This window comes from Brevundimonas sp., assembly GCF_047617075.1.
Classification (GTDB): domain Bacteria; phylum Pseudomonadota; class Alphaproteobacteria; order Caulobacterales; family Caulobacteraceae; genus Brevundimonas.
Genome location: NZ_JBLGCI010000003.1, coordinates 55,392 through 277,510, shown reverse-complemented (window position 1 = coordinate 277,510; position 222,119 = coordinate 55,392). Strand labels below are relative to the sequence as shown.

General features: G+C 68.3%; 219 protein-coding genes, 1 tRNA gene, 3 pseudogenes and 1 riboswitch (2 of these 224 cut by a window edge). Of the genes and pseudogenes, 106 read left to right on the top strand and 117 right to left on the bottom strand.

Annotated elements, in window-relative coordinates:
- On the bottom strand, positions 1-1,324 hold the 5' portion of the coding sequence (locus ACI8U3_RS04890) for a carboxylesterase/lipase family protein (RefSeq protein ID WP_415013744.1). 245 nt of this gene lie to the left of the window's left edge; the window shows 1,324 of its 1,569 coding nt (coding positions 1-1,324); its start codon is at positions 1,322-1,324; the stop codon falls past the left edge of the window.
- A 68-nt stretch (positions 1,325-1,392) separates the two neighbouring features.
- Between ACI8U3_RS04890 and ACI8U3_RS04885 the strand changes: the two genes are divergently transcribed.
- Both ACI8U3_RS04885 and ACI8U3_RS04880 read left to right on the top strand, forming a co-directional pair.
- Positions 1,393-2,472 (top strand): oxidoreductase, encoded by a 1,080-nt coding sequence (locus tag ACI8U3_RS04885; RefSeq protein WP_415013743.1) that lies wholly within the window; start codon positions 1,393-1,395, stop codon positions 2,470-2,472.
- 4 nt (positions 2,473-2,476) lie between these two features.
- A complete protein-coding gene (locus ACI8U3_RS04880) occupies positions 2,477-2,959 on the top strand; it encodes a GNAT family N-acetyltransferase (protein ID WP_415013742.1) in 483 nt (160 codons plus the stop codon).
- On the opposite strand, the gene ACI8U3_RS04875 is transcribed toward ACI8U3_RS04880, so the two are convergent.
- From ACI8U3_RS04875 to ACI8U3_RS04840, 8 genes are all read right to left on the bottom strand, one after another.
- A complete protein-coding gene (locus ACI8U3_RS04875) occupies positions 2,950-3,744 on the bottom strand; it encodes a TIGR00730 family Rossman fold protein (RefSeq protein ID WP_415013741.1) in 795 nt (264 codons plus the stop codon). The genes ACI8U3_RS04880 and ACI8U3_RS04875 overlap by 10 nt on opposite strands.
- Before the next feature lie 31 nt (positions 3,745-3,775).
- Positions 3,776-6,085: a caspase family protein gene (locus tag ACI8U3_RS04870; protein ID WP_415013740.1), complete on the bottom strand. Its 2,310-nt coding sequence runs from the start codon at positions 6,083-6,085 to the stop codon at positions 3,776-3,778.
- A gap of 5 nt (positions 6,086-6,090) precedes the next feature.
- Positions 6,091-7,830, bottom strand: a complete 1,740-nt coding sequence (locus ACI8U3_RS04865; protein ID WP_415013739.1) for a CHAT domain-containing protein — start codon at positions 7,828-7,830, stop codon at positions 6,091-6,093.
- A gap of 13 nt (positions 7,831-7,843) precedes the next feature.
- A complete protein-coding gene (locus ACI8U3_RS04860) occupies positions 7,844-8,599 on the bottom strand; it encodes a hypothetical protein (RefSeq protein ID WP_415013738.1) in 756 nt (251 codons plus the stop codon).
- Between the two features lie 130 nt (positions 8,600-8,729).
- Positions 8,730-9,479: a DUF1223 domain-containing protein gene (locus ACI8U3_RS04855; protein ID WP_415013737.1), complete on the bottom strand. Its 750-nt coding sequence runs from the start codon at positions 9,477-9,479 to the stop codon at positions 8,730-8,732.
- An 83-nt stretch (positions 9,480-9,562) separates the two neighbouring features.
- A complete protein-coding gene (locus tag ACI8U3_RS04850) occupies positions 9,563-11,725 on the bottom strand; it encodes a prolyl oligopeptidase family serine peptidase (RefSeq protein WP_415013736.1) in 2,163 nt (720 codons plus the stop codon).
- Between the two features lie 44 nt (positions 11,726-11,769).
- Positions 11,770-13,929 (bottom strand): prolyl oligopeptidase family serine peptidase, encoded by a 2,160-nt coding sequence (locus ACI8U3_RS04845; protein ID WP_415013735.1) that lies wholly within the window; start codon positions 13,927-13,929, stop codon positions 11,770-11,772.
- An 84-nt stretch (positions 13,930-14,013) separates the two neighbouring features.
- On the bottom strand, positions 14,014-14,817 hold the full coding sequence (locus ACI8U3_RS04840; RefSeq protein ID WP_415013734.1) for a potassium channel family protein: 804 nt from the start codon (positions 14,815-14,817) through the stop codon (positions 14,014-14,016).
- Positions 14,818-14,880: 63 nt separating this feature from the next.
- Between ACI8U3_RS04840 and dapF the strand changes: the two genes are divergently transcribed.
- Both dapF and ACI8U3_RS04830 read left to right on the top strand, forming a co-directional pair.
- The gene (dapF, locus tag ACI8U3_RS04835; protein ID WP_415013733.1) at positions 14,881-15,717 is read left to right on the top strand and encodes a diaminopimelate epimerase; all 837 of its coding nucleotides are present in this window, start codon (positions 14,881-14,883) and stop codon (positions 15,715-15,717) included.
- A gap of 117 nt (positions 15,718-15,834) precedes the next feature.
- On the top strand, positions 15,835-18,114 hold the full coding sequence (locus tag ACI8U3_RS04830) for an NADP-dependent malic enzyme (RefSeq protein WP_415013732.1): 2,280 nt from the start codon (positions 15,835-15,837) through the stop codon (positions 18,112-18,114).
- 3 nt (positions 18,115-18,117) lie between these two features.
- Here the strand turns inward: ACI8U3_RS04830 and ACI8U3_RS04825 are convergent, their stop codons facing one another.
- The 3 genes and pseudogenes from ACI8U3_RS04825 to ACI8U3_RS04815 all read right to left on the bottom strand — a co-directional run.
- Positions 18,118-19,830, bottom strand: a complete 1,713-nt coding sequence (locus tag ACI8U3_RS04825; RefSeq protein ID WP_415013731.1) for an AmpG family muropeptide MFS transporter — start codon at positions 19,828-19,830, stop codon at positions 18,118-18,120.
- A 40-nt stretch (positions 19,831-19,870) separates the two neighbouring features.
- Positions 19,871-21,436: a response regulator gene (locus ACI8U3_RS04820; RefSeq protein ID WP_415013730.1), complete on the bottom strand. Its 1,566-nt coding sequence runs from the start codon at positions 21,434-21,436 to the stop codon at positions 19,871-19,873.
- An 80-nt stretch (positions 21,437-21,516) separates the two neighbouring features.
- Positions 21,517-22,449 (bottom strand): annotated as a pseudogene (locus ACI8U3_RS04815) (ATP-binding protein); the annotation flags it as partial.
- Between the two features lie 46 nt (positions 22,450-22,495).
- On the opposite strand from ACI8U3_RS04815, the gene ACI8U3_RS04810 reads away from it, so the two are divergent.
- Positions 22,496-24,175 carry a recombinase family protein gene (locus ACI8U3_RS04810; protein WP_415013729.1) on the top strand — a complete coding sequence of 560 codons (1,680 nt, stop codon included), beginning with the start codon at positions 22,496-22,498 and terminating at the stop codon, positions 24,173-24,175.
- Positions 24,176-24,646: 471 nt separating this feature from the next.
- Here the strand turns inward: ACI8U3_RS04810 and ACI8U3_RS04805 are convergent, their stop codons facing one another.
- The gene (locus tag ACI8U3_RS04805) at positions 24,647-25,420 is read right to left on the bottom strand and encodes a 3'-5' exonuclease (protein WP_415013728.1); all 774 of its coding nucleotides are present in this window, start codon (positions 25,418-25,420) and stop codon (positions 24,647-24,649) included.
- Positions 25,421-25,481: 61 nt separating this feature from the next.
- A complete protein-coding gene (locus ACI8U3_RS04800) occupies positions 25,482-25,943 on the bottom strand; it encodes a hypothetical protein (protein WP_415013727.1) in 462 nt (153 codons plus the stop codon).
- Between the two features lie 1,601 nt (positions 25,944-27,544).
- On the opposite strand from ACI8U3_RS04800, the gene ACI8U3_RS04795 reads away from it, so the two are divergent.
- On the top strand, positions 27,545-28,639 hold the full coding sequence (locus ACI8U3_RS04795) for a DUF4268 domain-containing protein (protein ID WP_415013726.1): 1,095 nt from the start codon (positions 27,545-27,547) through the stop codon (positions 28,637-28,639).
- Between the two features lie 759 nt (positions 28,640-29,398).
- Positions 29,399-29,647: pseudogene (locus ACI8U3_RS04790) on the top strand (hypothetical protein); the annotation flags it as partial.
- 71 nt (positions 29,648-29,718) lie between these two features.
- Here the strand turns inward: ACI8U3_RS04790 and ACI8U3_RS04785 are convergent.
- Complete coding sequence (locus ACI8U3_RS04785) at positions 29,719-30,474, bottom strand: DUF3800 domain-containing protein (protein ID WP_415013725.1); 756 nt, start codon at positions 30,472-30,474, stop codon at positions 29,719-29,721.
- 322 nt (positions 30,475-30,796) lie between these two features.
- Here ACI8U3_RS04785 and ACI8U3_RS04780 point away from each other — a divergent pair, with 322 nt between their 5' ends.
- Complete coding sequence (locus ACI8U3_RS04780; protein ID WP_415013724.1) at positions 30,797-31,507, top strand: hypothetical protein; 711 nt, start codon at positions 30,797-30,799, stop codon at positions 31,505-31,507.
- Between the two features lie 1,154 nt (positions 31,508-32,661).
- On the opposite strand, the gene ACI8U3_RS04775 is transcribed toward ACI8U3_RS04780, so the two are convergent.
- The 15 genes and pseudogenes from ACI8U3_RS04775 to ACI8U3_RS04705 form a co-directional block, all read right to left on the bottom strand.
- A complete protein-coding gene (locus ACI8U3_RS04775) occupies positions 32,662-33,180 on the bottom strand; it encodes a hypothetical protein (protein ID WP_415013723.1) in 519 nt (172 codons plus the stop codon).
- Positions 33,181-33,209: 29 nt separating this feature from the next.
- Positions 33,210-34,055: a hypothetical protein gene (locus tag ACI8U3_RS04770; RefSeq protein WP_415013722.1), complete on the bottom strand. Its 846-nt coding sequence runs from the start codon at positions 34,053-34,055 to the stop codon at positions 33,210-33,212.
- 275 nt (positions 34,056-34,330) lie between these two features.
- Positions 34,331-34,927 (bottom strand): recombinase family protein, encoded by a 597-nt coding sequence (locus ACI8U3_RS04765; protein WP_415013721.1) that lies wholly within the window; start codon positions 34,925-34,927, stop codon positions 34,331-34,333.
- 132 nt (positions 34,928-35,059) lie between these two features.
- Entirely contained in the window at positions 35,060-36,307 is a 1,248-nt protein-coding gene (locus ACI8U3_RS04760; protein ID WP_415013720.1) for a hypothetical protein, read from the bottom strand.
- 4 nt (positions 36,308-36,311) lie between these two features.
- Entirely contained in the window at positions 36,312-38,036 is a 1,725-nt protein-coding gene (locus ACI8U3_RS04755) for an AAA family ATPase (RefSeq protein WP_415013719.1), read from the bottom strand.
- Between the two features lie 71 nt (positions 38,037-38,107).
- Positions 38,108-39,313, bottom strand: a complete 1,206-nt coding sequence (locus ACI8U3_RS04750; protein ID WP_415013718.1) for a DNA-methyltransferase — start codon at positions 39,311-39,313, stop codon at positions 38,108-38,110.
- Between the two features lie 115 nt (positions 39,314-39,428).
- A pseudogene (locus ACI8U3_RS04745) lies at positions 39,429-40,070 on the bottom strand (magnesium chelatase domain-containing protein); the annotation flags it as partial.
- Positions 40,071-40,141: 71 nt separating this feature from the next.
- A complete protein-coding gene (gene gshB / locus ACI8U3_RS04740; protein WP_415013717.1) occupies positions 40,142-41,083 on the bottom strand; it encodes a glutathione synthase in 942 nt (313 codons plus the stop codon).
- Positions 41,084-41,156: 73 nt separating this feature from the next.
- Positions 41,157-41,972: a SirB1 family protein gene (locus tag ACI8U3_RS04735; RefSeq protein WP_415013716.1), complete on the bottom strand. Its 816-nt coding sequence runs from the start codon at positions 41,970-41,972 to the stop codon at positions 41,157-41,159.
- Positions 41,973-41,979: 7 nt separating this feature from the next.
- Entirely contained in the window at positions 41,980-42,396 is a 417-nt protein-coding gene (locus ACI8U3_RS04730; RefSeq protein WP_415013715.1) for a YraN family protein, read from the bottom strand.
- Complete coding sequence (gene rsmI / locus ACI8U3_RS04725; protein WP_415013714.1) at positions 42,396-43,286, bottom strand: 16S rRNA (cytidine(1402)-2'-O)-methyltransferase; 891 nt, start codon at positions 43,284-43,286, stop codon at positions 42,396-42,398. The genes ACI8U3_RS04730 and rsmI overlap by 1 nt, the downstream gene beginning before the upstream one ends.
- A 66-nt stretch (positions 43,287-43,352) precedes the next feature.
- Positions 43,353-43,886 carry a GNAT family N-acetyltransferase gene (locus tag ACI8U3_RS04720; RefSeq protein WP_415013713.1) on the bottom strand — a complete coding sequence of 178 codons (534 nt, stop codon included), beginning with the start codon at positions 43,884-43,886 and terminating at the stop codon, positions 43,353-43,355.
- 171 nt (positions 43,887-44,057) lie between these two features.
- Positions 44,058-44,333: a 50S ribosomal protein L27 gene (gene rpmA / locus ACI8U3_RS04715; RefSeq protein WP_415013712.1), complete on the bottom strand. Its 276-nt coding sequence runs from the start codon at positions 44,331-44,333 to the stop codon at positions 44,058-44,060.
- Between the two features lie 110 nt (positions 44,334-44,443).
- The gene (gene rplU, locus ACI8U3_RS04710) at positions 44,444-45,034 is read right to left on the bottom strand and encodes a 50S ribosomal protein L21 (RefSeq protein ID WP_415013711.1); all 591 of its coding nucleotides are present in this window, start codon (positions 45,032-45,034) and stop codon (positions 44,444-44,446) included.
- 132 nt (positions 45,035-45,166) lie between these two features.
- Positions 45,167-46,018: an ion transporter gene (locus ACI8U3_RS04705; RefSeq protein WP_415013710.1), complete on the bottom strand. Its 852-nt coding sequence runs from the start codon at positions 46,016-46,018 to the stop codon at positions 45,167-45,169.
- Between the two features lie 146 nt (positions 46,019-46,164).
- On the opposite strand from ACI8U3_RS04705, the gene ACI8U3_RS04700 reads away from it, so the two are divergent.
- Genes ACI8U3_RS04700 through ACI8U3_RS04680 form a run of 5 tightly spaced genes read left to right on the top strand, consistent with a single transcriptional unit; the run spans position 46,165 to position 50,245 of the window.
- Positions 46,165-46,812 (top strand): hypothetical protein, encoded by a 648-nt coding sequence (locus tag ACI8U3_RS04700; protein WP_415013709.1) that lies wholly within the window; start codon positions 46,165-46,167, stop codon positions 46,810-46,812.
- 9 nt (positions 46,813-46,821) lie between these two features.
- Positions 46,822-47,745 (top strand): cation diffusion facilitator family transporter, encoded by a 924-nt coding sequence (locus ACI8U3_RS04695; protein WP_415013708.1) that lies wholly within the window; start codon positions 46,822-46,824, stop codon positions 47,743-47,745.
- Between the two features lie 42 nt (positions 47,746-47,787).
- Complete coding sequence (locus ACI8U3_RS04690) at positions 47,788-48,867, top strand: CobW family GTP-binding protein (protein WP_415013707.1); 1,080 nt, start codon at positions 47,788-47,790, stop codon at positions 48,865-48,867.
- Complete coding sequence (locus ACI8U3_RS04685; protein ID WP_415013706.1) at positions 48,855-49,283, top strand: DUF1330 domain-containing protein; 429 nt, start codon at positions 48,855-48,857, stop codon at positions 49,281-49,283. The genes ACI8U3_RS04690 and ACI8U3_RS04685 overlap by 13 nt, the downstream gene beginning before the upstream one ends.
- Positions 49,280-50,245, top strand: coding sequence for a WD40 repeat domain-containing protein (locus tag ACI8U3_RS04680; protein WP_415013705.1), 966 nt, complete (start codon positions 49,280-49,282; stop codon positions 50,243-50,245). Before ACI8U3_RS04685 ends, ACI8U3_RS04680 begins: the two co-directional genes overlap by 4 nt.
- A gap of 198 nt (positions 50,246-50,443) precedes the next feature.
- Here ACI8U3_RS04680 and metB read toward each other — a convergent pair whose 3' ends face one another.
- Both metB and metX read right to left on the bottom strand, forming a co-directional pair.
- On the bottom strand, positions 50,444-51,637 hold the full coding sequence (gene metB, locus ACI8U3_RS04675) for a cystathionine gamma-synthase (RefSeq protein ID WP_415013704.1): 1,194 nt from the start codon (positions 51,635-51,637) through the stop codon (positions 50,444-50,446).
- A 3-nt stretch (positions 51,638-51,640) separates the two neighbouring features.
- Positions 51,641-52,696 carry a homoserine O-succinyltransferase MetX gene (gene metX, locus ACI8U3_RS04670; protein WP_415013703.1) on the bottom strand — a complete coding sequence of 352 codons (1,056 nt, stop codon included), beginning with the start codon at positions 52,694-52,696 and terminating at the stop codon, positions 51,641-51,643.
- 78 nt (positions 52,697-52,774) lie between these two features.
- A riboswitch (SAM riboswitch) is annotated at positions 52,775-52,886 on the bottom strand.
- Positions 52,887-53,079: 193 nt separating this feature from the next.
- Between metX and ACI8U3_RS04665 the strand changes: the two genes are divergently transcribed.
- The 3 genes from ACI8U3_RS04665 to ACI8U3_RS04655 all read left to right on the top strand — a co-directional run bounded on the left by ACI8U3_RS04665 (position 53,080) and on the right by ACI8U3_RS04655 (position 55,991).
- The gene (locus ACI8U3_RS04665; protein ID WP_415013702.1) at positions 53,080-53,214 is read left to right on the top strand and encodes a hypothetical protein; all 135 of its coding nucleotides are present in this window, start codon (positions 53,080-53,082) and stop codon (positions 53,212-53,214) included.
- Between the two features lie 83 nt (positions 53,215-53,297).
- The gene (locus ACI8U3_RS04660; protein WP_415013701.1) at positions 53,298-55,025 is read left to right on the top strand and encodes a homoserine dehydrogenase; all 1,728 of its coding nucleotides are present in this window, start codon (positions 53,298-53,300) and stop codon (positions 55,023-55,025) included.
- On the top strand, positions 55,026-55,991 hold the full coding sequence (locus ACI8U3_RS04655) for a homoserine kinase (RefSeq protein ID WP_415013700.1): 966 nt from the start codon (positions 55,026-55,028) through the stop codon (positions 55,989-55,991).
- A 66-nt stretch (positions 55,992-56,057) separates the two neighbouring features.
- On the opposite strand, the gene ACI8U3_RS04650 is transcribed toward ACI8U3_RS04655, so the two are convergent.
- From ACI8U3_RS04650 to ACI8U3_RS04595, 12 genes are all read right to left on the bottom strand, one after another.
- Positions 56,058-56,498: a hypothetical protein gene (locus tag ACI8U3_RS04650; RefSeq protein ID WP_415013699.1), complete on the bottom strand. Its 441-nt coding sequence runs from the start codon at positions 56,496-56,498 to the stop codon at positions 56,058-56,060.
- A gap of 122 nt (positions 56,499-56,620) precedes the next feature.
- On the bottom strand, positions 56,621-58,015 hold the full coding sequence (thrC, locus tag ACI8U3_RS04645; protein WP_415013698.1) for a threonine synthase: 1,395 nt from the start codon (positions 58,013-58,015) through the stop codon (positions 56,621-56,623).
- A gap of 108 nt (positions 58,016-58,123) precedes the next feature.
- A complete protein-coding gene (gene hisIE, locus ACI8U3_RS04640; protein ID WP_415013782.1) occupies positions 58,124-58,726 on the bottom strand; it encodes a bifunctional phosphoribosyl-AMP cyclohydrolase/phosphoribosyl-ATP diphosphatase HisIE in 603 nt (200 codons plus the stop codon).
- A 148-nt stretch (positions 58,727-58,874) separates the two neighbouring features.
- Complete coding sequence (gene hisF, locus ACI8U3_RS04635; RefSeq protein WP_415013697.1) at positions 58,875-59,642, bottom strand: imidazole glycerol phosphate synthase subunit HisF; 768 nt, start codon at positions 59,640-59,642, stop codon at positions 58,875-58,877.
- On the bottom strand, positions 59,639-60,370 hold the full coding sequence (gene hisA / locus ACI8U3_RS04630) for a 1-(5-phosphoribosyl)-5-[(5-phosphoribosylamino)methylideneamino]imidazole-4-carboxamide isomerase (RefSeq protein ID WP_415013696.1): 732 nt from the start codon (positions 60,368-60,370) through the stop codon (positions 59,639-59,641). Before hisA ends, hisF begins: the two co-directional genes overlap by 4 nt.
- Entirely contained in the window at positions 60,367-60,966 is a 600-nt protein-coding gene (hisH, locus tag ACI8U3_RS04625) for an imidazole glycerol phosphate synthase subunit HisH (protein ID WP_415013695.1), read from the bottom strand. The genes hisA and hisH overlap by 4 nt, the downstream gene beginning before the upstream one ends.
- On the bottom strand, positions 60,963-62,387 hold the full coding sequence (gene hisB / locus ACI8U3_RS04620; RefSeq protein ID WP_415013694.1) for an imidazoleglycerol-phosphate dehydratase HisB: 1,425 nt from the start codon (positions 62,385-62,387) through the stop codon (positions 60,963-60,965). Before hisB ends, hisH begins: the two co-directional genes overlap by 4 nt.
- Positions 62,384-63,691 carry a histidinol dehydrogenase gene (hisD, locus tag ACI8U3_RS04615; RefSeq protein ID WP_415013693.1) on the bottom strand — a complete coding sequence of 436 codons (1,308 nt, stop codon included), beginning with the start codon at positions 63,689-63,691 and terminating at the stop codon, positions 62,384-62,386. The genes hisB and hisD overlap by 4 nt, the downstream gene beginning before the upstream one ends.
- Complete coding sequence (gene hisG, locus ACI8U3_RS04610) at positions 63,691-64,572, bottom strand: ATP phosphoribosyltransferase (protein WP_415013692.1); 882 nt, start codon at positions 64,570-64,572, stop codon at positions 63,691-63,693. Before hisG ends, hisD begins: the two co-directional genes overlap by 1 nt.
- An 11-nt stretch (positions 64,573-64,583) precedes the next feature.
- The gene (locus ACI8U3_RS04605; protein ID WP_415013691.1) at positions 64,584-64,895 is read right to left on the bottom strand and encodes a YerC/YecD family TrpR-related protein; all 312 of its coding nucleotides are present in this window, start codon (positions 64,893-64,895) and stop codon (positions 64,584-64,586) included.
- Positions 64,896-64,936: 41 nt separating this feature from the next.
- On the bottom strand, positions 64,937-65,953 hold the full coding sequence (locus ACI8U3_RS04600) for a glycerophosphodiester phosphodiesterase (RefSeq protein WP_415013690.1): 1,017 nt from the start codon (positions 65,951-65,953) through the stop codon (positions 64,937-64,939).
- 58 nt (positions 65,954-66,011) lie between these two features.
- Complete coding sequence (locus tag ACI8U3_RS04595) at positions 66,012-67,196, bottom strand: acyl-CoA dehydrogenase (protein WP_415013689.1); 1,185 nt, start codon at positions 67,194-67,196, stop codon at positions 66,012-66,014.
- A gap of 109 nt (positions 67,197-67,305) precedes the next feature.
- On the opposite strand from ACI8U3_RS04595, the gene ACI8U3_RS04590 reads away from it, so the two are divergent.
- On the top strand, positions 67,306-67,572 hold the full coding sequence (locus ACI8U3_RS04590; RefSeq protein WP_021697522.1) for a DUF6356 family protein: 267 nt from the start codon (positions 67,306-67,308) through the stop codon (positions 67,570-67,572).
- Positions 67,573-67,799: 227 nt separating this feature from the next.
- On the opposite strand, the gene lysA is transcribed toward ACI8U3_RS04590, so the two are convergent.
- From lysA to argH, 3 genes are read right to left on the bottom strand one after another with little or no spacing between them, the layout of a single operon-like run.
- Positions 67,800-69,071 carry a diaminopimelate decarboxylase gene (gene lysA, locus ACI8U3_RS04585; RefSeq protein WP_415013688.1) on the bottom strand — a complete coding sequence of 424 codons (1,272 nt, stop codon included), beginning with the start codon at positions 69,069-69,071 and terminating at the stop codon, positions 67,800-67,802.
- Positions 69,072-69,095: 24 nt separating this feature from the next.
- Entirely contained in the window at positions 69,096-69,323 is a 228-nt protein-coding gene (locus tag ACI8U3_RS04580) for a hypothetical protein (protein ID WP_415013687.1), read from the bottom strand.
- A complete protein-coding gene (gene argH / locus ACI8U3_RS04575) occupies positions 69,320-70,738 on the bottom strand; it encodes an argininosuccinate lyase (RefSeq protein WP_415013686.1) in 1,419 nt (472 codons plus the stop codon). Before argH ends, ACI8U3_RS04580 begins: the two co-directional genes overlap by 4 nt.
- Between argH and ACI8U3_RS04570 the strand changes: the two genes are divergently transcribed.
- Positions 70,737-71,366, top strand: a complete 630-nt coding sequence (locus tag ACI8U3_RS04570; RefSeq protein WP_415013685.1) for a TlpA family protein disulfide reductase — start codon at positions 70,737-70,739, stop codon at positions 71,364-71,366. The genes argH and ACI8U3_RS04570 overlap by 2 nt on opposite strands.
- Before the next feature lie 368 nt (positions 71,367-71,734).
- On the opposite strand, the gene ACI8U3_RS04565 is transcribed toward ACI8U3_RS04570, so the two are convergent.
- The 3 genes from ACI8U3_RS04565 to ACI8U3_RS04555 all read right to left on the bottom strand — a co-directional run bounded on the left by ACI8U3_RS04565 (position 71,735) and on the right by ACI8U3_RS04555 (position 73,234).
- Positions 71,735-72,490 carry a hypothetical protein gene (locus tag ACI8U3_RS04565; protein WP_415013684.1) on the bottom strand — a complete coding sequence of 252 codons (756 nt, stop codon included), beginning with the start codon at positions 72,488-72,490 and terminating at the stop codon, positions 71,735-71,737.
- Positions 72,491-72,576: 86 nt separating this feature from the next.
- On the bottom strand, positions 72,577-72,882 hold the full coding sequence (locus ACI8U3_RS04560; RefSeq protein WP_415013683.1) for a hypothetical protein: 306 nt from the start codon (positions 72,880-72,882) through the stop codon (positions 72,577-72,579).
- A 61-nt stretch (positions 72,883-72,943) separates the two neighbouring features.
- Positions 72,944-73,234, bottom strand: coding sequence for a hypothetical protein (locus ACI8U3_RS04555; RefSeq protein WP_415013682.1), 291 nt, complete (start codon positions 73,232-73,234; stop codon positions 72,944-72,946).
- Positions 73,235-73,312: 78 nt separating this feature from the next.
- On the opposite strand from ACI8U3_RS04555, the gene ACI8U3_RS04550 reads away from it, so the two are divergent.
- A complete protein-coding gene (locus tag ACI8U3_RS04550) occupies positions 73,313-73,975 on the top strand; it encodes a Fe2+-dependent dioxygenase (RefSeq protein WP_415013681.1) in 663 nt (220 codons plus the stop codon).
- Here the strand turns inward: ACI8U3_RS04550 and ACI8U3_RS04545 are convergent, their stop codons facing one another.
- The 3 genes from ACI8U3_RS04545 to ACI8U3_RS04535 form a co-directional block, all read right to left on the bottom strand.
- Positions 73,976-74,401 (bottom strand): hypothetical protein, encoded by a 426-nt coding sequence (locus ACI8U3_RS04545; protein WP_415013680.1) that lies wholly within the window; start codon positions 74,399-74,401, stop codon positions 73,976-73,978.
- Between the two features lie 68 nt (positions 74,402-74,469).
- Positions 74,470-74,546: transfer RNA gene (locus tag ACI8U3_RS04540), tRNA-Met, on the bottom strand.
- Between the two features lie 103 nt (positions 74,547-74,649).
- On the bottom strand, positions 74,650-74,901 hold the full coding sequence (locus ACI8U3_RS04535; RefSeq protein WP_415013679.1) for a hypothetical protein: 252 nt from the start codon (positions 74,899-74,901) through the stop codon (positions 74,650-74,652).
- Between the two features lie 86 nt (positions 74,902-74,987).
- Between ACI8U3_RS04535 and ACI8U3_RS04530 the strand changes: the two genes are divergently transcribed.
- The 9 genes from ACI8U3_RS04530 to mmcB all read left to right on the top strand — a co-directional run bounded on the left by ACI8U3_RS04530 (position 74,988) and on the right by mmcB (position 84,841).
- Positions 74,988-75,971 (top strand): helix-turn-helix transcriptional regulator, encoded by a 984-nt coding sequence (locus ACI8U3_RS04530; RefSeq protein ID WP_415013678.1) that lies wholly within the window; start codon positions 74,988-74,990, stop codon positions 75,969-75,971.
- Positions 75,972-76,125: 154 nt separating this feature from the next.
- Entirely contained in the window at positions 76,126-78,576 is a 2,451-nt protein-coding gene (locus ACI8U3_RS04525; RefSeq protein ID WP_415013677.1) for a ligase-associated DNA damage response DEXH box helicase, read from the top strand.
- Positions 78,573-79,280: a ligase-associated DNA damage response endonuclease PdeM gene (pdeM, locus tag ACI8U3_RS04520; protein ID WP_415013676.1), complete on the top strand. Its 708-nt coding sequence runs from the start codon at positions 78,573-78,575 to the stop codon at positions 79,278-79,280. The genes ACI8U3_RS04525 and pdeM overlap by 4 nt, the downstream gene beginning before the upstream one ends.
- Positions 79,281-79,379: 99 nt before the next feature.
- Entirely contained in the window at positions 79,380-79,946 is a 567-nt protein-coding gene (gene efp / locus ACI8U3_RS04515) for an elongation factor P (protein ID WP_415013675.1), read from the top strand.
- Positions 79,947-79,950: 4 nt separating this feature from the next.
- A complete protein-coding gene (locus ACI8U3_RS04510; RefSeq protein WP_415013674.1) occupies positions 79,951-80,757 on the top strand; it encodes an inositol monophosphatase family protein in 807 nt (268 codons plus the stop codon).
- A 132-nt stretch (positions 80,758-80,889) separates the two neighbouring features.
- Positions 80,890-81,837 carry a sulfate adenylyltransferase subunit CysD gene (gene cysD, locus ACI8U3_RS04505; RefSeq protein WP_415013673.1) on the top strand — a complete coding sequence of 316 codons (948 nt, stop codon included), beginning with the start codon at positions 80,890-80,892 and terminating at the stop codon, positions 81,835-81,837.
- Positions 81,837-83,771 (top strand): sulfate adenylyltransferase subunit CysN, encoded by a 1,935-nt coding sequence (cysN, locus tag ACI8U3_RS04500; protein WP_415013672.1) that lies wholly within the window; start codon positions 81,837-81,839, stop codon positions 83,769-83,771. Before cysD ends, cysN begins: the two co-directional genes overlap by 1 nt.
- A 59-nt stretch (positions 83,772-83,830) precedes the next feature.
- Positions 83,831-84,355 carry a lipocalin family protein gene (locus tag ACI8U3_RS04495; protein ID WP_415013671.1) on the top strand — a complete coding sequence of 175 codons (525 nt, stop codon included), beginning with the start codon at positions 83,831-83,833 and terminating at the stop codon, positions 84,353-84,355.
- 39 nt (positions 84,356-84,394) lie between these two features.
- The gene (mmcB, locus tag ACI8U3_RS04490; RefSeq protein ID WP_415013670.1) at positions 84,395-84,841 is read left to right on the top strand and encodes a DNA repair putative endonuclease MmcB; all 447 of its coding nucleotides are present in this window, start codon (positions 84,395-84,397) and stop codon (positions 84,839-84,841) included.
- Positions 84,842-84,843: 2 nt separating this feature from the next.
- Here the strand turns inward: mmcB and ACI8U3_RS04485 are convergent, their stop codons facing one another.
- Positions 84,844-85,647 (bottom strand): DUF3313 family protein, encoded by an 804-nt coding sequence (locus ACI8U3_RS04485; RefSeq protein ID WP_415013669.1) that lies wholly within the window; start codon positions 85,645-85,647, stop codon positions 84,844-84,846.
- 145 nt (positions 85,648-85,792) lie between these two features.
- On the opposite strand from ACI8U3_RS04485, the gene ACI8U3_RS04480 reads away from it, so the two are divergent.
- The 4 genes from ACI8U3_RS04480 (at position 85,793) to ACI8U3_RS04465 (ending at position 90,038) form a co-directional block, all read left to right on the top strand.
- Positions 85,793-86,605: a response regulator transcription factor gene (locus tag ACI8U3_RS04480; protein WP_415013668.1), complete on the top strand. Its 813-nt coding sequence runs from the start codon at positions 85,793-85,795 to the stop codon at positions 86,603-86,605.
- 7 nt (positions 86,606-86,612) lie between these two features.
- Positions 86,613-88,037, top strand: a complete 1,425-nt coding sequence (locus tag ACI8U3_RS04475; RefSeq protein ID WP_415013667.1) for a sensor histidine kinase — start codon at positions 86,613-86,615, stop codon at positions 88,035-88,037.
- A gap of 31 nt (positions 88,038-88,068) precedes the next feature.
- A complete protein-coding gene (locus ACI8U3_RS04470; RefSeq protein WP_415013666.1) occupies positions 88,069-89,397 on the top strand; it encodes a trypsin-like peptidase domain-containing protein in 1,329 nt (442 codons plus the stop codon).
- Positions 89,398-89,693: 296 nt separating this feature from the next.
- Positions 89,694-90,038 (top strand): DUF2794 domain-containing protein, encoded by a 345-nt coding sequence (locus ACI8U3_RS04465; protein ID WP_415013665.1) that lies wholly within the window; start codon positions 89,694-89,696, stop codon positions 90,036-90,038.
- Positions 90,039-90,170: 132 nt separating this feature from the next.
- Here ACI8U3_RS04465 and ACI8U3_RS04460 read toward each other — a convergent pair whose 3' ends face one another.
- On the bottom strand, positions 90,171-90,917 hold the full coding sequence (locus ACI8U3_RS04460; protein WP_415013664.1) for a Bax inhibitor-1/YccA family protein: 747 nt from the start codon (positions 90,915-90,917) through the stop codon (positions 90,171-90,173).
- A gap of 127 nt (positions 90,918-91,044) precedes the next feature.
- Between ACI8U3_RS04460 and thpR the strand changes: the two genes are divergently transcribed.
- Together thpR and ACI8U3_RS04450 are read left to right on the top strand one after the other, a co-directional pair.
- Positions 91,045-91,578 carry an RNA 2',3'-cyclic phosphodiesterase gene (gene thpR / locus ACI8U3_RS04455; protein ID WP_415013663.1) on the top strand — a complete coding sequence of 178 codons (534 nt, stop codon included), beginning with the start codon at positions 91,045-91,047 and terminating at the stop codon, positions 91,576-91,578.
- A complete protein-coding gene (locus ACI8U3_RS04450; RefSeq protein WP_415013662.1) occupies positions 91,575-92,111 on the top strand; it encodes a GNAT family N-acetyltransferase in 537 nt (178 codons plus the stop codon). Before thpR ends, ACI8U3_RS04450 begins: the two co-directional genes overlap by 4 nt.
- A 9-nt stretch (positions 92,112-92,120) precedes the next feature.
- On the opposite strand, the gene ACI8U3_RS04445 is transcribed toward ACI8U3_RS04450, so the two are convergent.
- From ACI8U3_RS04445 to ACI8U3_RS04430, 4 genes are all read right to left on the bottom strand, one after another.
- Positions 92,121-94,952, bottom strand: coding sequence for a tetratricopeptide repeat protein (locus ACI8U3_RS04445; RefSeq protein ID WP_415013661.1), 2,832 nt, complete (start codon positions 94,950-94,952; stop codon positions 92,121-92,123).
- A gap of 64 nt (positions 94,953-95,016) precedes the next feature.
- Entirely contained in the window at positions 95,017-95,229 is a 213-nt protein-coding gene (locus ACI8U3_RS04440) for a hypothetical protein (RefSeq protein ID WP_415013660.1), read from the bottom strand.
- A 27-nt stretch (positions 95,230-95,256) separates the two neighbouring features.
- Positions 95,257-95,694, bottom strand: coding sequence for an SRPBCC family protein (locus ACI8U3_RS04435; RefSeq protein WP_415013659.1), 438 nt, complete (start codon positions 95,692-95,694; stop codon positions 95,257-95,259).
- Between the two features lie 39 nt (positions 95,695-95,733).
- Positions 95,734-97,014, bottom strand: a complete 1,281-nt coding sequence (locus tag ACI8U3_RS04430; RefSeq protein WP_415013658.1) for an MFS transporter — start codon at positions 97,012-97,014, stop codon at positions 95,734-95,736.
- Positions 97,015-97,090: 76 nt separating this feature from the next.
- Between ACI8U3_RS04430 and ACI8U3_RS04425 the strand changes: the two genes are divergently transcribed.
- Complete coding sequence (locus tag ACI8U3_RS04425) at positions 97,091-98,425, top strand: amidohydrolase (RefSeq protein WP_415013657.1); 1,335 nt, start codon at positions 97,091-97,093, stop codon at positions 98,423-98,425.
- 62 nt (positions 98,426-98,487) lie between these two features.
- Positions 98,488-99,504: an ABC transporter substrate-binding protein gene (locus tag ACI8U3_RS04420; RefSeq protein WP_415013656.1), complete on the top strand. Its 1,017-nt coding sequence runs from the start codon at positions 98,488-98,490 to the stop codon at positions 99,502-99,504.
- Between the two features lie 7 nt (positions 99,505-99,511).
- Here the strand turns inward: ACI8U3_RS04420 and ACI8U3_RS04415 are convergent, their stop codons facing one another.
- A complete protein-coding gene (locus ACI8U3_RS04415) occupies positions 99,512-101,800 on the bottom strand; it encodes an ATP-binding protein (protein WP_415013655.1) in 2,289 nt (762 codons plus the stop codon).
- A 116-nt stretch (positions 101,801-101,916) separates the two neighbouring features.
- On the opposite strand from ACI8U3_RS04415, the gene ACI8U3_RS04410 reads away from it, so the two are divergent.
- The 7 genes from ACI8U3_RS04410 to ACI8U3_RS04380 all read left to right on the top strand — a co-directional run bounded on the left by ACI8U3_RS04410 (position 101,917) and on the right by ACI8U3_RS04380 (position 108,832).
- Positions 101,917-103,305 carry an ATP-binding protein gene (locus ACI8U3_RS04410; protein WP_415013654.1) on the top strand — a complete coding sequence of 463 codons (1,389 nt, stop codon included), beginning with the start codon at positions 101,917-101,919 and terminating at the stop codon, positions 103,303-103,305.
- 132 nt (positions 103,306-103,437) lie between these two features.
- The gene (pstC, locus tag ACI8U3_RS04405; RefSeq protein WP_415013653.1) at positions 103,438-104,868 is read left to right on the top strand and encodes a phosphate ABC transporter permease subunit PstC; all 1,431 of its coding nucleotides are present in this window, start codon (positions 103,438-103,440) and stop codon (positions 104,866-104,868) included.
- Positions 104,861-106,159 (top strand): phosphate ABC transporter permease PstA, encoded by a 1,299-nt coding sequence (pstA, locus tag ACI8U3_RS04400; RefSeq protein WP_415013652.1) that lies wholly within the window; start codon positions 104,861-104,863, stop codon positions 106,157-106,159. The genes pstC and pstA overlap by 8 nt, the downstream gene beginning before the upstream one ends.
- A gap of 5 nt (positions 106,160-106,164) precedes the next feature.
- Complete coding sequence (pstB, locus tag ACI8U3_RS04395; RefSeq protein WP_415013651.1) at positions 106,165-107,028, top strand: phosphate ABC transporter ATP-binding protein PstB; 864 nt, start codon at positions 106,165-106,167, stop codon at positions 107,026-107,028.
- 17 nt (positions 107,029-107,045) lie between these two features.
- On the top strand, positions 107,046-107,771 hold the full coding sequence (gene phoU, locus ACI8U3_RS04390) for a phosphate signaling complex protein PhoU (RefSeq protein ID WP_415013650.1): 726 nt from the start codon (positions 107,046-107,048) through the stop codon (positions 107,769-107,771).
- Entirely contained in the window at positions 107,768-108,460 is a 693-nt protein-coding gene (gene phoB, locus ACI8U3_RS04385) for a phosphate regulon transcriptional regulator PhoB (RefSeq protein ID WP_415013649.1), read from the top strand. Before phoU ends, phoB begins: the two co-directional genes overlap by 4 nt.
- A 3-nt stretch (positions 108,461-108,463) precedes the next feature.
- Positions 108,464-108,832, top strand: a complete 369-nt coding sequence (locus tag ACI8U3_RS04380) for a bleomycin resistance protein (RefSeq protein WP_415013648.1) — start codon at positions 108,464-108,466, stop codon at positions 108,830-108,832.
- Positions 108,833-108,908: 76 nt separating this feature from the next.
- On the opposite strand, the gene ACI8U3_RS04375 is transcribed toward ACI8U3_RS04380, so the two are convergent.
- The 5 genes from ACI8U3_RS04375 to thiE form a co-directional block, all read right to left on the bottom strand.
- Positions 108,909-109,781, bottom strand: coding sequence for a hypothetical protein (locus ACI8U3_RS04375; protein ID WP_415013647.1), 873 nt, complete (start codon positions 109,779-109,781; stop codon positions 108,909-108,911).
- 160 nt (positions 109,782-109,941) lie between these two features.
- Positions 109,942-110,976 (bottom strand): cytochrome d ubiquinol oxidase subunit II, encoded by a 1,035-nt coding sequence (cydB, locus tag ACI8U3_RS04370; RefSeq protein ID WP_415013646.1) that lies wholly within the window; start codon positions 110,974-110,976, stop codon positions 109,942-109,944.
- Entirely contained in the window at positions 110,973-112,406 is a 1,434-nt protein-coding gene (locus tag ACI8U3_RS04365) for a cytochrome ubiquinol oxidase subunit I (protein ID WP_415013645.1), read from the bottom strand. Before ACI8U3_RS04365 ends, cydB begins: the two co-directional genes overlap by 4 nt.
- Before the next feature lie 99 nt (positions 112,407-112,505).
- Positions 112,506-114,191, bottom strand: coding sequence for an MASE1 domain-containing protein (locus ACI8U3_RS04360; RefSeq protein WP_415013644.1), 1,686 nt, complete (start codon positions 114,189-114,191; stop codon positions 112,506-112,508).
- An 82-nt stretch (positions 114,192-114,273) separates the two neighbouring features.
- The gene (gene thiE / locus ACI8U3_RS04355) at positions 114,274-114,906 is read right to left on the bottom strand and encodes a thiamine phosphate synthase (RefSeq protein ID WP_415013643.1); all 633 of its coding nucleotides are present in this window, start codon (positions 114,904-114,906) and stop codon (positions 114,274-114,276) included.
- A gap of 124 nt (positions 114,907-115,030) precedes the next feature.
- On the opposite strand from thiE, the gene ACI8U3_RS04350 reads away from it, so the two are divergent.
- From ACI8U3_RS04350 to ACI8U3_RS04340, 3 genes are all read left to right on the top strand, one after another.
- The gene (locus ACI8U3_RS04350) at positions 115,031-115,216 is read left to right on the top strand and encodes a bacterioferritin-associated ferredoxin (RefSeq protein ID WP_415013642.1); all 186 of its coding nucleotides are present in this window, start codon (positions 115,031-115,033) and stop codon (positions 115,214-115,216) included.
- 142 nt (positions 115,217-115,358) lie between these two features.
- Positions 115,359-115,859 carry a bacterioferritin gene (gene bfr, locus ACI8U3_RS04345; protein WP_415013641.1) on the top strand — a complete coding sequence of 167 codons (501 nt, stop codon included), beginning with the start codon at positions 115,359-115,361 and terminating at the stop codon, positions 115,857-115,859.
- 79 nt (positions 115,860-115,938) lie between these two features.
- Entirely contained in the window at positions 115,939-116,475 is a 537-nt protein-coding gene (locus ACI8U3_RS04340; protein ID WP_415013640.1) for a tryptophan-rich sensory protein, read from the top strand.
- Here ACI8U3_RS04340 and ACI8U3_RS04335 read toward each other — a convergent pair whose 3' ends face one another.
- The 5 genes from ACI8U3_RS04335 to ACI8U3_RS04315 form a co-directional block, all read right to left on the bottom strand.
- Positions 116,476-116,931, bottom strand: a complete 456-nt coding sequence (locus tag ACI8U3_RS04335) for a YkgJ family cysteine cluster protein (protein ID WP_415013639.1) — start codon at positions 116,929-116,931, stop codon at positions 116,476-116,478.
- 219 nt (positions 116,932-117,150) lie between these two features.
- Positions 117,151-118,161, bottom strand: a complete 1,011-nt coding sequence (locus tag ACI8U3_RS04330) for an alpha/beta hydrolase (RefSeq protein WP_415013638.1) — start codon at positions 118,159-118,161, stop codon at positions 117,151-117,153.
- Entirely contained in the window at positions 118,158-118,601 is a 444-nt protein-coding gene (locus tag ACI8U3_RS04325) for a cupin domain-containing protein (RefSeq protein ID WP_415013637.1), read from the bottom strand. Before ACI8U3_RS04325 ends, ACI8U3_RS04330 begins: the two co-directional genes overlap by 4 nt.
- A 36-nt stretch (positions 118,602-118,637) precedes the next feature.
- Positions 118,638-119,363 (bottom strand): ABC transporter permease, encoded by a 726-nt coding sequence (locus tag ACI8U3_RS04320; protein ID WP_415013636.1) that lies wholly within the window; start codon positions 119,361-119,363, stop codon positions 118,638-118,640.
- Positions 119,364-120,305 carry an ABC transporter ATP-binding protein gene (locus ACI8U3_RS04315; protein WP_415013635.1) on the bottom strand — a complete coding sequence of 314 codons (942 nt, stop codon included), beginning with the start codon at positions 120,303-120,305 and terminating at the stop codon, positions 119,364-119,366.
- An 85-nt stretch (positions 120,306-120,390) separates the two neighbouring features.
- Between ACI8U3_RS04315 and ACI8U3_RS04310 the strand changes: the two genes are divergently transcribed.
- Complete coding sequence (locus ACI8U3_RS04310; RefSeq protein ID WP_415013634.1) at positions 120,391-120,888, top strand: DUF2975 domain-containing protein; 498 nt, start codon at positions 120,391-120,393, stop codon at positions 120,886-120,888.
- Complete coding sequence (locus ACI8U3_RS04305; protein WP_415013633.1) at positions 120,888-121,130, top strand: helix-turn-helix domain-containing protein; 243 nt, start codon at positions 120,888-120,890, stop codon at positions 121,128-121,130. Before ACI8U3_RS04310 ends, ACI8U3_RS04305 begins: the two co-directional genes overlap by 1 nt.
- 4 nt (positions 121,131-121,134) lie before the next feature.
- Here ACI8U3_RS04305 and ACI8U3_RS04300 read toward each other — a convergent pair whose 3' ends face one another.
- Together ACI8U3_RS04300 and ACI8U3_RS04295 are read right to left on the bottom strand one after the other, a co-directional pair.
- Positions 121,135-122,316 (bottom strand): acetyl-CoA C-acyltransferase, encoded by a 1,182-nt coding sequence (locus tag ACI8U3_RS04300; RefSeq protein WP_415013632.1) that lies wholly within the window; start codon positions 122,314-122,316, stop codon positions 121,135-121,137.
- Positions 122,317-122,528: 212 nt separating this feature from the next.
- Positions 122,529-123,368, bottom strand: coding sequence for an acyl-CoA thioesterase (locus ACI8U3_RS04295; protein WP_415013631.1), 840 nt, complete (start codon positions 123,366-123,368; stop codon positions 122,529-122,531).
- A 185-nt stretch (positions 123,369-123,553) separates the two neighbouring features.
- Between ACI8U3_RS04295 and ACI8U3_RS04290 the strand changes: the two genes are divergently transcribed.
- A complete protein-coding gene (locus tag ACI8U3_RS04290; protein ID WP_415013630.1) occupies positions 123,554-124,045 on the top strand; it encodes a winged helix-turn-helix transcriptional regulator in 492 nt (163 codons plus the stop codon).
- Positions 124,046-124,116: 71 nt separating this feature from the next.
- On the opposite strand, the gene ACI8U3_RS04285 is transcribed toward ACI8U3_RS04290, so the two are convergent.
- Together ACI8U3_RS04285 and ACI8U3_RS04280 are read right to left on the bottom strand one after the other, a co-directional pair.
- The gene (locus ACI8U3_RS04285; protein WP_415013629.1) at positions 124,117-125,415 is read right to left on the bottom strand and encodes an HlyD family type I secretion periplasmic adaptor subunit; all 1,299 of its coding nucleotides are present in this window, start codon (positions 125,413-125,415) and stop codon (positions 124,117-124,119) included.
- Between the two features lie 35 nt (positions 125,416-125,450).
- On the bottom strand, positions 125,451-127,190 hold the full coding sequence (locus tag ACI8U3_RS04280; protein ID WP_415013628.1) for a type I secretion system permease/ATPase: 1,740 nt from the start codon (positions 127,188-127,190) through the stop codon (positions 125,451-125,453).
- A 327-nt stretch (positions 127,191-127,517) separates the two neighbouring features.
- Here ACI8U3_RS04280 and ACI8U3_RS04275 point away from each other — a divergent pair, with 327 nt between their 5' ends.
- The 5 genes from ACI8U3_RS04275 (at position 127,518) to ACI8U3_RS04255 (ending at position 131,984) form a co-directional block, all read left to right on the top strand.
- Complete coding sequence (locus ACI8U3_RS04275; protein ID WP_415013627.1) at positions 127,518-128,573, top strand: sensor histidine kinase; 1,056 nt, start codon at positions 127,518-127,520, stop codon at positions 128,571-128,573.
- A 12-nt stretch (positions 128,574-128,585) separates the two neighbouring features.
- Positions 128,586-129,008, top strand: a complete 423-nt coding sequence (locus tag ACI8U3_RS04270) for a DUF1801 domain-containing protein (RefSeq protein WP_415013626.1) — start codon at positions 128,586-128,588, stop codon at positions 129,006-129,008.
- Between the two features lie 100 nt (positions 129,009-129,108).
- Entirely contained in the window at positions 129,109-130,344 is a 1,236-nt protein-coding gene (locus ACI8U3_RS04265; RefSeq protein ID WP_415013625.1) for a PQQ-dependent sugar dehydrogenase, read from the top strand.
- Between the two features lie 86 nt (positions 130,345-130,430).
- Positions 130,431-131,156 (top strand): acetoacetyl-CoA reductase, encoded by a 726-nt coding sequence (gene phbB / locus ACI8U3_RS04260; RefSeq protein WP_415013624.1) that lies wholly within the window; start codon positions 130,431-130,433, stop codon positions 131,154-131,156.
- Positions 131,157-131,204: 48 nt separating this feature from the next.
- Positions 131,205-131,984 (top strand): DUF4908 domain-containing protein, encoded by a 780-nt coding sequence (locus tag ACI8U3_RS04255; protein WP_415013623.1) that lies wholly within the window; start codon positions 131,205-131,207, stop codon positions 131,982-131,984.
- On the opposite strand, the gene gloB is transcribed toward ACI8U3_RS04255, so the two are convergent.
- Positions 131,985-132,728, bottom strand: coding sequence for a hydroxyacylglutathione hydrolase (gene gloB / locus ACI8U3_RS04250; RefSeq protein ID WP_415013622.1), 744 nt, complete (start codon positions 132,726-132,728; stop codon positions 131,985-131,987).
- 46 nt (positions 132,729-132,774) lie between these two features.
- Here gloB and ACI8U3_RS04245 point away from each other — a divergent pair, with 46 nt between their 5' ends.
- From ACI8U3_RS04245 to ACI8U3_RS04230, 4 genes are read left to right on the top strand one after another with little or no spacing between them, the layout of a single operon-like run.
- Positions 132,775-133,542, top strand: a complete 768-nt coding sequence (locus ACI8U3_RS04245; protein WP_415013621.1) for a class I SAM-dependent methyltransferase — start codon at positions 132,775-132,777, stop codon at positions 133,540-133,542.
- 9 nt (positions 133,543-133,551) lie between these two features.
- Positions 133,552-134,067, top strand: coding sequence for a SixA phosphatase family protein (locus tag ACI8U3_RS04240; protein ID WP_415013620.1), 516 nt, complete (start codon positions 133,552-133,554; stop codon positions 134,065-134,067).
- Complete coding sequence (locus ACI8U3_RS04235; protein ID WP_415013619.1) at positions 134,064-134,405, top strand: DUF952 domain-containing protein; 342 nt, start codon at positions 134,064-134,066, stop codon at positions 134,403-134,405. The genes ACI8U3_RS04240 and ACI8U3_RS04235 overlap by 4 nt, the downstream gene beginning before the upstream one ends.
- Positions 134,402-135,433: a quinone-dependent dihydroorotate dehydrogenase gene (locus ACI8U3_RS04230; protein WP_415013618.1), complete on the top strand. Its 1,032-nt coding sequence runs from the start codon at positions 134,402-134,404 to the stop codon at positions 135,431-135,433. The genes ACI8U3_RS04235 and ACI8U3_RS04230 overlap by 4 nt, the downstream gene beginning before the upstream one ends.
- Positions 135,434-135,437: 4 nt before the next feature.
- Here the strand turns inward: ACI8U3_RS04230 and ACI8U3_RS04225 are convergent, their stop codons facing one another.
- Both ACI8U3_RS04225 and ACI8U3_RS04220 read right to left on the bottom strand, forming a co-directional pair.
- On the bottom strand, positions 135,438-136,295 hold the full coding sequence (locus tag ACI8U3_RS04225) for a lipid A-modifier LpxR family protein (protein WP_415013617.1): 858 nt from the start codon (positions 136,293-136,295) through the stop codon (positions 135,438-135,440).
- Between the two features lie 176 nt (positions 136,296-136,471).
- Positions 136,472-138,373: a ribonucleoside-diphosphate reductase subunit alpha gene (locus tag ACI8U3_RS04220; protein ID WP_415013616.1), complete on the bottom strand. Its 1,902-nt coding sequence runs from the start codon at positions 138,371-138,373 to the stop codon at positions 136,472-136,474.
- 336 nt (positions 138,374-138,709) lie between these two features.
- On the opposite strand from ACI8U3_RS04220, the gene ACI8U3_RS04215 reads away from it, so the two are divergent.
- Together ACI8U3_RS04215 and ACI8U3_RS04210 are read left to right on the top strand one after the other, a co-directional pair.
- Positions 138,710-139,477: a phosphatase PAP2 family protein gene (locus ACI8U3_RS04215; RefSeq protein ID WP_415013615.1), complete on the top strand. Its 768-nt coding sequence runs from the start codon at positions 138,710-138,712 to the stop codon at positions 139,475-139,477.
- Between the two features lie 116 nt (positions 139,478-139,593).
- Positions 139,594-142,464: a M16 family metallopeptidase gene (locus ACI8U3_RS04210; protein ID WP_415013614.1), complete on the top strand. Its 2,871-nt coding sequence runs from the start codon at positions 139,594-139,596 to the stop codon at positions 142,462-142,464.
- Between the two features lie 138 nt (positions 142,465-142,602).
- On the opposite strand, the gene ACI8U3_RS04205 is transcribed toward ACI8U3_RS04210, so the two are convergent.
- Positions 142,603-145,158 carry a TonB-dependent receptor gene (locus tag ACI8U3_RS04205; protein WP_415013613.1) on the bottom strand — a complete coding sequence of 852 codons (2,556 nt, stop codon included), beginning with the start codon at positions 145,156-145,158 and terminating at the stop codon, positions 142,603-142,605.
- A gap of 197 nt (positions 145,159-145,355) precedes the next feature.
- Positions 145,356-146,609, bottom strand: coding sequence for a Na+/H+ antiporter NhaA (gene nhaA, locus ACI8U3_RS04200; RefSeq protein ID WP_415013612.1), 1,254 nt, complete (start codon positions 146,607-146,609; stop codon positions 145,356-145,358).
- A gap of 69 nt (positions 146,610-146,678) precedes the next feature.
- Between nhaA and ACI8U3_RS04195 the strand changes: the two genes are divergently transcribed.
- Complete coding sequence (locus ACI8U3_RS04195; protein ID WP_415013611.1) at positions 146,679-148,094, top strand: protein adenylyltransferase SelO family protein; 1,416 nt, start codon at positions 146,679-146,681, stop codon at positions 148,092-148,094.
- A 10-nt stretch (positions 148,095-148,104) separates the two neighbouring features.
- Here ACI8U3_RS04195 and ACI8U3_RS04190 read toward each other — a convergent pair whose 3' ends face one another.
- Positions 148,105-148,611: an FKBP-type peptidyl-prolyl cis-trans isomerase gene (locus ACI8U3_RS04190; protein WP_415013610.1), complete on the bottom strand. Its 507-nt coding sequence runs from the start codon at positions 148,609-148,611 to the stop codon at positions 148,105-148,107.
- A complete protein-coding gene (locus ACI8U3_RS04185) occupies positions 148,592-149,794 on the bottom strand; it encodes a threonine ammonia-lyase (RefSeq protein WP_415013609.1) in 1,203 nt (400 codons plus the stop codon). The genes ACI8U3_RS04190 and ACI8U3_RS04185 overlap by 20 nt, the downstream gene beginning before the upstream one ends.
- 174 nt (positions 149,795-149,968) lie before the next feature.
- Here ACI8U3_RS04185 and ACI8U3_RS04180 point away from each other — a divergent pair, with 174 nt between their 5' ends.
- The 4 genes from ACI8U3_RS04180 (at position 149,969) to ACI8U3_RS04165 (ending at position 151,849) form a co-directional block, all read left to right on the top strand.
- Complete coding sequence (locus tag ACI8U3_RS04180; protein ID WP_415013608.1) at positions 149,969-150,502, top strand: hypothetical protein; 534 nt, start codon at positions 149,969-149,971, stop codon at positions 150,500-150,502.
- 42 nt (positions 150,503-150,544) lie between these two features.
- Entirely contained in the window at positions 150,545-151,072 is a 528-nt protein-coding gene (locus ACI8U3_RS04175; RefSeq protein ID WP_415013607.1) for a BA14K family protein, read from the top strand.
- Between the two features lie 122 nt (positions 151,073-151,194).
- The gene (locus ACI8U3_RS04170) at positions 151,195-151,389 is read left to right on the top strand and encodes a hypothetical protein (protein ID WP_415013606.1); all 195 of its coding nucleotides are present in this window, start codon (positions 151,195-151,197) and stop codon (positions 151,387-151,389) included.
- 148 nt (positions 151,390-151,537) lie between these two features.
- Entirely contained in the window at positions 151,538-151,849 is a 312-nt protein-coding gene (locus ACI8U3_RS04165; protein ID WP_415013605.1) for a hypothetical protein, read from the top strand.
- A 75-nt stretch (positions 151,850-151,924) separates the two neighbouring features.
- Here the strand turns inward: ACI8U3_RS04165 and ACI8U3_RS04160 are convergent, their stop codons facing one another.
- Positions 151,925-152,353, bottom strand: a complete 429-nt coding sequence (locus ACI8U3_RS04160) for a biopolymer transporter ExbD (RefSeq protein WP_415013604.1) — start codon at positions 152,351-152,353, stop codon at positions 151,925-151,927.
- 233 nt (positions 152,354-152,586) lie between these two features.
- Here ACI8U3_RS04160 and ACI8U3_RS04155 point away from each other — a divergent pair, with 233 nt between their 5' ends.
- The 15 genes from ACI8U3_RS04155 (at position 152,587) to lpxK (ending at position 165,843) form a co-directional block, all read left to right on the top strand.
- The gene (locus ACI8U3_RS04155; protein ID WP_415013603.1) at positions 152,587-153,423 is read left to right on the top strand and encodes an aldo/keto reductase; all 837 of its coding nucleotides are present in this window, start codon (positions 152,587-152,589) and stop codon (positions 153,421-153,423) included.
- A 24-nt stretch (positions 153,424-153,447) separates the two neighbouring features.
- A complete protein-coding gene (locus ACI8U3_RS04150; protein WP_415013602.1) occupies positions 153,448-153,696 on the top strand; it encodes a helix-turn-helix domain-containing protein in 249 nt (82 codons plus the stop codon).
- 186 nt (positions 153,697-153,882) lie between these two features.
- Positions 153,883-155,412 carry a UbiD family decarboxylase gene (locus ACI8U3_RS04145; protein ID WP_415013601.1) on the top strand — a complete coding sequence of 510 codons (1,530 nt, stop codon included), beginning with the start codon at positions 153,883-153,885 and terminating at the stop codon, positions 155,410-155,412.
- Positions 155,403-155,690, top strand: a complete 288-nt coding sequence (locus tag ACI8U3_RS04140; protein ID WP_415013600.1) for a hypothetical protein — start codon at positions 155,403-155,405, stop codon at positions 155,688-155,690. The genes ACI8U3_RS04145 and ACI8U3_RS04140 overlap by 10 nt, the downstream gene beginning before the upstream one ends.
- A 58-nt stretch (positions 155,691-155,748) precedes the next feature.
- Positions 155,749-155,982 (top strand): hypothetical protein, encoded by a 234-nt coding sequence (locus tag ACI8U3_RS04135; protein WP_415013599.1) that lies wholly within the window; start codon positions 155,749-155,751, stop codon positions 155,980-155,982.
- 121 nt (positions 155,983-156,103) lie between these two features.
- Positions 156,104-157,882, top strand: coding sequence for a M14 family metallopeptidase (locus ACI8U3_RS04130; protein ID WP_415013598.1), 1,779 nt, complete (start codon positions 156,104-156,106; stop codon positions 157,880-157,882).
- Complete coding sequence (locus tag ACI8U3_RS04125; RefSeq protein WP_415013597.1) at positions 157,882-158,298, top strand: MAPEG family protein; 417 nt, start codon at positions 157,882-157,884, stop codon at positions 158,296-158,298. Before ACI8U3_RS04130 ends, ACI8U3_RS04125 begins: the two co-directional genes overlap by 1 nt.
- A gap of 105 nt (positions 158,299-158,403) precedes the next feature.
- Positions 158,404-159,756 (top strand): TldD/PmbA family protein, encoded by a 1,353-nt coding sequence (locus ACI8U3_RS04120; RefSeq protein WP_415013596.1) that lies wholly within the window; start codon positions 158,404-158,406, stop codon positions 159,754-159,756.
- Positions 159,753-160,568 carry a 3'(2'),5'-bisphosphate nucleotidase CysQ gene (locus tag ACI8U3_RS04115; protein ID WP_415013595.1) on the top strand — a complete coding sequence of 272 codons (816 nt, stop codon included), beginning with the start codon at positions 159,753-159,755 and terminating at the stop codon, positions 160,566-160,568. Before ACI8U3_RS04120 ends, ACI8U3_RS04115 begins: the two co-directional genes overlap by 4 nt.
- Positions 160,569-160,571: 3 nt before the next feature.
- On the top strand, positions 160,572-160,826 hold the full coding sequence (locus ACI8U3_RS04110) for a DUF4170 domain-containing protein (RefSeq protein WP_415013594.1): 255 nt from the start codon (positions 160,572-160,574) through the stop codon (positions 160,824-160,826).
- 9 nt (positions 160,827-160,835) lie between these two features.
- Positions 160,836-161,039, top strand: a complete 204-nt coding sequence (locus tag ACI8U3_RS04105) for a hypothetical protein (protein ID WP_415013593.1) — start codon at positions 160,836-160,838, stop codon at positions 161,037-161,039.
- Positions 161,040-161,085: 46 nt separating this feature from the next.
- On the top strand, positions 161,086-162,870 hold the full coding sequence (locus ACI8U3_RS04100; protein ID WP_415013592.1) for an ABC transporter ATP-binding protein: 1,785 nt from the start codon (positions 161,086-161,088) through the stop codon (positions 162,868-162,870).
- Positions 162,867-163,544 (top strand): lysophospholipid acyltransferase family protein, encoded by a 678-nt coding sequence (locus tag ACI8U3_RS04095; protein ID WP_415013591.1) that lies wholly within the window; start codon positions 162,867-162,869, stop codon positions 163,542-163,544. The genes ACI8U3_RS04100 and ACI8U3_RS04095 overlap by 4 nt, the downstream gene beginning before the upstream one ends.
- 2 nt (positions 163,545-163,546) lie before the next feature.
- On the top strand, positions 163,547-164,839 hold the full coding sequence (locus ACI8U3_RS04090; RefSeq protein ID WP_415013590.1) for a 3-deoxy-D-manno-octulosonic acid transferase: 1,293 nt from the start codon (positions 163,547-163,549) through the stop codon (positions 164,837-164,839).
- Positions 164,836-165,843, top strand: coding sequence for a tetraacyldisaccharide 4'-kinase (gene lpxK, locus ACI8U3_RS04085; RefSeq protein WP_415013589.1), 1,008 nt, complete (start codon positions 164,836-164,838; stop codon positions 165,841-165,843). The genes ACI8U3_RS04090 and lpxK overlap by 4 nt, the downstream gene beginning before the upstream one ends.
- On the opposite strand, the gene ACI8U3_RS04080 is transcribed toward lpxK, so the two are convergent.
- The 3 genes from ACI8U3_RS04080 to ACI8U3_RS04070 are packed head-to-tail and all read right to left on the bottom strand — an operon-like array spanning position 165,835 to position 168,153.
- Positions 165,835-166,767 (bottom strand): bifunctional riboflavin kinase/FAD synthetase, encoded by a 933-nt coding sequence (locus ACI8U3_RS04080; RefSeq protein WP_415013588.1) that lies wholly within the window; start codon positions 166,765-166,767, stop codon positions 165,835-165,837. The genes lpxK and ACI8U3_RS04080 overlap by 9 nt on opposite strands.
- 1 nt (position 166,768) lies before the next feature.
- A complete protein-coding gene (locus ACI8U3_RS04075) occupies positions 166,769-167,221 on the bottom strand; it encodes a MaoC family dehydratase (protein WP_415013781.1) in 453 nt (150 codons plus the stop codon).
- A gap of 53 nt (positions 167,222-167,274) precedes the next feature.
- Positions 167,275-168,153, bottom strand: coding sequence for a TIGR01459 family HAD-type hydrolase (locus ACI8U3_RS04070; RefSeq protein WP_415013587.1), 879 nt, complete (start codon positions 168,151-168,153; stop codon positions 167,275-167,277).
- Between the two features lie 105 nt (positions 168,154-168,258).
- Between ACI8U3_RS04070 and ACI8U3_RS04065 the strand changes: the two genes are divergently transcribed.
- Complete coding sequence (locus ACI8U3_RS04065; protein ID WP_415013586.1) at positions 168,259-170,088, top strand: SLC13 family permease; 1,830 nt, start codon at positions 168,259-168,261, stop codon at positions 170,086-170,088.
- A 9-nt stretch (positions 170,089-170,097) separates the two neighbouring features.
- Here the strand turns inward: ACI8U3_RS04065 and ACI8U3_RS04060 are convergent, their stop codons facing one another.
- On the bottom strand, positions 170,098-171,411 hold the full coding sequence (locus ACI8U3_RS04060; RefSeq protein ID WP_415013585.1) for an amidohydrolase family protein: 1,314 nt from the start codon (positions 171,409-171,411) through the stop codon (positions 170,098-170,100).
- A gap of 147 nt (positions 171,412-171,558) precedes the next feature.
- Between ACI8U3_RS04060 and ACI8U3_RS04055 the strand changes: the two genes are divergently transcribed.
- Complete coding sequence (locus ACI8U3_RS04055) at positions 171,559-172,248, top strand: murein L,D-transpeptidase catalytic domain-containing protein (RefSeq protein WP_415013584.1); 690 nt, start codon at positions 171,559-171,561, stop codon at positions 172,246-172,248.
- Positions 172,249-172,258: 10 nt separating this feature from the next.
- Here the strand turns inward: ACI8U3_RS04055 and ACI8U3_RS04050 are convergent, their stop codons facing one another.
- From ACI8U3_RS04050 to ACI8U3_RS04035, 4 genes are read right to left on the bottom strand one after another with little or no spacing between them, the layout of a single operon-like run.
- Complete coding sequence (locus tag ACI8U3_RS04050; RefSeq protein WP_415013583.1) at positions 172,259-172,534, bottom strand: type II toxin-antitoxin system RelE/ParE family toxin; 276 nt, start codon at positions 172,532-172,534, stop codon at positions 172,259-172,261.
- Complete coding sequence (locus ACI8U3_RS04045) at positions 172,522-172,722, bottom strand: CopG family transcriptional regulator (protein WP_415013582.1); 201 nt, start codon at positions 172,720-172,722, stop codon at positions 172,522-172,524. Before ACI8U3_RS04045 ends, ACI8U3_RS04050 begins: the two co-directional genes overlap by 13 nt.
- 31 nt (positions 172,723-172,753) lie before the next feature.
- Positions 172,754-174,034 carry a phosphoribosylamine--glycine ligase gene (gene purD, locus ACI8U3_RS04040; RefSeq protein WP_415013581.1) on the bottom strand — a complete coding sequence of 427 codons (1,281 nt, stop codon included), beginning with the start codon at positions 174,032-174,034 and terminating at the stop codon, positions 172,754-172,756.
- Positions 174,035-174,083: 49 nt separating this feature from the next.
- Positions 174,084-174,560 (bottom strand): PRC-barrel domain-containing protein, encoded by a 477-nt coding sequence (locus ACI8U3_RS04035; RefSeq protein ID WP_415013580.1) that lies wholly within the window; start codon positions 174,558-174,560, stop codon positions 174,084-174,086.
- 84 nt (positions 174,561-174,644) lie between these two features.
- Between ACI8U3_RS04035 and xseA the strand changes: the two genes are divergently transcribed.
- Complete coding sequence (gene xseA / locus ACI8U3_RS04030) at positions 174,645-176,072, top strand: exodeoxyribonuclease VII large subunit (protein WP_415013579.1); 1,428 nt, start codon at positions 174,645-174,647, stop codon at positions 176,070-176,072.
- 27 nt (positions 176,073-176,099) lie between these two features.
- Positions 176,100-176,459 carry a hypothetical protein gene (locus ACI8U3_RS04025; protein ID WP_415013578.1) on the top strand — a complete coding sequence of 120 codons (360 nt, stop codon included), beginning with the start codon at positions 176,100-176,102 and terminating at the stop codon, positions 176,457-176,459.
- Positions 176,460-176,464: 5 nt separating this feature from the next.
- On the opposite strand, the gene ACI8U3_RS04020 is transcribed toward ACI8U3_RS04025, so the two are convergent.
- Positions 176,465-177,739, bottom strand: coding sequence for an EAL domain-containing protein (locus tag ACI8U3_RS04020; protein WP_415013577.1), 1,275 nt, complete (start codon positions 177,737-177,739; stop codon positions 176,465-176,467).
- Positions 177,740-177,835: 96 nt separating this feature from the next.
- Here ACI8U3_RS04020 and ACI8U3_RS04015 point away from each other — a divergent pair, with 96 nt between their 5' ends.
- Positions 177,836-178,606 (top strand): SDR family NAD(P)-dependent oxidoreductase, encoded by a 771-nt coding sequence (locus ACI8U3_RS04015; RefSeq protein ID WP_415013576.1) that lies wholly within the window; start codon positions 177,836-177,838, stop codon positions 178,604-178,606.
- Complete coding sequence (locus ACI8U3_RS04010) at positions 178,596-179,579, top strand: lysophospholipid acyltransferase family protein (RefSeq protein WP_415013575.1); 984 nt, start codon at positions 178,596-178,598, stop codon at positions 179,577-179,579. The genes ACI8U3_RS04015 and ACI8U3_RS04010 overlap by 11 nt, the downstream gene beginning before the upstream one ends.
- On the opposite strand, the gene ACI8U3_RS04005 is transcribed toward ACI8U3_RS04010, so the two are convergent.
- From ACI8U3_RS04005 to ACI8U3_RS03990, 4 genes are all read right to left on the bottom strand, one after another.
- Positions 179,525-180,031: a response regulator gene (locus ACI8U3_RS04005; protein WP_415013574.1), complete on the bottom strand. Its 507-nt coding sequence runs from the start codon at positions 180,029-180,031 to the stop codon at positions 179,525-179,527. The two genes, ACI8U3_RS04010 and ACI8U3_RS04005, sit on opposite strands and share 55 nt — an antisense overlap.
- A gap of 126 nt (positions 180,032-180,157) precedes the next feature.
- Positions 180,158-181,000, bottom strand: coding sequence for a M23 family metallopeptidase (locus ACI8U3_RS04000; RefSeq protein WP_415013573.1), 843 nt, complete (start codon positions 180,998-181,000; stop codon positions 180,158-180,160).
- Complete coding sequence (locus tag ACI8U3_RS03995; protein ID WP_415013572.1) at positions 180,997-181,203, bottom strand: DUF2093 domain-containing protein; 207 nt, start codon at positions 181,201-181,203, stop codon at positions 180,997-180,999. Before ACI8U3_RS03995 ends, ACI8U3_RS04000 begins: the two co-directional genes overlap by 4 nt.
- 31 nt (positions 181,204-181,234) lie before the next feature.
- A complete protein-coding gene (locus ACI8U3_RS03990) occupies positions 181,235-182,212 on the bottom strand; it encodes an NAD-dependent epimerase/dehydratase family protein (RefSeq protein WP_415013571.1) in 978 nt (325 codons plus the stop codon).
- Positions 182,213-182,333: 121 nt separating this feature from the next.
- Here ACI8U3_RS03990 and ACI8U3_RS03985 point away from each other — a divergent pair, with 121 nt between their 5' ends.
- Both ACI8U3_RS03985 and ACI8U3_RS03980 read left to right on the top strand, forming a co-directional pair.
- Positions 182,334-183,563, top strand: a complete 1,230-nt coding sequence (locus ACI8U3_RS03985) for an NAD-dependent epimerase/dehydratase family protein (RefSeq protein WP_415013570.1) — start codon at positions 182,334-182,336, stop codon at positions 183,561-183,563.
- Between the two features lie 6 nt (positions 183,564-183,569).
- Positions 183,570-184,433 carry an NAD-dependent epimerase/dehydratase family protein gene (locus tag ACI8U3_RS03980; RefSeq protein ID WP_415013569.1) on the top strand — a complete coding sequence of 288 codons (864 nt, stop codon included), beginning with the start codon at positions 183,570-183,572 and terminating at the stop codon, positions 184,431-184,433.
- A gap of 181 nt (positions 184,434-184,614) precedes the next feature.
- Here ACI8U3_RS03980 and ACI8U3_RS03975 read toward each other — a convergent pair whose 3' ends face one another.
- Entirely contained in the window at positions 184,615-185,214 is a 600-nt protein-coding gene (locus ACI8U3_RS03975) for a DUF1134 domain-containing protein (protein WP_415013568.1), read from the bottom strand.
- Positions 185,215-185,329: 115 nt separating this feature from the next.
- Positions 185,330-185,998, bottom strand: coding sequence for a TetR/AcrR family transcriptional regulator (locus ACI8U3_RS03970; protein ID WP_415013567.1), 669 nt, complete (start codon positions 185,996-185,998; stop codon positions 185,330-185,332).
- A gap of 278 nt (positions 185,999-186,276) precedes the next feature.
- On the opposite strand from ACI8U3_RS03970, the gene ACI8U3_RS03965 reads away from it, so the two are divergent.
- Positions 186,277-186,810 (top strand): PH domain-containing protein, encoded by a 534-nt coding sequence (locus tag ACI8U3_RS03965; RefSeq protein ID WP_415013566.1) that lies wholly within the window; start codon positions 186,277-186,279, stop codon positions 186,808-186,810.
- Here ACI8U3_RS03965 and ACI8U3_RS03960 read toward each other — a convergent pair whose 3' ends face one another.
- Positions 186,811-188,628 carry a cation:proton antiporter gene (locus ACI8U3_RS03960; RefSeq protein ID WP_415013565.1) on the bottom strand — a complete coding sequence of 606 codons (1,818 nt, stop codon included), beginning with the start codon at positions 188,626-188,628 and terminating at the stop codon, positions 186,811-186,813.
- A 158-nt stretch (positions 188,629-188,786) separates the two neighbouring features.
- Between ACI8U3_RS03960 and ACI8U3_RS03955 the strand changes: the two genes are divergently transcribed.
- Complete coding sequence (locus ACI8U3_RS03955; RefSeq protein ID WP_415013564.1) at positions 188,787-190,907, top strand: M13 family metallopeptidase; 2,121 nt, start codon at positions 188,787-188,789, stop codon at positions 190,905-190,907.
- Between the two features lie 538 nt (positions 190,908-191,445).
- Here the strand turns inward: ACI8U3_RS03955 and hisS are convergent.
- From hisS to ACI8U3_RS03925, 6 genes are all read right to left on the bottom strand, one after another.
- Positions 191,446-192,936: a histidine--tRNA ligase gene (gene hisS, locus ACI8U3_RS03950; RefSeq protein WP_415013563.1), complete on the bottom strand. Its 1,491-nt coding sequence runs from the start codon at positions 192,934-192,936 to the stop codon at positions 191,446-191,448.
- An 84-nt stretch (positions 192,937-193,020) separates the two neighbouring features.
- Positions 193,021-194,271 carry a DUF418 domain-containing protein gene (locus tag ACI8U3_RS03945; protein ID WP_415013562.1) on the bottom strand — a complete coding sequence of 417 codons (1,251 nt, stop codon included), beginning with the start codon at positions 194,269-194,271 and terminating at the stop codon, positions 193,021-193,023.
- 98 nt (positions 194,272-194,369) lie between these two features.
- Entirely contained in the window at positions 194,370-194,951 is a 582-nt protein-coding gene (locus ACI8U3_RS03940) for a phthalate transporter (protein WP_415013561.1), read from the bottom strand.
- Entirely contained in the window at positions 194,948-195,826 is an 879-nt protein-coding gene (locus ACI8U3_RS03935) for a 3-hydroxybutyryl-CoA dehydrogenase (protein ID WP_415013560.1), read from the bottom strand. Before ACI8U3_RS03935 ends, ACI8U3_RS03940 begins: the two co-directional genes overlap by 4 nt.
- Before the next feature lie 281 nt (positions 195,827-196,107).
- Positions 196,108-197,040 carry an electron transfer flavoprotein subunit alpha/FixB family protein gene (locus ACI8U3_RS03930; protein ID WP_415013559.1) on the bottom strand — a complete coding sequence of 311 codons (933 nt, stop codon included), beginning with the start codon at positions 197,038-197,040 and terminating at the stop codon, positions 196,108-196,110.
- Positions 197,040-197,804: an electron transfer flavoprotein subunit beta/FixA family protein gene (locus ACI8U3_RS03925; RefSeq protein ID WP_415013558.1), complete on the bottom strand. Its 765-nt coding sequence runs from the start codon at positions 197,802-197,804 to the stop codon at positions 197,040-197,042. The genes ACI8U3_RS03930 and ACI8U3_RS03925 overlap by 1 nt, the downstream gene beginning before the upstream one ends.
- Before the next feature lie 132 nt (positions 197,805-197,936).
- Here ACI8U3_RS03925 and ACI8U3_RS03920 point away from each other — a divergent pair, with 132 nt between their 5' ends.
- From ACI8U3_RS03920 to ACI8U3_RS03900, 5 genes are all read left to right on the top strand, one after another.
- A complete protein-coding gene (locus ACI8U3_RS03920) occupies positions 197,937-198,275 on the top strand; it encodes a hypothetical protein (RefSeq protein ID WP_415013557.1) in 339 nt (112 codons plus the stop codon).
- A 101-nt stretch (positions 198,276-198,376) separates the two neighbouring features.
- Positions 198,377-199,135 (top strand): ABC transporter ATP-binding protein, encoded by a 759-nt coding sequence (locus tag ACI8U3_RS03915; RefSeq protein ID WP_415013556.1) that lies wholly within the window; start codon positions 198,377-198,379, stop codon positions 199,133-199,135.
- Positions 199,132-199,884, top strand: coding sequence for an ABC transporter permease (locus tag ACI8U3_RS03910; protein WP_415013555.1), 753 nt, complete (start codon positions 199,132-199,134; stop codon positions 199,882-199,884). Before ACI8U3_RS03915 ends, ACI8U3_RS03910 begins: the two co-directional genes overlap by 4 nt.
- Positions 199,885-200,051: 167 nt before the next feature.
- Entirely contained in the window at positions 200,052-200,771 is a 720-nt protein-coding gene (locus tag ACI8U3_RS03905) for a hypothetical protein (RefSeq protein WP_415013554.1), read from the top strand.
- 11 nt (positions 200,772-200,782) lie between these two features.
- The gene (locus tag ACI8U3_RS03900; RefSeq protein WP_415013553.1) at positions 200,783-201,862 is read left to right on the top strand and encodes a DUF2336 domain-containing protein; all 1,080 of its coding nucleotides are present in this window, start codon (positions 200,783-200,785) and stop codon (positions 201,860-201,862) included.
- 16 nt (positions 201,863-201,878) lie between these two features.
- Here the strand turns inward: ACI8U3_RS03900 and ACI8U3_RS03895 are convergent, their stop codons facing one another.
- A complete protein-coding gene (locus tag ACI8U3_RS03895) occupies positions 201,879-203,156 on the bottom strand; it encodes a hypothetical protein (protein ID WP_415013552.1) in 1,278 nt (425 codons plus the stop codon).
- Positions 203,157-203,261: 105 nt separating this feature from the next.
- Complete coding sequence (locus ACI8U3_RS03890; RefSeq protein ID WP_415013551.1) at positions 203,262-203,600, bottom strand: hypothetical protein; 339 nt, start codon at positions 203,598-203,600, stop codon at positions 203,262-203,264.
- Positions 203,601-203,787: 187 nt separating this feature from the next.
- Here ACI8U3_RS03890 and ACI8U3_RS03885 point away from each other — a divergent pair, with 187 nt between their 5' ends.
- Positions 203,788-204,534 (top strand): YdiY family protein, encoded by a 747-nt coding sequence (locus ACI8U3_RS03885; RefSeq protein WP_415013550.1) that lies wholly within the window; start codon positions 203,788-203,790, stop codon positions 204,532-204,534.
- A gap of 25 nt (positions 204,535-204,559) precedes the next feature.
- Here ACI8U3_RS03885 and ACI8U3_RS03880 read toward each other — a convergent pair whose 3' ends face one another.
- Both ACI8U3_RS03880 and ACI8U3_RS03875 read right to left on the bottom strand, forming a co-directional pair.
- On the bottom strand, positions 204,560-206,191 hold the full coding sequence (locus ACI8U3_RS03880) for a peptide chain release factor 3 (RefSeq protein WP_415013549.1): 1,632 nt from the start codon (positions 206,189-206,191) through the stop codon (positions 204,560-204,562).
- Positions 206,192-206,246: 55 nt separating this feature from the next.
- On the bottom strand, positions 206,247-207,791 hold the full coding sequence (locus tag ACI8U3_RS03875) for a tetratricopeptide repeat protein (RefSeq protein WP_415013548.1): 1,545 nt from the start codon (positions 207,789-207,791) through the stop codon (positions 206,247-206,249).
- A gap of 197 nt (positions 207,792-207,988) precedes the next feature.
- Between ACI8U3_RS03875 and ACI8U3_RS03870 the strand changes: the two genes are divergently transcribed.
- Entirely contained in the window at positions 207,989-208,138 is a 150-nt protein-coding gene (locus ACI8U3_RS03870) for a hypothetical protein (RefSeq protein ID WP_415013547.1), read from the top strand.
- Between the two features lies 1 nt (position 208,139).
- Here the strand turns inward: ACI8U3_RS03870 and ACI8U3_RS03865 are convergent, their stop codons facing one another.
- Both ACI8U3_RS03865 and ACI8U3_RS03860 read right to left on the bottom strand, forming a co-directional pair.
- Positions 208,140-208,520, bottom strand: a complete 381-nt coding sequence (locus ACI8U3_RS03865) for a hypothetical protein (RefSeq protein WP_415013546.1) — start codon at positions 208,518-208,520, stop codon at positions 208,140-208,142.
- Between the two features lie 97 nt (positions 208,521-208,617).
- Positions 208,618-208,956 carry a DUF1491 family protein gene (locus ACI8U3_RS03860; RefSeq protein ID WP_415013545.1) on the bottom strand — a complete coding sequence of 113 codons (339 nt, stop codon included), beginning with the start codon at positions 208,954-208,956 and terminating at the stop codon, positions 208,618-208,620.
- 55 nt (positions 208,957-209,011) lie between these two features.
- On the opposite strand from ACI8U3_RS03860, the gene ACI8U3_RS03855 reads away from it, so the two are divergent.
- Positions 209,012-209,875 (top strand): hypothetical protein, encoded by an 864-nt coding sequence (locus ACI8U3_RS03855; protein WP_415013544.1) that lies wholly within the window; start codon positions 209,012-209,014, stop codon positions 209,873-209,875.
- Here ACI8U3_RS03855 and arsC read toward each other — a convergent pair.
- Both arsC and ACI8U3_RS03845 read right to left on the bottom strand, forming a co-directional pair.
- Complete coding sequence (gene arsC, locus ACI8U3_RS03850) at positions 209,872-210,222, bottom strand: arsenate reductase (glutaredoxin) (RefSeq protein ID WP_415013543.1); 351 nt, start codon at positions 210,220-210,222, stop codon at positions 209,872-209,874. The genes ACI8U3_RS03855 and arsC overlap by 4 nt on opposite strands.
- Positions 210,219-212,102 (bottom strand): M20/M25/M40 family metallo-hydrolase, encoded by a 1,884-nt coding sequence (locus tag ACI8U3_RS03845; protein WP_415013542.1) that lies wholly within the window; start codon positions 212,100-212,102, stop codon positions 210,219-210,221. The genes arsC and ACI8U3_RS03845 overlap by 4 nt, the downstream gene beginning before the upstream one ends.
- 140 nt (positions 212,103-212,242) lie before the next feature.
- Here ACI8U3_RS03845 and ACI8U3_RS03840 point away from each other — a divergent pair, with 140 nt between their 5' ends.
- On the top strand, positions 212,243-212,584 hold the full coding sequence (locus tag ACI8U3_RS03840) for a type II toxin-antitoxin system RelE/ParE family toxin (RefSeq protein WP_415013541.1): 342 nt from the start codon (positions 212,243-212,245) through the stop codon (positions 212,582-212,584).
- Positions 212,585-212,611: 27 nt separating this feature from the next.
- Positions 212,612-212,908 carry a helix-turn-helix domain-containing protein gene (locus ACI8U3_RS03835; RefSeq protein WP_415013540.1) on the top strand — a complete coding sequence of 99 codons (297 nt, stop codon included), beginning with the start codon at positions 212,612-212,614 and terminating at the stop codon, positions 212,906-212,908.
- On the opposite strand, the gene ACI8U3_RS03830 is transcribed toward ACI8U3_RS03835, so the two are convergent.
- The 3 genes from ACI8U3_RS03830 to chpT all read right to left on the bottom strand — a co-directional run bounded on the left by ACI8U3_RS03830 (position 212,909) and on the right by chpT (position 214,875).
- Complete coding sequence (locus ACI8U3_RS03830; RefSeq protein ID WP_415013539.1) at positions 212,909-213,724, bottom strand: CheR family methyltransferase; 816 nt, start codon at positions 213,722-213,724, stop codon at positions 212,909-212,911.
- Positions 213,725-213,729: 5 nt separating this feature from the next.
- Positions 213,730-214,113, bottom strand: coding sequence for a response regulator (locus ACI8U3_RS03825; protein WP_415013538.1), 384 nt, complete (start codon positions 214,111-214,113; stop codon positions 213,730-213,732).
- Positions 214,114-214,224: 111 nt separating this feature from the next.
- Positions 214,225-214,875 carry a histidine phosphotransferase ChpT gene (gene chpT, locus ACI8U3_RS03820; RefSeq protein WP_415013537.1) on the bottom strand — a complete coding sequence of 217 codons (651 nt, stop codon included), beginning with the start codon at positions 214,873-214,875 and terminating at the stop codon, positions 214,225-214,227.
- Between the two features lie 94 nt (positions 214,876-214,969).
- On the opposite strand from chpT, the gene cysQ reads away from it, so the two are divergent.
- The gene (gene cysQ, locus ACI8U3_RS03815; protein WP_415013536.1) at positions 214,970-215,773 is read left to right on the top strand and encodes a 3'(2'),5'-bisphosphate nucleotidase CysQ; all 804 of its coding nucleotides are present in this window, start codon (positions 214,970-214,972) and stop codon (positions 215,771-215,773) included.
- A gap of 88 nt (positions 215,774-215,861) precedes the next feature.
- Here cysQ and ctrA read toward each other — a convergent pair whose 3' ends face one another.
- The gene (ctrA, locus tag ACI8U3_RS03810; RefSeq protein WP_415013535.1) at positions 215,862-216,563 is read right to left on the bottom strand and encodes a response regulator transcription factor CtrA; all 702 of its coding nucleotides are present in this window, start codon (positions 216,561-216,563) and stop codon (positions 215,862-215,864) included.
- A 372-nt stretch (positions 216,564-216,935) separates the two neighbouring features.
- On the opposite strand from ctrA, the gene ACI8U3_RS03805 reads away from it, so the two are divergent.
- The 4 genes from ACI8U3_RS03805 to ACI8U3_RS03790 all read left to right on the top strand — a co-directional run bounded on the left by ACI8U3_RS03805 (position 216,936) and on the right by ACI8U3_RS03790 (position 220,717).
- Entirely contained in the window at positions 216,936-217,298 is a 363-nt protein-coding gene (locus ACI8U3_RS03805; protein WP_415013534.1) for a helix-turn-helix domain-containing protein, read from the top strand.
- Positions 217,295-218,008 carry a DUF6456 domain-containing protein gene (locus ACI8U3_RS03800; RefSeq protein ID WP_415013533.1) on the top strand — a complete coding sequence of 238 codons (714 nt, stop codon included), beginning with the start codon at positions 217,295-217,297 and terminating at the stop codon, positions 218,006-218,008. Before ACI8U3_RS03805 ends, ACI8U3_RS03800 begins: the two co-directional genes overlap by 4 nt.
- A gap of 148 nt (positions 218,009-218,156) precedes the next feature.
- Entirely contained in the window at positions 218,157-219,419 is a 1,263-nt protein-coding gene (locus ACI8U3_RS03795; protein WP_415013532.1) for a hemolysin family protein, read from the top strand.
- Entirely contained in the window at positions 219,416-220,717 is a 1,302-nt protein-coding gene (locus ACI8U3_RS03790) for a hemolysin family protein (protein WP_415013531.1), read from the top strand. Before ACI8U3_RS03795 ends, ACI8U3_RS03790 begins: the two co-directional genes overlap by 4 nt.
- 59 nt (positions 220,718-220,776) lie before the next feature.
- Here the strand turns inward: ACI8U3_RS03790 and ACI8U3_RS03785 are convergent, their stop codons facing one another.
- Positions 220,777-221,220: a SufE family protein gene (locus tag ACI8U3_RS03785; protein ID WP_415013530.1), complete on the bottom strand. Its 444-nt coding sequence runs from the start codon at positions 221,218-221,220 to the stop codon at positions 220,777-220,779.
- Between the two features lie 181 nt (positions 221,221-221,401).
- Between ACI8U3_RS03785 and ACI8U3_RS03780 the strand changes: the two genes are divergently transcribed.
- Positions 221,402-222,119, top strand: partial view of a sensor histidine kinase gene (locus ACI8U3_RS03780; protein ID WP_415013529.1) — the 5' portion only. 923 nt of this gene lie beyond the right edge of the window; the window shows 718 of its 1,641 coding nt (coding positions 1-718); it begins with the start codon at positions 221,402-221,404; its stop codon lies off the right edge, out of view.

Here is a 222,119-nt window from a genome sequence, read left to right as displayed (position 1 = left end):
TGTCGAACGCCAAGGCGATGTCGGCGGTGTGGAAGGCGCCCGTTCGGCCGTTCGGCAGGGTCGCCGGATAGTCCAGTTGATAGACCCATGTCGGCGCGCCCTGCGCCGCCCTTAACTGCGCCTCGATCACCGCTCCGCGCCAGGAGCGGCCCGCCGTGGTGGCGCCGATCAGCACCTGGTCTGGGGTCCAGTCCGGCCTCATGCGGCGATAGCCCGCGATCACCATTTCCGGCGCGATGTCGATGCGCATGACGTCGGGAGTCAGCCGGGCGGGCAGGGTCTCCCACGTCAGGCCCGCATTGGCCGGGTCATTGCCCATGAAGGCCAGGGTCTCCTCGCGGGTATTGCCGATGATCATGGGGATGTGCGCCGACCGGGCCGGGGCGTCGGGATAGAACGGGTGGCGCGTCAGGCTGCGTCCATCCAGCAGCGGGGCGAAATTGATCCGGCCGTATCCCTGCACCGGGTCCGGCGCCGCAGACGCCGCCAGCAGGCGCTCCACCGGCAGGGTCTTGAGCTCTTGGGCGGCGCCGGGCGTCAGGCCAGCGGCCTCGATCATGGCCAGGCCCCGGACGGTTCCGTTCATGGGGCCGCAGGCGGTCACCTGCTGCCCGCTCATGGTCGCCGCCGCATGGAACAGGCCGTCGGCGGCGGGCATGGCCATCAGGGTCGCGATCTTGGCCCCGCCGCCCGACTGGCCGAACAGCATGACCCGGTCCGGATCGCCGCCGAAGGCCGCGATGTTGTCCCGCACCCAATGCAGCGCCAGCACCAAATCCAGCTGGCCCAGATTGCCGGAGTCCTCGAACCCCTCGCCCGCCACCCGGGCGAAGGCGCCGTAGCCGAAGATGTTCAGCCGGTGGTTGACCGTCACCACCACCACGTCGCCGCGCCGGGCCAGCCGCGTTCCATCGTACAGCGGGTCCGAGCCCGACCCGGTCGAATAGCCCCCGCCGTGGATATAGACCATCACCGGCCGTCGGGCGTTGTCCGTGCCCGGCGTCCAGACGTTCAGGAACAGGCAGTCCTCGGACTGGTTCGGCTCGTCGCCCCGCTGGGGACACGCCGCGCCGTAGTCGAACGCCTCCGCAGGGCGGGTCCAGGGGCGGGGCGGTTGCGGTGGTAGAAAACGGCGGTAACCGGTGTCATCGCCGTAACGCAAACCCTTGAACACCGAGACGTCGCTGTCCCTCCGGCCGATGACGGGACCGTGGGTGGTGCGCACGGCGGGCAGGGCGCCCTGGGCGTGGACGCCGGATGGGAAGGCCGCCATGGCGGCGGCGGCGACGCCCGCTCCGGTCAGGCCGCGTCGGGTCAGGGTCATGGGTTTCCTCCGGTCATGGTCACGCGCGGCTCTGGCGTCGGCCGCGTCTTGACGCCACTGTTCGCCCCATGACCGCATCCGTCAATGTCCGTCCGATCAATGTCGCCCTGGTGGGCTACGGCTATGCAGGCCGCGTTTTTCACGCGCCGCTGATCCGCGCCACGCCCGGCCTTAATCTGCACACCGTGGTTTCCAGTCGGCCCGAGGCCGTCCATGCCGACCTGCCGGACGTGCGCGTGGTCCCGGATGTGGAGGCGGTGATCGCGGACCGGTCGCTGGGCGTCATGGTCATCGCCACGCCCAACCATCTGCACGCCTCCCTGACCCGCCGCGCCATCGAGGCGGACATGGCGGTGGTGGTGGACAAGCCCTTCACCCTGACCTTCGACGAGGCGTGGGACCTTCAGGACCTGATCCGGGAGAGGGGCGGCTTCATCACCGTGTTTCACAATCGGGCCTGGGACGCGGACTATCTGACCATCCGGCAGTTGATCCGTGAGAAGCGTCTGGGCCGCATCACCCGCTTCGAGAGCCACTTCAGCCGGTTCCGGCCGCAGGTGCGGGACCGCTGGCGCGAACGGCCGGGGCCGGGGGCGGGAATCTGGTACGATCTGGGCCCCCATCTGGTGCAACAGGCCCTGAACTTCATGGGCCGGCCCATCGCCCTGACCGCCGACATCGCCACGGTGCGTCCCGGCGGCGGCGCCGACGACTGGTTTCATGTGGTCATGCGCTTCGAGGGCGAGAGGCGCGCCATCCTGCATGCCGACATGACCTCCACCAGCGACCTGCGCTTCGTGGTGGAGAGCGACACGGGGGGCTTCGTCAAACACGGTCTGGATCCGCAGGAGGACGCGCTGAAGGCCGGCGTCGTTCCCGGCTCGCCCGGCTGGGGCGTCGATCCACGTCCCGGCGTGCTGACCACCATCGACGAGCAGGGCCGCCGTGTTGAGGAGATTGTCCAGGGACCGCCCGGCGACTATCTGGCGCTGTATCGCGGCGTGCAGGAGACCTGGCTCGGCTATTGCGACTCCATCCCGGAATACATGCGGCCGGTGCCCCTCTATCAGGCCGTGGAGGTGATGGACGTGATCGAGACGGGGCTGATCAGCGCGCGCGAGCGCCGCGAAGTGGTTCTGGAGGATTGATCCCATGTCCGACGCCGTCGTCTCCGAAGTGGTCGTCGCGCCGTTCGAGCCGCGTCACGCCCCGGCCTGGACCGCCCTGAACGAGGCGTGGATCGCCCGGCTGTTCGTCATCGAGCCCAAGGACCGCCTCGTGCTGGACGATCCTGTCGGCCAGATTCTCGATCCGGGCGGCCACATCCTGATGGCCGAGATCGACGGGCGGCCGGTGGGCTGCTGCGCCCTGATCGCCATGGCCGACGGCGGCTATGAGCTGGCCAAGATGGCGGTGGACGAGACCGTGCGCGGGCGCGGCATCGGCAAGCGCCTGATGACCGCCGCCGTCGAACTGGCGCGCGATCTGAACGCGCCGCGCCTGTACATCGAGACCAACTCGTCCCTGAAAAACGCCATCGGTCTTTATGAGGCGCACGGCTTTCGCCACATGGCCGCCCAGCCCACCGCATACGCCCGCTGCGATGTGTGGATGGAGCTGACGCTTCAGGGCTGAGCGATGTCGTGGTGGGGGCGCACGCCGCCGTCCAGCAGCGCTGCCCAGACCGCCTCGGCGTCGTCCGCAAAGCGGAACAGCTCCAGATCCTTCGGCGAAATGGTGCCGTGCTCGACCAGGGTGTCGAAGCCGATCACCGCGCGCCAATAGGCCTCGTCGAACAGCACGATGGGGATGGGCGGCGCCTTGCCGGTCTGGCGCAGGGTCAGCAGCTCGAACATCTCGTCCAGGGTGCCGAACCCGCCGGGGAACACCACCAGCGCATTGGCCCGCATGGCCAGGTGCATCTTGCGCATGGCGAAATAGTGGAAGCGGAACGTCAGGTCCGGCGTGGTCCAGGGGTTCGGCTCCTGCTCATGGGGCAGGGTGATGTTGAAGCCGATGGAGAGCGCGCCCGCCTCGATGGCTCCGCGATTGGCCGCCTCCATGACGCCCGGGCCGCCGCCGGTGGCGATGACGTTGTCGCGCACGCCCCCCGCGTCGCACAGGGCGCCGCCGCGCTCCGACGCGATGCGCCCGAACAGCCGCGCCTGCTCGTACCAGTGGCCGTGGCGCCCATCGCCGTTCTCGCCGAAGCGGGCGCTGCCGAACACCACGATGGTGGAGCGCACGCCCCACGCCCGCAGATGCTCCTCGGCCTTGGCGTACTCCAGCTGGAACCGCACCCCGCGCATGGAATCGCCCAGCATGAAATCCTGATCCAGCGCCGCCAGGCGATAGGCGGGCGCGGCCATCTGCTCGGCGTTGGAGCGGCCGTGGGAAACAGGAGCGTCTTGATCGGTCATGGACGCAAACTAGCAGGCGGCGGGGGGCTTGCTAGTCCGATGCTTCCACCCGCCACGAGAAGCGGCTCACCGAAACGTTCCCGGGCGCGACCGGCACGGCGGCCGAACGGACCCTTCCTGAACCAGCCTCCTCGAGCAGCGCCAGCAGCGGCGACGTCGTTTCGTCCGAACGCGTCGGATCCGTCCGCCCGTCATCGCCAAGGCGGCCGACTCCCGGCTGGGCCAGGCGGGCGAAGCTGGCCGGGGCCCCGCCCTGACGGTCCGCCAGCACGGCGATCACGGCCATTTCCTCGCGTGGAATGCGAAGTTGGTCGGCGGCGTCCAGTTGCACGGCCGTCATGCGGGCGCGGCCCGGCTCGAAACGCACAGCGGGGCGCCCATCCATCCACGGCAGGGCCCAGATGGTCCCGTCCGGCGACAGGGACAGGGGCGTCACGTCAACGGTGGTCTGGCCGGTGTTGACGATGCGGGCGAAAATCACGTCGCAGGGCTGCAGCACCGGCGGCTGGGCTGCGTCCAGACCCAGGGCGGCGAAGGGCACGGCGTCGGCCGGCGGGGTGTCGGTCAGGCCCCGGTGGCCGGGATGATAGGGCGGGCAGCGTCCCCGGCCCACATGTTCCGGTCGCCAAAGGTAGAGTTCGGTGGTCAGCCCGGCGGTGTCCGCCTCTGCGCCTTGATCCAGCGTGGCCAGAAGAGTCCGCACCCGCCACGCCCTGGCCGCGCGCTGCACGGCCTCTGCGATCGCCTGACGGCGACGGGGACCACCCTGATCCAGACGCAGTCGGTAAAATGCCGTCATGTCGATTTCGCCCAACTGGGCTTCGGCGGCAAAGGGGTCCGGGCTTTCCGAGAGGATGATGACCCGGCTCTGGTCGTGCAGATAAAGATGGGCGTCGTCTTCCGGGCCGACCGCCTCCACGCCGATATCGTCGGCGATACTGGCCAGAATGCCGTCAACCGGATGACGGCGCGGGAACGAGGGGACCGCCGCCACGCGGAAGGTCAGCGGCGCGCCCCGCTCCACCACCCGCACGGTCCAAAGGCGTTCGTCGGTATAGGGGCGTCCTTCTGGGGTGCGCAGATCGGCCCAGTCGGCGATCGTCGCCTCCGGGCCGTTGGCGGGCGTGAGACGGGCCCGCGCCGGACCCGTGTCCGCCACCCGGCCGTACAGCACCACCCGTTCGCGGCCGTCACGGGTCTCCGACAGGGCCACCAGACTGTTGTCCGTCAAACCATGCAAGGCGCCGGCGTTGAGCATCAGCCCGTCCAGCGACGCCCGCCCGTCCCTGACGCGCAGGGCAGGCTTCAGCACGGTCCACAGCGGGGTCTCACCGGCGGCGCGCCCGAGAACCGGCTGATCCAGCTGGCCCTCGAACTGGGCCGGCGCATCCAGCCGCACGGCCCGGTCGCGCACATCGTGTTCGATCAGGCTGGCCTGCACCCGCGCGGCCACGTCGGCCCAGGTGGCGGCGGTCGGGTCGGACAGGGCCGCGGCCATGTAAACGCTGAGCAGGCCGTGGGGCGCCCGCGCCGACGGATCGGCCCAGATAGGCGCGAGGCCCTGCATGGCCCGGTCACCCGCCGGCGCCGCGAAAAAGGCGGCGTAGGACCCGATGCGGCGCTGGCCGACGGGGTCGGGTTCGCTCACATCCAGTCTCGGGGCCGGGCGCGCGCCGCTGAAGTCGGGCCGCCCCCGCGTGGCGTCCCCTGCGTGGCAGAAGTCGCCGATGAAAACCACATCCACGCCCAGGCCACGCAGCCGGTCGATGTAGCGACCGATCTCGTTGTCGGTCAGCACGCCGGCGAGGGGATCCAGCCGCACCCGGTCATAGGTCTCGCCGATGATGCCGTAGCCCTGCGGCAGAAAGACCTCGTCCAGACCGCTGAGCTCCGAGCCGCTGATGGCCTCCCGCTGGCGCCAGCCGTGACCGGCCAGATGGATCACCGCCTGATCGCCCGGTCGCGCCTCATCGATCATGGCGTCCAGTGCGACGCGGATGGCCGCCAGGTCCGGCGTCGCCGTGGGACTCAGCCCGTGGCGCGATGCATAGGCGGACGGCGCGGCGCTGGTCAGCAAGGCGATGTCGTGCGGCGCGGCGCCCCGGTCGATCAGCGCGTCGGCCATCAGCAGGGCGTCGTTGCGCGGCCCGGACAGGTCGCCCAGCCCCAGCGGATCATCGCCATAGTCGGACACCCCCACCAGCACCGCCAGGATGCGCGGCGGCGTCGGCTCGGGTGTGGCCGCCATGGCCGACAGTCCCTTCACCGCGCCCATGAAAAGCAGAATCACGACCAGCAACCGCGCGAACCGCCAGGACAGGATTCCGCTGCGTCCGCCCATGGCCGTCAGCCCGGCTCGCCCACGAGGGTGAACGGCGCCCAGTAGGCCGGATGGGCCCATCGGGGATTGTCACGCACGGCCCGCATGCCCTCCCGCAGCGCGCGGGCCCGCTCGCCGATATCGGCGTCGTCCAGCGCCGCGAAGGTGCGGGTCATCAGCTCGGTGGTGGCAGCGTCGGACACCTCCCAGTGGGACACCACCAGCGATCGCGCCCCCGCATAGAAGAAGGCTCGCGCCAGACCCGACAGGCCCTCACCGCCCGGCTGGCCGTCCGATGCGGCGGTGTTGCAGGCCGACAGCACCACGAAATCGGCCGTGAGGCGCAGCTCGGCGGCCTCGGAGGCGCTGAGATAACCGTCGTCCTCGGCCGTACCGACGGCGGGCGGGGTCAGAACCAGCCCCGGCTCGGCCTGATCCGACCCGGCCAGCAGGCCGTGGGTGGAAAAGACGACAAAGCGGGCGCGGGACAGGGCCTCACGGTCCGTCTGACGCACGGCGGTCTCGGTGGCGGCTTCGCCCATGCGCACCAGACTGCGGGGATAGCGGGACTGCAGCGCCTCCAGTTCTGCCTGCGAGCCGGGCAGGGCGGGCAGGGCGCGCAGGCGCTCCACGTCGGCCAGCGGACCGTCGCTCATCAGATCGCCGGCCGGGGGCGCCCCGCGGGCGGCGCCCACCGCGCCGCCCGACAGGATCGGCGCCCCGAAGGCGGCCAGCTCGATGCGTTCGCCCGTCTGCGCCTGAGGGCGCGCGGCGCCGGCCGGCAGCGGCGGACAGCCGGCGCTGCGCAGGGCCGGGTCGGACACCAGATGACAGCGCAGCGCCGTCAGGCTGGACACCGACGGCAGGGCCGCCAGGGCGTAGCGGTCGATCAGCCACGGCGTGGCGGCCAGGGCGGCGGCGGAATCGTCGGCTCCATCCGGCGCCTCTGTGGGCAGCAGCGCCAGCGGCAGGGCCGACAGGTCGCCCGAGGTCACGGTGATCAGCGTCGAGCGCCCCTCGAATACGGCCTCCACCGGCGCGATCAGTTTCTGGTAGAGGCGGTGCGCCTCGGCCCGGTCGAACGCCGTGTCGGTCTGGTCCTGCAACAGGGACGGATCGATATAGGGCTGGCCCCGCGCCGCGGTGGTGGTCAGCGACGCGCGCAGGCGCGCCACGGCGGCGGCCATCTCGTCCTGCCCCAGGCTTTCCGAGCGCGCCCATTCGACCCGGTCGCGGCTGAGGGCCCAGACATAGGCGGCCTCGGGGTTCACCAGCACCAGCAGCAGGCCCTCGTCCTCCCGCAGCAGACCTTGCGCTTCCGAGACGCTCAGCGCCTGCGGGCTGGTCAGGTCGGCGTAGGCGGGAAAGCGTTGCTCGATCTCCTCATCCACGGCGCGAAGCCGTTCCAGCACGGCGTCATATTCCGTCCGCGCGGTCTCGCGCCGGGCGCGTGATGACTCGTCATCCAGGGCGTAGAGCCGCTCGATTTCGTGCTCCAGCCGGTCGCGGCGGGTGATCAGGCCCTCCCGGTCCTCGGCCAGACGGCCGATGGCGTCGTCGCCCTGGGCGAAGCGGGCGGAAACCTTGGCCAGGGCGTCGGCGGCGTCCGAGGCGATGGCCCACTGGGCCGCCTCGAACGCTTCGGCGCGCAGGCTTTCATAGGTATCCTCGTCGGTGCGCGCCGAGCCGCCCGTGGCCACGCCCAGCATCAGCACAGCGCCCATCGCCGCCGCCCGCGCCCAGCCCCTTATGCCTTGTCCGGTCATTGCGACGCCCCCGTCAGTTGCTCAGGATGCGGACGCGGGTCCACACCGCGCCGCGATTGATGATCTCGACACGCAGCCGCTGGTCCTCGCCGGGCGTCAGGGTGCAGACCGGAAAGTGATCGTAGGCGCCGTCCTCGCACAGCACACGGCCATCGGCGCCGCGCACCACCATGTCGATGTCCGTATCGCCGTCGCCGATGGCTGCCACACGCAGGATTTCGCCGCCTTTGGCGTCAGCCTCGAACCAGTAGGTCTGGCGCGCCTGAACGTCCCTGCGGGCCAGAATCGGACCCTGTCCAAACGGGGAGTTGGCCACCCCTCGCGCCGCCGCCGCCCGAACGGCCTCGATCTCGGCCAGGGTCTGACCGTCGCCCCGCGCCAGAGTCTCGGCTTCGTCCAGCAGGCCGGCCACGGTGAAAGCAGGCGCGTCCGACGGGGTGCCCGGCGCCGCCGCGGCGCCGGGCTCAGCTGCGAAATCCGCGGACCGGAAGGGAATCTCGGCCAGCATGCGCGCGGCTAGGATCAGCGCCTGGGCGTCCGCCGCCTTGCGGCCCCAGGCGGCGAGCCGCGCGGCCGTCACGGCCTGATGGATGGCCGCCGCCTCGACACCCGGCGACGCCGCCTCCACCGCACGGGCCTGAGGGTTGTCGGCCCCGGCTGCTCCCGGCGACAGCACCGCGAGCGCGGTGACAATCGCCAGCAGCGGGCGCGTCGTCTGGCGTGATGGTCTCAGCTCTTCGAACACATGATCCCCCGACCGATGGCTCACTCGCCGAACCGGACTCGATCAGAAATTTGGCCGGGGGTCGAATCCGAAAAGCCCGACCGCCCACAAGCCATCATCCTTGGCGCGGGGGCTCCGGTGGGGCCACTGATCGAATATGACGGAGGCGGTCAGCCTATTGGGCCGCAGCAGCCAGGATGCGGCCGTCGTCTCGGGCCTGAACCAGCACGGCCATGCCCAGATCACCGACCGGCGCCTCGGGCAGGTCCAGCAGGATCGGCCGTCCCCGCCATTCGCCCAGATTGACGATCTCGCGCACAACATTGGCGTGGCGCACCTCAAGGCCCCGGTTCTCGCCTTCGCCCACCTCGACGATCAGGGGGCCATGCTGGTAGCGCACCAGCCAGACGTCCGCCCCGCCTTCGGGCGCACGACCGGACCCGACACCCACCCGGTCGCCGGTTTCGCGGAACTCCACCTCGGGCATCCAGATGCGGCGCTCGGCCTCTTCATCCACGGCCAACTGGATGTCCTGACTGCGGGCCCCGGGCATCTGGCGGGCGCCGTCGATGATGACCTGGGGCGTATAGACGTCGCGCAGCCTAAGCCGCTCCTGATAGGCGCGCTGACGCTCGGCGAAGGCCGGCCGGGCGAAGGTGTCGGGCCAACCCAGATAGTCCCAGTAATCCACCGCATAGGTCAGGGCGATCACGCCGGGCCGGTCCGCCAGCCCCTCCAGCAGCGCGTTGGCCTCCGGACAGCCGGAGCAGCCCTGGGCGGTGAAAAGCTCCACCACCACGGGCTCCACAGGCGTCCCGGCGCGCGACCCCGACCCGGCGGAGGCCGTTTGCGCGCCTGCGGACGCCGCGCCGATCAAGACGGCCGCAGCTGCGCCGCCCGATATCACATCCCGGATGCCCTTCATGGCGCGCACCCTAGTCCAGGCGTCCGGAAACGGGACTCAACTTGGCGTGAACCCGTTCCCGTGCGCGTGATCGGACGCAGCGGTCAGTCGTCCATCAGCTGCTGGGCGAAATAGACATAGTGCCGGGCCCAGCGCCGCGCGTTGGCGGCCGGGTCGGCGTCATAGCTGTGCCCGCCCGAGGTGTCCTCGAAATAGAGGTGGTCGTGGCCCTGGGCCTCCAGCCGCGCGGCGAATTTGCGCGCGTGGCCCGGGTGCACCCGGTCGTCCAGGGTGTTGGTGGTGATGTAGACCACCGGATAGTCCACCTCGGGACGCAGCTGCTGATAGGCCGAGTATTCCGCGATCCAGGCGGCTTCCTCCGGGATGCGGGGGTCGCCGTACTCGCCGATCCATGAGGCGCCGGCGGGCATCTCGTGATAGCGTAGCATGTCGATCAGGGGGCTTTCGATCACCGCCGCGTCGAACAGGTCCGGGTTCTGGGTCACGGCCACCGAGGTCAGCACCCCGCCGTTGGACCGGCCATAGATGCCCAGATGATCGGGCGAGGTGACGCCCCGGTCGATCAGGTCCCTGGCCACCGACGCGAAATCGTCGAAGGCGCGCTGGCGGTTCTCGTTCAGGGCCGCCTGGTGCCAGCCCGGGCCGAACTCGCCGCCGCCGCGGATGTTGGCCACCACATAGCTGCCGCCCTCCTCCAGCCACAGCTTGCCCAGCTGGCCCGCATAGCCGGGCAGCATGGGGATGTTGAAACCGCCGTAGCCGAACATGATGGTCGGGGCGGAGCCGTCATTGGCCTGATCGCGCGGGCGCACCAGGAAGTAGGGGATCTCGGTCCCGTCGGTGGAGGCGACCGAGTGCTGCTCCACCACATGGGTCGAGGCGTCGAAGCGGGCCGGGCTCTCGCGCAGGATTTCCGACCGCGCGCTCGCCACATCCGCTTGGGACAGGGTCGAGGGGGTCAGGAAACCCTGGACGTAATAGAACATGTCCTCATGGGCGCGGCTGGCGTCCACCAGGCTGACGGACACATTGTCGGGCGTGGGCAGGGCGGTCTGGGTCCACCCGCCGTCGCGCGGTGCGAAGCGGATCAGCCCGCCGGAGACGTTGTCCAGCACGCTGGCCACCACATGGCCGTTGGTGATGGCCACGCCGTTGACCGACTGGCGGTCGCTCGGCGCGAAGATCACCGGCGAGGCGGGCAGCGCCGGGGCTGCATCGGCGCGCAGGGCGGCCAGCGGAATGGCCGCCAGATCGCCGGTCTCGATATCATGGCCGCCGAAGGTCCAGTCTTCCTCGGCCGTCAGGATCAGCCGGTCGCCCATGGTCCCGTGAATGTCCACCTTGGACGGCAGGTTCAGGCGCACAGCCTGGCCGTTCACCACTTGCCAGCGCTCGGCGTTGAAGGTGTCCAGCGGGCGGGTGATGATCACCGCCTCAACCTGACCTTCGGGTCCGCGATAGACCGAGGGGCTGACGCCATAGCCGCCGTCACCCTGCTCGCCGCGATAGATCTCCGTCGCCTGATCCAGCGACTGGCCGCGCGACAAGGCGCGCACGATGTAGGGATAGCCGCTCTCGGTCAGGGTGCCGTCGCCGAAGTCGGTGGCCACCAGCAGGGTGTCGGCGTCCAGCCAGGTCACCCGGTGCTTGCCCTCGGGCAGGCGGAAGCCACCCTCCACGAACTGGCCGGTCTGCGTATCGAACTCACGGACCTCCACCGCGTCCTGACCGCCGTTGGACAGGTTCACCAGGCAATAGCGCTCGTCGGGCGCCAGGCATCCGGCGCCCTTCCAGACCCAGTCACGGCCCTCGGCCCGGGCCAGGGCGTCGATGTCCAGAATGGTCTCCCATTCGGTGTTGCCCGAGGCGTAGGATTCGCGCGTCGTGCGCCGCCAAATGCCCTTGGGATGCTGGTCGTCCTGCCAGAAATTGACCAGGCCGCCGCTCTGGAATTGCGGTGTGGGAATCCGGTCCTGGGCGGACAGGATGGCGTAGGCCTCGCGCCGGAAGGTCTCGTAGCGCGGGTCGCCCTCCAGCCGCGACAGGGCGCGGGTGTTGGACTGCTCCACGAACGCCAGCGCCCGCTCACCCTGAACCTCCTCCAGCCAAATGAACTCGTCGGCGGAGGCCACCGATTCCGGCGACAGGTCGGCGGGCAGGTGCGGCGGACGCTCCTGGGCGCCAGCTGTGGCGCAGGCGCCCAGCATCAGCGCCGAGGCGGCGGCGGACAGGATCAGTCGGTTCATGGACGTTACGCTCCGTATTATTCTGTTTTTGCCGAACAGCCGGGTCAGTCCATGAGCCGGCGGGTCAGATAGGTGTATTCCAGCGCCAGCCGGCGGGCCGTCTCGCGCAGGTTGGCGCCGGCCGCGTGGCCGCCGTCCGTGTTCTCGTAGAACAGCACCTCATGGCCCAGCGCATCAAGCTGCGCCGCAGCCTTGCGGGCGTGGCCGGGGTGGACGCGGTCGTCCTTGGTGGAGGTGTGGATGAACACCTCCGGATAGTCCGCCTCGGCCGACAGGGCCTGATAGGGCGAATAGGCGGCGATCCATTCCCGCTCTTCGGCGATGTCCGGGTTGCCGTACTCGCCCATCCACGACGCCCCGGCCAGCAGGGTGTGGAAGCGCAGCATGTCGAACAGGGGCACCTGGATGACCGCCGCATTGATCAGGTCGGGACGCTGGGTCAGCATCGCGCCCATGAACAGCCCGCCCTGGGAGCCGCCCATGACGCCGAGGCGGCGGGGGCTGGTGATGCCGCGCGCGATCAGGTCCTCGGCCACGGCCTGGAAGTCCTCGTGGGCGCGCTGGCGGTTCACGCCCTGGGCGGCCTGGTGCCAGCCCGGCCCGAACTCGCCGCCGCCCCGGGTGTTGGCCACCACATAGACGCCGCCGCGCTCCAGCCACAGCTTGCCCACCGTGGGCGAATAGCCGGGCAGCAGCGACACCTGGAATCCGCCGTAGCCGTACAGCAGGGTGGGATTGGAGCCGTCGGCGGCGACGCCGTCGCGGCTGACCACGAAATAGGGAACCATGGTCCCGTCGGCGGAGCGGGCCTGATGCTGCTCCACATGCATGCCCTCGGCGTCGAACTTGGCCGGCAGGCTCTTGACCGTTTCCAGTTCGCCCGAGGCGGCGTCAGCCAGCCACAGGGTGTCCGGGGTCAGATAGCCCTCGACGCTGACGAACAACTGGTCGTCCTCGCTGCTGGCCGAACCCAGACCCACCGAGGCGTTCTCCGGCAGGTTCAGGCGCTCACGGACCCAGCCGTCCCCGGCGCGGTGATAGGCGTAGGCCGCCCCGCGCACGTTCTCGAACAGGGCCACCACCAGCCGGTTGCGCGTCAGGGTCACGCCCTCCACCGCTTCCCGCTCGCCGGGCCGCAGGATCAGCTCGCCGACGGACGCGGCCGGATCGGCTTTCAGCGCCTCAAGATCGAAGGCGATCAGGTCGCCGGCCTCGAAGGCGGTCCCGGCGCCGTCGGTCCAGTCCTGGTCCGTGGTGACGATCAGCTGTCCGTCCAGCAGACCCTGCACCGAGCGGCGCGCGGGCAGGTTGATGCGAACAGGGCCCGTATCCGTCAGGAAATAGCTCTCGGTCTCGAAGAAGGTGACCGCCCGGTCCACCATCTCGGCCTGCACCACGCCGTCGGCGTCGCGCAGCGCATAACCGGCCACCAGCACGTCCTCGGGCTCGCCCCGGAACACCTCCGGCGCCTGGTCCATGGACTGGCCCCGCGTCAGACGGCGGACCGTCATGGCGTAGCCGGAATCCGTCAGGGTGCCGTCGCCGAAGTCGCGATAGACCAGCAGGGTGTTCTCATCCACCCAGTCGGCGCCGCCCTTGGACTCAGGCAGGCTGAACCCGTTCTCGATGAACTGGCCGGTCTCGCGATCAAACTCGCGCATGACCACGGCGTCCTTGCCGCCGTCGGACAGGTTGACCAGGCACAGGCGATCGTCGGGCGACAGGCACTGGGCGCCCTTGTAAACCCAGTTGGCGTCCTCGGCGGCCGCCAGGGCGTCCACGTCCAGGATCGTCTCCCACTCAGGCGCATCGGTGCGGTAGCTGTCCAGGGTCGTGCGGCGCCAGACGCCCCGCACATGGGTCGCGTCCTGCCAGAAATTGTCCACCGTGCGCTGACCGCCCGCCGAGTGGCGGAAGGCCGGGAAGGGAATGCGGTCCTGCGCCTCCACCAGCGCCAGGGCGGTGGAATACAGCTCGTCATAGCGCGGGTCGCCGGTCAGCACGCCCAGCGAATGCTCATTGCGCGCCTCGACCCATTCCATGGCCCGCTCGCCCTCGATGTCCTCCAGCCAGATCCACGGATCGGAAGCGGCGGCCTGTTCGGTCAGGGTCGGTTCGGAAGTCTGGGCCATGGGATGGGTCGCTGAAAGGCTGAGAACGAGCGCGGCGAGGGCGGGGCCCCCATAGGCCAGACGACGGAACATGCGGCGTTTTCCTCGGATGTGTCTGTTGGGCGCGCGACCCTATGGGCGGGCCGGGCGGTTGGAAAGTTACAGGCCTGTAATGAATCAGCGCCCGTCGTCGGGAATGCAGATGGTATTGCCGCAGGCCTTGCAGTGCACCGCGTCCGGATCATGCCGCTGCAGCCCGCAGGTGGGGCAGGGGTGAAACACCTTGTGCGTCACGTTCAGGGACTGGATCAGGCGGAAGAACAGGCCCACGCCGCCCAGCATCACCGCGATGGACAGCAGCCGCCCCCAGGTGCCCGGCAGGATGATGTCGCCGTATCCGGTGGTCGTCAGGCTGGTGATGGTGAAATAAAGCGCGTCCACATAGCCGGATATGCCCTCATAGCGACCCATGAAGCTGGTGTAGACGAAGCCGGCTACCACGAAGACGAAGGTGATCAGGGCCGCCAGCGCCTTGACGATGTCCTCCACCCGCGTGTCGTTGTAGCCGCGCCCCACAGTCTTCCAGAAGAAGTCGCTGTTGATCAGGGTCCACAGCCTCAGCACCCGCAGGAAGCCGAGGTTGTACAGCCACGCGGGAAACAGCAGTGTGGCCAGCACGAACAGGTCCACCCACACGATGGGCCGCTTCAGCCAGTCGCGCCAGTCCGTGTAGGCCGAGGCCCGCGCGATCAGGTCGAAGGCCAGGATCGCCGCGATCACATAGTCCAGCACATAGAAGACCAGGCCGCCTTCGTCCTTCAGCACCGGCGCGGCGATGAAAAAGGCGATGATGGCGAAGTCCACCACGATCACGGCCAGGCGGAATCGCACCGCCGCCCGGGACGAGCCGTGATACAGCGCCCTCAGGCGCGCCCGCAGTCGCAGGCCCGTATGGGTCTTTTCCTCGGCCTTGGCTTTCATGCAGAGCCTGTTCTTCGCCGGGCGCTCTGACGCCGGGCCGGATTCAGCTTATATGCGGAGACCATGACGCACCCCTTCGTCAAGATGAACGGCGCCGGAAACGACTTTATCGTCGTCAACGCGCTTGAACGGCCCTTCGCGCCGACGCCCGATCAGGCCCGCGCCCTGGCCGATCGGGAGACCGGCCCGGCGGGCGGCTGCGACCAATTGATCGTGATCGAGCCTTCGGAAACCGGCGACGCCCTGATGCGGGTGTGGAACGCCGACGGCGGGGTGGTGGAGACCTGCGGCAACGCCCTGCGCTGTGTCGGCTGGCTGCTGACCCTGGCGGGCGGGCGTGATCAGGTGGTGATCGACACGCTCGGCGGGCCGACCACAGCCGCGCGGGCCGGGGACCACCGCGTCACCGTGGACATGGGTCCGCCCCGACTGGCCTGGGACCAGATCCCCCTGGCCGAGGACATGGACACCCGGGGCATCGAACTTCAGGTGGGGCCGGTGGATGCGCCGCTGCTGCACACCCCTGGCGCAGTCAGCATGGGCAATCCCCATGTGGTGTTTTTCGTCGACCATGTCCCAGACGACGCCTTCGTTCGCGGGACCGGCTCGCTGATCGAGCATCATCCGCTGTTTCCCGAAGGCGTGAACGTGGGCTTCGCCCATGTGGAAGGGCGCGACCGTATCCGTCTGCGCGTATGGGAGCGGGGCGCCGGCCTGACGAAGGCCTGTGGCACGGGCGCCTGCGCCGCCCTTGTGGCCTGCGCTCGCCGGGGCCTGACGGACCGTGCCGCGACCGTCATCGTGGACGGCGGCGAGCTGTTCATCGATTGGCGCGAAGGCGACGATCACGTGCTGATGACCGGTCCGGTCGAGGTCGAGACCACCGGGATGCTGCCCTGATCCGCACGCCGCGGCGACGGCAGGGCGAAAGTCCAGCCTGTTCCGGTTGTGGGAAGCGCGACCGGGTTCTAGGGTCGCGCCTTCCTTCGCCGCCTCCGCGTGCCCTGTAGCGACCCCATGCCCGAAAACACCGAGAAACAGACCTTCACCGACCAGGAAGCCCTGGATTTCCACAGCGAGCCGACGCCGGGCAAGATCTCCATGGCGCCGACCAAGCCCATGGCGACCCAGCGCGACCTGTCGCTGGCCTATTCGCCGGGCGTCGCCGTGCCGGTGCGCGCCATCGCCGAGGACCCGGACAAGGCCTACGACTACACCGCCAAGGGCAATCTGGTGGCCGTCATCTCCAACGGCACCGCCATCCTGGGTCTGGGCGACCTGGGCCATCTGGCGTCCAAGCCGGTGATGGAAGGCAAGTCGGTGCTGTTCAAGCGCTTCGCCGACGTGGACTCCTTCGACGTGGAGGTGAAGACCACCGACCCGGACGAGTTCATCACCGTGGTCAAGAACATCGGCGACACCTGGGGCGGCATCAATCTGGAGGACATCAAGTCCCCCGAATGCTTCGAGATCGAGACCCAGCTTCAGGACCTGCTGGACATCCCGGTGTTCCACGACGACCAGCACGGCACGGCCATCATCTCCACCGCCGGCCTGATCAACGCCTGCCACGTGCAGGGCAAGAAGCTGGAAGACATCAAGGTGGTGCTGGCCGGCGCCGGCGCCGCCGGCCTGTCGTCCATCGCCCTGATGAAGGCCGCGGGCGTTCGCCACGAGAACACCGTCATCGTCGACCGCGACGGCGTGGTCTATCGCGGCCGCGACAATGTGGATCAGTGGAAGGCCGCCCACGCCACCGACACGCCTCTGCGCACCCTGGCCGAGGCCATGGTCGGCGCCGATGTGGTCATCGGTCTGGCGGCCAAGGGCGCCATCACCAAGGAAATGGTCGCCTCCATGGCGCCCAAACCCATCATCTTCGCCATGGCCAACCCGGACCCGGAGATCACGCCCGAGGACGTCAAGTCGGTGCGCGACGACGCCATCATCGCCACGGGGCGCTCGGACTACGTCAACCAGGTCAACAATGTGCTGGCCTTCCCCTATCTGTTCCGCGGCGCCCTGGACGTGCGCGCCCGTCAGGTGAACCACGAGATGAAGGTGGCCTGCGCCGAGGCCCTGGCCGCCCTGGCCCGAGAGGATGTGCCGGACGAGGTGGCCGTGGCCTATCGCGGTCGCAAGCTGAAGTTCGGCCCGGACTACATCATCCCCACGCCGTTCGACCCGCGGCTGATCTGGTACATCCCGCCGTTCGTGGCCAAGGCGGCCATGGACACCGGCGTGGCGCGCCAGCCCATCGAGGACATGGACGCCTATCGCGCCTCCCTGCGCCAGCGTCTGGATCCGTCAGCCGCCCTGATGCAGAAGATTTCCTCCGCCGTGCGCGGCGCCCCCAACAAGCGGGTGGTGTTCGCCGAGGGCGAGGAGACATCGGTCATCCGCGCCGCCTGGGCCTTCAAGCAGCAGGAGCTGGGCACGCCCATCCTGGTGGGCCGCGAGGAGCTGGTGCGCCAGAACGCCACCGAGGCGGGTCTGGTGTTCGAGGATCTGGGCATCGAGATCATCAACGCCCGCGTCTCGCCCAACAATGTGGCCTACACCGAGGCCCTGTATCAGCGGCTGTGGCGGCGGGGCTATCTGCGCCGCGACGTGCAGCGCATGATCAATCAGGACCGCAACTATTTCGGCGCGGCCATGCTGGCCCACGGCGACGCCGACGCCATGGTCACAGGCGTGACCCGCAATTTCAACATGGCGCTCAAGGAGGTCAGCCGCGTGCTCGATGTGAAGAGCACCCTGATCGGCCTGTCCATCGTCATGGCGCGCGGCCGCACCCTGTTCGTGGCCGACACCTCCATCCACGAGCTGCCCGACGCCGCCGAACTGGCCGAGATCGCCATCCAGGCCGCGTCGTCGGTCCGCAAGCTGGGCCGCACCCCGCGCGTGGCCTTCCTGTCCTATTCCAGCTTCGGCAATCCGCCGGGCGACCGGGGCGAGAAGGTGCGCGAGGCCATCCGCATTCTGGACCAGCGCGGCGTGGACTTCGAATACGAGGGCGAAATGCCGCCCGAACTGGCCCTGACGCCTGACGCCCGGGGCGCGCACCCCTTCATGCGCCTGTCTCGCGAGGCCAATGTGCTGGTCATGCCCGCGATCCATTCAGCGGTCATCTCGACCCAGCTGATCCAGGCCCTGGGCGGCGCCACCCTGATCGGGCCACTGCTGATCGGACTGGAGAAGTCGGTCCAGATCGTGCCGCTGGGCTCCTCCGTCAGCCAGATCCTCAACGCCGCCACCTTCGCCGCCTACGAGGAAGGCGTCGCCGAGGAGGGGTGAGGCCTAGGCCTCACCCTTGCCCCGGGCCTCGATCTCGGGCTGACGCTTGGCCACATAGAAGGCCAGGAAGATGGCGAAGACGCCGAGCAGCACCGAGTAGAGGAAGAAGGTCACATAGCCCGCCCCCAGTGACGGGGCGGACACCCCTGCGGTCGCCGCGCCCTCCGCCAGCGAGCCTTCGGGCAGGCGGCCGAACCATCCGCGTATGGCGCTGTTGAAGCCCCCGGCCTCGGCTGCGCGCGCCGTCTCCTCCACGATGCGGCCGGACTGCGAGGCGGTGATCTTGCCGAAGATCGCGTAGAGCGAGCTGAACAGGGCATACTGCGTCGCCGTGAAGCCCGCGCTGGTCAGGCTGGACATGTAGACGATCAGCGCGGTGCCCGCGACGCCGGTGGCGAAATTGTCGATGGTGATGGCGCCGTAGAGCACCGCCATGTTCGGGCCCGAAACCGCTAGCCAGACGAACACCAGATTCGACAGCGGGCTGGCGAACACGCCGATGACCATGCTCTTGATGATGCCGAACCGCGAGACCATCCAGGCGCCGAAGGTGATGCCCGCCAGGGACGCCACCACGCCGTAGACCTTCCGCACCTCGGCGATCTCGCTGAGGCTGAAACCCAGATCTATGTAGAACGGGTTCATCAGGTTCAGCACGAAGTCCGACAGGCGATAGAGACAGATCAGCGCCATGATCAGCACGCCGAACTTGACCCCGAACCTCTGGAAGAAGTCGCCCAGCGGCTGGCCGTAGGATCGACGGAGATAGGCGCCTGGCCGCGTCACGACCCCGGGGATGGGCACGCACGCCAGGGCGATCAGCGCCAGCCCGGCGACCACCCCCCCGAACTGGAGGAAGATGCCGTTCGGTCTCGCTTCCCACGCTGTCTTGAACGCCTCGGCCCCCGCGTCTGTGCCGCCCAGAAGATTGACCAGGCCGGCCAGCAGCGTGCCGTTGGCCGCGAGTCCAGATCCCGCGAACAAGGCCCCCAGCAGGATCAGCGTCAGGCGCGCCGCCCATTCCACAACCTCCGGTCCCGGACGCCGGGGCAGTCCGTGATCAACCAGCGCCACCCGCACCTCGCCGCCGCGCGGCGCCAGCAGCACCGCCGCGATGGCCACGAACATGATGCCCGCCATGACCGCATAGCTGAGGTTCCAGCTGAAGGCCTCTGCCAGAAACAGCGGCAGGGCTCCCGCCGTGATCATCGCGCCCCGATAGCCCCACTGATAGGCGGCGGCCATGACGCCGAACCGGGCCTTGTCCACCACCTCGATGCGCCAGGCGTCGATGGCGATGTCCTGGGTGGCTCCGGCGAAGCCCACCAGAACCGCCAGCAGCGCCACCCGCGTCAGGTTCATGGACGGGTCCGATCCGGCGATCAGCCACAGGCCGACGATGATGATGATCTGCATCAGCACCATCCATGACCGCCTCTGGCCGAGCAGGGGCTCAAGGACCGGAATCTTGACCCGATCCACCATCGGAGCCCACACGAACTTCAGCGAATAGGACAGGGTCGCCAGCGAGAAGGCGGTGATGGTCTGCAGCGACAGGCCTTCCTGCCGCAGCCACGCCGACAGGGTGTCGAAGATCAGGAAGAAGGGCAGGCCCGCCGCCATGCCCAGCAGCAGCATCACGAAGACGCGCCGCTCCTTGAGGGTCTTGACGAACTCCCAGGTGGTCAGGCGGCGTTCGGCGACGTCTTCGGCCATGTCAGCGTCCCTTTGCAGGGACGCCGTCAGGCGCCCCGATTCAGCAGGCGACCTTGGCGCGGACTTCGCCGCTCGTCCAGCGGGCAAGCGCCGACCTGAGCGCGTCGGTGTCGATGGGCTTGGTCAGGTGGTCGTTCATGCCGGCTTCCAGACACGCCTTGCGGTCCTCCACGAAGGCGTTGGCGGTCAAGGCCACGATGGGGGTGCGGTCGCCCTTGGCGCGGATGGCGCGGGCGGCGTCCAGGCCGTCCATGCCGGGCATGCGCATGTCCATCAGCACCAGATCATAGCGGGCGCGGGTCAGGGCCTGGACCGCCTCGTCGCCGGAGCCGGCCGTCTCCACCACGCAGCCCTCGCGGCGCAGCAGGGTCTTGGCCAGCAGCGCATTGACCGGATTGTCCTCGGCCAGCAGCACGCGCAGGCCGGCGAACCGCACCGGGGTGACCCGGTCGTCCTCGCGCTGGGGCGGGGGCGGGCCGCCGATGGGGGCGTCCGCCTTGCCCACCGCCGCCAGCACCCGCTCGGCCAGCGATGCGCGCCGCAGGGGCTTGATCAGATAGCCGTGGAAACCCTGTGAGCGGTAGCGCGCGATCAGCTCGCGCTCCTCGGCCTTGAGCAGCACGATGCACCGCCCGCCGACGGGGCAGGCGGCCACGGCGCCCGGCTCGGCCTCCGCGTGGTCCACCAGGGTGACGGTCGCGCCGGATTTCACCGTCCCGCCGCAGGCCTCCACCTGCTGCCGGGCGGCCTCGGCCACCAGCGGATCGGGGGATTTCACCGCCACGGCGACGCCCTTCAGCGGGGTGGCGCGGCCGGCGACGGCGCCGGGGGCGATGGGGAAGGCGGCTTCGAAACGGAAGCGCGCGCCGCCGCCGGGCCGGTCGGTGACGCAGACCTTGCCGTCCATGGCCTCGGCCAGCTTCCTGACCACCGCCAGACCCAGCCCCGCGCCGTCGAAGCGGGCGGCGTCGGACGCGTCCACATGGCCGAATTCCTCGAAGATGCGCTCGCGCGCCTCGGGCGGCACGCCGGGGCCGGTGTCGTCGATGATGAAGGCCAGCTTGGGCCGGCTGTCGCGCCCGCCCGCCCGCTCGATGGCGATGCGGACGCCGCCGGTCTCGGTGAACTTCACCGCATTGCCGGCCAGGTTGAACAGGATCTGGCGCAGGCGGCCCTCGTCGGCCAGCACGTCCGGCGCGTCGGGGGCCACGGTCCAGACCAGCGACAGGCCCTTGTCGTGGGCGCGCGGGCTGAGCAGCTCGGCCACGCCCTGGACCAGGCCTTCCAGATCGACCGGTTCGGACTCCAGCTCCAGATGGCCTGCGTCCACGCGGGCGTAATCCAGCAAGTCGTTGACCAGCCCCAGCAGATGCTCGGCGGAATCCCGCGCCGCGCTCACATAGGCGCGCTGGGCGCCGTCCATGCGGGTGCGGGCCAAGAGGCCCAGCATGCCGATGACCCCGTTCAAGGGCGTGCGCATCTCATGGCTCATCAGTCGCAGAAACCGCTCCGCCGCCTGGGCGTCGTGGGTCTCGGTCGCGGCCGGATTGGTCGCGGGCGCCTTTTGCACCCCTTCGGTCTTCACGGTCTTCCGCCGTACGCTCATCACTCACCCTCCACCGAAGGATCAGCATGCACGACAACGGTTAAGGGCCGCCGAATCACCCGGACGGCGTCAGGCGGTGCTCACCAGGCCGGCGTGCTCTCGGCCCCCACGGGCGCGGCGCCGACCTCCTGCGGACCCACAGTGGTCCGGCGATAAACGAGGGCCTCGGCGATGTGGCGGCGCAGGACCGGGGTGGAGCCCTCCAGATCGGCGATGGTGCGCGCCAGCCGCAGGGTGCGGGTCCAGCCCCGGGCGGTCAGGCCCCCCGCCTCCGCGGCCCGCATCAGCAGGGCGCGGCCCGACTCATCGGGCGCGCCGACCCGGTCCAGGGTGTCGCCGGACGCCCGGGCGTTGATCCCCTGATCCGGATCCAAGCCGTGTTCGCGGGCGCGATCAGCCTGGGCCTGCCGGGCGATGGCCACCCGCGCGGCCGCCTCGGCGGTGCCTTCGGCGGGCGGAGGCAAGGCCATGTCGGCGGCGGTGACCGGCGGAGTCTCCACCGTCAGGTCGATGCGGTCGAACAGGGGGCCGGAGATGCGGTTCTGGTAGTCCCGCTGACAGCGGGGGGCCTTGCCGCAGGCGCCCTTGCCCGGCCCGCCCACGCCGCAGCGGCACGGGTTCATGGCGGCGATCAGCTGGAACCGCGCCGGATAGCGCACATGGGCGTTGGCGCGCGCCACCACGATTTCCCCGGTCTCCAGCGGTTGACGCAGGGAATCCAGCGCCTGGGGAGAATATTCCGGCAGTTCGTCCAGAAACAGCACGCCATTGTGGGCCAGCGACGCCTCGCCCGGCTTGGCCCGGTGTCCCCCGCCGGTCAGGGCGGCCATGCTGGCGGAATGGTGCGGCGCGCGAAAGGGCCGGTCCCGGGTCAGGCCGCCCCGCTCGATCAGCCCGGCCACCGACCACACCATGGAGGTCTCCAGCAGTTCCTGCGGCGTCAGGGGCGGCAGCAGACCGGGCAGGCGCTGGGCCATCATGGACTTGCCCGATCCGGGCGGGCCCACGAACAACCGTTTATTGTTTTGACAACACCCATCGCGGGGCTACCGTTGTCCGATGAAGGCTGTGGGCTATTCGCGGTGGAGCTCTCTTGAGCAGGGGCGCGGTTCGACCCTTGCGAGGCAGCAGGGGCAAATCCGGTCGTTCTGCGACGCCAAGGGCTGGACCCTGATCGAGCAGATCACCGACGAGGGAACTAGCGCCTATACCGGGGCAAATATCCAGACCGGGAACCTCGCCGCGCTGCTAACGCGGATTGAGACTGGCGACCTGCCGAACGACGTGGTGATCGTTGTCGAGCAACTTGATCGGATAAGCCGACTGCCTCCTAGCCGCGTCGTGAACTGGATCAACAGGGTGGTCGCCACCGGGGCCAGTATCGCTACGGTGAACGATGGTCAGGTCATCGACCAGTACATGATCGATGCGAACCCTATGAACTTCATGTCTCTGGTGTTCAATTCGTTTCGGGCTTTTCAGGAGAGCAAGCACAAGTCCGAACGTCTTGCGGCAAGCTGGGCGATGAAGCGAAAGGCGTTGGAGGGTGGTGCCGGAAGACCGATCACCAGCGTCTGCCCGGCTTGGCTCAGGTTTGATGCAGGCGTCCAAAGATTTGTTGAGGTGCCCGAGCGCGCGGCTATCGTCCGGGAGATTTTCGACCGAACCATCGATGGGGAAGGCAAAGCGGCTATTGCAGCTTCCCTCAACGCTCGCGGAATAGCGGCGTGGGGTCGAGGAGCCAGCCAAGCGGATGGTTGGCATCCAAGCTATGTGCAGAAGATCCTCTCTAACCCGGCGGTGATCGGAGAATTCCAACCGCACATGAAGGCTAGGGGAGACCTTAAGCGAACTCCCATTGGAGAACCTGTCCGGGGCTATTATCCGGAGGTCATTTCCGCCGAACAGTGGGCACGTGTGAGGTCTAGCAAGCCGCTGAAGCGCGGAGGCGGTAATGGGTTCAAGGGTGAGATTCGGAACCTGTTCTCTGGTCTGTGTCGCTGTGCAATCTGCGGCGGCACGATGGCATACCAACTGAAGGGGCAGGAGGGCAGCCGACTACGGAGCGGACGGCCGGTGGCGCAGAAGAAGTCAAGCTACCTCTTCTGTTCACGTCGGGTACGGAAGTTGGCCTGCTCAAACGGCTTTTATTACCGCTATGAGCATCTGGAGGATGGCATCCTCGACGGCATCCTCAGCTTCGCTCTTAGCGACAGCTTCTTCTCGTCTGACCAGGCGATCAGCGAACTGTCCGCCGGATTCTACCAAGCCGCGCGGGAAGTAGAGGCGCAGCAGGCTCGGGTCGACCGTCTCATCGGCCTTTACGAGGAGACAGGTGACAGCGGGGTAAAGCAGCGTTGGCTTGACGCTCGGCAGAGGTTGGTCGCCTTGGTCAGTGCTGCAGATGCCGCCAAGGACGCTCTTGAACGGGCCCGGGGGAGCGCATCTCCACAGGAGCACGCAGAGCGAGTCGCCTCTGTCCGTAAATCCCTCGACAATCCAGACGCTGACGCGCGACGGACTGCCCGACAGAAAGTGATGCATAGTCTCCGAGAAGTGGTCGACTACATGACATTTGACGACGCCGGCCGGATCGGGATGGTCTTTCGCTCGGGCGCAATGGCCGTCCGCTTCAATCAATTCGGCGAAATTCTCGGAGACGTACAACGTTTCGAGGGACAGCCGACTACGCCCGAAACTCAGAGCGCGTTACTCGCTGCGTTGGACGACCATTGCTGAGCTGGAGAATTGTGGCAACCGGCACCGGGAAGGGTTGCAGCACCCTAACAGCCCTCAGAATGACCCTCGTCGATCGCGGGGACGTCTGTGCTGCCGGGACTGCCTCTTGGCCCTGCACGATGCCCGCAGAGGGCTTCAAGGTCGCGCCTGAGAAAACGGAGATAAGCATCCGCCAAGGCCTCCGGCCCTGTGAAACTCGATTGGGCCAAGTTTCTGAGCACCGGATACCGCCTCCACATCCGGTGACGATGATCGATCATGGAGACGAGGCATCGGGTCAGATCTTCCCGTGCCTGAGAAAGCGATATCACGTTCGAGACGTCAGGGATCGAGCGCGCGTCATCATCATCCCCGTCGTTCAGTAAGGCGTTCACCCAGATGTCGGCTCGGATAGTGCCATCGCGGCCGATCCGGATTTCCGCGCGCACCTGTTTGAAGGCCAAGTCCCACGCCGTGCTACTGAACCACGATCTAATTCGAGATGCTCCCAATACTGCCTTCCGACGACGACGGCTGTCTCGCGAACGGGGCGAGGTGGGGCCTCTCAACCGACCGGGCATCGATGAAATCCGCGAGGTCTCGCTCGCTCTGGTCATAGGCGCCGGGTGTCAGCGTCCCCCGCATGAGTTCGTAGCGGAGCCAAACTCGATACGTATTCACAACGTCGGTTTCGCAGTAGTCCGCGACTTCCTGAACGCGCCCAGTCGCGACGTACTCGGCCACCTTTGAGCCATCAACGCCGTCGGGCTTTCCGGGAAGCCCAAGGATGCGCGATAGTTCGTCCAGCTTGCATTTGCCCTGGCTGGTGAAACTGGCCAGCACGTCGCACAGATCCACCGCATCGTCAGAGTACCGCTTGAAATAGCCCCTTGCGTACAGACCCGGAGCCGACAGTTGATTGACCATGGCCCGGTAGCGCAGCACCGGCAGGTCAAAGCCGCTTCCGTTGAAGGATACGAGGCAGGGCCGCAGGTCGTTCAGGCGATCAGCGAAACTAGCGATGAGGTCGGCTTCACTACGGTCCCCGAGGTGCGGGGCGCCTAGCGAGCGCACGATCCACCCATTGTCGCTGCTCTCTGCGATGAGCGCCCCGATGCAGGCGATCCGGTGCAGGGGTAGCTTGCAGAACTTCTCCCCGACGATCCCCCGAGCCTGAGCGTCGTCGTGCGGCTCGACTCCGTGCATGCGCGAGACCGCTTCCAGATCGGGAATGGTCTCAAGATCGAAAACGACGACGTGGGCCATGATGTCTCCCTGCCGAGAAAGCGTGATGGGCGGCATCGCCGCCCATCTATTCTGGCACAGGTTAGCCCGCCTTCTTCGCCTTCGCCGCCTTCATCGTCGCGGCGCGCGCTTGAGCAGCGCTGGCCACAGCGGCATCAAACTCACCGGCGAGCACGGCCTGATCCAGCGTGTCGATGATGGGGCCGAGGCTCCCAATGCCCTCGGCTTCGACGGCGCTCATCCCCTTTGCCAGTTCTAGCGGCTTTCCGCCGTAGCGGAGCTGGAAATAGACCTTGCCGCCGTCGCCGCTGAACCAGCCCTTGCGGACGGCGCGCGGGACCTCGACGCGCGTCCGATTTCCGGCTTCGTCCGTCTTGGTGACGGTGCGGACGGCCGTGTGGGGCCTGCCTGCGATGGCAGCCTCGACCAGCGCTCGCTGTTCGGCGAGATAACCGCGCAGTTTTTCCCGGTTGCGCTCCTGCGGGCTGGCCGGCTGGGACTGCGGCTTCGCGGCAGACAGCTTCAGGGATTTCAGAAGAGACATGAACACCTCGCTCTGGGTTGTCGATGTCGCCGCTCTAATGCCGTCGTCCAGATATGCGACCAGAGACTGACCCGAAAATAATTCGAGCGTCACCACCATAGTTTTAGGGGATGAAAGTTGGTCTGCGACCGCAACAATTCACGTTAACGCGAGGGGAGCTACCGTAGCCCAGCGCCTGCCAGGCGGCCGACGACGTTTCGAATGCATTGGTTTATGGCCTGTTCGCTAACGTCTCCTCCATAGACCGCTGCGTCAGCCACAGCCGAATAGACGTCGCCAATTGCCTGCTGCGCAGCAACTTCGGAAGTCTGGCCGAATCGCACGAATTCCGCCCGGCACCTGCCCCCCGAATGTTGGTCTGCGGTCGCAAATGCCGTTCGCACGCGCTGACTGTATGAGGCGTTGGGCATCGAACCCAGGATTTGAGCGCTGCAGCTTAGTGCAGCCCGAGCTGCGACCACTGAGAGACAATCTGCGCTGTCGAGGTTGTCGGGACTCGTAATCCCTTGCGCTGTGAATAATACCTCCCGGGGCGTCGGGTCTGCAGGTGGGGCGGAGACTCGGGTGCCGCTTCCTCTTCCACAGCGGGGAACCGGCGGGGCGTTTGAGTTAGTGGGAACCGGTCTCCCCGCCGAAATAGTTTCGAGGCTGCGCATCCTTCCCGACCCAAAATCTCGAACGAAGTAAGTCTCATTCACGATCTGTATGTAGCGATCCCCTGATCGGTAAATCTTCCTATAGACATCGCTCTCTTCGATGTTTCCGGCCCACCAAACGTCCACTCGGTTGCCGCGAAACTCCGGTCCGCCAAGCCCGCAGCGCAGGCTGTATAGGCCCTCATGCTGCGGAGCGATCCCCGAAACTTCTGCCCAATGCGCACCCGGCGATCGATGACGTTCCATGAGTTGATGAAGGACCGGATCACTCGTCCGGGCGTCTAGTTCGTATGACGAGGCTTCAATTCCAAGGACCTCGTCGGGCCCCTCAGTAGCTAGGTTTCCAGCCCAGACGAACCGGCCACTGAGAGGCCCATCCACGACCTCGACCCATTCCGTTTCGCCGGTGGCGCGCACGCGTCCGACAATGACGTCTCCCTCGGCCAACCTGCCGACGACATCACTTCCTTCAGCGGTTGGGGCATCCCTCACGTTGGCCGGGCCAGTCGCAACGAATGAATAGGCGGGCTCACCATCGCGATAGAGCAGCCACATCGTAGCCCCCACGGTTGCCACGAGTATCGCACACAGCAGGGCGACAACCTGTGCCGTTCCCACAGAGCGCTTCTTGCGCGCCCAAACTGGCGTAGGGGCTCGCTGTCCATTCCCGCGGTCAGCTGACGAACCAGTCTCGAGAGGGTCGATGTCCGGCTCGGGCGGAGCCGTTGAGGCTGGCACCTGAAGCAGTTTCGCCTTCTCTGCCTGGAACTCGGCCTCAGACAGAGCGCCCGCGTCCCTAAGACGCATCAGTCGCTCCAGCGCCTCCAACTTGCCCGTATCCATCGTTCCCCCTCAACTGATAGGCGCATGGTAGCGCCTGCTGAATTTGGCGCTAGTAGAGGAACAACCACAAGGCGAGCGATCGAAGCCGGGGAGGGACGAGGATTGGCGCTGTTCAGAATTTCCGGGGAAAGCTTCGAACGGGTTGCGGAAACGACCTTTACGCGTGAGCGATTGCAGGAGCGTCAAGACCTCCAGCGCCTCTTGCGGGCAGACATTAGTGTCCTCGGAGACGACCTGATGGTCGTCACACAGGAATTCGGCGAGTGGGAAGACAGCAACCGACGCATCGACCTTCTGTGTCTCGATAGCCAAGCGCGGCTGGTCGTCGTTGAGCTAAAACGGACCGACGACGGCGGTCACATGGAGCTCCAAGCCATCCGTTACGCGGCGATGGTGTCGGGGATGACGTTCGATCAGCTTGCGTCGGCGCATTCGCGTTACACGGGTCTCGATCATCCCAGCGCCGAAGCGGCGCTCTTGTCCTTCCTGGGGTGGGAGAATGAGACCGATGGTGCCTTGAGCGACGAGGTGCGGATCATTCTCGTCTCCGGAAACTTCTCCCGAGAGATCACGACGGCAGTGCTCTGGCTGAACAAGCAGGGGCTTGACATAACCTGCTATCGAATGCGTCCGCATCGCGTCGGCGCTGAGCTTCTCGTCGATATCCAGCAGATTATCCCGCTCCCCGAAGCAGCGGACTACGAGACAAAGCTGAAAGCGCAGCGGCAGGAGGAAAAGCGCGTCCTGTCTGCTCGGCGTGAGATTTTCCATAGGTTCTGGACGCAGCTGATTGAGCGAAGTCGAGGCACCACCAGCGTCGTGGCCAACCGTAATCCCAGCAACGACCACTGGCTCACGGGTAGCATCGGCCGGAGCGGGTTCGCCATGAACTTCGTCCTGAATCAAAACGAGTCCTCGGTGGAGTGTTACATCTCCTTCGGCCGGGATCGAGCGGATCAAGCACTCGCGGCCTTCCGAGCGCTTGAGGGGCAGAAGGATCAGATCGAAACCGTCTTCGGCGGCAAGCTCATCTGGCAGGATCTGCCGGGCAAGCTGGGATGCAGGATTTCCAGTCGCATTGCCGGCGGCTGGCGCCTGCCTGAGGACGAATGGTCAGACCTGCAAGAGCGCCTTGTAGCAGAGATGGTTCGGCTTGAGCGTGCCCTGCGTCAGCCGGTGGCAAACCTCAGGGTTTGAGGGCCGCCGTTCCTCGTCGTCGTGCCGCAGGCCTCAAAATCACATCCACAGTAGCTCCGATGCCCTACACCGACCTAACTCTTCATGCGCTTGAGCGCTTGAGCCGCGGCCGCGAGGCGGTGCGTGACCTCGCGCCTGCCTTGTCGACGTTTCGAATCAGACCGGAGGATTGGGCATCTGAAGGTGCGGCGCAGCCGTTGCTCGCAGACGTCGGAAGATCCGCCGGGTCCGGACGCTCTCTCTACCTGCTGCAAGTCAGCGATGCTGACATACCAAGCACGAGCCTTTCCGAGCTCCGGGACTGCTTCTCGGAGGCTAAAAATCGCTGGGCCGGACTGTTGAAGTTTCCTCGCCTGAACAAGGTCGAGCCGTCGCGGGTGCTGTACGTGGGCAGTTCTTTGACGCTCCGATCGAGGATCAAGGAGCACTTAGGGTATGGTGCTGATCAAACCTTCGCCCTCAGACTCAATCGTTGGGCCCCGGCCTTTGAGCTCGATCTCTTGGTGGCGTCATACGACCCCTCCTCCCCAGACGAAGCGGTACTGTTCTTGGAGGATACGCTTTGGCGCCGCGTTACTCCGATGTTCGGTCGCCCTGGCTCAGCAAGGTAATCCGCGGGCTTCCTCGATGTGCTCTACGCGGATGAGGCGCCCGGTGGACCATGTAGTGAGGCTCATCGATCGGTTTGCGTGGCGGGTTGGACCACGCCCTATGATGAGGTGAAGCAGGTTCGCGGCACCGACAGCGCCGAGAACCAACACCATCCAAGGCTACTGGTCGCTCCTGAAGGGCTGCATCAACGGCACCTACATCAGCGTCAGCCAGAAGCACCTGCAGGCGTATTTCAACGAGTTTGAGTCCGCTCCAATCTGCGGACGCAGCCGCACATCATGTCGGATCTGCTGCTTCAGTCGTTCCCGCGCCGAGCATGACTCGCAGGCGCCTTTTGGTGGCGCTGTCAACGCGCCGCTTGACTTTCGCGGGCAATGGGTCAGGATTCCGATGTAGTCTGAAAGCAGGCACAACCTGCAAGTAGGACCGCACCGGGGAGGGGCCTCTTGGGCGCCTCCCCCTTTTATTTACAGCTGCACGATACCAAAGCCGTTGGCTCTGCTCGCCTGCGTGTTCAGGACGGGTAGAAGTCTGTTGAAATACTGCCGGGCACCCTGCTTTCGAACGTATGCGCAAGGGGCATATTTCTGGTGAAGCAGGTACGCAACCGTGTCGCAGGCCTGAATGAAATAGCTGTCCGCGGAGTTCTTGCCGTGCGGGTCCTCTATGACCCTTACCATTGGCATGTTGCGGGCGGGGAGGCCGCCCATGCCGGGTATGACGTTGTGGGTTCCCATGCGGCGAACAAGGCGAGTAAGCCGCCGCCCGTCCGTAGCGTCCGTGATCACCATGCCTTTGTCGGCTCGGTGAGCGCCCGGAAAGTGACCGGCCGCTATAGTGTTCTCAAACCGCTGGAATAGCGCCTGCCACGCATTTTCGAACACGTCGTAGTTCGGCGGCTTCCCCTGCTTATCTACGATAACGTTGGTGAACTTGACGTAGTTCACCTTGGCCATCTCGTCGGCGAATTGCCGAAGGATCGTAAGCCGGACGTGTTTAGCCATCCCCGCGATAGGTGCGCTGCGGACATATGCGGAGGCATGGATTTCAGTCCGGAGTGGCAGGCCGTGAACCGCCTTCAGCGTCCGCCGGAAGGCTACCAGGTGGTCTAGAAATTCCCGCCACCGGCTTTCGTGAACCGCCAGCCCGGACAGGGCAAAATAGCGGGTCGGGGAGTTTAGAAGCCCCGTGTCGCCGCTTTCGTCCACATACATCAAGTACATTGCGCCCTCCTGGACGGAGGAGAGCATGTCCACCCGGTTGGCGCTACTCCGCGTCCCCATCGCGCAGATCGCCGTCCTCCGGCTGAGGGCGCGGCTGCTGCTTCACCTTCGGATATGGTCAGGGTTTGGTGAGCAGGGCGTCTAGCAGCGCGTCGAAGCGTTGCATGTTCTCGCTATCACGCATTAGCTCGCCTCCATGGGGCGGACACCACTCTCGATATGTGCGGTTGTTGTAGCGGTCCTATGCGCTGGGCAAAGCCCAAGTGACGACCCGAGGCGCGCGGCCGGCACCCGCGAAAGCGACAGCGGCCGCGCTCAGAATGTGCAGATCGCGACTGACCTAGGCCGCCTGGCCAGCGCCCTTGAAGCCCAGAACACAGACGCTGATGCCGAGCGCGAACAACGCGATCTGGACGCCCAAGAGGACATGGCGATTTGGGCGCAAGCGATGTTCTGGACCGCGCTCGCTCAGGCCCTCCTGAGTGCGGCGGGCATCGTCCTCATCTACATCACTTTTCGCGAAACGCGCCGGGCCGCCAATAGCGCGGAGGAAATCGTAGATGTCACCCGCCGCTCGGCGGAAAGGCAGATGAGAGCCTACCTTTCGATTCGGCGAGTCCAGATTGAGGACTTCAAAGTTGGTGAATACCCGAAGGTGACAATTGATCTCCGGAACACCGGCCAGACCCCTGCCAAGCGAATCTCCGCGCGCATCGACATGCGGCGGTCTAACAAGTGGGAAGATGAACGCGCCTCTTTCCAGAACCCAGTTCACACCTCGCGGCTGGAGATTGGCGGACAATGCGATACCAGCCAAACTCTGGCGGCCGATCTGATCGCCCTCACCGACGATCAAGAGATCGGCTTCATGGCGGGCGAGTGGGGCTATGCGGTGTTCGGCCTCATCACGTATCGTGACGTGTTTGGCAAACTCCGCCGTCTAACGTTCCGCGGGCACGCCGACCACTGGGGCCTTAAGGAGCCGGAGAAGGTGCAGGTGTTCGTCTCCACGAAGGGTGTTCGCTCCACCTAGCGCCACGGCCCCCATGGTCACCCAGCCAATCATCACATGTCCTGACGGGAGGTCTCCTACCGTTGCTTTGCGCTCGTTCTGTTCATGGATAAGCCACTGCGAGCTTGGCGGGACCAGTTCGCAGCGGACTGTCTAGCGGCCATCCGGCAGCGTTAGCGTCGCAAAACGCAGCCTCATGGATTGGCCTATGGCGAGGGCTTCTACGAGAGGAGAAGCAGGTCGCTGGTCGAGGGTGTGATCGCTTTCGCTATGTATCGGCCCCACCCGGGTATGTCGAAAGCGTCCTTCACCAAAACCGAGCCGGTCGGAACCATCTCCCTCCAGATGTCCGCTAGGATCACTCTTGCCTGCTCAACAAATTGAGGGGCGCAGCTGAGGGCGAGGTGAATGTGAAGGTTGCTATCGACGTGCTCGATCACCGCGACATACGCGGTTCGGTCGACCGTCCGCTTCGCCCATCCCGGCCCGAGGATCTTTCGGTCAACACGCGCGTGTAGGTGCCTTAGGTCGCGGGCGGCACCGGCTGGCGTGGTATCCCGATTGAACGCTAGCGTGACCGCCAGCGCCGGATTTAGTTGTTCCACAAGGTGGGTGATCGATGCGCGGTAAGAAACCGTTTTGACGGCCGGGGGCAGCATTACGCACCGCCCTTCGACGTATTCTGCCACGCGGTGATTTCGGCCATGGTGTAAGTCCGCACCGGCTCCCGTTTGATGTGCGACCAACAACCTTTCTTCCTTAGAGGCGGAGTGACAGCGGGCTCTTGGTCCCGGCCCCGATGCCTATTTCGTCGCCAATCAATCTTCGCCATCTGCACCTCCGAGGGAAAGTGAATGGGCGAGCCGGGTGAAGCCCGCCCATTCGATTCTATTTATCCTCGGAGGAGCCGGAGCCCGTCAGGGCGCACGCCCAAGAGCATACTCAGGCCGTCGTAAGCTTGAACAGCGCTGCCTCCGAGCGATAGCGAAAGCGGACATAGAAATATCGGGAGTCATGCCACTCCTCGACGTCGATGGCGGGGCAAGTGCTTCGAAAAGTTGCGACGGCTTGGGAACATGCGGACACGCTGCCGGCGCCTCCGTACTCATGCCGAAGCCCCACGGTCCACCCGCGACGGAACGCAGCCGCTCCAGGGCGATATTCCGCCCACGGCATCACTCGGCCTCACTGAGAGCCAGTACCAGCCATTCTCGCGTGACGGAGCGAAGCTTCAGGTCAAAATCTTCTAGGCGATCTGCGTCAGTCATGATCCACATGATAGGCCCCATGTGCCCTAGCATCTTGGTCAGCTTTCGAGGAAACAACCGCCAGCGATAACAGCTTTTCAAATCTATGAACCAAGACTTTTCCACATCAGACATGATGTTAAAATCGCTGTAGTGGCGATATCCGTTTTGCACTTCGACTGCCAAGCGCTTGTCCGAATAGCCCTTTGCTGAAGCGGCGGCACATTCCTTTAGGAAGTGCTTGATGTTGCCGTAGTAGCGCTTCATCGCAGGCGTGGCGCACACGTCCCAGGCCAAGGGCATTACATCGCGCTCGTCGTAGTAGCCACGAAGAGCGTCTCGGCTCGCCTCCCAAGCTGTTCGGTAGGGTTCTGGCAGAAGGCTTGCTGCATAGGCCGTCGTGATAACGGACTGGGCGTCACCCAGTCCGTCCACGACCTCTGACATCACCATCGCCTCGACAGACGATCTCCCCGTCATTCGCCCACCTCGTCGGTAAGCGCGCCGGCTTCGCGAACGAAGGTTGGCTCTGTCGTACCCGCGAGTTCATCACCGAATACAAAGTCCCCAACCTTGCGATCGACAGCATCTTCGAGCTCCCGCCCAGACGGCTTGCTGTGGAGTAGCTTCCCGGTGGCGATCGCCGCCTTTTTCGCAAGCGCCTCACTTCCCTCTACCACCGCCATGGGCACCGCCCCGCCGTTCACGACCTGCGCCCAGATCATCACGAACTCAGCCTTGGGATCTGTAATTTTCAGATCCGCGATGTTCAGCGGCTCGGCTGCCCTTGCGGCAGACAGAAAATCCGCGTCAGTCGGTGCCTGCGGGTCACGATGTCTCAGCCGATCAACGAGCGCCAAGCCATCCAACCTGGCGGCCTGGCTATCGCCAATAGCATCTGCCAAGGCCGTATCGTCAGTCGCTTTCTTGACCGTCTGAATGGCGAACTTGTCGATGAACTCCGCTGCTTTGTCGGTGGCGTCTTTCGAGCAGTAGTGGTCGAGAGCGCGGAGGGCGCCGGCTCGGTTCTTCCACGTCTTGTCTCCGGGCAGAGCCAACTCGACGACGTATGCCCACTCGTTCGTACCCGCCCTCACCGTGACGGCGTTCCGCATGAGCAAGCTAGCGAACTCAGCCCTATTGTCGCCGAGCAGCAGGACGCGACCGAGGCGGAGCAGGTGCTGTGCCACCCGATAGGTCCGCTGGCGGCTGCTGTCGGCAAAACGGATTGCTTCGGTGCGCTGAGCGTCCAGAATTGTCTGGATTTCGACCTTGGCCGCCTCAAGGGTGGCGTCGAGAGCATGGGTGATTGCGGTAGTCATTCAATATGTCTCCTAGACAAGAGACACAGCGAGAGAGAGTAGGGGCATGGCTCAACGAACACAGCACCACTCTCCCATTGGCACTGTGCCAGTGGGTTCAAGTGATGCCGTTCGGAGCGGCGTGCTGAGATCCTTTTAGCCTCAGCGGATGGTCTACCTAAAGACCTACGAGTGCCCGGTTGCTTGGAATCAAGCGCGAGGGGGTGAAACCCACAGTCGGGACTCTACCGCCCGGCTGTTCCGATTTTTGAAAATTACCATGCCGTGGAGTTGTGTCAGCAACTTTTTGGAGGGCGGGTGCCGCTTTCGTCGCCCAGCCCAAGTTGGGATGCGGCCTTTAAGATCCGGTACACAGACATGCGACTGATCCCGAGTTCGTCGGCAATCTTCGTCGGGCCTACGCCCTGAGCCGCAAGTGCACGAATAGTATGACGATCGATCGTCTTCCGGCGCCCCTTGTAAACGCCTCGCTTCTTGGCGGCCGCTATCCCGGTCTTCTGGCGCTCACGAAGGAAAGATCGCTCCAGCTCGGCAACCATCCCCAAGGTGGTGATAACGATCCGGCCGAGATCCCCGCCCGTGCTGATCTCGGGTTCAAGGACGCGCAAACTAGCCCCCTTAGCCTCCAGTTCGGCGACGATGTTCAAGGTGTCCCGCGTGGATCGCGCGAGCCGGTCGAGGCGCACTACAACGAGTTCGTCCCCCTCACGCACGAACTCCATGATCGCCTGCAGTTCGTCCCGGCCCGACCGCGTCCCTCCGGTAATCTTCTCCGCCCGGATCGGCGCGCATCCGGCAGCGGCGAGCCGTTCGATCTGAGCACTGTAGTCCTGTCCCGCGCTGCTGACCCGCGCGTACCCGATCCTCGCCATCGTCCCCCGCGGTGTAACAATAGGGGGAACTCTAATGCCGTCCGTCACAACGGGCGACCTGGAAGGCTAATGTGACGCGCTGAAGCGTGGCGGTGTGTAACACCCGGCCGTCACGCATGGGTGTACTTCCAGTTACGCGGCGATCATCGCCTCCAGAAGATCAACGATCTGGGCTTGGCGGACCCCAGCCGCATCGACAATGGCGATCTGTTCCTTTCCTGTTCGGGCCCCGGTCAAGTTCACTCCGCCCCAGACGCAGAGCGCTGCCTTGGTTGGGCCTTCGGATTCGATCACATCTGCAAAATCGCCAAGGTAGCCGAACACCTTGTAGACGCTATCCAAAATGTATCCCGCGTTTTCGGTGAGCTTCGCTTCCACAAGCAGGTGTGAGCGACCGCTAGGCCATTCCACTGTCGCGATGATGTCCGGTCGTCTAATGGCGGCGTCCAAGCTGTAAAGGCTGAGGATGTCCTTGTAGCGGCTAGCTGACACGAAATCCGACGGAACGCCCTGGAACAGCAGGGATATTCTGGCCGCCCCCTTTTCGAATCGGAAGAGCGGTCGGGACCCGGATCGCGGTCCGGTGGCCAATAGCCGGAGTTCGGTTAGTGCCCAGCCCGCATCATCGAGTTGTTCCGCAATCGTGAATAGGAGCCACAGCTCAAACACCTTGTCGGGCTCTGCGGGGAGCCAACCTCGATCAGTTAGTTCCTGACGAAGATGCGCGATGTCACCCCTCAGGAGCCCCTCAACTGCCTTGACGGCCGAAGGCATCAGTTCCGTGATCTCGCGCACACGCGATGCGCGTAGCCGTTGCTGGTCGGTTCCGCTCAAGCTCGATTGCGACGAAATGCCTGACAATGTGGGGTGGGATCGGAGCCTACGAGCAGTACCGACGACGTCGGCCAACTCGGTGCTTAGCGCTAGCCCCGCCGCAGCCGTTTCGATCGCGTCTAGAACAAATGCTACCGCCCTAGCCTCTGGAACGTCGTAATGCCGAACCGATTGGTCCTGAGCCAATATGCGAGAAGCGCCGCCCTGGCCTAAGCGGGCCTTGAGAGTCGCCGGCCAGTTGATGCGGCCCCTGACTTCGTGGCCGTACACGGTTTTGGAGAAGGTCGCTTGCGGCAATCTGTCAATGAGACCTTGGCCCGCTCGAACGAAGTCCGCAATTTCCGAGGACGCAAGAAAGCGAAGCTGGCGTAGTCGCTGGAGGTCCTGTTCGCCCAAGTTCGACAAAAAGCGCAGGGCACCCCCGTGGTTTTTCCGAGTGAAGCGCTGCGCATAGAGCCACCCCAGTCGGGCAGCTTCGGCGGCCGCGAGCTCGGCATCTACCGACTTTTCCGTCCAGGCATTAGGCCATGAGCCTTCCTCGGTCACAGCATTATATCCGGAATGTCTCCGCGAAGTGCCGATGCAGTTCGGGGACAGATGACGGATGCACCAAGGGCTCGAAGTCGAGAAGAACGTCCTTCAAGTCTTGGATCCCGAGGCCATCAAGCTGCGGCACAACGTACGCCAATAGGCCCTCTAGGATCGGATCTTCCACGGGTCCGCTGTCATCTCCAGGGGCAAAGGCGGTGCCGATGTTTGGGATCGATGCCGCCCTGTGCTGAACGTAGGCGACGAGATCAATCACGATCGCTGGCCCCAACGGACGGCGAGCTCCCAACGCCCTCACGACCCCCTCGATTCGCAAGCGCAGCCATGCTTCTAAAGCTTGGGTGGAGAGCCAACCGCTCATTTCCTCTACGGTTGGCACCGGGACATGAACGACCGCAAACCGGCGCATGAGTGCAGATGAAAGTTGGAAAAGATGGGTGCGGTCAGACGAGTTTAGGGTGGCAATAATTCGCCAGTCTTTACCTATCCGATATTCTCCGCCCACGAGGCTGCTCGCGCGATCAGCTTGGTGGCGCTTAATCGAAATGGTCTGGCCATCACCATCCGAGAATGGCAAGTCCACACCATGTCCAGACAAGACTGTAAAAAGCTGCCCTAGAGCCTTGTCGGCATCGCAACGGTTGAACTCATCAATGACCAGCCAACGGTTGGACCGGATGGCCTTGAGGAACATACCTTCGCTAAACTCGAGCTGGCCGTCCGCAGACGGCATGTAACCGCCGATCGTGTCAAACGTGGTCCAGTCAGCCGTTGCTGTTGTCGGCAGATATCCTGACGATGTCGGCAGGTGAAAACGTTCGTCATTAAGAGCAGCAATGCGAGCCAAGCGCTCTGCCAATGTACTCTTTCCTGTTCCGGGCGGACCGGTGAGAATTACGTTTTGGCCTAAACGGATGAGGGCAACGAGCTGCCTGATAGTCACATCGGGTATGATCAGTTCTCGCCGCAATGCATCAAGAAGGTCGTCAGGCAACTCCTGGTCGGCTTCGGCTTCGGCATCCTCTGCTTGAGCCGGGTCAGCGGGCGGCTCAGCGGATTGTCCAGTAGGTGCCTCGGGCGGAAACGCGCTGAGAACCAGACCAGACAAGGCATCGAGGTCGGGCGGACCGTCCTCGAAGAGTTCGCCGTCTATTGAGGTTGTCTCCTCGAAGAACGACGACCGTTCTTGTTCTGTAATAGAATATTCGTCAAGGAATGCGTCAACCACGCTCGATATGTCGGCTTCTGTCGGAAATTCCTTGTGTCGCGCTGCCCAAACAGCCAGTGGCCTGAGTGGAACTCTGGGTGCGCTTTTCGACGTGACCCGAGTCAGCAGTCCGTTGGCCATAGCGGGTACGTAGCTAGAACTGAGGCTGACAAAATTGGTCGTGCCGGTGTCGTCAAGAACCACCACGTCACGAAACCGCGGACTAGTGGGTACGTTTGTTTGGGGCCCCGATCGAGGATAGCCCGCTATGCGCCAACCCTGATTGCGGTCGAACGGATTGAAATATGGCTTGTCTGGGACCGCCGGTGCCCCGTCAGCCCGATAGACTCCCATCAATGCGCGCAAGCTCTCAGCCGTTGATGTGCTGGTCAGGGGAACTGCACTGCCGATCCCGATCCCGTCGCGTTTGAGAGCGAGAAATTCTCCGAATAGAACGTTATTCGTTGTCCGCAGGCGTTGCGCCGCTTCCAGTACCGCCGAGGGTTTGACGTGCTTCACTCACCGACTCCGCCGTAGCTTGACCGCAAGCGTATCGCGGCGCGTGCTCAAGCGGAATGGGAGAAGTGTATCTACTCCGCAGCGACCTTGCTGCTGGCCGCAACGCTAAGCCGGCGTTCTGCTGTAGCGAGATATTCCGAGCTAACGTCGGAGCCAATGAAAGTTCGGCCTAACGCCAGAGCCGCTAAGCCGGTCGTTCCCGATCCCACGAATGGATCGAGGATGACGTCTCCTGGGCCCGTGGATAGTGCGATGCACCGTCCGGGTAATGATAGCGGAAACTGAGCGCCATGGCCTTCACCGCCGCTGGATGTCGGGAGAGTCCAAACGTCAGAAAGCTTATCCGTTTCCCATTCGGAGTTTCGTCCGCCCAAAGCGGGACTAAGTTCCCGATATGCGGATTTATCGAACTGCGGCGCGCGAACTTTGGTGAGATGCAGAACGTATTCTAGGTTGCGACTCACGCGACTGTCTTGCGGTTCCGGAAGGGTGCTCGTTTTGTCCCAAGTGATGACGCTTTTAACGTACAGCCCGATCCGACCGGCGCGTTCAGCAATTCGGCTCGGGATCAAACACTGCTCACCATCTTTGAGGTAGCTGTGGCCCGCGCTGTACCGTCTGCAGCCATGCTCCGCCCAGGTGCGCTTATCCTGACCTTGCATTGCGCGCAGGGCCTCAACCGCATTTCCCCGGATTTGGGTCCGGGTGTTGAACGTGTCCATTACGTTCCACCAGATGGATCCCGTAGGCGTAAGCACCCTGAGGAGTTCGTGCAGGACCTCCGTGGTGTGCCGCACGAAGGCTTCCGGAGTTTGTTCGTGACCGAAGACGGCGGAATCGCCATCTGCCCAAACCCGCTCTTTTGAGTCCTTGTAGACGCGTAAGCCCCAGTAGGGCGTCGACGTGACGACGCAGTTGACTGACTCTGATGGAAGCGACCGGATGAAATCCAGGGCATCCTGCAGCACCAACGCGTAGCCGTCTCTCAGTTCCGGCAGGGAGACCGAGCGGGTGCCGCCCTTCGCTGAAAGAAGCCAGTCAAGCACCTTGCTTCGAGGGACGAGTGTTTCAGAAAACGCGTCATCGTCCAGCAGCAAGAGCGCATCGTCGACCGAGTAAAAGGCCTTCCTTCCCAAGACGCGGGCGACATATACCGGGCTCATGCCGCAGGCCGCCGCAATGTCGCTTAGGCGAAACTGACCTTCAACGCCAATATACTTTTCCCTACTAAGTCTGGCGTGCTGCGTCTGGGGTTTAATGTCGGGAAGGTTCGTCACGCGTTGGCCCCAAATCAGTCGGCCGGATGGTAAAGCCTCCCTTCGCCTACGCAAGCCGTCTCCTGTAACCGAACCTATCTGCGCAACGGAATGTGGTATGTTAAACATATAAGCGGAGCAGATTGTGTCCCCCGGCCGCCGCCACCTCCAGTGCCCGCTTGGCGCTTTCCTGGCCCTTGACCTCGCGCAGATCCGGGCCGCCCGCCGCCGCCTTGACCGGCCCCGGCTCGGGCGCGCGCAGCACCTGCACACCCTTGAAATGGTTGATGACCCCGATCAGCGACCGGGGCGCCAGCACCGACACCTCGCCGGCCCACGCCGCCTCCGGGCCGTTGGCCTCCGGGCAGATCAGGCCCAGCCCCATGGCGGCGGCGGCCACGGCGGCGGGCAGGGTCCCGCCCACCGGGGCGATGCGCCCGTCCAGCCCCAGCTCCCCCAGCGCCGCCCAGTCTGACAACGCATCCGGCGCAATCACCCCCATGGACGCCAGAAGCGCCAGGGCGATGGGCAGGTCGAAATGGCTGCCTTCCTTGGGCAAGTCCGCAGGCGCCAGATTGGCGATCACCTTTTTCGATGGGAAGGCCAGGCCGATGCCCGCGAACGCCCCGCGCACCCGCTCCCGGCTCTCCGCCACCGCCTTGTCCGGCAGGCCCACGATATTGAAATGACCGTGGTCGCCGCTGAGCTGCTGGACCTGCACGTCCACGCGCCGGGCGTCCACCCCGTCAAACGCCACCGTCACCACGCTGGCCAGCATGACCGAGCCCTCCGTTCCCAAGTGAGAACGAAGCATGAACGATTCGTTATTGCAAGAGCGCCGTTCGGCGATCAGCCGACCTTGGCCTCGATCACGTCCCACATCAGGGCGGCGGCGTTGATGCCGGTGAACTCTTTCAGCTGCACCGCCCCGGTGGGTGAGGTGACGTTGATCTCGGTCAGATAGTCGCCGATCACGTCGATCCCCACGAAGATCAGCCCGCGCCGCTTGAGCTCCGGCGCCAGGGCGGCGCAGATTTCGCGGTCGCGGGCGGTCAGCTCCACCGCCTCGGCGCGGCCGCCGACGCGCAGGTTGGAGCGCACATGGCCCTTCAGCGGCACCCGGTTGATGGCGCCCACCGGCTCGCCGTCGATCAGGATGACGCGCTTGTCGCCGGCCTCCACGGCCGGCACGAATTTCTGGATCACCAGCTGGTCGCGGCTGATCCCGGCGTGGATCTCCACCAGCGCTTCCAGATTCGGATCATCCGCCTTCAGCCGCACCACGCCCGAGCCCGCCGCCCCGTGCAGGGGCTTGAGCACCACGTCCCCGTGCCGCTGGTGGAAATCGGCCAGGGCCACCGGGTCCGAGGAGATCAGGGTGGGCGGCTGCAGCCCGGCGAAGCGGGTGGCGAACAGCTTTTCCGGAGCGTTGCGGACCTCGGTGGGATCATTGACCACCAGGGTCCGGGGATGGATCGTCTCCAGCAGATAGGTGGCGGTCACATAGGCCATGTCGAAGGGCGGGTCCTGACGCATCAGGATCACGTCGACGTCCTCGGCCAGGTCCAGCTTCACCCACTCGCCGAAGGTCACATGGTCACCCACCGTCTGGCGCAGGGTCACCGGCCGCGCGCGGCAGAACAGCCGCCCGTCCTCCAGCGCCAGGGTGGCCACGTCATAGACCCACAGACGGTGCCCCCGCTCCTGCGCCGTGATGGCCTGAAGGAAGGTGGTGTCCGCCTCGATATTGACCGCCTCGATGGGGTCCATCTGGATGGCGACCTTGAGCATGGCGGTGTCCTTGAAGCGTGGCGTTGAGGGTTTGCAGATGGACGCCGCGCGCGCCGGGCGCAAGCCGCGAGGGTCAGTTCAGGCGCAAGCGGATACGGTCATGGGCGCTGCGGGCGTGCATCTCGCCGTGACCGTCCAGACCTCGCGCCCGGTCCAGCGCCTCCAGCGCCCCGGCCAGGGCGCCCTGTTTCTCGCGCGCTGTCGCCACGTCCAGCCAGGGGCGGTGATCCGCCGGGTCCAGCAGTACGCGGCGGACGGCGGAGCGCTCGGCGCCCTCGAAATCCTCCCGCCTGAGGGCGCGCACATACAGCATGTTCTGCAGCCGGATCAGCGCCTGACGGTCCGTCACCGGCGCCATGAGCAGATCCAGCCGATCCGCCACATGGGGCGTCAGCCCGGCCATCAGCGCCCGGCGGGTCAGCTCCGACGGCATGACGATGCGCCCCTGGCTGAACGGGTCCAGCGCCACCGCGCCGTCCGGCGTCTCCACCCGCAGCAGGAAGTGGCCCGGGAAATCCACGCCCCGGCAGATCAGACCCGCCTGCGCCGCCGCATGGATGTAGAACACCGCCAGGGTCGCCGACAGGCCGCGCCGCCGCTCGGCCACGTCGATGATGTCGGTGTTGGCCGGGTCGTCGTAGTGCAGCAGGTCGCCGTTCAGCCTCAGGTCAGAGGCCATGGTCTCCACCAGGGCGTCGTCGGGGGACTCCCGCGCCATACGTTCGGCCAGGCGCTCGGCGGCGTTGGCGGTCAGGGTGCGCACCGGCCCGGTCTCCCGGAACGGATAGTCATGGATGGCGCAGGCGATGGCCGCCTCCAGAAGCGGGAAGGCGTCGTCCTCGGCTGTTCCGGCCTCGGTCAGAACCTGTTCCGCATCCTCGCGCGTCACATGGACCTCATGATCGTCTCAGGGTGTCTTGCGACAGACCCCGAACATGACGGGGAAAGCGCCCGGGGGCCAGCGCCACCATGTCCAGCCGCAATGACAGATGCTTGAGCGAGGGCCGGTTTCGCGCCACCGCCCGGCCCGCCGCCATCAGGCGCGACTTCTGGGTTTCGCTCAGGCAGGTCAGGGCCTGCTCGATGGTGGCGCGCCGCTTGACCTCCACCACCGCCAGCACCTTCCCGCGCCGGGCCAGCAGGTCGATCTCGCCCGCCCGGCTTTTCAGGCGAAACCCCAGCACCTGATAGCCCTTGGCCATCAGCAGCGCCGCCGCCAGCCATTCGGCCGCGTGCCCCGCCTTGTGCGCCTTGGCGCCCAGCCCGACCCGCCACGGCGCCTTCGCGCGGGCTGGAGCGGGCGGCGGCCGCATCAGGCCGGATCCTTGCCCTGCAGCGCCAGGGCGCGCCGGTAGAGAATCTTTCTGGGAAGGTCCAAAGCCTTGGACACTTCCGAGGCCGCGTCGGCGGGCCCGGCCCGTTTCAGGGCGTCCACCAGCGCCGCGTCAGCGTCGGCCTCGCTGGCCTGTTCCATTTCGCCGGGGCCGATCACCACCACCAGTTCGCCGCGCGGGCCGTCCAGCTGCGGCTTGGCGGCCAGCTGGACCAGATCGCCGCGCACGCACTCCTCGTACAGCTTGGTCAGCTCCCGGGCCACGGCGGCGGGGCGGGGGCCCAACACGGCGGCCATGTCGGCCAGACTGCCCGCCAGACGCGGCCCGCTTTCGAAGAAGACCAGGGTGGCGCGGATGGGTTTCAGCGCCTCCAGCGCCGTGCGCCGCTGGCCGCTCTTGGCGGGCAGGAAGCCGGCGAACAGCACCCGGTCGGCGGGCAGGCCCGCCACCGCCAGCGCCGCCAGCAGGCTGGACGGGCCGGGCACCGGGTGCACCGGCAGGCCCGCCGCGATCATGGCCCGGGCCACCACGAAGCCGGGGTCCGAGACCATGGGCGTGCCGGCGTCCGACACCAGCGCCACCACCTGGCCCTCGCGCACCCGCTCCACCGCGCCCCCGGCGGCCCGTTCAGAGGCATGGTCGTCGCACCGCTCCAGCCGGGCCTTCAGGCCATAGGCGGACAGCAGCTTGCCTGTGACACGGGTGTCCTCGGCCAGAATCAGGTCGGCCGCCTTCAGCACATCCAGCGCCCGCAAGGTGATGTCGCGCAGGTTCCCGATGGGCGTCGAGACCAAGTACAGGCCCGGCTGCACCGGCCGGGGCGGCGGCGCCATGGGCGGAAAGGGGGAGGCCGTCGAGGGATCCGTCATCCCCCGACCGTGCCAGCGACCGCGATCCGGCTCAAGCGGAACAGCGCGGTCTCCGCCTGATCCGGTTCAGGCCAGCCAGAGCATCATGCGGGTGTCCACCTCGGCGTTGCGGGCGCGGCTGAACTGGCGGCGGGTCTCGCCGGTGTAGAGAAAGCCGGCCTTCTCCAGCACGCGGCCTGACGCCGGATTGTCGGCGAAGTGGCCCGCGACCACCGCCTTCTTGCTCCAGCGCCCCCTGGCCCAGGCGAGCGCGCCCTGGGCCGCCTCGGTGGCCAGGCCCCGGCCCCAGAAGGGCTTGCCGATCCAGTAGCCCATCTCGGGCGCACGGTCCTTGTCGTGGAACAAGCCCAGCACCCCGACGGGGCCGTGGTCCTCGTGCTCGATGACGAAGGTGTTGGCCCGGCGCGGGTCCTGCATGGCCACGTTCATGACGAAGGCCTCCGCGTCCTCGGTGCGGAACGGATTGGGCATGCGGCAGGTCATGCGGGCGATGTCGGGATCGCCGCCCAGCTGGGCGATGCGGGGGACGTCGTGGGCGCCGGGCGCGCGCAGGGCCAGTCGCCGCGTCTCGATGACGGGGGAGGTTTCTATGACGCACATGGGCGAAGCCTCAACTCACGCCGGTCTCCTTGGAGGGCTCGGACCGGTCTCTCGAGGCGGGGAAACGAAAAAGGGAGCCTGGTCGATCCAGACTCCCCGCGGAATATTTCCCTGGTCCGGATCGCTGCTGTTCTGGCCAGCGCGATCCGGGAGATTTCCTGGAATTCGCGCCTATTCGGCGGCCATGGCCTCACCGGCCGGAAGCACGGAGACGTAGCAACGCCCGCCACGCTTGGTGGTGAATTTCACGGCGCCCTGTACGAGGGCGAAAATGGTGTGGTCGCGGCCCAGGCCGACGTTGTCGCCGGGGTGCCACTTGGTGCCGCGCTGGCGGATGATGATGTTGCCGGCCAGCACGCGCTCGCCGCCGAACTTCTTCACGCCGAGGCGCTTGGACTCAGAGTCGCGACCGTTACGCGACGAACCGCCGGATTTCTTGTGAGCCATGGGTCTGCTCCGTCTTCCTTAGTGCGCTAACGCTCGGGACGCGGTCCCTCGCTGCTTGAGCGTGTGTCTCTATAATAGTGTCCAGGCGGCCTGCGGGCCACCCGAGCGGATTATTCCTTGTCGGCCTTGGGCGCGGCCTTCTTGGCGGGCGCCTTCTTGGCCGGGGCCTTGGCTTCAGCCTTGGGGGCGTCGGCCTTCTTGGCCGGAGCCTTTTGGGCCGGAGCCTTCTTGGCGGGCGCTTCGGCGGTTTCGGCCGGAGCGGCTTCAGCCTTGGCCTTGGGGGCCTTCTTCGGCTCGGCCTCGACGCGCGGGGCCAGGCCGCGGGCGCGGGCGTTCATTTCAGCCTTGGTCAGAACCTCGGCCTTGCCGTCCCACTTGGCCGACTGGCCGTCGCCTTCGATGCCGGTGATGCGCAGCACGCTTTCCATCTGGCGATGGCCGTTGGTGCGGCGATAGCCCTGACGGCGGATTTTCTTGAAGATCTTGATCTTCTCACCCTTGCGGGTCTCCACCAGCGTCGCCGCCACGGAGGCGCCCTTGATGAGCGGGGCGCCCAGGGTCACGCCCTTGTCGCCGCCCAGCATCATGACTTCGCCGAACTTGACGTCAGAGCCCGCGTCGCCGTCGAGCTTCTCGACCACGATCACGTCACCCGGTTGGACCCGGTATTGCTTGCCGCCGGTTTTGATCACCGCGTACATGTTAAGCCTCGGCTGGAACGCAAAAAGATGTGCGCCCGCGAGGTGACCCTGCGGGCGAAGAGCGGCGACATATACGGACAGGCCCGTTTGAGTCAACGCGAAACCGGGGCGAGGCGGGTGTTTTCCCGCGCCTCAGCCCGTCTTGCCCGCCAGAAGACGGCGCAGTTCGGCCATCTCGGCGCGCATGGCCTTGAGCTCCCGGGTCATGGCCTTCGCCTCGGTCGCCGCTTCGACGCGGGCTTGCTCGCGTTCGGCGGCGGCCTGACGCAGTTGCGCCTCCACTTCCTCGTGCTCGGCTTTCAGAAGCTCGTCGTGCTCTTCCTGCATGGCGTTCACCACTACCCCGATGAACAGGTTCAGCATGGTGAAGGCGGTGGCCAGGATGAACGGCACGAAGAAGGCCCAGGCCCAAGGGTAAACCTCCATCACCGGCCGTACGATGCCCATGGACCAGCTTTCCAGCGTCATGATCTGGAAAAGGGAATAGGCCGAGGCCCCCAGGCTTCCGAACCACTGGGGGAACTGTTCGCCGAACAGCATGGTGGCCATCACCGACGACACATAGAAGACCAGCCCCAGCAGCATGACGATGGCCCCCATGCCGGGCAGGGCCGAGATCAGGGCGGCCACGACCCGTTTCAGCGACGGCGCCACGGTGATCAGACGCAGCACCCTGAGCACGCGCAGGGCCCGCAGCACCGAGAAGGCGCCCGTGGCCGGCACAAGGGCGACGCCGACCACCACGAAATCGAACAGGCTCCACGGATCGCGGAAGAAGGCCAGCCGGTGCACGACCAGCCGCGCCGCGATCTCGACCACAAATACGCCGAGCAGGATGCGGTCGGCCCACAGCAGCCAGCCGCCGGCGGCCGCCATGACCGCATCGCTGGTTTCCAGCCCCAGGATGATTGCATTGAGCACGATCAGGGCCGTGATGACCTGTTCGGTGCGGCGGGAGGCGAGAAGGGCGCGCAAGGCTTGCAAGGGCGGCGTCCATGGCTTGGCGGTTGGCGTGACGCCTCATGTGGCCCGGCCTGCAAGGGAAATCCAGCCGTCCACGCGCCCTGCGGCGAGACGGCCCGTGGATCAGGGGTCGTGCGTTACAGAATAACGCGCTATGGGGCGCGGCGATGATCGTTCCCACCCCCGTCGACACCCTGCTGGAGCCCCTGATCTGGGGCGGGTTCGTGGCCGCCTTCCTGCACGCGGCCCTGCCGACCCACTGGCTGCCGTTCGTGCTGGTGGGGCGCGCACAGGAATGGCGCGGGCGCATGGTCCTGGGCGCCGCGGCCCTGGCGGGCGTGGTGCATGTGATCTCCACTGCGATCATCGGCGGCCTGATCGTCATGGCGGGGCTGGCGCTGGAGGAGCGGCTGGCCGGCGTGCTGCCGTGGCTGGCGGCGATCATGATGTTCGGGTTCGGGGCCTATTATCTGGTGCGGGCGTTTCGGGCGCGGAACACCGCAGCGCGCGCCGAGCCGGGGCGGGCGGTGTCGGACCGCGCAGCCTTTCTGGGCCTCATGGCCTTGCTGGCCCTGTCGCCGGGCGAGGTTCTGCTGCCGCTCTATCTGTCCGGCGCCCAGCACGGGCTGCACGGCCTGATCCTGCTGACCCTGGCCTTCGCCGTGGGGACCATTCTCGGCATGGTGATCCTGACCGGCGCCGCCTTCATGGGCGCGTCGCTGCTGCGACTGGAGCGGCTGGCGCGGTTTGAGGGCGCCATCCTGGGCGCGGCCATGATCATTCTGGGCCTTCTCGTGGCCTTCGGTCCGCTCTAGCGTCCACAGATGGCGCACGACCACCACCATCATCATGGGCATGGACACGGGTACGCCCACGGCCATGATCACGGCCCGGTGGATACCGGCGACTGGCGCTATCTGGTCGGGCTGACCCTGAACCTGGGTTTCGTGATGGCCGAGTTCGGCGCCGGGATCATCAGCGGCTCCACCGCCCTGATGGCTGACGCCGGGCACAATCTGTCGGACGTGCTGGGGCTGGCGCTGGCGGGCGGCGCCGCCTGGCTGGCGCGACGTGCGGCCAGCGGGCCGCGCACCTACGGTTACCGCAAGGGCACGGTGCTGGCGGCCCTTGGCAACGCCATCCTGCTGCTGGTGGCCTGCGCCTGGATCGGCTGGGAGGCGGTGGAGCGGCTGATCAATCCGCAGCCGGTGGCCTCGGGCTGGATTATCGCCGTGGCGGGCATCGGCTTTGTCATCAATCTGGCCACCGCCCTGCTGTTCCTGAAGGACCAGCACAAGGATCTGAACGTGCGCGGGGCCTATCTGCACATGATGGCCGACGCGGCGGTGTCGCTGGGGGTTGTGGCGGCGGGCGTCCTGATCCTGTTCACGGGCGTCGCCCTGATCGACCCGATCATCAGCCTGGTGATCGTGGTGGTGATCCTTTGGTCCACCTGGGGCCTGCTCAAGGACTCCCTCAATCTGGCGCTGGACGCGGCGCCCGCGGGCATCCAGGTGGAGGCGGTGCGCCGCGCGCTGCTGGACCTGCCCGGCGTGACGGCGGTGCATGATCTGCATGTCTGGGGCCTCAGCACCACCGACGCCGCCCTGACCGCCCATCTGGTGCGCAGCGACGACGCGCCCGGCGACCTGCTGACCCGCGCCCAGCGCCTGGCCCGCCAGATGGGCATCGGCCACACCACCTTCCAGATCGAGGATGCGGCCCAGGCCGACTGCCCCGACTGCTGATCCGCCCTTGGCAACGGGCCGTTCAGGCGCCATCTGGCGCCTATGACCGACAAGACACCCGTGACCGTGCTGACCGGATACCTCGGCGCCGGCAAGACCACCCTGCTCAACCGCATCCTGACCGAGGACCACGGCAAGCGTTACGCCGTGATCGTCAACGAGTTCGGCGAGATCGGCATCGACAACGATCTGGTGGTCGGCGCCGACGAGGACGTGTTCGAGATGAACAACGGCTGCGTCTGCTGCACTGTGCGCGGCGACCTGATCCGGGTGGTCTCGGGCCTGATGAAGCGGCAGCGGCCCGGAAAGCCCGCCTTCGACGCCATCATCGTCGAGACCACCGGCCTGGCTGATCCCGGCCCGGTGGCCCAGACCTTCTTCGTGGACGACGAGGTGCGCGAGAAGACCCGGCTGGACAGCGTCACGGCCCTGGCCGACGCCCTGCACATCATGGCGCGGCTGGACGACTCCCGCGAGGCGCGCGAGCAGATCGCCTTCGCCGACCGCATCATCCTGAACAAGACCGATCTGGTGGACGAGGCGCAGCTTGTGGCCATCGAGGCCCGTCTGCGCGCCCTGAACCCCATCGCCCCGGTGATGCGGGCCCAGCGCGCCGACGTGCCGCTGGACAAGGTGCTGGGGCTGGGCGGCTTCGATCTGGAGCGCATCACCGACATCCGCCCCGCCTTCGCCAACCCGGCCCACGGCGAGCCGGGCCATGTGCACGACGACCACTGCGGCCATGATCACGACCATGATCACAGCCACGAACACGACCACCATGATCATGACCACGGCCATGGCCCGCGCGGTCACGACCACGGCGACGACATCCGGGGGATCAGCCTGTCGCTGGACCGGCCCATCGACGGGGCGAAGTTCACCCGCTGGCTGGACGAGCTGCTGGCCACCAAGGGCCAGGACATCCTGCGCGCCAAGGGCATCATCGAGGTGGCAGGCGAAGACCGGCGGCTGGTGTTCCAGGCCGTCCACATGATCCTTGAGGGCGACCTGCAGAAGCCCTGGGGTGAAAAGGAGCGGCGCTGGAGCCGTGCGGTCTTCATCGGCCGCGATCTGGACGAGGCGGCGCTGAGGGCCGGGTTCGAGGGATGCGCCGCATGATGGCCGAGTTCGTGGACCCCGCCCGCGACGCCCTGGCCGCGTTTCGCGAGTTGCCCGACGATCGGCCGATCATGATGCTGAACCTGATCCGCTATCGCCCGCGCGCCGTCTATCCGGCGGCGCACCCGTTGATCGGCGAGGAGATCAGCGGCAAGGACGCCTATGGCCGGTACCGCCGCGAGGCGGCCGCCCCCTTCGAACGGGCCGGCGGCGAGCAGATCTGGGCCGGGGCGCCCGACCTGACCGTGATCGGTCCGCGCGACGAGAACTGGGATCTGGCCTTCATCGCCCGCTATCCCACCGGCGCCGCCTTCATCGCCATGCTGAAGGACCCCGACTATCAGGCCGCCGTGGTCCACCGTCAGGCGGGCGTGGCGGATTCGCGCCTGATCCGGTGCGGCGAGCCGGGCCGATGAGCCAGTTCTCCTTCGACGCCCAGCCCACCGCCGCCCTGTTCGACGGGCAAGGCGCCGTCTTCGCCCTCGGCGACGGGGCGGTGCGGTTCGACACCGGCGAGCGCATCGACGCTCACGACGGCCCGGTGCTGTCCGCCGCCATCCATCCTTCCGGCGAGGGCGTGGTCACCGGCGGCGACGACGGCCGTCTGGTGTGGAGCCGGCGCGAGGACGCGGGCGAACTGGCGGTGTCGAAAGGCGCCTGGATCGATGCGGTGGCGACGGCGCCCGCCTCGGGCCTGATCGCCTTTTCCGCCGGGCGCACGGTGACGGTTCTGGACGTGAAGGACCCGGCCTTCCGGCGCACCTTCGAGCATGAGCGCACCGTCTCGGGTCTGGCTTTCGATCCCAAGGGACGCCGGCTGGCCGCCTCCACCTACGGCGGCGTCGCCCTTTGGTTCGCGCGCATCGAAAAGCAGAAGCCCACCTTCATGAAATGGGCCGGGTCGCACACCGGCGTGACCTTTACGCCCGACGGTAATTTCGTCGTCTCCACCATGCAGGACGCCCAGCTGCACGGTTGGCGGCTGAAGGACTCCAAGGACATGCGCATGGGCGGTTACCCGTCCAAGGTGCGGGCCATGGCCTTCCTGTCCAAGGGGGCGCTGTTGGCCACATCGGGCGCGCAGGGAACCGTGCTCTGGCCGTTCGTCGGGTCGAACGGCCCCATGGGCAAGGAAGCCACCGAGATCGGCTATGACGCCGGGTCCCAGGTGGTTCTGGTCGCCGCCGCCCTGGATCACGCGAAGCTGGCCGCGGGCCTGTCCGACGGCCGGGTCTGGGTCGCCGAGCCCGCAGCCCAGGGCCTCAATTACATTCGCGCCGACCGCGGCGCCCCGATCGCCGCCCTGGCCATGAGCGCGGACGGAACCCGGGTGGCCTGGGCCGACGAGGACGGCGAGGCGGGGGTGGCTGGGATCTGATTTTCCCTCCCCCTTGTCATCCCGGACGCGCCGACAGGCGCGAGCCGGGACGGGACGGTCCCATTACGCCGCTCACCCCGGCGAAGGCCGGGATCCAGATCATATGGCTCCATAGCTGGACGTCCTGGCGCGCCTCGGCCCCAGACCACCGCGTCCGCCATCTGGATCCCGGCCTTCGCCGGGATGAGCGGATGTGGGTCACGCCGCCGCCCGCTCAGAGGTCGCCACCGTCACCGCCTCCAGCGCCCGCGACAGGTCGGCGATCAGGTCGTCCTGATGCTCCAGACCCACGGACAGCCGCAGCAGGCCCTCGGTGATGCCCGCGGTCCGGCGCGCTTCGGGGGTCATGGCGGCGTGGGTCATGGTGGCCGGGTGGGCGATCAGGCTTTCGACGCCGCCCAGGGACTCGGCCAGGGTGAAGATCTCCAGCCCCTCGACCAGGGCGCGGACGGCGTCCACGTCGCCGTTCAGCTCGAATGACAGCATGGCGCCGGGGCCGGTCTGCTGGCGCGCGGCCAGGGCGTGGCCGGGGTGGGATTTCAGGCCGGGCCAGTGCACGGCCTTGACCGCCGGGTGGGCGTCCAGGAAGTGGGCCACGGCGCCGGCGGTGGCCTGCTGCCGCTCGATGCGGGCGAACAGGGTGCGCACCCCGCGCAGGGTCAGATAGGCGTCGAACGGCGAGCCCGTCACCCCGGTGCAGTTGGCCCACCAGCACAGGGCCTCGTGGTCCGCCGGGTCGGCCGCGATCACGGCCCCGCCCACCACGTCGGAGTGGCCGTTGATATATTTGGTGGTCGAGTGGACCACGAAGTCCGCGCCCAGCTTGATGGGCTGTTGCAGGGCGGGGGACAGGAAGGTGTTGTCGGCCACCACCTTGGCCCCGGCGGCGTGGGCGCGGCGGCAGATGTCGGCCACGTCCACCACCCGCATCAGCGGGTTGGACGGCGTCTCCACAAACACCAGCTTGGGCTTCAGCGCCAGGGCGGCCTCCAGCGCCTCGGGGTCGCCCTGGTCGACGAAGGCCACCTCGAAATGGCCCTTGCGGGCGCGGGCGCACAGCAGCCGATGGGTGCCGCCGTAACAGTCGTGGGGCGCGATCAGCAGGTCGCCCGGCTCCAGCGAACAGAAGGCCAGATCCACCGCCGCCATGCCGGTGGAAACCACAACCGCGCCCGCGCCGCCTTCCAGCTCGGCGAGCGTCTCGGCCAGCACGTCGCGGGTCGGATTGCCCGAGCGGCTGTAGTCGTACTGCCGCTTCTGGTCGAACCCGGCGAACGAATAGTTGGACGACAGGTACAGCGGCGGCATGACCGAGCCGTGGGCCGAGTCCTGATCGACGCCGGTGCGCGCGGCGATGGTGCGGGGATCGGCGGGGCGGTGGGAAGCGGTCATGGGTCAGGACTCTTTGGGGTCGATGTCGTTCAGGGCGGTGGTCAGCACGTCGGCGACGAAGGCGTCTTCCTTGAGGAAGGCGTCGTGGCCGTAGAGGGAGGGCGCCTCAACGAGGCGGAACAGGTTGGGAAGGCGGGCAGCCAGCTCGCGCATGTCGTCGATGGGAACCAGCCGGTCGCTGGTGAAACCGATCAGGGTGGCGGGCGTCGTGATGGCCTCGGGCGTGATCGTGTGGCGGTCGATGGAGTCCGACAGGGTCAGCCAGCGCGAGGCGGTCATCACCGCCGGATAGGCCCGCCCCCGCGCGCCCAGATAGTCGCACACCGGATAGCGGCCGCCGGCGCGCTCCGGCGCCACGGTGTCGAAGCGGGCGTCCAGTTCCTCGGGCGTGCGGTAGGTGGTCATGGACAGCTCGCGGGCCAGCGCCACCCCATCCTCAGGCCGTCCGGCCTCCATCGCCAGCTGCAGGATGCGGCGCTGGACTCCGCGCCAGGCGGTGGCCAGGGGATGGGGGCGGTGGGCGGCGGAGATCACCACCAACTGGCCCAGCCGCTCGGGGAAGGCTTCGGCGAAGGCCAGACCCACCATGCCGCCGTAGGAGCAGCCCACGAAGGCGGCGGCGCGCGGCGCCTCCAGATGGTCCAGCAGCAGGGCCAGCAGACGGGCCTGATCGCCGGTGGTGACGGTCAGGGGCGTGGCGGGCGCGGTGGGACCGTCGGGGGCGAAGTCGAAGGCCAGAACCTGAAAGCGGTCCAGATCGATAGGGCCGCCGGCCGTCACGGCGCCGGACCACCAGCCCGAGCCGTTGGTCTCGGTGCGGTGCACGAACCGGCCGCTGGAGATGCCGCCGGCCACGATCACCAGCGGGGCGCCGGGGCGGCCCTGCAGCCGGGCGCGGATCACCGGATCGGCCAAGGCTTCCCCGGAGGCCAGTCGGAAATCGGCGGGAATGGACACGATGATGTCGCGCGCACGCTGCATCGGCGCAATGGATTTGCGCGCGGGCAGACACTGCGGTTCAGTGTCGAGGGTCGTCTTTTCGGCCAGGGCGGTTGTCATGGTCTCGGTCGTCTCGCATCGTCCCGCTCATCGAGACTGCTGCTGACAGACCGTGGAGCCCTTATGGAACGGGGCTTCCACTCATCTCTCGCGAACCCGAAGGCTCTCGCAGGAGTTGGCACCTTTCGGGCGGAAGCCCGAGGTTGCCCCGGCGTCAAAGGGCCTATCCCTCGACCGGTCTTGATGAGCCCGGAAATCCTGCGGAAAGCTCACGGCTTCGTCAAGCGAAATAATCATCCCCATTTCCAACGCATATCTGGATGTCATGGAACGTTCATTGCGCATAGCGGTGTTTCAGCACACTATTTCACCGATACGGGGTTGACGCCCGGCGGCTCATCGGTCAGGTTCGCCGCCAACCGAAGCTCGAAAGACCCGTTCTGGTGTCCCACGTCACGCCCCTGTTGATCGCCTCCATGACCGTCTCCGGACGTCAGGGCGGACCCGTGTCCGGCGGCTTCGGTACGACCATTATGGCCACCACCACCACCATGCCCACCCGGGCGGGGAACGGTTAGCGCGCAGCCAGGTCAGGTTCGCATCAACCCACCACCCGCCCCGGTCGCCCGAGGCGGGTTTTTGCATTTCCGAGGTCCACACCATGTCCGTCGCCGTCCTTCTCAAACCCGAAGACAAGCTCAAACCGGCGCCCCGCCCCGCCTTGGCAGGCGGCCGCGAGGTGGTGGTGCTGAAGTTCGGCAGCTCGGTGCTGCATGGACCGGAAGACACGCCGAACGCGGCGTCCGAGATCTACGGCCATGTGCGTCAGGGCCGCCGCGTGGTGGCGGTGGTCTCGGCCTTCGGTGGAGAGACGGACCGCCTGTTGGGTCATGCCCGCGAGCTGGGTCTGCCCCACGAGAACCTGCTGGCGCCCGCATATGTGGTGCAGGGCGAGGAGCAGGCGGCGGCCCTGACCGCCCTGGCCTGTGACCGGGTCGGTCTGGACGCCGTCTCCCTGACGGTGCGCGAGCTGGGCCTCGTGGCCGAGGGCGAGCCGGAGCACGCCCATCCGCGATCGCTGGACGACGCGCGGCTGCGCCAGGCGCTGGAGGACCATGAGGTGGTGGTGGTCCCCGGCTTCGGCGCGGTGACGGGCGAGGGGCGGGTGGTGCTGCTGGGACGGGGCGGCACGGACCTGACCGCCGCCTTCCTCGCCGCCGAGCTGGGGCTGAAGACGGTGCGGCTGGTCAAGGATGTGGACGGCCTCTACGACCGCGACCCCAACAACGCCGACGGCGCCCTGCGCTATGACCGGGCGAGCTGGGACACGGCGCGGCGTCTGGGCGGATCGCTGGTCCAGCGCGACGCCATCGACCTGGGCCAGGCCCGGGGGGTGGAGATCGAGGTGGCCGCCCTGGGCCGCGCCGCCGCCACGGTGGTGGGCGACGCCGAGGACGCGCCCCATCCGGCCAAACCCTATCAGCCCGTTCGCGTGGCCGTGGCCGGCGCCGGCGTGGTGGGCGGCGGCCTGCTCAAGCGGCTGCTGAACGACCCGCGCTTCGAGGTCGTCAGCGTGCTGGTGCGCGATCCGAAGAAGCCGCGCGACTTCGCCTGTCCGGCCGAGCTGTTCACCGCCGCGCAGGACGACCTTCTGGCCAGCAAGCCCCATGTGGTGCTGGAGGCCATGTCCGAGGGGCAGGCCGGGCACGACCTGATCCGCGCGGCCCTGGACAAGGGTCTGGACGTGGTCAGCGCCAACAAGCAGGCCATCAGCATCGACCCGGCCGGCCTCAATGATCTGGCCTGGGGCACGGGCGCGCGGCTGGCCTATTCGGCGGCGGTGGGCGGCGGCTCGCCCATGATCGAGACCCTGCGTCTGGCCCGCGCGGCCGGGCCTGTGGCCGGGTTCGAGGCGGTGCTGAACGGCACGGTCAACTTCATGCTGGAGCGGCTGGCCGAGGGCGACGCCTTCGACGACGCCCTGTCGGCGGCGCGCGCGGCGGGCTTTGCGGAAGAGGACCCGTCCGCCGATCTGGAAGGTCTGGATTCCGCCGCCAAGGTGCGGTTGCTGGCCTATGAGGCCTTCGGCGAGGCGCCCGATGATCTGCCGCTGGAAGCCCTCTCCCCCGACGCGCCGCTGGGCCGCCGGGGCGTGCGCCAGATCGGCGCCTGCCATGCGAAGGCAGGCAAGCTGGAGGCCCGGGTGGCGCTGGAGTCCGATCTGGACCCGGTGTTCCACGACCTGAAGGGCGAGCGTAACGCGCTCAAGGTCTATGGCCAGGACGGCCGCGTGTGGACCTGCAAGGGACGCGGCGCCGGACGTTGGGCCACGGCTGAAAGCGTGCTGGCGGACCTTTCCGACATCGTGCGAATTCGCCAGGGTCTCTGAATGGCCGTCTTCACCCCCGTCACGCCGGATCAGGCCCGCGCCTTCATCGCGGATTACGGGCTCGGCGCGCTGAGCGAGATCGCGCCCATCGCCGAGGGGGTGGAGAACACCAACTACCGCATCGAAACGGCGGGCGGGCGCCATGTGCTGACCCTGTTCGAGTGGCGCACCGACGAGGCGGGGCTGCCGTTCTGCCTGGGCCTGACCGACCATCTGGCGGACGCGGGTTTCGCGGCGCCGAGGCCGGTGCGCGGTGTTTCGGGCGACTGGATCGGGCGATTGAACGGACGCCCCGCGGCGGTGATCCAGTGGCTGCAGGGCGCCGGGCTGCACACGCCCACGGTCGTCCAGGCCACAGCAGGCGGGCGGCTGCTGGCGGACCTGCACCTGAAGGCGGCGGACTTCGCCGGGCGGCGGCCCAACCCCGTGGGCCCGGCCCAGTGGCGGCTGCTGGCGGAGAAATGCGATCACCGGGCCGCGGGCGACAGCCGGCGGATGCTGGAGGCGCTGGTGGCCGAACTGGACCGGCTGGAGCCGCTTCTGCCCGACGGGCTGCCGTCAGGCGCCATCCATGCCGACTATTTCCCCGACAACGTCCTGTACGAAGGCGACCGGCCCGGCGGCGTGATCGACTTCTATTTCGCCCATGTGGGCGCCTGGGTCTGGGACCTGGCCATCGCCCTGAACGCCTGGGGCTTTGACGCCGAAGGACGCCCGGACGAGGCGGTGCTGTCTGCGTTCCTGCGCGGCTATGAGCAGGGGCGGCGGCTGGAGCGGGCGGAGGTCGAAGCCCTGCCGGTGCTCGGCGCGGCCTCGGCGGTGCGCTTCACCCTGACGCGGCTGCACGACCAGCTGTTCCACGACCCCGACTGGCTGGTGACGCCCAAGGACCCGGCCCCGTTCTTCGCCCGCATCGCCTTCCACCGCGCGACGAGCCCGGCGGACTACGGGTTGGCGACGGTCTGACGCAGGACGCTTTGCCGGGCAGCAGACGCGCCGAAGGGCAGCAGCCAACGAGAAGGGAGACGTCGACTATTGCAGCGCCGCCCTGATTTCTGGGAGCCTGCTTTGCCAGTCGGTCAACGTGGATGACGACACATCGAGGTCATCGCAGGCAATGGCCTTCAATGCTGCAGCAGGTGGGTAGGTGGCGGGGACTTGCTCCCATCCCTCAGCTCCCTCTTCCGTCGACCTGACAGTGCCGTCTCGGGCTATTTGTCTTTCCCCCATGACGCGCCATTGGACCGTCGAGCAGTTGATCTCGACCGCTGTGTCCCGACGCACTTCCTCCCAATCCTCGCCTGTTTCGGGATAGATGCTGACTAGCGTGGCGAACGTCGCTTGACCCGTGCGGCGAAGGCTCGAGAGCGGCAACACAAAAGCAGTGTCATCGCTTATGGCGAGGATCACTCCATCATCCGACTGAAGCTGCCCGAGAAGGGCGAAAGCCAGCGCTATGGAGGCTATGCTCATCTAACTTGTCCACGCGGTGTTGATGCGACGATCACCTTAGCAGCCGTAAGCCGAACGTCAGCTATGAGTCGCGAGCCCACATGGACTGCCTGCCGATGAGCGGCCTCTTGGCCTCAGCGATTTTATGAGGACCTCCCCTGAAGGGCCTTCACCGCCCCCAGCGCCTGATCCAGATCGGCGTCGATGACGGTCAGGCGCTCCTTGCCGCCGGTGAGGGCGGCCAGGGCGGGCGGGACCGGGGGCTCGAAGCCCAGCACCGGCGCGACGCTCTCGGGGAATTTGGCCGGATGGGCCGTGGACAGGGCGACCACCGGCCCGCCCTCGCGCGCCATGTCCCGCGCGGCGGCCAGCGCCACGGCGGTGTGGGGGCAGATGACCCGGCCATACGCCTTCCACGCATGGGCGATCTCGGCGCGGGTGCGGTCCTCGTCGATGGACACGGCGGATGCATGGGCGCGCAGGGCGGCCAGCAAATCGGGCGCGATATCCACGGCGCCGTCGCGGGCGAAGGTCTCGAAGAACCCGCGCGTGGCGTCCGCATCGCGGCCCGTGGCCTCGAACAGCAGCCGCTCGAAATTGGAGGGCGCCTGCACGTCCATGCTGACGCTGGCGGTGGGGTTGGCGGCGGTGCGCTCATAGCGGCCGTGGTTGAGGGCGCGGGCCAGGGCGTCGTTGCGGTTGACCGCGGCGGTCAGGGTCAGGGGAACCCCCATGGCGCGCGCGACCCATCCGGCGAAGGCGTCGCCGAAATTGCCCGTGGGCACCACGAAGCGGGGCGTCACGTGCGGGGCGCCCAGCGCCGATGCGGCGGCGACGTAGTAGGGGACCTGACCCGCCAGCCGGCCCCAGTTGATGGAGTTGACCGAACTGACCCTGCGGCCCTCGCGCAGGGTCTCGTCGGCCAGGATGGCCTTCACCAGCCGCTGGCAGTCGTCGAAGTCGCCGCGCACCGCCAGATTCAGCACATTGGGCGCGTCCACCGTGGTCATCTGGCGACGCTGGACCGGCGAGACCCGGTCCAGCGGATGCAGCACGGCCAGATCCACGGACTTCGCCCCGGCGAAGGCGCGCACGGCGGCGGCGCCGGTGTCGCCGCTGGTGGCCGTCAGCAGCAGTAGTCTTTGGCCGGTGCCTTCCAGAGCGGCGTCGGTCAGGACCGCCATCATCTGCATGGCCAGATCCTTGAAGGCGGCGGTGGGGCCGTGGAACAGCTCCAGCACCCACAGGTTCGGCTCCAGCTGGACCAGCGGCGTGATGGCCGCGTGATGGAAGGTCCCGGTCAGCCGGTCAGCAGCGGCGCGCACGGCGGCGGGGGGCAGGGAGTCGCCCGCGAACACGCCCAGAATGTCGGCGGCCAGATCGGCGTAGGGACGGGCGGCGGCGGCGCGGATGTCGCCCGCGCTCAGGTTCGGCCAGCTTTCGGGCATGTAGAGCCCGCCGTCGGGCGCCATGCCCCGCAGCAGCGCGTCGCGGAAGGTGGTCGGAGCGGCCCCGCCCCGGGTGCTGACATAGTTCATGGCGATCCCCTGCCGCCGCTGCCGGAAGGCGACGACGACAGGGTAAAGCCTAGAAAATTCGTGCTGTTGTGGCCACCGCAAATGAGAGTTCGCGGCAGGAAATTGCCCTCAGGCGCGGCTCTCCAGCACATCCAGCACGTCCTGAAGCGACAGGCCGCGCGCCTTGAGCAGCACCAGCAGGTGATAGACCAGATCGGCCGCCTCGCTGGCCAGTTCGGCCTCGTCGCCGGCGGCGCCGGCCAGCGCGGTTTCGACGCCTTCCTCGCCCACCTTCTGGGCGATGCGCTTGGGGCCGGACGCCAGCAGTTTGGCGGTCCAGCTTTCGGACGGATCGGCGTCGGCGCGAGCGGCGATGGTTTGCTCAAGCCGGGCCAGACGGCCCAGACCCGGGGCGTCCTCGTCGCCGAAGCAGCTGACCCGGTTCAGGTGGCAGGCGTTCCCCACCGGCTCGACCCGCACCAGCACCGCGTCGCCGTCGCAGTCGGGGGTGACGGAGACGACTTTCAGCCGATCGCCGGAGGTCTCGCCCTTGCGCCAGCGCCCGCCGCGCGAGCGGGAGAAGAAGGTGGCCTCGCCGCTCGACAACGTCTCGTCCAGCGCCGCCCGGTCCATGAAGGCCAGCATCAGCACCTGCAGGGTCGCGGCGTCCTGCACCACCGCCGCGATCAGCCCGCCGCCTTTTTCGAAGTCGAGTTGCTTTGGGTCGAGCATCATAGTCTCCGCTCATCCCGGCGAAGGCCGGGATCCAGGTCGTAAGGCTGAATCTGGGTGAATTTGCACATACCAATCTCGATCGTGATCAAGCGATGTGATCTTGCATCTGGATCCCGGCCTTCGCCGGGATGATCGGAATAGAGAGTCACAACCGCACCTCTATGCCGTCGCTGTCCAGGGTCCGTTTCAGGTCGGGAATGCGGATGGCGCCGGAGTGGAAGACGCTGGCCGCAAGGGCGCCGGAGACGTCGGCCTCGGCGAACACCTGACGGAAATGGTCGGGCGACCCGGCCCCGCCCGACGCCACCAGCGGGATGGTCAGGCGCGCGCGCGCGGCCTTCAGCTGTTCCACGTCATAGCCGTTTCGCACCCCGTCCTGATCGATGCAGTTCAGCACGATCTCCCCGGCGCCCAGCGCCTGCGCCTCCATGATCCAGTCCAGGGTCAGGCGGTTCGCGCCGCGCCGGGCGTCCGGGTCGCCCGTATATTTGTGCACCCGCCAGTCGCCGTCCTGAAACTGGCTGTCCACCCCCACCACCACGCACTGTCCGCCCAGCCGCTCGGCCATCTCCGCGATCAACTCGGGGCGCTCAAGCGCGGGGGAGTTGATGGAAACCTTGTCCGCCCCGTTGTCCAGGCAGCGGGCCGCCTGATCCACCGAGCGGATGCCGCCGGCCACGCAGAACGGGATGTCCAGCAGCCGGGCGATGTCGCGCACCCAGCCGTAGTCCAGCGTGCGCCCCTGCGGCGAGGCGGTGATGTCGTAGAACACCAGCTCGTCGGCGCCCTCGTCGCGGTAGCGCGCGGCCAGTTCTGCGGCGTCGCCCATGTCGGTGTGGCCCACGAAACGCACGCCCTTGACCACCCGGCCGTCCTTCACGTCCAGACAGGGGATGATGCGCCGTGCGGTCATCGCACCGCCTCCAGCGCGTCGGACAGGGTGAAGCGGCCTTCGTACAGCGCCCGGCCGATGATGGCGCCGTCGCAGCCGATGGCCTTCAGCGCCGCCAGATCCTCCAGCGACGACACGCCTCCCGAGGCTTGCAACTGCAACTCCGGACGGCGTTGCTTGACCTCGGCCAGCAGTTCCAGATTGGGGCCGGTCAGGGCGCCGTCGCGGCCCACGTCGGTGACGAGGATGTGTTTCAGCGTGCCGGGCGCATAGGCTGACAGGGCGGCCCACAGATCTACGCCCGCACGCTGGGTCCAGCCCTTGAGGGCGGGGACGGGGACGCCGTCCTCCAGCTTCACGTCAAGCGCCAGGGTGATGCGCTCCGGCCCGAAATCGGCCAGCCAGCCGGCGACAGTCTCGGGTTTGGTGACGGCCAGGCTGCCGATCACAACCCGGGCGACCCCGGCCTCCAGCAGCAGGCGCGCGTCGTCGACGGACCGCACGCCGCCGCCGCTCTGGATATTCACTTGCACCGCGCCAGCCATTTCGCCGATCAGGGCGTGCTGCCGCGCGGCGCCCGCTTCGGCGCCGTCCAGATCGACCACGTGCACCCAGGCCGCGCCCTCGCTGACGAACGACACCAGCCGCGCGGCGGGCACGTCGTCATAGCGGGTGACCGCGTCGAAACGGCCGTGCATCAGCCGGACGCAGACGCCGTCCTTCAGGTCGATGGCGGGGTACAGGATCACGCGGGCAGCTCCAGGAAGTTCTTCAGAATGCGGGCGCCGGGGGCGGCGGAGCGTTCCGGGTGGAACTGGCAGCCCCAGCGATTGCCCGCCCGCACCACCGCCGGGACCGGCCCGCCGTAGTCGGCGCGGGCCAAGGTGGCTTCCCCGTCGGGACACAGGAACGAGTGGACGAAATAGGCGTGGTCGCCGGGCGCCACCCCTTCCAGCAGCGGGTCATCCCGGTCGATCGACAGGGCGCTCCAGCCCATGTGCGGCACGGGCAAGGACGGGCCGGGGTCGAGCCGGGTCACGACGCCCGGAATGAAGCCCAACAGGTCGGCCCCCGCGCCCTCGTCGCTGCGCTCGAACAGCAGCTGCTGGCCCAGACAAACACCCAGCAGGGGGCGCTCGAAGGCGCGGATCACCGGGGTCAGGCCCAGGGCGTCCAGCCGGTTCATGGCGTAGGCGGCGGCGCCCACGCCGGGCAGGATGACCCGCTCGGCACCGGCGATCTCGGCGGGGTCGGAGGTGACGCGCGCGTCGGCGCCCAGCCGCTCCAGCGCGAACTGCACCGAGGCCGTGTTGCCCGCGCCATAGGCGATGATGGCGACGGTCACAGCACCCCCTTGGTGGAGGGCACAGCATCGCCCTCCACGCGGATGGCCTGTCGGAGGGCGCGGCCGAGGGCCTTGAAACAGGCCTCGGTCATGTGGTGGTCGTCCTCGCCCGTCACCGAGACATGGATCGCCGCGCCCAGGTGCTCGGCCAGCGAGCGGAACACGTGCTCGGTCAGGTCGGTGCGGTACTCGCCGATGAATGGGGTGGTGAAGGCGCCTTCGAACACGCTGTAGGGACGGCCCGACAGGTCGATGGAGACCTTGGCCTCCGCCTCGTCCATGGGCAGCACAAAGCCGTAGCGGCCGATGCCGCGCCGCTCGCCCAGCGCCTGTTTCAGGGCCTGGCCCAGGGCGATGGCGGAGTCCTCGATGGTGTGGTGCGGGTCGATGTGCAGGTCGCCCGCGCACGATAGGCGAATGGAGAAGCCGCCGTGGGCCGCCACCTGCTCGATCATGTGGTCGAAGAAGCCGACGCCGGTCTCGATGGCCACCGGCGCGGCGGTGTCCAGATCGACGGCGCAGACGATGCGCGTTTCTTTCGTATCGCGCACGGCCTCGCCCCGTCGGGCCGGGCGGGCGCGCGGCGGGTTGAGGCCGAAGGCGGCCAGCAGGCGGTCGTTGACCTCCGGCTTGATGGAGACCGGCAGACGCAGGCGCTCCCCCGCCGGGGCCGAGGCGATGCCGTAGGCGTCCAGCGCGGCGCGAACGGCGGGGATGTTGTCGGGGCGCGCGATGATCACCGGCCCGAAGCCGGGCTCGACCACCGTGATCCGCTCCAGCTCGCGCACCATGCGGGCGCGTTCGGCCTTCACGGCGTCGATGCGCTGGGCGGTCTCGATCATGCGCGAGGGATCCAACGCCTGCATGGCCAGCCGGACCAGCGGCGCGGGCAGGGCGTAGGGCTCCAGCATTCCCGCCAGTCGGGCCAGGGTCTCCGGAGCCGCGACAGCCGCGCCCACGCGGGCGCCGGCCAGCCCATACGCCAGCGACAGGCTGCGCAGCACGACCAGATTGGGGTGCTCGGCGGTCAGGGCGGCGGCGGACTCGAAGGGCGCGAACTCGATCAGGCCCTCGTCGATCACCAGCAGAGCGGGCGCGGTGCGGGCGGCCATTTCAGCCACGGCCTCGGACGAACCGAGCGCGCGCACCACCATGGCGGCGGTGTCGCCGTCGCGGCCATAGATGGCGGCAAGCTGCGAGTAGGGCTCCGCATCCGGCGCCTGCACAGAGGCGCCGTCCCGGGCCGCGAGACGCCAGACCAGCTCCAGCCCGTGGGTCACGCCGCGCACCGGCAGGACGCGGTCGTTCGTGACGCCATAGATCTGGGCCAGCCGTGCGGCGAGCGCGTCCGTTTCCGCCGGATAGCGGTCAAGACCGTCGCCGCCGGCCACCAAAGGCGGGAAGGGGGCGGGCAGGCTCACAGGGCGCTCCTCAGATCGGCGGCGCGGGCGTGGGCCTCCAGACCCTCCAGCCGGGCCAGACGGGCGGCCACCGGGCCGAGCACGCGGGCGCCGTCCCGGCTGACCTGCTGCACCGACATGGCGGTCATGAAGGCGCCGGTAGAGACGCCCGAGAAGGCCCGCGCGGCGCCGTCGGTGGGCAGCACGTGGCTGGGCCCGGCGGCGTAGTCGCCCAAGGTTTCGGCTGCATAAGTTCCGACGAACACCGCCCCGGCGGCGGTGATGCGATCTGTCAGGGCTTCCGCGTCGGCGGTCTGGATCGACAGGTGCTCGGGACCGTAGAGGTTGGCGACTTCGGCGGCCTCGGCCGTGTCCTTCACGCGGATGACCCGACCCTCGTTCAGGGAGGCGCGGGCGATGGCGGCGCGGGGCAGGTCGGCCAGCTGCTTGTCGACTTCCTCAAGGATGTATTCGATGCGCTTGTCGTCGTCGCACACCAGAATGACCTGGGCGTCCGCGTCGTGCTCCGCCTGGCTGAGCAGGTCGGCGGCGGCGATGGTCGGGTTGGTCTGGCGGTCGGCGATGACCATCAGCTCCGACGGACCGGCGGGCATGTCCAGACCCGGGCCGCCGGGCAGGGCGGCGGCCTGCTTCTTGGCTTCGGCCACATAGGCGTTGCCGGGGCCGAACAGCTTGTCGGCTTTGGGCAGCCCCCAATCCCCTATAGTGACGCCGAAGGTCAGGGCGGCGATGGCCTGGGCCCCGCCCACGATCCACAAGGCGTCCAGCCCGGCCAGATCGGCGGCCAAGATCATCATGGGGTGCGGCTGCCCCGTCGGCCCCGGGGGCGTCACGGCGGCGCGCACCGGCACCCCGGCCACGGCGGCGGGAATGGCCAGCATCAGCAGGGTGGAGAACAGGGGCGCGGTGCCGGCGGGCACATACAGCCCCGCCGCCTCGATGGGCCGCCATACCCGGCGCGAGCGGACGCCCGGCGTGGTCTCGATCCAGTCGCTGTCCGCGGGCTTCGTCTCCTCATGGAAGCGGCGGACATTGTCGGCGGCGGTCTTCAGCGCGGCCTCGTCCTCGGGCGAAACGGCGGCGCGGGCCTCCGCGACCGCCTCGGGCGTGATGGCCAGGCGCCGGGGCGGGGCGCCGTCCAGCTTGACGCACCAGTCGTTCAGGGCCGCCTCGCCGCGAGCCTGCACATCCTCGAAGATGCGGCGCACGGCGTCGGTCACCGAGGCTTCGGTACGCCGCGCAGGTCGGGCCAGCGCATCGCGCCGCCCGGCTTCGTCAAGCGATGACCAGTCGAGGGTTCGCATCACATCATCTTCTCGATGGGCAGGACCAGAATGGCCGAGGCGCCGGCGGCCTTCAGTTTCTCCAGAGTCTCCCAGAACACCGACTCCTGACACACGGCGTGCACGGCCACCGCGTCGTCGCGGCCCGCCAGCGGGGTGACGGTGGGCGAGCCGGCGCCGGGCAGGATGGCGGTGATCTCGGCCAGGGCCGAGCGCGGCGCGTTCAGCATGACGTATTTGGCGCCCTGGGACGCCACCACGCCGGAGATTCGCTCCACGAGGCTTTCCAGCAGGCCCGCCAGCTCCGGCTCGGGCGCCTGTGGCGAGCGGATCAGCACCGCCTCGGACTTCAACACGCTCTCGCGGGCCAGCAGGCCGTTGGCCTCCAGCGTCGCGCCGGTGGACACCAGATCGCAGATGGCGTGGGCCAGCTTCAGACGCGGCGCCACCTCGACGGCCCCGCGCATGGTGATGATGTCGGCGGTGACGCCCTGCTCGGCCAGAAAGCGGCGCAGGATATTGGGATAGGAGGTGGCCACCCGCTTGCCCTGCAGCGAGGCGGGCCCGGCGTAGTCCAGCGTCGGCGGCACGGCCAGCTTCAGCTCGCAGCGGCCGAAGCCCAGCGGCATGACGATCTCTGCGTTCGGCCCACCGTTCTTCTGCTCCTCCAGTACGTTCAGGCCCACCACGCCCAGGTCGCAGACGCCGTCCGCCACGAAGGTGGGGATGTCGTCGTCACGCACGCGCAGCAGATCGATGGGGTGGTTCTCCACCCGGTAGAGCAGGTCGTTCGCGCCCTTCATGACGCGCAGACCCGCATCGCGGATCAGCTCGAGGGAACGGTCGGCCAGACGGCCGGATTTCTGGACCGCGATGCGCAGTCGTCCGGATGCAGTACTCATGTGACTTTACCTTAGTGTCGGGGGCGCTTGATGCGGTCCAGCACCAGCCGGTAGCCCTGATGGGGCATTTCCTTGAGGAAGCGGGCCACCCGCACCACGGTGGTGGGGCTGGCGTGGGCCTGCTCCGCGATCTCGCGATAGGACTTGCCGCCCGCGTCCAGCAGGCGGGCCACCTCCCACCGCTCGGCGAAGGCGCGGATTTCGGACGGCGTGCACAGGTCCGAGAGGAAGGCGTCCACCTCCTCGCGGGTGCGCAAGCTCAGGATCGCGTCGAAAAGCGCGGTCCGGGCGTCTTGGTCCGTGGGGATGTCCTGATAGGCCATGCGCGTTCCACTACGCTGTTACAGTGGTACGCGCAAGCGCCTTATTGTCGCGCCCGCACGGCGGTGGCGGGAAAGTCGCTGAACACGCCGTCCACGCCCGCTTCATAGAGCGCGCGAGCCCAGCCTTGCAGGTCGCCGTGGGCGGCCGGGGCGTCCCCACGCTGATACCTGGGCGGCAGGAAATGGTTCTCGGCGCGCAGGGTCCAGACGTGGACCTGCAGGCCCGCCGCATGGGCGTTGGCGACCACGCCGCTGGGGGCCCCGCAGTCGTGGGCGATGACCAGCCCGCTCTCCAGACCCAGGATGTGAGCGTAGGTCGCGATCTCGGCCAGGCCCTCGGGGCTGAGCATGGCGCCGGGCGTCAGGTCGGGGCGGTCCCATGGGCCTGAACCGGCGGCGATCAGCTGCACCAGCGGCGCGTCAATGCGGGCGCTCAGGCGGCGCAGGGGAGCCACCTCGAAACACTGGACCACCAGCGGGGCGTCCGGCCCGGCCCAGCCCTCGGCCTCCAGCACCGCGACGAAGGCGTCTTCCAGGGGCAGGCCGATGGCGGCGAAATACGCCGGATGCTTCAGCTCCGGCATCACCCCGATGGGGCGGCGAGTGCGCGTGGAGGCGTCCCGGGCGATGGCGAGCACCTCGGCGAAGGTCAGGATCGGCTCGGCGCCGTCGAAGGCGGTGTTGGCCGGGCGCAGCTCAGGCAACCGCTCGCGGGCGCGCAGGGTCTTCAGTTCGGCGAGGGTGAAGTCCTCGGTGAACCAGCCCGCCGCCTCGGCCCCGTCGATGGTCTTCGTGGTGCGGCGGTCGGCGAACTCGGCGCGACCGGCCACGTCGGTGGTCGCGCCGATCTCGTTCTCATGGCGAGCGACCAGATGGCCGTCGCGGGTCATGACCAGATCCGGTTCGATGACGTCCGCGCCCTGGTCTATGGCCAGCGCATAGGCCGCGCGGGTGTGCTCGGGCCGCTCGCCCGACGCGCCGCGATGGGCGATGACCAGCGGGTGAGGAAAGGCGGACAGCGACAGGGCGGCCTCCTGCAAACGACATGCGAGCAGCATGAAGCGGAATGCCGCCCCCGCTCAAGCAGCGAGGCCCCGCGGGCCGAGCGTTAGCGCCCTAAAAAGCCGCCTGACCGGTGATGGCGCGGCCCAGGATCAGGGCGTGGACGTCGTGGGCGCCTTCGTAGGTGTTGACGGTCTCCAGGTTCATGGCGTGGCGCATGACGTGCATCTCGCCGGTGATGCCGGCGCCGCCGTGCATGTCGCGGGCCTCGCGGGCGACGGCCAGGGCCTTGCCGCAGTTGTTGCGCTTCATCATGGAAATAGCCTCGGGGACCCACGCCCCCTGATCCAGCAGCCGGCCCAGCGCCAGGGCGCCTTCCAGCCCCAGGAAGATTTCGGTCTGCATGTCGGCCAGCTTCTTCTGCACCAGCTGGCGCGACGACAGCGGCCGTCCGAACAGCATGCGCTCGGCGGTGTAGTCCCGCGCGGCGTGGAAGCAGAACTCCGCCGCCCCCATGGCGCCCCACGCGATGCCGTAGCGCGCCTTGTTCAGACAGCTGAACGGTCCGCGCAGGCCCTTCACGCCCGGCAGAATGTTGGCCTCGGGCACGAACACGTCGTTCAGGCCGATATCGCCGGTGACCGAGGCGCGCAGGGACAGCTTGTCGCCGATCTTGTCGGTGGTGAAGCCGTCGAAGTCGCGCTCGACGATGAAGCCCCGGATCACGTCATCCAGCTTGGCCCAGACCACCGCCAGATCGCTGATGGGGCTGTTGGTGATCCAGTATTTGGCGCCGTTCAGGCGGTAGCCGCCGTCCACCGCCACGGCCTTGGTCTTCATGGACGCCGGGTCCGACCCGCCGTCCGCCTCGGTCAGGCCGAAGCAGCCGATCAGTTCGCCCGCCGCCATCTTGGGCAGGAACTTCGCCTTCTGCGCGTCCGAGCCGAACGCATAGATGGGGTACATGGCCAGCGAGCTCTGCACGCTCATGGCCGAGCGATAGCCCGAATCCACCGCCTCGATCTCGCGGGCGATCAGGCCATAGGCCACGTGGGAGGCTTCGGAGCCGCCGTACTGCTCGGGCAGCATGGCGCCCAGAAAGCCCATCTCGCCCATCTCGGTCATGATGGCCCGGTCGAAGGTCTCGTCGCGGAAAGCGGCGACCACACGGGGCAGCAGGGCCTCGCGCGCATAGGACCGCGCGGCGTCGCGGATCATCCGCTCGTCGTCGGTCAGACGGCCCTCCAGATCCAGCGGGTCTTCCCAGCGAAAGGTCTTGGCGAGCTTGGCGTCGGACATGGTCGTGGTCTTTTCTTCTGGGCCGATTACGCTTCGGCCTGTTTCCTGATTGTGTCGGCCGCTTTAGAATAGATCGGGTTCCACGGGTAGGGGTGAGGATCGCCACAGCATGACGACACCGTTCCATCGATTGTTCCTGAACCACCCGCGCGAGGTGGAGGAATCCTATCTGGAGCACCTGGGCGCGGCGTCGTCCTTCGGCTTCCGCCTGCTGGGCGCGGCGGGATTCGCCTTCCTCCACGCCCTCGTTCCGGGCGTCGCCAAGACCGCCGCCTCGGACCGAATCAAGGATATGGCCGACGAACTCACCGGCCGCGCCCGCATGGCCCGCGAGACCCGCATGCGCGAAGCTGGGGCGATCGATCCGGGGCTTTGAGAGAATGCGGAGGAACACGCTTCTCATCAGCCTGGCGGTTATGCTTTCTGGGCTTCTGGTCGCCGCAGGGACCGTCGCGTGGGTCAACCACCCGTCCTATGGGCTCAGCCTGATCAGCCCCGTTTCTCTGATCCTCAGCTACCTCGGATTCTATGGAGGCGGGCTGGCGGCGATCGTGGGCGCGGGGTTTGCCGGGCGGGAGCTCCTGCGCCGCTAGACCGTCCCCCTTACAGCCACCCCGCCACCGTTTCCCGCGCCCGCATCTCGTCATAGGTCGGGCGGGCCCGCACCACGGCCCAGCGGTCGCCGTCCACCAGAACCTCGGGGACCAGCGGGCGGCTGTTGTACTCATTGGCCATGGTCGCCCCATAGGCGCCGGCAGTCATGAAGGCGGCCAGGTCGCCGGCCTCCAGCGGCGGCAGGACCCGGTCCCGGGCGAAGGTGTCCCCCGTCTCGCACACCGGTCCCACCACGTCGTACGGACCAGCCGTCCCCTCACGCGGCCGCACCGGACGGATGTCATGGAAGGCGTCGTACAGGGCCGGGCGCATCAGGTCGTTCATGGCCGAGTCCAGCACCAGAAACCGCCTCCCGTCCGGCCGCTGGTTCACATGGATGACCCGGGTCAGCAGCACCCCGGCGTTGGCCGCGATCATGCGCCCCGGCTCGAAGGCCAGCTGCACATCCAGCCCGCGCACGGCCTCGGCCGCCACGGCGGCGTAGTCCACGGGGTCCGCCTCGCCCGGCCGGTCGAAATAGGGCACGCCCAGCCCGCCGCCGAAATCCAGCCGGTGCACCTCGAAGCCCTGGCCGCGCAGGTCTAGGGTCATCTGGCGCAGCACCGCGAACGCGGCCTTCAGCGGGCTCAGCTCGGTGATCTGGCTGCCGATGTGACAGGCCAGGCCCACGGGCCGCACATGATCCGAGGCGGCGGCGCGGGCGTACAGGGCCATGACCTCCTCAACCGGCGCGCCGAATTTGTCGCGGGCGCCGCCGGTGGTGATCTTGGCGTGGGCGCCCGATCCCACGCTGGGGTTCACGCGGAACACGATGTCCGGCCGCGCGCCCAGCCCGGCGGCCACGGCGATCAGCCGGTCCAGCTCGGCGGCGGACTCCACATTGATTTCCAGCACCCCGGCCTGAATGGCGAAGGCCAGCTCCGCGTCGGTCTTGCCCACGCCGGAGAACACGATCTTGTCCGGCGGGATCCCGGCCGCCAGCGCCCGGCGGATCTCGCCCTCGGACACCGTGTCGGCGCCCAGTCCTTCGCCCGCCAGCACCTTGAGCACCGACAGGTTGGAATTGGCTTTCACCGCAAAGGCGATCAGGGCGTCCTTCGTTTCCGCCTGACCGTCCAGCGCGCCGCGCAGCACGCGGGCGTGCCGCCGCAGGGTGGCGGCGGAATAGACATAGGCGGGCGTGACGACCTCGACCGCGATGGCCTCCAGCGACACGTCCTCGGCGTGCATCACGCCGTCCTTGAGTTCGAAATGGTTCACGGTCGGGGAGGACCCTTGGAAAGCTTACTGGGGCTCGCGCCCGGCCGCCGTGCCGCCGATGGGATTGCTGGGGCCGCCTTCGATGGCCTGCTGGCTGGACGGGCGGTTGATGGTGGCCGGCTCCGGCAGACCCGGCGCGCGGGCGGAGCGCGGCGCCCGCTCGGTCTCGCGATACGGCGATTCCAGTTCTCCCATGCGGCCACAGCCCGACAGGACCACGGCGGCTCCGGCGAGGATAAGGACGGTTCTCATGACAGGCGTTCCTTCCATTCGGCGATGCGCGCCCGGACCTGTTCCGGCGCCGTCCCCCCGAAGCTTTGACGACTGGCGCATGAAGCCTCAGGCGTCAGCACCTTGTAAACATCGGCGGTGATCCCCGCCTCCAGCTTTTGCAGCTCTTCCAGCGGCAAATCCGCCAGATCGACGCCCAGCGCCTCGGCCTGTTTCACGGCCGCACCGGTCACATGGTGGGCCCTGCGGAACGGCAGGTTCAGCTCGCGCACCAGCCAGTCGGCCAGGTCGGTGGCGGTGGAGAAGCCATATCCCGCCGCCTCGGCCATGCGGGCTGTGTCCGGCTTGAGCGCCGCGACCATGGCGGTCATGGCGCCGACCGCCAGATCCAGGGCGTCGAACGCCTCGAAAACCGGCGGCTTGTCCTCCTGCATGTCCTTTGAATAGGCCAGCGGCAGGCCCTTCATGACGGTGGACAGGGCGATGAAGGCGCCCATGACCCGCCCCGTCTTGGCCCGCACCAGCTCGGCCGCATCCGGGTTGCGCTTCTGCGGCATGATGGACGAGCCGGTGGTCAGGTCGTCGGGTAGCGTGACGAAGCCGAACTGCGGCGTCATCCACACCACGATCTCCTCGGCCAGGCGGGACAGGTGCCCGGCGCAGATGCTGGCCGCCGCGATGACCTCCAGAGCGAAGTCCCGCGCCGACACCGCGTCCAGCGAATTGCGCATGGGCCCGTCGAAGCCCAGCGCCTTCGCCGTCGCATGGCGATCAATCGGGAACGGCGATCCGGCCAGGGCCGCGGCGCCCAGCGGATTTTCGTTGAGGCGGGCGCGGGCGTCGGTGAACCGCCCCACATCCCGGCCGATCATCTCCACATAGGCCATCAGATGGTGGCCGAAGGTCACCGGCTGGGCGGGCTGCAAGTGCGTGAAGCCGGGCATCAGGTCGCCCGCATGGGCCTCCGCCCGGGCCAGCAGGGCGCGTTGCAGGCCCGTCAGCTGTTCGATGGTCCGGTCGCAGGCCGCGCGGGTCCACAGGCGGAAGTCGGTGGCCACCTGATCGTTGCGCGACCGGGCGGTGTGAAGGCGTCCGGACGGCTCGCCGATCAGCTCGGACAGGCGCGCCTCCACATTCATGTGGATGTCTTCATAGGCGTCGCGGAAGGGGAAGGTCCCGGCCTCGATCTCGGCCTGGATCGTGTCCAGTCCGCCCAGGATCGCCTCGGCGTCGGGCCCGGCGATGATCCCCCGGTCCGCCAGCATGCGACAATGGGCCCGCGAGCCCGTCAGGTCCTCGCGCCACAGGCGTTGGTCCACGCCGATGGAGACATTGATGGCCTGCATGATCTCGGCGGGCTTGGCGGAGAAGCGCCCGCCCCATAGACTTTGGCCCTTGGCCTCATCGTTGGGGGGCGTTTCGGGGCGATCGGTCATGGCGGAGAACTCGGGGAAGAAGCGTCTGGTCGTCGGGCTGGTCGCGGCGGCCGTGGTCGTGGCGGGCGTCGCAGGGGGTCTATACGCCATGCGAAGCGGCGCTTTCCAAGGGAATGAGGCCGCATCCGGCGAGAAAAGCGAGCTGGCCCGCTATGCGCGCGGGGGCCTGACCGCGCTGGAGACCCCCGCCGAGCTGGCCGTCGCCCCCGATCAGGTCTTTACCGACAGTGAGGGCGAGGAGGTCACCTTCGCCGACTTCCGGGGCCGTGTGGTGGTGGTGAACCTGTGGGCCATGTGGTGCGCGCCGTGCCGCACCGAGATGCCGACCCTGGCCGCGCTTCAGCAAGGCTACCCCGAAGACCAGATGCTGGTGCTGCCGGTCAATGTGGACACGGGCGAGGAGGCGGTAGCCGATGCGATCGGCTTCCTGGACGTGCACGAGCCGCTGCCCTTCTATTCGGACCGCAGTTTCCGCCTGCCCTTCGTTTTCCCCGGCGCCGGGAAGATGCCCCAGACCATCCTGCTGGACCGTCAGGGCCGGGTCCGCGCCTGGATGGCGGGCGAGGCCGACTGGAACAGCGCCGAGACGCGCGCCCTCGTGGACGCCCTGCTGGCCGAAGAGGCCTGATCGGCTTGATGCCAGACTCGGGGAACACAGCAGAGCCGACCAAGAAGAATTTCCTTGTCGTCTATGATTACGAGACGGGCGGAGTTTGGGGTCTCGTCTCGGCACGATCCAAACAGGAGATCCAGACTAGGTATGGAAACCTAGCCGTTGTGGAGGCGGTTCCTGCCTGGATTTCGGACGATCAGTATCGTCGAATCGTCAGCACCTCTTCTTGGGACATTGACGATCCCTCTCCACCTGACTGGGTAATCGTTCGTTCAGCGGACAACGAGCCGGACGCTGGCTAACACCGCGTACGGCGCCGTTGGCCAGCATCCAGATCACCGCTTTTCTGAGGGTGAGCCAAGCCGTGCACGGCTTCGCCGCCCTCAGAGTCCCGAAAGGCTCAGTTCGATGCGCGAGGCCTGGGCCTGCAGCTCGCCCGGCGCCGTGGCTTCGCCCGGGTCGGTCGGGGCGGTGACGCTGGGCCAGTTGGCCACGAACGCGTCGATGTCCTCGCGGGCCGGACGCAGGGCGCCGTCGCGGGCCGCCACCTGCTGGGCCGCCAGGGCCGCGCCGTAGGAGTGCTGCCACTCGATCGGATCCACCCCGTCGTCGGTCACCACCAGGGCGTAGAGTCCGGTGGAGACATTGAGCAGGCCTGTCACCACGTCGGCGGCGTTTCCGCCCGCCTGACGCGCGGCGCGGTCCAGTTCGGTGATGGCGGCGTTCAGGGCGCCGGCCGATCCGCTCTCGGCGGCGCGGCGAAGCACGTCTTCATCCACGCCCGCAGCGTCGTAATCGGCCTTGGCCGGATCATAGACTTCCAGCATGCCCTGACCGGCCAGGGCGGCGGCGGACGCCTCGCCCTCCACCGGGCTGGCGGCCTGGGCCACCAGGAAGAAGCCCTTCAGGTGTTGCAGGCGCAGGGCCAGCAGGCTTTCGGCCGGGACGGCGCCGTAAGCGCTCGCGGCGCCCGCTTCGCCGCCTTCACCCTCGCCTTCACCGGCCGCGCTGGCGGGCGGAGCGGCAGGCTGGGCCGGCGCCTCTGCGCCCTGATCCGAACAGGCGGCGACGCCCGCGAGCAGCAGGGCGGAACCGGCGGCGGTCCACATACGAGGGCGGAAAAGACGGGTGTCGGACATGAAAAGGCGCTCCGGTCTGTAAAGGTCGCGGGACCATAGACCGGAGCGCCAGAGATGCAAATGGTTCGCAGATGCGAAGCCGAAGTTTACTCGACCCGCTCGCCCGTTTCCGGGTTCACAGCGCCGTCGCGGCCTTCGGCGGCGGCTTCGCGCTGGTTCTCCTCCAGCTCCTCGGCGGCGTCGCCCGCAAGGTTCTCGACCCCGCGCGCCGCTTCCATGGCGCCCGATTCAATGCGCTCGCCCAATTCGGCGGCGCCTTCCTCGATTTGCTGGCCCGCTTCGGCGGCGTCCTGCTCAGCTTGCGCCTGCTCGGCGTCCGTACACGCGACGGCCCCCAGCGACAGGGCGGCGACGGCGGCCATGGCCAACCAGGGTTTGTTGCGAACGATCATGGGCGTGCCCTCCTCGAATAAATCCAGTCGAAGGAACGCCCAAGCTGGGCCGGGGTTGCGATCAGCCCCTGCCGCCACGCTCGCCGCGTTCCCCACGCTCGCCTCTTTCGCCCCGCTCGCCGCGCTCGCCCCGTTCCCCGCGTTCGCCTCTTTCCCCGCGCTCGCCCCGGTCTCCGTGTTCGCCCCGCCCCCGTTCGCCGCGCTCTCCGCGCTCCCCATGGTAGCCGCCGCCGTAATAGCCGCCCGGATAGGGATTGCCGTAATAGCCGTCGGTGGCGCAGGCGCTCAGTCCGGCGCCGGCCACGACGGCGACGCCCAGGGTCTTCCATGTCTTTGGACGGAAGGTGCTCATGATTGTTCCTTTCCAGTTCCCCTGTCGAAGCGGTAACGAGACTGAACGCGCATCGGCTGCAAGGAAAGGCGCCTGAACATGATCGTGTTGTCCGACGTCCTCTCCCCTGATGATCTGGAGCGTGTGCGCACCGGCCTGGACAAGGCCCCGTTCCGCGACGGCAAGGCCACGGCGGGCTCTGCGGCGCGCAAGGTCAAGGACAACCTGCAGGCGCGGGGCGATGATGCGACGGTTCAGGCCCTGGCCCGCTTTGTCCGCGATGCGCTGGAGCGGCACCCGGTGTTCCACCCGCTGGTGCGTCCGGCCCGGTGGTCGAACCTGATTTTTTCCCGCTATTCCGGCGGCCAGCAGTACGGCCTGCATACCGACGACGCGGCCATGCGCGGCGAGGACGGCGAGCGGATGCGCACGGACCTCAGCTTCACCCTGTTCCTGTCCGATCCCGAAACCTACGAGGGCGGCGCCCTGTTGCTGGACGATCTGGACGGGGAGCGCGAGTTCCGACTCGCCGCCGGGTCGGCGGTGATCTATCAGACCGGCCGCCTGCACCGCGTGACGCCTGTCACATCCGGCGAACGCACCGCCGCCGTGGGCTGGATCCAGTCGCTGGTCCGCCGTCAGGATCAGCGGGAGATTCTGTTCGATCTGGAGCGTGTTCGCTGGTCCACGCCCGAGGGCGAGGCCCGCCTGCTGGCCGACAAGACCATCGGCAACCTGCTGCGGATGTGGGCGGAAACCTGACTAGGGCCGGGTGAACCCTGGCGGCGTGCCTGTTTCCACGTGCCGCGGATGGTACATGTCCATGATCAGGGTCGCCGGCTCTGCGCCTGCACAGCGGACCTCGTATCCATCGATGATCGAACCGTAGATGCCCGGCCCGAAACTGCCCGTCCGTCGGTAGGCCGGCGCCGTTCCGTCGGCGCAGCGCAGGCTGTCCAGATAGGCGCGCTGACCCTCAGGCATGTTCACCCGGATCGGGTTCTCCAGACTTCCCAGAGGATGCCGCGACGCTTCAAGAGCCCGCTCTTCGAGCGCTGCTCCAGAGACTTGCCCACCCCCGATCAGCGCGGCGAACGACTCGGCCATCTGCTGATCGGTTGCGGAGGGCGAGGCGGCGCAGCCCGCCGCAGTAAACGCCAGAGCCGCCGCCAGAATCCATGATCGCATGTGATGGTCCCCCTTGATCCCCAGATGACCGGGGCCGCGAAAGAAAGGCAAGGGGGAACACTCTGGAGTGGTGGCTGGGGGCGGGATCGAACCGCCGACCTATGGGTTATGAATCCATCGCTCTAACCACCTGAGCTACCCAGCCGCCGGAGACGCCCGGAGCCGGGCGCGTGGTCAAGAGAGACGCGCCTATATAGGGCCTGTCATTCCTGTTCAAGACCGCCCGCACGATCCGTGCGCCGACCGGTTCAGGCGGCTGCGCGCCACTGGCGCGAGGGCTGGGCCGGACGGAAGGTTTCGGCCTTGAATTCGTCCCACAGGGCGTCCTCGTCCGTATAGCGTCCGGCGGCGGCGTCGATCACGTCCACCACCTGTTCTTCCAGCCGGTCCCAGATCACCGCCAGGTCGCCGCAGCCCTCGGCCTCGCAGGGCACGATCAGGTAGCGGGCGTCGTTGACGGCGCGGGCGGGAGCGTAGCGGGCGGCGATGTGGCTGGCCATGACGATGGTCCTTCGGAAATCTCTGCGGCGTCTTGCCGATGAGAGCACCCTATGACAGTGTTGCGTCAAAATCGGACGTAGATGAAATGCGACACGACAAGGCCGCCGTGGTCATCGAACTGGCCCGCCGCATGGCCGGCAGCGCCGAGGGCCTGACCCTGGACGACATGGCCCGCGATCTGGACGTGGGCCGCCGCACCGCCGAGCGCCTGCGCGATGCGGTGCTGATGCTGTTCCCCGGCGCCGAGGAGGTGTCGGACCCGCCCACCAAGCGCTGGCGCATTCGCGGCGGGCTGTCGGCATTCGAACAGGCGCCCACCACCACCGAGCTGGTGGAGCTGAACCGCGCCGCCCTGGCTCTGCGCCGGGCCGACGAGCCCGCGCGGGCCGCCGCCCTCGAAAGCCTTGAGCGCAAGATCAAGTCGGCGGTGCGCTCCACCACCCTGAACCGGCTGGCGCCCGATCTGGAGGCGCTGGTGCGGGCCGAGACCATCGCGGTGCAGGCCGGGCCGCGCCCCACGGCGGACGAGGCCATGCTGGCGGCCATCCGGGGCGCGGTGCTGGCGGAGCGGGCGCTGGGCTTCATCTACAGCCGGCCCGGCGCCGAGGCCCGCCGCCGCACCGTGGCGCCCTGCGGCCTGATGTTCGGCCGCGCCAACTATCTTGTGGCCGCCGACCTGACGACGCAGAAGATCCAGACCTTTCGCCTGGACCGCATGAGCGCGGTGGAGGCGCTGGAGCAGACCGCCCGTCCGCCCGAGGGCTTCGACCTGGCCGCCTTCGCCAACCGCTCGTTCGGCATCTATCAGGACGATGTGGAGGACGTGGCCCTGCACGTGACCGCCGAGGGCGCGGGGGAGGCGCGGGCTTGGCGCTGGCATCCGACCCAGACGCTTGAGGATCAGCCCGACGGCTCGGTCATCGTGCGCTTCACCGCCAGCGGCATGCGCGAACTGGCCTGGCACCTGTTCACCTGGGGCGAGCGGGTCCGCATCCTCGCGCCCGACCGGCTGAAGGCCGTGATGGCCGACGAGTTGGCTGCGGCGATGCGCGCGCATGGAACGCCTTGAGATCGCCCTCATGACGGGGTGAAACGGAACGGGAACGGATGTAAGAGACTCCGTCATCCTCGGGCTTGTCCCGAGGACCCACTCATCCGTCGCTCGCTGGTGGAAGGACCGCCCCATACCGCCCCGCGCCGCAATTTCCGCGAAAGCCGCCGCCATGGGTCTTCGGGACACGCCCGAGGATGACGGACAGGGTTTGCCGCCCCGTTTCGCCGACTGGTTCGCCGGGCGGGGCTGGAGCGTGCGCGATCACCAGCTGGCCATGGTGGCCAAGGGGCGTGAGGACGCCGACGTGCTGCTGGTTGCGCCCACCGGCGGCGGCAAGACCCTGGCCGGGTTCCTGCCCAGCCTGATCGACCTGACCGAGCGCGGGCCTCGCAACGGGCCGAAGAGCGTCCACACCCTCTACATCTCGCCGCTGAAGGCGCTGGCGGTGGACGTGGAGCGCAATCTGATGACGCCGGTGCGCGAGATGAACCTGCCTATCGTGGTGGAGTCCCGCACAGGCGACACGGGCCAGGCGCGCAAGCAGCGTCAGCGGATCACCCCGCCCGACATCCTGCTGACCACCCCGGAGCAGCTGGCCCTGTTCTGCGCCTGGGAGGGCGCGCGGGGCTATTTCGAGGACCTGCGCTGCGTGGTGGTGGACGAGATCCACGCCATCCACAGCTCCAAGCGCGGCGACCTGCTGTCGCTGGGGCTGGCCAGGCTGCGGCAGTTCGCGCCCCACGCGCGGTTTGTGGGCCTGTCGGCGACCGTGGATGATCCCGCAGCCGTGCGGCGCTGGCTGTCGGACCGGGGCGACGATCTGGTGCTGGGCCGTCCCGGCGCGCCGCCGGTGATGGAGGTGCTGCTGTCCGAAAATCGGGTGCCCTGGGCCGGCCACACCGCCCAGCACGCCATGGACGAGGTCTATGAGACCATCAAGACGGCGACCACCACCCTGATCTTCGTCAACACCCGCTGGCAGGCCGAGTTCGCCTTTCAGGAGCTGTGGCGGCTGAACGAGGACGGTCTGGCCATCGCCCTGCACCACGGCAGCCTGTCGGCCGAACAGCGCCGCAAGGTGGAGGCCATGATGGCCCGCGGCGAACTGCGGGCCGTGGTCTGCACCTCGACGCTGGATCTGGGCATCGACTGGGGGGCGGTGGATCTGGTCATCCAGCTGGCGGCGCCCAAGGGGTCGTCGCGGCTTGTCCAGCGCATCGGCCGGGCCAACCACCGGCTGGACGAGGCGTCGCGCGCCATACTCGTGCCCGCCAGCCGCTTCGAGATGCTGGAGTGTCAGGCCGCCGTGGAGGCGGTGGCGGAAAACGCCCTCGACGGCGAGCCCATCCGCGTCGGCGCGCTGGACGTGCTGGCCCAGCACGTCATGGGCTGCGCCTGTTCCGAGCCCTTCGACCTGCAGGTCCTCTACGACGAGGTGCGCCGCGCCGCCCCCTATGCTGAGCTGTCGTGGGAGGACTGGGAGCGGGTGGTGGATTTCGTCTCCACCGGCGGCTACGCCCTGAAATCCTACGACCGCTTCCGCCGCATCGTGCGGGGGCAGGATGGATTATGGCGCGTGCGCAACGAGGAGACCGCGCGCCGCCACCGCATGAACGTGGGCGCCATCATCACGGCCCAGACCCTGTCCCTGCGCCTGCCCGGCCGCCACGGCTCGGGCAAGAAGATCGGCGAGGCCGAGGAATGGTTCTTCGAACAGATGACGCCGGGCGACACCTTCGTCTTCGGCGGCGAAATCTGGCGCTTCATGGGCATAGAGGGGACAAGCGCCATCGTCACACGCGCGGCGGACAAGGAGCCCAAGGTGCCCAGTTGGGGCATGTCGAAGTTTCCGCTGTCCACCTTTCTCGCCAGCCGGGTGCGGCGGATGATGAGCGATCCGTCGTCCTGGGCCGTCCTGCCCGCCGACGTGCAGGAGTGGCTTCAGGCCCAGCGCGACCATTCCAGTCTGCCGGGCATCGACGACCTGCTGATCGAGACCTTCGCGCGGGGCAACCGCTGCTTCATGGTGGCCTATCCGTTCGAGGGGCGCATCGCCCACGCGACGCTGGCAATGCTGCTGACCCGGCGGCTGGACCGTGCGGGGGTCGGCCCCATCGGCTATGTGGCCAATGACTACATGCTGGCCATCTGGTCGGTGAAGCCCATGGACGGCCTGGATTTCGACGCCCTCTTCGAACAGGACATGCTGGGCGACGATCTGGAAACCTGGCTGGACGAGAGCTTCATGATGAAGCGCACCTTCAAGGACTGCGCCCTGATCGCCGGGCTGATCGAGCGGCGCATGCCGGGCCATGAGAAGAACAGCCGCCAGGTGACGTTCTCGGCGGACCTGATCTACGACACCCTGCGCCGCCACGATCCCGACCACCTGCTGCTGCGGTGCGCGCGGGCGGACGCGGCGCGGGGCCTGCTGGACGTGGCGCGGCTGGGCGAGCTGCTGGCCCGCATCCGGGGCCGCATCCGGGTCCAGCGGCTGGAGCGGGTCTCGCCCTTCGCCGTGCCCGCCATGATGGAGATCGGCCGCGAGCGCGCGCCCGGCTCCTCCGCCGCCGAGATGATGCTGGAGCAGGCCGCCCTGATCGAGGAGGCCATGGCGTGACGGCGTGGCGGGTTCAGCAGCGCGACTGCGGCTCGGCGGTCATGGCCGTCAACGACGCCGAGGTGGTGATGCGCCCCTCCGGCGCCCTGTGGCTGGAGGGGGAGCGGGCGCTGGTGGTCGCGGACCTGCACCTTGAAAAGGGCTCGGCCTACGCCGCGCGGGGTCAGATGCTGCCCCCCTATGACACCCGCGAAACTCTGGACCGGCTGCAGGCCGAGATCGAGGCGCTGGACCCGCGCGTGACCGTGCTTCTGGGCGACACCCTGCACGACGGCTCGGCGACCACGCGCATCGCGCCGGATGATCGCGAGCGCATCGCCGCCCTGGCCCGGCGCACCACCCTGCTGTGGATCACCGGCAACCACGACCCGGACGGTTCAGGCGACCTGGCGGGCGAGACGGCGGTCGAGATCGGCCTGTCCAAACTGGTCCTGCGCCACGAACCCAGCCCCGGCCCCGCGCCCGGGGAGGCGGCGGGGCACCTGCACCCCTGCGCGCGGGTGAAGGGGGCGGCCGGGTCGGTGCGGCGGCGGTGTTTCGTCACCGACGGCGAGCGTCTGATCCTGCCCGCCTTCGGCGCCTACGCCGGGGGCCTGAACGTGCGCGATACGGCCTTCGCCGGCCTGTTCGCCCGTCCGCCGCTGGCGGTGGCCCTGGGCAAGAAGGCCCATGCGGTGCGATGGGGGATGCTGGCAGGCGATTGAGAGCGGCCCATGTGCGCCGCTTGCCCTTTCAGCGCCGTCCCTGTAGGGGTCTCGTCCAAATTTCGCGCCCGCGCGCCACCCCGAACCCAGCGACATTCCATGAAGATCAACGGCAACACCATCAAGCCCGGCATGGTCCTGCAACACAACGGCGGCCTGTGGGTCGTGACCAAGGCCAGCCACGTCAAGCCGGGCAAGGGCGGCGCCTTCGCCAACGTCGAGGCCAAGAACCTCGAGACCGGCAACAAGCTGAACGAGCGCTTCCGTTCCGAGGACAAGGTCGAGCGCGTCACCCTGGAACAGCGGGACTACTCCTACCTGTTCGACAACGGCGACTCGCTGGTCTTCATGGACGACGAGAACTACGAGCAGATCGAACTGCAGAAGGACTGGGTCGGCGAGGACCGCATCGCCTATCTGCAGGAAGGCATGAAGGTGGTGATTGAATCCCATGAGGAGCGCCCCATCGGCCTGTCGCTGCCCGATCAGGTGGTGCTGGAAGTCGCCGAGACCGAGCCCACCGTGAAGGGCCAGACCGCCTCGTCCTCCTACAAGCCCGCCATCGCCAACAACGGCGTGCGCATCATGATCCCGCCGTACATGTCCGCCGGCGAAAAGATCGTGGTGGACACCACCACCGGCGAATACGTTCGCCGGGCCGACTGATCGCATGGCCCTCGCCTCAGCCCTCGTCTCGGTCATCATCGACGCGGTCCGCAAGACCGCGCGGCCCATGCTGCGCGACTTCGGCGAGGTGGCCGAGCTGCAGGTGTCCCGCAAGGGCCCCGCCGACTTCGTCACCGCCGCCGACACCAAGGCCGAACAGACCCTGCGCGAGCTGCTGAACAAGGCGCGGCCCGGCTACGGCTTCCTGGGCGAGGAAGGCGGCCTGATCGAGGGCACCGACAAGACCCACACCTGGATCGTCGACCCAATCGACGGCACCACCAATTTCACCCACGCCATCCCTCACTTCGCCATCAGCGTCGGGCTGGAGCGCAAGGCGCCGGACGGCTCGTCGGAAATCGTGGCGGGGGTCACCTACAATCCGGTGATGAACGATCTGTTCTGGGCGGAAAAGGGCAAGGGCGCCTACCTCAACGACAAACGCATCCGGGTGTCGGGCCGCAAGGACCTGAGCGCCTGCCTGTTCTCCACCGGCCTGCCGTTCCTGGGCAAGACCGGTCACGGCCAGTCCATCAAGGACATCCACGCCGTGGGCCAGCGCACCGCCGGCATCCGCCGCCTGGGCGCCGCCACCCTCGATCTGGCCTGGGTCGCGGCGGGCCGCTACGACGGCTTCTGGGAACGGGGCCTCCAGCCCTGGGACGTGGCCGTGGGCATGCTGCTGGTCACCGAGGCGGGCGGCACGGTCACCGCTGTGGACAACGACGTCGATCCCCGCTCCGGCAAGCAGATCGTCGCCGCCAACGGCGAGATTCACAGCCAGCTGCGCAAGATTCTTCAGGACGCCTGATCGCCTGAATGATGAGGCTTTGGCGCTTGCGCTAATGCCTGCGGGCAGAAAATATCGGTCCGCAAGAATGGTTCGGCGCGCTAAAGGCGGCATCCGTCCGCCTTCGCGGACGATGTGATTGTGATCACGCTGATGCAGCTCCGCCAGGAGGCGACCCTGACCCCCTCTGTCCCGCCAGTTCCCGACCTGACCCATCTGGACCGCCTGGAGGCCGAGAGCATCCACATCATCCGCGAGGTGGCGGTCGAGATCGAGCGGCCGGTCATGCTGTATTCCGTCGGCAAGGATTCGGCGGTCATGCTGCACCTGGCGCGCAAGGCCTTCTATCCGGCGCCGCCGCCGTTTCCGCTGCTGCACGTGGATACGACCTGGAAGTTCCGGGACATGTACGCCCTGCGCGACCGCATGGCGGCGGAGTCGGGCATGGAGCTGCTGGTCTTCAAGAACCCGGAGGCCGAGGCTCGCGGCATCAATCCGTTCGACCACGGCGCGACCCTGCACACCGACCTGTGGAAGACCGAGGGCCTGAAGATGGCCCTGGACAAGTACGGCTTCAACGCGGCCTTCGGCGGCGCCCGCCGGGACGAGGAAAAGAGCCGGGCCAAGGAGCGGGTGTTCTCGTTCCGCACCGCCGGCCACCGCTGGGACCCCAAGGCGCAGCGGCCCGAGCTCTGGAGCCTCTACAACACGCGCATGAACAAGGGGGAATCCATCCGGGTGTTTCCCATCTCCAACTGGACCGAGCTGGACGTGTGGCAATACATCATGCGCGAGGACATCCCCATCGTGCCGCTGTATTTCGCCGCCGAGCGTCCGGTGGTGGAGCGGGACGGTATCCTGATCATGGTGGATGACGACCGCATGCCGCTGCGTCCGGGCGAGACGCCCGAGATGGCCAAGGTCCGGTTCCGCACCCTGGGCTGTTACCCGCTGACGGGCGCCGTGCGCTCCGAGGCCTCGACCCTGGCGGAAGTGGTGCAGGAGATGCTGCTGACCACCACGTCCGAGCGTCAGGGGCGGGCCATCGACCACGACCAGTCCGCCTCCATGGAGAAGAAGAAGCAGGAGGGCTATTTCTGATGGCCCGCGACGAGACCACGCCCGGCGCCTACCGTCCCGACGAGCTGGCGGCGGAGGACATCGACGCCTTTCTGGCCGACCATGAGTCCAAGGGCCTGCTGCGCTTCATCACCTGCGGCTCGGTGGACGACGGCAAGTCCACGCTGATCGGTCGCCTACTCTATGATTCCCGCATGGTCTTCGACGACCAGATGGCGGCGCTGGAGGCGGATTCGAAGAAGGTGGGCACCCAGGGCGGCGCCCTGGACTTCGCCCTGCTGGTGGACGGGCTGGCCGCCGAGCGCGAACAGGGCATCACCATCGACGTGGCCTACCGCTTCTTCGCCACGGCCAAGCGGAAGTTCATCGTCGCCGATACGCCCGGCCACGAGCAGTACACCCGCAACATGGTCACCGGCGCCTCCACCGCCGATCTGGCGGTGGTTCTGATCGATGCGCGCAAGGGCGTGCTGACCCAGACCCGGCGGCACAGCTATCTGGTTTCGCTGCTGGGCATCCGGCACGTGGTGCTGGCGGTCAACAAGATGGATCTGGTGGGCTGGTCCCGCGAGGTCTTCGACGAGATCGTCGCCGATTATCGCGCCTTCGCCGCCGAACTGGGCATCCAGGACGTGCTGTGCGTCCCCATCTCGGGCCTGATGGGCGACAACATCACCGGCGCGAGCGCCCACACGCCCTGGTACGACGGGCCGTCCCTGATCGAGCATCTGGAGACGGTTGAAATGGACGACGAGCGGCTGGCCCGCCGGCCGTTCCGCATGCCGGTGCAATGGGTGAACCGTCCGGACCTGAATTTCCGGGGCTTCGCCGGTCAGATCGCCTCGGGCGTGGTGAACCCGGGCGATCCCGTGCGCATCCTGCCGTCGGGCCGCACCACCCACATCTCACGGATCGTCACCCTTGACGGCGACCTGAAACAGGCGACGGCGGGCCAGTCCGTCACCCTCACCCTGAACGACGAGGTGGATGTGTCGCGTGGCGACGTCATCGCCGCCGCCGATCAGCCCCCCGAGGTGGCCGACCAGTTCGAAACCACCCTCGTCTGGATGGCCGAGGACGAACTGCTGGCCGGGCGGTCCTACTGGCTCAAGATCGGCGCGCGCACCGTCTCGGCCCAGATCACCGAGATCAAGCACCGCGTCGACGTGAACACCCTTCAGGAGAGCGCGGCAAAGACCGTGGGTCTGAACGAGATCGCGGTCTGCAACCTGTCCCTGACCCAGCCGGTGGCCTTCGAGCCCTATGAGATCGACCGGGGTCTGGGCGGCTTCATCCTGATGGACCGCGTCACCAACGCCACCGTGGGCGCGGGCATGATCCGCTTCGCCCTGCGCCGGTCCCACAACATTCACTGGCAGGCGCTGGATGTGACGCGGGAATCCCGCGCCGCCGCCAAGGGCCAGAAGCCGGCGGTGGTCTGGTTCACCGGCCTGTCGGGGTCGGGCAAGTCCACCATCGCCAATCTGGTGGAGAAGCGTCTGCACGCCGAGGGCCGCCACGCCTGCATCCTCGACGGCGACAATGTGCGCCACGGCCTGAACCGCGACCTGGGCTTCACCGAGGCCGACCGGGTGGAGAACATCCGCCGCGTGGCCGAGGTGGCGCGCCTGATGACCGATGCGGGCCTGATCGTTCTGGTGTCCTTCATTTCCCCGTTCCGCGCGGAGCGCCGACTGGCCCGCGAGCGCATGGCCGACGGCGAGTTCATCGAGGTGTTCATCGACACGCCCCTGGCCGAGGTCGAGGCGCGCGATCCAAAAGGCCTGTACGCCAAGGCCCGGGCCGGCGAGCTCAAGAACTTCACCGGCATCGACAGCCCCTATGAGCCGCCCGAGAACGCTGACATCCGCATCGACACCACGGCCATGAGCCCGGAACAGGCCTGTGACGCGATCGTCGCGGCGCTGAGGGATGCGGGCCGGCTGGCGGGCTGAGGCAACCGAACCGGCCCCGGCGTCGTATATCCAGCATCGGAACGAGAGGGAGCCTGCCTATGAAGATCGCCACGGCCGCCGCCGCGCTCATCCTGGCGTCCAGCCTGATGCTGGCGCCGAAACCCGCCTCGGCCCAGGTCGAGGACCTGAATCTGGAGCGGTTCTCAGGCCGCTGGTACGAGATCGCCCGCAACCCGAACCGGTTTCAGCGGGACTGCACGCGTCTGTCGGTGGACTTCACGGCGCGCGATCCCGGCCGCTACCGGGTGGTTCACACCTGCACCCGCCGGTCGGACGGCGAGATCGAGACCCTGAACGCCAATGCGCGGGTCACGGACTCAAACGCCAAATTCCGCATGTCCCTGGCGGGCCTGCTGTCCTTCGGCGGTCTGGCCAGCCAGAGTTACTGGGTTTGGCATCGTTCGCCCGACTACAGCTGGGCGATCATGGGCCTGCCGGACAAGAGCCATTTCTGGATCTGGTCGCGGCGTGAGAACCCGTCGGCCGAGGTTCGCCGCGCGGCCTTGTCACGTGCCCGCGCCCTGGGCTTCGACACGTCCGAGGTGATCAGCACGCCGGGCTGACGCCTTGACGGGCGGAACACATGCGGAACATATGGCCGCATGCCCGCCGCCGCCGTCCATATCGAGCTGGTCTTCAGCCGCCCCGAAACCACCCAGTCCGTGACGCGCGGCGCCGCGCGGCTGATGGCGGACATGGGCTATGCGCCGCTGCTGGAGGTCTGCCTTCCCAACGGGCGCCGGGCCGATGTCATGGCGCTGGGCCCGCGCGGCGAGATCGCCATCTGCGAAGTGAAGTCGGGGGTCGAGGATTACCGGGTCGACCGCAAATGGCACGAATACGCACCCTTCTGCGACGCCTTCTATTTCGCGGTGGCGCCGGAGTTTCCGGATGGGATTCTGCCCGATGAGCCTGGGCTGATCGTGGCCGACGCATTCTTCGGCGCGGTGGTGCGCGAAGCGCGTGTTTCCCCCCTGGCCCCCGCGCGCCGCAAGGCTCTTACGCTGGCGTTCGCGCGATTGGGCGCCATGAGAAGCTTGAAGGATTAGCCCTAGCGCTCGTCCTGCGGGGCTTCGGGCTCATCTTCCTCCGCCTGGGCGCCGCTGAGTTCGGGCGTGTAGAGGCCCGTGACAAATCGGGCGGCGACGCCCTCGGGACGGAAGCGCGGGCCGAAGCGGGCGCAGGGGTCCGGATCGGCGATGGAGCGGACCTCGCGATCTTCAGGCGCGAAGGCGTCGCCCACCGCGTCGCCGAACGGCTCGGCCAGCTGCACCGCATCCCCCACCCGCGACAGGGAGGGATTGTCCGTCCCCACCGCCTGGGCGTCGCGGGACCACAGGATCACCGCCGCCTGGCCCTGATCGTTGGCCGCCAGCAGTTCCGCCTCTGCGGCCAGACCGCCCAGGGTGCCCGGCACGCGCAGGCCGATGGGGCCGGGAATGAAAAATCCGGAAGCCGCCGAGGCGGCGGAGGCCGCCCGGCCCGTCGGGGTGATCCGCGTCACCACCGCCCGCACGCGTCCCGCGTCCGGGGCGGCCTCGCCCAGCACGGTGAATCGCTCGCTCACCTCGTAACAGATCTGCCGATCCACCTCGCGCAGCACCAGACCCTGCTCCAGTTCGGTCAGCCCCTCGCCCGCGCCCGGCGCCAGAACGGCCGGTTCAATGAACAGGCGCTCGACGCCCGAAGCCAGGGCCTCGTCACGCCGCTCGCTGATGGCGGCGCGCACTGTATCCTCACGCGGGGTCAGGCCGTCGTAGCTGCTCAGCAGGCCCGAAGGCTCCACCGCCGTCGTGCCGCAGGCCGCCAGTCCCAGAGCGGCGCAGGCGGCCGCCGTCATTCCGTGAAGTCGCATCTTTCGTCACCCGGTCAGAAACCATCAGCGGCGATCAGCGCCGCGGCGCTCTAGCTACGGTTCAGACGCCAGGTGGTTGCATGGACGAACGCCGTTGTCATCCGGCCGCGCCGGTCTATCCTCACACCGAGGGCAAGGAGGGGTCATGACGCAATCCGAGATCACCGGAACCGATCCGTTCGCGGGTCTGCGAGAGATGTTTCAGGGCCGCCGGGCGTTGTTGCTCGAGGATGACCCCGCCTTGTCCGAGCATGTGGCCGACCGGCTGCTGAAGGCGGGGTTCAGCGCCGTCGACCGGGTCGAGGCGGGGGAACAGGCCCTGTCGCTGGCCGAGGGCGGCGGCTACGACGTGCTGATTCTTGACCGCATGACCGCCGGGCTGGACGGGCTGGAGACCCTGAAGCGCATCCGGGCCGGCGGCGGACCGTCGGCCGAGGCCCCGGCGCTGATGCTGACGGCGCTGGGCGGCGAGCACCAGAAGGTGGAGGGGCTGCTGTCCGGCGCGGACGACTATCTGGCCAAGCCGTTGGGCGACGAGGAATTGATCGCGCGGGTGGCGGCCCAGTTGCGGCGGGCCGGCAAGTCCGCGCCGGCGTCGAACGGCGGTGATCTCGTCAACGGACCGTTCCGCCTGTCGCCCGGCGCGCGCACCCTGACCTTCGCCATGACCGGCGTCGAGCCCCGCCAGATCGAGCTGTCGCCGCTGGAGTTCGGCATCGTCTGCGAACTGATGAGCGCCCGGGGCCAGCCGGTGACCAAGACCATGCTGTGGGACCGCTGCTGGGTGGAGTGGAAATTCCTGCCCGACAATTTCGTCAACATCATCGACGCCCGCATCTCGGCCCTGCGCAGGCGATTGAAAGAAGCGACGCCCGAGCTGGGCGACGGCCTGCACCCCCTGATCGTCTCGGCGCGCAGCCAGAGCCTGATTTTCCGGGATTTGGGCGGGGTCGGGTGAGGCGCGCTTGAGTCCGGCGCGCGCACTCTCGGGGCTGAGCCGGATTCTGGCCCGGCCCACGGCCACCCAGCTGACGGCGGCCCTGGCGATTCTGGCGGCTCTGGCCCTGACTGGTTCGCTGGCGGTGACAGGCCTGGCCGTGCAGACGGACCAGAGGCAGAAGGCGGCCCTGGCGGCGCTTCAGGACTACGCCGCCATGGCCGCCAAGCTGGGCGAGGACGAGAGCTTTTCGACCCAGACCCTGACTGACACCGACGCCGCCTGGCTGGCGGCCTGGCTGGAGGCGGTCCAGACCCGGCCCGGCGAGACCCGATCCCTTGAAGACGCCTGTGAAACCGGGCGCGGCGGCGCGGCGGTGCGTCTGATCGAGGCCCCGGGCGTGGAGCCGGCCGGACTGACCGCCTTGGCGACGGCGGACCGTGAGCGGCTGGAAGGGCTGGGGGAGGGCGTTCATCTGATCCGTCTGGAAGCCGGCCAGGTGTGCGCGGGCCGCGCCGTTGACGTGGTGGCGGTGCGTCAGTCCTACGGCGCCCTGACCCTCACCGTGGGGCGGCTGGTGGAGCGGCCGGGCGCGGCCTGGGGCTGGGCGGCCTTGGCGGTGCTGGGCGCCGGCTTGCTGATCCTGGTGTTCGGTGTGGCGGCGGCGGCGCTGGCGCGGCGGCGACTGACCACCGCCATGGCCCGTTTGAGCCAGACTCTCGACCGGGCGGCGGTGGGGGATTTCAAGGACCGGGCGCCCGAAACATCGGCCGCGCCGGAACTGACCGACCTGACCCGCCGGGTGAACCAGACCCTGGACCGGCTGGAAGAGCTGATGGGCTGGCTGCGGGACGCCTCGGACCAGCTGGCCCACGACTTCCGCACCCCTCTGGCCCGGGTCTCCACGCGGCTGGACCGTCTGGCGGAAACCGGGGATGAGGCGGAGCGCGAGCGTCTGACCGGTCTGGCCCGCGCCGACCTTGATCAGCTGACCCGGGCCATGGGCGAGGCCCTGTCGCTCAGGGACGGGGCGGCCTGGACTTTCGAGCAGGTGCGGCTGGATCAGCTGGCCGCGCAGGTGGTGGAGCTGTACGAACCCGTGGCCGAGGCGCGGGGCGTGGTGATCGAGGCCGCGCTGGAGCCGCTGGCGATTCTCGGCGTGCGCACCTTGCTGCAGCGGGCCATGACCAATCTGGTGGACAACGCGGTCAAATATGCGCCTGACAATACGGTGGTGCGCATTCAGGTGGCGCAGGAAGGCGGCCACGCGGTGTTCCGGGTGGCGGACGCCGGACCCGGCTTCGACGCCGCCCCCGTGGAAGGCGATGCGGCCCCGGAAAGCCACGGCATGGGCCTGCCCTTCGTGCGGGCTGTGGTGCGCCGGCACGGCGGCGAACTGACCATTGATGACGCCGCACCGGGAGCAGTCGTCACGGCGCGATTCAAGAGCTAGGCTGTGGTTGTTTTTCCAAGGGGGCCTCTACGTGATCCGCAACATTATCGCTGTCCGCAAATCGGCCCTGACCGCCATGAGCCTGGGACTGATGGTCCTGGCCACGCCCGCCCTGACGCAGACGCCGCCCGAGCTGCCCTATGACGCCGAGCGCGGGGTCTTCACCTTCGCCGCCGGGATCGAGCCCAGTCTGCCGGCGGTGGTGGCCATCACCACTCTCGGCGCAGGCGGCGGTCCTTCGCGCGGCGACGACGGACCCAAGGAGATTTCAGGCGGATCGGGGGTCATCATCGACGCGGTCGGCGGGGTGATCATCACCAATCACCATGTGATCGAGAACGGCACCGCCTTCCGGGTCGACCTGCTGGACGGCCGCTCATACCGGGCGGAACTGCTGGGCGCCGACCGGGCCACGGACATCGCCGTGCTGCGGATCGAGGCGCCGGACCTGACCCAGGTTCAGGTGGCCCAGGCCGGCACCCTGCGCAGCGGCGATCTGGCCTTCGCGGTGGGCTATCCGCTGGGTCTGGACCAGACCTTGACCATGGGCGTGATCTCGGGACTGGGCCGTTCGGGCCTGGGCGACGCTGTGGAGGACTATATCCAGACCGACGCGGCGGTGAACTCGGGCAACTCGGGCGGGCCGCTGCTGGACAGCCGGGGCCGGCTGATCGGCATCAACACCGCGATCCTGTCGGGCGGCATGGGCGGCGGCAATGACGGCATCGCCTTCGCCGTGCCCATCAATATCATGCGCTTCGTCACCGACCAGATTCTGGCCACCGGCGAGGTTGTGCGCGGCGAGACCGGCGCCACCGTGTCGTCCCTGACGCCCCGCCGGGCCGAGGAGATGGGGCTGGAGATCGGGCGCGGCGCCGTGGTCGAGGACGTGGTTCCCGGCTCGCCCGCGGACCGCGCGGGCCTGCGTCGCGGCGACATCATCACCGGGCTGGAGGACCGCACCGTCTCCAACGGCGGCACCGTCCAGGCCATGACCGGCATCGCCCCGCCCGGAACTTCGCTGGAGGCGACCTATATTCGCAACGGCCAGTCGGCCACGACGACCATGACGGTTCAGCGCCCCAACGGCCCCCTGATCGCCCTTGGCGGTTCTGGCCTGTCGGCCCACGGCGCACGGTTCGCGGACAGCGAAGGCGGCGTGATCGTGCGGTCGGTGGAAGCCGGCTCCCCGGCGGCCCAGGCCGGGCTGACGGCTGGGGATGTGGTCACGCGCGCTGGAAACACGACGGTGCGGGCTGTGGCGGATCTGGAACGGGCCCTGTCCGGCGCCCGGCGCGAGATTGCGGTGACGGTGACGCGGGGCGAAGAGACGGCGACGGCGGTCCTGCCGCCTGCCTGATCCCAAACGCAAAACGCCCGCGCGACCGGGAGGGGGGAGGTGTCGCGCGGGCGTCTCGCTTGGAGGTTTGTCGGCCCGTCGAGGCCCCATGAAATCCAGGGGGGCTGGGGGGGCTGTTCAGGATCCGGGATCTCCGGCGACCCCGACTGGCCGACACTGCCTATTTGGTGCGCCAAACGGGCGGGCAAAGGACCGAAACAGGGCCTTTTCGTGTTCGCGTTATTTTTCTTCAGGGGCCGGTCAAATCCCCGTTCCCGGCGCTGGCGCGAACGACCATTCGCGATAAGCTGGCAGGGATGAGCGCAGACGCTTCAGACAGTCCCGCAAGCCACGCCCCGGCCGGTCCGGTCTTCTTCGATCGCCGCGAACTGGACGCCATGCTCCGGGTCTATGGGCGCATGGTGGCGGCGGGTGAATGGCGGGACTACGCCATGGCCCCCGGCAAGGACGCCGCCGAGTTCGCCGTGTTCCGCCGCGCCGGCGACGCTCCCGCCTACCGCATCGAGAAACGCCCGGCCCTGGCCCGCCGTCAGGGCGCCTGGGCGGTGATGAATCAGAGCGGCATGATCCTGAAGCGGGGCCGTGACCTGGCCCAGGTGCTGCGCGTCTTCGACGCCCGCCGCTTCCAGGTTGTGGAATAGAAAAGGCCCCGGATCGCTCCGGGGCCTTTCTTGGTTGGCCTACCGCGCCTTGCGCTGCTTGAGGCCGTTTTAGCGCACTGCGCTCAAGCAGCGAGCGTCCGCGACGCGAGCGTTAGCGCACTAAAAAACCCCCTATTCACGCCCGCCCATGAAGGCCAGCAGGAACTGGAATAGGTTCACGAAATTGATGAACAGGCTCAGGGCGCCGAAGCCGGTGGCCACGCCCATGGCCTGCTGGTCGCCGCCCAGGGCGTAGTAGGTCATCTTCAGGCGCTGGGTGTCGTAGGCGATCAGGCCCGAGAAGATCAGCACGCCGATGGCGTTGATGGCGAAGTACAGGATCGGGCTGGCCAGGAAGATGTTGACCACCATGGCGATCACCAGACCGATCACGCCCATGATGAGGAAGGTGCCCCATCCGGACATGTCCTTCTTGGTGGTGTAGCCCCACAGACTGAGCGCGCCGAAGGCGGCCGCCGTCACGAAGAAGGTCGAGGCGATGGAGCCGCCCGTATAGATCAGGAAGATCACGCCCAGACCGGCGCCGATGGTGGCGACCACGGCCCAGTACAGCAGGTTCACCCCGCCCGCCGTCGGGTTCTTCATGAAGAACATGGAGCCGAACAGCAGCACCAGCGGCGAGAACTGGACGATCATGCCCAGCATGGTCAGGCCCACGCCGCCGTCAGCCGTCTGGGCGAACAGCAGTTGCGTCACCGCCGGCACATTGCCGGTGACCCAGGCCAGGGCGCCGGCGACGGCCAGGCCCAGGGCCAGCTTGTTATAGACGCCCAGCATGAAGGCGCGCAGGCCGGCGTCCACCGCCATGTCCGCGCGGGCCGGAGCCTGGGCCGGATAACCTCGGTTGAAGTCGTTCATCGCGCTCTCTCTATCTCCCGTGGCCGGACGCTACGCCCGACGCTTTCGGTGAATATCGGAATCCTGACCGCCTGACGCAAGCAAAACCGGTCTATCGACGTCGGCGCCATGGCGTTAGTGATCGGACATGATCCGTCTGTTCGCCGCCGTCGCCGTCCCGCTCGACATCGCCGAAGCGCTGCAGCGGCGCCAGCGCGGCCTGCCTGGCGCCCGCTGGCGACCGCCCGAGGCCCTGCATATCACTCTCGCCTTCTACGGCGCGGTGGAGGAGCCCCGCGCCGACGACCTCGCCGCCGAACTGACAAGGGCCCGCGTCGATCCGTTCGACCTGACCCTCGACGGCGTCGGGGCCTTCGGCGACGACCACCGGACTCGCGCCCTGTGGGCCGGCGTGGCTGAGTCCGAGCCGCTGAACATCCTGGCCGGGCGCTGCAAGGCCGCAGGCAAGCGGGCGGGCGTCCCCATAGAATCCCGTGACTATCGGCCGCACGTCACCCTGGCCTATCTGAGGGGCGCCGAGGACGACCGGGTCGGGGCCTGGATGACCGGCCACAACATGCTGCAATCGCCGCCGTTCCGGGTGGACCGGTTCGGGCTGTATTCCAGCATCCTGACCGACGATGGATCCCACTACGCGCTGGAACGGGAGTACCCGCTGTGACCGACCTGACGATCGAAACCGAGCGGCTGATCCTGCGTCCCATCCAGATGGAGGACTTTCCTCGCTGGGCGGAGTTCATGGCCGATGCAGAGAGCGCGCGGTTCCTCGGCGGCGCCCAGACGCCGGCCGCCGCATGGCGCGGCTTCATGGTCATGGCGGGCGCCTGGCATATGACCGGCGAGTCCATGCTCTCGGTGATCGAGAAGTCCAGCGGGCAGTGGGTTGGGCGGCTCGGCCCGTGGGCGCCGCTGGACTGGCCGGGCACGGAGGTGGGCTGGGGCCTGCACCGGGACGCCTGGGGCAAGGGTTATGCGGTGGAAGGGGCGGCGGCCGCCATGGACTACGCCTTCGACGTGCTGGGCTGGGACGACGTCATCCACTCCATCGCCCCCGAAAACCGCCCCTCGCAGAAGGTGGCCGAACGGCTGGGCTCCACCAATCGCGGGCCGGGGCGCCTGCCGCCGCCGCTGGACGGTCTTGTGGTCGATCTCTGGGGCCAGACGCGGGCGCAATGGAAGGCGAGGGGGCGCTGAGCCCTGTGTTTACGCGGCGTCGGTTCGCTCGCGGAAATTCTGTTTCATGGTGTTCACCCAGCCGGTGAAGGTGTCGGTGCGCGCCGCCATGCCCGCGAAGTCCGACGCGTCCTGGCCAGAGGCGGAGCCCGCCAGGGCGATGCGCAGGGCGCCGGCCGACCGCGCCGCCTCCACGAAGCCGCCGTAACGCTCGGACAGGCGAGCCAGCGGCGCGGCCTGACGCGAAAGGCTGTAGCCCACGCCCGCGCGGATCAGGCGCGTCTCTTCCGCCGCCGTCAGGGGGGCGCCCGTTTCCTGCCAGCGGTCGCCAAGCAGACCCTCGTACAGGGTCGCCGCCTCACCGTATTCCAGCCGCCGCCAATGCAGGTCCGCCCTCACCTCGCGGGCGGCGGCGCTCTGGTCCGAGCCGATGATTTCCAGGGCGTGGTCGAAGCGGCCCAGCTCCATCAAGGCGCGCGCCTCCATGGCCCGCCGCTCCGCGTTCAGGGCGTTGGGCAACAGGGTCGTACGGGTGGCCCAGATGGCGCGCAGGGCCTGTTCTGGCTGGCGGTTCATCAGATAGACCGCGGCCAGGTCGGTGGCGATCTGGGCCTGGGCCACGCCATCAAGTCTGTTGTCCACCTGATGCTGCAGCAGTTCGGCGGCCGGGCCCAGCAGGTCCACGTCGATCAGGCGGCGGGCCAGACGGCGCACCATGTCGTCGCCCTCGGCGCCGACGGGGGTCAGCTCCCGGAAGTCATAGAACAGGGCCAGGGCCTGGACGGGCTGCAGGCCGTCGGCGGCGCCCTCCAGAAACAGGCTGCGGAAGGCTTGGGACAGATCCTGTTGCAGCTCCGCCGACTGGGGCAGCCGTGAGAAACGGGTTCCTGCGCCGCGCAAGGCGTTCAGCGCTTCGCGATAGCGCCCCTGAGACAGATAGATTTCGCCCAAACTGCGGATCACCGCCAGCTCGGTGGCGTCACCGCGCCAGCGCCAGCGGAGCGGCTCCAGCTGCGCGACTGCCTGTTGCGGGGTGAGGGCGCCGGAGGCCATCTCCAGCCGCACCGCCGCCAGCTTCGCGGGCGTCGCCACGCCGTCCAGCGGTGCGCGCCCCACGGCCCGGTAAACCGCCAGGGCGCGATCGGTCTGGCCGTCCAGCTCAAACAGGCGGGCCTGCACCAGACGCGCGGCCAGCTGATCGGGCGCGGGAACGTCCTGGCTGAACACATAGGCCAGCAGCGACCGGGCGGCGGGCAGGTCGCCGGTCTCCAGCGCCGCCAGGGCGTGGGCCGTGCCGAAGCGGGCGCGCCAGACGGGCGGGAACTGGTCGATGGCCCGCGCGCCCCGGGCGAAGGCTTGCCGCGCCGCCGCCCAGTCGGATTGCTCCACGGCGATATAGCCGCGCCACACATCGGCGGACGGATCGCCGGTCAGGGCCGAGCCGGTGAAATCGGCCAGGGCCTCGGTCTGGCGGCCGATGGCGGCGCGCGACGCGCCGCGCAGGCCGCGCACCTCGGGCTCGCCGGCCATGGCGGGCACGTCGGCCACGAGGGCGTTCAAGGCGCCGATGGCTTCGTAGTACAGGCCCGACCCGGCCAGGAACCGGGCGAAGGCCAGCCGCGCCTCCACCGGGGCGCGGGGCGAGTCCTCGGCGTCGGTCGCTTCCTGGGCGGCGGCGTTCTGAAGCTGGCGACGGCGGGCGGCGAAATCGGCCTCTCCGGTGTCGCCCCATTGGGACAGGATTAGCGCGGGATAGGCGGCGCGGCGCGGGGCGCCCATGGCGGCCTGGGCCTGCTCCAGCGCGTCGGTCGGCGGGGACAGGCTGAGGCCAGAGGGCCGGGTGATGCGGACCAGATCGCCCTGAACCGACACATCCAGATCGTCGGCGGCGGTTTCGACCCCCAGGCCCTGGGCGGTGGGCAGCAGGGTCAGGTCCACCAGACGGCGGCGCGAGCCCATGCCCTTGCTGGGCGCCAGGGCGGTCACGGCGGCGAAGCGGTCGCCCACCAGCGGATCGGTCAGCCAGATGGCGCGGCGGGCGCCGGCCAGCTCGGCCACCAGGGCGGTGGGGCCGTTGTCCGCATCGCGGTTCAGCAGCACGCCGGTGTGGCCGCCGCTGGGCCCGCCCACATTGATGGTCCAGGCGGCGCCGGTGCTGTCGGCGCTGACGGCCAGACCCTCGGGCGCGGCGATGCGGGCCACTACATAGTCCGGCCCGGCGGCCCAGCGGACGCCCGCAGCCGGGCCCAGATCACGGGCGGTCTGATCCAGATCCAGCCGGGCGGCGGCGTCGAACACGATCCACACGGCCTCGCCGCGCCGGAACACGGCCGCGCCCACGGGGGCGGCCCACTGGAAGGTCAGGGACAGGCGCTCGGCGCTGGTCTGGACGGCGACCGGCACGACGCCCGAGGCGGGCACGGCGGGAGACGACGCGGCGGCGGGGCCCTGTCCCGGGGCGTAGAGATTCACATAGGCGGCGCCGTCGGCGCGGCCGGTGACGGCCTGGGCGCCCTCGACCAGATGGATCACCACCTCGGTTCCGCCGTCGACGGCGCGGGTCTCGACCCGCTCCACGCCGGCCGGGGGATCGACCCGCAGACGGGCCACGTCGGGCGCGGCGGTGGAGCCCACGCGGATGATCACCGCGCGGCCCTCGCGGCGGATGCGGGCGCGCGACCCGATGACCCCGGCGAACTCGACGCGGGTGAAGCCGTCGTTGGCGCCGATGCGCACGGCGACAGGCTCCAGGGCCGCGTCCTGGGCGATGCCGGGCGTGATAGGGGCGAGCGCCATCGTCCCCGCGGCCGTCAGGGCCACGGTGGTCTTCAGCAATCCCTTGCGCGCGGCCTGTCCCGACATGGGCGGAAAATGGCCCGCAAGCCCTTTAATCGCGGTTAACGGATGGTGACCGCCCGGCCCGCGCTCAGGTCTTCGTTTCGGGGGTCAGATCCGGCCAGTCGGCCATGGTGCCGGTGCTCTTGGGCGGATTTTCCGAGCCGGTGAACACCCCCTGGAAGCGGGCGCCGGGCTTGAGGAAGATGATCACGTCCTCGAACTCGTACAGAGCCACCCGCTCCGAGCTGTTGGACAGGCGCACGGCCATGTTGGAGATCGGGGTGTCCAGGTCATCGGCCATGAGATCGTCCTTCAGGGGTCAGGGGAGTCAGGATTCGCGCGCCACGGCCTGGTCGCGCAGGGCCTCGTTCATGGCCTCACAGGCGCGGCGCAGGGCCCGGCGATGCTTCATGAAAAAGCTTTCGCCGCGCATCCCGCCGTAGATCTCGCCATTTGTGACGATGCAGCTGCCGCGCGCGATCTCCTCGATCAGCACATAGCGGGTCGAAGTGAACTGCCAGCCGCGCCGCTCGCCCCAGACCAGCTTGGCGTAGGGGGCCCAGTCGCCCAAACGGGCCTGCACCTGACGCTCGCCCACGCCCTCGACGCGCTCGATGAGGGTCAGCGGGGCGTTGATGCCCAGAGACCCTTGAGCCTCCACGAACACCGGGTTCCAGTGGGCCCAGCGCTCAAGGTCCGCCAGCACCTCCCACAGGGCGTCGGAGGTGGCGGGCACGCCGATCTTGTTCTCGACACGAAAATCCATGGGCGGGCTTTTACAGCATCATGGGGCGGGAGGAAGGCGTCACGACAGGTTCTGCTTGCCCTCGGGGCCGGGCTGGGAGGCCGGGCTTTCCATGGTGCGGCGCCCGCGACCGGACGGGGCGGCCTTTAGCGGGCCGCTGGCGAAGCACAGGATCAGGGCGGCGGCCAGCAGCACGGCGTTGCCGATGAACGGCCCCGGCTCGGCCAGTTCGTAAAGCGCCACGCCGATCACCGGCGGGGCCAGGAAGCTGAGACCGGCCAGCGACATCATCAGCCCGGCGATGGCGCCCTGTTCGTGGGGCTCCACCGCCAGCGACGATCCGGCGGTGTAGCCGGGACGGGCGAAGCCGGCGCCCATGGACACCACCGCATAGCCTACCACCACGCCGAAGAAGCCCGGCGCCGCGATACTCATCAGATTGCCGACCAGCGCCATGCCCGCGCCCCAGCGCATCAGCTCGCGCGGCTGCATCTTGAGCAGCGGGATCAGGCCCCACTGCACCATCAGGGTGGCGGCGGCCCCGGACAGCATGGCCACGCCGATGAAGGACTGGGCCTCGCGCCCCGGCAGTCCCATCTCGTCGATGACGTGAAAGCCCAGCACGGCGATGTTCACCGCCTGGGCGCCCGTGACCAGGATGCCGTAGATCAGGAAGTCCCGCACGCGCGGATCCTTCCAGAGACCCTTGCCTGTGGGATCGCCGGGCTTGACCGGATGACGGACCACGTCGCCGCTGGGCAGGCGTTTCCACAGCAGGATCAGCACCACCAGACCCATGAAGGCGAAGGCGTACATGGGACCGGCCAGACCCACGAAGGGCAGGACGAAGAAGGGCGCCAGGGCCGGGCCGATGACGGTGCCGAGGCCTTGCGCTGACGCCAGCATGGACATGGCGCGGGTGCGGGCCCGGCGACTGGTGCGGTCCGCCACATAGGCCTGGGCCGCGATGGGGGCGGCGGAGCCCAGCAGGCCGTACACCGCCCGCGCGATCGCCATGAGCACAAAGGCGACCGGGGCCGACAGCCAGTGCACCAGCCCCAGAGTGGCCGCGACGCCGAAGCCCAGCATGGAGACGATGAACCCGGTCAGGCCGATCATCATCACCCGCTTGCGCCCCCACCGGTCCGACAGGCGCGCCCAGTAGGGTGAGGCCACGGTCCACAGCAGGGCCGACAGGGCGAAGGCGAAGGCCACCAGCGTATCGGCCAGACCGAACTCACGCCCGATGGCGGGCAGCACGGACTGCAGCGCCATATTGCCGGCGCCCGCCGTCAGGGTGACCGCGAACAGCAGACCGAAGGCTTCCGATTTCAGCTTCATGGGCGATGCTCCGGCCGGGGTTGCGCCACCCGACCGGCCGCGCCCATGATCGCCCGGCTGAACAGGAGGGTCGGGTATGCGCGGACGTAACGGATCATGGGCTGTCGGAATGCTGGCGGGGGCGGCGCTGGGCGCCCTGTCGCTTCCTGCCTACGCCCAGTCGCCGATTTCCGCCAGTCAGGTGCGCGAACAGGCTGACGCGATCCAGCCGCAGGTGGTGCAATGGCGCCGGCATCTGCACGCCAATCCAGAGCTGGGTTTCGCCGAGCACGACACGGCTGAGTACGTCGCCGAGCACCTGCGCGGCCTTGGGCTGGAGGTGCGCACGGGGGTGGCGGCCACCGGGGTGATCGCCATCCTGCGCGGCGGCGCCGGCGACGGGCCAGTGGTGGCGCTGCGGGCCGACATGGACGCCCTGCCGGTGCGCGAGGCCACGGGGCTGGCCTTCGCCTCGACCGCCACGGGGGAGTATCAGGGCGCCACCGTGCCGGTGGCCCACGCCTGCGGCCACGACGCGCACATGGCCATGCTGATGGGCGCCGCCCAGATCCTGGCCGACATGAAGGATCAGCTGGCCGGAACCATCGTCTTCGTGTTCCAGCCCGCCGAGGAAGGCGCCCCTCCGGGCGAACCCATGGGCGGCGCCGCGCGCATCCTGGCCGAGGGCGGTCTGGATGACCCCCGGCCCCAGGCCATCTTCGGCCTGCACGTGACACCGGGCGAGGCGGGAACTCTGCGCTATCGGCCCCGGGGCTTCATGGCGGCGTCGGACCGGGTGGACATCACTCTGACCGGCGTCCAGACCCACGGCGCCTGGCCGTGGCGCGGCGTGGACGTGATCGCCGCATCGGCGGGCATCATCAACACCATCAACACCCTGACCGCCCGCACGGTGGACCCGACCACCACACCGACGGTGTTCACCATCGCCACCATGAACGCTGGGGTCCGCTACAACATCATCCCCGACACCGCGTCCATGAGCGGCACCCTGCGCACCTTCGATGTGGCCCAGCGCGATGATCTGGTGGAGCGCGCGACGGCGGCGGTGGAGCACGTGGCCCACGCCCACGGGGCCGAGGCGGAAATGACCGTGTTCCAGAACGCGGCGCTGGTGTTCAACGACCCGGACCTGTCCGCCTGGCTGGCGCCCGTTCTGGAGGAGGTGGTCGGCGCCGAGGACCTGAACGCCGCCACGCCCCCGACCACCATCGCCGAGGATTTCTCGTATTACCAAGAGCAGATTCCGGGCGTGTTCTATCACCTGGGCGCCACCCCCGAGGGTGTCGACCCGGACGACTCGCCGCCGAACCACTCGCCCCTGTTCGACGTGAATGAGGCGGTGCTGCCCATCGGCGTGACCACCCATGTGATGAGCGCGGTGCGGTTTCTGGAGCGGGGCGGGGAGTAGGCCGACTTCCAATCCGGCGGCCGGCGTCATAACGTCCCCGTGATCTCCGGGGACAGAATCGCATGGCTTTTCCGCATCGCAGGGCCGTCATCGGCGCCGGCCTCGCCGCTTCGGCGCTGGGTCTGAGCGCGTGTGGGCGGTCCGAGGCGCCGGTGGACGAGCAGGGGCGCGTGCGCCTGCGCTTCGCCACCGACTGGCGGGCCCAGGCGGAGCACGGCGGCTTCTATCAGGCGCTGGCGTCGGGGGCCTATGCGTCGCGCAATCTGAACGTCCAGATCATCCAGGGCGGGCCTGGCGTGAACGTGCCCCAGCTGCTGGCCTCCGGGGCGGTGGAGCTGGGCATGGGCTCCAACAGCTTCATCCCGTTGAATCTGGTGGCCGAGGGCGCGCCGGTTAAGGCGGTGGCGGCCTATTTCCAGAAGGATCCGCAGGTGCTGATCGCGCATCCGGACCCGGCGTTGGAGGACATCGCCGATCTTGCAGGACGACCGTTCCTGCTGGCCACCGCGTCGCGGGACGCCTTCTGGGTGTGGCTGCGGGCCCGGTACGGATTCACCGACGATCAGGTGCGCACCTACACCTTCAACCCGGCCCCGTTCCTGGCCGACGAGCGGGCGGTGCAGCAGGGCTATCTGACCAGCGAGCCGTACACGATCGCAGAGGCGGGCGGGTTCGAGCCGCGGGTGTTCCTGCTGGCGGACGAGGGCTATCCCTCCTACGCCTGCATGGTGCTGGCGCCCAACGCCTTCGCCCGGGACAATGACGAGGCCCTGCGCGCCTTCATCGCGGCGTCGGCCGAGGGCTGGCACGACTATCTGAACGGCGACCCGGCCGAGGCCGACGCCCTGATCATGGCCGACAATCCCGAGATGACCGCCGAAATCCTGGCCCAGGCCCGCGAGGCCCTGAGGGAAAACCAGATCGTCCAGGGCGGCGACGCGGCCATCATGGGAATCGGCGCCATGACCGAGGATCGCTGGCGCGATTTCTTCGCGGTGACCTCACAGGCGGGGGTCTATCCGCAGGCTCTGGAATGGCGCGAGGCGTTCACCCTGGAGTATCTGCCCGGCCGGCAGTGACGCCTTTTCAGGCCGCGACCTCATCCAGCGCGGCGGCGTTACGGGCGAGGTTCTGAACCAGCTCGATCAGAGCCTCTGCGCCAAAGGGCTTGGACAGGTGATGATCCGCTCCCGCCTCGCGCGCGGCGGCCATGTGCTCGGGCAGGGCGTTGGCGGTCAGCATGACGACGGGGGTGCGCGGAGCGCCCATGGCGGTTTCATGCAAGCGGATCTCGCGGGTGGCGGTCAGCCCGTCCATGACGGGCATCTGCATGTCCATCAGCACCACGTCGAAGGTGTCGTCGCGGAACGCGGCCAGGGCTTCGGCGCCGTCTTCCGTGATGATCAGCTCCACATCGATCTGCGACAGAATCAGCTCCACCACCTTGCGGTTGGTGGGGTGGTCGTCGGACAGCAGAACGCGCAGGGGACGGTCCGAGGCGGCGCTGCTGACCTCGACCGGCGCGGTTTCGAGCGCCGGCGCGGCGATCTCTTTCAGCGGCGCGGTCAGGATGAAGGTGGAGCCGCCGCCCGGCTCGCTTTCACAATCCAGATCGCCGCCCATCATGCCCGCCAGTTCGCGACAGATGGCCAGGCCCAGGCCGGTGCCGCCGAAGCGCCGGGTGATGGTCCCGTCGGCTTGTTCGAAACGGCTGAACAACCGCGCCCGCGCCGCCGCGTCGAAGCCGACGCCGGTGTCCTCCACCATGAAACGGAAGACGGGCTCGCCCGCCGCGCCCACGCCGCGCGACACCGACAGGCTGACAAGTCCCTGGGTGGTGAATTTGACGGCGTTGGAGACCAGGTTGGTCAGAACCTGTTTCAGCCTGACGACATCGCCGTCGATCCAGACGCGGGTGTCCTCGGGTGTGTCGACAAAGAAGCGCAGGCCTTTTTCCTCGGCCTGGGCCGCGTAGAGCTGGGCCGCCTCGTTGACCGCCTTGGCCAGGTCGAACGGTTCGTTGCGCAATTCCATGCGCCCGGACTCCACGCGGGCCAGATCCAGAATGTCCGACAGCAGGTGCTGCAGGGTGGCGCCGGATGAGCGGATCAGCTCCAGCATTTCCTGCTGACGCTCGTTCATGGGCGTGCCGGACAGGGCCTGCGCCACCCCGATGACGCCGTTCAGCGGCGTGCGGATCTCGTGGCTCATATTGGCCAGGAACTCGGACTTGGCGCGGTTGGCCGCCTCGGCCGCGTCGCGGGCGGCGGCCAGGATCTCGGCGTCGCGTTTCAGATCGGTGATGTCATTGACCAGGGTGACGACGCCGCCGTCGGCGGTTCGGCGGTCCTGAACCTTGAGCCAGCGGTCGTCGGACGTCTTCTGCTCTATGGCGCACGAGAGGCGGCTGCGCGCGGTCAGGCGCTCCTCCAGCCACTCGGCCTCGCGCCCTTCGGCCTCGGGATAGTGGCCCTTGTCGATGCCGATCTGGACGATCTGACGGAAGGTGGCGCCCTGGGCCAGGATGTCGGCGATCTCGGGATTGATCTCGGCGTAGCGGGCGTTCCAGATCACCAGCCGGTCATGGGAGTCGTAGAACGCCAGGCCGTCGGGCATGGCGTCGATGGCCTCGCGCAACTGGGTCAGCATGCTGGCTCGCGACCAGAACGAGAGCGCCTCCACCACCGCCGCCGCCGTGACCAGGAAGGCGGCGAAGGCGGCGACGCTGACCCCCATGCGGACGCCTGAGCCCGATTCGATCAGGGGCAGGGTCGGGTCGATGGTGATGTCGGCGGCGGCCATGCCGCTGAAATGCAGGCTGCAGATGCCGAGGACGGCCAACGCCGCGGCGCCGGCGGTGCGCCGCCAGCCGCCGACGCCGATCACCGCCAGAGCTGCGCCCCACAGCAGGCTGGACAGGACGACGCCGCCGATCACCAGCGAGGGGTCCCAGGTGAAGAACCCCTGCAGTCGAACCGCCGACATCCCGGTGTAGTGCATGGCCGAAACCGCCGCACCGATCAGAACGCCGCCGAGGATTCGCCCGGGCATGGAGCGCAACTGGGATGCGATCAGCAGACCCACCGCGGCCCCGCTGGTCACGATCAGCAGGGAGCCCAGGGTGTCGATGATGTCGTAATCGAACCGCGTGCCCGGCTGAAACGCCAGCATGGCCACGAAGTGGGTGGTCCACACCGCGACGCCGCCGACCAGCCCCGCCGCCATCAGCAGCAGCAGGCGATCCGTGCGCATCCGGGTCTGCGACTGGACGAACAGCCGCATGCAGGTGACCGTGCCCACAACGCAGACGAAGACGGCCGCGATCAGCAGCCGCCAGTCGTGTTCGGTCGCCAGACAGTCGATCGTTTCGAGCACGGGATCCCCACTATTCCACTCGGCCTTACGGTGAAGGTGTGAAAAAGGGCTGAAACTCCCGTCTATCGTCGCCACAATGTCGCGAGCGGCCGTCATGCTCGCCGTCTGGAACGCTGATGACTCTTTCTAACGAGACCGATACCGGGCCTGAGCGCCGCGTCGACGCCATCAAGCCGTGGATGCCCGCCCTCCTGGCGGTCGCCGCGATGATCGCCGCCGGCTTCGCCCATCCCCCGGCCGCGCCCCTGCTGGCGGCCGGCGCGGCCATCACGCTTCTGGCCATGGCGGTGCTCAGGCCGCGGCGCAGGGTCGTCGCACCCCCGGACGAGCCCGAGGAGACCGTTTCGGATCGCGCCGCCGTGCTGGCCGGCGAGGCGCTCGAGGCCTTGCCCGACCCGTTGCTGATCATTTCCGGCGAGGATGCGCAAGACGTGGGGGATCGTTCGATCATCCGCGCCAATCGTGCGGCGACGGCCCTGCTGCGTCTTCCTGCGGGTGTTCTGGATCACCCTCTGCACGCGGTGCTTCGCGATCCGGGTTTGCTGGAAGCCGTGGACGAGGCCCTGTTCGGACGCCGGTCGCAGATGATCGACTACCAGCCCGGCGGCGCCCAGGAACGCCACTGGAGCGCCTGGGTGGCGCCGCTTCCGGCCCATGACGGCCTGAACGAAAACCTTGCCGTCCTGCGCCTGCGTGACGAAACGGACGCCCGGCGGGCCGAGCTGATGCGGGTCGACTTCCTGGCCAACGCCAGTCACGAGCTGCGCACGCCGCTGGCCTCCCTGTCCGGCTTTATCGAGACCCTGCGCGGACACGCCCGCGAAGATCCGGTGGCCCGCGAGAAGTTCCTCAGCATCATGGCGGTGCAGGCTGACCGCATGACCCGGCTGGTGGGCGACCTGCTGTCGCTGAGCCGCATCGAACTCAACGAGCACATTCCGCCCTCGGGCAAGGTGGATCTGGCGGGGGCGGTTTCGGATGTGGTGGACGCCACAGGACCCCTGGCGGGCCGTCGCGGCATACTGCTGAAGGTGTCGCGCGAGGGTGAGGGTTCGGCCAGCGTCACCGGCGACCGCGACCAGCTGATCCAAGTGATCCAGAATCTGACCGACAACGCCATCAAATACTCGCCCGACGACGCCGATGTGGAGATCAGTCTGCGGATCGGCGTCGGCGCCGACGAAGCGGCCCGGGTGTGGACTCCCGGCGCCGCCGGCCTGTCCCTGCTCACGCCAGACCGTGACGCCGACGCCCGTTATGTGCTGCTGACCGTGCGTGATCATGGTCCGGGCCTGGCGCGCGAAACCATGCCCCGCCTGACCGAGCGGTTCTACCGGGTGGAAGGCCAGAAAAGCGGCGAGCGGCTCGGCACCGGCCTGGGCCTGGCCATCGTCAAGCACATCGTCAACCGTCACCGCGGCGGCATGACGGTCGAGAGCGTGGTGGGGCAGGGGGCGACTTTCGCCGTCTATCTGCCGCTGCGCACGCCGCATCCACCCGCGTGACAATCCGTCCGAGGTCGGACGATGTTATAAAACTGTCGCTGAACCGTCGTAATGCGGCGCCGGGCTGTCGGCATACGGGCCTGACGAACGGTCAATCGAGCCGATTCGTCTCCTCGTGCGTGCGGACGGTGAATGTTCCTTATTTATCTTCTGGTGCTGGCCGCGTTCTCGACGGCGGTGTTCGTCCTGGCCCGGCGCGCCGCCCGCCGTCGCGCGCTCTCCGTCAAACCCCATAGCGCCGCCGGCTATCATGGCGCCTGGGCGCTGATCTGGGCCGCGGTTCCCGCCCTTTTCATCCTGATCGCCGCCGCGACCTTCGACGCCCGCATCGAGCGGACGGTGCTGATCGCCTCCGCGCCCGACGCCGTGCAGGCGCTTGACGGCCCGCGCCGCGCCGCCTTCATCGAGGACGCCCGGATCGTCGGCTCCGGCGGCATGCCGCGCCAGATCTGGACCGGCGACCTGTCCCCGGCGTTGCAGGAAGAGGCCGCGCGCGCCTCGCGCGTCGACGGCCTGCTGGCCTGGGGCGGCCTGATCGCCGCCGTTCTCGCCGCCCTGATCGGCGCCGGTCTGGCCTGGCGCCAGACCAGACCGGATTTCCGCGCGCGAAATCGCGTGGAGGCCTTCGTCGCCGTCGCCCTGTTCGCCTGTTCCGCCGTGGCGATCCTGACCACCATCGGCATCATCGGCTCCCTGCTGCTGGAAAGCCTGCGCTTCTTCCAGACCGTGCCGATCACGGAGTTTCTGCTGGGAACCCAGTGGAGCCCGCAGATCGCCATCCGCGCCGATCAGGTGGGATCCACCGGCGCCTTCGGGGCCGTGCCGCTGTTCGTGGGCACGTTCCTGATCATGGCCATCGCCATGCTGGTCGCCGCGCCCATCGGCCTGTTCTCGGCCATCTATCTGGCGGAGTACGCGGGGCCCAAGCGCCGCGCGGTCATCAAGCCTGTGCTGGAGATTCTCGCCGGCGTGCCCACGGTGGTCTACGGCTTCTTCGCCGCCCTGACGGTGGGTCCGTCGTTCCGCGCCTTCTTCAACTTGATAGGCGCCCAGCTGGTGGGGGGGCCGCTGGACGGACTGGGCCAGCACCTGCTGCTGGTGCAGAACCAGATGGCCCTGGTGGCCGGCGCGGTCATGGGCATCATGCTGATCCCGTTCGTGTCGTCCCTGTCGGACGACATCATCAATGCGGTGCCCCAGTCCCTGCGCGACGGCTCCTACGCCATGGGCGCCACCAAGTCCGAGACCATCAAGCGGGTGGTGCTGCCCGCCGCCCTGCCGGGCATCGCCGGCGCCTTCCTGCTGGCGGTGTCCCGCGCCATCGGCGAAACCATGATCGTGACCATGGCCGCGGGCCTGGCCGCGCGCACCACCCTGAACCCTCTGGAGACCGTCACCACGGTCACGGTCCAGATCGTCACCCTTCTGACCGGGGACCAGGAGTTCGACAGCGCCAAGACCCTGGCCGCCTTCGGCCTCGGCCTGACCCTGTTCATCGTCACCCTGATCCTGAACTTCATCGCCCAGCGCATCGTCCAGACATACCGAGAGCAATATGACTGACGCGACCCTTCCCCGCGCCGGCGCCTCCGGTCGCAGCACCTCGCAGCTGAGAAAATCGCTCAAGCGCCGCCACGCGCGCGAGCGGCGGTTCAAATTCTATGGCGTTCTGGCCATCGCCATCGCCATCGGTTTCCTCGCCCTTCTGCTGGGCCGCATCATCGAACAGGGTCACACCGCCTTCTGGACCCACACGGTGCAGACCGAGGTCTATCTGGACCCCGCCCGCATCGACCCGGCCTATCCCGAAGGGACCAATTTCGACCAGCTGATCGCCGAACAGCAGCTGGCCCGTCTCGGCGTGCAGGACGACGAAAACATGAGCGCCTCGGGCGACATGCGTCAGCTGATGTCCGCCGGCGTCGCCTTCGAGATGCAGCGGCTGGTGCGCGAGAATCCCGAGGTCATCGGCGACCGCATCACCGTGACCCTGCCCATCGGCGCGGACGCGGACCTCTATTACAAGGGCGAGCTGGACGGCGAGGGCGAGGAGGCGTTCCGCCGCCTGAACGATCGCCAGATCTTCTGGCTGGACCAGATGCGCGACCAGGGCCGCATCAAGGGCCAGTTCAACACCGGTCTGTTCACCCGTTCCGATTCCACCCAGCCGGAGCTGGCGGGGGTTCTGGGCGCCGTGGTGGGTTCGGCCCTGATGCTGCTGGTCACCGCCTCGCTGGCGCTGCCCATCGGCGTGGGCGCGGCCATCTATCTGGAGGAGTTCGCGCCCAAGGGCCGGATCACCGACATCATCGAGGTCAACATCAACAACCTGGCTGCGGTGCCCTCCATCGTCTACGGCCTGCTGGGTCTGGCGGTGTTCATCAACTGGATGCACCTGCCGCGCTCGTCGCCGCTGGTGGGCGGTCTGGTGCTGGCCCTGATGGCCCTGCCCACGGTCATCATCGCCACGCGCAGCGCGCTGAAAGCCGTGCCCCCCTCCATCCGCGAGGCCGCCCTGGCCATGGGGGCGTCCAAGACCCAGGCGGTGTTCCATCACGTCCTGCCGCTGGCCATGCCTGGCGTCATGACCGGCTCCATCATCGCCATGGCCCACGCCCTGGGCGAGACCGCCCCGCTGCTGCTGATCGGCATGGTCAGCTTCGTGCCGGGCGTGCCCGAGGCCGTCACCTCGCCCTCCAGCGCCCTGCCGGTGCTGGTCTTCATCTGGGAGAACGCCTCCGAGCGCGCGTTCCATGAACGCACCGCCGCGGCCATCATGGTTCTCCTTGTCTTCATGATCATCATGAACGCCGCCGCTATCTATCTGCGGCGCCGCTTCGAACGCCGGTGGTAGTCCCCATGCGCTTCAATCTTTTCCGACAGCTGGACGGCGCCGAGAGCGGCGGAAACGCGGCGGCCTCGCCCCTTCTGGCCCCGCCCCACGCCGACCATCAGGAGCCCACCGGCCCCGTCAAGATCCAGACCCGCGACGTCTCGGTCTTCTACGGCGAGAAACAGGCCCTGTACGACGTCAGCATCGACATCCCCGACAAGGCCGTGACCGCCTTCATCGGCCCGTCGGGCTGCGGCAAGTCCACCTTCCTGCGCTGCCTGAACCGGATGAACGACACCATCCCGATCGCGCGGGTGAAGGGCTCCATCCGCATGGATGATGAGGACATCTACGACAAGGCCCTGGATCCGGTGCTGCTGCGCGCCCGCGTGGGCATGGTGTTCCAGAAGCCGAACCCCTTCCCCAAGTCGATCTTCGAGAACGTGGCCTACGGCCCGCGCATCCACGGGCTGACCGACAACAAGACCGAGCTGGCCGACCGGGTCGAGCGGTCGCTGAAGCGGGCCGGCCTCTGGGCCGAGGTGTCCGATCGCCTCGACGCCGCCGCCACCGGCCTGTCCGGCGGTCAGCAGCAGCGCCTGGTCATCGCCCGCGCCATCGCGGTGGAGCCGGAGGTGATCCTGATGGACGAGCCCTGCTCGGCCCTGGACCCCATCGCCACGGCCAAGATCGAGGAGCTGATGGACGAACTGCGCGAGGACTACTGCCTCGTGATCGTCACCCACTCCATGGCCCAGGCCGCGCGCGTCAGCCAGCGCACCGCCTTCTTCCATATGGGCGAGCTGGTGGAGTTCGGCGACACCGAGACCATCTTCCAGAATCCGCGCGACAAGCGCACCCTCGACTACATCACCGGTCGCTTCGGCTGAGGACGACGAAAATGGCAATGAACGAACACACCGTCCGCGCCTATGGAGAGGAGCTGAACGCCCTCACCGCCGAGGTGGCGCGCATGGGCGGTCAGGCCGAGGCCCAGATCAACGACGCCGTCGCCTCGGTGGTGCGCCGCGATGTGGCGCTGGCCCGTCAGGTGATCGAGCGCGACGCCAAGCTGGACGCCATGCACAATGAGATCGACCGCAAGGCGATCCGCATGATCGCCCTGCGCCAGCCCATGGCCTCGGACCTGCGCAAGTCGCTGGCGGCCATGAAGCTGGCCCTGGATCTGGAGCGCACCGGCGACCTGGCCAAGAACATCGCCAAGCGCGGTCTCAGCCTGGCCGAGACCGAGCCCATGGCGCCGCTGACCCGCTCCATCGAACGCATGGGTCGCCTGGTCTCACAGCGCCTCAAGCAGGTGCTGGACGCCTACACCACCGGCGAGGTCGATCAGGCTGTCGCCGTCTGGTCCACGGACGACGAGGTGGACGAGCATTACAACGCCCTGTTCCGCGAGCTTCTGACCTACATGATGGGCGACGCGCGCACGATCACGGCCTGCACCCACCTGCTGTTCATGGCCAAGAACCTGGAGCGTATCGGCGATCACGCCACCAACATCGCCGAGACCATCCACTACGAGATGACGGGTCAGGAGCTGACGGGCGAACGCCCCCGCGCCACGGAAACCCCCAGTCCCAGTGACATCGGCATGCCGGAGCAGAACGGATGACGCCTCACATCCTGGTATTCGAGGACGAGGACGCCCTGGCGACCCTGCTCCAGTACAATCTGGAAAAGGAAGGCTACAAGGTCAGCGTCGCCTCCGACGGCGAGGAAGGCCTGATGCAGGCCGAGGAGGAGACTCCCGACTTGGTGCTGCTGGACTGGATGCTGCCCAAGGTGTCGGGCATCGAGGTCTGCCGCCGCCTGCGCGGCCGCCCCGAAACCCGCAACGTGCCCATCATCATGCTGACTGCGCGCGGCGAGGAATCCGACCGGGTGCGCGGTCTGGACACGGGCGCCGACGACTATCTGACCAAGCCGGTCTCCATGGTCGAGCTGAACGCTCGCATCCGCGCGGTGCTGCGCCGCATCCGTCCCGGCCTGGCCGACGACCGGGTCAGCCACGGCGACATCATCATCGACCGGGTCGCCCACCGGGTGAAGCGCGACGGCAAGGAGGTCCACCTGGGCCCCACCGAGTTCCGCCTGCTGGACTATCTGATGCAGCACCCCGGCCGGGTGTTCAGCCGCGAACAGCTGCTGGACGCAGTGTGGGGTTCGGACGTCTATGTGGAGGTCCGCACCGTGGACGTGCACGTGGGCCGCCTGCGCAAGGCCCTGACCGTCACGGACGGCATGCGCGATCCCATCCGCACCGTCCGCTCGGCGGGCTATGCGCTGGATCTTGAGGGCTAGGTCATGACCGATCACGCGACGCCGAACCTGCCGTCGCGTGATTTCGCCGCCACCTCGGCCTTCTATGGCGCGCTGGGCTTTCAGGAGGGCTGGCGCGACGGCGGCTGGATGATCCTGACGCGCGGTGCGCTGACGCTGGAGTTCTTCCCGTATCCGGACCTGGACCCGCTGCAGAGTTCCTTCGGCTGCTGCCTGCGGCTGGACGACCTGGACGCCTTCTACGCCGTCTGCAAGGCGGCGGGATTGCCGGAGACGAACACCGGCCAGCCCCGCCTCCATCCGCCCCAGCTCGAGCCCTGGGGCGGCCGCGTGGGGTTCATGATCGACCCGGACGGCACGCTGCTGCGGCTGATCCAGAACCCGGAAGACTGACGCCTCTCCTTCCCCTCCCAAGAGATGGGGAGGAGAGTTGACGCAGCGCGCCTCCGCGCGCCCGAGCGCGAAGCGGCTATCTTGGGTCCACCGTCTGGGCGATGCGTTCAGCCAGGGCGCGGTCTTCGCCGGTGACGCTGTGCAGCCAGACGTGGATCTGGCGGCCGTCCGACTCTCGGGTGAACAGGTGCTCCACCGCGCGGTTGGCGCCGTCCTCGTTGATGAGGATTGAGAAACGCCCCGCCGCCTCGATCTGGCGTCCGTCATAGATGGGGAAGGGCGAGCAGCAGCCCACATAGATGCCCACAAACGGCGTGTCGCCGCGCGACACCTGATAGACGTCGAAGTCGGGACCGGACGGACGCTCCACCAGATCGAACGCCTCGGGCACGTCTACGCGGAAGGCCAGCCCGGCCTGGGAGCTCAAAATCTCCAGCGCCGGCGGCGGGGGCGGTTCGACGATCATTTCGGGCAGGTCGGAGTCGGCTTCGACCTCGGGCGAAACTTCGACTTCAGGCCCGGGCGCCTCGGACTCGGCCTCGACCATCGGCTCGGGTTCCGGCTCGGCGGCGACCGGTTCCGGCTCGGAAGCCTCGGGCGCCGGCGCGGGCTCTGGCTCAACCTCTGGCTCTGCCCGCATCTGCTCCAGCCGCTCGGACAGGCCTTCCAGGATCGGCGGCTCGGATGAGGATTCGGCTTCCGGTTCGGGCTCAGCCTGCGGCGCGCGGTTCAGGCGCGAGGTGATGTCCTCGACCGGCGGGGCGTCGGCTTCCGGCGTCGGCTCGGCCTCGGGTTCCACCACCGGCCCCGGTTCCGGATCCGGCGCGGGCTCGGCCGTCTGGCTGGGCAGACGGTTCAGGCGGGCCGTGAAATCATCGGCCTCCTGCGCGGCGGCGGGGGCGGCGAATGCCGTAAGGGCGGCGGCGATCAGCGTCTTGCGGAGCATCATGGGCGCGACTGTCGCGCTTCATCCCATGAACGGCAAGGCCCGAAGCGTGTAGGCGACCGCCGCCACCACCGCGAGCCCGGCGATGGACAGCAGGGCGAACCACATCAACCGCTTCCACAGCGGCGGCAGCGGGTCGTCGGGGCCGGGGGGTGGAACGGGTCTAATGATAGCCGGTCTCCGCAGTCATCTTGCCCCTGAACACCCAGTAGACCCAGGCGGTGTAGGCCAGGATGGTGGGCAGGATCACCGCCGTGCCCCACAGCATCAGGCCCAGGGCGTTGTCCGGCGCCGCCCCCTGACGGAAGTTCACCGCATAGGGCACCACATAGGGCGCGAAACTGATCGCCAGCCCCAGATAGCCGGACAGGAACACCGTCAGCGCGCCGATGAAGGGCCAGCCGTGGGATCCCTTGCGCGCGCCCAGGAAGATCATCGCCAGACCCGCCACGCCGATCAGCGGGATGAGGACGCGCGGCGCGAACACCGCCCAGTCGATCCCGCCGGTCAGGCCGTCCGGCCAGCCCCAGCGCTCGCCGATCACCGGATGGGCCACCAGCGTCGCCACGCTGACCGCCGCCAGCAGAACGGCGGTCACGGCGGCGCTGATCCGCGTCCACCGGCGCGCATCGCCGTGCAGGTCGTCGGTGGTTTTGAACATCAGCCAAGCCGCGCCCAGCAGGGCGTAGCCGGCCACCAGCCCGCAGGCCACCAGCAGGGTGTAGGGGGTGAACCAGTCGAACGGCCCGCCGGCGAAGCGATCGTCCACCACGCGCACGCCCTGGATAAATCCGCCCAGGATCAGCCCCTGTGCAAAGGCGGCGAGCACCGAGCCAAAGGCGAACATCTGGGTCCAGAAGCGCCGCCCCCGATCCCGCGCCCGGAAGCGGAACTCGAACGCCACGCCCCGCAGGATCAGCCCCGCCAGCATCAGCAGCACCGGCAGATACAGCGCCGGCATCAGGATGGAATAGGCCAGCGGGAAGGCCGCCAGCAGCCCGCCGCCGCCCAGCACAAGCCAGGTCTCGTTGCCGTCCCAGACGGGGGCCACGGTGTTCATCATCACGTCCCGGTCCTGCGGCGACCGTGCGAACGGAAACAGGATGCCCAGCCCCAGATCGAACCCGTCCAGCACCACATAGAGCAGCACCGCGATGGCGATCAGCCCGGCCCAGATGAGCGGAAGGTCGAGGGTCATTGCGGGTCTCCCGGAAGGTCGCCGTCCACATCGTCGGGCGCCTTGGCCAGGGCCGAGCCAGGGGCGCGGCGCTCCTCGGCGGCCCGCGCGGTGACCACGGCCTTGGGCCCTTCGGCCATCAGGCGCAGGATGAACAGGGCGCCGGCGGTGAAGACGATGGAGTAGACTGTGATGTAGACCAGCAGCGAGGTCAGCACCTCACCGCTGGTGACCGGCGACACGGCGTCGGCGGTGCGCAGGACGCCGTACACCACCCACGGCTGGCGCCCGATCTCGGTCACCATCCATCCGGCCAGCACGGCGATGAACCCGGCCGGCCCCATGGCCACCGCGAAGCGCAGGAACCAGCGGCTGTCGAACAGCTTTTTGCGCCACAGCAGGAACGCGCCCCACGCGCCCAGGCCGATCATCAGCAGCCCCAGACCCACCATGATCCGGAAGGCCCAGAACACCATGAACACCGGCGGCTGATCCTCGGGCGCCAACTGGTCCAGCCCCGGGATCACCTCGTCGCGCGGCAGGTTCTGAACCATATTGCCCACGCCGGGGATGGACACCTCGAAGCGGTTGGACTGGGTCGAACGGTCCGGGATGGCGAACAGGTGCAGCGGCTGGTCGGCCTGCGTCTCCCAATAGCCCTCGATGGCCGCCAGCTTGGACGGCTGATAATGGTGCGCCACCTCGCCGGACCAGTGGCCGGCCAGCAGCTGCAGCGGCGCGGTTATCGCGACCATGCCCACCGCCATGACCAGCGCCACGCGGCTGGCGGTCCATCCGGTCGGGACCTCGCCTTTCGCCCGGCTCTTGAGCACTTGGAAGGCCGAGGCCGCGCCCACCACCAGCGCCGTGGTCAGGAAGGCGGCCAGCAGCATGTGCACCAGCCGCGAGGGGAAGCTGGGGTTGAACACCACGGCCCAGAAATCGGTGGCCCGGAACGTGCCGTCCGTCAGAATCTCGAACCCTTGCGGCGTCTGCATCCAGCTGTTGGCCGACAGGATCCAGAAGGCGGAAATGCTGGTGCCGATGGCCACCAGCACGGTGGCCAGGAAGTGCAGCTTCGGCCCCACCTTCTTCCAGCCGAACAGCATCACGCCCAGGAACGAGGCCTCCAGGAAGAAGGCCGTCAGCACCTCATAGGCCAGCAGCGGCCCGATCACCCCGCCGGTCAGGCGGATGAACTCGGACCAGTTGGTGCCGAACTGGTAGCTGAGCACCACCCCGGACACGACGCCCATGCCGAAGCTGAGGGCGAAGATCTTCACCCAGAACAGGTACAGGGTCTGGAACACGTCCCGCTTCGTCCACAGCCACAGCCCCTCCAGCACAGCCAGAAACGCCGCCAGGCCGATGGTGAAGGCGGGGAACAGGATGTGGAACGCCACCGTAAAGGCGAACTGCATCCGCGACAGCAATAGCGCGTCGAAATCCACGATCAGTCCCCTTGAATAGCCCTAAGACTTATGGGGTCATGCGCTCATCGGGCGCCGTTGTCCAGCGCCGCCGTGACGCGCGTCAGCCTGCCGCAGGGATCAGGCGGCGGGCAGTTCGATCCAGAAGGTGGCGCCCTCGCCCGGCGCGCTGATGACGCCGATTTCGCCGTTCTGAAGCTCGGTCAGGCGCTTGGCCAGGGTCAGGCCGATGCCGTGCCCCTCGATGGTGGAGCGCTCCAGCCCCAGCCGGTTGAACGGCTCGAACAGCTGGGCCTGTTTCTCGGCTGACAGGCCGGGACCCTTGTCGATCACCTCGACGCGGATCTTGCGGTCCACGCGACGGGTGCGCAGGGTCACCACCCCGCCCGAGGCGCCGTACTTCACCGCATTGGTGACCAGATTGCCGATCACCTGATTGAGCCGGATGGAGTCCGCCAGGGCCACCAGATCGTCATTCTGTCGCTCGGCTGTCAGGGTCAGGCCTTCCGCTTCCTTCAGCAGACCCACGCCGCGCCGCACGTCCTCCACCACGCCGGCCACATCCACGGGCCGCAGATCCATCTGCACCGCTCCGGACTCGGCCCGCGCCACGTCCAGCAGGTCATGGGTCAGGGTCTCGATCTGCCGCGCGGTCTTGACCAGCATGGTCGCCATCTCGCCCTGGGTCGGCGTCACGGGGCCCAGCTGGCCGGAAGACCACAGGTCCCCGATGCCGATGATGCCGCCGATGGGGCTCTTGATCTCGTGGGCCACGTTGGCCAGCAGGCGCGACTTGCCGGCGCTGGCCTTCTCCGCCCGTTCCTGCCCCGCGGCCGCGCGCGCCGCGAACAGGTCCCGCTCCTCCAGCATGGCCGCCACCAGCAGCATGGGCAGGCCGGTGGTGGCCGTGAACAGCTGGGCCAGCATGACGCGCTGCGTCAGGTCCGCGCCAGGGGTCAGATTTAGCGGGCCGTATCCATTCAGGGTCAGGCCGATGGACACGAGGGCGGTGATCAGGATCGCGGCGGTCACCCCGACAATCCGCAGCCGCACGGCGATCACCAGCAGCAGGGGCACGATGACAAAGGGGATGGCGACGGCTTCCTGGATGAACAGCACGCCCACAAGGGCCGCCAGGCCGCCGAGCAGAACCGCCGCCTCCGCCACCTGCCACGGACGGGCTAGGCGCGCGAAGTGCCGCTTGGTCACGGCCAGTCCGAACGGAGCGAACACCGCGATGCCCAAGGCGTGTCCGAACCACCAGGTCTGGACGGTGCTCGCAAAGTCCTGCCCCGTCATCAGGTACAGCATGCCCGACGCGAACACCGCCGCCGGCAGGGGTGCGATCACCGCCGCCAGCATCAGGAATTTCGCCGCGCCGGGGACCGTGGCGATGTTCAGGTCCGGCAGGAAGCGCCGGGTCAGGACCACGGCCAGCACCACCTCGATCATGTTGCCGATGGTGAACATGAAGGCCAGATCGGGCGGATTGCCCGCCAGCAGATTGCCGCCTGCGAATCCTACGGTGATCAGGGCGGCATAGGCCGCGTCATAAGCCTTGCCCTTGCCGGCGCGCAGCCATGCGGTGACCGCCACGCCGCCCGCCGCCCACAGGGCCGCCACCAGCCCGGCCGAGCGCGACGTGGACACCGCCAGCACCACCAGCACGGCCAGGATTACGGCCAGGAAGACCGGCGCGTGGGGCTGGCTCATCAGATCGTGGCCGCGCCGCCACGATCCGGCGCGCGCTTCCGCGGCGGCGACGGCGGGGTGGTCCAGGTCGGCGAGCGCGCGGCTCAGGATCATGATGAAAGGCTTCTGCAGGCTGGGATACTGAACGCCCAGTCAACCACGCCTTTGCTAAATATCCCTTGCCATGGCTGCGGGATCAGCCGGTCAGGGCGTTGAAGCGCCTCACGGCCTCGGCCGGACCGCCCGGATGGCGCCATACGCCCGCGCTGACCGCCAGAAAGTCTGCGCCCGCCTCGATGAGAGCCAAGGCGTTGTCCACAGTGATCCCGCCGATGGCCACGCAGGGCACGGCCATGGTCTCCTGCCAGATGGTCAGGATGTCCGGCTCGGGCCGGGCGGTGGTTTCCTTGGTGTCCGTGGGAAAGAAGGCGCCGAAGGCCACATAGTCCGCCCCTGCCTCGGCCGCCTCCATGGCTGCATGGCGACTGTCCTTGCAGGTGGCGCCGATCATGGCGTTCGGGCCCAGGATGCGCCGCGCGGCGTCCACCGCCGGATCCTCGTCGCCCACATGAACGCCGTCACAGCCCAGCTCTCCCGCCAGATCCGGCCGATCGTTCAGGATCACCGCCACCCCATGGGCATGGGCGATGGGCATGAGCCGCCGCACCGCCGCGCGCACCGCATCGTCGTCTGCGGGCTTCAGCCGGATCTGCAACGCCGCCACATCCCCGGCGCCCAGCGCGGCCTCCAGCTCGGCGGCGAAGGCGTCCAGGTCCGGCAGGGCCGGCGGGGTGATCAGATACAGGCGGCAGCGGGCTTTATCGGTCATGGCCGGGGGGGTGCGCCGACTTGCCTCAGCGGTCAAGTACGGGATGCGCATGCGAACGATTTGCATCCGCCCGGACTCCTGCTATGGAGAGTCGTTCTCAACGTATCGGGTCGGGCGACCAACCGTGTACATCTGCAACTGCAACGGCATTCGCGAACGGGACGTGGCCCGCGCCATCGAGGCGGGCGCCCAACGTCCCCGCGACGTCTTCGCCCACAACGGCTGCCAGGCCCAGTGCGCCAAATGCGTCTGCGAGATGCGCGAGATGATTCAGGAATCGCGCCAGGCCTTCGCCCTCGCCGCAGAGTAGAAGTGCGGGCGAGATTTACTCGCAATTACAATAAGCTGATAAGTATTCGCAGGTGAACAATCGCCTGCGAAGCGTGTTATGTCTCACGCCATGGGGCGCGGCCGTCGTGTGAGCCGGTCCCGGAACGAAAAGGCTTGAGATCATGAAGGGCGATCCCGCGATCATCCGGACGCTGAACGGCGTCCTCACCAACGAACTGACCGCGGTGAACCAGTATTTCCTGCATGCGCGCATGTTCGAAAGCTGGGGTCTCAGCCATCTGGGCAAGGTCATCTACGACGAGTCCATCGGCGAGATGAAACACGCCGACAAGCTGATCAAGCGCATCCTGTTCCTGGACGGCCTGCCCAACCTGCAGGACCTGCACAAGCTCAAGATCGGCGAGACGGCGCCGGAATGCATGCGCGCCGACCTGCAGCTGGAGCTGGACGGCCGCCGTGACCAGATCGAGGCCATCAAGCAGTGCGAGGCCGCCGCCGACTTCGTCAGCCGCCAGATCCTCACCGAGATCCTGTCCGACACCGAGGAGCACATCGACTTCCTCGAGAACCAGATCAATCTGATGGGGCTGCTGGGCGAACAGAACTGGCTGCAAAGCGCCATGAAGGACATCGAGCCCGACGGCGCCGCCACCGGGAACTGACGCCCGCCGGGGCCGGCGCCCCGGAACCCCATCCCGCCTGACCTGTTCCGTTCCCTGTAGCAACAGGGAGACCACCGCCATGTCACGCCCCAGCCAAATCGACCGGTTCCTGAACAGCCAGGGCCGCAGCGGGCGTCACGTGGCCACGGGCCTGGCGGTCACCGCCGGAGTCGGCCTGGTCGCCTCGGCCTTGGTGGCCCTGACCGCAGATTCGCGCGAGACCGCGCCCGAGCATGACGGCCGTCCCATCGTTCAGAAGCCGACGAGCGGCTTCAGCATCCTGCTGCCGGCCCTTATGTCGGCCGCCACCTTGGCCGGCCTGCGCGTCTGGAACGCGCCTTCGGGACCGGATCGAAACAGCGCCCTGCGTCTGTGGAGCGTGTCCCAGGCGGTCAGCGCCTTCTGGATGGCGTCGCGCCCACGCAGCATGGCCGGGCAGATGGTCGCCGCCATGATGAGCGCCGGCATGGCCGCCGCCTTCGCCCATCAGGCCCGCAAGATCGACCCGCGCGCCGGCTTCATGGCTTCGCCCATGGGCTCCGCCGTGCGCTGGGGCAACATGATCGGCGACAAGCTGCACCGCCGCGAACGGCCCGAGGGCGCCACGGTGCACTGATCAGGCTGTCGTGCGCGTGACCGGACGCTCTCCCCCGTCCGCAAGCAAGCGGACACCCCGGTCGCCCACGAACACCATCACCTCCAGGCCCTGCGCCGCCCCGCTCCGGGCCCAGTCACGCAGGGTCGTCTGATAGGGCTCGCGCCGCCACGCCTGCGGGTCCGCGCCGTCCGCCTCCACGATCAGGCGCTGGCCGCCGTTCTCGGAATGCATCACGAATCCCGCCCGATCCGGCCGCCAGTCCTCGCCCAGGTTCGGCGCCAGCAGCCAGGTGCAGTTGAAGGCCCCGCACGCATGGGGCCGCTCCGCATAGATCGAACAGCCGCGCCCCTTGCGGAAATGGCCGCACCATTTGCGCGGCGGCTTGGCGATGGCCTCCACCCCCATGATCTTGCAGCACAGGCCGCAGTCGCCGCAGGCGCGGGGCGGGGCAGGGGCGGCGCAGGGCGTGGTCATGCCGTGACGCTACAGCGCTGAACGGCCCGCGTCAGGAGGCTTGTCAGACTCACTATTGCGATGCATTCTCAATTACTCCAATCAGGAGTCGGCCATGATCGTCCTCGCCACCGGCGCCCAAAGCCTCGCCCGCCTGATGCAGGCGGACCGTAACCGGCCGCACCCTGGATCAGTGCACGACCGTCCCAACCCGAAGCCCTCCGGGACAGCGGGCCGCGCCTAGCCCAGCCAGCCGCGCCGCGCGCCCCAGGCCAGGGCCAGCTCCGGCCAGACCGCGGCCGGACGCCCCTCGATCAGGCGGATGCCGAAGCCGTGGCCGCCTTCCTCGAACAGGTGGGTCTCCACCGGCACGTTCGCGGCCCTCAGCGCCGTGGTCAGCATCATGGCGTTCTCGGGCGGCACGGATTCGTCGTCCATGGCGTGCAGGATGAAGGTGGGCGGGGTGCCCGAGCGCGGCATGGTCTCCAGCGACCAGTCACGAATCTGGTCCGGCGCCGGATTGTCGCCCAGCAGATAGCGGCGTGACCCGGCGTGCACATGCGGATCGGTCAGGGTGGCCACCGGATACATCAGGATCGACAGGTCCGGCCGGGCCGACACCGCGTCCGCCGCGTCCACGGGCTCATAGACGGCGTCCCAGTGCCGCGCCGCCAGAGTCCCGCCCAGATGCCCCCCGGCCGAGGCGCCCAGCGCCCCGATGCGATCCGGGGCGATGCCGTACGACTCGGCATTGGCGCGGATCAGGCGCATGGCCCGCTGGGCGTCCTGCAACGGCGCGTTCGGTCCCGCCGCCCAGTTGTCGCCCGGCAGGCGGTAGCGCAGCACGAAACAGGTCACCCCCGCCGCCGCGAACACCCGCGCGCAGTCGTATCCTTCCTTGTCCACCACCGCCCAGCGATAGCCGCCGCCTGGAATCAGCAGCAGGGCCGCGCCGTTCGGCCGCTCGGGCCGGAACACGGTCATGATCGGGTCGGTGGTGTAGACGGCGAAACGGTCGTGATAGGCGGGGTCCTCGGATCGCTCGTTCACCTCGGCCGTGACCGTAACGTTCTCGCCCCCCGGCGCTCCGCCCGGCCACAGCCGCACCGTCTCGGCAGGGTCGGCCGGCGCCCGCTGCGGCGTCACGGCGGCGGCGCGCACCGCCTCGCTCCAGGGCGCCTGGGCCAGAACCGGCGAGGCGGTCAGGCCCAGCCCTGCGGCCGTCAGCAGGCTGCGGCGATGAAGAGTCATGCCGGGCCTCCCTTGCCCGGCTTCCAGTCAGGCGGCGCCATTTCAAATCGGTCGAAGATGAATCCGGGCGCCACGGTGCAGGTGACCAGCGTCCAGGCGCCCAGCGGCCGGGCGGCCTGCCAGCCATTCGGCGGCACGACCAGATGGGGCCGCTGGCCCGCCGCCAGATCCGCGCCCAGCACATGACGCACCGGCGGTCCGTCGCCCGTGTCCGCGATCATCAACTCCAGCGGCCCGCCGGCGTTGAAGCTCCAGACCTCGGCGGCGTCCGTTACCCGGTGCCAGTGTGAACTCTGACCCGCCTCCAGCAGATAATGGATGGCCGTGGACGCAGCCCGTCCGGGCGCGACCTCGACCGCGTCCCGGAACGTCTCGCGGAACCAGCCGCCCTCCGGATGGGGTTCGAGCTTCAGCAGGGCGACGATTTCGGCGGCGGTCATGCCGTCACCATACTGAACGTGACACCGGTGGCCAGACTAAACCACCTCGCGTCGCGACAAGTGGATCAGCATCAGGAAGAGGCCTGCAAGTCCGCCCCCCAGCCCCAGCATCAGCGCCAGATCGGCCCGCGCCGGGTCGGTCGCCAGCATGTTGACCGGCATCTGCCAGGGCATGAAAACCCCGTTCTTCGCCGAGGTGGCGACTACGGCGAAGAAAGTGCCGCCGATGCCCAGCACCAGCCCCGGCACGAAGCTCCTGAACCGCAGGGCCGCCCACAGCTGGATCGTCGTCAGCAAGGCGCCCGCCGCAAAGATGCGCCCGTGCAGCCAGATCACCGCCCACCAGTCGATCGCCCCCGTCGGCGCGAAGCCTGGCTTCACCAGGCCGGCCAACACGCCTGCGCACGCGCTCAGGATCAGAACCGCCGCCTCCATGGCGGCCACCACAAGAAAGACGCCCGCCGCCTTGGCCGCCAGCAGTCGCCACCGGCGGACCGGCAGGGCGAACAGGTGCTCCCAGCTGCGGGGGCCGTGCTCCATCTGGGCGACCAGGACGGTCAGGGCCGTGACGCTCATGGGCAACATGAAATAGGCCCAGATGGCGGCGGACTGCATCATCACCATGGTCCACACCTCAGCTGTCTCCAGCCGCAGCAGGTTGAAGAATATGAACAGGGCGATCAGGCTCGGCGCCGCCACGGCCAGCAAGGCGGCGAGGGAGCGGTTGAGCTTCAGCAGCTCCACGGACAGGGCGGTAAGCATTCAGGCGGCCTCCTTGCCGGCGCCGGGCAGGCGATTCTGGTCCGCAGTCGCCCTGTAAAGCGCCTCGAGGCTGGGACGGCGGGGTGTCAGGGCGAAGACTTCCAGACCGCTCTCCACGAGGGCGCGGTTCAGCTTGGCGGCGGCGGTCCGTGCGTCGTCGCCCGGCCTCAGCCGAACCGACAGCGCCTCGCCGTCCTCGAGATCGAACCCTCGGGCCAGAATGAGCGACCGGGCCCGAACCGGCTGATCCACCTCCACCTCCAGTCCGGGCGCGATCCGGGCGGTCAGGTCCGCCAGAGCCCCCTGAACCGCCAGCCGCCCGGCGAGGATCACGCCCACATGGGTGGCGGTCTGCTCCACCTCGTTCAGCAGATGGCTGGAAACCAGCACCGTGGCGCCCGTCCGCGCGGGCAATCCCATCAGAAAGGCGCGCATGTCAGCGATGCCGTCCGGGTCCAGCCCATTGGCGGGCTCGTCCAGGATCAGCACCGGCGGCGACCCCAGCAGGGCGCGGGCGATGCCCAGCCGCTGGCGCATGCCCAGCGAATAGTCCGAGACGCGGCGATGGGCGTCAGGCCGCATCTCCACGACCTCCAGCACCCGGTCCGTCTCCGTGCGCGGCAGAGCCAGCAGCCGCCGGGTGATCTCCAGATTCTCCCGCCCGGTCAGATTCGCGTGAAACCCGTGCGCCTCCAGCAGGGCGCCCACCTTCCGAGCCGCTCCCATCCGGTCTGCGGACACGTCGATGCCGTCGATCAACGCCCGACCTCCGTCAGGCCGGATCAGGCCCAGCAGCATCTTGAGCGTGGTGGTCTTTCCCGCGCCGTTGGGGCCCAGAAAGCCGTAGACGGCGCCTTTGGGAACCTGCAGGTCCAGCGCCTGAACCACAGTCCGGCCGCCGAAGCGGCGCGTCAGGCCGCAGGTCTCGATCGCGAGGGTCATGTCGTCCGTTCCTTTAACTCTAAGCTAAAGTTGCGGACGGATCGTTTTTAAGTCAAGATTAAAGAAAATTCAGCCGGACCGACCCATGAAATCCTCTGACCCCGTCGCCTACCGGCGCAGATGCACGCAGTTCCGCTGGCTGGCGGTGTTTATGGTGGCCAGCGTGGGCGGGCTGCTGTTGCTGATGCATCTTGTCGCCCCGCTGATCCTGATGCTGCGCGGCGAGACCCGGCATCTGGCGCACTGGGCGCCCGGTGCGATCTGGGCCTCGCCCACGGCCTTCTATCTGTTCGCGGTGTGGGCCATCGGGGCGGCCATGGGCCAGCTGGCCAAGGGGCGCCTGATCCAGCCCACCCTGTCCGATGCCTTGCGCCGGGTCGGTCTGGCGCTTGGGCTGGGCGGCCTTCTGAGCGTGTTCGGCGTCACCAACCTGATGCGGCTTATCGGGGGCGGGCAGGGCGGCTGGGCCTATTTCGATGTGGCCGGCATGACCCTGGGCATGATCGGCGGCGCCCTGTTTCTGCTGGGGCGCGTGATCGACCATGCCGGGCGGGTCCAGGCCGAGCTGGACGCGATGATCTGATGCCCGTGCGCGTGACCCTCGACGCCCTGATCGTCCGCAAGGGGATCAAGGCCCGCGACCTGGCCGCCGAGGTGGGGATTTCGGAAACCCAGCTGTCCCTGTTCCGCTCGGGCAAGGTCAAGGGCATCCGGTTCCGCACCCTGGCGCGGCTGTGCGCGGCGCTGGGGTGCAGACCCGGTGATCTGCTGGACTATGAATTCGACGCGGACGACCTGACGCAACCGGACGAGCCGGAAGACTAGGCCGTCAGGCCATCTCAACCGCCATGGCCACGGCCTCGCCGCCGCCGATGCACAGGGACGCCACGCCTTTCTTGCCGCCGCGCGCCTGCAGCGCCGACAGCAGGGTGGACAGGACCCGGGCGCCTGACGCGCCGATGGGGTGGCCCAGGGCGCAGGCGCCGCCGTTGACGTTCAGCTTCCCGTGGTCGATGTCCAGCTCGCGCATGGCGATCATGGCCACCACGGCGAAGGCCTCATTGACCTCCCACAGGTCCACGTCCGAGGCGCTCCAGCCGGCGCGCTCCAGCGCCTTCTTCATGGCCGGGACCGGGGCGGTGGTGAACAGGCCCGGCTCATGGGCGTGGGCGGCGTGGGCGGCGACCCGGGCCACGATGGGCAGGTTCAGAGCCTTCGCCACGCTCTCGCGGGTCATCACCAGCGCCGCGGCGCCGTCCGAGATGGAGCTGGCGTTGGCCGCCGTGATGGTGCCGTCCTTGGCGAAGGCGGGCTTCAGGGTCGGGATCTTGTCGGGCCGCGCCTTGCCGGGCTGTTCGTCCACCGAGACGGTTTCGGTTCCCTTGCGGCTGGTGACCTCAACCGGGGTGATCTCGGCCTCGAAGGCGCCAGAGGCGATGGCCGCATTGGCGCGGCTCAGGCTCTCGATGGCGTAGGCGTCCTGATCCTCGCGGGTGAACTGGTACTGTTGCGCTGCATCCTCGGCGAAGGCGCCCATCAGCTTGCCGGGGGTGTAGGCGTCCTCCAGCCCGTCCAGATACATGGTGTCCGAGATCACATCATGCCCGATGCGCGCCCCGCCCCGGTGTTTGGCCATGACATAGGGGGCGCCGGTCATGCTCTCCATGCCGCCCGCCACGATGATCTCGGCGCTGCCCGCCTTCAGGGCGTCGTGCGCCATCATGGCCGCCTGCAGGCCCGAGCCGCACATCTTGTTGACCGTGGTGGCCTCCACATGGCGGCCCAGCCCGGCGCCGATGGCCGCCTGACGCGCCGGCGCCTGGCCCAGTCCGGCGGGCAGGACGCAGCCCATCATGATCTGCTCGATGCGCGCCGCCTCCACACCCGCGCGCTCCACCGCCGCCTTCACGGCGGTCGCGCCCAGCTCGGTGGCCTTCACGCCCGTGAAGACGCCCTGAAAGCCTCCCATGGGGGTGCGGGCGAACGAACAGATGACGACGGGATCGGACATGGCGGGCTCCTGAGCGGTTATGATTGGTTGCGGCTCATATATCTCTGCGCGCGGCGGACGGCGACCCCTTCTCCCCCCCGTCCCGGGGAGGGCGCTGAGCCGGAGGCGAAGCGGGTGGGGGCGGCTAAGGCGAAACAAGCGCGGACATCTCGCCGAGCCCTCCCCACCCGGCCGCTGCGCGGCCCCCCTCCCCGGGACGGGGAGGGAGAGGGTCAGAGCAGCTTGCGCCGCTGTCGCGAGAGGGCCAGCGGCGTGCCGTCCGCGCCCCAGCATGCGGCCTCGTCCACGGTCCAGCCAAGTCCCAGATCCAGCATGCGGAACTCGAAGAAGGCCCAGCCGTCCGGCGCCGTCTCTGGCGTAGGCGTGGTCAGAATGTCGTAGCGCAGGTCCACCGTGGTCATCATCGGCGGCGCCTTGGTCGCGGTCCAGGCGGGCGGATACAGCGCGTCCAGCAGGTAGCACAGGCGCAGCTCATCCAGCGGTGCGCCGTCATTGGTGCGCATCCACACCCGCTCCACCACCTCGCGCCCTTCATTGCCGCCCAGAATGTTCGGCCCCCCGTCGAAGCGGAACTCCACGTGTTGGCTGAAGCGGGGGCGCATGGGCCCCGTCAGCGTCTGCGCGGGGTCAAGGCTGTCCAGGGGCGGGGGCGGCGCCTGCATGGGCGTCAGGGCGACCGCGTCTTCGGCGTCCCGACCCCAGGTGGCCGTGGCGTGATGGGTCAGGCGATCGCCCTGTCCGGCCTCCAGCGCCGAATAGGCCACGGTGCGCCCGCCGCGCAGCAGGCGGGGTCGCATCGTCAAAGCCTGTCCGTACTTCGCCGCCGCCAGATACTGCACGCTCAGGGTTCGCAGCGGCCCGGTGATCCCAAGCCCCTGCCGCATGGCGCCGGCGCACAGGGCCGCCAGCAAGCCGCCGAACGGAAACCCCGCCTCGGGCGGCGCGCCGACGGGACCGTTCGAGAACTCTCCGGACAGCTCGGCGGTCAGAGTCTCGCCCTCGGGCGTCAGGGCCAGGGCGCGGGTCAGCGGATGGTCGGCGGAATCGGTCATGGGCAGCGACATATCAGAAACACGGGCGGAGACCGGCGGAAGGGCCTCCGCCCGCAAGTCGAGGGACGCAAGGAACGCCGGGGCGAAGTCATGCCGCGATGTCCGTTGCCAAACAAGACTGACTCAATGGGTGTTGAATCGCAACCCACTTGTCAAAAGCCTGCCGCAACGTCACCTTGTGACCTATGGGACGTACAGCCGACTATTCCCGCCAGAGCTGCTCCATCGCCGCCACCCTCGAGGTGATCGGCGATCCGTGGACGCTGCTGGTGATCCGCGACGCCTTTCAGGGCGTGACCCGCTTCGAGCAGTGGCAGGAGCGCCTGGGTGTGGCCCGCAACGTGCTGGCCGCGCGCCTCAAGACCCTGGTCGCCCACGGCGTTCTGGAGCCGCAGCTCTATTCCGAGCGCCCGCCGCGCAACGAATACGTCCTGACCGCCCGGGGCAAGGAGCTGTACGGCGTGCTGGTCACCCTGCACGCCTGGGGCAACAAGCACCTGTATGGCGACAGCGATTCCGGCGTGGACATGATCCACAAGACCTGCGGCCATTCGCTGGAGCCACGCATCGCCTGCGGTTGTTGCGGCGAGGTGGTGCGCCCGCGTGATCTGGCGCTGGTGCTCAGCGAGGATCGCCCCACGGTCGGCGACGTCCTGACGCCCAAGGACGCGGCCTAGACCGAATTCGGTTCAGTCGGACGCAGTCCAACTGGGCTCAAATTTCGGTCCAGCATAATGCGAGACGCACGCTACTGCTGACTGCCGGACCGCCACAGGTTCCGGGTCAGGGGCTCGACCAGATAGGACAGGGCCGTTCGTTTCCGCAGCAGAATCACGACTTCCACCGGCATGCCCGGCCGGATGCCTCGCGCCGACGGCCCCAGCAGGGCCAGTTGCTCGGGGGGAACCACCACCTCGATCCGGAAATGGCTGAGGCCGGACTGCTCGTCGACGAAGCTGTCGGCGGAGACGTTGGTCACACGACCGCGCACGATCGGCGGCACATCTTCGCGCAAACCGGGGAAGCGAACCTCCGTTTCGAGCCCGACGCGAACGCTGTCGATGTCGGCGGGATCAACCTTGGCCAGCAGCACCTGTGACGCGTCGGCCGGCACCACTTCCATCAGCACCTGACCGGGCTGGACCACGCCGCCGGTGGTGAAGACGCTGAGGCCGACCACCTGGCCGGTCGCGGGGCTGCGCACCTGGGTGCGGTCGATCTGGGCGCGCAGATCCTCCAGCCGCGGCCGAAGTTCGTTCAGCTGGACCTCCACCTGGCGCAGCTGCTCGGTTACATCCTCGTCCAGCTGCGTATTCACGCCCAGCATCTGCAGACGTGTCTCGCCGATTTGCTCGCGCGCCGCCGCGATCTGGGCGATCAGGGCGCCTTCCTCGCCCTGCAGAGACGCGGCGGTGCGTTCCAGCGCCCTGACCCGATTGAGCGGCGCATAGCCCTGATCCGCCAGGGAGCGCATGCCCGCAAGCTCCTCCTGGATGAGGCGCTGCTGTTCACGATTGGACTCCAGCTGTCTCTCATGGCCCCCCATACGGTCTTCAAGCTGGCTGATCCTCTGACGCAGGACGCCGCTCTCGGTGGAGCGGCCGGCCGCCCGTGCGGAAAACTGGCGTTGCTGCAGTCTCAGCGCCTCCTGCGCCAGGGTGAGATCGGCTCCCGAAAGGGCCGAGAACTCCTCGGGCGTCGGGATCACGCGCAGCCGGTCCCGCTCCGCGATCATGCGCGCTCTCTGGGCCAGAAGGGCGTAAACCTGCCCCGCCACGCCGCGCTCCACCGAGCGCAAATTCCCGGCGTTGAGCTCAAGAAGAACCTGTCCGCGCGCCACCCGGTCTCCCTCGGCCACGTGCAGGGCGCCGACCACGCCGCCGTCCGGATGCTGCACCGCCTGCCGATTGCCGGAGACCGCCACCTGCCCGGGCGCATAGGCGCCCGCGTCCAGGGGCGCGAACGCGGCCCAGCCCAGGAACAAGCCGAAAAAGGCCAGAATCACCGCGCCGCCCAGCCAGAGTTCGAACCGGGGGGACGCGCTCACCTGATGCGCTTCGGGGGAAGGGGCCGTTGTGTTGGTCATCTGCCGGCCGTGTCCCGCGCCGGTGCGCGGGTCCCGCTTCTGATGCGGGCCAGCACCTCTTCTCGCGGCCCCTCGGTCTGAATCGCGCCGTCCTTGAGCACCAGCAGGCGATCAACGCGTGAAAGCACGCCGGCCCGATGCGCGACGATCACGACAGCCGCGCCCCGCTTTGCAGCCGCCAGCACCGCCGTCATCAGGGCTGCCTCGCCGTCCTGATCCAGGTTGGAATTCGGTTCGTCCAGCACCAGCAGGACCGGATCGCCGTACAGGGCTCGCGCCAACGCCACCCGCTGGGCCTGTCCCGCGGAAAGGCCCGCTCCGAAGGCGCCCAGTTCGGTGTCATAACCCTTGGGCAGCCGCTGGATCATGCCGTGGGCGCCGGCGGCCCTGGCGGCCTCGACCACGGCGTTGTCGATCACTTCCGGAGACGCGCCCGTGGCCGCGGCGAAACGCGAAATATTGTCCCGCACGCTGCCGGCGAACAGACTGGGGGTCTGCGGCAGATAGCCGATGTGCCGGGCCAGCGCGTCACTGTCCCAGGCCGTGTAATCCGCGCCGTCCAGGCGAACGGCGCCGAGCGTCGGCGGCAACGCCCCGGCAATGACCCGCGCCAGGGTTGTCTTGCCTGAACCGCTGGCCCCGATTACCCCCAGGGTCTGCCCGGGTTCGAGAGACAGCGACGCGCCCTTGATCTGCGGCGGGCCGCCGTCGGTCAGTCGAACGGCGACGGATTCGACGCTCAGCTGTCCCTTGGGGGCAGGCAGGCCCGTACGGCTTCGGTCCGCATCGGCCGTGGCCTCGAACAGTTCAATGAGGCGCCGCCATCCCGCATGGGCCTTCACCAGACCGGGCCAGGCGCCGACCAATTGCTCGATGGGCGCCACCGCGCGGCTCAGCAGGACGGATGAGGCGATTATGGCGCCGGGGGTCATCTGTCCGCGGATCACCAGAAACCCCGCCAGACCGAGGGCCGCGGATTGCAGGGTCAGCCGCACGAATTTGATGGCGCCGGTGTAGCGTCCCCCGGCCAGATTGGCGTCGGCCTGCTGCTGGACGGCCTGGCGACGCTCCTGCGCCTGCCGCGCGATGCTGTTGGCGCGCATGCCGAGGGCGCGCACCACCTCCGCCTGGGCCGCCAGGGTTTCCTGCGCCGCATAGGAGGCTCCGGCGGAATCCGTCGCCTGACGAATGCGCTCGCGGGTGTCGCGCTCGTTGAGCCAGGCCAGGAGGAACAGCATCAGTCCCCCGAACAGGGTCAGCATGCCGATGGACCAGTGCAGCAGGAAGCAGCACATCAGGAAGACCGGCGTCCAGGGCGCGTCCAGCACCGCCAGCGTGCCCTGACCGCTCAGGGCCGTCCGCACGTGATCGAATTCGCGCAGGACATGAACATTGGGAGTTCGACCCTTCATGTCCACGGTGCGCGCCAGGATGCGGCTGGTCAGTTCCTGGTCCAGTTTCAGTCCGGCGCGCAGCAGGATGCGCACCCTCAACCAGTCCAGAACCGCCAGGGCGGCCAGGGCGAACAGCGCAACGGCGCTGATCATGACCAGGGTGGCCAGGCCGCCGGTCGGCACGACCCGATCATAGACCTGGAGCATGTAGAGCGTGGGCGTGAGGTACAGCAGGTTCACCAGCGCGCTGAACACCGCCGCGCCGATCAGATAGGTTCGGCAGGCCAGGACGGCCTGTCTGAGCGGTTCAGCGCCGGGCGATGTGGGAAGCAGGTTGAACACGTCGGCTAGCCGTTCTCGGGCCTCATTGCGGATTCATCGCGCGTTGTGTCCGCGCGACCATGACGACCCTTCTCGCCGCTGGAGGGCGACTCTATGGCAATCCCCACAGGGCGCCAATCCGCAGTGCCGTATCCACAACCCCGTTACGACGGCGCCGGGAACGGTGGCGGGCCGCGAAGCCTGCTTGCCGCGCGATTAAGCTCCGCCGATCGCGGATACGTGCTAAGCTTGACGGCTTAAGAGGCGCTGGCGCCGACGCCTTGCGTCGAACCCGTCCGGGGAAGGCTTTCGCTTCGCGAGCCTCCGAACGCGGGGAAAGGGACAGCCATGGCTGCCCACACGCTCCAACATCAAGAAGGTCCGCTCAGCCTGGGGTTGGCCGTCATCAAAGCCTCGCAGGCGCCGGTCATCCTGCTGGACGCCGACCTGACCGTCATCGCCGCCAGCACCTCATTCTGCGAAGCTTTCGGGCTGGACCGGAGCGCGGTCGCCGGCGCGCTGATGTCCAGTCTGGGCGACGGCGAATGGCGCTCACCCCAGCTTCAGGTCCTGCTGGCGGCCACCGTCCGCAGCGACGTGGCGGTGAACGCCTATGAGATGACCCTGGACATCCCGGATCGCGGCCCGCGCTGCCTGGTCGTCAGCGCCCGGCGGCTGGTCACGGACGAGGACGTCATACGCTTGCTGGTGGCGGTCACCGATGTCACCGACGTCCGCGCCGCCGACAGGCTCAAGGACAATCTGGTGCGGGAAAAAGCCATCCTTCTCCAGGAGGTTCAGCACCGCGTGGCCAACAGCCTGCAGATCATAGCCAGCGTGCTGATGCAGAACGCGCGAAAGGTGCAGTCAGAGGAAACCCGGCTGCATCTGCACGACGCCCACAGCCGGGTGATGTCCATCGCCACCCTGCAGCAGCAGCTGGCCGTCTCGCAGCTGGGCGACGTGGATATCCGGCGCTATCTGACCCAGCTGTGCAGTAGCATCGGCGCCTCCATGATCCACGACCCCGAACGCTTGACGCTGGAAGTGGTCAGCGACGGCAGCGCCACCAGCGGGGACGTTTCCGTCAGTCTGGGGCTGATCGTCACCGAGCTGGTCATCAATGCGCTGAAACACGCCTATCCGGGCGGACGCGGGGGCAGGATTGTTGTGACCTATGGCTCCAATCCACAAGGCTGGATCCTGTCGGTGCGGGATGACGGGGTGGGGATGCCGACGAACCCGGCCGACGCGACGCCGGGTCTGGGCACCAGCATCGTCGAGGCTCTGGCGCAGCAACTGCATGCGTCGGTGAAGGTCGAATCCGGCAAGGGCGGCACGTCCGTCTCCATCGCGCATGTCCGCGCGGACCCGGCCTTCATTGTCGAACGGCTCGCCGTCTAGCATTCTGAGGCCATGTCCGAACTGAAGACCCGTCCCACAGACGCCTCGGTGGAGGATTTCATCAATGGGGTGCAGAACGCGCGCCGCCGCGAGGATGCGCGGGCGGTCTGCGCCATGCTGGGCGAGATCACGGGCGAAAAGCCGGTGATGTGGGGGCCGTCGATCATCGGTTTCGGCCGGTACACCTATGTGAACACGACGAACAAGCCCGCCGACTGGCCCATCATCGGCCTGTCCCCGCGCAAGGCGAACCTGAGCGTCTACATCATGCCGGGATTCACCGAGCGGCCCGACCTCATGGCCCGTATCGGCAAGGTGAACACCAGCGTCTCATGCCTCTACATCAATCGGCTGGAAGACGTGGACATGGGCGTGTTGCGGGACCTCTGCGAATGGTCCGTGGCGACCATGCGCGCCCGATATCCGACCGGTTGACCGGGCGGCCCTTGCATCGCCGGGCCATGCGCGGTTCTGTCACCGGAACGGCAACGGTTCCATCGCGTTGCCTCAAGACACATTTTTCGGGAGTTTCGCCATGCGCCTGTCCGCCCTGACCGCCGCCGTATCCGTCTTCGCCCTGGTCGCAGCATGCGGCGGCGAGGGCGAGACCGCCGCCGCCACGCAGACGGCCGGTGCGCCGGTCGAGACGAACGAGGCGAACGCCCCCAACCAGCAGCCGGCCTTCGAGGGCCAGACCCGCGCACCGGGCGTGCAGACCACGGTCCAGATGACCAGCGAGACCGTCGCCGAGGGACTGGAAAGCCCGTGGGGGCTGGTTTCTGTGCCGGGTGGCGGGTTCCTCGTCACCGAGAAACCGGGAACCCTGCGCATGGTCAGCGCCGAGGGCGAGGTCGGCGATCCGATCTCGGGCGTGCCCGAGGTGGTGTCGGAGCGCCAGGCGGGCCTTCTGGACGTGGAGCTGAGCCCCGACTTCGCCAGCGACCGCCTCGTTTACATGAGCTTTTCCGAACCCCGTCAGGGCGGCAACGGCACGGCGGTGGCGCGCGGGCGCCTGAGCGAGGACGGCGCGCGGCTGGAGAATGTCGAGACGATCTTCAGCGCCATGCCCACCTACGACAACTTCATGCACTACGGCTCGCGCATCGTGTTCGACCCGCAGGGACGGCTCTATGTGACCTTGGGCGAGCGGTCGGATCTGGAGACGCGGCCGCAGGCTCAGGATCTGGGGTCGCACTTCGGCAAGATCGTGCGCATCAACGCCGACGGCTCGGTTCCGGCGGACAATCCGTTCGTGGATCAGGACGGCGCCCTGCCCGAGATCTGGTCCTGGGGTCATCGCAACGTCCAGGGCGCCGCCCTGCACCCGGAGACGGGCGAGCTGTGGGCCATCGAACACGGCGCGCGCGGCGGCGACGAGGTGAACATCGCCCGCGCCGGCCAGAACTATGGCTGGCCCATCGCGGCCTACGGCATCGAATATCGCGGCGGCGCCATCGGCGAGGGAAACACCACCGCCCCGGATACGGTGCAGCCGATCTATTACTGGGATCCCGTGATCGCGCCGGGCGGCGCCGTTTTCTATCGCGGCGACATGTTCCCCGACTGGAACGGAAACCTGCTGGTGTCGGGTCTTGGCGGACAGCATCTGGCGCGGCTGGTGCTGGATGGCGAGCGGGTGGTGGGCGAGGAGCGCCTGCTGACCGGTCTGGGCGCCCGCATCCGTGACGTGGCCGTGGGCGCCGACGGCGCGGTCTACGTGATCACCGACGACGCCAACGGACAGCTGGTGCGTCTGCGCCGCGCCGACTGAGCGCCTTCACCGGCCCGGAAGGGCGCGTTACAACAATCATGAGCCGCCCGCCTTCAGGACGGCCAAGGGACATAGGGAAACGCAATATGACGCGAGTGGCCATGGTCACCGGGGGGACCCGTGGAATCGGCAAGGCGATCGTTCAGCGCCTGAACGAGGACGGCTACAGGGTCGCTGCCGGATATTCGGGCAACACGGCCGCCGCCGAGGCCACCGCCGCAGAGCTGGGCGTCATGGTGGTCAAGGGCAATGTGGGATCGTTCGAAGATTGCGAACGGGCGGTTAAGGAGGTTGAGGCCGAACTGGGGCCGGTGGACGTCCTCATCAACAACGCCGGCATCACCCGCGACGGCTTCTTTCACAAGATGACCCCGGACCAGTGGTCCGACGTGATCCGGGTGAACATGGACAGCGTGTTCAACATGACCCGCCAGGTCATCGGCGGCATGCGCGACCGGGGTTTCGGCCGCATCGTCAACATCAGCTCCATCAACGGGCAGAAGGGCCAGATCGGCCAGACCAACTATTCCGCCGCCAAGGCGGGCATGATCGGCTTCACCAAGGCCCTGGCGCTGGAGAACGCGCGCAAGGGCGTGACTGTGAACTGCATCGCGCCGGGCTATATCGACACCGAGATGGTGGGCGCCATGGATCCCAAGGTTCTAGAGAGCATCGTGGCCCAGATTCCGGTGGGAAGGCTCGGAAAAGGCGAGGAAATCGCGGACATGGTGTCCTGGCTGTCCGGCGAACGTGCCGGATATGTCACAGGGTGCACCCTTTCCCTGAACGGCGGTCAGTATCTGGTCGGCTGACACGGCCGCGCCCAAAATCCGCCTTCGCGACGAGTCATCTGATTGACGATGTTCGCTGAAACCCGGTCCAGCCTGGCGCCGTCCGCGACGCTCGCTCTTGCGTGCGTCGCAGGCCTCATGCTGGCCGATGCGCCTCGGGCCATGGCGCAGGTGGAGAGCAACGCGCAGGCGGAACAGAGCCGGACCCTGCGCGACCGTCCGTACCGCGCCCTGCCGGAACCTGGCCGGTATGTCACCGACAGCGGCGCCGCCTTCACGCTCGATCAATCGGGGTCGCGGCCTCTGGTGCGGTTCGGCGACAATAGCGAAGTCTGGGTTCTGCGGCCCATGCCCGCGCCGCGCGGGGACATCGTCTATCGCAACGATCAGGGCGACGTGGTGCTGCGTTCGACCCCGTCCGGCGGGTTGACCCTCTACACCTCGCGGGCGCCCAGCGGCGAGCCGGCCTCGCTGGAGGGACCTGGCCAGAGCCTGCGCCGGCCGGCGCTGTCGCCCATCCAGCTGGTCAACTACATGGTCCGCCAGAGCGATGTGGCGAGCCGGGCGGTCGGCCACCTGGTGGTGTTTCAGGCCGAAGAGATCACGCCGGGTTCCGAGACCCTGGTGGCCGAGGCCGCCTTCGCCGCCGTGGAGGCCCTGAGCCGCATGGCGCGGGCGTCCAATTTCCGCGATCAGGCCAGGCGGGTGCGCCGCATCATCATCACCGAGGGTCCGCGCAGCGACGCGGCGCTGTCGGGAGGAACCCTGACCATTACGGTGGACCCGCGTCAGGGTCCGGCCGGTCGGCCCTCCTCAGCCCGGGTTGTGCGGGCGCTGGCCGGCCGCTGATCAGCCCTTGAACGCGTCCTTGGCGGCGCGCACGGCGGCGAAGTCGGCGGCGTTTTCCGCTCTCATGAACGGATTCAGACGCTTTTCCCGGCCCAACGTCGTGGGCACGGTGGGCTGCCCCGCCTCGCGCAGGGCGAAGATGTCGCGCGCATGAGCCTCGAGATCGGCGCGCACGCCGGCGTCCGGCTCATCCAGGCTGAGGGCGAACCGGGCGTTGGCGGCGGTGTATTCGTGGGCGCACCAGATGCGGGTGTCGTCCGGCAGGGCGCCGAGGCGGTCCAGACTCTCGAACATCTGCTCGGGCGCGCCCTCGAACAGGCGGCCGCAGCCCAAGGCGAACAGCGTGTCGCCCACGAAGGCCTCGCCGCCGCGCCGGTCGATGAAGACGATATGGCCCAGGGTGTGCCCCGGCGTGTGGATGACGTCGAAGCGCGTCTCGCCCAGATCCACCTGATCCCCGTCCGAGAGCACCTGATCCAGGGCGATGACGCGGGTGGACTCCTCGGGACCGACGATGCGGCAGCCGGTCTCAGCCTTGACCATTTCGGCGCCTTGGGTGTGATCCGGATGCCAGTGGGTGTTGAGAATCAGATCCAGCCGCTTCCAGCCGGATGCGGCCAGTTCTGCCAGGATGGCGGAGCCGTCCGGCGCGTCCACGGCGGCCGCCTGTCCGGTGGCGCGGTCGCGGATCAGATAGCCGTAGTTGTCGGAGAGGCAGGGAAACTGTCGGATGTCGATGGGCATCGGCGGAGTCTAGCAGCCACAAGGCTGCGGAGCCTATAGTGCCGCCATGCGCCGCAGCGTCGATGATCTGAGAGCCTTCTATGGCCGGCCGACCGGCGCCCTGGCGCGGCGGCTGGTGGCGCGTCGGCTGGAGGACGCCTGGGGCGAGGCGTCCAGTTGCGACGTGCTGGGCCTGGGGTATTGCACTCCGTGGCTGGGCGCGTTCGTGGGCGCGCGGCGCGTGGTGGCGGCCATGCCGGGCGGGCAGGGCGCCGAACGCTGGCCTTCCGTGGGACGCAACCGCACCTTGCTGACCGATGACCAGCGCCTGCCATTCGCGGCGGGGTCTTTCGACCGGGTGCTGCTGATCCACGCGCTGGAGGAGGCGGACAACGCCCCGGCCGTGCTGGCGGAGGCGGTCCGGGTGATGTCGCCGGCCGGACGAATCATCCTGGCAGTGGCGTCGCGCGGCGGGCTGTGGGCGCGGTCGGAGGCCACGCCCTTCGGTCACGGACGGCCCTTCAGCCGGGGCCAGGTGGAACAGCTTCTGGGCGATGTGCAGCTGGAGCCGCTGGCCTGGTCCCAGACCCTGTACGTGCCGCCCTGGAAGCTGCTGCTGGGCGCGGCGGAAGGGTTCGAGCAGGTGGGGCGGACGCTGTTTCCGGCCGCCTGCGGCCTGATCCTGGTGGAGGCGGCGCGGCGGACCTATGCGCCGCGAAAGGTCAGCGGCGGCGCGGCGGTTCCGGTGGAGGCGGCCCTGGCCAAAGGCGTGCTGGCGCCCCGTCCGGCCACCCGCGGCGCGCGGGTATTGGACGGGGGCGGCGAACCCGCCTAAATCGCCGTCATGCGCCAACTCATTCTCATGCGCCATGCCCAGGCCCAGGGCTCGTCGCCGACCGGCGGCGACCGCGAACGCGCGCTCAGCCCGGCGGGTCGGGCCGAGGCGATCTCCATCGGACAGGCTCTGCGCGCCCGAGGCGTCACGCCCGATCTGGCCGTCGTCTCGGCGGCGCGGCGGACGCGGGAGACCTGGGCCGGGGTGGCCGAAGGGCTGGGGATCGACGCCGGGCCCGAATGGCTCGAGATCGAGGCTGCCCTCTACAACGCCACCGCCATGACCCTGCGCCGTCACGTGGAGGGGGCGGAGGACCGCTGCGATACCCTCGTCCTGATCGCGCACAATCCGGGGGTCCATCAGCTGGCCTTCGAACTGCTGAGCGAAGGCGGGGCGTCGGAGCAGATTCTGGACCGGGTGCGCATCGGCTTCGCGCCTGCCACCGCTGCGGTGTTCCAGGTGGATGCGGCCGGTCGCTGCAGCTATGACGGCATCCTGACGCCGGATGGGACGGGACGTCCGTGACCCCGGCGTACAAGATCCTGACGGCGAGCGAATGGGCCGCCGTGCCGCCCGGCGGCGCCTGGGGCGGGTCGGACGTCGACCGGGCCGACGGGTTCATTCACCTGTCCACTGAGGAGCAGCTGCACGAGACGGCGGGCAAACACTATGCGGGACAGGACGGGCTGATGATCCTGACGCTGGACGCGGACCATCCACCGCTGAAGGCCCTGATCCGCTGGGAGCCGTCGCGCGGCGGCGCCCTGTTCCCGCACATCTATGGCGAGCTGCGCGCCGAATGGGTGCTGGCGGCGCGCCCGGCGTCGGTGGACGCGGACGGAACCCTGAGGATCGGCGCATGAGCGGACTGGACGATTTCGGCGCGGCGGTCCTTCGGCGGCTGGACCCCGAGACGGCGCACCAGCTGGCGCTGGCCGCGCTGAAGGCCGGGCTGGGCGGGCGCGTGGAGGCTCGCGACGCTGTGCTGGCCACGCGGGTTGCGGGGCTGGACCTGCCCAATCCGGTGGGGTTGGCGGCCGGTTTCGACAAGAACGGCGAGGCCCTGAACGGGCTGGCCCGGACGGGTTTCGGCTTTGTGGAGTGCGGCTCGGTGACGCCGCTGGCCCAGCCGGGCAATCCGAAGCCGCGCCTGTTCCGGCTGAGCGAGGACCGGGCGGTGATCAATCGCATGGGCTTCAACAACGCCGGTCTGGACGCCTTCGCCCGCAATCTGGAGCGGCGGCCGCGCGAGGCGGTGATCGGGGCCAATCTGGGCGCCAACAAGGATACCGAGGACAAGGCGGCGGACTATGTGGCGGGGCTGGTTCGCCTGCGCGGTCTGGCGGACTATTTCACCGTCAATGTGTCGTCGCCCAACACGCCGGGCCTGCGTAATCTTCAGGGGCGTGCGGCGCTGGATGATCTGCTGGGCCGGCTGGCGGAGGCGCGGGGGCCTGAGCCGCTGTTCCTGAAGATCGCGCCGGACCTGACCGAGGCCGAGGTGGCCATGATCGTGGACGCCTGTCTGGCCCACGGGGTGGACGGGCTGATCGTCTCCAACACCACGCTGGATCGTCCGAACAGCCTGCGCTCGATTCATGCCGGGGAGCGCGGCGGCCTGTCGGGCGCGCCCTTGAAGGACAAGGCCCTGACGGCGCTGCGCTGGGCGCACGGCGCTTCGCAGGGGCGGCTGGCGCTGATCGGGGTCGGGGGGATCTTGTCGGGCGCGGACGCCTACGCCCGCATCCGGGCGGGGGCCTCTGCGGTGCAGATCTATTCGGCGCTGATCTACGAAGGGCCCGGTCTGGTCATGCGCATCCGCCGCGATCTGGCCGACCGACTGCGCGCCGATGGGTTCGGCTCGGTGGCGGAGGCTGTGGGCGCGCGCTGAGGGCCTACCAGTCCGGCCGGATAGACAACTGGAAGGCGACCACGCCCTCGCTGCGTTCCCGCTCGAAGTCTCGACCGGCCAGTTCACGCACCTTGTGTTCGCGATAGACGTAGCCGAACGACGTCTGCAGGTCGCCGCGTCGCCAGGCCACGCCCACCTGGGCGTCGCCGATGAAGGCCCCGGCGTCGTGGCTCATGCCCGAGCGCACAAAGTCTCCGTCGCGGTTGCGGGCGAAATTATAGCCCACCGCCCGGCTGGATCCCGCAGCGAAGACGTACCAGCGCGCCTGATCCTCGTCGAAGGCGCTGGAGCCCTCGGGCACCAGGCGATCCAGGCCCGATCCGATGCGGATGGTGGCGCCCGCCTCCGCTGAGCCGCCCCCGTCGCTCACGCCGAAGCCGGCGTGGGGAATGACTTCCACCTGCAGGCCGGTTTCCGGATCGTAGCTGCGGGTGGGCCAGCCCCGTGTGTAGCTGAGGCGATAGCCGTCGCCCTCGAACGCGGCAGGGTCGCCGGGAACGGGGGGCAGGGGCGCGCCGTCTGCGCGGAGCCAGTCGCCGGACCGGCTGAGCCGCAAGCGATCCACCGCGCCCGAGTTCGTGTCGCGCCAGGCCTCGACAACGCGCCCGCCCCGGTTGGGCGAGAAGGCGCGATCATCCATCTGGAAATCCCCGCCGAACCCCGCGTCCGGAGCGACGTCGAACTCGGCGCCGCCGGCGCCCTCGAAGGTGGTGATTGTGCTGCGCCAGGCGTTGGGGACCGGGTGGGCCGTCTGGCCGAGAGTCTGCGCCGACGCGGGGACGCCGACCAGCGTCGTCGCCGCGACCGTCACCGCACAGAACAGTCCGCCTCCCACTTTCATCAACGGCCTCCCTACCGCCAACGATGGATGCAGACTGACGGCCATGGCCGCCCCTGTCATCCCAATTCGCCCGCTTGCGTATCCTGACCGGACAACGTGCGGTGCGGCGCCTGCGTTCCCGGACCCGGCGCCAAGGGAGGATGGACCGGGTTCACGACAGGGTGATTACGGCCCGCCTACTGGCAGGCCAGGCACTCGTCGTAGTCGGTGCGGGCGGCGGCGAACAGGTCGGGCTGGTTCGGATCCACCTCGACCTCGGCCTTGTCGGCGGAGCCGGCGAAGGACGCGCGCTGAACCGACTTGGAGCGCAGGTAGTACAGGGACTTCATGCCCTGTTCCCAGGCCCGCCAGTGCAGCATGTGCAGGTCCCATTTATCCACGTCGCCGGGGATGAACAGGTTCACCGACTGGGCCTGGCAGATTTCCGGCGTGCGGTCGGCGGCCAGCTCCACCACCCAGCGCTGATCCAGCTCGAAGGCGGTCTTGAAGATGGCCTTCTCGTCCTCGGTCAGCTCGTCCAGGTGCTGGACCGAACCTTCCTGCTCAAGGATCGAGTTCCAGATCCCGTCGGTGTTCAGGCCCTTGGCTTCCAGAACTTCCTCCAGATAGGGGTTCTTGACCGCGAAGGAGCCCGACAGGGTCTTGTGGGTGTAGATGTTTGCCGGGATCGGCTCGATGCCCGCCGAGGTGCCGCCGCAGATGATGGAGATGGAGGCGGTGGGGGCGATGGCCAGCTTGTGGCTGAACCGCTCCATGACGCCGCGCTCGGCCGCGTCCTCGCAGGGGCCCTTCTCCTCGGCCAGCAGACGGCTGGCCTTGTCGGCCTCGCGGCGCAGGTGCTTGAACAGGCGCATGTTCCACGACTTGGCCATGGCGGACTCGAACGCCACGCCCTGGGCCTGCAGGAACGAGTGGAAGCCCATCAGGCCCAGACCCACCGAACGCTCGCGCTTGGCCGAATAGACCGCCGCCTTCATTTCCGGCGGGGCGCGGCGGATGAAGTCCTCCAGCACATTGTCCAGGAACCGCATCAGGTCCTCGATGAACAGCGGCTCCTCGCGCCATTCCATGAAGGTCTCGGCGTTGACCGAGGACAGGCAGCACACCGCGGTGCGGTCGATGCCCAGGTGGTCGGCGCCGGTGTGCAGCATGATCTCGCTGCACAGGTTCGACTGCTTCACCTTCAGCCCCAGCTCCTGCTGGTGCTTCGGCATGGCCTTGTTCACGGTGTCGGAGAAGATCAGGTAGGGCTCGCCGGTCTGCAGGCGGATCTCCAGGATCTTCTGCCACAGGTTGCGGGCGTCCACCGTCTTCATCACTTCGCCGTTCTTGGGCGACAGCAGGTCGAATGTCTTGCCGTCGCGCACCGCCTCCATGAAGGCGTCGGTGATGTTGATGCCGTGGTGCAGGTTCAGGGACTTGCGGTTGAAGTCGCCCGAAGGTTTGCGGATCTCGAGGAACTCCTCGATCTCCGGGTGGTGCACGTCCAGATAGACCGCCGCCGAGCCGCGACGCAGGCTGCCCTGGCTGATGGCCAGCGTCAGGGAGTCCATCACGCGGATGAAGGGGATGATGCCCGAGGTCTGGCCCTGGCCCTTGACCTTCTCGCCGATGGAGCGGACGCCGCCCCAGTAGGTGCCGATGCCGCCGCCGTTGGAGGCCAGCGCCACGTTCTCGTTCCAGACCGACTGGATGCCGTCCAGGCTGTCGCCCACCGCGTTCAGGAAGCAGCTGATGGGCAGGCCCCGGTCGGCGCCGCCGTTGGACAGCACCGGGGTCGCCGGCATGAACCACAGCTTGGACATGTAGTCATAGACGCGCTGGGCGTGCTCGGCGTTGTCGGCATAGGCCGTCGCGACGCGGGCGAACATGTCCTGATAGGACTCGCCCGGCAGCAGGTAGCGATCCTCCAGCGTCTTCTTGCCGAAATCGGTCAGAAGCGCATCGCGCGAGCGGTCGAGCTGGATGCCCTGAACCACGCTCAGCGCGGGACGCTCGGCGGCCAGATTGACCACCTCAGCCGCCTTCGCCTTGGGTTCGAAATCCGCCTTCAACGCTTCACCACCAGCCATCGTCATCTTAGCCCTGAACTAAATCGGTTATGGAACCTTGCTCCGCGTCCAGACACTAAATCTGGTGTTCGAAGCACCCCGCTCGCCTAGATGTATGGGCGCACATCCCTAACGCCCCGTAAAGCACTTGACCGGGGCTTTGTCGGTCGAATCGGTGGAGCGGTTCGCGCAGCCTGTGGAAATTCCCCGGAAACGGGATGTGACAGTTCGAAAAAAGTGATCGGCGAAACATTTCACGAAGCCGTGAGCCGGGCGCTCAAGCAGCGAGCGTCCCGGGCGCGAGCGTTAGCGCCACAAAAAGCCAAGGAACGGCGCCGCCAGCTTGGCCGTTCGAGCATCATCATGCGCGCCTTATCCTCCATCAACCGCACCGAACTGACTCGCCACGCCGGACGTCTGCTGACGCTGGCGCGCAGCGAGGTCGCCCTTCTGAGCGCCCTGCTTGTGGGGGCGGCGGGGGTGCTGACCTTCATCGAGATCGCCGACGACGTGACCGAGGCGGACGGTCGGGCCTTCGACGCCATGATTCTGGACGTGCTGCGCCCCCACGCGGACCCCGGCCACGCCTGGGGTCCATGGTGGCTGGAGGAGGCCATGGCGGACCTCACCTCGCTCGGCGGCATCTCGGTGCTGGGCCTGTTCGCGGTGGCCGTGGTGGGCTTTCTGGTGATCCAGAGAAAGCGGCTGTCCGCCCTGATGCTGGTCATCGGCCTGGCGGGAGGGGTGGCCCTCAGCGAGGGCTTCAAGGGGATATTCGAGCGCGAACGCCCGCCGGCGGAATATCAGGCGGTGGACACCCTCAACGCCAGCTTCCCGTCGGGCCACGCCCTGCTGTCGACAGTGTTCTATCTGACTGTGGGAGTGATGCTGGCCCGCGTCCTGCCCAGCCGGCGTCTGAAGGCCTGGGTCATGGCCATGGCGGTGATCGTGGCCATGCTGGTGGGCCTCAGCCGCGTCTATCTGGGCGCCCACTGGGCCACGGACGTGTTCGCCGGGTGGAGTCTGGGCGCCGCCTGGGCCATGGCCCTGTGGCTGATCGCCCATCTGATCGAACGCTTCCAGCGCCGTCACCACTCGCCGCTTCGGGACGAGCCCGCGCCGGCGGATTAGGGCGGGCGAACGATCATCGGCGGTTTCGGGCTGCAAAGGCCGATATTACAGGTCGGTAAGGTGCGGCCGTTCGCATGTGGCCCTAAGGTGACCGCCGGTCTGCAAGGGAAGCCCACATGTTCAAACGCCGCCTGATCGTCACCGCCGCCGCCACGGCGCTTCTGATGGGGGCGGCGCTGCCCGCCGTCGCCTTCGAGGGGGCGGCCGCTTCCGCCAATGCCGCTGTGGCCCAGACGCCGGGCGGCGTCGAGGTGCCGCCGCTGGGGTTTGAGCGCCGGGTGCTGGACAACGGCATGGAGGTCTATACGGCCCAGGACCGCAACACCTCCAATGTGGCGGTTCAGGTCTGGTACCGGGTCGGATCCAAGGACGACCCGCAGGGGCGGTCGGGCTTCGCGCACCTGTTCGAGCACCTGCTGTTCAAGGCAACCCGCAACATGCCGGAAGAGACCCTGGACCGGCTGACCGAGGACGTGGGCGGCTACAACAACGCCTTCACCGCCGACGACGTGACCGCCTATCACGAGGTGGTGCCGGCCAATCACCTTGAGCGCATCCTGTTCGCCGAGGCCGAGCGTCTGGGCTCGCTGGTGGTGGACGAGGACACGTTCATCTCCGAGCGCGACGTGGTCAAGAACGAGTACCGCCAGCGCATCCTGGCCTCGCCCTACGGTCGGCTGTTCGGCCTGTTCATGCCGCAGATGATCTATCAGGAGCATCCGTATCGCCGTCCCGGCATCGGCTCCATCGAGGATCTGGACGCCGCGACGCTGGATGACGTGCTGCGCTTCCACGAAACCTACTACCGGCCCGACAACGCCATCCTGATCGTGGCGGGCAATTTCGATCAGGCCCAGCTGGACGGCTGGATCGACCTGTATTTCGCTCCGCTCGAGCGCCCCGACCGGCCCATGCCCGCCAATGATGTGGCCGAGCCCGACATCACCGCACCTCGTGAGGCGACCTTCTACGCCCCCAACGTGCCGCTGCCGGCGGTGGTGCTGTCGTGGCCGACGGTTCCGTATGACCATCCGGACCGGGCGGCCCTGACGGTGCTGGACGGCATCCTGTCCACCGGCGAGTCCTCGCGGATGTACCGTTCGCTGGTCTATGATCAGCAGATCGCCGCCCAGGCGTCGTCCATGCCCGACTTCGCCCAGCAGGCGGGCTATCTGGCCGCCTATTCCCTGATGGCCGGCGACGCCACGCCGGAACAGGGCATCGCCGCCATTCAGGCCGAGGTGGCCCGGTTCCGCGACGAACCGGTCACGGACGCTGAACTGACCGAAGCCAAGAACGAGCTGGTGGCCGGCGCCCTGCGCGAGCGGGAAACCACCGACCAGCGGGCTTCGGCCCTGGGCTGGGCCCTAATCATGACCGGCGACCCGGCCACGGCCGACAACGAGATCGCCGCCATCCAGGCCGTCACCGCCGCCGACGTCCAGCGCGTGGCGCGACGCTATCTGACGCCGGAGCGCACCATCACCGTGCGCTATCTGAACGCCGACGACGCCAACCCGGCCAGCGAACAGGTGCTGAACGTGACGGCCCCGGTGACCCTGAATGATCTGGCCCCGGCAGGCGAGCGGGTCACCCTGGCGCCCGAAGCCGAGCGCGTGCCCATTCCGGAGCCGGGCGCGCCGCTGGAGCCCGCCACCCCGCAGATCAGCGAGCGCACCCTGGCCAACGGCGTGCGCGTGCTGGTGGCGCCGACGACCGGCCTGCCGCTGATCTCGGCCCGTCTCAGCTTCGACGCCGGGACCGCCGACGATCCGCAAGGCCGCGCCGGCGTGGCCGCCCTGACCGCCTCCATGATCAATCAGGGCACGTCGCGTCTGTCGGCGCCGGAGATCGCCACCCAGATCGAACAGCTGGGCGCCTCCATCGGCGCAGGCGCGGGTGTGGATTTCACCAATGTCTACGCCAACGCCCCGGCCGACGTGTTCGGCCAGACCCTGACCCTGATGGCCGAACTTGTGCGGGACCCCGCCTTCGCCGCCGAGGAACTGGATCGCCAGCAGAGCCAGACGCTTGACGGCCTGCGGGTCGCCTTGAGCGAGCCGGGCTCCATCGCCTCCCAGGCGGTCGGCCGGGTGATCTACGGCGCCGCCCCCTATGGCGCGCCGGGCTCGGGCACCCTGACCACGGTGCCGGCCATCACACGCGACGATCTGGCCGCCTTCCATACGGCCAACTGGCGCCCCTCCACCGCGACCCTGGTGTTCTCTGGCGATATCACGCCCGACGCCGCCTGGGCCTTGGCGGAGCAGGCGTTCGGCGACTGGGCCGAGCCCGCGACCCCGGCGTCGACCGTCGATGAGTCCGCCGGCGCCCCGCTCGCCCCGCGCGTGGTGGTGATCGATCAGCCCGGCGCCGGTCAGGCGGCGGTGGTGGCCGCGCGCCGAAGCGTGGAGCGGGACGACGCCGACTATTACCCGCTGCTGGTGGGCACGAACCTGCTGGGCGGCGGCTACTCCTCGCGCCTCAACCAGGAAATCCGCATCAAGCGGGGGCTGTCCTACGGCGCCGGCGCCTCTCTGGGCGCACGGGCGGATCAGGGTATTTTCACCGCCTCGACCCAGACGCCGAATGAAAATGCAGTCGAGGTCGCCGGACTGATCATGGCCGAACTGGCCCGGCTGTCGGCCGAGCCGGCGTCCGAGGCCGAACTGGGGCCGCGTCAGGCCACGCTGGTGGGCGGCTTCGGCCGGTCGCTGGAGACGGTGGACGGACTGGGCAGCTGGGTCGCCAACCTGGCCCTCTACGACCTGCCCATGAGCGATCTGGCGGCCTATGCGGGCCGGGTGAATGCGGTCACGCCCGAAGAAGTTCAGGCGGCGGCAGGCCGGGCCCTGGGGGTGGACGGAACCAGCCTGGTCATCGTCGGCGACGCCTCGCTGTTTATTGACGATCTGCGCGCCGTCTATCCGGACGTGGAGGTCCTGCCGCTGGATCAGCTGAACCTCGACAGCGCCACGCTGCGCTGAGCCGGCAAGCATCCTGAAAAGGCGAAGGGGGGCGGCGTCAGCCGTCCCCCTTTTTCATGTCCCGGCCTGGAGCCAAAAGAAAACCGGCCGGGAGATCGCTCTCCCGGCCGGTCAGGTCCCCGTTTAACGGGGGTAGGATCAGTAGCGGACCCGCAGCGTCACGCCCCACGTCCTGGGCGCGCCCAGGAAGGCGTTGTAGGTCTGGGTGTCGGTGGCCGGATCGTAGGGAATGCTGTTGAAAGCGGTCCCCTGCAGCGGCGCGTTGAACACCACCTGATAGTACTCCTCGTCGGTCAGGTTCTGGCCCCACAGCTCCAGCATCCAGCGCTCGTCTTCGGAGCCGATGCCGATGCGGCCGTTCACCATGGTCATGGCCTCCTGCATCTTGGCGGGCAGCAGGTCCGAACCGGTGTTGAACTCCGACGTGTACTTGGCCGACAGGTTGAAGCGGCCCATCAGACCGGCGCCCAGCGAGCGCTCATAGGTCATGCCGCCCGTGACCGACCATTCCGGCGCGAACGACATCTGATTGCCCGGCAGCAGGCTGAGGGGGCCGAACCGGGCGGGGTTCACCAGATCCGCAGCGGTGAAGTCGCCGTAGGTGGTTTCGGCGTAGGTCAGGCCGCCGTTCAGGGTCAGGCCGTCAACCGGCGTGAACCACAGCATGTCCATGTCCACCCCGGTGGAGTTCACCTCGGGGATCGACTCCACCACGAAGGCGGTGCCCAGGAAGGTGTTGAGCTGGAAGTCCTCGAAGGTCTGGTCGAACAGGGTCGCGTTGAACAGCAGCGACCGGTTGAACAGGGTGGACTTGAAGCCCAGTTCCCAGCTGTCCACGGTTTCGGCCGGGAAGAACAGCGAGGCGTCGGGCGTCACGCCGGTCTGCACGCGATCCAGGTTGTAGCCCGCGCCCTTGTAGCCGCGCGCGTACGAGCCGTAGAACATGACGCTGTCGTTCAGACGATAAGCCGCCTTGAAGGTGCCGCTGAACGCGTCCTCGCTGAAGCTCTCGGTGACCGACCGGTTGTCATAGAAGGGGTTGGACCAGGGCAGGCACAGGGCGCCCAGCGCGGACGTGGGCGTCGGCGAGGCGGAGCCCTGGTTCGCCAGAGCGCCCAGGCAGGCCGACCCGTTGCCGTTGATGTTGTCCTGCTGGACCAGCAGATCCTTCTCGTCGTTGGTCCAGCGCAGACCCAGGGTCAGCTCGAACGCGTCCGTCACCCGCCAGGTGTTGTTGGTGAAGATGGCGAAAGTTTCCGACGACTGGGAATAGTGGTCGTCCACGCCCTGGCCGACGATATGGGTCGGCGCGAACGCGTTCGGCGGCGCCAGACCCGCCGCGCAGAGCGGGTTGAAGCCCGTCGGATCGGTGAAGCACTGGATCCGGCCGGGGTTCGGTCCGCCCAGGGCGGCCGGAACCGTCGCGGTGAAGAGGAGCGACTGATAGGCGTTGTAATCGCTGCCCAGGAAATAGCTGTCGTCGCGCGACAGATCTTCGTTGGCGTAGAAGCCGCCGATCAGCCAGTCGAAGTTGGCCGTGGCGCCCGCCAGACGCAGTTCCTGGCTGATGGTGTCGATGCCGAAGCCGAAGTTGCCGTCCTGGTTGCGGTACAGCAGGTCGGCGCCGGTGAAGTCGATGTCCATGCCGTTGTCGGATTCCCACGACCGATAAGCGGTCACGGAGGTCACGGTGGCGTTCCAGGCCTCGATGTCGGCGTTGACCTCGGCCGAGAAGCCGTAGTCCTCGATGTTCTGGCCGGTGTCGCGGTTGGAATAGGCCGTGCGCGAGAAGGGCACGAAGTCATAGCCTGGCGCCGGGCCGAAGCCGCTGCCGGTGACCGGAGCCGCCTGGCCCTGACCGTTGGCCAGGGCGTTGATGAAGCCGAAGGTCGGGCCGACACGGATCTGCGACGACACGCAGCAGAATTCCTCGCGGCGCGAATAGTCGGCGATCAGTCGGATCGAGGCCAGATCGCTCGGCAGGATCAGCAGCTGGCCCCGCGCGGTCCAGAAGTCCTGCGTCTGGTCTTCGGTCAGGGTGCGCGGACCGTCGCCGGTGTCCACGTCATAGAAACCGTCGCGCTGACGCGACGCCACGTACAGACGCCCGGCGATGTTCTCGCTGAGCGGTCCCGTGACCGAGCCCGCGACGCCCCAGGCGCCGTAGTCGCCCCCGGTCAGTTCGCCCTCGAAGCCGGGCTGGAAGGACGGGGCCTCGGTGATGATGTTGATGACGCCGGCCGAGGTGTTCTTGCCGAACAGGGTGCCCTGCGGTCCCTTCAGCACCTCGATGCGGGACATTTCGCCCAGGTCGCCGAAGCCGACGCCGTTGCGGGGGCGATAGACGCCGTCGATGACCACGCCCACCGAGCTTTCCAGGCCGGGGTTGTCGCCCACGGTGCCCACGCCGCGGATACGGGCGGTGGTGATGGTCTCGGACGTGGTCGAGGTCACGGTCAGACCCGGCGTCAGGATCTGCATGTCCTTGATGTCGCGGACGCCCGCGTCCTCAAGAACCTGTTCCGACAGCGACGTGACCACGATCGGCACGTCCTGCAGGCTCTGTTCCCGCTTCTGGGCGGTGACGACGATCTCGTCGACCGAGGTCACTTCCTGTGCGGCGACGCCGCCGGCGGCGACAGCCGTCAGGGCGATGGCCGACGCTGACGTGGTGAGAATTTTAGTGAAGCGCATGGAGCTACCCCCGGCTCTGTAGGCCCGGCGCCCGTTATGGCCGCCGCGGCGTTTCCTGGTCCCTGCGATCCCGGTTCTGCGTGGAACACGGGATTCATCAGTCAACGAGTAATCCAAGGGTGGAATCGCGACAATAAGTCCAGCCCCATTTCCGCCCTGAAACCTGCACGTAGTGACGCGAAAGTGACAGAAATGCGTTACGCAAGGTCAATATTCGCAAGGGATTCTGGCGATTCATCGCCGTAACGCTCCGCTCTCGCCGTCCTTTCGCGCCGGCGCCGGAAGGCCGAGCAGCGGGCCAGGACCACTGAACCGACGACCGCAGACGCCAGCGAGCCGCTGAGAACGCCCAGTTTGACCTCCGACTGGATCGGCGAATCGAGCGCCCCGGGAAACGCCAGGGCGCCGATGAACAGACTCATGGTGAAGCCGACCCCGCACAGCAGTGAAACGCCATAAATCTCGGCCCAGGTGGCGTTGGAGGGCCGCTTGCCAAGTCGCGTCAGCACTGTGAACGCCGTGGCGATCATCACCCCGGCCTGCTTGCCAAGGAACAGCCCCGCCGCGATCCCCAGCGCCACCGGCGACAACAGATCCTGAAACGACAGCCCCGCGAAGGAAAAACCCGCCTTTGCGAAAGCGAACAGGGGCAGCACGCCGAACGCCACCCAGGGATGCAGCACCTCCATGGCGCTTTTGAGCGGACTGCGCCGGCCCTCCACCCGCGCATTGATCGGCACGATGCAGGCGAAGGCTACCCCCGCCAGCGAAGTGCTGAGTTCGGCCTGCAGCGTGAAATACCAGACCCACAGGAAACCCAGGGTCCACAAGGGCGCGCCCAGCCGTCCCTGCCGGGCCAGGGCGCCCAGCGCGATCAGCCCGCCCAGCGCCCAGGCCAGCGGGACGGTCTGCACCCCCTGGCTGAACATGGCCGCGATGATCAGGATGGCGCCCAGATCGTCCACGATGGCTAGGGTCAGCAGGAAGATGCGCAGCGACGCCGGCAGCCCTCGCGCCACCAGGGCGAAGACGGCCACGGCGAAGGCGATATCCGTGGCCACGGGGATCGACCATCCGGCGGTCGGCCCGCCCATCCATTCGGCGACCTTCAGATAGACCAGGGCCGGAGCGATCATGCCGCCCGCCGCCGCCAGCACCGGCGCCGCCAGACGCCGGGGGTCCGACAGCTCCCCTTTGAGGATCTCGTGCTTGATCTCCAGACCCACGATCAGGAAGAACAGGGCCATCAGCCCTTCCTTGACCCAGTCCGACAGGGTCAGCCGGATGGTGAAGTCGCCGATGCTGATGGGCAGATACGACTTCAGCGCCGCGAAATAGTCCGCCGCCCACGGCGAGTTGGCCGCGATCAGGGCTGCCAGGGCCGCAAACCCCAGCACCGAGCCGGACGCCGTCTCGGTCTTCAGAAAATCCAGCGTGATCCGCCGCGCCATGACCCATCCCCCAATGGTTGCTCGTGACAGAGGCTTGCGCCGCACCCCCTGTGCGCGCATCTGGCCCCCATGCCCGTTCTGGACGATTACCGCCCCCGACCCGCGTTCTTTCAACTGGGAGACGAGTTCGGCGACGCCGTGGAACCGGCCGACTTCCCTCAGCACATAACGCGGTTCCGTAACAATCGCGCGGCGATGACAGCGGGGCTGGCGGGCCTGACCGACGCCGAATGGACCGACGCCTTTGGCCGGTTCGTCCCCTTGCCCGGCCAGCCCGGCCCGGTGGCCATGCGCTATCACGGTCATCAGTTTCGCACCTACAATCCGGATATCGGCGACGGACGCGGTTTTCTGGCGGCCCAGATGCTGGAGGCCGGGACCGGCCGCCTGCTGGATCTGGCCACCAAGGGATCGGGCCAGACGCCTTGGTCCCGCGGCGCTGACGGGCGGCTGACCCTGAAGGGCGGGGTGCGCGAGGTGCTGGCCCCGCTGATGCTGGAGGCGCTGGGCGTGCCCGCCAGCCGACCCTTCAGCCTGATCGAGACCGGCGAACAGCTGGCCCGCCACGACGAGCCCTCGCCGACCCGCTCGGCGGTGCTGGTGCGGCTGGGCCACAGCCATGTGCGCTTCGGCACGTTCCAGCGGGCGGCCTATCTGGAGCGGCGCGACCAGATCGAGGCCCTGATCGAGCACGTGCGGGCCCACTATCACCCGCAAGTCGCCGAGGGCGACGCGCCGGGCCTGCTGGCCGCGGTGGTGGAGGCGTCTGCGAAACTGACCGCCCGCTGGATCGCCGCCGGCTTCGTGCACGGGGTGCTGAACACCGACAATCTGAACGTCACGGGCGAGAGCTTCGACTACGGCCCCTGGCGCTTCCTGCCCCACTATGAGCCCGGCTTCACCGCCGCCTATTTCGACCAGACGGGTCTGTACGCCTTCGCGCGCCAGCCCGAGGCGGTGTTCTGGAACCTGACCCAGCTGGGCGGAACCTTGCGGCTGGTGGCGGACGCCGAGCCGCTGACCGACGCCCTGAACGGGTTCGGCCCGGCCTATATCCGGCATCTGCGGGCGGCCTTCGTGATGCGGCTGGGCGTGAAGAGCCTGGGCGAGGCGGCGGATCAGCGTCTGGTGGACACGGTCCTGGCCCTGCTGCGCGAAGGCGGCGAGGCGATGCGGTGGGAGCCGCTGTTCTTCGACTGGTTCGCCGGCTTCGCGTCGTCCGAGCGGGCCCTGCGCGGCCCGCGCCGGGCGCTGTATCAGGGCGAAGCCTTCGACGCCTTCCGCTTCGCCCTGTTCGAGCATGAGCCCGACCGGCCCGAACGGCTGGAACACGCGGCGTTCCGGGCCGACGAGCCCGAGGAGATGATTGTCGACGAGGTGGAAGCCATATGGGCCGCCATCGCCGAAAGGGACGACTGGACGCCATTCAACGCCAAGCTGGCGCGCATCGAGGCGTGGCGTCAGGCGCTGGACTTCCCCGCCTGAGCGGCCGGCGTCAGCCGCGCCCGGAGCCGCCGCCGCCGGGCGCGGGGGCAAGGTCCAGAAGCTGGACGCGGAACACCAGCACCGAATGGGGCGGGATCCGGCCGGAGCCTTGCCCGCCGTAACCCAGCTCGGGCGGCACATAGAGCAGCCACTCGTCGCCGACCTTCATGCGCTGCAGCGCCTCGGTCCAGCCGGGCACAACCTGTTCGGGCGTGGTGACATAGGGGCTGCCCCGCTCGAACGAGCTGTCGAACACCGTGCCGTCGGTCAGCGAGCCTTCGTAGTGCACCCGCACCAGATCGTTGCCGTCGGGGCTGGGCGCGCCATCCGGGGCGGCGTTCAGCACCTTGTACTGAAGGCCGGACTCCAGCGTCACCACGCCGTCGGCGTCCGCGTTCTCCGCCATGAAGGCGGCGGCCTCGGCCACGCGGGCGTCGTCGCCGCCGGTTTCAGCATCGTTCCCGCCGCAAGCCGCCAGCAACAGGGCGGCCGTCAGGCTAGCCCATCCGAAGCGCATAGCCGGCATTCTCAAGTCCCTTTCTGATTTCATCTGCATGGTGGGCGTCGCGCGTCTCCACCATGATGTCGAATTCCGCGCCCTTGGCCGGCACGTCCAGCGCCAGGCGGTTGTGCACCACGTCGATGATGTTGCCGCCGGCCCCGCCGATGACGGCGCTCATCTTGGACAGCATGCCCGGCCTGTCGTCGCCCAGGATGCGGTACACCACCAGCCGCTTCTCGCGCACCATCTCGCGGTTGAGCACCACCGCCAGCATGCGCGCGTCGATATTGCCGCCGCACAGAACCAGGCCGACCGTCTTGCCCTTGAACCGCTCCGGGTAGCGCAGCAGCGCCGCCAGACCGCCGGCGCCCGCGCCTTCGGCCACGGTTTTTTCCAGGGTGGCGTAGAAGGCCACGGCCTTCTCGAAATCCTCTTCGTCCACCACCAGCACGTCGTCCACCAGCGGGTCGGCCAGGGCGAAGGGGATGTCGCCCACCGCCTTGATGGCGATGCCCTCGGCGATGGTCTGGCCGCCGCATTTGGGGGTCTCGCCCTTACGGCGCGCGGAGAAGGAGGGATACATTGCCGCCTCCACCCCGATGATCTCGATGTCCGGCTTCACGGCCTTGGCGGCGATGGCGCAGCCGGCGATCAGACCGCCGCCGCCGATAGGAATGAGGATCGCGTCCAGGTCCGGCGCGTCCTCCAGAAACTCCAGCGCACAGACCCCTTGCCCGGCCACGATGCCCTCGTCGTCGAAGGCTGAGATGAAGACATAGCCCTTGTCTTCCACAAGCTGCTTCGCGTGCAGGGTGGAGCCCGAGAAATCATCGCCCTCGATCACCACGGTCGCTCCGTGGGCGCGCGTGCCGTCCGCCTTCACGAAGGGGGTGCCGTGGGGCATGACGATGGTCACCGGCACGCCGAGACGACCGCCGTGATAGGCCAGCGCCTGGGCGTGATTGCCGGCCGAGGCGGCCACGACGCCGCGCCTGCGCTCGTCCTCGGTCAGCTGCATCAGCCGGTTCAGCGCCCCGCGCTCCTTGAACGAGCCGGTGAAATGCAGGTTGTCGTACTTCACCCAGACGTCGGCCCCCGTCAGCTGGGACAGACGGCGGGAATGGCGGACGGGGGTTCTATCCACCTGACCCGCGATCCGCTCGCGGGCGGCGCGGATATCGTCGACGGTGACGGCCATGGTCGTTCCTGAGCGCGTGTTTTCTTTGGCGGCTGTACGGCGCCGCGGCGAGAGGCTTATCCGGTTCGCGCCGTCGGGCAAAGCGTCAGCAACGTCACCGCAGCATCGCAACCTTGACCATGGGAATGTGTTAAGAGAACCGCGTGAGTTCGTGCGTCACGAGAGGATTTCGCCATGCAAGCCGCCAGTCTCGCCAGATCCGTCGCCGTCGCAGCCCTGGGCGCAGCCGTCCTGGCCGCCTGCGCGCCCATGCCCTCGCCCGGTCCGGTTGCGGGGGGAGGTGGGCTTTCCAGCACCTTCAGCGCCGCCGACTTCGCCTGGTCGACCCAGCCCGGCGCCGCGGCTGTGGAGGGCCGGGTCGATTACAGCGCGAATGGTCAGGACTTCAATTGCATCGGTTCGGTGGGCCTGATCCCCGAGACTCCCTACACCCGGCACCGGTTCCTGACGCTGTATCAGTCGCTGGAGTCGGCGGCCGTGCCCGCCGGCGTCGTGCGGTCGCGCAGCGACGGCGAGGCCAGCTCCGACTACCGCGCCTATGAACGCTCCACCACCTGCGGCGCGGACGGCGGTTTCGCCTTCCAGAACCTGCCCCAAGGCGGCTGGTTCGTCATCGCGCCGGTCCGGGCCGGATCGGGCGAGCCGGTTGTGCTGATGCGGCGCATCCAGACGGACGCCCGCGGAACGGTCAGGGTGACCCTGAACTGAGTTTTCGGATCAAGGCCTCGGTCGAGGCGAGAGGAGCCTGACATGTCGCGTCCCCGCTCGTTAACCATGATCACCGTCGCCGCCGGCGCGCTGGCGTTGAGTTTCGCCGTGCATCCCGCCGAGGCCCAGTCCGGCTACTATGGACATTATAATCAAGGCTATGGCCACGAGCGGCGGGCGCCGTCCTGGTGGGATCAGCGAGACCGGCCGGGCGACTATCGCTGCGACGCCTACTGGGACGCCAACCGCGCCGATTGTCATGAGCGCTGGCGGGACCAGCGCCCGCGCTATGCCTACAATCGCAGCCACGGCGGGTATGGCCATTACGGGCGGGGTTATGGCCACGGCGCCCGGTACGACTATCAGGCCTACGCCTCTGCGGTGCGCGGGGCCAACGTCTGGCCGGGAGCTTACGGGCGGCCGGATCTGGTCTATCCCGGCGGCGGATATGGTCATGCGCGCGGTCGCGATCCGCGCCGCGTGGACTGGTGCCGCTGGAACTATCGCTCCTACAATCCGTCGACGGGCTATTACCGGGCCTACAGCGGCCGGCTGGTCTACTGCGGCTGATTCACGCGAATCCTTGAACTGACAAAGGCTTGGCGAGCGCCGTTCGCCATTAAATGGCCGAATCCGCCCGTCTTGAGTGCCGGGACCCGCTGTTCGGGTCCGGTAGTCAGGGGAGCGCGTTCATGTCCCAGCACAACATCGTCAAGTCCGAAGCTTTCGAGAAAGCGCCCTTCGTCTATATCCGGACGGTGCGGTCCGGCGGACTCCGGCGGCGCCGGGCGCGCATGGCCCTGGCCTTTGTGGCGGGCGCCGTTGTCGCCGTGGCGGTCGGAGCCGTAGCCACGGTGCTGGCGTTCGGGCCTGCGCTTGGCATTTAGCTATATTAGCTAATGTGAAATCGAATATTTCACACAAAATATGACAAGCTGTCATAAAACATTCACCGCACGCACTCTTTACAGCCGGTGAAATCGGCGCAGTCTGTTCTGAACCCGGAACGAATTCGGGGCTTGGAGGAGATGCGTCATGCGCAAGCCCATACCCATTGTTGCGGCGATTTTCGCCGTTGTTTCAACCGCTTCTGCAGCATCAGCGCAGGAAGATCGCGCGCCACGGCCTGAGCCTCAGGTGGAGCGGGTCGCCTATATCTGCGCCAATGACGAGGCCACCCGATCGGCCTTCGAGCGTGAATACGGACAGCAGCCGGTGTTCGTGACCGCCGAGGAAGCCCTGGCCGCGTCCAGCGCCGGCGAGCGCTGGGCCGCCCCGCGCTGCATGACCGAGGCCCAGCACGAACGCCTCGAGCAGATGCGTCGCCAGACCGCCGCCAAGAACTGACGGCTCATCGGTCGGCAAACAAAAAGGGCCGCGTCCGTGGACGCGGCCCTTGTCATGTCAGCGAATGGGCGCGCCCTATTCGATGTCTTCATTCAGCAGGCCGACCTTGTAGTAGCCGTTTTCCTGCAGGGTGTTCATGACTTCCATGAAGCGCTCGTACATCACGTCGGGGTTGGCGCGGACGAAGACGCGCTCCTCGCGCGGGTTCGGCACGGCCAGGGCGGCGTTCAGGGTCGGAATTAGTTGCTCGAGGGTGGTTTCCTGCTCAACGACGTAAAGCGAGGTGTCGTCCTGGATCGAGATGTAAACCGGCTCCTTGAGCTCCTCGCCCGGAGGCGGCGGCGAAGCGGGCGGGAGGTCCAGACGGATGGACACGGTCGCCAAGGGCGCGGCCACCATGAAGATGATCAGCAGCACGAGCATGACGTCCACGAACGGCGTCACGTTCATGTCCGAGTTCAGCTCTTCAACCTTGCCGCCCTGTTGTTTGATCTTGGCCGCCATACGCAGGTATCTCCGGTCGGGCCCGCGCGAAAGGGAGACGCGTGGGCGAACTTGAAAGCGTTTCGGACAGTGTCTTGGCGTCCGCCGCCGCGCTTGTAAAGCGGTCAGGGGGTCAAGAATGTTCCCGAAGGCCAAATTACCCCCGCTACGGGAATGATTCCACCCACTGCGCGCCTTTCGCCCCGTTCCGGCGGCGCCTAACTGCAGGTTTGAGCAACCCCCGGAGCATCGACATGAAGACGATCAGGACCACCGACATCGAGATTCCCGCCCTAGGCTTCGGCACCTATCAGCTGGAGCCGGCGGACGCCCGGCGCATGGTGGCGGAGGCTTTGCGCATCGGTTACCGCCACGTGGACACGGCCTTCATCTACAAGAACGAGGAGGGCGTGGGTCTGGGCATCGGCGATTCGGGCGTGGCCCGGGACGATGTGTTTCTGACCACCAAGATCTGGGTGACCAATTTCCATGACGGCGACCTGCAGCGTCAGGCCGAGGAAAGCGCGGAGCGCCTTGGCCAGGTCCCGGACCTGCTGCTGCTGCACTGGCCCAAGCCAGAGCCGTCGCTGGAAGAGACCATCAAGGCCCTGAACGACGCGCGCTCGTGCGGGTTCGCGAAGAACATCGGCCTGTCCAACTTCCCCTCGGCCCTGTTCCGCGAGGCCGCCGCCCTGTCCGAGGCGCCGCTGGTCACCAATCAGGTCGAGTATCACCCCTATCTGTCCCAGAAGACCCTGATCGAGACGGCCCGCGATCTGGGCTCGTCCATCACCGCCTGGTCGCCCCTGGCCCAGGGCAAGATCGCCGACGACGCGGTCATCGCCGAAATCGGCAAGGCTCACGGCAAGATGCCCGGGCAGGTGACCCTGCGCTGGATCATCCAGCAGGGCGTCATCGCCATCCCCAAGACCGCCAGCGAAAAGCGGGCGGCCGAGAATCTGGATATCTTCGATTTCGAACTGACCGCCGACGAGATGGCCCGCATTCACGCCCTGGCCCATCCGGGCGGGCGAATCGGCGACTGGATTGATCCGGCCTTTGAATGGGATCAGGATACCTCTCAACAATAAGAGGAACCGCAGGGAGGTTCGACCATGGGCTCCGTCCTGGGATTTCCCGGGGCCGATCCGGCCGACGCGGCCATCGGCGCCCGGCTGAGACGCTGGCGCGACCAGCGCGGGGTGAATCTTGAGGCCATGGCGCAGGCCCTGCATATCCCGCCCGAAGAAATGCGTCTGGTGGAGGCCGGGCGGGCGCACCTGGATTCGGTCCAGTTGGCGGTGGCCACCCGGCATCTGCGCCTGCCGGTCTGGGCGCTGGTGTCGGACACGCGGGCCTATTGATGCGGTGGCGTCGTGATCTGTTCGTGCGAGGCTTTCTTGCGGGCTGGCGAGACGGCGCCCGGGATGGCCAGGCCATGCGCAGCGGAGCCGTGGCCGGCATTGTGCTCGGCCTCATGATTTGCCTGACGCTCATCGTGACATGATGCGCCGGGGCGCTTAAGCCGTTCGCATCTTCCGGAGCGAACCATGGCCTACAAGTCCCTGCGCGATTTCATCGACATGCTGGAAGCCCAGGGCGAGCTGGTCCGGGTCTCCGAGCCCGTGTCCACCGTCCTGGAGATGACCGAGATCCAGACCCGGCTGCTGCGCAACGGCGGCCCGGCGGTGATCTTCGAAAAGCCTTTGATGCCCGACGGTTCGGTCAGCCCGATCCCCTGTCTGGTCAATCTGTTCGGCACGGTGAAGCGGGTGGCCATGGGCGTCACGCTGGAGAAAAAACAGCGCACCACCGCCGCCGAGCTGCGCGAGGTGGGCGAGCTGCTGGCGTTCCTGAAAAACCCCACCCCGCCCCGCGGCCTGTCCGACGCCATGGAGATGCTGCCGCTGGCGCGCACCGTCATGGGCATGCGGCCGAAGACGGTGAAGAAGGCCCCGGTGCATGAGGTGGTGCTGACGGGCGACGACATCGACCTGACAAGCCTGCCCATCCAGACCTGCTGGCCCGGCGAGCCCGCGCCCCTGATCACCTGGGGCCTCGTCGTCACCAAAGGCCCGTCCGACGCGGCCGAGGACGATTTCAATCTGGGCATCTACCGCATGCAGGTGCTGGGCAAGGACAAGGCCATCATGCGCTGGCTGGCCCACCGGGGCGGGGCCCAGCATTACGCCCGGCACCGCAAGGCCGGAAAGCGCGAGCCCCTGCCCGCCGCCGTGGTGCTTGGCGCTGATCCGGGCACCATCCTGGCGGCGGTGACGCCGGTGCCGGACACCCTCAGCGAATATCAGTTCGCCGGGCTGATGCGCGGCGCCAAGGCCGAGCTGGTTCCCTGCAAGACCGTGCCCCTGATGGTCCCGGCCCAGGCCGAGATCGTTCTGGAAGGCCATGTGCTGCTGGACGAGCACGCCGAGGAAGGCCCCTACGGCGACCACACCGGCTATTACAACTCGGTGGAGACGTTCCCGGTGTTTCAGGTGACGGCGATCACCATGCGCCGCGATCCCATCTATCTGACCACCTTCACCGGGCGCCCCCCGGACGAACCCTCGGTGCTGGGCGAGGCGCTGAACGAGGTGTTCATCCCCCTGTTGCAGGCCCAGTTCCCCGAAATCACCGACTTCTGGCTGCCGCCCGAAGGGTGCAGCTACCGCATCGCCGTGGTCAGCATGAAGAAGGCCTATCCGGGCCACGCCAAGCGGGTGATGCTGGGCGTGTGGAGCTTCCTGCGCCAGTTCATGTACACCAAATGGGTCATCGTGGTGGACGACGACATCGACGCGCGGGACTGGAAGGACGTCATGTGGGCGGTCTCCACCAAGATGGATCCGGCCCGCGACATCACCCTGATCGAGAACACCCCCATCGACTATCTGGACTTCGCCAGCCCCGAGAGCGGCCTGGGCTCCAAGATCGGTCTGGACGCCACCGACAAGCTGCCGCCCGAGACGAAGCGCGAATGGGGCGAGGAAATCCGCATGGAAGCGGACGTCGTGGAGCGGGTCAGCGAGATGTGGGACCGGCTGGGTCTGCCCGGCGACGGCGCGCCCATATGGAAGTAGGGCGCCGCAGCAGCGAGCCGCACCGGGGCGGCCTGACAATCGCCGGGCCGCTCATTTTCCTGCTGGTTGTCTGGTTCGGCGCCTATTTCACCTGGCGAATCGTGCACGGCGATCGGGCGGAACAAGGCGTGGTGACCCACGTCGTCTATCCTGACAGTGGCGTGGGGCGCCTCGCCCATGACGTCTTCACGCCGCTGCGCTGGCTTGACGCCCGGTACCTGGGGGTCGGCTCAAGCATTGCGTCCGGGGACGGTCAGGACGTTTCCACCGAGGCTTGAGCACGTCTCTCGCGGTCACGCCCCTCGCATTTTGGCCAAGCGTCACTATGTGAAGGGCATGAACTATCGTCTCACCACCGTCGAACGCGCCTATCAACTCGCCGAAAGCGGCGAATTCGCCAATGTGGGGGAGATCAAGCGACGGCTGAGTTCCGAGGGCTATTCCGACGTCCAGGGCCAGCTGTACGGCTCCACCATCACCTCCGCGCTGAAAAAGCTGTGCGACAAGGCGCGGGCGGGCATGCCCGCCGAGCCGGTCGATACGGTCGAGAAGGACGCCGACGCGGTCTGACATTCCCGGCTTGAGGGGTTAGAAGGCTGCATCGTCCGGCGCGTCGCCGGAGCCTTGAGAGCGCCCCATGCAACCGATCGTCTGGCTCTGCGCCGTTTCCCTTCTGCTTGCGAGTCCCGCCATGTCACAGTCGCCTTCGGTTCCTAACGCCGCGCCTTGGGACCAGGATTTTCTGCCGCCCGCGCCCGAATGGGACGGCGCCAGCCGATCCCTGCTGCGCGAAGCGTCGGACCCGTGGGTCACGCCGTTCGAGGCGGACCCCGAGCGGGATTTCAGCCCGACCTATGCCGACACCCGCGCCTGGTTCGACCGGCTGGACGCCGCTTCCGACCTGATCCGCATCGAGCAGTTCGGAACCTCGCCGGAGGGGCGGCCCATCTATGCGGTGATCGCCTCGAAAGACGGCGCGGAATTCGATCCGGCCAAGCCGGTGCTGCTGGCCCAGGCGGGCATCCATCCGGGCGAGATCGACGGCAAGGACGCGGGCATGATGCTGCTGCGCGACATCGCCATGTACGGTCGCGACGATCTGCTGGACCGGGTCAACCTGATCCTGATCCCGATCCTGAGCGTGGATGGCCATGAGCGGACCAGCGCCCATTCCCGGCCCAACCAGCGCGGACCGCGCATCCAAGGCTGGCGTCATACCGCCACCAACCAGAACCTGAACCGCGACTTCGTGAAGCTGGACCAGGCCGAGATGCGCGCGGTCATGGGCCTGATCCAGCGCTACCGGCCGGACCTGTACGTGGACATCCACGTCACCGACGGCATGGATTATCAGTACGACGTCACCTACGGCTACAACGGCGAGAACGGGGTCTGGAGCCGTTCGCCCGCGACGGCCCAGTGGCTGGACGACGCCTTCAAGCCAGCCATGAACGACGCCCTGGCGGCGCAGGGGCACATCCCCGGCGAACTGGTCTTCGGCGTCGATGACAGCAACCCGCGCGCGGGCCTGTCGGACGGCGGGCTGGGCGAGCGGTTCTCCAACGGCTGGGGATCGGCGGCCCACGTGCCCACCATCCTGATCGAGAACCACAGCCTGAAGCCCCACGAGCAGCGGGTGCTGGGAACCTATGTATTCCTGGAGACCGCCATGCGCCTGCTGGCCGAGCGAGGCGATGATCTGCGCGTTGCGGTGCAGCAGGACCGGGCCCTGCGGCCGACGGAAATTCTGGCCAATTTCGTGCCTACGGAAGAGCCCATCTACACCCGTGAATTCCTGGGCATTCGCTATGAAACCTACGAGAGCCCGGCGTCCGGGCGGTCGGAAATCCGGTGGCTGGGCCAGCCGGACCCCGAGCCGTGGATGATGCCGTTCTACGGCTCGCGCCCGACCCTGACCTTGGCACGGCCCGAGGCCTACTGGGTGCCGTCGTACCGGGCCGACGTCATCGAGCGCCTGCGTCTACACGGGGTTCAGATGGAGGTGTTGGACGCGCCGCGCACGGTTCCGGTCCAGATGCTGCGTCTGGAGGACCCGCGCGTGTCGGGCCGCACCAGCGAGGGTCATGTGCCGATCACGGTGCAGACGGTCACGACCGAGGACCGCGACTGGACCTTCCCGACCGGTTCGGTGCGCGTGCCCACCGAACAGCCGCTGGGCGATCTGGTGGTGCTGGCGCTGGAGCCCCAGTCGTCCGAGAGCTTCTTCGCCTGGGGCATGTTCCCCGAAATCCTCAACCGGGTGGAATATATCGAGGCCTACGCCATCGCGCCGCTGGCCGAGCGCATGCTGGAGGCGGATGCCGAGCTTCGCGCCGCCTTCGAGGCTCGGCTGGCCGAGGACGCGGAATTCGCCGCCGACGGCGACGCGCGGCTGGCCTGGTTCTATGAGCGGACGCCCTTCTACGACGACCGCTATCGCCTGTACCCCATCGCAAGGGAGGTCCGTTGATGGACCTGTTCACCACCGCCGTTCCGGACTCCGCCCGCGCCGCCGCCCTTTGGTGCGGCCTGCTGATCCTGCTGCTGATCACCCTGTCGGGCCTGGTGGTGCGCCAGCGCCGGCGCCTGAGGATCGGCTATGGCGACGGCGAGGCGCCGGAACTGATGGGCGCCTCGCGCGCCTTCGGCAACGCGGCGGAATATGCGCCGGCGGCCATGGCGGGGCTGGCCCTCATGGCCATGGTCAGCGCGGCGCCGTGGCTGATCCACCTGGTGGGGGCGACCTTCATGCTGGGCCGGATCATTCACGCCTTCGGCCTGTCCCGCTCGGTGGGCGCCACGCGCGCCAGGGTCGCGGGCATGATGCTGACCTATGTGTCGCTGCTGGTTCTGGCGGTGGTGCTGATCGCCTTCGCGGTTCCCTAGAGCCTGATCGGTTAGGTGGAATCGCTTCGCGATTCCGCCGATGCCGTGAATCAGGCTCCAAGCACAGCCGGTTGCGGCGCGGCGGGCGACCGGCCATATCGGGGCATGGCTGACGCTTCCCAATCCCCCACCGCCGACCTGTTGCATGATCTCGTCAAGGCGGCGCTGAAGGCCGGCGCCGACGCGGCCGAGGCCGTTCATGCGGACCGGCGCGCCCTGTCTCTGGGGGTGCGCAACGGCGAACTGGAAGAGGTGGAGCGCGAGGAGTCCCGCGATCTGGGGCTGCGGGTGTTCGTGGGCCGTCGTCAGGCGACGGTGTCTGCGTCCGACCTGTCGCCCGGCACGAAGGCGCGGCTGGTTGAGCGCGCCGTGGCCATGGCGCGTCTGGCCCCCGAGGATCCCTACGCCGGACTGGCGCCTGAGGATCAACTGGCGCGCGGTCCGTTCCGGGATCTGGACATGTACGATCCGAGCGAGCCCTCGGCCGAGGCGCTGGAAGCCGCGGCGCGCAATGCCGAGGACGCCGCCCGCGCCGTTCCCGGCGTATCCATTTCCGAGGGCGGATCCGCCAGCTGGTCGGCCGGGGACTGGCGGCTGGTCACCTCCCATGGTTTCGACGGCGCCCACCGCGAAAGCGCCTTTTCGCTGGGTGTTGGCGTCATCGCCGCTCTGAACGGCGCCAAGGAGCGGGGCAGCGAGCACCGGGCCGTGCGCCACCTGTCGGACCTGCCGGGCGCCGAGGCCATCGGCGCCGTGGCGGGAAAGCGCGCCACCGCCCGGCTGGGCGCGCGAAAGATCGCCTCCACCACCGCCCCGGTGATCTTCGAGAACCGGCTGGCGACCCAGCTTATCTCCCCTGTGATTCAGGCCATGTCCGGGCCGTCGGTGGCGCGCGGGGTGTCGTTCCTGAAGGACCGTTTGGGCCAGAAGGTGCTGTCCGGCGCCGTGACCCTGATCGATGATCCGTTCCGGCCGCGCGGGCTGGGGTCCACGCCCTTCGACGACGAGGGCGTGGCGGTGGAGCGGCGCGAGCTGATCTCGGCGGGCGTGATCAACGGCTGGCTGCTGAACACCGCCTCGGCCGCCCAGCTGGGCCTGCAGAGCACCGGCCACGCCTCGCGCGGCCTGGCGGGACCGCCGGGCGTGTCGGGGCACAACCTGCATGTGGAGCCCGGCCAGCGGGATCTGGCGGGACTGATGAGCGACGCCGGAACCGGCCTTCTGGTCACCTCCATGTTCGGCCCGTCGCTGAACCCCAACACCGGCGACTGGTCCGCGGGGGTGTCGGGCTTCTGGTTCGAAAACGGAAAAATGACCCATCCCGTCAGCGAAATCACCGTGGCCGGCAATCTGCTGGCTCTGGCCGGACGCATCGTCGTGGGCTCCGATCTGGAGTTCCGGGGCTCGTTCAACAGTCCGTCCCTGCTTATCGACGGCGTGGCCATCGCCGGAAAATGAGCCTGGCCGCCGATCTGGATCTGCTTAGGGCGGCGGCGATCGAGGCCGGCGCCATGGCGGTCCGGCATCGGGCCCAGGGGCTGAACATTCAGTCCAAGCCCGGCGGCTCGCCCGTGACCGACGCGGATGTGGCGGTGGACGGCTGGTTGCGCGATCACCTGACGGCGGCCCGGCCCGACCACGGCTGGCTGTCCGAGGAAACCACCGACAATCCGGACAGGCTGTCGCGGCGGCGCGTCATGGTGGTCGATCCCATCGACGGGACCGTGGCCTTCATGAAGAACAAGCCGTGGTGGAGTGTGGCGCTGGCCATCATTGAGGACGGCCGGCCCGTGGCGGCTGTGATTCACGCGCCGGATCTGAACGAGACCTTCGAGGCGGCGGAGGGCGGCGGGGCCCGGCTGAACGGGCGACCGATCGCCGCATCGCAGACATCGGTGCTGAAGAACGCTTCCATCCTGACTGGCGCCGGCCTGCTGGAAAGCCCGAAATGGCCCGAGCCGTGGCCGCCCATGCGGGTGGAGAACCGCAACTCGCTGGCCTACCGCATGGCGCTGGTGGCGTCCGGAGCCTTCGACGCCGCCCTGGCCCTGACGCCCAAGTGGGATTGGGACGTGGCCGCCGGGGCCCTGATCGCGGCGGAGGCGGGCGCCATGGTCAGCGATCATCACGGCCATCCATGGCGGTTCAACCGGCCCGATCCGCGTCAGGCCAGCCTCGTCTGCGCCGCTGCGGCCCTGCATCCGTTGATAATCCGACGCTGTCAGCCTATTCCGCTGGCCAACAACAGCCGCCATTCAACGGACGGATAAGCCATGCCTCAGGAAATCGAGAACAACCAGCTGCTGCACATCGTCTTCGGCGGTGAACTGCGCGATCTGAACGGGACCGCGTTCCGCGACCTGTCGCAGGTCGACTTCGTCGGCGCCTTCCCCAACTACGAGGAAGCCCGCAAGGCGTGGAAGGCCAAGGCCCAGCAGACCGTGGACAACGCCCACATGCGCTATTTCATCCTGCACGCCCACCGGATGATCGATCCGAGAGGCGACGAGGCCCCGGCGAAGGCGTAAGGTCGCGCCATGACCCTGTTCGGACAGACCCTCGACGGCCAGCAACTGTTCGGCCTCATCTCGCTTCTGACCCTGCTCGCCTTCTGGATCGTGGTCTGGCGGCGGGATCGTCAGGCCACGCGCTGGTTCCGGGAATGGGCCGAGCGCCGGCGCGCCCAGAGCGAGACGGACCGTCGGGGCGGCGGTCCGTCGCATGGCGGACCGTGGGGCTGACGCGCCCGCGCCTTGACTTCGCCACCCTGACGTCGGAGCGGAAGCCATGACCGTCACCCCGCCCGAAGAAAGGCAGCCGCTGCGCCCTCTGCTGGCGCGCATCTGGCGCGACTATCTGTCGGATCGAAAGGGCCGCCTGGCCCTGGCCATGCTGTGCGCGGCGGTCACCGCCGGCACCACGGCGCTGATTCTCCGCCTGCTTGAGCCGGCGGTGAACGGCCTGTTCGTGGATCAGGACCCCAACGCCCTGTGGATGATCCCGGCGTCCATCGCCGGGGTCGGGGTGATCCGCGCCGCCGCCGCCATCGGCCAGGCCAATCTGGTCAACCGCATGGGCCACGGGGTGGTGGGCGAGATTCAGGGCCAGCTGTTCGCCCGCATGATCCGCGCCGATCTGGCCCGCCTGCGCGCCCAGCATTCGGGCGGCTTCGTCTCCTCTGTGCTGTTCGACGCCAATCTGGTGCGCGAGGCCTTCACCGTGGGCACGGTGAACTACACCCAGCATGCCCTGACCCTGGTCGCCCTGATCATCTCCATGGTCTGGATCGATCCGGTTCTGGCCGTGGTCGTCCTGTGCGGCATGCCGGCGGTGAACCTGGTGCTGCGGCGCTTTTCCAAGAAGGCGCGCAAGGCCGCCGTCGGGGCCATGGCCGAAACCACGGTGCTGTCCACCGCCCTGATGGAGAATCTGGACGGGGTGCGGCTGGTCAAGATCGAGAATCGCGAGGATGTGGAGGACGCCCGGGTCGGCGAGGTCATCGCCCGGCGTCAGCGGTTCGTCATCAAGGGCGCCAACGCCAAGGCGTTCTCGGGCCCCACCAGCGAGATGGTGGCCATGTTCGTGGTGGCGGCGGTTCTGGCCTATGCGGGCTGGCGCTCCCAGCAGGGCGAGATGAACGTGGGCGAGTTCACCGCCTTCATCGGCATATTGCTGGCGGCGGCCCAGTCCCTGCGCCACATCACCAATCTGCAGACCATGCTGGCCGAGGGCCTGACGGCGGCCCGGCGCCTTTTCGACGCCCTGGACATCCAGCCGGAGATTCGCGAGGCGGCCGAGCCCGTCGACCTGCGGGAGGGGCCCTGCGAGGTTCGCTTCGAAGGCGTCAGCTTCGCCTATTCCGATGCGGCCCCCACGCTGAGCGACGTGGACATCCGGGTGCGGCCCGGCGAGACGGTGGCGCTGGTCGGGCCGTCCGGCGGCGGCAAGAGCACGATCCTGAGCCTTCTGCCCCGGTTCTATGACGTCACCGGCGGGGCCGTGACGATCAACGACGTGGACATACGCGACCTGTCGCTGAAGGCCCTGCGCGACCGCATCGCCCTGGTGACCCAGGAGCCGTTTCTGTTCGACGAGACCATCGCCTTCAACATCGCCTACAGCCGGCCCGACGCCTCGCAGGAGGACATCGAGGCGGCGGCGAAGGCGGCGGCGGCGCACGAGTTCATTTCCGCCTTGCCCGATGGCTACGGCACGCGCGCGGGCGAGGCGGGGGTGCGCCTGTCCGGCGGCCAGCGCCAGCGCATCGCCATCGCCCGGGCCTTCCTGAAGGACGCGCCCATCCTGTTGCTGGACGAGGCCACCAGCGCCCTCGACACCGAAAGCGAAGCGCTGGTTCAGGCCGCGCTGGAGCGGCTGATGGAGGGGCGCGCCACCCTGATGATCGCCCACCGGCTGTCCACGGTTCAGAATGCGGACCGCATCTATGTGATCGAGGCGGGCCGGGTGGTCGAAAAAGGAACCCATGCCGAACTGGCGGGGCGCCAGGGGCTGTACGCCCGGCTGGCGAAACAGCAATCGCTGGACGCCTCGCCACACGAGGCGACGTCGTGAGGCCGATCCGCATTCCTGTCGTTCAGGCGACGCTCAGCCGCCTGATGGCGGGCTGGATGCGGCTGTGCTTCGCCACCATCCGCTGGCGCCACGAGAACCACGAGCTGGTCGAGGCCGTCTGGGCCGAGGGCGGGCCGGCCATCATCGCCTTCTGGCATTCCCGCATCGGCCTGGCGCCCGCCGCCTGGGACCATGATCGGGGCCAGCCGATCCGCGCGCTCATCTCCCTGTCGCCGGACGGCCAGTTCATCGCCGACGCGGTGGCGCGGCTGGGCTTTCCCGCCATCCGCGGATCGTCCCAGAAGAAGGAGAACCCGCAGAAAGCCAAGGGCGGCTCCCAGGCTCTGCGCGACGCCCTGAAGTGGCTGAAGTCCGGCGGGGCGGTGACCCTGACGCCGGATGGACCGCGCGGCCCCGCCCGCCAGATGGGGGAGGGCCTTGCGGTCATGGCCCGCATGTCCGGGGCGCCGGTGCTGCTGCTAAGCCTGTCGTGCCGACCGGCCATCCGGCTCAACAGCTGGGACAAGGCGATGCTGCCGCTGCCGTTCGGGCGGGGCGCCATCGTGTGGGACCGGGTTGAGATCGGACGTGACGTCGACCCGTCGACCGTGATCGACGAGTGGACCCGGCGCCTGACCGCCGTCGAGGCCCGCGCCGACGCCCTGGTGGCGTGAGCATGGGCGCGCCCCTGTCCCTCAAGGTCTACGGCGCCGTCACCGGCTGGGTCGAGCCGCTGGCGCCGCGCCTGCTGGCGGCCCGCGCACGCCGGGGCAAGGAGGACGCGACGCGGCTCAATGAACGGCTGGGCCGTCCGTCGATCCCGCGTCCGTCCGGACCGCTGGTGTGGCTGCATGGGGTCAGCGTGGGTGAGAGCCTGTCGCTGCTGCCGGTGATCGAACGACTGAGGGTCGAGAGGCCCGACGTGGCGGTTCTGGTCACCTCGGGCACCGTGACCTCGGCGCGCATTCTGGCTGAGCGTTTGCCGACAGGCGTCATTCATCAGTATGCGCCGGTCGACGGGCCGCTGGCGACGGCCCGCTTCCTGAACCACTGGCGCCCTGCGCTGGGTGTGCTGATTGAAAGCGAACTGTGGCCCAATCTGATCGGGGCGGCGCATGAGCGGGGCGTGAAGCTGGCCCTGATCAGCGCGCGCATCACCGAGAAAACGGCGCAGGGATGGAGCCGCATGCGGGGCGCGGCGCGGACGCTGCTGTCCGTCTTCGACCTGATCCTGCCCCAGGACGACGCGTCGGCGGCGCGGATCGAGGCGCTGGGCGGGCGCGTGCAGGGCCGGGCCAATCTGAAGCTGGCCGGCGGACCGCTGGGCCACGACAAGGGCGCGTTTGACCTGCTTAGCGCCGCCATCGGCGACCGTTCCGTGGTGCTGGCGGCCAGCACCCACCCGGGCGAGGAGCGGGCCATCGCCAAGGCGCTGGACGCGCTGGAGGAGCCGCCGTTCCTGATCCTGATGCCGCGCCATCCCGAGCGGGGCGCGGGGCTGACGCAGACACTGCGCGCCGAGGGCCGCGCCGTCGCCGTGCGCTCGGCGGGGCAGGGGATCGAGGCTGATACGGCGATCTATCTGGCCGACACCCTGGGCGAGATGGGTCTGTTCCTGGCTCTGGCCGACGTGGTGATCATGGGCGGATCGTTCGGGCCGGTGATCGGCCACGCGGGCGTGGGCGGGCACAATCCGCTGGAGCCCGCGCGGCTGGGCAAGGCGACGCTCTGCGGGCCGGACATGGCCAACTGGCCCGACGTGGCGGCCGATCTGGAGCGGGCGGGCGGGCTGATCCGGGTGGAGCGGATCGAGCAACTGGCCCCGGCCGCCGCGCCCCTGCTGGCCGATCCGGTCAAGGCGCGGGCCGTGGGCGAGCGCGCCCGCCGCGCGGCCCAGGCTGCGGACGCCGGGCTGGACCGGTTGTGGAGCCATCTGGCGCCCCTGCTGCCCGCTGGGAGGACCCGATGAAGTTGAACACCCCGCGCTGGTGGTATGTGCGCGAGGGCGCGCCGTCGCCGGTGGCGCGCGCCCTGTTGAAGCCCCTGTCATGGCTGTGGGCCGGGGCGACGGCGCGGCGCATGGCGCGGACTGTTCCGGTCGATGCGGGCGTCCCCGTGATCTCGGTGGGCAACCTGACCGTGGGCGGCTCGGGCAAGACGCCGGTGGCGCGCGAGGTGCTGCGGCTGTTGCGGGACAAGGGTTTGGAGGCCCACGGGCTGACGCGGGGCTATGGCGGGCGGCTGGCGGGGCCGGTGCAGGTGGACCCTGCCCAGCACGCCGCCGGGGATGTGGGCGACGAGCCGCTTTTGCTGTCCAGTGTGGCCCCGGTGTGGGTGGCGAAGGACCGCCCGGCGGGCGCCCGAGCGGCGGCGGCGGCCGGGGCGGCGGCCGTGGTCATGGACGACGGCCACCAGAACCCGAGCCTGAGGAAGACCCTGTCCCTGATCGTGGTGGACGGCGAGACGCGGGGCGACGAGTGGCCCTTCGGCGACGGGGCGGTGTTTCCCGCCGGACCCATGCGCGAGCCGCTGGGGGCCGGGCTGGCGCGGGCCGATGCGGTGGTGGTGCTGTTGCCCGCCGACCTACCGGCCGCGGATCCGAAGTTGTTGAAGTTATTCAAAGACAAGCCAGTGTTCATCGCCCGGCTGGAGGCCGCCGCGCCGCCGCCGCCTGGGCCGCAGCTGGGCTTCGCCGGCATCGCCAAACCGTGGAAGGTGGAGCGGGCCCTGACCGCCGCCGGGTGCGACCTGATCGACTTCGCCGCCTTCCCCGACCATGCGGCCTTCGCCGAGGGCGACCTGAAGGCGCTGGCGGCGCGGGCGGCGGATCAGGGCGCGGGGCTGGTGACCACCGAAAAGGACTGGGTCCGCCTGCCGCCCGAATGGCGCGATCGCGTCACGGCCTGGCCGGTCAGGGCGCGGTTCGAGGATGAGGGCGGGGTTCTGGCGCTGATGGGGCGCTCGTCAGCCTAGGACTTTCCGCGCCGCCTTGGCGTCCGCGTCGATCTGGGCCTTGAGGGCGTCCAGACCGTCGAAGGTCAGCTCGGGGCGCAGGAAGGCGATCAGCTCGGTCTCCAGCGTCTGGCCGTAGAGGTCGCCGTCGAAATCGAACAGCCAGGCCTCCAGCATCGGCTCCTCGGTGCGGAACATGGGGCGTACGCCGAGGCTGGACACGCCATCCACCACCCGTCCGTCCGGCAGACGGGTGCGGGTCGCATAGACCCCGTAGGCCGGACGCATATAGTCGCCCAGCGCCATGTTGGCCGTGGGCACGCCCATTTCGCGGCCGCGCTTGTCGCCGTGGATCACCTCGGCCTGGATGGCGAAGGGGCGCCCGAGAATGGCGGCGGCGCGGTCCATGTCCCCGGCCTTGAGGGCCTCGCGCACCGCGCTGGACGACAGCTTGAGCCCGTCCGCGTCGTCCACCCGTTCGGCGGCCGAAACCGTGAAACCCATTTCGCGGCCATAGTCCGCCAGCGCCTGTGGCGAGCCGGAGCGGCCCTTGCCGAAGGTGAAGTCGAAGCCCACCGCCGCGTGGACGATCCCGAGACCCTGATGCAGCACCTGATCGGCGAAGTCCCGGTCGCTCATGCCCGCCATCTCGGCGTCGAAGGGCAGCAGATAGAGCCGGTCCACGCCCAGCGGTTCGAGCGCGCGGACCATCTGGTCCGGCGTCATCAGGCGGAAGGGCGCGGCCTCGGGCTGGAAGAAGCGGCGCGGGTGAGGGTCGAAGCTGACCACGCCCAGCGGGGCGTTCAGCCGGTCGGCCGTCGCCTTCGCCTCGGCGATCACCGCCTGATGGCCCCGGTGGACTCCGTCGAAGGCGCCCACGGCCACCGCCGCGCCCCGGTCGCCGGCGGGCAAATCTCGCCAGTCGGTGATCAGGCGGACCGGCAAGTCAGCCCTTCGCCGGACGGCGACGGCGCGGAACGCGGACGATGGCCTCGCCGCCCATGATGAACTGATCGCCGATGTAGCCCTCTGTCTTCAGGGTGACGCGGGCCGATTCCATATCCACGGCGGCCACGGTGACGCGGGCAGTGACCTGATCGCCGATACGCACCGGCCGCTCGAAGGACAGGGTCTGGCTCAGATAGATGGCGCCGGCGCCGGGCAGCATGGTGCCCACCACCGCCGAACCGAAGGAGGCCGACAACAAGCCGTGGGCGATGCGGCCGCGATAGGCGGTCTTTGACGCGAACGCCTCGTCCATGTGCACGGGATTGAAGTCATCCGAGGCGTCGGCGAACTGCTGGATGCGCTGTTCGGTCATCTCGACGGTTTTTTCAGCGGTCATGCCGACGGTGAGTTCGTCCAGGATGTAGCCGCCGGAGGGGTGCGCCCCCACAATATTTTTCTCAGTCATGGGGGTGATCTAGCGCCGGAAGCGCCGCTTGGCGAGCCTCACCAGGCAAGGTCCAGCGTGGTGTAGCGGGCATAGGTGGTTTCGGCCCTGAGCAGTTCGCCCGCCTTTTCCGCATCCACCCGGCCATCGGGGCCCTTCGCCGCGGCGCCGTGGATGCCGGCGGCCACGAACAGGCAGTCCAGCCCCTGGCCGTTTGCGCCCATGACGTCGGTGACCACCCCGTCGCCCACGCAGAGGACACGCGATCGGTCGGCGTTTGCGCCCAGCAGGCGCTCCGCCTCCTTCATGGCCAGATCGTAGATGGGGCCGAACGGCTTGCCGGCCATGGTCACGCGCCCGCCGAGCGTTTCGTAAAGGTCGGCCAGCGAGCCGGCGCAGTAGATCAGTTGGTCGCCGCGCTGCACCACCCGGTCGGGGTTGGCGCAGACCATCTCCAGATCCCGCGCGGCGGCCTTCGACAGGGCCTCGCGATAATCCTGCGGCTGTTCCGTCGTATCGTCGTAAAGGCCGGTGCAGCAGATGAAGCCGGCCTCGTCCGGTCCGTCGGCCACAGCCACGCCGGTCCCTTCATAAAGCGGTATGTCCCGGTCCGGTCCCAGCGCCCAGACGGGGCCGGGGGCGCGGCGGCTCAGTTCGGCGCGGGTGGCGTCGCCCGAGGTGACGAAGGCGTCCCAGGCCGTGCGGGGCACGCCCAGGCCGTCCAGCTGCGCCAGCACGTCCTGCGACGGGCGCGGGGCGTTGGAGATCAGCACCACCTTGCCGCCGCCCTCGCGGAAGCGGATCAGGGCGTCCAGCGCCGGGGCGAAATGCTCGCGCCCGTTGTGGATCACGCCCCAGACGTCGCACAGCAGGACGTCATAGTCGGCGGCCACGGCGGAAAGGCCGTCGATGGGATGGGGCAGGGTCTGGCTGTTCATGCCTCGGGGGTAGGCGCCCGCGGGACATGCGTCAACGCGGAACCGGATGCGCGCCCGCGCCTTTCCTGCGAAGCTGGGGCCATCGTTCCGGCCAGAGGGGCAGTCTTGGACACCATCACCACATTCATCGACGCGTACAGCGCCTGGATCGGCCTGGCGTTTCTGGTCGGGCTTTTCGCGGCCTTCATCAGCGAACGGCTGCCGCCGACGGTGATCGCCGTGGGCGGGGTCGCGGTCATGATGCTGGCGGGATTCCTGCCGCTGACCTCGGCCCTGTCGGTGCTGGGGAATCCGGCGCCGGTGACCATCGCCGCCATGTTCATCCTGTCGGGCGCCCTGGTGCGGACCGGGGCAATCGAAGCCGTGCTTGGGCTGGTGACGCGGGGCGCGCAGGAGCGGCCGCGCCTGACCGCGGCCGGCGTGTTCGGCGGGGCCCTGACCGCGCCCGCCTTCATGAACAACACCCCGGTGGTGATCATTCTGATCCCGGTGATCCGAAAACTGGCCAAGGCCCTGTCCATCGCCTCGACGCGACTGCTGATTCCCTTGTCCTATGTGTCGATCATGTCGGGGACCCTGACCCTGATCGGCACCTCCACCAATCTGCTGGTGGACGGCGTGGCGCGCGACATGGGCATGGAGCCCTTCGGCATCTTCGAGATCACCGGCGTGGGGCTGGTCACGGTGCTGAGCGGTGTGCTGACCCTGGCGGTGCTGGGGCCGTTCCTGCTGCCGAAACGGGATGACACGGACGACGGTGAAACCGAGGCGCACATATTCCTGACCGAGCTTCTGGTGCGCGACGGCAGCGACCGGATCGGCCGCAAGCTGGGCGAGATCAAGCTGCTGAAGCGGTCCGAAACCAAGGTGGTGGGCCTGAAGCGTGACGGCCGCATCCTGCGCAAGGATCTGGATGATCAGGCCCTGATGCAGGGTGACCGCATCCTGTTGTCCGCGCCGGCCCATGAAATCCAGGCCCTGGCCCGGGCGCCGGGCTTCACCGTCGGCATGAACGGCCGCACCGGCGGCATCGTCCTGACCCGCAAGGAGGGTGAGGAGAATCCCGACGTCGAGGACGACGAGATCACCTTCATCGAGGCCACCATCGCCCCCACCCATCCGGGCATCGGCCGGCGGCTTTCGGAAATCCCGCTGCTGTCGCGGTTGAAGCTGCGCGTTCTGGGCGTGTCGCGGCCGCACCACCTGCCCGGCCCGGACCTGAGCGGCGCCCGCGTGCGGGCGGCGGACACCCTGCTGATCGCCGCGCCGCCGGAGACCATGCCGGACCTGCGCGAGAATCGCACCCTGATCGGGGTGGGAGAGACCCAGAAGCAGCCCTTCCGCCGCGCCAAGGCGCCCATCGCCATCGCGGCGCTGGCGGGGACCGTGCTGGCCGCCGCCCTGGGGATCATCCCCATCGCCGGGGCCGCCATCATCGCCGTGGCGGTGATTCTGGTGACCCGCTGCATCGATCCGGAGGACGCCTGGGGCGCCATCGACGGGGATGTGCTGGTGCTGATCTTCGCCATGCTGGCCATCGGCATCGGCCTGCAGAATGCCGGGAGCGTGGACCTGATCGTGGGCTGGGCCACGCCCCTGCTGGTGGACGCCTCGCCTCTGGTGGTGCTGATCTGTCTGTATTTCCTGACCACCGTCCTGACCGAGATGGTGACCAACAACGCCGTGGCGGTGATCATGACGCCCATCGCCATCGGTCTGGCCCAGCAGATGGGCATCGACGCGCGGCCGCTGTTGGTGGCGGTGATGTTCGCCGCCTCGGCCAGCTTCGCCACGCCCATCGGCTATCAGACCAACACCCTGGTCTATGCGGCGGGGGACTATCGCTTCGCCGACTTCCTGAAGATCGGCGTGCCCATGATGGTCATCGTCGGCGCGGCCACCTGCGCGGCCATCTGGTGGCTGTTCGGCGTCTGATCCGTCCGGTCAGTCCTGCCGGTGCACGGCGCCCGCGCGCATGACGAAGCGGACGCGCTCCAGCTCGGTGACGTCGCTCAGGGGGTCGCCCTCCACCGCGATCATGTCCGCCGCCATGCCGGGCGCAAGGCGGCCGATCTCGCCCTCGAGGCCGAAGTGCTCGGCCGCGTTGACCGTGGCGGTCTGGACAGCCTCCAGCGGGGTCAGGCCCGCGCGCACCAGAAGGGCGAACTCCTGGGCGTTGTCGCCGTGGGCCGAGACTCCGGAATCGGTGCCGAAGGCGATGCGCACCCCGCCCTCGTGGGCGCGCCGGGCCATGTCCAGCATCTGCGGACCGGCTTGAAGCGCCTTGGCCGTCTGGTTCGGAGTGAAGAAATTGTCCGGCCCCGAGGCGATGCGGGCCACGAAGTCACCGGCCAGCAAGGTCGGCACCAGCCAGGCGTCGTTCTCCCGAAACAGGCGGATGGATTCGTCGTCCAGATAGGTGCCGTGCTCGATGGAATCGCCCCCGGCGCGCAGGAAGGCGTTGACCCCGTCCCCGCCGTGGGCGTGGGCGGTGACCCGGCGCCCCATGCGGTGGGCGGCCTCGACGATGGCGGCCAGTTCGGCCTCGGTGAACTGCTGGGCCAGGCCGGCGGCGGTGTTGGACAGCACGCCCCCCGTGGCGGTGATCTTGATGATGTCGGCGCCGGCGCGGACCTGGGTGCGCACCGCGCGCATGCAGTCGTCGGGGCCCGAGCAGATGCTCTCCGACGACAGCAGATGCATGATGTCGTCGCGGTAGCCGTTGATGTCGCCGTGCCCGCCGTGGATCGCCACCGATGAGCCTGAGGCGATGATGCGCGGGCCCACCACGTCACCGCGCTGCACGGCGCCCCGCAGGGCGAAGATGGCCTGATTGGCCGCGCCCAGATCGGCCACGGTGGTGAAGCCGGCCATCAGGGTGCGGCGCGCGTGGCCGGCGCCGACCATGGCCTGGTCCGCATCGGACTGGGTCATCTCGTCCAGACGCGATGTGGGGCTCTGCTGGCCGGTCAGGTGCACATGGCTGTCGATCAGGCCGGGCAGGACGAAGCGGTCGGACAGATCCACCACATCGCCCTCGCCCACGAAACCCTCGCGGATTTCGCGCACGCGGCCGTTCGCGATCACGATCGTTTGAGTCTCGGTGACGCGACCGGTGGAGGGATCGGCCAGAAGGCGGCCCGCGTGAACGTAGGTCACAGCCGTTTCAGCCGCGTCAGTTCCTTGCTCTGTCTGGGCCAGCGCCGGAAAGGCGATCGTCGCCGCCAGCGCCAGGGCGCCCATGAACCGCATCATCATACTTTCCCCTCACTGTCGCCGGTCAGGTGATCCGGACCGCGGCATCATAGGCGGCCCGAACTTTTCGCCAAGGTCACGCTTGCAGGAGCGCGAACGATCATGGAACAAATCGGTCCAAGGGGTTCAAACCGCATCCAGAGGCGTCGCATGCGGCTATCCAGACGTGGACTGATCACGGGCGGTCTCGCCGTCGGCGGGACCATGGCGCTGTCCGGCTGCGCCTCCACAGGCGCCGCGCCGGTGCAGCAGGTCATGCTGCCGGCTGTCGATCTGGCGCCCCGGCCCATCCAGACGGTGCAGGTCCGCCCGCCGCTGGATCCCACCGGACAGGTGCGGCCGGAACTGATGAGCCGGGCCATGGCGGCCCTGGACATTCACCACCGCCGCATCCCGTCTCGGGACCGCATGTATCTGGTGGATTTCACGCGCTTCTCGGGCGAGACGCGGCTTTACGAGGTCGATCTGGAGTCCGGCGGGGTGCAGGCGTTCCGCACCAGCCACGGGCGCGGCTCGGACCCGTCCCATTCCGGTTATGCGCAGCAGTTCTCCAATGTGATGGATTCCCACATGTCGTCGGTGGGATCCTTCGTGACGGCCGGGCCGAACTGGGGGCCGCAGCAGGGGCCGAACGTGCTGCTCGATGGGCTGGAGTACTCCAACTCCGCCGCGCGCGAACGGGCCATCATCGTCCACGGCGCCGACTACGCCGAGCCGGAATTCCTGGCCCGTGAAGGCAAGCTGGGCCGGTCGTACGGCTGTTTCTCGCTGGCCCACGCCGATCTGCAGGCCGTGCGCGACCGCATGGGCGAGGGCCGGCTGCTGTTCGCGCTGGCTTAGGGCTTGGGGTTTAAGGTTTAGGGCGTCTGGCTCCGTGGCGGATGGAGATGACCAGGACCTCATCGCCGACAACAGCGTAGCGGACCAGATACGGTTTCACGACGGCGAGCTCGCGAGTATCCAGAGGACCGGGTCGCCCAAGCTCTGCAAATTCCGACAGACTGTCAGCCGCAGCGCGCAGACGAATTGAGAAGCGTATGGCCGCAGCTGGATTGAAGTCCGCGATGTAGCGGCACAGTTCGTCCAGATCGGACGCCGCGTCGGGCGACCAGACTACTCGCCGCACTTGGGTTTTGGCAGCGGATTGTCGGTGCTCCAGGATTCCACCCAGCGCATGACTGCTTCATTGCTGATCACGCGTCCGGCTGCGTGGTCTGCGAGGGCACGACGAATCTTGGCTTCGTCGGCAGCTTCATCCGGTATGGCGAAGAGGTCGTCCTCGTCTTCGTCAAAGATGGGTTGCACCTCGGTCATGACCGATCTCTACCACGAGACCGCCGAATCGTCAGCCGCCGTCCCGCTCCAGCGCGCGCCAGCCGATGTCGGAGCGGTGGAAGCCGCCGGGCCAGTCGATCTTGCGGATGGCGGCGTAGGCGCGCTCGCGGGCCTGGGCGATATCGGCGCCGCGCGCGCAGACGTTCAGCACCCGGCCGCCTGAAGCGACCAGTGCGCCGTCCTTGTTGCGGGCGGTGCCGGCGTGGAAGACCTGCACGTCCGGACCGAAATCCTGTTCGGCGCCCCGGATGACCGAGCCGGTCAGGGGACTGTCGGGATAGCCCTTGGCCGCCATGACCACGCAGATCACTGTCTCGGGCCGGAAATCCAGCGGCGGCAGTTTGGACACATCCCCCCTGGCGCAGGCCAGCAGATGGGGCACGATGTCCCCGGCCAGACGCATCATCAGCACCTGGCATTCCGGATCGCCGAAGCGGGCGTTGAACTCCACCACCTTGGGGCCGTCCGCCGTGGCCATGAGACCGGCGTACAGCACCCCGCGATAGGGGGCGCCCTCGGCCGCCATGCCCGCCATGGTGGGCTGGACCACACGCTCATCGGCCTGCTGCACGAAGTCGGGGGTAAAGACGGGGGCGGGGGAATAGGCGCCCATGCCGCCGGTGTTGGGGCCCAAGTCGCCGTCAAAGGCGCGCTTGTGATCCTGGGCGCCGCCCAGCAGCACGGCGCGGGTTCCGTCGCACAGGGCGAACAGCGACCCCTCCTCGCCGTCCATGAACTCCTCGATGACCACGCGGGCGCCGGCGGCGCCGAAGCGGCCGCCCAGCATGCGCTCGATTTCGGCCTCCGCGTCGCGGCGGTCCGGGCTGATGGCCACGCCCTTTCCGGCCGCCAGACCGTCGGCCTTGATGACATAGGGGGGCTGGAAGACGTCCAGCGCCTGTCGGGCGTCGGCCAGAGTCTCATAGACTCCATACCCCGCCGTGGGGATGGCGTGCCGTTCCAGGAAATCCTTGGCGAAGGCCTTGGAGGTTTCCAGCTGCGCGGCCTTGGCGGTGGGCCCGAAGCAGGGAATGCTCGCCGCCGCCAGCCGGTCGGCCAGTCCGGCGGCCAGCGCCATCTCAGGTCCGACGATCACCAGATCGGCGCGCATCTCGCGGGCCAGGGCGGCCAGACCCTCGGCGTCGTCAGCCTTGACCGGCGCGAGCTCGCCCAGCCGCTCCATGCCCGGATTGCCCGGCGCGATGACCAGCGACGTCACCAGAGGCGACTGGCGGATTTTCCAGGCCAGGGCGTGTTCGCGACCGCCCGATCCGACGAGAAGGACTTTCATGCCCGCGACATGACCGGCCACGCGTGACCGGTCAAGGCGCAGACAGGGTTTACATGCCCGTGCCGGACGTGCCGGCCATGTTGGGCGCGGGGCTGCGCATGGTCTCGCGATCCCACTCGGGCAGGGCCGTGACCTGTTCGACGGTCAGGGCGGTCTGCAGATCCTTGTCGTCACCGATCTCGATGGAGGTCACCTGCTCCAGCGGAATGACCACCTCGCGGTCGCCGCCTTCCAGATCGATGGCGAAGCCGGTGACGTTGTTGTCGGCGTCCACGATGATCGCTTCAACATCGCCGAAATCGGTGCGGTCAGCGGACAGCAGGTCGGCGTCCTCGAGTTCTTCGCGGTTCATGCCCAGGGCCGTGACGTGTTCGCCCACGCCGTCCAGCACCGGCTCGGCGGTCTGTTCGGTGGCGGTCATGGCGTCGGTGGCCTGAACCACGTCGTCGTCACGGCCGTCTCCGCAGGCGGCGACCCCCATGAGGGCGACGGCGGCGACGGTGGACAGGGCGAAGCGTACAGTCATGAAATTCTCCAGCGTATTCGGTTCCTGGGGCTAACGGCCCAGTCAGCATCGACGTTCCCGCGCCTGGCCCGCTATCATCGACCCATGGACGCCGATTCAGCCCCCGATCCCCGCGACAACAATCCGCCGCTGTCGATCTCCGAGCTCAGCTTCGCCCTGAAGCGGACGCTCGAGGAGCGGTTCGGCCATGTGCGGCTGCGCGGCGAGATATCCAAGGTGAACCGCCACTCGTCCGGCCACGTCTATCTGACCCTGAAGGACGACCGCTCCTCCATCGACGGGGTGGTGTGGAAAGGCGTGGTGCGTGGCCTGCAGGTGCAGCCGGAGACGGGGCTGGAGGTCATCGTCACCGGCAAGATCACCAGCTATCCGGCGCGGTCCTCGTACCAGATCGTCATCGACAGCATGGAGCCGGCCGGGGCCGGGGCCCTGCTGGCCCAGCTGGAGCGGCTGAAGGCGAAGCTGCACGGCGAGGGTCTGTTCGATCCGTCCAGAAAGCGGCCGATCCCGGCCTTTCCGGCGGTGGTGGGGGTGATCACCAGTCCCACGGGCGCGGTGATCCGCGACATCCTGCACCGGATCGCCGAGCGCTGGCCCTGCCGGGTCATCGTCTGGCCCTGCGTGGTGCAGGGGGACGCGGCGGCGGCCCAGGTGGCGGCGGCGGTGCGGGGCTTCGACGCCATGACGCCGGACGGGCCTATCCCGCGCCCGGACGTGCTTATCGTGGCGCGCGGCGGCGGATCGGTGGAGGATCTCTGGGCCTTCAACGACGAGGCCCTGGCCCGCGCGGTGGCCGAGGCGGGCATCCCGATCATCTCGGCGGTGGGCCACGAGACGGACACCACCCTGATCGATTTCGTGTCGGACCGGCGCGCACCGACGCCCACAGGGGCGGCCGAGATGGCCACGCCGGTGCTGGCGGACCTGAAGGCGGCGGTGGCGGACATGGAGCGGCGGCTGTTCCGCTGCGGCTCGCGGGTGCTGGAGGACCGCCGCACGCGCCTGCGCGCCGCGGCGCGGGGCCTGCCCGCCCGGCCCGAGGACCTGATCGCCCTGGCGCAGCAGCGGCTGGACCATGCGTCGAGCCGTCTGGCCTCGGGCCTGAGCCGCAATGCGGCCATCCACGAACGCGAATTGGTGCGCGCGGCTTCACGCCTGACGCCGGGCCTGCTGATGCGGCCCATCCGGCATCAGGCCGAGCGGCTGAGCAGCCTGGACGCCCGCATGGCCGGGGCGCTGGGCCGGGTCATCCCCCGCGAGGCGGACCGGCTGGGCCGGATCAGCCGGCTGTACGAGAGCCTCAACCCCGATGGACCGCTCAAGCGCGGTTTCGCCCGCGTCCACGCCGAGGATGGCGCGCTGGTCCGGTCAGCGGCGGCGCTGAAGGCGGGGCAGACGGTGCAGCTGGTGTTCGCCGACGGCGACCGCCGGGCGGTGGTGGACGGAGCGCCCACGCCCCCGCCGCGCAAGGCGAAGCCTGCGGCGAAGGCGGACCAGGGGGATCTGTTCTAGGCCGGGAAGCAGGGGCTGAAGTCACCGATGGAAACAGATAAAACTGCGATCTTGCAACTCCATGAAAACTGGCTTGCCGCCGAGCTGGGGGGCCGCAATGCGGACTTGATCCACATGTGTTGCGAGGAGGTTGTTGTTGCTCCTCCTGAAGGCGCCGCCGTACAAGGACGAGCCGCAGTTGATGATTTCCTGAGGCGCTCGGCCGCGCCGATCGAGGAGATGCGCGTCGAAGACGTCTCGATCGACCTGCTTGGAGTGCTCGCCGTCAAGCGCGCGCGGTTCGCGACGAGGCTTGTCGGGTCAGCGGAGGTTTTTCGCGGGGTGCATGTCTGGGTGCTCCGCCCGCGTTGGAAGATACTCTACATCACCTGGGCTTTGGACGCCTGACGCCCTCAGGCGAAGCGGCGGCGGCGTTCGGCGCTCTGCAGGGTGTCGCGGACGAAGCCGGAGGGGGTGTCCGCCTCGGCCAGCACGGCTTCCTTGATGGCGCGGGGCTCGCCGAACAGGTGGCCCTGGCCCATGGCGATGTCCAGCTCCAGCACGTCCACCACCTGACGCTCGGTCTCCACCTTCTCGGCGATGACCTCCATGCCGTAGCGGCGCACCAGACCGGCGAAGTCGGTCGCCTGAATGTCGCGCAGGGACGGCAGGGCGGCGCCGGCGTCCTGATCCAGCAGTTGCTCGATCAGCAGGTCGGCGGCGATCTTGACGAACTTCACGTCGGACCGCTGGAGGTCGGTGAAGTCCAGATCCAGCGTCTGGACCTTGTCGATGGAGAAGCGGAAGCCCAGGTCGGCCAGCTTGGCCATGTTGCGGGCCTCCACCGCGCCGCGCGCGTCGAACACCGCCTGACCCAGCTCGAAGATCAGGGCGTCCTTCAGGTCCCGGTTCTCGCTGAGGAACTCGAGGAACTTCGGGAAGAAGGTCTCGTCGCCCAGCGAGGTGAGGGAGACGTTGCAGAAGACCCCCACCTTGCGATCCTGGGTCGCCAGCCGCCGCACGATCTGGGCGCAGCGGAACAGCAGCAGATTGTCGATGGCGGGGACCAGACCCTCGCCCTCGGCCACCGACAGATATTCGGCGGGCATCAGCACCCGGCCGGTGCCGTCGCGCAGGCGGGTGAAGCTCTCGTAGAAGGTGGTGCGCCGCTGGGGCAGGGTGACCACCGGCTGCAGGTACAGGTCCACCCGGTTGTCGGCCAGGGCGTCCTGAACCGTGCGCAGCAGGGCGCCTTGCTGCTGATAGAGGCGGGCTTCCAGACTGCCGGGGGGATGGGCGGGCGCGGCGGCCAGCTTGGCCTCGAGCCCTTCGCTGATCTGGGTGACCAGACTTTCCAGCATGCGGACTTCGGTGGTCAGCTCCTCGGTGCGCGACAGGGCGCCGGTCTCGATGGCCTGGGCCAGTTCGCTGAGGGCGTTCTGGGTGTTCTCCATGGCGTCGGCCAGCAGGCGGTGCGCCTGACGCACGGCCTCCACTTCCTTGCGGATGGCGCGGCGATCCAGCGAACCGGACACCAGGGCGTGCAGAGCCATGCCGACGCCCAGCGCGCCGAAGAAGGCCGCCGTGGCATTGCCCAGCCCCAGCCCCGCGCGCCAGATGAGCGCCGAGACCGTCAGGGCCAGGAACAGGTAGGATGCTAACAGCAGCCCGGATGTGATCTTGCGCATGGGATGGATCGCCGCCTTCCCGGATGGAATCGCCCGAGTATCGGGGTATCAGGGGTCCGCGGCTAGTGCCGCATAGGGGAACAGGAAGGTTAACGGATGGAATTGTTCGATTTGTCGGGGAAAACCGCGATCATCACCGGCTCGTCCAAGGGCATCGGCAAGGCGATCGCCGAGCGGCTGGCCGAACACGGCGCCAATGTCGTCATCTCGTCGCGCAAGGCGGGCCCGTGCGATGAGGCGGCCCAGGCCATCAACGCCAGGCACGGCGAAGGCCGCGCCATCGCCGTTCCGGCCAACATCGCGTCCAGGGAAGACCTGCAGCGACTGGTGGACGAAACTAACGCCGCCTTCGGCCAGATCGACATTCTGGTGTGCAACGCCGCCACCAATCCCTACGCCGGGCCCATGGCCGGGATCTCGGATGAGCAGTTCGAGAAGATTCTTCAGAACAACGTGATCTCGAATCACTGGTTGATCCAGATGGTCGCCCCCCAGATGCTGGAGCGGAAGGACGGCTCGATCATCGTGGTGTCCTCCATCGGCGGCCTGCGCGGCAATTCCCTGATCGGCGCCTACAACATCTCCAAGGCGGCGGACATGCAGCTGGCCCGCAATCTGGCGGTGGAGTGGGGGCCGTCCAACGTGCGGGTGAACTGCATCGCGCCCGGCTTGGTCCAGACCGATTTCGCCCGATACCTGTGGGAGAATCCGGACCTGCTGAAGACCGTCACCGAGCCGGCGCCCCTGAAGCGCATCGGCCAGCCGGACGAGATCGCCGGGGCGGCGGTCTATCTGGCGGCGCCGGCGTCCGCCTACATGACCGGCCAGACCCTGGTGGTGGACGGCGGGATCACCATTGCCTGGTAGGCGCGCAGTACACGGTCGGGACGACAATCCGTCGTTCGGAAAACGCCTGGGCTGGCTGGCCCAGGCGGCGGCCTTCGCCGCCTATTCCGGCCTGATGCGCGCCATGCCGGCGGAGACGGCGTCCAATTTCGGCGCCTGGCTGGTGGCGCGGATCGGCCCGATGAGCAGCACCGAGAAGACGGTGCAGCGCAACCTGCGTCTGGCCTTTCCGGACATGGACGAGGCGGGGCGCCGCGCCCTGTCCCGCGCCCAGTGGGAAAGCACGGGCCGCACCTTCGCCGAGTTTCCCATCATGCACCTTATCACCCCGGCGACGGGGCGGGTGGAGGTGGTCGGCGCCGAGCGCCTGCACGCCATCCGCGACAGCGGCCGCGCGGCGGTGCTGGTTTCGGGTCATTTCTCGAATTGGGAGGCCATGGCCGCGGCCATCGTCTCCACGGGGCTCAAGACCCAGATCACCTACCGCGCCGGCAACAACCCCTATGTGGACCGCATGATCATCGACGGCCGCGCCCGCTATGGCGTGGAGCTGATGGCCGCCAAGGGCGGGGACGGCGCGCGCGAACTGCTGGACGGCATGAAGCGCGGTGAGTCCGTGGCCCTGCTGAACGATCAGAAATTCCGTGAGGGGCCAGCTGTGGCCTTCTTCGGCCATCCGGTGAACACCGCCACCGGCCCCAGCCGCCTGGCCCAGCGGTTCGACGCGCCGATCATTCCGGTGACGGTGGAGCGGTCAGGCCCGGCGCGGCTGAGGGTGACGTTCCACCCCGAGATGCGGGTGCGCCCGGCCACATCGCCCGCCGACAAGGCGCGGGCCGTGGAGGAGGCGACCCAGGCCATCACCCGCTTCATCGAGGATCAGGTGCGCGCCCGGCCCGAGGAATGGTTCTGGACCCACAAGCGCTGGCCCGACGCGGTCTATGCGACGCTGGACGAGGCGGCGTCGGTAGAGCGGCGGAACGGTCCCGCGTAGCCGCGCGGCGTGGTGCGGCGCCGGCAGGGCCCGAAATAATCGTCCGCCTTCACGAACGGGCGCGGATGGAAAATCACCGCGTGAATACGGTCCAGCATGGCCTTGGGCGTGATGGGCTTGACCACGAACTCGGTCACGCCGGCGTCGCGCGCTTCCTGCACCCGTGTGCGTTCGGAATGGCCGGTCATCATGATGATCGGCAGATAGGGATTGGCGCTGTCCGGGCTGTTGCGGACCATGCGGGTGAACTCCACCCCGTCCAGCGGGAACATGTTGAAATCGACGATGGCCAGGTCGATGGGCAGATTGCCCAGGGCTTTCAGCGCCTCGGCGCCGTCATCCACCTCGTGGATGCGGCGGATACCGGCTGATTTCAGAATGGTGGAGGCGATGGTTCGCATATGCTGGTTGTCGTCCACCAGCAAAACCTGAAGCGCCTCGAGAGCCGCCATGCGTCTTCATCCTCTCCCACCGGCTCCCCGCCGATTCGGGCAAGTTAGGCACAAAGCACGGGCCTGAAAATCCCTGAAAAAGCAGGACTTGGCATGTAACCGGTATCATGGGGCGTTTCGCGGCGATCAGGCGAGCGGCGGCGCCTCAGCCCCCACCAGATGGCTGGGATCCAGATTGCGGTCGCGCCATTTCAGCCGCCAGCACAGGTGCGGACCGGTCGCCCGCCCGCTGGACCCGACCCGGCCGATGGGCTGTCCCTGCACCACACGCTCGCCCGGTCGCACGTCCAGACGGGATTGGTGCAGATAGGCCGAGATCAGGCCCTGACCATGGTCGATCAGGGTCAGGCCGCCCTCGAAATGCAGGTCCGGCTCGGCCAGGGTCACCAGACCGTCGGCGGGCGCGCGGATGACGGTTCCGGTCGGCGCCGCCATGTCGACGCCGTAGTGCGGGCGGGCGGGCGTGCCGTTCAGCACGCGCTGGGCGCCCCAGCGGCTGGAGATGCGGTAGGCCTCCAGCGGCCAGATGAAGCCGCCGTTGAAATGGTCCGCGTCCGCGCGGCTGGCGAAGCCTTCGGTCTTCAGCGCCGCCTCGCGCCGGATGCGGGCCAGAACCTCGGGCGCGGTGGGGGTTACGGTCTGCTGCGGCAGACCGTCGATGCGGGTGATGTCGAAGTCGCCGGGCGCGATGGTCAGGTCGCGGCGCAGCCGCCGCGTGCCGGACAGTACCTCGACGCGGGCTGTGGCCGGGGCGTCCCGGTCGAAGCCGACGATGAACAGCCCCGCCGCCGAGGCGGTGGTCAGGGCCTCGCCGTCCACGAAGACGATGGCCCGCGGCCAGGTGCGGCCCATGGCGAACCCGCCCTGGACAAACCGACCGTTCAGATTCAGATCGTCCTGGGCCAGGGCCGGTCCCGCGAGGCCGAGAGCGCCGGCGCCCAGCAGGAAGGAGCGTCGCGCCGCGATCATGCCGCCGCCGCCCGTTCCATCAGTTCGCCCGGTCCCACATATGGCTCCTGAAGATCGATGCTCCAGTAGCGCAGGGCGTCCAGGGGGATCTGGCGGCCCGTCACGGCGCAGATGACGAAGCGTCCGGGCTTCAGCACCACATAGTCGCCGTCGCCGTAGTGAAGCTGGGCCAGGCCGTCGAGATTGGGATCATGGGCGTTCATGGCCCCTGTCTAACGCGGCGACGGGGCCGTGTCAGTCGCGCGCCGCCTCAAAATCCCGATACCAGTCCACGAACCGGGCCAGGCCGTCCTCCAGCATCACCTTCGGCCGATAGCCGGTCAGGGCGTTCAAGCGCGAGATGTCGGCGTGGGTGGCGGTGACGTCGCCCGGCTGCATGGGCTGCATGATCTTCACCGCCTCGCGGCCCAGCAGCCGCTCCAGCATGGCGATCATGTCCATCAGGCCCACCGGCCGATCATCACCGATGTTCAGGATGCGGTTCTCGCCGGGCGCCGGCGGCAGGTCCAGCGCGCCGATGATGCCGTGGATGATATCGTCCACATAGGTGAAGTCCCGGGCCATCTTGCCCTCGCCGAACACGCGGATGGGCTCGCCCGCCAGTATGGCGCGGGTGAAGCCGTAATAGGCCATGTCGGGCCGGCCCCACGGCCCATAGACCGTGAAGAACCGCAGGCCCGTCAGCGGCAGGCTGTAGAGCCGGGCGTAGGCATGGCTCATCAGTTCCGCCGACCGCTTGGTGGCGGCGTACAGGGACACCGGCTCGACCGCCGCATCGTCTTCGCGAAAGCCCCCGCCGCCCACCGGCCGCTCGCCATAGACCGAGCTGGACGAGGCATAGACCAGATGCCGGACGGTCCCGGCGTGGCGCGCCGCCTCCAGCACCGACAGCTGCCCGGCCAGATTGGCCCGCTCATAGGCGAAAGGGTTGTCCAGGCTGTAACGGACGCCCGCCTGGGCGGCCAGGTGGACGATGCGGTCCGCGCCGGCGTCCTTCACCAGCGCCACGAACGCCTCATGATCCGCCACGTCCGCCCGCACCATGCGAAAGCCGGGCAGGGCCTCCAGCCGCGCCGCCCGGGCGGCCTTCAGGGCCGGATCGTAATAGGCGTTGAAGTCGTCGACCCCGATCACGGACTCGCCGCGCGCCAGCAGTCGCTCGGCCAGATGCATGCCGATGAAGCCCGCCGCTCCCGTGACAATGATCGACAAAATGCGCTCCTGACCCGTTATGGCCACATGACGGTCTATGATGCGCGACCGCTCCGGCGCTTCCTAGAGGGCAGCGCATGGGGTAGGCAGACGATCAGGAACCACAAGGGAAGTTTTTCCGATGCGCGTACTCGTTCTCGGCGGCGATGGATTCTGCGGCTGGCCGACCGCTCTGCACCTGTCGGCGCAGGGCTGGGATGTGACGGTGGTGGACAACCTGTCGCGCCGGAATATTGACAACGAGCTGGAGGTGGCGTCCCTGACCCCCATCCGGCCCATCGGTGAGCGCATCGCCGCGTGGAAGGAAATCTCCGGCAAGGAGATCGGGTTCCAGAACCTGACCCTGGGCAAGGAGTTCGACCGTTTCGTCGCCCTGCTGAAGGACGAGAAGCCCGACGCCATCGTGCACTTCGCCGAACAGCGCGCCGCGCCCTATTCCATGAAGTCGGCGCGTCACAAGCTCTACACCGTCGACAACAATCTGAACGCCACCAACCATGTGCTGGCGGCCATGGTCGAAAGCGGACTGGACATCCATCTGGCGCACCTGGGCACCATGGGCGTCTATGGCTACGCCACCGCCGGCCTGACCATTCCCGAGGGCTATCTGACCGTGACGGTTGAGACCGACCGCGGCCCGGTGGAGCAGGAAATCCTGTTCCCGCCGAACCCGGGCTCGATCTATCACATGACCAAGACCCAGGACGCCCTGCTGTTCCAGTTCTACGCCAAGAACGACGGGGTGCGGATCACGGACCTGCACCAGGGCATCGTCTGGGGCACCCAGACCGAGGAGACCCGTCAGGACGAGCGTCTGATCAACCGCTTCGACTATGACGGCGACTACGGCACGGTGCTGAACCGTTTCCTGATGCAGGCGGCGGTGAGCCACCCCTTGACGGTGCACGGATCGGGCGGCCAGACCCGGGCCTTCATCCACATTCAGGACACGGTGCGTTGCATCGAGCTGTCCCTGAAGAACGCGCCGAAGAGGGGCGAGCGGGTCAAGATCCTGAACCAGATGACCGAGAGCCACCGGGTGCGCGACCTGGCCCGCATGATCGCCGAAATGACCGGCGCCGAGATCGCCAATGTGCCGAACCCGCGCCATGAGGCGGAAGAGAACGAACTGGTGGTGGCCAACGACCAGTTCCGCCATCTGGGCCTGAAGCCCATCACCCTGGCTCAGGGCCTGCTGGACGAGGTCACCGACATCGCGCGCCGCTACGCTGACCGGGCGGACCTGTCGAAGGTGCCGTGCGTGTCCCACTGGAACGCGGCCCGCGAACAGGCGGCGCGGGACCAGGTGGGCGCCAGCGTAACGCGGCTCGAGACGCGCCAGGCGGGCTGACCGCACTTGTCACGGACGATCCTGGTCTTCGGCGGCGGTTATCTGGGCGAGGCCATCGCCCGGCGCGCCGGGGCCGAGGGCGCGCGGGCGGTGCTGACGTCACGGTCTGCCGAACGACGCCGGGCGCTGGAGGCGTCGGGGATCACCGCGCTCGATCCGGAAGATGAGACGGCGCTGGCCGATGCGGCGGCCGAGGCCCACGCCATCGTGGTGGCAGCCCCGCCTGACGAACGGGGATGCCCCGGCGCGCGGGTGTTGCTGCCGGCCCTGGCGGCGGCGGGCGCCTATCCAGACTGGATCGGCTATGTGTCGTCCACCGCCGTCTATGGCGACCGGGCGGGCGGCTGGGTGTTCGAGGACGACCTGCTGAACGCCGCCAGCATCCAGGGCGCGCGGCGTGTGCGGGCGGAGCGGGAGTGGCTGGAGGCCGGACCGGGCCTTGGCCTGACGATCCAGATTTTCCGTTTGCCCGGCATCTATGGACCGGGCCGCTCGCCGGTGGACCGGCTGCGGGCGGGCTCGGCGCGGCTGGTGCGCAAGCCGGGACAGGTCTTCAATCGCATCCATGTGGACGATGCAGCCTCGGGCCTGTTCGCCTCCATGGCGCGGCCCCATCCAGGGGGAATCTACAACCTGGCGGATGACGAGCCCGCGCCCGCGGACGTGGTGACGGAATGGACCGCCCGCCGCATGGGTCTGGCGCCCCCGCCGGAAACCGACTGGACCGACCCGTCGGTCAGCGAGACCATGCGGCGGTTCTACCTGGACTCCAAGCGCGTCTCCAACGCCCGGGCGAAAGCCGAACTGGACTGGCGCCCGGCCTATCCCAGCTATCGCGAGGGCATCGAGGCGGTTTTGGCGCAAGGGTGATCCTTCTCCCGGTGGGAGAAGGGGGAACCCGCGCACGAAGGCGCGGAGCGGCTTCGTTCTTGCGCGGGGGATGAGGGCCCGGTGGAGGAGCGGGACACATCCGACCCTCACCCTGCGCGCGAAGGACGGATGCTGGCGCATCCGTGCGCGCAGCCCTCTCCCCATGGGAGAGGGGCCTTGATCAGAAAGGCAGCAAATTCCGCTGGCGGCTGTAGCTCATGGTGCCCACATTGGCGCCCAGGCGCAGGCCCACGCCGGTGCGGATGGGGGCCAGGACGATGCCGTCGGCCTGCTGGTAGTTCACGCCCAGACCCGCGACCAGATAGGCGGATCCCTCTACGCCGGGATAGCGGCGATAGAGCATATCGGGGTGGAACAGGCCGTAGACCAGGGTGAAGACCCGGCTGGCGTTGCCGCCGAAGTCCCAGCCCACGGAGGCGCCCTGCCAGAACACTTCCTGAGACGCGCTCAGGTCCTTCATGTGCAGGGCCCCGCGGCCATAGCGCAGTCCGACGACCGCTGCTCCGGCGCCCTCTTCACCGGCGATATAGGCGGTGGGACGGTCGCCCTGATCGGCGAAGATTCGCTCGATGGCGCCGCCCACGGTCTCGGCCGCGATGCCCAGTTCGCGCGACCCGGCCGCCACCAGTTCATCGAAGGTGTAGGCCGGCGCCGTGGCGTCGGTGTGGATCGGATAGTTGGGATCGGCCGGCTGGCGCGTGGCGCAGGCGCCGACGGCGCCGGCGGCGAGACCGGAAAGGATCAGTTGGCGGCGTTGCATGGTCGGCTCCGTCAGCGGGGAATCGGGTGTGACCCGAGCTTTCCCGTGTTTTACGGCGCATGTGCGGCCACAGGGTTAACGGCGCGGTAAGGCTGCGCCGCTTTCGCCCTTGGGGTCAGCCTTTTTGCGTGGAGGCACCGGCCAGGATCACGTCCAGCTGACGGGTCAGTTGGCCGGTCATTGCGTCCCGGTCCCAGCCATCATAGGCCGCGCCGCGATAGTTGCTCAGCCAGGCGTTCCAGACCATGTCGCCCAGCAGGCGGGTGTCAGCATCCTGATTCAGTTCCCCGTTGCGCACACCGTCGCGGAGCACTTCACCGATCACCGACAGCACGCCCTTGGTGAAGCCGCGCGCGCGCTGCTCGGCGTCCTGGGGCTGGAACCACGAGCGGGCCACGATGGCCTGCATGAGCGGCAGATGTTCCAGGGTGTGGTGATAGCCCGCGTCCAGGGCGGCGATCAGGCGCTCGCGCGTCGAGCCGGTCCCGGCGGCCGCGCCGCGCACCACCTCGGTCAGGCGCTCCATGTGCTCGGCCAGAACGGCTTCGAACAGCTCGGCCTTGTCCTGGAAATTGGCGAAGACCGCGCCGGTGGACATGCCGGCGCCCTTGGCGATGTCGCGGATGGTGGCCGGGTCATAGCCCCGCTCCGAGAACAGGTCGCGCGCGGCGTCCAGCACCTTCTGGCGCGTGCGCACCTTGGCGGCCTGACGGCGGTTGAGCCTCTGCCCGTCAGTGGGCTGTTCGACGGACTGGAAAGGGGCGTTCAGGGCAGATTCTCGCATACTAAAACTGTCACTCTAAGCTGGGCCCTACGGCCCGACCGGCATGCCCCCCGGCCACGCTAAATGGAGATCTCGGCTGAGTTCTCGAAAATGAATTCCGGAGACCCTGAGCGGAATCAAAGGCTTGCTGCCGCAGGGTTTGCCGAAGCGGCTCTTTGATCACGCAAGCATGACCAAAATGCGTTCCAGAGGTTAATGAAAACGTTTTCCTGTGGAGCGTCGCGCTGGCGCCGCGCGGCCTTCACGCCCATAGTCCGCCCCCTTAGGAGGAGGGGCGCATGGCGGCAAACTACCGGGCCACGGGCTATCTCAGGAAGGTGCTCAGCGAGGACGAGGTCATCACCCGTCTGACCCGTCGGCACTGGATCGTGCGCGTGTTCAAGACCATGTGGTGGGCCCTGACATTCTGGGGAATGGTCGCGGGCGCCGCCTGGCTTTACCGCACCACCTATGAGGGCGACGACCGCTGGATGTGGGTTGCGGGTCTGGCCCTGATCCCCCTGTTCGGCTGGATCTGGGAGCATCTGGTCTGGCGCAACCAGATGCACATCATGACCAACCGGCGCGTGATCCAGATGGAGGGCGTCCTGAACAAGAAGGTGGCCGACACCCTCCTGGAAAAGCTGAACGACGTGAAGACCGAACAGAGCCTGATCGGCCGCATCATGGGCTTCGGCGACATCCTGATCCTGACCGCCAGCGAGCAGGGCGCCAGTCACCTCAAGACCATCGCCGACCCGCTGGGCTTCAAGCGCGCCATGCTGGACGCGAAGGAGGCCCTGGACGAGGAATACGAGCCGAATCCGGACTGACTATTCGGCGGACGGAACACGTCCGCGAAGGGCGCGGGCCGGGCGGCGGCGCGCCTCGGGCATGGCGGCCTGAAAGGACTTGCGGAATTCGTCGCGCCGCTCGTGCACCGAGGCCAGAACCCGGCCCATGGGCACGCCCAGATCCACCAGGGTGTTCTCGGCCAGCTGAAGGCTGGCCTCGATGGTCTCGGGCACCGCGTCGGTGACGCCCAGGGCGTAGAGCCGCTCGGCATGGCGGTCGTCGCGGGCGCGGGCGATGACGATCAGGTCGTCGCGCAGGGTTCGCGTCACCCCCACCACCTCGTCCACCTTGCCTGGCGCGTCCATGGTCACGACCAGAGCCTTGATGCCGTCGATGCCGCACAGCTTCAGCATCTCGGGGTTGGCGGCGTCGCCGTAATAGACCGGCTCGCCCTTGCGCCGCGCCGCCGTCACCGCCTTGGAGTCGGAGTCGATGGCGATGTAGCTCTGATCGTGGGCCTTGAGCATCTCGGCTACAAGCTGGCCCACGCGGCCAAAGCCGACGATCAGCACGGCGCTTTCGGCGGGCGTCAGTTCGGGCGCCTGACCCACGTCGCCGTCATCCTCCACCTTGCGGGGGCGGCGCGTGATCCGTGCGCCAAGCCCGGCCAGCAGCGGGATGACGAACATGGTCAGGGTGGCGGACACCAGCACCGACTGGATGAAGGCGGGGGAGGCTACGCCCTCGGCCACCCCGGCGCTGAGGATGACGAAGGCGAACTCGCCCGCGGGGCCCAGCACCAGCGCCGTCTCCAGCGCCGCGCGCCAGGGCAGGCGCATCGCCCGCGCCAGACCGAAGATCACCAGCGCCTTGATGACCATCAGGCCCACGGCGAGCGACAGGATTCGCACCGGCTCGGCGAACACCGCGTCCAGGTCCAGCCCGATGCCGACGCTGACGAAGAACACGCCCAGCAGCAGGCCCTTGAACGGTTCGATGGCCAGCTCGACCTCGCGCCGATACTCGGTCTCGGCCAGCAACAGACCCGCGATCAAGGCGCCCAGTCCCATGGACAGGCCCGCGGCCTGGGCCGCCACGCCGCCGCCGACCACGATCAGCAGGGCGGCGGCCAGAAACAGCTCGCGGCCCGGGGCCCGGGCCACGGATCGGAACAGGGGCCGCAGGACCAACCGGCCCAGAAGGACGATCAGGCCCACGCCCAGCGCCGCGGGCGCCAGCACCAGCAGGCCCGAGCCGATGGCCGCGGGGTCCAGAACGCCCTCGGCCGACGACGCCAGGGTGGCCAGCACGGTGACGGTGATGAGCAGGGGCGCCACGGCCAGATCCTGGGCCAGCAACACCGAAAAGGTGGCCCGGCCCGATCCGGCGCCCATGCGATTGCGCTCGGCCAGCACCGGCATGACGATGGCGGTGGAGGACAGGGCCAGCGCCATGCCCGCCACCAGCGCTGTATCCAGGGTCTGGCCCATGAGCAGGAACAGGCCGGACAGGGCGGCGGTGCAGGCCAGGACCTGCGACACGCCCAGGCCGAACACCAGTTTGCGCATGGTCTTGAGCCGTCCCCACGACAGCTCCAGCCCGATCATGAACAGCAGGAAGGCCACGCCCAGCTCGGCCAGGACGTCCATCTCCGCCTGATCGGTGATGGTCAGCCACGACACCCACGGCGCAACGTCGGCGAAACGGCCCAGCCCGTCGGGGCCCAGCAGGACGCCCGCAGCCAGGAAGCCTAGCACCGGGCTGACCTTGAACCGGCTGAATATGGGCACCAACACGCCGGCGGCGGCCAGGAACACCACCAGATCCTTGTATTCGCTCGCGTGTTCCGCCGCCATGAACCCTCGCCCGTTGAGGGATCATCTAAAGGCCCGGCGCCCCCCGTGGCGATAGGGACTGAACCTTCGATGAACTTTTTTTTAGGTTCACGCGCGGGCTCAGAGGCATAGGGTGCCCGCCGACCTCGTCCCGGCTCAGGGACCCTTAGGGAACGACCATGAAAAGACTGATGATCGGCGCCGCCGTCGCCGCCCTGCTTCTGCCCGCCGCCGCCATGGCCGATGACGGCCACGACCATGAGTGCATGAACCAGTCGTGCAGCGTCGTGTCGCTGTTCCAGGCGCCGCAGCTGGGCGCCACCGGTTATGAGGGCATCGAGACGCCGCGCTACGGAACCTGGGGCTTCGACCTGGCGGGCCGCGACACCAGCGTCGATCCCGGCGACGACTTCTTCCGCTACGCCAACGGAACCTATGTGGACAATCTGGAGATCCCGGCGGACCGCACCCGCTACGGCTCGTTCGACCTGCTGAGCCAGCTGTCGGAAAACCGGATGACGGCCCTGATCGGCGACATCTCGGCCTCGACGGATCTGGCCGCCGGCAGCGACGGCGCCAAGATCCGCGACGCCTACAACAGCTTCATGGACGTGGCGGCCATCAACGCCCTGGACGCCCAACCCATCCAGCCGATGCTCAGCGCCATCCGCGCCATCGACAGCCATGACGCCATGGCCGCCTATATGGGCGACACCCAGGGCGCGCCCGGCGGGTCGTTCTGGGGAACCTACATCAGCGACGACGCGCGCAACCCGGAAGCCTATGCGGTCTATCTGAGCCAGGGCGGCATCGGCCTGCCCAACCGCGACTATTACCTGGCCGAGAATTTCGCCGAGAAGCTGGCCGCCTATCAGGCCTATGTGGCCCAGATGCTGACCATGGCCGGGTGGGAGAACGCTGAACAGGCCGCCGCCGACGTGGTCGAGATGGAAACCGCCATCGCCACCGCCCACTGGACCCGTATCCAGAGCCGCGACCGCGACCTGACCTACAACCCCATGTCCACGGCCGAGCTGACCGAATACGCGCCGGGCTTTGACTGGGACGGCTATTTCGAGGCCGCCGGTCTGGGCGAACAGGACCGCTTCGTGGTCAGCCAGAACACCGCCTTCCCGGAAATGGCGCGCATCTTCGCCGAGGCGCCCATGGAGACCCTGCGCGCGTGGCAGGCGTTCCACACGGTGGATCAGGCCGCGCCCTATCTGTCCGAGCGCTTCAGCGACGCCCAGTGGGAGTTCCGCTCCCGCGAGCTGACCGGCGCCCAGGCCCAGCGTCCCCGTGAGAAGCGCGGCGTCAGCTTCGCCCAGGGCGCCATGGGCGAGGCGCTCGGCCGCCTGTATGTGGAGCGCTGGTTCCCGCCGGAGCACCGCGCCCAGATGGAGGAGCTGGTCCAGAACCTGAAGACCGCCATGGCCGAGCGCATCCGCAATCTGGACTGGATGGGCGAGGAGACCCGCGCCCGGGCGCTGGACAAGCTGGACAAGTTCGGCGTCAAGATCGGCTATCCCGACGAATGGCGCGACTATTCCACCCTGGACATCCAGGCCGGCGATCTGTTCGGCAACTATCTGCGGACCGGCCAGTGGCGCTGGAACTACGACCTCAACCGCCTGGGCCAGCCGGTGGACGACGCCGAGTGGTTCATGACGCCCCAGACGGTCAACGCCTACTACTCCTCGACCAAGAACGAGATCGTCTTCCCGGCCGCCATCCTGCAGCCGCCGTTCTTTGACCCGAACGCCGACCCGGCGGTGAATTACGGCGCCATCGGCGGCGTGATCGGGCACGAGATCGGTCACGGCTTCGACGATCAGGGCCGCAAGTCCGACGGCGACGGCCGTCTGGAGGACTGGTGGACGGAAGAAGACGCCGCCCGCTTCGTGGCCCAGACCGACATCCTGGGCGCCCAGTACGACTCCTATGAACCGATCCCGGGCCACTTCATCCAGGGCCGGCTGGCCATGGGTGAGAACATCGGCGATCTGGCCGGCGTGACCCTGGGTCTGGAAGCCTACCGGGTGTCGCTGAACGGGCAGGAAGCGCCGGTTCTGGACGGCTACACCGGCGACCAGCGGGTGTTCCTGGGCTGGGCCCAGGTGTGGCGGGGTCTGTATCGCGACGACGCCCTGCGCCAGCAGCTGGCCCAGGGCCCGCACTCGCCGGCCGAGTTCCGCGTGATCGGGCCGGTGCGCAATGTGGACGCCTGGTACGACGCCTTCGACGTCCAGCCGGACGACCGCTACTACGTCGCCCCGGAAGACCGCGTCCGCCTCTGGTAGGCCGCGATTCGACGCAATGAAGGAGGGCCGGAGCGGCGACGCCCCGGCCCTTTTTCGTTGGTGGTTGTCCCCCGCTCATCCCGGCGAAGGCCGGGATCCAGATCATAGGGCTGGATTTCGGGAGGATTGCACGACGGCCTGATCTCGCTCCATGGCGCCAGCGATCTCGCATCTGGATCCCGGCCTTCGCCGGGATGAGCGGAGATTTACGCTCAAGCAGCGAGCGACCGCGTCGCGAGCGTTAGCGCACCAAAACGCGCTCAAGCAGCGAGGCTCCGCGAGCCGAGCGTTAGCGCACTCAGGAATTAAGACAGAAAAAACCCGCCGCGGGGGATACATCGCGGCGGGTCTTCTCGCTCTCTGTCGGAGCGGGCGCTTCCTCCCCGAAACGCCGGAGAAACATCAGCTCGCCCAAGGGCGCGCCGTGCTTCACACAAGTGCAACAAAACGCCATAATTCCCGGAGCGTCAAGCCGCGGCACCCCTGAAAAGCCGGGCAAAAGCAAAGTGATCGCTGATAACCCACGAAGGCGTGAAGGTTATTTGCCGTGATCCAGAATGGCGTGCACGGTTTTCACCAGATCAGCGCGCGGGACCACCGATTGACCCGGCCGTTCACTGCGCCAGGCGTCATTGTCGGCGACCTTGCGGGCCAGTTCGCGGCCCAGATCCAGATCCTTGATGGTCACCGTTCCCGCCGCGATCTCGTCGCCGCCCATGATGACGGCGGCGGGGGCGCCGCGACGGTCGGCGTATTTCATCTGGGCCTTCATGCCCGCCTTGCCCAGATAGACCTCGGCCGCGATCCCGGCGGCGCGCAGCTCTGACGCGGCGGCGAAATAGTGCGCCATGTCGTCCTCGGAAAAGGCGATGATCACCACCGGGCCGCGCGCATCCCCGGCCGGATCGCGGCCCGCCGCGCGCAGGGCCGAGACCAGACGCGAAACCCCGAACGAAAAGCCCGTGGCGGGCGTCCGCTCGCCGGTAAAACGGGCCACCAGATCGTCATAGCGCCCGCCGCCGCCGATGGAGCCGAAGCGCACCGGGCGGCCCTTGTCGTCGGTGGTGTCCAGCAGCAGTTCGGCCTCAAACACCGCGCCGGTGTAGTACTCCAGCCCGCGGACCACGGACGGGTCGATGCCGGCGGCCGCGTCGGCCACGCCCATAGCCTTCAGCGCCGCGCTGATGCGGCCCAGTTCGTTCAGGCCCTCGGCGCCCGCCTCGGTGCCGCCGACCACGGCGTCCAGGGCGTTCAGAACCTGATCGCGCGGCCCGGCCTGAACCGCCAGGAAGGCCAGAACAGCGTCGATGCCCTTCGTGTTCAGCCCGGCGCCCTTGGTGAAGTCGCCGGATTCGTCCAGCCGCCCTTCGCCCAGCAGCAGTTTCACCCCGTCCGGGCCCAGCCGGTCCAGCTTGTCCACGGCGCGCAGCACCGCCAGGGTCTGGCCCTGTTCGCTCACGCCCGCAGCCTGAAGCACGCCGTTGACCAGCTTGCGGCTGGCGATTTTGATGACGGCCTGACCGGGCGCGAGGCCGGCGGCCTGCAGGCCCTCGACGGCCATGGCGATGATCTCGGCGTCCGCCTCGGGCCGGTCCGACCCCACCGTGTCGGCGTCGCACTGGACGAACTCGCGGAAACGACCCGGGCCGGGCTTCTCGTTGCGCCAGACGGGCCCGAAAGCGTAGCGGCGGAATGGCTTGGGCAGGGTCTCCCAGGTCTGGGCCGCGAAGCGGGCCAGGGGCGCGGTCAGATCATAGCGCAGGGCCATCCATTGATCGTCGTCGTCCTGAAGCGCGAACACGCCTTCGTTGGGGCGGTCGGCGTCCGGCAGGAATTTGCCCAGGGCGTCCGCGTATTCGAAGGCCGAGGTGGACAGGGGCTCGAACCCCCACCGCTCATAGACCTCGGACACCGCCTCGACGATGCGGCGCTCGGCCACGAGATCATGACCGCGCCGGTCCTGGAAACCGCGCGGCGCGCGGGCTTCGGGACGGACGGGGGCGGCGGTGGCGTCAGCGGGGGAGGTCATGGCGCGCGATTACGCCATCACGCCCCCCGCGACAATGGTCAGGCTCCCCGCGCGCTCAAGCAGCGAGCCGCCGCGCGGTGAGCGTTAGCGCGCAGAAATACTGACGCCCTTGCCGTAGGTGAGGCGGCGCCACACCCACTCCAGCGGGCCCATGGTGAACTGCGACAACCACAGGGGCGACCAGATCAGCTGCACTACCCAGATGCCGATGATGAACAACCACATCTCGGGCCAGCCCACCTGACCGAAGTAGCCCAGGCCGCGACCGCCGTAGAAGATGGTGGTCATGATCAGGGTCTGGGTCAGATAGTTGGTGAAGGCCATCTGCCCCGCCTTGGCCAGCGGCGTCAGGATCATCTTCAGCCCGAACCGCGCCAGCAGGATCAGCAGGCTGGCGAAACCCAGCGACACCAGCGGGGCCAGGAAGGTGTTGGCCGGCTTCGCCATGCCGTCAATGAAGGGGAAGTCGTCGGCGATCATGGCCGCGCCCTCCCGCCAGATCAGGAAGAGCGCCGCCGCGCCCGTCACCAGCAGAAGGCCATACAGCCAGGTGGGCGAGCGCCCGGCCAGGAAGCCGGCCTTGTACAGGCCCATGCCGATCATCATCAGGGCGGCGGTGGCCGGGACCATGAAGATCAGCATGAAGGGCACCACCGTGACCCACTTCATGATCAGGGTCAGGCTGACCGAAACGGCGTCCCCCCGCATGGCCTCGATCTGTCCGGCGATCACCTCGGGCGGCGGGGCCCAGCCCGCGTCGGCCATGATGGAGTCCATCATCTCCGCCGGCGCGGCGCTCATGGCCAGCATCAGGCCCACATAGATGGCCGAACAGACGATGTTCAGGACCACGCCGGTGATGATCAGGCGGCGCGCGCCCCAGGACCGGACCAGCATCACGAACACGCCCGTCCAGGCGTAGAGCAGCAGGATGTCGCCGAACCAGAAGGCCAGGCCGTGGATCAGGCCGAAGATGGCCAGCCAGAACAGACGCTTCCTGAGCAGCTTTCCGCGCGCCTCGTCGCTGCGCTCGCCGCCGATCAGGAAGATCGACACGCCGAACAGCATGGAGAACAGGGTCCGCATCTTGTCCTGGAACAGGGTGTACATGGCGTGCCAGGCCGTGGCCGCCTCACCCTCGAAGCCGGTGGGCTGCAGGGTAGGGTTCATGGATACTTCCCACGGCTGGGCGAAGGTCATGGCGTTCACCGCCAGGATGCCCAGCACGGCGAAGCCTCGCACCACGTCCAGGCTGAACAGGCGGTCAGCCTTGTTCACCGGCGCCGGTTCGGCGATGGGGTCGCGTTCGGATATGTTGACGGCTGTATCGGTCATGTCGCCCTCCCTGACAGTCGCGCCGGAGGGTCGCCCCGATCCGCAGGATCGGCAAGCCGGGATTCATGAAAGCGCGGTAATGATTCCGCTGAGGCGGCTCAGACGCCTTCGGGGTCCAGAAGTCCGGCGCGCGGACGCACCGCAGGCGGCTTGGGCGTGAAGGCGATCAGGGCCACGCAGATACCGGCCCACAGGGCGTAGCTGAGCCCGATCAGCATGGCCAGCGGCAGGCCCGCCACCCCATAGATCAGCAAGGTGGTCTCGGCGGCCCCCAGGCTTTGCGCCAGGGCGCCGGCCTCGGCCCAGCGCAGGACCAGCATCACCAGCGCCGTCAGCACCTGGAGCGCCGCCGCCAGCAGGCCCCCGTACAGCAGGAACCGCCAGATCACGCCCAGACGTGTGGACGGCGACCCGGACCGATCACGCTCGCGCACCAGCATGTACATGCCCGCGGGGACGGCGATGACCCCCGCGATCAGCACCTGCAGCCGCCAGTCCATGTCGAAGCCAGGCGTGAGGTTGGCGGGCGGCATGAGCGGCAGGGTCAGGATCACCGGCGGCCAGGCCACCGCCGCCAGACCCGCCAGCAGGGCCCACAGGCCCGGCATGCCGCGCCATTTGATCTGCGCCTGTCCGGGCAGGTCGCCCACGTCACGGATGTCCTTCAGGTCGCGCTTCATCGTGTGGGAACCGGGGTCGGGCCGGAATAGTCGTAGAAGCCGCGCCCGGTCTTGCGACCCAGCCAGCCCGCCTCGACATATTTCACCAGCAGCGGGCAGGGGCGGTATTTGCTGTCGCCCAGCCCCTCGTAAAGCACGTTCATGATGGCCAGCACCACGTCCAGCCCCATGAAGTCCGCCAGCTCCAGCGGCCCCATGGGATGGTTGGCGCCCAGCTTGAGCGCCGTGTCGATGGCCGTGACGTTCCCGACGCCTTCGTACAGGGTGTAGACCGCCTCGTTCATCATCGGCGCCAGGATGCGGTTGACGATGAACGCGGGGAAATCCTCGGAATCGGTGGTGGTCTTGCCCAGGGCCTCGGCGAAGGCGACGGCGGTCGCATAGGTTTCGCCCGAGGTGGCGATGCCGCGGATCATCTCCACCAGCTTCATGGCCGGCGCCGGCTTCATGAAATGCAGGCCGATGAAACGCTCGGGCCGGTCGGTGACCGAGGCCAGCCGCGTGATGGAAATGGACGAGGTGTTGGACGCCAGCAGGGTGTCGGCGCCCAGATAAGGCGTGATGTCGCGGAAGACCGACTTCTTGACGGCCTCGTCCTCGGTGGCCGCCTCGATCACCAGATCGGCGCCGCCGGCTTCGGCCAGGGTCTCGATAGGTTGGATGCGGGCCAGGGCCGCGTCTGCGTCGGCCGCCGTGACGGTCCCGCGCGAGACCTGACGGGCCATGCTGGCGCCGATGGCGCCGATGGCGGCGGGAAGCTTGTCCGCGCCCACGTCGTAGAGCCTGACGTCATAACCGCCGAGAGCCACAACATGGGCGATGCCCATGCCCATCTGGCCCGCGCCGATCACAGCCACCGTCCTGATTTCAACCATGCGGTCGAACGCCTCTTGAACCCATCGCGCGGAAAAGCGCGGACGGCTGTCTTACGTCAGGAAGGGGGCGGCGGGGAAGGGTGGTCACCTACGAATCCCTCTCCCTGTGGGAGAGGGCTGCGCGCCGCGGGATACGCAGCAGGCCGCGTCTTCGCGCGCAGGGTGAGGGTCGGGAGGCGGTTTCAAACCCACCGGACCCTCATCCCCCGCGCAAGAACCTTCGCGCCGCGCGCTCCGGTGCGCGGGGCCCCCTTCTCCCACCGGGAGAAGGGAGTTCGGACCTACCCCAGCGCCGTCATCAGCTCGGGGATCACCGTCTTGTAGTCGCCCACGATGCCGTAGTCCGCCACCTGGAAGATGGGGGCGTCGGCGTCCTTGTTGATGGCCACGATGATCTTGGAGTCCTTCATGCCGGCCAGGTGCTGGATGGCGCCCGAGATGCCGATGGCGATGTAGAGCTCCGGCGCCACGACCTTGCCGGTCTGGCCCACCTGATAGTCGTTGGGGGCGTAGCCGGCGTCCACGGCGGCGCGGCTGGCGCCCACGGCGGCGCCCAGCTTGTCGGCCAGCGGGTCCATGACCGCGTGGAACTCGTCCGCCGAGCCCAGGGCCCGGCCGCCGGAGACCACGATCTTGGCCGCGCCCAGCTCGGGCCGGTCGGACTTGACCATTTCCTCGCTGACGAAGTCGGTCTTGGCCGCGTCGGCGCCCTTGATGGTCTCGACCTTGGCCGAGCCGCCTTCCTCTGCCGCCGTGAAGGCGGTGGGGCGCACGGTGATGACCTTGGTCTTGTCCGAGCTCTGGATCGTCTCCAGCGCGTTGCCCGCATAGATGGGCCGCGTGAAGGTGTCGCCGGAGACCACCTCGACGATGTCCGAGATGGGGGCCACGTCCAGCTTGGCGGCGATGCGCGGGGCGAAATTCTTGCCGTCCGACGAGGCGGGCGACAGGATGGCGTCATAGTCGCCGGCCATGGGGACCACCACGGCCTCCACGGCCTCGGCGATGGTCTTGCCCAGCTCGGCGCTTTCGGCCAGCAGCACCTTGCGCACGCCGGAGATCTTGGCGGCCGCATCGGCGGCGGCCTGGGCGCCTTCGCCCACCACCAGGATGTCGATGTCGCCCGCGTTCAGTTGCTGGGCGGCGGCGACGGTCTTGTGGGTGGTGTCGCGAACTTGGGCGTTGTCGTGATCGGCGATGACGAGAACGGCCATTACAGGACTCCTTCGGACTTGAGCTTGGTCACCAGTTCGGCGGCGTCGGCCACCTTGATGCCGGCGGAGCGCTTGGGCGGCTCGGTGACCTTCAGCACCTTCAGGCGCGGCGCCGTGTCGACGCCGTAGTCGGCGACCGCCTTGGTGGCGATCTCCTTCTTCTTGGCCTTCATGATGTTGGGCAGGGAGGCGTAGCGCGGCGTGTTCAGACGCAGGTCGGTGGTCACCACCGCCGGCAGGGTCGAGGCCAGGGTCTGCAGCCCGCCGTCGATCTCACGGGTCACCACGGCCTTGCCGTCCTTGATTTCCAGCTTGGAGGCGAAGGTGCCCTGGGGCCAGTCCAGCAGGGCGGCCAGCATCTGGCCCACGGCGTTGTTGTCGCCGTCGATGGCCTGCTTGCCCATCAGAACCAGATCGGGCTTCTCTTCCTCAACCACCGCCTTCAGCAGCTTGGCCACGGCCAGCGGCTCCAGGTCCGTGTCGGACTGGATCAGGATGCCCCGGTCCGCGCCCATGGCCAGGGCCGTGCGGATGGTCTCCTGCGCCTGGCTGGGGCCGATGGAGACAACCACGATCTCGTCGGCGGTGCCGGCGGCGTGGTGTTCCTTGCCTTCCTTGAGACGCACGGCCTCTTCGACGGCGATCTCGTCGAAGGGATTCATGCTCATCTTGACGTTGGCCAGATCGACGCCCGACTGGTCCGCCTTCACGCGCGCCTTGACGTTATAGTCGATCACCCGTTTGACGGGGACGAGAACCTTCATGCCGAACCCTTTTCGAAACTTTGGTCTGGAAAGCCGCCCGGCCGCGGCCTTATTGGTGGTGCGGCAGGACATGGAACGGCCATCGCGGCCTGTCAACGTAACGCCAAGTCAACTTCCCGGGGATTCTCGCGCGTGTATCTGAGCTTCAAGCGTCTGGCCTTCCTGTTTCTGGCGATCTTCGCGGTCCTGATGGTCGGCGTGTTCGCGTTCGAGCGGTTCTGGGTGGCCCCCGGGGACCGCTGTGAGGCCGAGGGCGGCTGGTACGACATCGAGAGCCGCACCTGCGCCACGCCCATCTACATTCCCGACATCACCGGCCGTGAGCCGGGCGAGAGCCGCGCCGAAGCCTCGCGCCGCCAGAACGCCGAACTGGTGCAGCTGGAACGCCGCATCGCCGCCCGTGACGCGGCGCGCCGCCAGGCGATCGAGGCTGAGCAACAACGGGTCCGCGAGGCGGCGGGCGAGCAATAGTCAGGCCTTCTCCTCCCCATCTCGAGTGATTGGGAGGAGAGCCTCTTTCGCCCCGCTTCGGGCCGTGGAACAGTCCGGCGACCTTGGCCGGAACGTCCTGAATGACCGAACCCTCCATCATCGCGCGGCTGGACGGCGCTGTGGTGCGCAATGCGGGGCGCCCGCCCATCGGGCCGCTGAATCTCAGCGTGCGCGCAGGCGAGATCGTGGCCCTGGTGGGCGCCTCGGGATGCGGCAAGTCCACCACCTTGCGCCTGCTGGCGGGCCTGGAGACGCCCGATGCCGGTCGGGCGGACCGGTTCGTGGAGCGGGGCCGCACCGGCCTGGTGTTCCAGCACCCCACCCTGATGCCCTGGGCGACGGCCCTGGAGAACACGGCCCTGCCGCTGAGACTGGCGGGGGTTTCGCCCGAGCAGGCCGCGGCCCGCTCTCGCGCCGCCCTGGCGCGGGTGGGTCTGGAGGATCGGGCGGACGCCCGGCCCCGTGAGCTGTCGGGCGGCATGGCCATGCGGGTTTCGCTGGCCCGGGCGCTGGTGACGACGCCGGACCTGCTGTTGCTGGACGAGCCGTTCGCGGCGCTGGACTCCGTCACCCGCCGGGTTCTGATCGAGGACATCCACCGCCTTTGGGACCGGGATCGCCCGGCGGTGGTCTTCGTCACCCACGATGTGGACGAGGCCGCCTACATGGCCGGGCGGGTGCTGGTCATGGAGGCGGGCACGGGCCGGATCGTGAAGGAGACCGCGGGGGAGGGGCCCTTGCCCCGACCGCCGGGCTGGCGCGCCGATCCTCGCCATACAGCTATGGCCGAGCGGGTGACGGCGGCGATGCAGGCCGCCATGATCGAGCGCGCGGCGTGACCCGTGGCCTGGACATCCTGGCGCCGGTCGCCTTGCTGCTGGTGCTGCTGGCCGTATGGGAGGCGGCGTGCCGCCTGCTGGCCGTGCCCGCCTATTTTCTACCGCCGCCCAGCGCGGTGGCGGCGGCCCTGATCCGCAGCGGCCCGCTGCTGGCCGCCTCGGCCTGGGCCACCTTCTGGATGGCGCTTCAGGCGCTGCTGATCGCGGGGCTGGTCGCCTCCGCCCTGGCGTTGGCCGTGTCCATGAACCGGCTGGCGGAACAGGCGGTGCGGCCGCTGGCGGTGACGCTGCAGGTGACGCCGGTGGTGGCCATCGCGCCGCTGGTGCTGATCTGGGCCGGGCTGGACAACGCCGACCGGGCGGTGGTGGCGCTGGCGGCTGCGGTGGCTTTCTTCCCGTTGTTCTCGGGCCTCCTCACGGGACTGAAATCCGCTGATCCGGATCTGGAGCGCCTGTTCGACCTGTACGGCGCTTCGCCGGTGCAGCGATTGCTGCGTCTGCGCCTGCCCTCGGCGATCCCGTTCGCGCTGGAGGGCCTACGCGTCGCGGCCGGTCTGGCGGTGATCGGCGCCGTGGTGGCCGAGTTCGTCTCGGGCACGGGCCAGACGCAAGGGCTGGCCTGGCGCCTGCTGGAGGCGGGCAACCGCCTGCGCACTGCGGACCTGCTGGCGGCCCTGGCATGCCTCGCGGTCATGGGCGTGGCGCTGAACGCCGCCATCGCCTGGCTGGAGCGCCGCGCCGCCCGTTAGCGAGGGGTTAAGGCCGCCGCGCCTAACCTCTTCGGGTATATGGCCGCCTGTTGCGGCCTCAGATTCCCAAGGGGGACCATATGGCCGGTTTCGGGGCCAGAGTCGGAGCCAGAGCGTCGGCGACGCAACGCCGCCTTCAGGCCGGAGCCCTGGCGCTCGGTCTCGTGATGATCGCGGGCCCCGCCCTGGCCCAGAGCGCCAGCGAGCGCGCGGGCCTGCGCACCCTGACCTGGCCCGGCAAGGCCGAGGCGCCCGCCGCGCGCGAGCAATCCCGCCCCCAGGCCGTCTCCGCGACCACTCCCGCCGCGCCCCAGGCCGAGACGCCTGCCGTCCAGCCCAGCCGACTGCCCGACTACACCGCCGCGGCGGCCAGTTTCCCGCAGAGCCTGACCCCGGCCACCGCCTTCGGCGTTCCGCCCGTGGCGGGCGGCGGACAGGCCTATGGTTCCTCACCGGTTCCCTACGCCGCCGTTGCGGGGCAGGGCGGGGCCGCCGTGCGTCCGACCCCTGTGCCGCAAACGCCGGTTCGCTCCACCCCCGTACCCCAGACCCCGGTTTCGGCCCCGCAGGATGAACCGGCCGATCCCATGGCGCCGCGCCGTGACGCCGCCATCTGGCGCCTGACCGATCGTCAGGCTGAAGGCCAAGCCCAGGCTGAGGCCGCCCCGCAACCGACCCGGCCCCAATCGCCGACCAGCGGCGATCGGGACGGGGCGCGCTATTATTCCGTACACCGCGAGGCGGGCCGTACGCCTGATCCCACCAGCCTGCCGGCGCCGTTCTTCCTGGACAGCGCGCCGGTGGATCTGGCTGAACCGCCGCCGCCGCCGACCCTGATGCGCAACCAGGGGGGGCTGGCCCCGTCCGTGGCGGGCGACGCCCTGTGAGCGAGGCGGCCGTGACCCCCTCTCGCCTGCCTGATCTCATCAATCTGGCCCGCGAGGACTCCAGCGAGAAGCGCCGGGCGCTGCTGCGCGAGCTGACCGACCACTTTTTCGGCGCCACCACCCATTCAGAGGCCGAGAACGAGCACTACGGCATCGTTCTGGCGCACCTGGCCGATGACATGGAGGATGCGGTTCGCGCCGAGCTGGCGGAACGCTTCGCGCCCGTGTCCGACGCGCCGCGTCGTCTGATCCGCCGTCTGGCGGAGGACGGGTCCGACGCCGTCGCCGCGCCTGTTCTGGCCGCCTCGCCGGTGCTGGACCACGCCGATCTCATGAAGGCGGTGCGCGAAGGCGGACAGGAGCGCCTGCGCGCCGTGTCCAGCCGTTCGGCGGTTTCCGAGGACATTTCATCCGTCATTGTCGAGCGCGGCGACGACGAGACCCTGGGAACCTTGCTGCGCAACGAGGGCGCGCGCCTGTCGCGAGCGTCCAGCGAGGCCGCGGTGGACCGGGCCCGCGCCAATCCGGCCCTGCATGAGGCGGTGGTCAACCGAAAGGCTCTGCCGCCGGATCTGCTGAACGAGATGTACTTCGTGGTCGAGGCGCGGCTGCGGCAACAGATTCTGGAACAGAACGCCCAGCTGGACCCGGCCCTGCTGGAAAATGCGCTGGAGGCCGGCCGCACCCGCGTCGCCTCCGCCGACGGCGTCCTGCCGCCGGACTACAAGGAGCAGCTGGCCTATGTGCAGGAGCTCAAGGCCGCCAATCAGCTGACCCCGCAGGTGCTGGCCCGGTTCCTGCGCTCCGGCGGGCGCACCGCTTTCCTGATCGCCCTGGCCGAGCTTTCCGACATCGATTTCCACACCGCCCGGACCATTGTGGAGCGGCGCGAAATGGATGCCCTGGCGGTGGTGTGCAAGGCGGCGGATCTGGATCGGGCCCTGTTCCTGACCTACGCCGTGGTTCTGTTGAACAGCGAGGACAACGCCATGGGCAAGGCGCGCCAATACGCCGCCCATTACGCTGAGCTGCCCCGCGAAACGGCCATGCGGACCCTGCGCTTCTGGCGCCTGCGCCGGCAGGCGGCGTAAGGTTTGGCCGCCTGAATCAGGCTGGCCGGCTGGGCGAAGCCTGTTTCAGCGCCCCCATCACCTCGCGGGCCCGGTCGGCGATCAGTCCGGCGCCGAGCTCGCGGGCGGTTTCCGCCGCCTCGGTCAGGATCAGCCCCAGATGCGACAGGTCCGTCCCGCCGGTCAGGCGAGCGCGCGCCAGCCGAACATGGGCCAGACCGATCTGATCCGCCGCCCAGTCCAGAGGGGCGTTCTCGGCGTTCCCGTGAGTCAGACGGCGGCGCAACCGCGTTTCCATCCGCGCCAGCTGCGCAGCGTCGGCTTCACGTTCGGCCTGACCGGCCTCCAGCGCCAGGCGGCGCTCCCGGGCCAGTGCGCCCAGGATCAGACCTTCGCCCGACGTGACCGCCTCGATCTCCAGCATCCGGTTGAGGTCTGGCGATGAGCTGCGGACGGCGCGCGCCAGTTCGATGGCGGCCCAGTCCAGCGGGCTGTGATCGGGGGTGAAGGCGTCGGCGGCGGCGTCGAACATCTCGTCCGCCTGTTTCCGGGCGTCGGCGTCGCCCGCCAGGGCGGCCAGAGCCGACAGGCCCGCCGCGCACAGGGTCAAGGCGCGAGCGCGGGTGACCGGGCGATATTCGGGACTGGCGGTTTCCACCAGCGCCCGCAGGTCGCGTCCCGCCTGATCCAGCAGTCGCGCATCGCCGCGCTTCAGCCCGGCTTCGAGCGCCAGTGAGGCGCGATCCAGCTGCGCCTCCGCCGTTTCGACTGTCAGCTCTTCGCGGCGGGTCAGGTCATGCAGGGCTGAGTCCAGCAGGGCGGAGGCGTCCATCATGGCGCCCGCCTCTCCGCTGTGACGCGCCTTCAGCGCCTCCAGCCTGGCGTGGGCGCCGGCCATGCGCGCGCTCAGCGGCCCCTTTCGGCCCGTGTCGTGGCCGTCCAGCACCAGATCGATCTGATCCAGAAGTTCCGGCCCGCCGCGCTGTTCGAACTGCAGCATCAGGCACAGGGCCGTCTCGACCGCAGCCTCGGCGCGCAGGCCGGCGGTGTCGGCGCCCTGTGCGGCCTCGGTCGCCGCCTCCAGCGCCCGGGCCAGACTGTTGCGGCGCCCGGTGCGGCGCGCGTGCTCGCGCCACAGGGCGGCGGCTTTCAGAGAGTCGTGGACAGGCTCCCGGCGGTTCGCCCGGTGGGAATCCGTGGTCTGGCCGCGCGCCTCCGTCTCCAGCAGGTCGGCGCCAATCAGCTCGACCCACGCGCGGTCTTCCTTGCGCGCCTGATCAAACAATCGCCTCAGATCCCGTCCGAAACCGAACATGCCGACCCGCTCCTTCTGTCCCGCTTCGGGACTGCCTGACTGCGCCTTTCTCCGACCAAGCAAACGCAGCGCCGCGCCGCCGGTTCAGTCCGGGATCGTCCTTTGTCAGCCCAAATCCGGCGTCCGCCCCAGACAGTCGGACAAGGCTTCGCGCGCCTCGGTGTTTCCGGCGGTCAGTTCGCGCACGGCCCGGATGCGGGCGCGGGTCTGGTCATTGTCGCTGACGGCCGCTTCCCGTCCCGCCGCATCCGCCGCCTGACCGGCCGCGAGCGACCAGTAGAGGGCCGCGTCGAACAGCATACGGCCGCGGGGCGTCTCGCCGCCCTCCAGCTCTGACGCCGCCTGGCTCAGCCCGGCGCAGCGCACGGCGGCCTGATAACCGGTCAGCTCCGCCGCCTGCCCCGAGAGGCCTGTCAGCACCGCCAAGGTGACCGCGATGATCATGGAGGCGTTCCCGCGACGCCCCCCGGCGTCGTTCGCACAAAAGAGCATGTAATCACGAAGCCGGGAAGTCCGTGGCGGGTCGTTCTGTGGCGAAGAGAACACGGTTTCCGTTCACGGGCCGGCGCGGCGTGGCCTTCAAACAGGGCCGCTGTCATAAGGCGCCCCTCATTCAGATTGGAGACATCCCATGAAGACGACGCCCCTCATCGGCGCCGGCCTGATCGCCGTCGCCCTGGCCGGACCGGCCTTCGCGCAGGATGCGACCTGGACCGGAGAAGGCTCGTTCGGCGCCGGTGTGACCACGGGCAATACGGACACCAGCGACTTCGGCCTGGGGCTGAAGCTGGGCCGTCAGGCCGGGCCGTGGACGGTCAGCCTGGAGGCCGTGGCCGAGTATGCCGAGACCGACGGCGCCGAAACCAAGAACCGCATGTTCTTCGCCGGGCAGGTGGACCGGGATTTCACCGACCGCATCTATGGTTTCGGCCGAGCGTCCTATGAGCAGGACGAGTTTTCCGGTTTCGAGAACCGGGCCTTCGTCGGCGTCGGCGTGGGCTATCGCATTCTGCTGGGCGAACAGACCACCTGGGCCGTCGAGGCGGCGCCGGGCGTCAAGCTGGACGAGGTGCGTGAAACCGTTCTGCCCGGCCCGGTGATCACCCCCGCCTATTCGGACACCAGCTTCTCGGTGATCGGCGCCTCGCGTCTGGCGCACGACTTCAACGACAATGTGAAGCTGACCAACGACACCACCGTCACCTATGCCGAGACCTCGACCCAGATCGAGAACCGGCTGGCTGTGACCGCGGCGCTGGGCGCGGCCCTCTCAGCGCGCTTCTCCGTCGATGTGCGTCATGACACCGACCCGCCCTTCGGCTTCGAGGACACGGACACCGCCACGCGCGTATCGCTGGTCTATGCCTTTGGCGAATGAGCCTTGAACGGGGCGCCGGTGACGGTCAGCCCCGTTCCTTCGTCTTCGTGAACGCGATCTTCGGGAAGCGTTCGCCCACGTAGCCCGTCTCCCACGAGGACTTGGCCAGGAACACGGGCGCGCCGTCGATGTCGCTGGCCATCTGGGGCCGGTACTTGCCCATGAAGTCGTCCAGATCGGCCTTCTCCCCGGACACCCAGCGGGCCTCGGCGAAGGGGCTGGGCTCGAACATGGAGTCCAGGCCGTATTCGGTGTTCAGCCGGTCGGCCATGACCTCGAACTGCAGCTGGCCCACCGCGCCGACGATGAAGTCCGCGCCCAGTTCGGGGCGGAACAGCTGGGTCACGCCTTCCTCGGCCAGACCCTCCAGCGCCTTCTTCAGATGCTTGGCCTTGAGCGGATCCTTGACCCGCACCCGCTGCAGGATTTCAGGCGCGAAATTGGGCAGGCCGGCGAAGCGCACCAGTCCTGTCTCTGACAGGCTGTCGCCCACCCGCAGCACCCCGTGGTTGGGAATGCCGATCACATCGCCCGCAAAGGCGTCGTCGGCCAGTTCCCGGTCCGAGGCGAAGAACATGATGGGCGCGTTCACCGACAGCGCCTTGCCTGTGTTCTGCACCTTCAGCTTCATGCCCCGCTGGAACCGGCCGCTTGCCATGCGGAACATGGCGATGCGGTCGCGGTGGTTGGGGTCCATGTTGGCCTGGACCTTGAACACGAAGCCGGTGACCTCGTCCTTGCCCGGCTCCACGACAATGTCCTCGGGCTCGGGCGCGTTGCGGGTCTCCGGCGGGGCTTCCTTCCTCGCCTTCATCACCTTGGGCGCGGGGGCCCAGTCGCCGATGGCCTTGAGCAATTCGTCGATCCCGAAGTGGCGCAGGGCCGAGCCCCACAGCACCGGGGTCATGTGGCCTTCCAGGAACGCCTGCACGTCGAACGCCTTGTAGCCGCCCTCCACCAGCTCGGCGGCTTCGATCAGGGCCTCCTGCTCGCCGGCCTCGAAATACTGCGCCGCGTCGGACAGGGGCAGGGCGGCGGGATGGTCCGGATCCTCGGCCGACCCGGCTTCCTTGCGGGCGTAGGGCTGGAACCGGCCCGTTCCCATCTCCACCATGCCGCGCAGGCGATTGCCGCTCTCGGCGGGCCACCAGATGGGGGAGGGGTCCAGCTGGAGCCGCGAAGCGATCTCGTCCAGCAGGGCCATGGGGTCCTGGGCCTCGCGGTCCAGCTTGTTGATGAAGGTGATGATCGGGATGTCCCGAAGACGACACACCTCGAACAGCTTCAGGGTCTGGGGCTCGATGCCCTTGGCCGCGTCCAGCACCATGATGGCGCAGTCCGCCGCGGTCAGGGTGCGGTAGGTGTCTTCCGAGAAGTCCTCGTGGCCCGGGGTGTCGAGCAGGTTGAACATCTTGTCGTCGTGCTCGAACGTCATCACCGACGCCGAGACGGAGATGCCCCGCTCCTTCTCGATCTTCATCCAGTCCGAGCGGGTCCGCCGGTTCTCGCCGCGCGCCCGCACCGCGCCCGCCGCACGGATGGCGCCCCCGGCCAGCAGGATGTGCTCGGTCAGGGTGGTCTTGCCCGCATCCGGGTGCGCGATGATGGCGAAGGTGCGCCGCCGCGCAGCTTCTTCAGGCAGTGTTCTTTTCGACATGGCCGCGCCGATAGCGCGGACGGCGGCCAAAGTCACTCACCGCGTCAGGAGGACGTCAGTCTGCGGGGGTGACTTCAGCGTCTTCCTCGTTCTCAACCGCCTGCGTCCCGCCATCGGCCGCGGGTGTGACGCCCATGGCTTCATCGATCAGGGCCTGTGCGGCTTCGGCCTCATCGCCGCCGTGCGGTGCGTTCGCCAGCGGACTCAGCAGCCCCACTGCGGTTTCGCGGTCACCGGACGCCAGAAAGGCATGACCCGCTCCCATGCGGATGCCCGAAAGCTGCGGTGCGGAGATGAAGGCCATCTCCCAGGTCGCCAGATCGTTGTCGTTGGGATAGCCCGGCCCCCCGTTGCGGGACTGGGCGATCAGATAAAGGGTGAGATAGTTGTTCGGGTCGGCGGCGTAAGCCGTGGCCAGGTAGCCGCGGGCGCGGTTCATGAGGTCGGTGTGATTCTCGGGCTGGTCCTCCGCGTCGGCGAAGCGGGCCATGGCCATGAATTGCAGCGCCTCCACGTGGTCCGGGTCGTCCTCCAGCACCCGCATCAAGGCGGCCTCGCCGGCCGCGCGATCCCCTATGTGCAGTTCGGCATGGCCCAGCACCAGCAGAGCCAGCGGGTCATCGCCATGGCGGGCGGCCATGCTGCGGGCGTCTTCGAGCGCCCTCGTTCGATGCTCCTCCTCCATCGGCATGGTCAGCCGCTGACGCAGCAGAAGCAGGTCGTCCGCCGAGGCCGGCATCTCGCTGATGGCGATCTGCATGTCGGGCAACTCGATGTCATAGGTGGCCAGCTCGATGCGCCCGTACATATGGCTGCGCAGGGCGCTGCGCAGCTGGTCCAGGGTCAGGCCTGTCGCCTGTTCCATGGCCTGAACGGGATCCACACCCTGACGGATCAGTCCCAGATAGGCCTCAAGCTGAGCCGTGCGCTCGGGCGAACTCATGAACCAATGGGTCAGAAGCCAGGCGACGGGATAGTAGGTCGCCTGATGGGGACCGTGCTCCACATCGCCGACCCGATTGCGCAGCAGCACGTCCAGCGGCAGCCACGAGGCGTTCATCAGCCAAGAGCCGCGGCCTTCGTTATGGGCGCCGACCTGGATGCTGTCCGTGCGGATCCGGGCGGTCATCACATATTCGGCCAACCCCTCGACCAGCCAGCCGGGATAGTAGGTCGAGAAATGCTGGAAGAAGAAGTGGTGCGCGTATTCGTGCAGCAGGGTGTAGTCGCCATCGTTGCGTATGGCGACGGCGAAGATGTCCTCTTCTCCGGCGAAATAGAACCCCGCCACAGTGTCCGACGTCGACGGGCGAACCGCTCTCAGACCGCTGCGGCCGCTGACCAGATAGATGGGCAGTTTTCGCATCACCGGCCGATCGACCGGCACGCCGAAACGCAGGCGCAGGAAGCGATCAAAGACCTCCAGCTTCCGGGCGTACTCCCGCAAGGGACGTTCACTGCCATCAGAGTAGATGACGAAGTTGGGGGTTTCGGCGCGCCGCCAGTCCGCCTTGGCCGGCGTCGCCGCCAGAGCCAGGCCCAGCACCACTCCGACCAGCGCCAGGCCGCGCAGACGACCGAGATTGAGTAAGGAAATCATTATCGCGCCCCCGCGCAGCTATTCCGCCAACGCTAGACTGACAGGCTTTCGGGACGCAACCTTGACTGGTCAGAAATCGACCGCGCCCTGGGCGCATGAAAACACCTCGCCGAACGGGGCTATTCGCGCTAGATTACATTTCCGTAAGGCGAGACGGTAGGGTCACGCAGCCCTCCGCCGCCGGTGGAGGAAACGACATGACCATGATCCCGCAATCGCGCGAGGATGCGCCGCCCCCGTTCCGCAATCCGGGCGAGATGCACCCCGGTCTTTATCTTGTCATCGGGTTCGGCCTGCTGCTGGGCATGGCCTTCGCGGTGAACGCGCTGTTCCGCGTGATCCTCTAGATCAGGCGGCCAGACGGCCCCAGACCGCCTTGTCGGCGGCGACGGCGTCCAGCGCGCCCTTGGCCGCGCGCGCGTGCAGCTGGCGCATGACCAGTTCGGGCAGGGCGCAGAAGCGCGGCTCCACCAGTTCAGGCGCGCAGTTCTTATCCGGCGCGGCGAACATGGCGGCGTTCAGATCGGGCGCCCGGTCGGCGATCAGCCAGGCCAGACGCAGCGCCCGTTCGGGATCGTTGTGGTGCAGCATGGGATCCTCGGCGAACATCTCGCACGCCAGCTCGATCACATAGTCCAGATCCAGCCGGTCGAACCGGCGCGCGTCCGCCGCCGTGACCGGGCAGGCCGCGTCCAGATCGAACACCACATCGTTCAGCAGAAAGAGCACCGCACCATCACCATCTTTGTCAGGCGCATTTTTCGCCCGTTGATGATGAGACTAACCGGGCGCGCTTTCGGCCCGGTTCACGAACGCGGTTAAGGATTTACGACCGCTCGCCCTGCACCGTCTCGGTGATGAAATGGCGGCCCTGGCGGTCCTCCACCTCCACCACCCACAGATCCGGATCATAGCCGACCTGCCTTTGTATATAGGCGTCCAGCTCGCTTTCCTGGTCGCTGGAGACCGGCTGGATCCACAGGCGCTCGCCGTCCGGACCGAAGGCCTCGGTGTACAGCCGCGCCTTGCGCTCGCTGGTGTCATACGCCTTGACGATGACGGTCCCGGCGCGCGGGTCGCCCTTGCGCACGACCGTGGCGAAAGCCCCGGACAGTTCGGCGCGGCGGATCAGGGCGCTGACCCACACGTCACTGGCGATAAGCAATTCGCTAACCCTGAAAGGAAACGGGACCGGAAGGGGTATGGCCTAGTCTGGCCCCATGATCAAAGGCCTGACAGCACGTCTGGCGACCGGCGCTTTGCTGCTGGCGCTCTCCTCGGGAGCGGCGCACGCGCAGGCCGAACGCCTCTTCTACGAGCGCAGCCTGATGCTGGCCGCCGACGCCCGCTGCGGGCTGTTCGAGCCCCGGGTGCGCGCGGCGCTGGACGCTTCGGCCCACCAGGCGCGGGGCGCGGCCCTGCGGGCCGGGGCGACGACGGATGGCCTCACAGCCACCCGAATGCGAGCGACGTCGCGGGCCCGCACGGCGGAGTGCGCCTCTGAAGACCTCACTACGGCCGCGACCCGAGTGCGCGGGGGATTCGACGGCTGGCTGCGCACCGCCCGCATGACCTTTCCCGGCGAGCGTCAGGACTGGCGCGCGGACCGCACACGCTATGCCCGCGACGCCTGGCGTCTGGCCCAGACGGGCCGGTTCCGTTCGGCGCCGGTGACCTTCGGCCGCGTGACGGGCTCCGGCGGCGAGGAGAACCTGGCGGCGGTGGTGTCCTTCCCCGGACGTCCGCGTCCCTATGCAGCGCGCGTCGTGCTGCGCGACCCGTCCCGCGCCCAGCGGCCGTGGATCGTTCAGGCAAGCCTGGCCCCCCTGCCGCCGGTCAATACGCGCCGCGCCTTCTGGGCTGCGTCCAGCGATGCCGCGCCCGCCGACCTGCTGCCCGAGGGCCGCCGTCAGGGCGAGATCTGGCGTTTCCCCGATGCGGCGGGTGAGGCCATCGCCGGGCTGGACCCGCGCGAACGGTTCACGGTGGAGTTCCTGTTCCGCGACGACAGCGTCATGCGGGTGCATTTCGAGGCCGGCGACTTCGCCGCCGCCCGCGCCTTCCTGTCTCTCGGTCCGCTCTAGAGAAGCGGGCCCGCCCGATCGATGGGCCGCGCCACCACGGCGGCCGTGGCCGTTTCCAGAATGGGGCGCTCCACCAGAATGGGATGCTGCACCATGGCGTGCAGGATCAGATCGTCCGGCGTGTCCTCGGGCAGCAGACCCATGTCCTGGGCCAGGGTCTCGCGGCGACGCAGGATGTCGCGCGGCCGCGCCCCGCCCATCTTGGCCAGCAGGGCCGTCAGCTGATCTTCGGTCCAGCCGGCCTTCAGATATTCGACCACCTTCGGCTCAATGCCCCGCTCGGCGAGCATGGCCAGCAGCTTGCGCGAGGTGCCGCATTTCGGGTTGTGGAAGACGGTGACGCTCATGTGGCGTGTCCTTCTGTCGGGACGGGTTCGATGATGCGGGCGCCCAGCGCCAGACCGGCCCCGGCGATGAGGGCGACGGCGGCCAGAACAGACAAAATCTCCAGCCCGCGCCGCGAGGTGGGCGCCAGAGGCCGGGCCAGCATGGCGGCCATCAGGGCGATCAGGGCCAGCACCCCCGGCAGGTCCATGCCCACGCCCAGGAAGGTCCAGTGCCCCAGGGCGAACAGCCAGCCGCCCATGACGGCGGTGACGATGACGGCGGGCCACAGGGAGACGTGCCGCTCCAGCCGGGGGTCGATCAGTCCGCCCAGCGCGGCGGCCAGCGCCGCCCCCAGCACCGGCCAGGCGATCAGGAAGGCGGCGGTGGGCGCCAGAACCTGAACCACCACGCCCAGCCCCAGCATCAGGGCGATCAGCCCGGTCCAGGCCGAGAACCGCGCCGCCTTCATCCAGCCGCTGTAGAGGGCCCCGCCCACGGCGATCAGGCCGAGGACGAGGATGACCCAGCTGAACTCATACAGCGTCAGGGCCGCGACCGTGGCGAGGATCAGGGCGCCCGCCACCAGCCGCCGCCGTCCCTGGGCCGAGCCGAACAGGATCAGGGCCGCCGCCAGCAGGCCCAGCACCACCCCTGCCTCCAGCCAGGGCAGGCGGCGCAGCATGGCGTAATACAGCTCCGGCGACCCGGCGCGGCTCATGGACGGCCCGGCCAGACCGCGCATGGCGGTGGCCAGCACCACGCCCGATATGGCCAGCCACAGCCCGCCCAGCGCGCCCAGCCCCATGCCCGCGAAGGTCACGGCGCCGACCTTGCGCCCGCGCCAGACCGCGACGATCAGGAAACCGCCCGCTGCCGCCAGCACCAGCCACCCGACCCACGGCGCATACTGGATGAAGATCAGGCCCAGCAGGTCCGAATAGACGGCATTGTTCGTGGCCATGGGCAGGGCGTCGGCGCGAAGGAAATGGTCGGCCGCCTCCAGCGCCTTTTCGCCGATGTGCTGGACGCTGCCCCGGTCCAGCGCCGCGGGGGTGGAGGCGGGGTCGTGATACTGGTGGGCACGGCCGATGAAGGCGAGATTGACCCCGGCGATCCCGCGCTCGCGGGCCAGGGTGTAGTCGGTGCCGTTGGGCATGTTCTCGTAAACCAGCACCGCCAGCGAGTTGCTGTTGGCGCCACCTTCGACCCGGTCCATGGCGCGGGTGAAGGCGCGCACGGTCTGGGCGTTGCCGGGGCCGGTCTCGAACATGGACGCCCGCCCGCCGCCCCCGCGCGCCTCCAGATTCACCACCAGGCCGACGCGCTGGGCCAGCGGGTGCTCGTCCAGAAACAGGCGCATGCCGTCCAGACCCAGCTCCTCCGCGTCGGTGAACAGGACGATCAGGTCCCGCTCGGCGGGTCCGCGCGCCTGAATGGCCCTCACGGCCTCGAGGATCGCAGCCACACCGGTGGAGTCGTCCGCAGCGCCCGGCGAATCCCACACCGTGTCGTGGTGCGCCATCAGCAGCACCGCCGGTCCCTCGCGGTCGCGGCCGGGCAACACGCCAATGAGATTGGCGATCTGACGCTCTGCGGCCTGTTCGTCGCCCCAGCTGGCCAACCGCTCCACCGACCGTTCGGACAGGGCGCCGGTCTGGATCGAGGTTTCAAGGCCCAGGCCGCCCATGCGGTCCAGCAGATAGTCGCGCACCCGCGCGTTCTCCTCGGACCCCGTGGGGTGCGGCGCCCGCGCGATTTCCTCAATGTCCGCCATAGCCCGGTTGGCCGAGAAGGCCATCTCGGGCGCGCTGGCGGGCGCAGGATCCGGCGTGTGCGACGCCGCCACCGCCACGGCCAGCGCCAGTCCGAGCGCCGCGACCAGCAGCACGATGCGATTCATGAAAGCCCCGGGTGTCATGGGGCCATTAGTAGGCGCCCGAACGGCAGGCGTCGAGACGGCGTAGCCGCCCAGATCGAGGAGGCCGGCGCCGCGGCGCGCTTGACTTGCCTGTTATGCGTCATTGACGTATATAACGTGACGTGGACAAGCCGCTGAACGAAGTCGCCTTCACCGCCAGCTTCCTTGCTCAGGCCAAGGCCGAGGGCATGACGGAAGCGGAATTGGAGACGGTCGTTCGCGTTCTGTCTGCGGACCCTGAGGCGGGTGACCTGATCGCTGGTTCGGGCGGATGCCGAAAGGTCCGTATTGCTCGCAAGGGCGGCGGCAAGTCCGGAGGCTATCGCGTGGTGACGTTTTTCGCGCGTCGGGCGATGCCGGTTTATGCCTTCGCCGTTCTCGCAAAGGGAACACGCGCCAACTTCACGGACGCCGAGGTCAGGGCCATGGCCACGGTGACGAAACGGATACTGGCGGGGCTTTAGCCCCGGGATTGGAGATTGGGTTCCTTCATGCCGAGCAAGAATTTCGACCGCATCATGGAAGGTCTGGGCGAGGTCGCCGAGATCGTGGAGGGCAAGGCCAGGCCTGCCCGCACCTATTCAGCCCCCGCCGACATCGATGTGAAGGCCATCCGCCTCCGCGAGGGGCTCAGCCAGGACGCCTTCGCCGCCAAATACGGTTTCGCGGCTTCTACCTTGCGCCAGTGGGAGCAGGGACGTCGTCGACCGGAAGCCAGCGCCCGCATCCTGTTGAAAGTGATCGAGCGCCACCCGGAGGCTGTCCGGGACGCCTTGGCGGCGGCCTGATCAGGCCGCGCGCCTCAGGGCGGCGGGCGCCTTGACGAAGACGCCGGGGCGGCCGGGCACGGGGCGGAAGGAGTCGGGGCGCTCGCCCACGCTTTCGTCCAGGCCCAGAAACAGACAGCCGTCGTCCGCCAGCGCCGTCTCGAGCACATCCAGCGCCCGGGCGCGGCGCTCCGGCGCCATGTCGCCCAGCACGTAACGACAGAAGATCACGTCGAAGCGGCCGCCCGGCGGCGGCTCGTCCAGCAGGTTGGCGCGGGCGAAGGAAACGGCCGAGCGCAGCCGCGGCTTGACCTCCCACATGTCCTCGCTCTGGTCGAACCAGTTCAGCAACTGGCGGGCCGACAGGCCGCGCTGGACCTCGAACTGGGTGTAAAAGCCGCTCTTGGCCTTTTCCAGCGCGCGCTGGGACAGGTCTGTGGCGACCACCTCAACATTGGCTTCGCTCTCGAGCGCGGGCATGGCCAGGGAATAGGCTTCCTGTCCCGACGCGCACCCGGCGGACCAGACGCGCACCCGGCCTTCAGGACGCACGCGCGCGATGGCGGGCAGAACCTCTCGGGCGAAGGTGGCGAAGGGTTTGCGGTCGCGGCGGAACCAGGTCTCGGGGTTCAGCACCGCCTCCATGGCGCTCCACGCCAGGGCGGCGGGGGCCTCGGCGCGCACCGCGTCCATCAGGCCGTCGACGCCGGAATAGCCCTCGCGCCGCGCCACCGGTCCCAGCCTGTGCGCTGCCAGATGCGCCCGGTCGGCCCCCAGCAGGAAACCCGTGCGGCTGACCAGCAGCGACTGCAGATGATGCAGGTTCTCGGGCGTCATGAGGGTCAGACCACCCCCGCCTCGGCCAGCTTGGATTCCAGAATCTCGCCGTCGAAGGGCTTCATGACGTATTCGTCGGCGCCGGCGTCCAGCGCTTCCTGGATGCGGTCCACCTCGGTCTCGATGGTGCAGAACAGGACCTTGGGCCGATCGCCGCCCGGCTGCGCCCGCAGGCGGCGTAGGAAGGTCAGGCCGTCCATCACCGGCATGTTCCAGTCCAGCAGGATCACCTCCGGCGTCGCGGTGGCGCAATAGGCCAGCGCCTCGGCCCCGTCGCCCGCCTCGTCCACCTCGAATCCCAGCTCCTCGACGATGCGGCGCGCCACCTTGCGGATGATGCGGCTGTCATCGACGATCAGACAGGTTCTGGCTTCGACAGGGGGATGCAAGGTCAGCGATCCGGACGGTTTCGGACGCACGACCGCGCCCTTAACGTCTTATGGTCCTTTGCGGTTAACGAGCGGTTGGCGGACAACCTTAAGCGGTGTTCAGCATGTTGGTCACAGCGGCATGCGCGCGGTCAGGGTGACGCGGTCGTCCCCGACGGTGAAACCCAGCGTCCCGCCGTGGTCCTTCACCGTGCGCCACAGCCAGTAGGACTGGATCCATTGCCCGGCCAGGCCCTCGGTCAGGCGCTCGCCCGCCAGGCCCGTGGCCGCCTCGGGTTTCAGCCGGGCGCGGGGGCCGGCGGCCTCGCCGCGCAGGGTCAGCCACCCGTCATCCTCGTGCGCCGAGATCGTCGCGGTCCCGCCGCCGGGCAGGGCGGCGCCGCTCAGTTGCACCAGATTCAGCAGGGCCCGCGCCTGGGGCTTGGAGAACTCGCGCGCCTCCACCCGCCATTCCAGCGAGGCTCGCGCCCCCTTGAACACGCTCTCGCACAGGGGTTTCAGCTCGTCAGCGGTGAAGCGTTCGGCGCTCGCGGCCGCGCCGTAGGCCACCCGGGCGAAATTGATCAGGGCGATCAGCTTCGCCGAGCTGGCCTCCACCAGCTCCAGCGCCTCCTCGCGCATGTCCTGCGCCGAGGGGTCCCGCATCAGGTCCAGGCCGGAGGCGATGGCGCCCGCCGGGCTGATGAAGTCATGGCACAGCTTGCCCGTCAGAAAGGTCGCCAGGTCGGCGCCGTCCATCACGGTATCGGAGTCGGTGGTCATCGTGTCCCGCAGCCCACATTTATCACAGCCGCGACAAGCTGACCTGATTTGCCGGTTCTTCAAACGCCCCGCATGGTCTAAGGACCGCCCCCTGATGACTGCCCTTTCCCCCGAACTGAGCCGCGACCTGGAATCAGGCCGCCTGACCGAACAACTGGCCGAGATCGCCGAAGAGGCGTCCGCCCTGATCCTGCCGTACTGGCGCGCCGACGCCGCCGTCACCACCAAGGCGGATGACAGCCCGGTGACCGAGGCCGACCAGAAGGCCGAGGTCCTGATCGTCGAACGGCTGACCGCCCTTTATCCCGGCGTTCAGACCGTGGCCGAGGAAGCGTGCGCTGTCGACGGTACGCCGGACGCGGAGCACGCCTTCTTCCTGATCGATCCCCTGGACGGCACCAAGGCCTTTGTGGGCGAGCGCGAAGCCTTCACCGTCAACATCGCCCTGGCGCATGGCGAGCGGGTGCTGGCGGGCGTGATCTCGGCCCCGGCCATGGGTCAGACCTGGCGCACGGGTGGAACCGGCGACAAGGCCGGCGCCTTCACCCGCCGCTTCGGCGAGCCCGGCTGGCGTCAGGTGCGTGTGCGCGAAAAGCCCGAGCGCGGCTTCGCCCTGATCAGCCACTCGCTGGGCGAGGACGAGGCCCAGCGCATCGCCGCCCGCTTCGGCTGCGCCGAATGGCAGGCGCTGGATTCGTCGGTGAAGTTCTGCCTGATCGCGGAGGGCCGCTACGACGTCTATCCGCGCACAGGCCCCACCTGCGAGTGGGACACGGGAGCTGGTCAGGCGATTCTCGAGGCCGCCGGCGGCCGGGTCATCACCCTGGAGCAGGGCCAGACCCTGACCTACGCCAAGCCGAAATATCTCAATCCGGGCTTCGTGGCCCTGGGCGGGTAAGCTTCCGCAGAGCTTCGCTACGCCCGAAAGCAAAAAAGCCCGCCGGATCGCTCCAGCGGGCTTTTCTTTTATCTGATGACCCGAACGATCAGGCCGCGTTGGCCGTGGCGTTCTCCTGCGGGTCGCGCAGCACATAGCCGCGGCCCCAGACGGTCTCGATGTAGTGCTTGCCGCCGGCGGCCGTGGCCAGCTTCTTGCGCAGCTTGCAGATGAACACGTCGATGATCTTCAGCTCGGGCTCGTCCATGCCGCCGTACAGGTGGTTCAGGAACATTTCCTTGGTCAGGGTCGTGCCCTTGCGCAGGGAAAGCAGCTCCAGCATCTGGTATTCCTTGCCGGTCAGGTGGACCCGGTGGCCGTCCACCTCCACCGTCTTGGCGTCCAGGTTCACGGCGATCTCGCCGGTGTGGATGATGGCCTGGGCGTGACCCTTGGAGCGGCGCACCACCGCGTGGACCCGCGCCACCAGTTCGTCCTTGTGGAACGGCTTGGTCAGGTAGTCGTCGGCGCCGCCGCCGAAGGTCTTGACCTTGGTCTCCACCTCGGTCGAGCCCGACAGGATCATCACGGGGGTGTTGATCTTGCCCACGCGCAGCTGGCGCAGAACCTCGAGGCCGTTCATGTCGGGCAGGTTCAGATCCAGAAGAATGAGGTCGTAGTCGTAGATCTTGCCCAGATCGACGCCTTCCTCACCCAGATCGGTCGTATAGACGTTGAAGCCTTCCGACTTGAGCATCAGCTCGATGCTCTGCGCGGTCGCGCTGTCGTCTTCAATCAACAGAACACGCATCGATGCCCCTCCAGGCGAACCTTGACCATAAGGCCGCTCGCACAGGAGCGGGTAACCTTTCCGACCAGTTAAGGCCGCAAAAACCTTAAGAACGGTTAATGCCGAATCGATAGTCTGATTTGCGAATCGGCGTCCAGTGCGGCGAGTCAACGATTCGAAGTTTCTTTGCCTGGAACGGTCGGTCACCTGCACGCCTGACGGCCCGGCTTGACCGACCATCGTTCAAATTCCCGCATCTCCGCCACGCCAATGCCGCATGTCTTAACGGGGTGCGTCCGAAAGTGACGCACAAAATAGGAATATAATCCTCACTGCTAGTGGACGGGTCCAGCATGGCGTCGCGCCGCTGGGGCGCCGGAACCGGAGAGGGAGATGTTCGAACACGACGAAATTCTGGACCAGAGGATCGAGCAGGCGCGGGCCGACCGCGCCCGCGCCCTTCTGGCCCTGCAGGCGGTGGCCAGCGAGACGGGGGTGCCCGCCGCCTCCATGCAGTCGCGCGGGCGGGTGGGGCGCGAGGTGCGCCGGGCCCGCTGCCTGGCCTTCTATCTGTGCCACACCGAATACGGCTGGCCGCTCTATCGCGTAGGCGCCGCCTTCGGCCGGGACCGCACCACCATCGGCATCGCCTGCCGCGAGGTGGAGGACATGCGCGACGATCCGGGGGTGGACCGCTTGCTGGAGCGCATCGGGCGCGGTCTGGCGGCCATCACCGGCATGGCGGCGGCGGCATGACCGGGACCGATCGCATGCGCACCCTGCTGCTGCGTCCCGGCGCCTGGATCGAGGCGGCGGAGGAAGACGGCCTTTATCGCTTGAGGCTCAGCCCCGATCGGCGGCGGCGTCCGGCCATGAGCCTGGACGAGGCGGCGTTCCGCGAGCTGGCGCGCGATCCGGGTCTGGCCGTTCTTAAGGGCGGCGGCTGGACGGCGCGGGCGGGGACGGCGCGGTCCGAACGGTCGCCCGCCGGTCGTCCCGGCCTCATCGAAGGCGATCGCCAGTTGATGGCGCCGGACGGAACCGTCACATCCCGCCCCGCCAATCTGGGCGAGTCCCCCATCCTGTGGCTGGCCCGTCGCAAGGATCCCAGCGGCCGTCCCTGGCTGAGCGCGGCCGAGGTGGCGGCGGGCGAGAAACTGCGCCTCGACGCGGAGCTGGCCAGCCTGGGCCCGTCCCTGACCATGCGCTGGGACGCCCTGCCGCGCGGCGGGGCCGGGAAGGGGGCGCCCTCGGGGCCGACCGACCGGGCGCTGGCCGCCCGGCGCAGGGTGCATCAGGCCCTGTCGGCCATGACACCCGAGCGCCGCGCCATGCTGGAGCGCATCTGCATCCACAGCTCGTCGCTGCAATTGGCCGAACAGGGTCTGGGGCTGCGCCGCAGACAGGGCAAGACGGTCCTGAAACAGGCCCTGACCGATCTGGCGCGCCACTACGGGATCGGATGACGGGCGCTTGCGTTCATGGCGCATTCGTCATCCGACCCTGCCCTTGTGATGGTTGTCGTCGCAGCACGCTGGTATGGTCCGATGATCCCACCATCGAGGCGCCCGCACCATTTTCAGTTACCTGATTCCCCTAGGCGTCATCCTCCTTATGGTCGCGGCCAACGCCCTGTACGTGGCGGCCGAGTTCGCCACCGTCGGCGCGCGGAAGTCTCGGGTGCAGGAGAGCGCCGAGGCCGGCAGTCTTCCTGCTGGCAAGCTGCTCGGCATTCTGCGTGATCCGACGAAGCTGGATGACTATGTGGCCGGCTGTCAGGTGGGCATCACCATCTCGAGCCTGGTCGCCGGCGCCTATGGCCAGGCCCAGCTGACCCCCTTGCTGGCCCCGCTTCTGGGCGCCGTGGGCGGACAGGTGACGGCGATCGTCATCGTCCTGCTGGCCGTCACCATGCTGCAGGTGGTGCTGGGCGAACTGCTGCCCAAGACCATCGCCCTGCGCTATCCGGAACGGCTGTCCATGGCGACCCTGGCGCCCATGCGGCTCAGCCTGGTGCTGTTCCGGCCGCTCATCTTCATCTTCAACGGGACCGCCTTCGCCATTATGCGGCTGTTCCGGCTGAGCGCCGACCACAGCCACACCCATGTCCACTCTCCCGACGAACTGGAGGGCCTGTTCAAAGCCAGCGCGGCGGGCGGCCTGATCGACGCGGACGAACGGGACATGCTGTCCGGCGCCCTGAGCGTCCACGGCCGGCTGGTGCGCGAGATCATGACCCCGCGCGCCCGCATGGTGCGGGTCAAGGCGAAGGAAACCGTCGAGGCGGCGCTGAAGCGGGTGGCCGAGACACCCTATTCGCGCTTTCCCGTCACCGGCGACACAACCGACGACGTGGTGGGCATCATCCACCTGCGGACCCTGTTCGCTGCGTTTGAAAAGACGCCGGGCGCCCTTGCGGGCTCCATCAAGAGCGACCCGCTCATCGTCGCCGATGTGATGAGCGTGCCCAGCCTGTGGCAGACCCTGCGCGAGCGCGGTCGGCGCACCGCCATGGTCATCAACGAGTACGGCAGCTTCACCGGCCTGGTGACGCTGGAGGACGCGCTGGAGGAAGTCTTCGGCGAGGTGCAGGATGAGTTCGACAATGAGGACGAGCTGTTCGTCGCCGACGGCCCCGACCTGAGCGTGCGCGGGGATGTCCGCCTGTCCATGCTGGCCGACCGCCATGGCGTCGTCCTGCCGGAAGATCGGGCCGACACGATCAGCGGCCTGGTGTGGCACGAGCTGGGCCGGCTGCCCGTGGTCGGCGATCTGGTGGTGGTGGAGGACTCCACCGTCAAGCTGGCGGTCGAGGCCATGGAGGGCTACGCGGTGCGCCGCGTCCGGATCAAGCGCGAGACGGAGGCCGAGGGATGATCGACGTCCTGCTTCCCATCGCCGCCATTCTGGCGCTCGTGATCGTCAACGGCGTGTTCGTGGCGGCGGAGTTCGCCCTGGTCGGCGCCCGGCGAAGCCGCGTCGATATTCTGGCGCAGAACGGCAACCGCGCAGCCCAGTGGTTGCTGCGGATCTTTGATCGCGAGGCGGGCAAGGATTCCTATATCGCCATCGCCCAGCTGGGCATCACCCTGGCCAGCATCGGCCTGGGCATGTACGGCGAGCCCGCTGTCGCCCGCTGGCTTTACGGTCCGCTCGAAAATCTCGGCCTCAGCTATGACCAGTCCCACGCCGTGGGCTTCGTCATCGCCCTGAGCGCCATCACCTTCCTGCACGTGGTGTTCGGGGAAATGATCCCCAAGGCCATGGCGCTGCAGGCGCCCGAGAAGGTCAGCATCTCGCTCAACCCCGTGATGCGCCTGTTCGCGGTCCTGTTCCGGCCCATGGTCATGCTGCTGAACAGGATCGCCTTCGGGCTGATGCGTCTGCTGGGGATTCCGGACCCGGGCAAGGGGGCGATGCTCTACAGCTATCAGGAGCTGGAAATCGCCACGGAGGACATGATGTCCACCGGTCAGATGAACGGCGCCCAGGCCAGGCTGATCGAGAACATCTTCGAGATGGAGGACCGCTCGGCCCAGGAGCTGATGACCTCGCGGGCCCGCATGGTCGCGATCCCCGTAACCGCCGGCGCCGACGAGATCGCCGCAATCATTTCCGAGCACACCCTGGCCCGCTATCCGGTTTTCGACGGGTCTCTGGACGACGTGATCGGCGTGCTGCACGTGAAGGACTTCATCCGGGCCCGCGTGACGCAGGGCCCCATCGACCTCAGGACCCTGGCGCGTCCTGCGCCGCGCGTGGCGGCGGGCATGTCCGCCTATGACCTGATGGCGCTGTTCAAGAAGCAGCGGGTTCACGGCGCCCTGGTGGTGGACGAGTTCGGCGGCGCCCTGGGCTTCGTCACCATGGACGATCTGGTGGCCGACCTGATCGACGAGGAGAGCGACGCCGGGTCCGAGTGGATCACGGTCCTGCCCGACGGCGCCATGTTGCTGGACGGGGAGGTGACTCTCGCCGAGCTGGAAGAGGATCACGATCTGAACGTGGCCCATCCCGAGGTTTCGACGGTGGCGGGCCTGTTTCTCGCCAAGACCGGCGTGCTGCCCAAGCGCGGCGACGTGTTGAACCTCAAGGGCGTCCGCTTCATCGCGGAGGATGTGCAGGGGCTGAAAATCCTCCGCGTCCGGCTCGAACGCCCGCCGACGAGGCGTTAGGGCGCCGGGTCGTCACCCCACGCTGTCTGCGCCGATTGCACCGTGCGACAGCGACGTGCTCAGGCCCCCGTCGCGGCGGCATCCCGGATGCGGCCGATCATGGCGTTCAGGCCGTTGGCGCGCTGCATGGTCAGGGCCTGCGGCAGGCCAAGGCGGTCCATGGCGGCGCGGGCGTCGAAGGCCAGGATCTCGTCCGGCTTGCGGCCGGAATACAGCCGCAGCAACAGCGCAATGTTGCCCTTGGACAGGTGGCTGTCGGAATCCGCCAGGAAGAACAGCCGCCCGCCGTCGCGCATGACGTGCAGCCACACCTGGGCGGCGCAGCCGGGCACCTTGTTGGCCTCGACCCGCGCGTGGTCGGGCAGGGGCGCCAGACCCTTGCCCAGCTCGATGACGTATTCGATGCGCGGCTCCCAGTCGCCCAGCAGGTCGAATTCCTCGACCAGTTCGGCCAGGGTCTCGTCGATGCTCTGGGCGGGCGGGGTCAGGGCGGCGTCGGTCATGGGCCGCAGATAGACCCGCCGGCGGCGCCTCACAACAAGGCCGTCCCCAGGAAGTTGCGGCGTTCCACCGGAATCCGGTCGCCTGACGCGCGAGCGATCTCGCCCCGGTGCGCCCCGGCCCCTAATCTGTTCAGTCGCGCGCGATGCGTGTGAACCGAAACCGCAACGGACCGCCTCCCGCTTGACCGACCCCGCCGCCCCTGTCGAAACCGGCGCGCCCGTCACGGGCGCCCCGCCGCCGCTGGCCATGTGGCATGCCGGCTGGGCCACCGCCTGCGCGGTGCTGGCGCTGGGCGGACGGTTCGTGGGCGCCGGGGTCGAGGGGCCCGCCGCCCTGGCGCTGATGGCCATGGTGGCGCCGGGGCTGGGCGGATTGCTGTTGCTGCGCCGTGACGGGTTTCGGCCGCGCCTGGCGCTGCTGACCGGCTGGAGCGCGGCGGCGGTTCTCGCGGCGGTTCTCACAGGCGGGCTGAACGGTCCGCTGGCCGCCTTTGTCTTCATGCCGCTGATCGCCGGCCTGGCGCTGGGCGGCGTACGGCTGGCCCAGATGGGCGCGCTGGGCGCCGGTCTGGCGGCGGCGGGGGGCCTGGCTGCCGTGATGATCGGCGCGCCCACGGACGATAACGCCGTGCTGGCCGCCCTGACCGGGGTGATGGCGGCGCTCGCCGCCTCGCTCGCCCTGAGGCTTTCGTTTTCCGCCCGCCAGAAGCGCATGGACCGGGCCGAAGCGGCCATGGCCCGTAGCGAGGCGATCCTGACCGGCCAGCCCGGTTTGACCCTGGTGTTGGCGCCGTCGGGACGGGTGCTGGCCGCCTACGGCGCGCCGCCGCCGGGCCTGTCGGCCGAAGCCCTGTTCGATCAGGGGCTGATCGCCGCCGTTCACGGTCCGGACCGGCCCG

Bases quoted from the DNA above. Each gene is read 5' to 3' on its own strand.
- ACI8U3_RS04485 (WP_415013669.1), bottom strand. From the start codon at position 85,647: ATGCGACTTCACGGAATGACGGCGGCCGCCTGCGCCGCTCTGGGACTG.
- ACI8U3_RS04800 (WP_415013727.1), bottom strand. From the start codon at position 25,943: ATGTCTCTTCTGAAATCCCTGAAGCTGTCTGCCGCGAAGCCGCAGTCC.
- ACI8U3_RS03955 (WP_415013564.1), top strand. From the start codon at position 188,787: ATGAAAAGACTGATGATCGGCGCCGCCGTCGCCGCCCTGCTTCTGCCC.
- ACI8U3_RS04150 (WP_415013602.1), top strand. From the start codon at position 153,448: ATGGGCTCCGTCCTGGGATTTCCCGGGGCCGATCCGGCCGACGCGGCC.
- ACI8U3_RS04880 (WP_415013742.1), top strand. From the start codon at position 2,477: ATGTCCGACGCCGTCGTCTCCGAAGTGGTCGTCGCGCCGTTCGAGCCG.
- mmcB (WP_415013670.1), top strand. From the start codon at position 84,395: ATGCCCGCCGCCGCCGTCCATATCGAGCTGGTCTTCAGCCGCCCCGAA.
- ACI8U3_RS04310 (WP_415013634.1), top strand. From the start codon at position 120,391: ATGAAATCCTCTGACCCCGTCGCCTACCGGCGCAGATGCACGCAGTTC.
- hisS (WP_415013563.1), bottom strand. From the start codon at position 192,936: ATGACCTCCCCCGCTGACGCCACCGCCGCCCCCGTCCGTCCCGAAGCC.
- ACI8U3_RS04845 (WP_415013735.1), bottom strand. From the start codon at position 13,929: ATGTTCCGTCGTCTGGCCTATGGGGGCCCCGCCCTCGCCGCGCTCGTT.
- ACI8U3_RS04570 (WP_415013685.1), top strand. From the start codon at position 70,737: ATGGCGGAGAACTCGGGGAAGAAGCGTCTGGTCGTCGGGCTGGTCGCG.
- nhaA (WP_415013612.1), bottom strand. From the start codon at position 146,609: ATGGCGCGGCGGATCACGCTGGATTTTCTGAAGACCGAGACGGCGTCC.
- ACI8U3_RS04185 (WP_415013609.1), bottom strand. From the start codon at position 149,794: ATGGCCGTCACCGTCGACGATATCCGCGCCGCCCGCGAGCGGATCGCG.
- ACI8U3_RS04885 (WP_415013743.1), top strand. From the start codon at position 1,393: ATGACCGCATCCGTCAATGTCCGTCCGATCAATGTCGCCCTGGTGGGC.
- ACI8U3_RS03830 (WP_415013539.1), bottom strand. From the start codon at position 213,724: ATGACGCCCGAGAACCTGCATCATCTGCAGTCGCTGCTGGTCAGCCGC.
- ACI8U3_RS03870 (WP_415013547.1), top strand. From the start codon at position 207,989: ATGACCATGATCCCGCAATCGCGCGAGGATGCGCCGCCCCCGTTCCGC.
- ACI8U3_RS04525 (WP_415013677.1), top strand. From the start codon at position 76,126: ATGGGTCTTCGGGACACGCCCGAGGATGACGGACAGGGTTTGCCGCCC.
- ACI8U3_RS04805 (WP_415013728.1), bottom strand. From the start codon at position 25,420: ATGGCCCACGTCGTCGTTTTCGATCTTGAGACCATTCCCGATCTGGAA.
- ACI8U3_RS03940 (WP_415013561.1), bottom strand. From the start codon at position 194,951: ATGAAGCGCGACCTGAAGGACATCCGTGACGTGGGCGACCTGCCCGGA.
- ACI8U3_RS04220 (WP_415013616.1), bottom strand. From the start codon at position 138,373: ATGACGATGGCTGGTGGTGAAGCGTTGAAGGCGGATTTCGAACCCAAG.
- ACI8U3_RS04330 (WP_415013638.1), bottom strand. From the start codon at position 118,161: ATGACTCTTCATCGCCGCAGCCTGCTGACGGCCGCAGGGCTGGGCCTG.
- ACI8U3_RS04730 (WP_415013715.1), bottom strand. From the start codon at position 42,396: ATGCGGCCGCCGCCCGCTCCAGCCCGCGCGAAGGCGCCGTGGCGGGTC.
- ACI8U3_RS04595 (WP_415013689.1), bottom strand. From the start codon at position 67,196: ATGTCCGACGCCAAGCTCGCCAAGACCTTTCGCTGGGAAGACCCGCTG.
- hisIE (WP_415013782.1), bottom strand. From the start codon at position 58,726: ATGCTCGACCCAAAGCAACTCGACTTCGAAAAAGGCGGCGGGCTGATC.
- pstB (WP_415013651.1), top strand. From the start codon at position 106,165: ATGCGCTTCAATCTTTTCCGACAGCTGGACGGCGCCGAGAGCGGCGGA.
- ACI8U3_RS03785 (WP_415013530.1), bottom strand. From the start codon at position 221,220: ATGACCGACGCCGCCCTGACCCCGCCCGCCCAGAGCATCGACGAGACC.
- hisF (WP_415013697.1), bottom strand. From the start codon at position 59,642: ATGACCGCACGGCGCATCATCCCCTGTCTGGACGTGAAGGACGGCCGG.
- ACI8U3_RS04770 (WP_415013722.1), bottom strand. From the start codon at position 34,055: ATGACTACCGCAATCACCCATGCTCTCGACGCCACCCTTGAGGCGGCC.
- ACI8U3_RS04190 (WP_415013610.1), bottom strand. From the start codon at position 148,611: ATGCGCTTCGGATGGGCTAGCCTGACGGCCGCCCTGTTGCTGGCGGCT.
- ACI8U3_RS04255 (WP_415013623.1), top strand. From the start codon at position 131,205: ATGTTCGCTGAAACCCGGTCCAGCCTGGCGCCGTCCGCGACGCTCGCT.
- ACI8U3_RS03890 (WP_415013551.1), bottom strand. From the start codon at position 203,600: ATGATCATCGCGGTCACCTTGGCGGTGCTGACAGGCCTCTCGGGGCAG.
- ACI8U3_RS04070 (WP_415013587.1), bottom strand. From the start codon at position 168,153: ATGAACAGCCAGACCCTGCCCCATCCCATCGACGGCCTTTCCGCCGTG.
- ACI8U3_RS04680 (WP_415013705.1), top strand. From the start codon at position 49,280: ATGAGCCAGTTCTCCTTCGACGCCCAGCCCACCGCCGCCCTGTTCGAC.
- ACI8U3_RS04320 (WP_415013636.1), bottom strand. From the start codon at position 119,363: ATGCTTACCGCCCTGTCCGTGGAGCTGCTGAAGCTCAACCGCTCCCTC.
- ACI8U3_RS03895 (WP_415013552.1), bottom strand. From the start codon at position 203,156: ATGTTCGGTTTCGGACGGGATCTGAGGCGATTGTTTGATCAGGCGCGC.
- rsmI (WP_415013714.1), bottom strand. From the start codon at position 43,286: ATGACGGATCCCTCGACGGCCTCCCCCTTTCCGCCCATGGCGCCGCCG.
- thiE (WP_415013643.1), bottom strand. From the start codon at position 114,906: ATGACCGATAAAGCCCGCTGCCGCCTGTATCTGATCACCCCGCCGGCC.
- ACI8U3_RS04360 (WP_415013644.1), bottom strand. From the start codon at position 114,191: ATGATCCTGAGCCGCGCGCTCGCCGACCTGGACCACCCCGCCGTCGCC.
- ACI8U3_RS04420 (WP_415013656.1), top strand. From the start codon at position 98,488: ATGGCTTTTCCGCATCGCAGGGCCGTCATCGGCGCCGGCCTCGCCGCT.
- gloB (WP_415013622.1), bottom strand. From the start codon at position 132,728: ATGCCCATCGACATCCGACAGTTTCCCTGCCTCTCCGACAACTACGGC.
- ACI8U3_RS04015 (WP_415013576.1), top strand. From the start codon at position 177,836: ATGGAATTGTTCGATTTGTCGGGGAAAACCGCGATCATCACCGGCTCG.
- ACI8U3_RS03930 (WP_415013559.1), bottom strand. From the start codon at position 197,040: ATGGCCGTTCTCGTCATCGCCGATCACGACAACGCCCAAGTTCGCGAC.
- ACI8U3_RS04600 (WP_415013690.1), bottom strand. From the start codon at position 65,953: ATGCTGCTCGCATGTCGTTTGCAGGAGGCCGCCCTGTCGCTGTCCGCC.
- ACI8U3_RS04840 (WP_415013734.1), bottom strand. From the start codon at position 14,817: ATGAAAGCCAAGGCCGAGGAAAAGACCCATACGGGCCTGCGACTGCGG.
- ACI8U3_RS04425 (WP_415013657.1), top strand. From the start codon at position 97,091: ATGCGCGGACGTAACGGATCATGGGCTGTCGGAATGCTGGCGGGGGCG.
- pstC (WP_415013653.1), top strand. From the start codon at position 103,438: ATGTTCCTTATTTATCTTCTGGTGCTGGCCGCGTTCTCGACGGCGGTG.
- ACI8U3_RS04230 (WP_415013618.1), top strand. From the start codon at position 134,402: ATGAGCGGACTGGACGATTTCGGCGCGGCGGTCCTTCGGCGGCTGGAC.
- ACI8U3_RS04215 (WP_415013615.1), top strand. From the start codon at position 138,710: ATGCGCGCCTTATCCTCCATCAACCGCACCGAACTGACTCGCCACGCC.
- ACI8U3_RS04445 (WP_415013661.1), bottom strand. From the start codon at position 94,952: ATGTCGGGACAGGCCGCGCGCAAGGGATTGCTGAAGACCACCGTGGCC.
- ACI8U3_RS04765 (WP_415013721.1), bottom strand. From the start codon at position 34,927: ATGGCGAGGATCGGGTACGCGCGGGTCAGCAGCGCGGGACAGGACTAC.
- ACI8U3_RS03935 (WP_415013560.1), bottom strand. From the start codon at position 195,826: ATGGTTGAAATCAGGACGGTGGCTGTGATCGGCGCGGGCCAGATGGGC.
- ACI8U3_RS03845 (WP_415013542.1), bottom strand. From the start codon at position 212,102: ATGAATCGCATCGTGCTGCTGGTCGCGGCGCTCGGACTGGCGCTGGCC.
- ACI8U3_RS04055 (WP_415013584.1), top strand. From the start codon at position 171,559: ATGCGGCTATCCAGACGTGGACTGATCACGGGCGGTCTCGCCGTCGGC.
- ACI8U3_RS04775 (WP_415013723.1), bottom strand. From the start codon at position 33,180: ATGTCAGAGGTCGTGGACGGACTGGGTGACGCCCAGTCCGTTATCACG.
- ACI8U3_RS04140 (WP_415013600.1), top strand. From the start codon at position 155,403: ATGGAAGTAGGGCGCCGCAGCAGCGAGCCGCACCGGGGCGGCCTGACA.
- xseA (WP_415013579.1), top strand. From the start codon at position 174,645: ATGGACGCCGATTCAGCCCCCGATCCCCGCGACAACAATCCGCCGCTG.
- ACI8U3_RS04025 (WP_415013578.1), top strand. From the start codon at position 176,100: ATGGAAACAGATAAAACTGCGATCTTGCAACTCCATGAAAACTGGCTT.
- ACI8U3_RS04225 (WP_415013617.1), bottom strand. From the start codon at position 136,295: ATGAAAGTGGGAGGCGGACTGTTCTGTGCGGTGACGGTCGCGGCGACG.
- ACI8U3_RS03985 (WP_415013570.1), top strand. From the start codon at position 182,334: ATGCGCGTACTCGTTCTCGGCGGCGATGGATTCTGCGGCTGGCCGACC.
- ACI8U3_RS03925 (WP_415013558.1), bottom strand. From the start codon at position 197,804: ATGAAGGTTCTCGTCCCCGTCAAACGGGTGATCGACTATAACGTCAAG.
- ACI8U3_RS04875 (WP_415013741.1), bottom strand. From the start codon at position 3,744: ATGACCGATCAAGACGCTCCTGTTTCCCACGGCCGCTCCAACGCCGAG.
- ACI8U3_RS04820 (WP_415013730.1), bottom strand. From the start codon at position 21,436: ATGAGCGTACGGCGGAAGACCGTGAAGACCGAAGGGGTGCAAAAGGCG.
- ACI8U3_RS04825 (WP_415013731.1), bottom strand. From the start codon at position 19,830: ATGGCCGAAGACGTCGCCGAACGCCGCCTGACCACCTGGGAGTTCGTC.
- ACI8U3_RS04855 (WP_415013737.1), bottom strand. From the start codon at position 9,479: ATGAAGGGCATCCGGGATGTGATATCGGGCGGCGCAGCTGCGGCCGTC.
- ACI8U3_RS04020 (WP_415013577.1), bottom strand. From the start codon at position 177,739: ATGCGCAAGATCACATCCGGGCTGCTGTTAGCATCCTACCTGTTCCTG.
- chpT (WP_415013537.1), bottom strand. From the start codon at position 214,875: ATGACCACCGACTCCGATACCGTGATGGACGGCGCCGACCTGGCGACC.
- cysD (WP_415013673.1), top strand. From the start codon at position 80,890: ATGCAGCTCCGCCAGGAGGCGACCCTGACCCCCTCTGTCCCGCCAGTT.
- ACI8U3_RS04175 (WP_415013607.1), top strand. From the start codon at position 150,545: ATGTCGCGTCCCCGCTCGTTAACCATGATCACCGTCGCCGCCGGCGCG.
- ACI8U3_RS04000 (WP_415013573.1), bottom strand. From the start codon at position 181,000: ATGATCGCGGCGCGACGCTCCTTCCTGCTGGGCGCCGGCGCTCTCGGC.
- ACI8U3_RS04650 (WP_415013699.1), bottom strand. From the start codon at position 56,498: ATGAGCATAGCCTCCATAGCGCTGGCTTTCGCCCTTCTCGGGCAGCTT.
- purD (WP_415013581.1), bottom strand. From the start codon at position 174,034: ATGAAAGTCCTTCTCGTCGGATCGGGCGGTCGCGAACACGCCCTGGCC.
- ACI8U3_RS04120 (WP_415013596.1), top strand. From the start codon at position 158,404: ATGGCTGACGCTTCCCAATCCCCCACCGCCGACCTGTTGCATGATCTC.
- ACI8U3_RS04125 (WP_415013597.1), top strand. From the start codon at position 157,882: ATGGACCTGTTCACCACCGCCGTTCCGGACTCCGCCCGCGCCGCCGCC.
- ACI8U3_RS04850 (WP_415013736.1), bottom strand. From the start codon at position 11,725: ATGAACCGACTGATCCTGTCCGCCGCCGCCTCGGCGCTGATGCTGGGC.
- ACI8U3_RS04115 (WP_415013595.1), top strand. From the start codon at position 159,753: ATGAGCCTGGCCGCCGATCTGGATCTGCTTAGGGCGGCGGCGATCGAG.
- ACI8U3_RS04830 (WP_415013732.1), top strand. From the start codon at position 15,835: ATGCCCGAAAACACCGAGAAACAGACCTTCACCGACCAGGAAGCCCTG.
- ACI8U3_RS04165 (WP_415013605.1), top strand. From the start codon at position 151,538: ATGCGCAAGCCCATACCCATTGTTGCGGCGATTTTCGCCGTTGTTTCA.
- ACI8U3_RS04035 (WP_415013580.1), bottom strand. From the start codon at position 174,560: ATGACTGTACGCTTCGCCCTGTCCACCGTCGCCGCCGTCGCCCTCATG.
- ACI8U3_RS04410 (WP_415013654.1), top strand. From the start codon at position 101,917: ATGACTCTTTCTAACGAGACCGATACCGGGCCTGAGCGCCGCGTCGAC.
- ACI8U3_RS04700 (WP_415013709.1), top strand. From the start codon at position 46,165: ATGATCGTTCCCACCCCCGTCGACACCCTGCTGGAGCCCCTGATCTGG.
- ACI8U3_RS04110 (WP_415013594.1), top strand. From the start codon at position 160,572: ATGCCTCAGGAAATCGAGAACAACCAGCTGCTGCACATCGTCTTCGGC.
- ACI8U3_RS04480 (WP_415013668.1), top strand. From the start codon at position 85,793: ATGACGCAATCCGAGATCACCGGAACCGATCCGTTCGCGGGTCTGCGA.
- ACI8U3_RS04205 (WP_415013613.1), bottom strand. From the start codon at position 145,158: ATGCGCTTCACTAAAATTCTCACCACGTCAGCGTCGGCCATCGCCCTG.
- ACI8U3_RS04325 (WP_415013637.1), bottom strand. From the start codon at position 118,601: ATGACCGCCGCCGAAATCGTCGCCCTGCTGAAGCTCGAACCCCATCCG.
- ACI8U3_RS04695 (WP_415013708.1), top strand. From the start codon at position 46,822: ATGGCGCACGACCACCACCATCATCATGGGCATGGACACGGGTACGCC.
- thrC (WP_415013698.1), bottom strand. From the start codon at position 58,015: ATGAACTATGTCAGCACCCGGGGCGGGGCCGCTCCGACCACCTTCCGC.
- efp (WP_415013675.1), top strand. From the start codon at position 79,380: ATGAAGATCAACGGCAACACCATCAAGCCCGGCATGGTCCTGCAACAC.
- ACI8U3_RS04315 (WP_415013635.1), bottom strand. From the start codon at position 120,305: ATGACCCTCGCGATCGAGACCTGCGGCCTGACGCGCCGCTTCGGCGGC.
- ACI8U3_RS04465 (WP_415013665.1), top strand. From the start codon at position 89,694: ATGAGCGCAGACGCTTCAGACAGTCCCGCAAGCCACGCCCCGGCCGGT.
- rplU (WP_415013711.1), bottom strand. From the start codon at position 45,034: ATGTACGCGGTGATCAAAACCGGCGGCAAGCAATACCGGGTCCAACCG.
- phoU (WP_415013650.1), top strand. From the start codon at position 107,046: ATGAACGAACACACCGTCCGCGCCTATGGAGAGGAGCTGAACGCCCTC.
- cysN (WP_415013672.1), top strand. From the start codon at position 81,837: ATGGCCCGCGACGAGACCACGCCCGGCGCCTACCGTCCCGACGAGCTG.
- cydB (WP_415013646.1), bottom strand. From the start codon at position 110,976: ATGACCCTCGACCTTCCGCTCATCTGGGCCGGGCTGATCGCCATCGCG.
- ACI8U3_RS04100 (WP_415013592.1), top strand. From the start codon at position 161,086: ATGACCGTCACCCCGCCCGAAGAAAGGCAGCCGCTGCGCCCTCTGCTG.
- ACI8U3_RS04290 (WP_415013630.1), top strand. From the start codon at position 123,554: ATGGGACGTACAGCCGACTATTCCCGCCAGAGCTGCTCCATCGCCGCC.
- ACI8U3_RS04785 (WP_415013725.1), bottom strand. From the start codon at position 30,474: ATGTACTTGATGTATGTGGACGAAAGCGGCGACACGGGGCTTCTAAAC.
- ACI8U3_RS04430 (WP_415013658.1), bottom strand. From the start codon at position 97,014: ATGAAGCTGAAATCGGAAGCCTTCGGTCTGCTGTTCGCGGTCACCCTG.
- ACI8U3_RS04435 (WP_415013659.1), bottom strand. From the start codon at position 95,694: ATGGATTTTCGTGTCGAGAACAAGATCGGCGTGCCCGCCACCTCCGAC.
- ACI8U3_RS03835 (WP_415013540.1), top strand. From the start codon at position 212,612: ATGCCGAGCAAGAATTTCGACCGCATCATGGAAGGTCTGGGCGAGGTC.
- ACI8U3_RS04690 (WP_415013707.1), top strand. From the start codon at position 47,788: ATGACCGACAAGACACCCGTGACCGTGCTGACCGGATACCTCGGCGCC.
- ACI8U3_RS03805 (WP_415013534.1), top strand. From the start codon at position 216,936: ATGTTCGAACACGACGAAATTCTGGACCAGAGGATCGAGCAGGCGCGG.
- ACI8U3_RS04135 (WP_415013599.1), top strand. From the start codon at position 155,749: ATGAACTATCGTCTCACCACCGTCGAACGCGCCTATCAACTCGCCGAA.
- ACI8U3_RS04295 (WP_415013631.1), bottom strand. From the start codon at position 123,368: ATGACCGATTCCGCCGACCATCCGCTGACCCGCGCCCTGGCCCTGACG.
- ACI8U3_RS03795 (WP_415013532.1), top strand. From the start codon at position 218,157: ATGGTCGCGGCCAACGCCCTGTACGTGGCGGCCGAGTTCGCCACCGTC.
- metB (WP_415013704.1), bottom strand. From the start codon at position 51,637: ATGACCGCTTCCCACCGCCCCGCCGATCCCCGCACCATCGCCGCGCGC.
- ACI8U3_RS04090 (WP_415013590.1), top strand. From the start codon at position 163,547: ATGGGCGCGCCCCTGTCCCTCAAGGTCTACGGCGCCGTCACCGGCTGG.
- ACI8U3_RS04375 (WP_415013647.1), bottom strand. From the start codon at position 109,781: ATGATGCTCCGCAAGACGCTGATCGCCGCCGCCCTTACGGCATTCGCC.
- ACI8U3_RS04510 (WP_415013674.1), top strand. From the start codon at position 79,951: ATGGCCCTCGCCTCAGCCCTCGTCTCGGTCATCATCGACGCGGTCCGC.
- phoB (WP_415013649.1), top strand. From the start codon at position 107,768: ATGACGCCTCACATCCTGGTATTCGAGGACGAGGACGCCCTGGCGACC.
- ACI8U3_RS04195 (WP_415013611.1), top strand. From the start codon at position 146,679: ATGCCCGTTCTGGACGATTACCGCCCCCGACCCGCGTTCTTTCAACTG.
- ACI8U3_RS04300 (WP_415013632.1), bottom strand. From the start codon at position 122,316: ATGTCCGATCCCGTCGTCATCTGTTCGTTCGCCCGCACCCCCATGGGA.
- ACI8U3_RS03960 (WP_415013565.1), bottom strand. From the start codon at position 188,628: ATGGCGGCGGAACACGCGAGCGAATACAAGGATCTGGTGGTGTTCCTG.
- ACI8U3_RS04550 (WP_415013681.1), top strand. From the start codon at position 73,313: ATGATCGTGTTGTCCGACGTCCTCTCCCCTGATGATCTGGAGCGTGTG.
- ACI8U3_RS04655 (WP_415013700.1), top strand. From the start codon at position 55,026: ATGGCCGTCTTCACCCCCGTCACGCCGGATCAGGCCCGCGCCTTCATC.
- ACI8U3_RS03855 (WP_415013544.1), top strand. From the start codon at position 209,012: ATGATCAAAGGCCTGACAGCACGTCTGGCGACCGGCGCTTTGCTGCTG.
- ACI8U3_RS04335 (WP_415013639.1), bottom strand. From the start codon at position 116,931: ATGACCACGCCCTGCGCCGCCCCTGCCCCGCCCCGCGCCTGCGGCGAC.
- ACI8U3_RS04530 (WP_415013678.1), top strand. From the start codon at position 74,988: ATGCGACACGACAAGGCCGCCGTGGTCATCGAACTGGCCCGCCGCATG.
- ACI8U3_RS04380 (WP_415013648.1), top strand. From the start codon at position 108,464: ATGACCGATCACGCGACGCCGAACCTGCCGTCGCGTGATTTCGCCGCC.
- ACI8U3_RS04555 (WP_415013682.1), bottom strand. From the start codon at position 73,234: ATGAGCACCTTCCGTCCAAAGACATGGAAGACCCTGGGCGTCGCCGTC.
- ACI8U3_RS04340 (WP_415013640.1), top strand. From the start codon at position 115,939: ATGTCACGCCCCAGCCAAATCGACCGGTTCCTGAACAGCCAGGGCCGC.
- pstA (WP_415013652.1), top strand. From the start codon at position 104,861: ATGACTGACGCGACCCTTCCCCGCGCCGGCGCCTCCGGTCGCAGCACC.
- dapF (WP_415013733.1), top strand. From the start codon at position 14,881: ATGACGCACCCCTTCGTCAAGATGAACGGCGCCGGAAACGACTTTATC.
- bfr (WP_415013641.1), top strand. From the start codon at position 115,359: ATGAAGGGCGATCCCGCGATCATCCGGACGCTGAACGGCGTCCTCACC.
- ACI8U3_RS04245 (WP_415013621.1), top strand. From the start codon at position 132,775: ATGCGCCGCAGCGTCGATGATCTGAGAGCCTTCTATGGCCGGCCGACC.
- ACI8U3_RS04105 (WP_415013593.1), top strand. From the start codon at position 160,836: ATGACCCTGTTCGGACAGACCCTCGACGGCCAGCAACTGTTCGGCCTC.
- lpxK (WP_415013589.1), top strand. From the start codon at position 164,836: ATGAAGTTGAACACCCCGCGCTGGTGGTATGTGCGCGAGGGCGCGCCG.
- ACI8U3_RS04240 (WP_415013620.1), top strand. From the start codon at position 133,552: ATGCGCCAACTCATTCTCATGCGCCATGCCCAGGCCCAGGGCTCGTCG.
- ACI8U3_RS04160 (WP_415013604.1), bottom strand. From the start codon at position 152,353: ATGGCGGCCAAGATCAAACAACAGGGCGGCAAGGTTGAAGAGCTGAAC.
- ACI8U3_RS03875 (WP_415013548.1), bottom strand. From the start codon at position 207,791: ATGATTTCCTTACTCAATCTCGGTCGTCTGCGCGGCCTGGCGCTGGTC.
- ACI8U3_RS04265 (WP_415013625.1), top strand. From the start codon at position 129,109: ATGCGCCTGTCCGCCCTGACCGCCGCCGTATCCGTCTTCGCCCTGGTC.
- ACI8U3_RS04565 (WP_415013684.1), bottom strand. From the start codon at position 72,490: ATGTCCGACACCCGTCTTTTCCGCCCTCGTATGTGGACCGCCGCCGGT.
- phbB (WP_415013624.1), top strand. From the start codon at position 130,431: ATGACGCGAGTGGCCATGGTCACCGGGGGGACCCGTGGAATCGGCAAG.
- ACI8U3_RS03975 (WP_415013568.1), bottom strand. From the start codon at position 185,214: ATGCAACGCCGCCAACTGATCCTTTCCGGTCTCGCCGCCGGCGCCGTC.
- ACI8U3_RS04495 (WP_415013671.1), top strand. From the start codon at position 83,831: ATGAAGATCGCCACGGCCGCCGCCGCGCTCATCCTGGCGTCCAGCCTG.
- ACI8U3_RS04535 (WP_415013679.1), bottom strand. From the start codon at position 74,901: ATGGCCAGCCACATCGCCGCCCGCTACGCTCCCGCCCGCGCCGTCAAC.
- ACI8U3_RS04545 (WP_415013680.1), bottom strand. From the start codon at position 74,401: ATGCGATCATGGATTCTGGCGGCGGCTCTGGCGTTTACTGCGGCGGGC.
- ACI8U3_RS04440 (WP_415013660.1), bottom strand. From the start codon at position 95,229: ATGGCCGATGACCTGGACACCCCGATCTCCAACATGGCCGTGCGCCTG.
- ACI8U3_RS04005 (WP_415013574.1), bottom strand. From the start codon at position 180,031: ATGGCGGCTCTCGAGGCGCTTCAGGTTTTGCTGGTGGACGACAACCAG.
- ACI8U3_RS03885 (WP_415013550.1), top strand. From the start codon at position 203,788: ATGAAGACGACGCCCCTCATCGGCGCCGGCCTGATCGCCGTCGCCCTG.
- argH (WP_415013686.1), bottom strand. From the start codon at position 70,738: ATGACCGATCGCCCCGAAACGCCCCCCAACGATGAGGCCAAGGGCCAA.
- ACI8U3_RS03790 (WP_415013531.1), top strand. From the start codon at position 219,416: ATGATCGACGTCCTGCTTCCCATCGCCGCCATTCTGGCGCTCGTGATC.
- ACI8U3_RS04275 (WP_415013627.1), top strand. From the start codon at position 127,518: ATGGCTGCCCACACGCTCCAACATCAAGAAGGTCCGCTCAGCCTGGGG.
- arsC (WP_415013543.1), bottom strand. From the start codon at position 210,222: ATGAGCGTCACCGTCTTCCACAACCCGAAATGCGGCACCTCGCGCAAG.
- ACI8U3_RS03880 (WP_415013549.1), bottom strand. From the start codon at position 206,191: ATGTCGAAAAGAACACTGCCTGAAGAAGCTGCGCGGCGGCGCACCTTC.
- ACI8U3_RS04180 (WP_415013608.1), top strand. From the start codon at position 149,969: ATGCAAGCCGCCAGTCTCGCCAGATCCGTCGCCGTCGCAGCCCTGGGC.
- ACI8U3_RS04145 (WP_415013601.1), top strand. From the start codon at position 153,883: ATGGCCTACAAGTCCCTGCGCGATTTCATCGACATGCTGGAAGCCCAG.
- ACI8U3_RS03965 (WP_415013566.1), top strand. From the start codon at position 186,277: ATGGCGGCAAACTACCGGGCCACGGGCTATCTCAGGAAGGTGCTCAGC.
- ACI8U3_RS04170 (WP_415013606.1), top strand. From the start codon at position 151,195: ATGTCCCAGCACAACATCGTCAAGTCCGAAGCTTTCGAGAAAGCGCCC.
- ACI8U3_RS04865 (WP_415013739.1), bottom strand. From the start codon at position 7,830: ATGACCGGACAAGGCATAAGGGGCTGGGCGCGGGCGGCGGCGATGGGC.
- rpmA (WP_415013712.1), bottom strand. From the start codon at position 44,333: ATGGCTCACAAGAAATCCGGCGGTTCGTCGCGTAACGGTCGCGACTCT.
- hisD (WP_415013693.1), bottom strand. From the start codon at position 63,691: ATGCGAACCCTCGACTGGTCATCGCTTGACGAAGCCGGGCGGCGCGAT.
- ACI8U3_RS04870 (WP_415013740.1), bottom strand. From the start codon at position 6,085: ATGGGCGGACGCAGCGGAATCCTGTCCTGGCGGTTCGCGCGGTTGCTG.
- ACI8U3_RS04210 (WP_415013614.1), top strand. From the start codon at position 139,594: ATGTTCAAACGCCGCCTGATCGTCACCGCCGCCGCCACGGCGCTTCTG.
- ACI8U3_RS04605 (WP_415013691.1), bottom strand. From the start codon at position 64,895: ATGGCCTATCAGGACATCCCCACGGACCAAGACGCCCGGACCGCGCTT.
- hisG (WP_415013692.1), bottom strand. From the start codon at position 64,572: ATGAGTACTGCATCCGGACGACTGCGCATCGCGGTCCAGAAATCCGGC.
- ACI8U3_RS04590 (WP_021697522.1), top strand. From the start codon at position 67,306: ATGACGACACCGTTCCATCGATTGTTCCTGAACCACCCGCGCGAGGTG.
- ACI8U3_RS04660 (WP_415013701.1), top strand. From the start codon at position 53,298: ATGTCCGTCGCCGTCCTTCTCAAACCCGAAGACAAGCTCAAACCGGCG.
- ACI8U3_RS04130 (WP_415013598.1), top strand. From the start codon at position 156,104: ATGTCACAGTCGCCTTCGGTTCCTAACGCCGCGCCTTGGGACCAGGAT.
- ACI8U3_RS04685 (WP_415013706.1), top strand. From the start codon at position 48,855: ATGCGCCGCATGATGGCCGAGTTCGTGGACCCCGCCCGCGACGCCCTG.
- ACI8U3_RS04155 (WP_415013603.1), top strand. From the start codon at position 152,587: ATGAAGACGATCAGGACCACCGACATCGAGATTCCCGCCCTAGGCTTC.
- cysQ (WP_415013536.1), top strand. From the start codon at position 214,970: ATGACTGCCCTTTCCCCCGAACTGAGCCGCGACCTGGAATCAGGCCGC.
- thpR (WP_415013663.1), top strand. From the start codon at position 91,045: ATGATCCGTCTGTTCGCCGCCGTCGCCGTCCCGCTCGACATCGCCGAA.
- gshB (WP_415013717.1), bottom strand. From the start codon at position 41,083: ATGCTCAAGGTCGCCATCCAGATGGACCCCATCGAGGCGGTCAATATC.
- ACI8U3_RS04720 (WP_415013713.1), bottom strand. From the start codon at position 43,886: ATGTGCGTCATAGAAACCTCCCCCGTCATCGAGACGCGGCGACTGGCC.
- ctrA (WP_415013535.1), bottom strand. From the start codon at position 216,563: ATGCGTGTTCTGTTGATTGAAGACGACAGCGCGACCGCGCAGAGCATC.
- ACI8U3_RS04460 (WP_415013664.1), bottom strand. From the start codon at position 90,917: ATGAACGACTTCAACCGAGGTTATCCGGCCCAGGCTCCGGCCCGCGCG.
- ACI8U3_RS04045 (WP_415013582.1), bottom strand. From the start codon at position 172,722: ATGACCGAGGTGCAACCCATCTTTGACGAAGACGAGGACGACCTCTTC.
- ACI8U3_RS03800 (WP_415013533.1), top strand. From the start codon at position 217,295: ATGACCGGGACCGATCGCATGCGCACCCTGCTGCTGCGTCCCGGCGCC.
- ACI8U3_RS03945 (WP_415013562.1), bottom strand. From the start codon at position 194,271: ATGACCGATACAGCCGTCAACATATCCGAACGCGACCCCATCGCCGAA.
- ACI8U3_RS03995 (WP_415013572.1), bottom strand. From the start codon at position 181,203: ATGAACGCCCATGATCCCAATCTCGACGGCCTGGCCCAGCTTCACTAC.
- ACI8U3_RS04810 (WP_415013729.1), top strand. From the start codon at position 22,496: ATGAAGGCTGTGGGCTATTCGCGGTGGAGCTCTCTTGAGCAGGGGCGC.
- metX (WP_415013703.1), bottom strand. From the start codon at position 52,696: ATGACAACCGCCCTGGCCGAAAAGACGACCCTCGACACTGAACCGCAG.
- ACI8U3_RS04560 (WP_415013683.1), bottom strand. From the start codon at position 72,882: ATGATCGTTCGCAACAAACCCTGGTTGGCCATGGCCGCCGTCGCCGCC.
- ACI8U3_RS03915 (WP_415013556.1), top strand. From the start codon at position 198,377: ATGACCGAACCCTCCATCATCGCGCGGCTGGACGGCGCTGTGGTGCGC.
- ACI8U3_RS04305 (WP_415013633.1), top strand. From the start codon at position 120,888: ATGCCCGTGCGCGTGACCCTCGACGCCCTGATCGTCCGCAAGGGGATC.
- ACI8U3_RS04580 (WP_415013687.1), bottom strand. From the start codon at position 69,323: ATGAGAACCGTCCTTATCCTCGCCGGAGCCGCCGTGGTCCTGTCGGGC.
- ACI8U3_RS03970 (WP_415013567.1), bottom strand. From the start codon at position 185,998: ATGCGAGAATCTGCCCTGAACGCCCCTTTCCAGTCCGTCGAACAGCCC.
- ACI8U3_RS03905 (WP_415013554.1), top strand. From the start codon at position 200,052: ATGATCGCGGGCCCCGCCCTGGCCCAGAGCGCCAGCGAGCGCGCGGGC.
- ACI8U3_RS04060 (WP_415013585.1), bottom strand. From the start codon at position 171,411: ATGATGATGCGGTTCATGGGCGCCCTGGCGCTGGCGGCGACGATCGCC.
- ACI8U3_RS04270 (WP_415013626.1), top strand. From the start codon at position 128,586: ATGTCCGAACTGAAGACCCGTCCCACAGACGCCTCGGTGGAGGATTTC.